The 230,686-nt window shown below is 64.2% G+C and carries 177 protein-coding genes, 4 pseudogenes and 1 riboswitch (2 of these 182 only partly in view); of the genes and pseudogenes, 105 read left to right on the top strand and 76 right to left on the bottom strand.

What is annotated here, in order from left to right:
* From ACZY1I_RS21570 to ACZY1I_RS21550, 5 genes are all read left to right on the top strand, one after another.
* A protein-coding gene (locus tag ACZY1I_RS21570) for a class I adenylate-forming enzyme family protein (RefSeq protein ID WP_463756876.1) crosses the window boundary here: on the top strand, positions 1-643 show its 3' portion. It extends 1,073 nt beyond the left edge of the window; 643 of the gene's 1,716 nt are visible here — the last part of the coding sequence; its start codon lies off the left edge, out of view; its stop codon occupies positions 641-643.
* A 70-nt stretch (positions 644-713) separates the two neighbouring features.
* A complete protein-coding gene (locus ACZY1I_RS21565) occupies positions 714-1,118 on the top strand; it encodes an SCP2 sterol-binding domain-containing protein (protein WP_463756872.1) in 405 nt (134 codons plus the stop codon).
* Between the two features lie 4 nt (positions 1,119-1,122).
* Positions 1,123-2,373: a cytochrome P450 gene (locus ACZY1I_RS21560; protein WP_463756869.1), complete on the top strand. Its 1,251-nt coding sequence runs from the start codon at positions 1,123-1,125 to the stop codon at positions 2,371-2,373.
* Positions 2,374-2,380: 7 nt separating this feature from the next.
* A complete protein-coding gene (locus ACZY1I_RS21555; protein WP_463756867.1) occupies positions 2,381-3,172 on the top strand; it encodes a coniferyl-alcohol dehydrogenase in 792 nt (263 codons plus the stop codon).
* 40 nt (positions 3,173-3,212) lie between these two features.
* Positions 3,213-3,914, top strand: a complete 702-nt coding sequence (locus ACZY1I_RS21550) for a TetR/AcrR family transcriptional regulator (protein ID WP_463756864.1) — start codon at positions 3,213-3,215, stop codon at positions 3,912-3,914.
* A gap of 12 nt (positions 3,915-3,926) precedes the next feature.
* Here the strand turns inward: ACZY1I_RS21550 and ACZY1I_RS21545 are convergent, their stop codons facing one another.
* The 3 genes from ACZY1I_RS21545 to glnA all read right to left on the bottom strand — a co-directional run bounded on the left by ACZY1I_RS21545 (position 3,927) and on the right by glnA (position 7,453).
* The gene (locus ACZY1I_RS21545) at positions 3,927-5,051 is read right to left on the bottom strand and encodes a GGDEF domain-containing protein (RefSeq protein ID WP_463756862.1); all 1,125 of its coding nucleotides are present in this window, start codon (positions 5,049-5,051) and stop codon (positions 3,927-3,929) included.
* Positions 5,052-5,185: 134 nt separating this feature from the next.
* On the bottom strand, positions 5,186-5,947 hold the full coding sequence (locus ACZY1I_RS21540) for an ANTAR domain-containing protein (RefSeq protein WP_463756860.1): 762 nt from the start codon (positions 5,945-5,947) through the stop codon (positions 5,186-5,188).
* A gap of 69 nt (positions 5,948-6,016) precedes the next feature.
* Positions 6,017-7,453, bottom strand: a complete 1,437-nt coding sequence (gene glnA / locus ACZY1I_RS21535; protein WP_463756858.1) for a type I glutamate--ammonia ligase — start codon at positions 7,451-7,453, stop codon at positions 6,017-6,019.
* 366 nt (positions 7,454-7,819) lie between these two features.
* Between glnA and ACZY1I_RS21530 the strand changes: the two genes are divergently transcribed.
* Positions 7,820-9,601: an NAD-binding protein gene (locus ACZY1I_RS21530; protein WP_463756855.1), complete on the top strand. Its 1,782-nt coding sequence runs from the start codon at positions 7,820-7,822 to the stop codon at positions 9,599-9,601.
* Between the two features lie 31 nt (positions 9,602-9,632).
* Here the strand turns inward: ACZY1I_RS21530 and ACZY1I_RS21525 are convergent, their stop codons facing one another.
* Entirely contained in the window at positions 9,633-10,301 is a 669-nt protein-coding gene (locus ACZY1I_RS21525) for a C39 family peptidase (protein WP_463756852.1), read from the bottom strand.
* A gap of 140 nt (positions 10,302-10,441) precedes the next feature.
* Here ACZY1I_RS21525 and ACZY1I_RS21520 point away from each other — a divergent pair, with 140 nt between their 5' ends.
* From ACZY1I_RS21520 to ACZY1I_RS21500, 5 genes are all read left to right on the top strand, one after another.
* A complete protein-coding gene (locus ACZY1I_RS21520) occupies positions 10,442-11,776 on the top strand; it encodes a cytochrome P450 (RefSeq protein WP_463756849.1) in 1,335 nt (444 codons plus the stop codon).
* A gap of 111 nt (positions 11,777-11,887) precedes the next feature.
* Positions 11,888-13,459: a sulfotransferase gene (locus ACZY1I_RS21515; RefSeq protein WP_463756845.1), complete on the top strand. Its 1,572-nt coding sequence runs from the start codon at positions 11,888-11,890 to the stop codon at positions 13,457-13,459.
* Positions 13,456-16,404, top strand: coding sequence for an aminotransferase class III-fold pyridoxal phosphate-dependent enzyme (locus ACZY1I_RS21510; RefSeq protein WP_463756841.1), 2,949 nt, complete (start codon positions 13,456-13,458; stop codon positions 16,402-16,404). The genes ACZY1I_RS21515 and ACZY1I_RS21510 overlap by 4 nt, the downstream gene beginning before the upstream one ends.
* Before the next feature lie 16 nt (positions 16,405-16,420).
* Positions 16,421-17,074 carry a LysE family translocator gene (locus ACZY1I_RS21505; RefSeq protein ID WP_463756839.1) on the top strand — a complete coding sequence of 218 codons (654 nt, stop codon included), beginning with the start codon at positions 16,421-16,423 and terminating at the stop codon, positions 17,072-17,074.
* A 280-nt stretch (positions 17,075-17,354) separates the two neighbouring features.
* Positions 17,355-18,779, top strand: a complete 1,425-nt coding sequence (locus ACZY1I_RS21500) for a PE family protein (RefSeq protein ID WP_463756836.1) — start codon at positions 17,355-17,357, stop codon at positions 18,777-18,779.
* 8 nt (positions 18,780-18,787) lie between these two features.
* Here ACZY1I_RS21500 and ACZY1I_RS21495 read toward each other — a convergent pair whose 3' ends face one another.
* The gene (locus ACZY1I_RS21495) at positions 18,788-19,933 is read right to left on the bottom strand and encodes a steroid 3-ketoacyl-CoA thiolase (RefSeq protein WP_463756832.1); all 1,146 of its coding nucleotides are present in this window, start codon (positions 19,931-19,933) and stop codon (positions 18,788-18,790) included.
* Positions 19,934-20,298: 365 nt separating this feature from the next.
* On the opposite strand from ACZY1I_RS21495, the gene ACZY1I_RS21490 reads away from it, so the two are divergent.
* The 3 genes from ACZY1I_RS21490 (at position 20,299) to ACZY1I_RS21480 (ending at position 23,003) form a co-directional block, all read left to right on the top strand.
* Positions 20,299-21,153, top strand: a complete 855-nt coding sequence (locus ACZY1I_RS21490; RefSeq protein WP_463757166.1) for a ParA family protein — start codon at positions 20,299-20,301, stop codon at positions 21,151-21,153.
* A 56-nt stretch (positions 21,154-21,209) separates the two neighbouring features.
* Complete coding sequence (locus tag ACZY1I_RS21485; RefSeq protein ID WP_463756830.1) at positions 21,210-21,773, top strand: dihydrofolate reductase family protein; 564 nt, start codon at positions 21,210-21,212, stop codon at positions 21,771-21,773.
* A gap of 69 nt (positions 21,774-21,842) precedes the next feature.
* Entirely contained in the window at positions 21,843-23,003 is a 1,161-nt protein-coding gene (locus ACZY1I_RS21480) for an iron-containing alcohol dehydrogenase (protein WP_463756828.1), read from the top strand.
* Between the two features lie 39 nt (positions 23,004-23,042).
* Here ACZY1I_RS21480 and ACZY1I_RS21475 read toward each other — a convergent pair whose 3' ends face one another.
* From ACZY1I_RS21475 to ACZY1I_RS21460, 4 genes are all read right to left on the bottom strand, one after another.
* Positions 23,043-23,900: a pyridoxamine 5'-phosphate oxidase family protein gene (locus ACZY1I_RS21475; protein ID WP_463756824.1), complete on the bottom strand. Its 858-nt coding sequence runs from the start codon at positions 23,898-23,900 to the stop codon at positions 23,043-23,045.
* A gap of 82 nt (positions 23,901-23,982) precedes the next feature.
* The gene (locus ACZY1I_RS21470; protein ID WP_463756822.1) at positions 23,983-24,531 is read right to left on the bottom strand and encodes a thioredoxin family protein; all 549 of its coding nucleotides are present in this window, start codon (positions 24,529-24,531) and stop codon (positions 23,983-23,985) included.
* 28 nt (positions 24,532-24,559) lie between these two features.
* Positions 24,560-24,901 (bottom strand): DUF3253 domain-containing protein, encoded by a 342-nt coding sequence (locus ACZY1I_RS21465; RefSeq protein ID WP_463756820.1) that lies wholly within the window; start codon positions 24,899-24,901, stop codon positions 24,560-24,562.
* Positions 24,901-25,335 carry a DUF4383 domain-containing protein gene (locus tag ACZY1I_RS21460; protein WP_463756816.1) on the bottom strand — a complete coding sequence of 145 codons (435 nt, stop codon included), beginning with the start codon at positions 25,333-25,335 and terminating at the stop codon, positions 24,901-24,903. The genes ACZY1I_RS21465 and ACZY1I_RS21460 overlap by 1 nt, the downstream gene beginning before the upstream one ends.
* Before the next feature lie 177 nt (positions 25,336-25,512).
* Here ACZY1I_RS21460 and ACZY1I_RS21455 point away from each other — a divergent pair, with 177 nt between their 5' ends.
* Positions 25,513-25,635, top strand: coding sequence for a hypothetical protein (locus ACZY1I_RS21455; RefSeq protein ID WP_463756814.1), 123 nt, complete (start codon positions 25,513-25,515; stop codon positions 25,633-25,635).
* A 53-nt stretch (positions 25,636-25,688) separates the two neighbouring features.
* Here the strand turns inward: ACZY1I_RS21455 and ACZY1I_RS21450 are convergent, their stop codons facing one another.
* The 4 genes from ACZY1I_RS21450 to ACZY1I_RS21435 all read right to left on the bottom strand — a co-directional run bounded on the left by ACZY1I_RS21450 (position 25,689) and on the right by ACZY1I_RS21435 (position 29,924).
* A complete protein-coding gene (locus ACZY1I_RS21450) occupies positions 25,689-26,267 on the bottom strand; it encodes a Crp/Fnr family transcriptional regulator (protein WP_463756812.1) in 579 nt (192 codons plus the stop codon).
* Between the two features lie 150 nt (positions 26,268-26,417).
* Positions 26,418-27,119: a glycoside hydrolase gene (locus tag ACZY1I_RS21445; protein WP_463756810.1), complete on the bottom strand. Its 702-nt coding sequence runs from the start codon at positions 27,117-27,119 to the stop codon at positions 26,418-26,420.
* Positions 27,120-27,251: 132 nt separating this feature from the next.
* Positions 27,252-28,808, bottom strand: coding sequence for a succinic semialdehyde dehydrogenase (locus tag ACZY1I_RS21440; RefSeq protein ID WP_463756808.1), 1,557 nt, complete (start codon positions 28,806-28,808; stop codon positions 27,252-27,254).
* 99 nt (positions 28,809-28,907) lie between these two features.
* Positions 28,908-29,924: a TIGR03617 family F420-dependent LLM class oxidoreductase gene (locus ACZY1I_RS21435; protein ID WP_463756806.1), complete on the bottom strand. Its 1,017-nt coding sequence runs from the start codon at positions 29,922-29,924 to the stop codon at positions 28,908-28,910.
* A gap of 620 nt (positions 29,925-30,544) precedes the next feature.
* On the opposite strand from ACZY1I_RS21435, the gene ACZY1I_RS21430 reads away from it, so the two are divergent.
* The 6 genes and pseudogenes from ACZY1I_RS21430 (at position 30,545) to ACZY1I_RS21405 (ending at position 62,932) form a co-directional block, all read left to right on the top strand.
* The gene (locus ACZY1I_RS21430; RefSeq protein ID WP_463756803.1) at positions 30,545-30,769 is read left to right on the top strand and encodes an MbtH family protein; all 225 of its coding nucleotides are present in this window, start codon (positions 30,545-30,547) and stop codon (positions 30,767-30,769) included.
* Positions 30,770-30,877: 108 nt separating this feature from the next.
* Positions 30,878-55,347, top strand: a pseudogene (locus tag ACZY1I_RS21425) (non-ribosomal peptide synthase/polyketide synthase); the annotation flags it as partial.
* 102 nt (positions 55,348-55,449) lie between these two features.
* Positions 55,450-56,763 (top strand): thioester reductase domain-containing protein, encoded by a 1,314-nt coding sequence (locus tag ACZY1I_RS21420; protein WP_463757162.1) that lies wholly within the window; start codon positions 55,450-55,452, stop codon positions 56,761-56,763.
* An 8-nt stretch (positions 56,764-56,771) separates the two neighbouring features.
* Positions 56,772-58,502 (top strand): ABC transporter ATP-binding protein, encoded by a 1,731-nt coding sequence (locus ACZY1I_RS21415; RefSeq protein ID WP_463756801.1) that lies wholly within the window; start codon positions 56,772-56,774, stop codon positions 58,500-58,502.
* A gap of 16 nt (positions 58,503-58,518) precedes the next feature.
* Entirely contained in the window at positions 58,519-60,747 is a 2,229-nt protein-coding gene (locus ACZY1I_RS21410) for an MMPL family transporter (protein WP_463756799.1), read from the top strand.
* A gap of 232 nt (positions 60,748-60,979) precedes the next feature.
* The gene (locus ACZY1I_RS21405) at positions 60,980-62,932 is read left to right on the top strand and encodes a serine/threonine-protein kinase (RefSeq protein WP_463756796.1); all 1,953 of its coding nucleotides are present in this window, start codon (positions 60,980-60,982) and stop codon (positions 62,930-62,932) included.
* On the opposite strand, the gene ACZY1I_RS21400 is transcribed toward ACZY1I_RS21405, so the two are convergent.
* On the bottom strand, positions 62,907-64,160 hold the full coding sequence (locus tag ACZY1I_RS21400) for an APC family permease (RefSeq protein WP_463756793.1): 1,254 nt from the start codon (positions 64,158-64,160) through the stop codon (positions 62,907-62,909). The two genes, ACZY1I_RS21405 and ACZY1I_RS21400, sit on opposite strands and share 26 nt — an antisense overlap.
* On the bottom strand, positions 64,157-65,593 hold the full coding sequence (locus tag ACZY1I_RS21395; protein WP_463756791.1) for a WS/DGAT/MGAT family O-acyltransferase: 1,437 nt from the start codon (positions 65,591-65,593) through the stop codon (positions 64,157-64,159). Before ACZY1I_RS21395 ends, ACZY1I_RS21400 begins: the two co-directional genes overlap by 4 nt.
* Positions 65,594-65,761: 168 nt before the next feature.
* On the opposite strand from ACZY1I_RS21395, the gene ACZY1I_RS21390 reads away from it, so the two are divergent.
* Complete coding sequence (locus ACZY1I_RS21390; protein WP_463756788.1) at positions 65,762-67,939, top strand: glutamine synthetase III family protein; 2,178 nt, start codon at positions 65,762-65,764, stop codon at positions 67,937-67,939.
* A 623-nt stretch (positions 67,940-68,562) separates the two neighbouring features.
* Positions 68,563-69,813, top strand: a complete 1,251-nt coding sequence (locus tag ACZY1I_RS21385; RefSeq protein WP_463756786.1) for a fatty acid desaturase family protein — start codon at positions 68,563-68,565, stop codon at positions 69,811-69,813.
* 48 nt (positions 69,814-69,861) lie between these two features.
* On the opposite strand, the gene ACZY1I_RS21380 is transcribed toward ACZY1I_RS21385, so the two are convergent.
* Positions 69,862-71,373 carry a PPE domain-containing protein gene (locus ACZY1I_RS21380; protein ID WP_463756784.1) on the bottom strand — a complete coding sequence of 504 codons (1,512 nt, stop codon included), beginning with the start codon at positions 71,371-71,373 and terminating at the stop codon, positions 69,862-69,864.
* A 428-nt stretch (positions 71,374-71,801) separates the two neighbouring features.
* On the opposite strand from ACZY1I_RS21380, the gene ACZY1I_RS21375 reads away from it, so the two are divergent.
* From ACZY1I_RS21375 to ACZY1I_RS21360, 4 genes are all read left to right on the top strand, one after another.
* A complete protein-coding gene (locus ACZY1I_RS21375; protein ID WP_463756781.1) occupies positions 71,802-73,649 on the top strand; it encodes a serine/threonine protein kinase PknE in 1,848 nt (615 codons plus the stop codon).
* 60 nt (positions 73,650-73,709) lie between these two features.
* On the top strand, positions 73,710-74,195 hold the full coding sequence (locus ACZY1I_RS21370) for an SRPBCC family protein (RefSeq protein WP_463756779.1): 486 nt from the start codon (positions 73,710-73,712) through the stop codon (positions 74,193-74,195).
* A gap of 90 nt (positions 74,196-74,285) precedes the next feature.
* Positions 74,286-76,646 (top strand): Tex family protein, encoded by a 2,361-nt coding sequence (locus ACZY1I_RS21365; RefSeq protein WP_463757159.1) that lies wholly within the window; start codon positions 74,286-74,288, stop codon positions 76,644-76,646.
* A gap of 92 nt (positions 76,647-76,738) precedes the next feature.
* The gene (locus ACZY1I_RS21360) at positions 76,739-78,088 is read left to right on the top strand and encodes an acyltransferase family protein (RefSeq protein WP_463756776.1); all 1,350 of its coding nucleotides are present in this window, start codon (positions 76,739-76,741) and stop codon (positions 78,086-78,088) included.
* On the opposite strand, the gene ACZY1I_RS21355 is transcribed toward ACZY1I_RS21360, so the two are convergent.
* From ACZY1I_RS21355 to ACZY1I_RS21335, 5 genes are all read right to left on the bottom strand, one after another.
* Positions 78,012-78,476, bottom strand: a complete 465-nt coding sequence (locus tag ACZY1I_RS21355; protein WP_463756773.1) for a nuclear transport factor 2 family protein — start codon at positions 78,474-78,476, stop codon at positions 78,012-78,014. The two genes, ACZY1I_RS21360 and ACZY1I_RS21355, sit on opposite strands and share 77 nt — an antisense overlap.
* 9 nt (positions 78,477-78,485) lie before the next feature.
* The gene (locus tag ACZY1I_RS21350) at positions 78,486-79,610 is read right to left on the bottom strand and encodes an NAD(P)/FAD-dependent oxidoreductase (protein ID WP_463756771.1); all 1,125 of its coding nucleotides are present in this window, start codon (positions 79,608-79,610) and stop codon (positions 78,486-78,488) included.
* Entirely contained in the window at positions 79,607-80,500 is an 894-nt protein-coding gene (locus ACZY1I_RS21345; RefSeq protein WP_463756768.1) for a DUF1295 domain-containing protein, read from the bottom strand. Before ACZY1I_RS21345 ends, ACZY1I_RS21350 begins: the two co-directional genes overlap by 4 nt.
* Positions 80,501-80,642: 142 nt before the next feature.
* A complete protein-coding gene (locus tag ACZY1I_RS21340) occupies positions 80,643-80,918 on the bottom strand; it encodes a DUF4235 domain-containing protein (RefSeq protein ID WP_463756766.1) in 276 nt (91 codons plus the stop codon).
* Between the two features lie 70 nt (positions 80,919-80,988).
* Entirely contained in the window at positions 80,989-82,143 is a 1,155-nt protein-coding gene (locus ACZY1I_RS21335; RefSeq protein ID WP_463756763.1) for an NAD(P)/FAD-dependent oxidoreductase, read from the bottom strand.
* 66 nt (positions 82,144-82,209) lie between these two features.
* Between ACZY1I_RS21335 and ACZY1I_RS21330 the strand changes: the two genes are divergently transcribed.
* A complete protein-coding gene (locus ACZY1I_RS21330; protein WP_463756760.1) occupies positions 82,210-82,512 on the top strand; it encodes a hypothetical protein in 303 nt (100 codons plus the stop codon).
* Between the two features lie 23 nt (positions 82,513-82,535).
* Here the strand turns inward: ACZY1I_RS21330 and ACZY1I_RS21325 are convergent, their stop codons facing one another.
* Both ACZY1I_RS21325 and glgX read right to left on the bottom strand, forming a co-directional pair.
* On the bottom strand, positions 82,536-83,282 hold the full coding sequence (locus tag ACZY1I_RS21325) for a sensor domain-containing protein (RefSeq protein ID WP_463756758.1): 747 nt from the start codon (positions 83,280-83,282) through the stop codon (positions 82,536-82,538).
* 99 nt (positions 83,283-83,381) lie between these two features.
* Positions 83,382-85,529 (bottom strand): glycogen debranching protein GlgX, encoded by a 2,148-nt coding sequence (glgX, locus tag ACZY1I_RS21320; RefSeq protein ID WP_463756755.1) that lies wholly within the window; start codon positions 85,527-85,529, stop codon positions 83,382-83,384.
* A 363-nt stretch (positions 85,530-85,892) separates the two neighbouring features.
* Here glgX and ACZY1I_RS21315 point away from each other — a divergent pair, with 363 nt between their 5' ends.
* Complete coding sequence (locus ACZY1I_RS21315) at positions 85,893-87,416, top strand: DUF4185 domain-containing protein (protein ID WP_463756752.1); 1,524 nt, start codon at positions 85,893-85,895, stop codon at positions 87,414-87,416.
* Positions 87,417-87,434: 18 nt separating this feature from the next.
* On the opposite strand, the gene ACZY1I_RS21310 is transcribed toward ACZY1I_RS21315, so the two are convergent.
* Positions 87,435-88,271 (bottom strand): SDR family NAD(P)-dependent oxidoreductase, encoded by an 837-nt coding sequence (locus tag ACZY1I_RS21310; RefSeq protein ID WP_463756748.1) that lies wholly within the window; start codon positions 88,269-88,271, stop codon positions 87,435-87,437.
* 10 nt (positions 88,272-88,281) lie between these two features.
* Entirely contained in the window at positions 88,282-88,902 is a 621-nt protein-coding gene (locus ACZY1I_RS21305) for a TetR/AcrR family transcriptional regulator (RefSeq protein ID WP_463756746.1), read from the bottom strand.
* Between the two features lie 86 nt (positions 88,903-88,988).
* Here ACZY1I_RS21305 and ACZY1I_RS21300 point away from each other — a divergent pair, with 86 nt between their 5' ends.
* The 5 genes from ACZY1I_RS21300 (at position 88,989) to ACZY1I_RS21280 (ending at position 93,382) form a co-directional block, all read left to right on the top strand.
* Complete coding sequence (locus ACZY1I_RS21300) at positions 88,989-89,666, top strand: hypothetical protein (protein ID WP_463756744.1); 678 nt, start codon at positions 88,989-88,991, stop codon at positions 89,664-89,666.
* Position 89,667: 1 nt separating this feature from the next.
* The gene (locus ACZY1I_RS21295) at positions 89,668-90,492 is read left to right on the top strand and encodes an SDR family oxidoreductase (RefSeq protein WP_463756742.1); all 825 of its coding nucleotides are present in this window, start codon (positions 89,668-89,670) and stop codon (positions 90,490-90,492) included.
* A gap of 156 nt (positions 90,493-90,648) precedes the next feature.
* On the top strand, positions 90,649-91,758 hold the full coding sequence (locus tag ACZY1I_RS21290; protein WP_463756739.1) for a type III polyketide synthase: 1,110 nt from the start codon (positions 90,649-90,651) through the stop codon (positions 91,756-91,758).
* Positions 91,759-91,881: 123 nt separating this feature from the next.
* Positions 91,882-92,589 (top strand): GAF and ANTAR domain-containing protein, encoded by a 708-nt coding sequence (locus tag ACZY1I_RS21285; RefSeq protein WP_463757157.1) that lies wholly within the window; start codon positions 91,882-91,884, stop codon positions 92,587-92,589.
* Between the two features lie 40 nt (positions 92,590-92,629).
* Complete coding sequence (locus tag ACZY1I_RS21280) at positions 92,630-93,382, top strand: GAF and ANTAR domain-containing protein (RefSeq protein ID WP_463756737.1); 753 nt, start codon at positions 92,630-92,632, stop codon at positions 93,380-93,382.
* Between the two features lie 3 nt (positions 93,383-93,385).
* Here ACZY1I_RS21280 and ACZY1I_RS21275 read toward each other — a convergent pair whose 3' ends face one another.
* On the bottom strand, positions 93,386-94,189 hold the full coding sequence (locus ACZY1I_RS21275) for a GAF and ANTAR domain-containing protein (RefSeq protein ID WP_463756734.1): 804 nt from the start codon (positions 94,187-94,189) through the stop codon (positions 93,386-93,388).
* A gap of 753 nt (positions 94,190-94,942) precedes the next feature.
* Here ACZY1I_RS21275 and ACZY1I_RS21270 point away from each other — a divergent pair.
* The 4 genes from ACZY1I_RS21270 to ACZY1I_RS21255 all read left to right on the top strand — a co-directional run bounded on the left by ACZY1I_RS21270 (position 94,943) and on the right by ACZY1I_RS21255 (position 99,586).
* Positions 94,943-95,833: a GAF and ANTAR domain-containing protein gene (locus ACZY1I_RS21270; RefSeq protein WP_463756732.1), complete on the top strand. Its 891-nt coding sequence runs from the start codon at positions 94,943-94,945 to the stop codon at positions 95,831-95,833.
* 158 nt (positions 95,834-95,991) lie between these two features.
* Positions 95,992-97,092, top strand: coding sequence for a glycosyltransferase (locus tag ACZY1I_RS21265; protein ID WP_463757155.1), 1,101 nt, complete (start codon positions 95,992-95,994; stop codon positions 97,090-97,092).
* On the top strand, positions 97,089-98,111 hold the full coding sequence (locus tag ACZY1I_RS21260) for a glycosyltransferase (protein ID WP_463756729.1): 1,023 nt from the start codon (positions 97,089-97,091) through the stop codon (positions 98,109-98,111). Before ACZY1I_RS21265 ends, ACZY1I_RS21260 begins: the two co-directional genes overlap by 4 nt.
* Positions 98,108-99,586, top strand: a complete 1,479-nt coding sequence (locus ACZY1I_RS21255; RefSeq protein WP_463756727.1) for a glycoside hydrolase family 130 protein — start codon at positions 98,108-98,110, stop codon at positions 99,584-99,586. The genes ACZY1I_RS21260 and ACZY1I_RS21255 overlap by 4 nt, the downstream gene beginning before the upstream one ends.
* Positions 99,587-99,593: 7 nt before the next feature.
* On the opposite strand, the gene ACZY1I_RS21250 is transcribed toward ACZY1I_RS21255, so the two are convergent.
* From ACZY1I_RS21250 to ACZY1I_RS21240, 3 genes are all read right to left on the bottom strand, one after another.
* Positions 99,594-100,844, bottom strand: coding sequence for a fatty acid desaturase family protein (locus ACZY1I_RS21250; protein WP_463756724.1), 1,251 nt, complete (start codon positions 100,842-100,844; stop codon positions 99,594-99,596).
* Positions 100,845-101,208: 364 nt separating this feature from the next.
* Positions 101,209-101,367 (bottom strand): DUF6307 family protein, encoded by a 159-nt coding sequence (locus tag ACZY1I_RS21245; RefSeq protein ID WP_463756720.1) that lies wholly within the window; start codon positions 101,365-101,367, stop codon positions 101,209-101,211.
* A gap of 213 nt (positions 101,368-101,580) precedes the next feature.
* Positions 101,581-102,042 (bottom strand): DUF5994 family protein, encoded by a 462-nt coding sequence (locus tag ACZY1I_RS21240; RefSeq protein WP_463756718.1) that lies wholly within the window; start codon positions 102,040-102,042, stop codon positions 101,581-101,583.
* A gap of 214 nt (positions 102,043-102,256) precedes the next feature.
* On the opposite strand from ACZY1I_RS21240, the gene ACZY1I_RS21235 reads away from it, so the two are divergent.
* Entirely contained in the window at positions 102,257-104,455 is a 2,199-nt protein-coding gene (locus tag ACZY1I_RS21235) for a molybdopterin oxidoreductase family protein (protein ID WP_463756716.1), read from the top strand.
* 51 nt (positions 104,456-104,506) lie between these two features.
* Entirely contained in the window at positions 104,507-105,412 is a 906-nt protein-coding gene (locus ACZY1I_RS21230) for a cyclopropane mycolic acid synthase family methyltransferase (protein WP_463756714.1), read from the top strand.
* A gap of 324 nt (positions 105,413-105,736) precedes the next feature.
* Here the strand turns inward: ACZY1I_RS21230 and ACZY1I_RS21225 are convergent, their stop codons facing one another.
* Positions 105,737-105,892 carry a hypothetical protein gene (locus ACZY1I_RS21225; RefSeq protein ID WP_463756712.1) on the bottom strand — a complete coding sequence of 52 codons (156 nt, stop codon included), beginning with the start codon at positions 105,890-105,892 and terminating at the stop codon, positions 105,737-105,739.
* Positions 105,893-106,076: 184 nt separating this feature from the next.
* The gene (locus ACZY1I_RS21220) at positions 106,077-106,280 is read right to left on the bottom strand and encodes a hypothetical protein (protein ID WP_463756711.1); all 204 of its coding nucleotides are present in this window, start codon (positions 106,278-106,280) and stop codon (positions 106,077-106,079) included.
* A 103-nt stretch (positions 106,281-106,383) separates the two neighbouring features.
* Between ACZY1I_RS21220 and ACZY1I_RS21215 the strand changes: the two genes are divergently transcribed.
* Positions 106,384-107,796, top strand: coding sequence for a serine/threonine-protein kinase (locus ACZY1I_RS21215; RefSeq protein ID WP_463756710.1), 1,413 nt, complete (start codon positions 106,384-106,386; stop codon positions 107,794-107,796).
* Between the two features lie 34 nt (positions 107,797-107,830).
* Here ACZY1I_RS21215 and ACZY1I_RS21210 read toward each other — a convergent pair whose 3' ends face one another.
* Positions 107,831-109,138 carry a DUF1254 domain-containing protein gene (locus ACZY1I_RS21210; protein ID WP_463756708.1) on the bottom strand — a complete coding sequence of 436 codons (1,308 nt, stop codon included), beginning with the start codon at positions 109,136-109,138 and terminating at the stop codon, positions 107,831-107,833.
* A 188-nt stretch (positions 109,139-109,326) separates the two neighbouring features.
* Here ACZY1I_RS21210 and ACZY1I_RS21205 point away from each other — a divergent pair, with 188 nt between their 5' ends.
* The gene (locus ACZY1I_RS21205) at positions 109,327-111,939 is read left to right on the top strand and encodes an FHA domain-containing protein (protein ID WP_463756704.1); all 2,613 of its coding nucleotides are present in this window, start codon (positions 109,327-109,329) and stop codon (positions 111,937-111,939) included.
* A gap of 27 nt (positions 111,940-111,966) precedes the next feature.
* On the opposite strand, the gene ACZY1I_RS21200 is transcribed toward ACZY1I_RS21205, so the two are convergent.
* The gene (locus ACZY1I_RS21200; protein WP_463756702.1) at positions 111,967-112,653 is read right to left on the bottom strand and encodes a GAF and ANTAR domain-containing protein; all 687 of its coding nucleotides are present in this window, start codon (positions 112,651-112,653) and stop codon (positions 111,967-111,969) included.
* A 96-nt stretch (positions 112,654-112,749) separates the two neighbouring features.
* Positions 112,750-113,658 carry a M48 family metallopeptidase gene (locus ACZY1I_RS21195; RefSeq protein WP_463756699.1) on the bottom strand — a complete coding sequence of 303 codons (909 nt, stop codon included), beginning with the start codon at positions 113,656-113,658 and terminating at the stop codon, positions 112,750-112,752.
* Positions 113,659-113,821: 163 nt separating this feature from the next.
* Here ACZY1I_RS21195 and ACZY1I_RS21190 point away from each other — a divergent pair, with 163 nt between their 5' ends.
* From ACZY1I_RS21190 to ACZY1I_RS21175, 4 genes are read left to right on the top strand one after another with little or no spacing between them, the layout of a single operon-like run.
* On the top strand, positions 113,822-115,456 hold the full coding sequence (locus ACZY1I_RS21190) for a class I adenylate-forming enzyme family protein (protein WP_463756695.1): 1,635 nt from the start codon (positions 113,822-113,824) through the stop codon (positions 115,454-115,456).
* Positions 115,443-116,216, top strand: coding sequence for a class II aldolase/adducin family protein (locus tag ACZY1I_RS21185; RefSeq protein ID WP_463756691.1), 774 nt, complete (start codon positions 115,443-115,445; stop codon positions 116,214-116,216). The genes ACZY1I_RS21190 and ACZY1I_RS21185 overlap by 14 nt, the downstream gene beginning before the upstream one ends.
* A gap of 27 nt (positions 116,217-116,243) precedes the next feature.
* Positions 116,244-117,512, top strand: a complete 1,269-nt coding sequence (locus ACZY1I_RS21180; protein WP_463756689.1) for an amidohydrolase family protein — start codon at positions 116,244-116,246, stop codon at positions 117,510-117,512.
* A gap of 33 nt (positions 117,513-117,545) precedes the next feature.
* Positions 117,546-118,469, top strand: coding sequence for an alpha/beta hydrolase (locus tag ACZY1I_RS21175; RefSeq protein WP_463756686.1), 924 nt, complete (start codon positions 117,546-117,548; stop codon positions 118,467-118,469).
* Here ACZY1I_RS21175 and ACZY1I_RS21170 read toward each other — a convergent pair.
* The gene (locus ACZY1I_RS21170; RefSeq protein ID WP_463756684.1) at positions 118,466-119,248 is read right to left on the bottom strand and encodes an SDR family oxidoreductase; all 783 of its coding nucleotides are present in this window, start codon (positions 119,246-119,248) and stop codon (positions 118,466-118,468) included. The genes ACZY1I_RS21175 and ACZY1I_RS21170 overlap by 4 nt on opposite strands.
* 236 nt (positions 119,249-119,484) lie before the next feature.
* Between ACZY1I_RS21170 and ACZY1I_RS21165 the strand changes: the two genes are divergently transcribed.
* The 5 genes from ACZY1I_RS21165 (at position 119,485) to ACZY1I_RS21145 (ending at position 123,989) form a co-directional block, all read left to right on the top strand.
* Entirely contained in the window at positions 119,485-120,069 is a 585-nt protein-coding gene (locus tag ACZY1I_RS21165; protein ID WP_463756681.1) for a hypothetical protein, read from the top strand.
* A 78-nt stretch (positions 120,070-120,147) separates the two neighbouring features.
* Positions 120,148-121,506 (top strand): hypothetical protein, encoded by a 1,359-nt coding sequence (locus ACZY1I_RS21160; protein WP_463756677.1) that lies wholly within the window; start codon positions 120,148-120,150, stop codon positions 121,504-121,506.
* Between the two features lie 90 nt (positions 121,507-121,596).
* A complete protein-coding gene (locus tag ACZY1I_RS21155) occupies positions 121,597-122,439 on the top strand; it encodes a class I SAM-dependent methyltransferase (RefSeq protein ID WP_463757152.1) in 843 nt (280 codons plus the stop codon).
* A 10-nt stretch (positions 122,440-122,449) separates the two neighbouring features.
* Positions 122,450-123,247 carry an SDR family NAD(P)-dependent oxidoreductase gene (locus ACZY1I_RS21150; protein WP_463756675.1) on the top strand — a complete coding sequence of 266 codons (798 nt, stop codon included), beginning with the start codon at positions 122,450-122,452 and terminating at the stop codon, positions 123,245-123,247.
* Positions 123,248-123,293: 46 nt separating this feature from the next.
* Complete coding sequence (locus ACZY1I_RS21145) at positions 123,294-123,989, top strand: hypothetical protein (protein ID WP_463756673.1); 696 nt, start codon at positions 123,294-123,296, stop codon at positions 123,987-123,989.
* Positions 123,990-124,011: 22 nt separating this feature from the next.
* On the opposite strand, the gene ACZY1I_RS21140 is transcribed toward ACZY1I_RS21145, so the two are convergent.
* Genes ACZY1I_RS21140 through ACZY1I_RS21130 form a run of 3 tightly spaced genes read right to left on the bottom strand, consistent with a single transcriptional unit; the run spans position 124,012 to position 127,182 of the window.
* Positions 124,012-124,887: an NYN domain-containing protein gene (locus ACZY1I_RS21140; RefSeq protein WP_463756671.1), complete on the bottom strand. Its 876-nt coding sequence runs from the start codon at positions 124,885-124,887 to the stop codon at positions 124,012-124,014.
* A gap of 25 nt (positions 124,888-124,912) precedes the next feature.
* On the bottom strand, positions 124,913-126,529 hold the full coding sequence (fadD1, locus tag ACZY1I_RS21135) for a fatty-acid--CoA ligase FadD1 (RefSeq protein ID WP_463756669.1): 1,617 nt from the start codon (positions 126,527-126,529) through the stop codon (positions 124,913-124,915).
* Complete coding sequence (locus ACZY1I_RS21130; protein ID WP_463756667.1) at positions 126,526-127,182, bottom strand: TetR/AcrR family transcriptional regulator; 657 nt, start codon at positions 127,180-127,182, stop codon at positions 126,526-126,528. Before ACZY1I_RS21130 ends, fadD1 begins: the two co-directional genes overlap by 4 nt.
* 842 nt (positions 127,183-128,024) lie before the next feature.
* Between ACZY1I_RS21130 and ACZY1I_RS21125 the strand changes: the two genes are divergently transcribed.
* Positions 128,025-129,248, top strand: coding sequence for an FAD-dependent oxidoreductase (locus tag ACZY1I_RS21125; protein WP_463756665.1), 1,224 nt, complete (start codon positions 128,025-128,027; stop codon positions 129,246-129,248).
* 12 nt (positions 129,249-129,260) lie between these two features.
* Positions 129,261-130,271, top strand: coding sequence for a Gfo/Idh/MocA family protein (locus ACZY1I_RS21120; RefSeq protein ID WP_463756663.1), 1,011 nt, complete (start codon positions 129,261-129,263; stop codon positions 130,269-130,271).
* A 4-nt stretch (positions 130,272-130,275) separates the two neighbouring features.
* On the opposite strand, the gene ACZY1I_RS21115 is transcribed toward ACZY1I_RS21120, so the two are convergent.
* Entirely contained in the window at positions 130,276-131,097 is an 822-nt protein-coding gene (locus ACZY1I_RS21115) for a sugar phosphate isomerase/epimerase family protein (protein ID WP_463756661.1), read from the bottom strand.
* Between the two features lie 801 nt (positions 131,098-131,898).
* Between ACZY1I_RS21115 and ACZY1I_RS21110 the strand changes: the two genes are divergently transcribed.
* From ACZY1I_RS21110 to ACZY1I_RS21075, 8 genes are all read left to right on the top strand, one after another.
* Positions 131,899-132,573: a TetR/AcrR family transcriptional regulator gene (locus ACZY1I_RS21110; RefSeq protein WP_463756658.1), complete on the top strand. Its 675-nt coding sequence runs from the start codon at positions 131,899-131,901 to the stop codon at positions 132,571-132,573.
* Between the two features lie 205 nt (positions 132,574-132,778).
* Positions 132,779-133,984 carry a cytochrome P450 gene (locus tag ACZY1I_RS21105; protein ID WP_463756656.1) on the top strand — a complete coding sequence of 402 codons (1,206 nt, stop codon included), beginning with the start codon at positions 132,779-132,781 and terminating at the stop codon, positions 133,982-133,984.
* A complete protein-coding gene (locus ACZY1I_RS21100; protein WP_463756654.1) occupies positions 133,981-134,826 on the top strand; it encodes a mycofactocin-coupled SDR family oxidoreductase in 846 nt (281 codons plus the stop codon). Before ACZY1I_RS21105 ends, ACZY1I_RS21100 begins: the two co-directional genes overlap by 4 nt.
* Positions 134,827-134,862: 36 nt before the next feature.
* Positions 134,863-135,834: an enoyl-CoA hydratase/isomerase family protein gene (locus ACZY1I_RS21095; protein ID WP_463756652.1), complete on the top strand. Its 972-nt coding sequence runs from the start codon at positions 134,863-134,865 to the stop codon at positions 135,832-135,834.
* Between the two features lie 19 nt (positions 135,835-135,853).
* Positions 135,854-138,205: a CaiB/BaiF CoA-transferase family protein gene (locus ACZY1I_RS21090; RefSeq protein WP_463756646.1), complete on the top strand. Its 2,352-nt coding sequence runs from the start codon at positions 135,854-135,856 to the stop codon at positions 138,203-138,205.
* Positions 138,202-138,966, top strand: coding sequence for an SDR family NAD(P)-dependent oxidoreductase (locus ACZY1I_RS21085; protein ID WP_463756644.1), 765 nt, complete (start codon positions 138,202-138,204; stop codon positions 138,964-138,966). Before ACZY1I_RS21090 ends, ACZY1I_RS21085 begins: the two co-directional genes overlap by 4 nt.
* 58 nt (positions 138,967-139,024) lie before the next feature.
* Positions 139,025-140,275: a hypothetical protein gene (locus ACZY1I_RS21080; RefSeq protein WP_463756642.1), complete on the top strand. Its 1,251-nt coding sequence runs from the start codon at positions 139,025-139,027 to the stop codon at positions 140,273-140,275.
* A gap of 147 nt (positions 140,276-140,422) precedes the next feature.
* The gene (locus tag ACZY1I_RS21075) at positions 140,423-140,767 is read left to right on the top strand and encodes a hypothetical protein (protein WP_463756640.1); all 345 of its coding nucleotides are present in this window, start codon (positions 140,423-140,425) and stop codon (positions 140,765-140,767) included.
* Here ACZY1I_RS21075 and ACZY1I_RS21070 read toward each other — a convergent pair.
* The 5 genes and pseudogenes from ACZY1I_RS21070 to ACZY1I_RS21050 form a co-directional block, all read right to left on the bottom strand.
* Positions 140,764-141,867 (bottom strand): glycosyltransferase, encoded by a 1,104-nt coding sequence (locus ACZY1I_RS21070; RefSeq protein WP_463756638.1) that lies wholly within the window; start codon positions 141,865-141,867, stop codon positions 140,764-140,766. The genes ACZY1I_RS21075 and ACZY1I_RS21070 overlap by 4 nt on opposite strands.
* Before the next feature lie 78 nt (positions 141,868-141,945).
* Complete coding sequence (locus ACZY1I_RS21065) at positions 141,946-143,190, bottom strand: threonine/serine exporter family protein (RefSeq protein ID WP_463756636.1); 1,245 nt, start codon at positions 143,188-143,190, stop codon at positions 141,946-141,948.
* A gap of 20 nt (positions 143,191-143,210) precedes the next feature.
* Positions 143,211-143,918 carry a DUF4344 domain-containing metallopeptidase gene (locus ACZY1I_RS21060; protein ID WP_463757150.1) on the bottom strand — a complete coding sequence of 236 codons (708 nt, stop codon included), beginning with the start codon at positions 143,916-143,918 and terminating at the stop codon, positions 143,211-143,213.
* A 308-nt stretch (positions 143,919-144,226) separates the two neighbouring features.
* Positions 144,227-145,375 (bottom strand): annotated as a pseudogene (locus ACZY1I_RS21055) (serine hydrolase domain-containing protein).
* Positions 145,376-145,391: 16 nt separating this feature from the next.
* Positions 145,392-146,000, bottom strand: coding sequence for a hypothetical protein (locus ACZY1I_RS21050; protein WP_463756633.1), 609 nt, complete (start codon positions 145,998-146,000; stop codon positions 145,392-145,394).
* Between the two features lie 320 nt (positions 146,001-146,320).
* Here ACZY1I_RS21050 and ACZY1I_RS21045 point away from each other — a divergent pair, with 320 nt between their 5' ends.
* Together ACZY1I_RS21045 and ACZY1I_RS21040 are read left to right on the top strand one after the other, a co-directional pair.
* Positions 146,321-149,149 carry an MMPL/RND family transporter gene (locus tag ACZY1I_RS21045; protein ID WP_463756630.1) on the top strand — a complete coding sequence of 943 codons (2,829 nt, stop codon included), beginning with the start codon at positions 146,321-146,323 and terminating at the stop codon, positions 149,147-149,149.
* 51 nt (positions 149,150-149,200) lie between these two features.
* A complete protein-coding gene (locus ACZY1I_RS21040) occupies positions 149,201-150,076 on the top strand; it encodes an SDR family NAD(P)-dependent oxidoreductase (RefSeq protein WP_463756627.1) in 876 nt (291 codons plus the stop codon).
* Here ACZY1I_RS21040 and ACZY1I_RS21035 read toward each other — a convergent pair whose 3' ends face one another.
* Positions 150,077-151,003, bottom strand: a complete 927-nt coding sequence (locus ACZY1I_RS21035; RefSeq protein ID WP_463756625.1) for an antibiotic biosynthesis monooxygenase — start codon at positions 151,001-151,003, stop codon at positions 150,077-150,079.
* An 89-nt stretch (positions 151,004-151,092) separates the two neighbouring features.
* The gene (locus ACZY1I_RS21030; protein ID WP_463756623.1) at positions 151,093-153,864 is read right to left on the bottom strand and encodes a helix-turn-helix transcriptional regulator; all 2,772 of its coding nucleotides are present in this window, start codon (positions 153,862-153,864) and stop codon (positions 151,093-151,095) included.
* Between the two features lie 115 nt (positions 153,865-153,979).
* On the opposite strand from ACZY1I_RS21030, the gene ACZY1I_RS21025 reads away from it, so the two are divergent.
* Positions 153,980-155,473: an FAD-dependent monooxygenase gene (locus tag ACZY1I_RS21025; protein ID WP_463756620.1), complete on the top strand. Its 1,494-nt coding sequence runs from the start codon at positions 153,980-153,982 to the stop codon at positions 155,471-155,473.
* A 9-nt stretch (positions 155,474-155,482) separates the two neighbouring features.
* On the opposite strand, the gene ACZY1I_RS21020 is transcribed toward ACZY1I_RS21025, so the two are convergent.
* Entirely contained in the window at positions 155,483-156,103 is a 621-nt protein-coding gene (locus ACZY1I_RS21020) for a TetR/AcrR family transcriptional regulator (protein WP_463756617.1), read from the bottom strand.
* Between the two features lie 281 nt (positions 156,104-156,384).
* Here ACZY1I_RS21020 and ACZY1I_RS21015 point away from each other — a divergent pair, with 281 nt between their 5' ends.
* Positions 156,385-157,794: a WS/DGAT/MGAT family O-acyltransferase gene (locus ACZY1I_RS21015; protein ID WP_463756613.1), complete on the top strand. Its 1,410-nt coding sequence runs from the start codon at positions 156,385-156,387 to the stop codon at positions 157,792-157,794.
* Between the two features lie 129 nt (positions 157,795-157,923).
* Positions 157,924-158,046 carry a hypothetical protein gene (locus tag ACZY1I_RS21010; RefSeq protein ID WP_463756611.1) on the top strand — a complete coding sequence of 41 codons (123 nt, stop codon included), beginning with the start codon at positions 157,924-157,926 and terminating at the stop codon, positions 158,044-158,046.
* A gap of 37 nt (positions 158,047-158,083) precedes the next feature.
* Here ACZY1I_RS21010 and ACZY1I_RS21005 read toward each other — a convergent pair whose 3' ends face one another.
* The 4 genes from ACZY1I_RS21005 to ACZY1I_RS20990 form a co-directional block, all read right to left on the bottom strand.
* Positions 158,084-158,467 carry a DUF5073 family protein gene (locus ACZY1I_RS21005; protein WP_463756608.1) on the bottom strand — a complete coding sequence of 128 codons (384 nt, stop codon included), beginning with the start codon at positions 158,465-158,467 and terminating at the stop codon, positions 158,084-158,086.
* Between the two features lie 67 nt (positions 158,468-158,534).
* Positions 158,535-159,323 carry a heavy metal-binding domain-containing protein gene (locus ACZY1I_RS21000; RefSeq protein ID WP_463756605.1) on the bottom strand — a complete coding sequence of 263 codons (789 nt, stop codon included), beginning with the start codon at positions 159,321-159,323 and terminating at the stop codon, positions 158,535-158,537.
* 54 nt (positions 159,324-159,377) lie between these two features.
* A complete protein-coding gene (locus tag ACZY1I_RS20995) occupies positions 159,378-159,572 on the bottom strand; it encodes a ferredoxin (RefSeq protein WP_463756600.1) in 195 nt (64 codons plus the stop codon).
* Positions 159,569-160,753 carry a cytochrome P450 gene (locus ACZY1I_RS20990; protein WP_463756596.1) on the bottom strand — a complete coding sequence of 395 codons (1,185 nt, stop codon included), beginning with the start codon at positions 160,751-160,753 and terminating at the stop codon, positions 159,569-159,571. Before ACZY1I_RS20990 ends, ACZY1I_RS20995 begins: the two co-directional genes overlap by 4 nt.
* A 322-nt stretch (positions 160,754-161,075) precedes the next feature.
* On the opposite strand from ACZY1I_RS20990, the gene ACZY1I_RS20985 reads away from it, so the two are divergent.
* Entirely contained in the window at positions 161,076-161,891 is an 816-nt protein-coding gene (locus tag ACZY1I_RS20985) for an LLM class F420-dependent oxidoreductase (protein WP_463756592.1), read from the top strand.
* A gap of 17 nt (positions 161,892-161,908) precedes the next feature.
* On the opposite strand, the gene ACZY1I_RS20980 is transcribed toward ACZY1I_RS20985, so the two are convergent.
* From ACZY1I_RS20980 to ACZY1I_RS20970, 3 genes and pseudogenes are all read right to left on the bottom strand, one after another.
* Positions 161,909-162,325, bottom strand: a complete 417-nt coding sequence (locus ACZY1I_RS20980; protein WP_463757148.1) for a hypothetical protein — start codon at positions 162,323-162,325, stop codon at positions 161,909-161,911.
* A gap of 125 nt (positions 162,326-162,450) precedes the next feature.
* A complete protein-coding gene (locus ACZY1I_RS20975) occupies positions 162,451-162,879 on the bottom strand; it encodes a hypothetical protein (protein WP_463756589.1) in 429 nt (142 codons plus the stop codon).
* Between the two features lie 49 nt (positions 162,880-162,928).
* Positions 162,929-163,237: pseudogene (locus tag ACZY1I_RS20970) on the bottom strand (cytochrome P450); the annotation flags it as partial.
* Between the two features lie 31 nt (positions 163,238-163,268).
* Here ACZY1I_RS20970 and ACZY1I_RS20965 point away from each other — a divergent pair.
* Positions 163,269-163,550, top strand: a pseudogene (locus tag ACZY1I_RS20965) (response regulator transcription factor); the annotation flags it as partial.
* A gap of 10 nt (positions 163,551-163,560) precedes the next feature.
* Here ACZY1I_RS20965 and ACZY1I_RS20960 read toward each other — a convergent pair.
* A complete protein-coding gene (locus ACZY1I_RS20960) occupies positions 163,561-164,229 on the bottom strand; it encodes a TetR/AcrR family transcriptional regulator (protein WP_463756587.1) in 669 nt (222 codons plus the stop codon).
* Between the two features lie 433 nt (positions 164,230-164,662).
* Between ACZY1I_RS20960 and ACZY1I_RS20955 the strand changes: the two genes are divergently transcribed.
* Positions 164,663-165,889 (top strand): hypothetical protein, encoded by a 1,227-nt coding sequence (locus ACZY1I_RS20955; protein ID WP_463756585.1) that lies wholly within the window; start codon positions 164,663-164,665, stop codon positions 165,887-165,889.
* 28 nt (positions 165,890-165,917) lie between these two features.
* On the opposite strand, the gene ACZY1I_RS20950 is transcribed toward ACZY1I_RS20955, so the two are convergent.
* Positions 165,918-166,517 (bottom strand): TetR/AcrR family transcriptional regulator, encoded by a 600-nt coding sequence (locus ACZY1I_RS20950; RefSeq protein ID WP_463757146.1) that lies wholly within the window; start codon positions 166,515-166,517, stop codon positions 165,918-165,920.
* 214 nt (positions 166,518-166,731) lie between these two features.
* Between ACZY1I_RS20950 and ACZY1I_RS20945 the strand changes: the two genes are divergently transcribed.
* The 3 genes from ACZY1I_RS20945 to ACZY1I_RS20935 all read left to right on the top strand — a co-directional run bounded on the left by ACZY1I_RS20945 (position 166,732) and on the right by ACZY1I_RS20935 (position 169,078).
* Entirely contained in the window at positions 166,732-167,826 is a 1,095-nt protein-coding gene (locus ACZY1I_RS20945; protein WP_463756581.1) for an NAD-dependent epimerase/dehydratase family protein, read from the top strand.
* Between the two features lie 10 nt (positions 167,827-167,836).
* Complete coding sequence (locus tag ACZY1I_RS20940) at positions 167,837-168,382, top strand: class I SAM-dependent methyltransferase (RefSeq protein WP_463756577.1); 546 nt, start codon at positions 167,837-167,839, stop codon at positions 168,380-168,382.
* Between the two features lie 231 nt (positions 168,383-168,613).
* Entirely contained in the window at positions 168,614-169,078 is a 465-nt protein-coding gene (locus ACZY1I_RS20935; protein WP_463756573.1) for a hypothetical protein, read from the top strand.
* Between the two features lie 10 nt (positions 169,079-169,088).
* Here ACZY1I_RS20935 and ACZY1I_RS20930 read toward each other — a convergent pair whose 3' ends face one another.
* Both ACZY1I_RS20930 and ACZY1I_RS20925 read right to left on the bottom strand, forming a co-directional pair.
* Complete coding sequence (locus ACZY1I_RS20930; RefSeq protein ID WP_463756570.1) at positions 169,089-169,496, bottom strand: hypothetical protein; 408 nt, start codon at positions 169,494-169,496, stop codon at positions 169,089-169,091.
* Positions 169,484-170,242, bottom strand: coding sequence for a hypothetical protein (locus tag ACZY1I_RS20925; protein ID WP_463756566.1), 759 nt, complete (start codon positions 170,240-170,242; stop codon positions 169,484-169,486). The genes ACZY1I_RS20930 and ACZY1I_RS20925 overlap by 13 nt, the downstream gene beginning before the upstream one ends.
* 471 nt (positions 170,243-170,713) lie before the next feature.
* Between ACZY1I_RS20925 and ACZY1I_RS20920 the strand changes: the two genes are divergently transcribed.
* Positions 170,714-171,544 carry an enoyl-CoA hydratase-related protein gene (locus tag ACZY1I_RS20920; RefSeq protein WP_463756563.1) on the top strand — a complete coding sequence of 277 codons (831 nt, stop codon included), beginning with the start codon at positions 170,714-170,716 and terminating at the stop codon, positions 171,542-171,544.
* A 5-nt stretch (positions 171,545-171,549) separates the two neighbouring features.
* On the opposite strand, the gene ACZY1I_RS20915 is transcribed toward ACZY1I_RS20920, so the two are convergent.
* The 8 genes from ACZY1I_RS20915 to ACZY1I_RS20880 all read right to left on the bottom strand — a co-directional run bounded on the left by ACZY1I_RS20915 (position 171,550) and on the right by ACZY1I_RS20880 (position 180,283).
* The gene (locus ACZY1I_RS20915) at positions 171,550-173,250 is read right to left on the bottom strand and encodes an FAD-binding protein (protein ID WP_463756560.1); all 1,701 of its coding nucleotides are present in this window, start codon (positions 173,248-173,250) and stop codon (positions 171,550-171,552) included.
* Positions 173,247-174,623 (bottom strand): aromatic ring-hydroxylating oxygenase subunit alpha, encoded by a 1,377-nt coding sequence (locus tag ACZY1I_RS20910; RefSeq protein WP_463756556.1) that lies wholly within the window; start codon positions 174,621-174,623, stop codon positions 173,247-173,249. Before ACZY1I_RS20910 ends, ACZY1I_RS20915 begins: the two co-directional genes overlap by 4 nt.
* Positions 174,624-174,641: 18 nt before the next feature.
* Complete coding sequence (locus ACZY1I_RS20905) at positions 174,642-176,189, bottom strand: acyl-CoA synthetase (RefSeq protein ID WP_463756552.1); 1,548 nt, start codon at positions 176,187-176,189, stop codon at positions 174,642-174,644.
* A gap of 8 nt (positions 176,190-176,197) precedes the next feature.
* The gene (locus ACZY1I_RS20900; protein ID WP_463756549.1) at positions 176,198-177,070 is read right to left on the bottom strand and encodes an enoyl-CoA hydratase-related protein; all 873 of its coding nucleotides are present in this window, start codon (positions 177,068-177,070) and stop codon (positions 176,198-176,200) included.
* A gap of 45 nt (positions 177,071-177,115) precedes the next feature.
* The gene (locus ACZY1I_RS20895) at positions 177,116-177,352 is read right to left on the bottom strand and encodes a biotin/lipoyl-containing protein (RefSeq protein WP_463756545.1); all 237 of its coding nucleotides are present in this window, start codon (positions 177,350-177,352) and stop codon (positions 177,116-177,118) included.
* On the bottom strand, positions 177,345-178,343 hold the full coding sequence (locus tag ACZY1I_RS20890) for an alpha-ketoacid dehydrogenase subunit beta (protein ID WP_463756541.1): 999 nt from the start codon (positions 178,341-178,343) through the stop codon (positions 177,345-177,347). Before ACZY1I_RS20890 ends, ACZY1I_RS20895 begins: the two co-directional genes overlap by 8 nt.
* A gap of 40 nt (positions 178,344-178,383) precedes the next feature.
* Positions 178,384-179,322 (bottom strand): thiamine pyrophosphate-dependent dehydrogenase E1 component subunit alpha, encoded by a 939-nt coding sequence (locus ACZY1I_RS20885; protein WP_463757144.1) that lies wholly within the window; start codon positions 179,320-179,322, stop codon positions 178,384-178,386.
* A gap of 97 nt (positions 179,323-179,419) precedes the next feature.
* On the bottom strand, positions 179,420-180,283 hold the full coding sequence (locus ACZY1I_RS20880) for a mycofactocin-coupled SDR family oxidoreductase (RefSeq protein ID WP_463756538.1): 864 nt from the start codon (positions 180,281-180,283) through the stop codon (positions 179,420-179,422).
* Between the two features lie 195 nt (positions 180,284-180,478).
* On the opposite strand from ACZY1I_RS20880, the gene ACZY1I_RS20875 reads away from it, so the two are divergent.
* From ACZY1I_RS20875 to ACZY1I_RS20855, 5 genes are all read left to right on the top strand, one after another.
* Positions 180,479-181,699, top strand: a complete 1,221-nt coding sequence (locus tag ACZY1I_RS20875; protein ID WP_463756534.1) for a CaiB/BaiF CoA transferase family protein — start codon at positions 180,479-180,481, stop codon at positions 181,697-181,699.
* Between the two features lie 190 nt (positions 181,700-181,889).
* Complete coding sequence (locus ACZY1I_RS20870; RefSeq protein WP_463756531.1) at positions 181,890-183,788, top strand: PE family protein; 1,899 nt, start codon at positions 181,890-181,892, stop codon at positions 183,786-183,788.
* 142 nt (positions 183,789-183,930) lie between these two features.
* On the top strand, positions 183,931-185,169 hold the full coding sequence (locus tag ACZY1I_RS20865; RefSeq protein ID WP_463756529.1) for an amino acid deaminase/aldolase: 1,239 nt from the start codon (positions 183,931-183,933) through the stop codon (positions 185,167-185,169).
* 25 nt (positions 185,170-185,194) lie between these two features.
* Positions 185,195-186,490, top strand: coding sequence for a D-arabinono-1,4-lactone oxidase (locus ACZY1I_RS20860; RefSeq protein WP_463756526.1), 1,296 nt, complete (start codon positions 185,195-185,197; stop codon positions 186,488-186,490).
* 182 nt (positions 186,491-186,672) lie between these two features.
* Complete coding sequence (locus ACZY1I_RS20855) at positions 186,673-186,963, top strand: ANTAR domain-containing protein (RefSeq protein WP_463756523.1); 291 nt, start codon at positions 186,673-186,675, stop codon at positions 186,961-186,963.
* Positions 186,964-186,980: 17 nt separating this feature from the next.
* On the opposite strand, the gene ACZY1I_RS20850 is transcribed toward ACZY1I_RS20855, so the two are convergent.
* On the bottom strand, positions 186,981-187,772 hold the full coding sequence (locus tag ACZY1I_RS20850; protein ID WP_463756521.1) for an IclR family transcriptional regulator: 792 nt from the start codon (positions 187,770-187,772) through the stop codon (positions 186,981-186,983).
* Positions 187,773-187,795: 23 nt separating this feature from the next.
* On the opposite strand from ACZY1I_RS20850, the gene ACZY1I_RS20845 reads away from it, so the two are divergent.
* Positions 187,796-189,136, top strand: a complete 1,341-nt coding sequence (locus tag ACZY1I_RS20845; RefSeq protein ID WP_463756519.1) for an FAD-binding oxidoreductase — start codon at positions 187,796-187,798, stop codon at positions 189,134-189,136.
* Positions 189,136-189,933, top strand: coding sequence for a DAPG hydrolase family protein (locus ACZY1I_RS20840; protein ID WP_463756517.1), 798 nt, complete (start codon positions 189,136-189,138; stop codon positions 189,931-189,933). Before ACZY1I_RS20845 ends, ACZY1I_RS20840 begins: the two co-directional genes overlap by 1 nt.
* Here the strand turns inward: ACZY1I_RS20840 and ACZY1I_RS20835 are convergent.
* Positions 189,930-190,487 (bottom strand): TetR/AcrR family transcriptional regulator, encoded by a 558-nt coding sequence (locus ACZY1I_RS20835; RefSeq protein WP_463756515.1) that lies wholly within the window; start codon positions 190,485-190,487, stop codon positions 189,930-189,932. The two genes, ACZY1I_RS20840 and ACZY1I_RS20835, sit on opposite strands and share 4 nt — an antisense overlap.
* 189 nt (positions 190,488-190,676) lie before the next feature.
* Here ACZY1I_RS20835 and ACZY1I_RS20830 point away from each other — a divergent pair, with 189 nt between their 5' ends.
* On the top strand, positions 190,677-191,927 hold the full coding sequence (locus ACZY1I_RS20830; RefSeq protein WP_463756512.1) for a cytochrome P450: 1,251 nt from the start codon (positions 190,677-190,679) through the stop codon (positions 191,925-191,927).
* An 11-nt stretch (positions 191,928-191,938) separates the two neighbouring features.
* Here ACZY1I_RS20830 and ACZY1I_RS20825 read toward each other — a convergent pair whose 3' ends face one another.
* Positions 191,939-192,385 (bottom strand): DUF6941 family protein, encoded by a 447-nt coding sequence (locus ACZY1I_RS20825; protein WP_463756510.1) that lies wholly within the window; start codon positions 192,383-192,385, stop codon positions 191,939-191,941.
* A gap of 218 nt (positions 192,386-192,603) precedes the next feature.
* Positions 192,604-194,598 carry a DUF4407 domain-containing protein gene (locus ACZY1I_RS20820; protein WP_463756508.1) on the bottom strand — a complete coding sequence of 665 codons (1,995 nt, stop codon included), beginning with the start codon at positions 194,596-194,598 and terminating at the stop codon, positions 192,604-192,606.
* A 234-nt stretch (positions 194,599-194,832) separates the two neighbouring features.
* Here ACZY1I_RS20820 and ACZY1I_RS20815 point away from each other — a divergent pair, with 234 nt between their 5' ends.
* From ACZY1I_RS20815 to ACZY1I_RS20805, 3 genes are all read left to right on the top strand, one after another.
* The gene (locus ACZY1I_RS20815; RefSeq protein WP_463756506.1) at positions 194,833-195,390 is read left to right on the top strand and encodes a hypothetical protein; all 558 of its coding nucleotides are present in this window, start codon (positions 194,833-194,835) and stop codon (positions 195,388-195,390) included.
* Positions 195,391-195,611: 221 nt separating this feature from the next.
* The gene (locus ACZY1I_RS20810; RefSeq protein ID WP_463756504.1) at positions 195,612-196,022 is read left to right on the top strand and encodes an arsenate reductase/protein-tyrosine-phosphatase family protein; all 411 of its coding nucleotides are present in this window, start codon (positions 195,612-195,614) and stop codon (positions 196,020-196,022) included.
* 160 nt (positions 196,023-196,182) lie between these two features.
* A complete protein-coding gene (locus tag ACZY1I_RS20805) occupies positions 196,183-196,608 on the top strand; it encodes a type II toxin-antitoxin system Rv0910 family toxin (protein WP_463756501.1) in 426 nt (141 codons plus the stop codon).
* Between the two features lie 16 nt (positions 196,609-196,624).
* On the opposite strand, the gene ACZY1I_RS20800 is transcribed toward ACZY1I_RS20805, so the two are convergent.
* The 3 genes from ACZY1I_RS20800 to malQ all read right to left on the bottom strand — a co-directional run bounded on the left by ACZY1I_RS20800 (position 196,625) and on the right by malQ (position 199,636).
* Positions 196,625-196,924, bottom strand: a complete 300-nt coding sequence (locus ACZY1I_RS20800; protein ID WP_463756499.1) for a hypothetical protein — start codon at positions 196,922-196,924, stop codon at positions 196,625-196,627.
* 112 nt (positions 196,925-197,036) lie between these two features.
* On the bottom strand, positions 197,037-197,492 hold the full coding sequence (locus ACZY1I_RS20795) for a nuclear transport factor 2 family protein (RefSeq protein ID WP_463756497.1): 456 nt from the start codon (positions 197,490-197,492) through the stop codon (positions 197,037-197,039).
* Positions 197,489-199,636 (bottom strand): 4-alpha-glucanotransferase, encoded by a 2,148-nt coding sequence (gene malQ, locus ACZY1I_RS20790; protein WP_463756495.1) that lies wholly within the window; start codon positions 199,634-199,636, stop codon positions 197,489-197,491. The genes ACZY1I_RS20795 and malQ overlap by 4 nt, the downstream gene beginning before the upstream one ends.
* A 309-nt stretch (positions 199,637-199,945) precedes the next feature.
* Between malQ and eccB the strand changes: the two genes are divergently transcribed.
* Positions 199,946-201,469: a type VII secretion protein EccB gene (gene eccB, locus ACZY1I_RS20785; protein WP_463756493.1), complete on the top strand. Its 1,524-nt coding sequence runs from the start codon at positions 199,946-199,948 to the stop codon at positions 201,467-201,469.
* Entirely contained in the window at positions 201,466-205,614 is a 4,149-nt protein-coding gene (gene eccCa / locus ACZY1I_RS20780; protein WP_463756491.1) for a type VII secretion protein EccCa, read from the top strand. Before eccB ends, eccCa begins: the two co-directional genes overlap by 4 nt.
* A 41-nt stretch (positions 205,615-205,655) precedes the next feature.
* Here eccCa and ACZY1I_RS20775 read toward each other — a convergent pair whose 3' ends face one another.
* Positions 205,656-206,831 (bottom strand): cytochrome P450, encoded by a 1,176-nt coding sequence (locus ACZY1I_RS20775; protein WP_463756489.1) that lies wholly within the window; start codon positions 206,829-206,831, stop codon positions 205,656-205,658.
* A 74-nt stretch (positions 206,832-206,905) separates the two neighbouring features.
* On the opposite strand from ACZY1I_RS20775, the gene ACZY1I_RS20770 reads away from it, so the two are divergent.
* The 5 genes from ACZY1I_RS20770 to ACZY1I_RS20750 all read left to right on the top strand — a co-directional run bounded on the left by ACZY1I_RS20770 (position 206,906) and on the right by ACZY1I_RS20750 (position 210,831).
* On the top strand, positions 206,906-207,097 hold the full coding sequence (locus ACZY1I_RS20770) for a ferredoxin (RefSeq protein WP_463756485.1): 192 nt from the start codon (positions 206,906-206,908) through the stop codon (positions 207,095-207,097).
* 415 nt (positions 207,098-207,512) lie between these two features.
* Entirely contained in the window at positions 207,513-208,796 is a 1,284-nt protein-coding gene (locus tag ACZY1I_RS20765) for a PPE family protein (protein WP_463756482.1), read from the top strand.
* A 137-nt stretch (positions 208,797-208,933) separates the two neighbouring features.
* Positions 208,934-209,233 (top strand): PE family protein, encoded by a 300-nt coding sequence (locus ACZY1I_RS20760; protein ID WP_463756478.1) that lies wholly within the window; start codon positions 208,934-208,936, stop codon positions 209,231-209,233.
* An 11-nt stretch (positions 209,234-209,244) separates the two neighbouring features.
* Positions 209,245-210,471 (top strand): PPE family protein, SVP subgroup, encoded by a 1,227-nt coding sequence (locus tag ACZY1I_RS20755; RefSeq protein WP_463756474.1) that lies wholly within the window; start codon positions 209,245-209,247, stop codon positions 210,469-210,471.
* 36 nt (positions 210,472-210,507) lie between these two features.
* The gene (locus tag ACZY1I_RS20750) at positions 210,508-210,831 is read left to right on the top strand and encodes a DUF732 domain-containing protein (RefSeq protein WP_463756471.1); all 324 of its coding nucleotides are present in this window, start codon (positions 210,508-210,510) and stop codon (positions 210,829-210,831) included.
* Here ACZY1I_RS20750 and ACZY1I_RS20745 read toward each other — a convergent pair.
* Both ACZY1I_RS20745 and pstS read right to left on the bottom strand, forming a co-directional pair.
* On the bottom strand, positions 210,828-211,871 hold the full coding sequence (locus tag ACZY1I_RS20745; RefSeq protein ID WP_463756468.1) for a class I SAM-dependent methyltransferase: 1,044 nt from the start codon (positions 211,869-211,871) through the stop codon (positions 210,828-210,830). The genes ACZY1I_RS20750 and ACZY1I_RS20745 overlap by 4 nt on opposite strands.
* A gap of 44 nt (positions 211,872-211,915) precedes the next feature.
* The gene (gene pstS / locus ACZY1I_RS20740) at positions 211,916-213,028 is read right to left on the bottom strand and encodes a phosphate ABC transporter substrate-binding protein PstS (RefSeq protein ID WP_463756466.1); all 1,113 of its coding nucleotides are present in this window, start codon (positions 213,026-213,028) and stop codon (positions 211,916-211,918) included.
* A gap of 358 nt (positions 213,029-213,386) precedes the next feature.
* Here pstS and ACZY1I_RS20735 point away from each other — a divergent pair, with 358 nt between their 5' ends.
* The 14 genes from ACZY1I_RS20735 to ACZY1I_RS20670 form a co-directional block, all read left to right on the top strand.
* The gene (locus tag ACZY1I_RS20735; RefSeq protein WP_463756463.1) at positions 213,387-213,686 is read left to right on the top strand and encodes a DUF732 domain-containing protein; all 300 of its coding nucleotides are present in this window, start codon (positions 213,387-213,389) and stop codon (positions 213,684-213,686) included.
* A 322-nt stretch (positions 213,687-214,008) separates the two neighbouring features.
* Positions 214,009-214,308: a PE family protein gene (locus ACZY1I_RS20730; protein ID WP_463756461.1), complete on the top strand. Its 300-nt coding sequence runs from the start codon at positions 214,009-214,011 to the stop codon at positions 214,306-214,308.
* 317 nt (positions 214,309-214,625) lie between these two features.
* Positions 214,626-214,922, top strand: coding sequence for a WXG100 family type VII secretion target (locus ACZY1I_RS20725; protein WP_463754076.1), 297 nt, complete (start codon positions 214,626-214,628; stop codon positions 214,920-214,922).
* Positions 214,923-214,961: 39 nt separating this feature from the next.
* Entirely contained in the window at positions 214,962-215,246 is a 285-nt protein-coding gene (locus ACZY1I_RS20720) for a WXG100 family type VII secretion target (protein WP_463754075.1), read from the top strand.
* 88 nt (positions 215,247-215,334) lie between these two features.
* Positions 215,335-216,237 (top strand): ESX secretion-associated protein EspG, encoded by a 903-nt coding sequence (locus ACZY1I_RS20715; protein WP_463756458.1) that lies wholly within the window; start codon positions 215,335-215,337, stop codon positions 216,235-216,237.
* A 267-nt stretch (positions 216,238-216,504) separates the two neighbouring features.
* Positions 216,505-218,016: a type VII secretion integral membrane protein EccD gene (gene eccD / locus ACZY1I_RS20710; protein WP_463756455.1), complete on the top strand. Its 1,512-nt coding sequence runs from the start codon at positions 216,505-216,507 to the stop codon at positions 218,014-218,016.
* The gene (gene mycP, locus ACZY1I_RS20705; protein ID WP_463756453.1) at positions 217,994-219,829 is read left to right on the top strand and encodes a type VII secretion-associated serine protease mycosin; all 1,836 of its coding nucleotides are present in this window, start codon (positions 217,994-217,996) and stop codon (positions 219,827-219,829) included. The genes eccD and mycP overlap by 23 nt, the downstream gene beginning before the upstream one ends.
* Complete coding sequence (gene eccE / locus ACZY1I_RS20700; RefSeq protein WP_463756451.1) at positions 219,826-221,034, top strand: type VII secretion protein EccE; 1,209 nt, start codon at positions 219,826-219,828, stop codon at positions 221,032-221,034. Before mycP ends, eccE begins: the two co-directional genes overlap by 4 nt.
* Complete coding sequence (gene eccA, locus ACZY1I_RS20695; protein WP_463756449.1) at positions 221,031-222,866, top strand: type VII secretion AAA-ATPase EccA; 1,836 nt, start codon at positions 221,031-221,033, stop codon at positions 222,864-222,866. Before eccE ends, eccA begins: the two co-directional genes overlap by 4 nt.
* 586 nt (positions 222,867-223,452) lie before the next feature.
* Positions 223,453-224,715, top strand: coding sequence for a PPE family protein (locus ACZY1I_RS20690; RefSeq protein WP_463756447.1), 1,263 nt, complete (start codon positions 223,453-223,455; stop codon positions 224,713-224,715).
* 84 nt (positions 224,716-224,799) lie between these two features.
* Positions 224,800-225,927, top strand: a complete 1,128-nt coding sequence (locus ACZY1I_RS20685; protein ID WP_463757142.1) for a PPE family protein — start codon at positions 224,800-224,802, stop codon at positions 225,925-225,927.
* A 145-nt stretch (positions 225,928-226,072) separates the two neighbouring features.
* A riboswitch (M-box (ykoK) riboswitch) is annotated at positions 226,073-226,244 on the top strand.
* Positions 226,245-226,543: 299 nt separating this feature from the next.
* Complete coding sequence (locus ACZY1I_RS20680; RefSeq protein WP_463756446.1) at positions 226,544-227,668, top strand: PPE family protein; 1,125 nt, start codon at positions 226,544-226,546, stop codon at positions 227,666-227,668.
* A gap of 694 nt (positions 227,669-228,362) precedes the next feature.
* Positions 228,363-229,664 (top strand): PPE family protein, encoded by a 1,302-nt coding sequence (locus ACZY1I_RS20675; RefSeq protein ID WP_463756444.1) that lies wholly within the window; start codon positions 228,363-228,365, stop codon positions 229,662-229,664.
* 78 nt (positions 229,665-229,742) lie between these two features.
* A protein-coding gene (locus ACZY1I_RS20670) for a PPE family protein (protein ID WP_463756443.1) crosses the window boundary here: on the top strand, positions 229,743-230,686 show its 5' portion. Its footprint extends 418 nt past the window's final position; 944 of the gene's 1,362 nt are visible here — the first part of the coding sequence; it begins with the start codon at positions 229,743-229,745; its stop codon lies off the right edge, out of view.

Raw genomic sequence — 230,686 nt, 5'->3', positions numbered from 1 at the left:
TGGCGCGATGACACTGACGCGACCCGAAGACCCGTTGTCGCTGACGGCCGAAACCGCCGGAAAGCCGAAAATGGCTGGTGTCGCTTCGGTTCCGGGCACCGATGCTCTCGTCCTGTACAAGGCGGTAGATCCTGAGACGGGCCAGGATCTGCCCGCCGGGGAGGAGGGCGAGTTGGCGTCATCCGGCCCGACCGCAATGTTGAGGTATTGGAACCGACCCGAAGAGACTGCGGAGACAGTGCGGGCCGGCTGGCTCTTTTCCGGCGATCTCGGCCGGGTACGTGCCGACGGGTACCTGCAGGTGACCGGCCGTCGCAAGGAGCTCTACAAGAGCGGCGGCGAACTGGTGATGCCGAAAGAGATCGAGGATCTGTTGGCGGCGCATGACCAGATCAGCCAGGTCTTCGCCGTCGGTGTCGCCGACGACCGCTGGGGTGAGATCGGCTGCGTCGTAATAGTTCCGGTGCCCGACGCGACCCTGACCGAACAAGATGTACTGGACCGGTGCCGGGAGAAGCTGGCGCGCTTCAAGGTGCCCAAACGGGTCGTGTTCTACCGTGCCGAGGAGCTGCCGACCACGCCGACAGGCAAGGTGCAGAAGTACAAGCTGGCCCAACAACTCGCCTCGGCGACGTCGGAATAGCTAGCTACCATAAGTCAACTTATGGTAAGTTGCGGTACAGAATCGAATTGAAAATAAATTAAGGACGATCATGGGTTTCCGGGATTCGGCGGAGGTCACGAAATACATCGGCGGGATCTTCCAGACGGCATTCGACGATCCGGAGATCGGCCCGAAACTCATTGACACCGGCCTAGTTGTGGCGTTCGACTTCACCGATCCCAAGGCCCTCGTCGTCATCGACATGGCTAACAAGTCGGTGCGCGAAGGCATGCCCGGCGGTCCGGAACCGACCGCGACGATGTCCATGACCGCAGACACCGGAAACGGCTACTGGCAGGGCAAGGTCAATCTGCCGCTGGCCATGGCCAAGAAGACGATCAAAGTCGAAGGCAGCATGGGGAGCCTGCTCAAATTGGCGCCGCTGGGCAAGAAGCTCTATCCGCGCTATATCGAACGACTGACCAGCGACGGCCGCGACGACCTGATCGTCTAGACGGATGTTATTAACCGACCGGCCGCCGTTCGATACGGTCAGCATCTCCTCGCGGGACTTCTGGGCCCGCAGTTTCGACGAGCGCGAGCAGTCGTTCAAGATCCTTCGTGACGAGCGGCCGGTCAGCTGGCACCGCCCGATGGAAGGTTCCATGATGGAGCCCGAGATCGATGGTGTCTGGGCAGTCACCCGCCACGAAGACGTCTGCTACGTCAGCAAGCACCCGGAGATCTTCTGTTCCGGGCAGGGAACCACATTTGAGGCCGTACCCGAAGAGATGCTTGATGCCGCACAGTCGTTTCTGGGCATGGACGGCGCACGGCACGCGAGCCTGCGGCGGCTCGTCCGCTCGGTCTTCACCCCTCGGCAGGTGGCCAAGATCAAGGACCAGATCGATCATCAGGCCAGATGCATCGTCGATGATCTGCTCGCGACCAGGGAGGGCGACTTCGTCCAGCAGGTGTCCAAGCGCCTACCGATGTGGACCATCTACGACATGCTCGGCCTGCCCGAGGACGAGCGCGAGGATGCGGCTCAACTGGCTGAGGGCATGGTGGCGTGGGCCGACCCTGAAGTCGCGGCCGGTCGTGAACCCGCTGAGGTGCTCACCGATTCGTTGGTCGGATTGCTCAACATCGGGATCGGCTTGGCCGAGCGGCGACGTGAGCACGCGCAGAACGATCTGATGACCTCGTTGGTACAGGCGGAGATTGACGGGCGGCGGCTGACCGACGATGAGCTGGGTCCGTACTTTGTGCTGCTTTCGGTAGCGGGTAACGACACCACCCGCACCACCACCACGTTCACCACCATGGCGTTGCAGCAGTTCCCTGAGCAGAAAGCGTTGCTGGAGAAGGACTTCGACGGGCACGTCAAGGTCGCCATCGATGAGTTCCTCCGCTGGACGTCCCCGGTGATGACGTTCCGGCGTACCGCCACCCAGGACACCGAACTGGGTGGTCGTCGCATCCGCGCGGGTGACTGGGTCACCATGGTCTACTCGTCGGCGAATCGCGACCACCGGGTGTTCGCCGATCCGTACGAATTCGACATCACCCGATCGCCCAACCCGCACGTCGCCTTCGGCGGCGGGGGCGCACACTTCTGCATGGGCGCTTTCATGGCCAGAATGCAGCTGGAATCGATCTTTCGTGAACTGATCTTCCGGGCGCCGAACCTGCGCGTCGGTGAACCCCGATATCTGACCGGAAACTTCATCACCGCAGTCAAATCCCTGCCCTACACCCTCGACTAGGAGAGCCATGGCCGACTTTCTGGGTAAGCGCTACGTCGTCACCGGTGCGGCATCAGGCATCGGTCACGCAGTCGCTCAGCGGTTGCTTGCCGGGGGCGCCGAAGTGCACTGCTTGGACCGCAACCGCCCCACGGCTGCTGTGACAAGCCACGTTGAGGTCGATCTGGCCAATCCGCACAGCATCGACACCGCCCTCGAACAACTGGACGGCGAATTTGATGGTTTGATGAATATCGCCGGAATCCCTGGCACCGCACCCGCGGATCTGGTGTTGGCGGTCAACAGTCTCGCGGTGCGTCACCTGACCGAGTCGTTCTTCGAGCGCCTCAAGCCAGGTAGTGCCGTCACGATCGTGTCATCGACCGCCGGGTTCGGGTGGCCGCGGCGGCTCGACGCCATTCGCGACCTGCTGGCCACCGACACTTTCGAGCAAGGGGCCGCGTGGTTCAAAGCCAATCCCCAGCAAGGCAATACGTACAACTTCTCTAAGGAAGTGACCACGGTCTACGCCATGATGATGGGTTTGGCATTGGCCGAGATGGGATTTCGCATCAACGCCGTGCTACCCGGCCCGGTTGAGACACCGATCCTGGTCGACTTCGAAGAGTCGATGGGCAAGGACACCCTCGATGGACTGAAAGGCCTACTGGGACGGCATGCCGATCCCGACGACATCGCCACAGTAGTGCTGTTTTTGGCCTCCGATGATGCCCGCTGGGTGAACGGCCAGGCGCTTGCCGTCGACGGCGGAATCAGCGGTGCGGTGGGCAGCGGCGTCGTGCCGGCCCCCGAAATCTAGCGTCCGAAATCAGCGGCGCTTTCGGCAATAGTATTGAACGATGCCTAGAAAACCTGTTTCCGCCGGCTCCAGCGGTGAAGGCACCGAGTCGAAGTCTCAACGCACGCGTGCGCGGATACTCGATGCTGCCGCGCATGTGCTGAGCGTGAACGGCTTCGCCGGGACGCGACTGACTGACGTCGCTGAATACGCCGAAATCCAGGCCCCGGCAATTTATTACTACTTCCCGTCCCGCGAGGACCTCATCGAGGAGGTCATGTACTGCGGGATCAGTGACATGCGAAAGCACCTGCAGAAGACCTTGGATGCCCTGCCTCCGGAAACCGCACCGATGGAACGCATCATGGCCGCCGTCGAAGCGCACCTTCGGCACGAGCTGGAGTTGTCCGACTACACCACTGCGTCGATCCGCAATTCCGGTCAGATCCCGGACCGGCTCAGTGCCCGGCAGAAGAAGGAAGAGGCCGCCTACGGGCGGATCTGGCGAAGTCTTTTCGCCGATGCAATCGCCGACGGCGAGATCAATCCCGACCTGGATGCCAAGGTGGCACGACTGCTGGTGATGGGGGCACTGAACTGGGCGGCCGAATGGGCGGACTCTCGGCAAGGATCCGTCGACACCATCGTCGCCAATGCGCAACTGCTGGTCCGCAGTGGTCTTGCGGCAACCGGCAGATCGACATCGGGAGGACGGAAGCCGGCCGTCACGAGGCAGCGGCTGAGGAAGACCACGGCACGGTAGCCAGGCCAAATATCAAGCCGGAATTTCAGATTCGAGCTGTCCAATTGTTGCGAGCCGCGAAACCGCGCTGGCCTTCTTCTCCACGTACATCAACTCGTCGGCGCGCGCGAGCAACTGGTCCACGGTCGCGGTGTGGGCGGCAGGTGCTTCCACCAGACCAATGCTGGCCGACAGGCGGTACGGGCGGCTACTGACTTTGTTGAATTGCTCGAACGCCTGAACCAATCGGCGCCTGATGGCCGCGGGGTCGCCTTCGGTGACCAGCACCAAGAATTCATCCCCACCGATCCGGGCCAGAATGTCGGATTCGGCCAGCGTGTTGCGCAGCACGGCGGCGACGTCAGTAATCAATGTGTCGCCGACGTCATGACCCTGCTCGTCGTTGACACATTTGAGTCCGTCGATGTCGAGGAAGGCGAGGACGCAGTCGCGGCGATGGCGACGGGCGATGCGGAGTTCCTGCTCGGCCAGCAAGTAAAAGCCGCGACGGTTGCTGAGCCCGGTGAGTTCGTCGGTGACTGACAGCATTCGGATCTCTTCGTTGGCCTTTTCCAACTCGGCCGTGCGATCGCGCACCCGCTGTTCGAGTTCGGCCGCGAATTGAACGTTCTCCATCGCGATCGAGGTGGAATCGGCCAGTGCCTGCAGCAGCCGAACTTCCTGCTCCGAGGGCGGGTGCAAGTGGCCCCAATAATTGCCGATCGCCCCGATCGGCTCCAGCTTCCGGATCGGAACCATCACCAGACTGCGGACGAACGTGGGCCGATAGATGCCTTGCGGGATGCGCGGGTCGCGGTAGATATCGGCAATCACGGCCGCCTCGCGGTTGATCATCGCCCACCCGCTGATACAGGTTTCGATCGGGAACCTGCTGCCCTTCCACAGCGGTGCTATGGCTTCTTCGTCGACGTAGTAACACTTGTCGTCGTCGCGCAGCACGAAGGTGGCGCCGTCACAGCCAGTGAGCTCACGCGCCGATCTGCGGACGATGCGCTGGATGTCTTGCAGGCTGCGGGCCAGCGAAAGCTCCTGGACGGCCCGCAACAAGCGCTCCATGCCCTCGACGTAGTCGGAGACGGCGAAGCAATGCTCCGGTGCGTACGAGGCGCCCGGCACCGACAACCGCTCGGCGTCCATACCCACCTCCGTACCCTTTGCCGCGCTCGAGACGCGGCCGCCACGGCAGCGCGGTATCGCAGCAAAGGCAGCTTACCTGGCGTAAGCAAGGCCGAAGGTGTTGTTGACAGTGTTTTCAACCGCAGTGCACAGGGTCATGCATTGCTGATCGTGACGAGCCGCCGGGCAATCTCGACGAGCCGGACGTTGGCTTCCTGGGATAGATTCCTGAGCAATGCGAACGCTGAGTCGGCGCTGATGCCGAACCGCTCCATGATCATGCCTTTTGCCTGGCCGATGACGTCGCGAGTGTCCAATGCTCTTCTGAGGCCGTCGGTTTCGGTTCTGAGCGAGTCATTCTCGATCCTGAGCGCTTCGTGTTCATAGAGCAGATCAGCCGCGCCGGCAAGTGCTGAGAGCATGTGGAGTTGCAGGGCGGTCGTTCCGGTGGACTCGCCGGCGAAGTCCAAGGCCAAGGCGGACAACGCGTCGCGCAGTGACGTGACCGGGCTTACCCGGTGCAGGATCCCGTACTGCTCTCCCTGATCGGTCAGCGCGGTATTACTGCAAGCCCAGAGCTTGGGCAAGAAGAACTCAGGATTGCGTGGATCGCTGATGTCGTAGCGCACCAACGGCATATGGTCGGCGCCACCGCGACGCAGCGCCGATTGGATCGACCTTTCAAGCTGGGATGTTCCGCTGGCCTCGGGATCGCCGGGATCGTCAGGGAACGCGTCAAAGAGAAATTCACCAAGCAGCGCGGCGCGAGGGCGAAGGGCTAAGCGCTCGAACGCGGCATTGATCGCGCGGATCTTCAGATTAGGGTCCAGCAACATGACTGCGTTTTCCGACGACTCCGGTACCAGCGCAGCCGCTATGCCTCGGTAAAGTTCGTCTTCCACCATTTTGATTGCCATCTCCAACGTTGGGTTCAGTCAGAGATTTGTACCCACGACGGCCGGAAAGGCTACCGGCAGCGACATAAGTCACACGTCGTAGTACAGCTCATATTCGAACGGTGTCGGCCGGAGACTGGCCGGTGCGATCTCGTAGGTGCGCTTGTAATTGATCCACGTCTGAATCAGGTCGGGGGTGAATACGCCACCCTCGGTGAGGTATTCGCTGTCTTGTTCAAGCTGATCAATGACAGACGCCAGTTGGGTGGGAGCCTGCACAATGTCCGCGGCCTCGTCTGGCGGCAGGTCGTAAAGGTCTTTGTCGACCGGGGGTGGGGGCTCGATCTTGTTCTTGACGCCGTCCAACCCGGCCATCAGCATCGCCGAGAAAGCGAGGTAGGGATTGCCAGACGAGTCGGGACAACGGAACTCGAGGCGTTTGGCCTTCGGGTTGTTGCCGGTGATGGGAATTCGGACGCATGCGCTCCGATTCCGCTGGCTGTAGACCAGGTTGATGGGAGCCTCGTAGCCGGGAACCAAGCGCTTATAGGAATTGACCGTGGGGTTGGTGAAAGCGAGCAACGACGGTGCGTGATAAAGCAGACCGCCGATGTAATGGCGGGCGGTGTCCGACAGGCCGGCGTACCCCATGGCGTCGTACATCAGCGGCACGCCGTTCTTCCATAACGACTGGTGGCAGTGCATGCCGGAACCGTTGTCACCGTAAAGCGGCTTGGGCATGAAGGTCACGGTCTTACCGGCCTGCCAAGCGGTTTGTTTAACGATGTACTTGTACATCTGCAGGTCATCGGCTGCATGCAGCAGGGTGTTGAACTTGTAGTTGATCTCGGCCTGTCCGCCGCTACCCACTTCGTGGTGGCCCTTTTCCAAGACAAATCCAGCGTTGGTCAGATGGGTCAGCATCTCGTCGCGCAGGTCGACGTAGTGATCGGTGGGGGCGACCGGAAAGTAGCCGCCCTTGGGCCGGACCTTGTAACCGAGATTGGGGCTGCCGTCTGTCTCGGTCTCCGCTCCGGTTTTCCACCATCCCGATTTCGCGTCCACTTTGTAGAACGAGGTATCGGTGCGCGAGTCGAAACTCACCGAGTCGAAGATGTAGAACTCGGCCTCTGGTCCGAAGTAGGCGGTGTCGGCGATGCCGGAGCTGATTAGATAGTTCTCGGCTTTGCGAGCGACATTGCGAGGGTCGCGCGAGTACAACTCGAGGGTGAACGGGTCGTGCACGAAGAAATTCAGTATCAATGTCCTGGCGCTCCGGAAGGGGTCGATGGTCGCGGTTTCCGGGTCGGGAAGTAGCAGCATGTCTGATTCGTGAATCGATTGGAACCCGCGAATCGACGAGCCGTCGAATGCCAGACCTTCCTCGAATACGTTCTCGTCGAAGGCGTAGATCGGGATCGTGAAGTGTTGCATGGTGCCGGGCAGGTCGCAGAAGCGGACGTCGACATACTCGATGTTTTCGTCCTTGGCGAGCTTGAAGATGTCGTCGGGCGTCTTCTCGGACACGACGGTGCTCCTCTGGTTGATGATCTGCCCACTGACGGCGAACCTAGCCCGCCACGATCCTGTTCGCGACCGGAACGACCCGTCCGGCGAAATATTCTGCGCCATCACTTTTCACGTTGAAAACAGCGCACAACACGTTTGGCATACGCCCTGACTATTTCGCTTACGTGACGGAGCCGAGTCGAATGTGTTGCACCGCATGAAGATCTGACCACTAAGGGCGAATGGCCGAGCTGGCCGGTCCTGGATTTGGGTGATTAGTCCTGCGGGACAACAGCGTTGGACTCCAATTCTGGCTGCTCCGGTGGCGTGATTTGTGCTGGTGCCCGATAGTCATAGGAAAGGAATAGAAACGAGTGATTGCAGGTGCCAGCAGAGGTCTTTCAATTCCATCGCGAGATCATCGTCAGCGGTGATGACGCGCTGTCGAGGACAATCGCCGAGGAGTTGAGGGGCGCCGGCGCGCGGATCATCAAGATCAGCACGGCCGCCGATCTCCTCGGCGCCGGGGTGCACCGTGCGCGCGCCGTGGTCTGCGCCGGCCCCAACGACGCAGTCAATCTCGAAATCGCTTTGTTGGCGCGGCAATACAGCCCCCATGTCCGCGTTGTTGCGCGATTGGCCAACAACGTCCTGCGCGATGCGGTGGCCAACGTGAGCGGCCCAGGTGCAATCCTGGACGTCGCCGAGCTTGCTGCGCCGTCGATCGTCGAGGCGGTCCTGTCGCGCAACGCGCATCAATTCGAAACGGCCGGCATTGAATTCGTTGTCTGGGGCGCCGAGGCGCCGCACGATGGGACGCTGCGGGAAATCTACGCTGATCTCGCGCCGGTGGCGGTGGTGCATGGCAAGCACTCACCGGTCCCCGGCGAGGTAGTGCCCTGTCCGGGCCGTGACCTGCAGGTCTACGCGGGCGACTGGACCTCCATGATCGGCGTGAAAGACGAATTGGAAGCCCGGGGGATCGCCGTGCCTCCATCGTCGGCCACGCGCTCTCGCCACTCGCGGGTGCGACGCGTGATCGATGGCACCCGTGCGATGCGCGACGACCTGAACCCGATGGTCTATCCCTCGTTGGCTTTCGCCTTATTGCTGACGCTCGGTGCGGCCGCCGTCGTGCGGTTCACCTACCGCAATCCGCGGATGTCATGGATCCACGCCCTCTACTTCGCCACCGAGACAATCACGACGGTGGGCTACGGCGATTTCAGCTTCGCGCAGCAGTCCACCTTCCTCCAACTGTTCGCTATCGGGTTGATGGTCGGCGGTGTGGTGGTGAGCGCTGTCGTTGTCGCTTTCCTGGCCGACCTGCTGCTATCACGGCGTTTCGTGCAAACGGCCGGGCGCCGTCGGGCGCGTCATCTGCGCGACCACATTGTGGTGGTGGGACTGGGTTCGGTCGGCATCCGGGTGGTGAGCGATCTGACCGCGGCCGGATACGACGTCGTGGTCATCGAGCGCGACGAGGACAACCGTTTCCTGTCCACTACGGCGGAACTCGATGTGCCGGTCATCTTCGGAGACTCCCGGATGCGCCAGACTCTGGAGGCAGCGCGGGTCGACCATGCCCGCGGGGTGGCCGTCGTCCAGCACGACGATATGGAGAACATCGAAACCGGGATCGTGCTGCTGGAAATCCTGGGCTCCGATACCAACACCCCCATCGTCATGCGGGTTCAGGGCCGGGCGCTGGGCGCTGCGGTGAATCGGCAATTCGGATTCGAAAACGTGCGATCCATCGTCGACCTTGCGGCCCCCTGGTTCATCGGCGCAGCGATGGGTCTTCAAGTGTTGGGGACATTCTGGGTTGGGCAACGCTCATTCATGGTCGGCGGAATGCTCGTGGCGGAGGGCAGTGAGCTCGACGGATTGCGGATGCTCGACTTGTCCACCCAGACGCGCGTCATCGCGATCATCCGACCCGAGGGGCCGATCCGGTTGCGCCCGCGCCGCGACGCGCTGCTGAAGGCCGGCGACACCGTCTACCTGATCGGGCCTTATCGCGAGCTGATTGCGACGCTGCGCAAGGGCCAGCCGCCGCCGATGACCGCGATCAACGGCGAGCGCTCGGCGACGCTGGCCGCGGCGCGTTCGCTGCGCGGACCGCGAACCCGACCGCCCAGGTGGGCGCAGGAGGCAGAAGTCTGAGCACCGGAAAGTCGTTGAATAGCAACAACATCTAATTGGTGACGGCCATCAGTCTGTGGCTGGCGTCCCAGGCCTGGACGAACACCGCCAACGGGATCTGCTCGTCAGCCCCTTGGCGGCTACCGCTGTCGTTGAGGTGCACCGTTTCGCTGCCGGTGTCGATACCGGTGACCACCACGGAGTGGTTGTGCATGGGATTGCCGTTGTTGTCCCAGTCCTCGACTGGCTGGCGCCAGATGATTTCGGCGTTGACGCTGGCGGTTACTTTGCGGCCGGCGCCCAGCGCCTGCTCGATTCCCTCGACGTCGCCATTGACGATCACGGCGCCCACGTTGTACAGGGCCAGCAGCGCCGGGATGTCGCGAAACCAGCTGCCCTCGCCGGAATTCCGGTTCGTGGGGTCGGCCGGTCGGGTGTAGATCGGGTACGCGCCCTGCGAACTCGGGGTCGATTGGGCCATGTCGATGATGTCCTCTTCCGACGGCTCCCGGCCGGTGACTTCGCCGACGACATCGGCACTCGACATCAGGACGCAGTCGTCGTAGTACTGCTGGTGGCGCCAGTACTTGACTGCTGCCGCCGGGTCGCCATAGATAGGGCCGGACGTCGCGCCGGCCGGGCCGGCCAGTCCAAGAATCACGGCACCGGCGATCACAGCGGCGGCGGCGGTCTTGGTGATGGTGAAACTGACCGTTCTCATCTTGCTCTTTTCTCCTCCGCTCTGAGGCGGCCGGTGAGGAAGGCTCGCACGTTCGCCTTGTCGTTTTCTAAATGAGCCGGGGCCTCATCGGCAATTCAGAGTTATGTTTGCGGTGGTAAGCCGGTACTGGGGTGGCAAATATGGCGACAGCAACGACCGAGGCGGTGCGCCTGCCGCCAGTGCTGCGCGTGCCGAAGGTTGTGCAGGGCCTCGCATTCTTGATGGCCCGGCGCAAAGTGATCGCCGCACTCGGCCGGCGCTACAACAATGTGTTCACTCTCCATCTACCTGGCTTCGGGCAGACGGTGGTCGTTGGCGACCCGGATCAGATCAACGACCTCTTCGGTACGAGCAGGAATCTGCTGGGCCGCTCGGAGCTCAATCTCGGCAAGATCTTCGGTGCCGGATCGATGTTCAACCTTTCCGGTGACGAGCACCTGAGGCGTCGCCGGCTGCTGGCACCGCCGTTCCATTCCGTCCACGTCGCCAACTATCGGCAGATCTTCACCGAAGAGGTCATGCGCGAATCGGCCACCTGGCCGCAAGGCCAGGAATTCCAGACGCTGCCCGCGATGACGCGCATCGCCCTGCGCGGCCTGCTGCGCGTCGTGGTCGGCGCCGAGGGCGCCGCGCTGGACGAATTGGCTTCGCTGCTGCCCTCCGCGGTAGCACTCGGAGCTCGTATCGGCTTTCTGCCGGCGATCGTCCGCAAGGACTTCGGTGCATGGAGTCCTGGAACACGTCTGTTGCTGTACCGCCGCAACTTCGATGCTGTCGTCTACTCGCTGATGGCCCAGACTCGCGCCGACCCCGACTTTGCGCAGCGCGGTGATGCTCTCGCGGTCTTGTTGCGCGCTCGCTACGACAACGATGAGCCGATGTCGGATGCGCATATTGCTGACGAATTGCTCGGCTTGGTGACTGCCGGATACGAGACGACCGCCGCAACGTTGGCCTGGACGGTGGAGCGGTTGCGGCGGCATCCCGCAGTGTTGTCGCGGTTGACCGCCGAGGTGGACGCGGGGGGATCAGACCTGCTGCGGGCGACAATCTGGGAAGTGCAGCGCGTGCGGCCGGTCTCTGATGTCATACTGCGCCGCACTGAGACGCGGATTCGACTGGGGGAGTGGGTTATACCTGAGGGCGCCACGTTGATGATCAACGTCCCGCTGGCCCATTCGCAAGTGCGTCTCGCCGATGCGGACGCGTTCAACCCGCAACGATTCGTCAGCACTATGCAGAAGCCGGTCGGGTGGATTCCCTTCGGCGGCGGTTTTCAGCGCTGCATTGGCGCAGCTTTCGCCAACATGGCGATGGACACCATACTGCGCACGATTCTGCGGGAATTTCGGCTGATGCCGGCGGCCGAACCCGGTGAGAGACCACGCGACCACGGGGTGATCTTTGCGCCGGAACGAGGCGCGCTGGCGGTCGCGTACCGGCGAACACCGGTTGCCGCCGATTCGGTTAGCTGAGGAGTTGGCAGACGTTTGCCCGCCGAACGATATACGTTGCATTTGAACGGTCTCACCGGCCTGTTCGGGGATAAAGTTGTCTATGCAGCGACAAAGGGGGGCCCTTTGCAAGTGCTGACAACAAGGGAATGCGCTGTCGTCGCGGCGATCGCCGAGACGTTCTTCCCCGCAAGCGAGCCGATAGGGGTGGGCGGTGACGCCGCGGGCGCGGTGACCTACATCGACACCCTGCTTGCCCGGCTAGCGCTACCGTTGCGCGTCCAGATGCGAGGCCTGCTGCTGATCTTCGAAGTCGGCACGGCCATCAGCGGTCGCGGAGCGCTGTTCTCGGCGGCACCGTTGCCGGAGCGGGTTGCCCGGCTGCAGGCATGGGAACGCGCCGACAGGTATCCCCGGCGCGCTTTGTTCTCCGCGCTGCGTTGGCTTTTCACGCTCGCCTACCTTGCCGACCCAGAGGTTCAGACCCGGATTGGTCTTCCGCATTCCAACGCGCATCCGCCGACCCCGGTGCGTCGTCCCAGCCGCCCGCAACGGCTACGCCGTGGTCCGCGGGTGAAACGACTCGAACGGCGCTTCAACACCGACCAACTCATCACCGGGATCGAGATTCCGCTGTGGTTCCGGCTGCTGGCCGATGCGCGCTTCCGGGTGAGCCTGCGCTACCTGCACCGAATCGCGTGGATCACCGGCTGGAGCGTCGGTGCGACTGCCGTAGGCACGATCGAGCGTCGCCGCTACGACCGTCGGATCACCTCGACCCCCATCGATCCGCCCCCGATCTTCATCCTCGGCCATTGGCGCAGCGGCACAACTCACCTGCACAATCTGCTCGGCAGGGATCCCGACAACACCTATCCCACGGTCTATCAGGTGGTCTTCCCCACCGCGTTCATACTCACCAGCAGCACCATCCCGCCGCTGACCGCCGGGATGCTGGCGGACACCCGCGGCTACGACAATGTCGCCCAGGGCTGGGGCGAGGCCGCCGAAGATGAGATCGCGCTGGCCAAACTGACCGGGTTATCGCCGTACCTGGCGTTCATGCTGCCCGATCTGCTGCCGCGTTACGAGCGTTACTTCGACTTCTTGCAGGCGCGCGAAGAGGAGCGGGAGGAATGGAAGGCGGCGTTGCACTGGTTCGTCGGCAAGATCCGCCTGCACTCCGGCGGGCGGCGGCCAGTCATCAAGAGCTGCGCGCATATGGCCCGCGTCCGGATGCTGCTGGATGTCTTCCCCGACGCCAAATTCGTTCACATTCATCGCAATCCGTTCACAGTCGCGGCCTCCACGATCCACATGCGCAAGCAGACCGATTGGGAGAATTTCCTGCAGGTGCCCGAGGTCGCCTTCGTCGAGAACCTTCCGACCCAGGTGGCGGTCGTCGGGCAGTTGCTCTTCGAGCGCTTCTTCGAGGACCGCGCACTCATCCCACCGGAGAACTACATCGAGGTGGCCTACCCCGATTTGTGCGCGCGCCCCCGCGAAGTGCTCGACGGCATCTACCACCACCTAGACATCCCCCAGGGTGACCGCTACGAAGCAACGATTGGCGGCTATCTGGACGGGCTGCGCGGTTATCGAACCAACAAACTGACCATCGATGACGAAGTCGCCGAATTGGTGCGCGAGCACTGGAAATTCGTATTCGACGAGTACGGCTACTCATTGGATCACCGGTCGTGACGTTCCACGAGTTCGTCGAGGAGCACCTGCACTCGAGCACGCATCTGGCAAAGCGCCACGTGCACCCGAAGTTGCTGCAGATGTTCGAACTCGCGGGCATGGATGCGGTTTTCACCAGAGCCGACGGCGCCTACCTCTGGACCGAAGATGACCACCGCTTTCTGGACCTGCTCAGCGGCGGGGGTGTGCACTTCATCGGGCGCAACCACCCCCGGGTCCGCGGAGCACTTCACGACGTCCTCGCCATGGACCTGCCAAACCTGTCCGTCGCCAACGCATCGGTGCTGGGCGGATTGCTGGCCGAGCGGTTGATTACGTTGGCGGGACCTCAGTTTCAAAAGGTGGTGTTCGCCAACTCGGGCACCGAAGCTACCGAGATCTGCGTGCGATTCACCCGTCAGGCCACGGGGCGGCGTCGCTATCTGTACTTGGACGGTGCGTTTCACGGGCGCACCTATGCGGCGATCTCGATGTGCGGTTTCGACGAGATGAAGGTCACCGCGGATCCACTGATGCCCACATGTACTCCGGTTCCGCGCAACGACATTGACACGCTGCGTCGCGAGTTGGCGTACGGGGATGTCGCCGCCTTCGTGGTCGAACCCGTGCAGGGTATGACGTGTGAAGTCGTAGCTGCGGAATACCTGCGGGAGGCGCAGCGACTCTGTGCGCAATACGGAACGGCGCTGGTCGTTGACGAGGTGCAGACCGGCCTGGGGCGCCTAGGGCACTGGTTCGGTTGCCACGCCGCCGGCATCCAACCGGACATGCTCACCGTCAGCAAGACACTGTCCGGAGGCCAAGCGCCGGTGAGCGCCGTGCTGTTGACCCAGGACGTCTACGACCGCGTGTACGCGGCTTTCAAGTCCGGGCCGATCTACATTTCGACGTTCGCCGAGAACAACCTCGCGATGGCCGCCGGACTGGCCACCCTCGATGTACTCGAAGAACTCGACGCGCCCAATCGTGCGCGGGCGCTGTCGGACCAGTTCCGGCGCGGTCTGCAGGACCTCGCAAACCGCTACGACGTGATCGACCGAATCACCGGGCAGGGCTTGATCATTGGGGTGGCGTTCAAGTCGTCGGCGAACCTGGCGTTGCGACTCCAACAGAAGCTGATGGGCGTCGGGGACCCGGGAGCGTTCGCCGCTGCGGTGCACATCGACCTGCACCGGCGCGGAATCCTGGTGCAGATACCGGGATTCAACCTCAACATGATCAAGTTGCTGCCGCCGGTGATTCTCACCGACGACGACGTGCACTGGTTCCTGACTGCGTTCGAAGAGGTGCTCGCCGACTACCGCCGCCCAGCTTCCGGGCCCGTTGTCGCAATGGCGGCCGGCGTCACCAGGCATGTGTTGAAGGAGGCGCGAACCAGGCTCGACGCGCGCAAGCCCGAGCCCGTCGAGAGCTCAAAGATGTTCGCCACCAGCCGGGTACGCGAGCATTCCGACTACGACCGCGCGTTGTCGTTGGACTGCGACGTCTGCGTAGTCGGCTCTGGACCATCGGGAACGATACTCGCTCGGCGGTTGGCGATCGAAGGCCTCGACGTGGTGGTACTAGAGGCAGGCGCCGCCATGCGCCAGCGCGACAGAGGCGTTGAAGTAGGCGAGATGTTCGCCCGCTGGTTCTGGGACGGCGGAATGCGCACCACCCGTGGCAACGTCGTCATTCCCACGCTGCAGGCCCGATGTCTGGGCGGCGGTTCGGTGGTCAACTCGGGTATCTGTATGCGCGCACCGGACTTCGTGTTCGACAAGTGGGCCACTGAGCACGGCGTCGACGGCGTCACGGCAACCGAGATGGCCCGCCACTACGACGCCGTCGAGTCGTTCCTCGGTGTGCGGCCAGTCCGGGCGGAGGTGCAGGGTCGGCGCAACGATCTGTTCCGCGCCGGGGCCGAAGCGCTCGGGTACCAGGTCGAACCTTTACGCCGCAACGAACACGACTGTCGCGGCTCGGGTCAGTGCATCACCGGCTGCCCCTCCGGGGCCAAGCAGTCGATGGACCGTCGCGGTGTCCCGGAACTGCTGCAGGCCGGTGGCCGGGTGTACACCTCGGTGCACGTTGATCATCTTGTGCGACAAGGTAAGCAGGTCCGCGGGGTGCGTGGAGCGGTGATCGATCCGGTCACCGGTCGGCGAACTCACCGGGTCAACGTCAGGTCGAAGTGCACGGTGCTTGCCGCCGGCGCTTTCGCGTCACCGCAGATCCTGCAACGTAGCGGGCATACTTCGGATCCGTTGGGGCGTAACGTCCGAATGCATCCCGGCGTCGTCGTGATGGGGGTGTTCGACGAGGAGATCTCGCCGTGGAACGGTGCCACGCAGGGCTACCATGTGACCGGATTCCTCGATGAAGGCATCAAGCTCGAGTCGATCTGGGCGAGCCCGTCCATCTTCGGCATGATCCACCCGGGCATCGGCGACGAGTACGTGCGATCGCTGGGTGATTACGGGCATGTGGCGACCTGGACAGTCTGGGTGAATGGGCAGGACTCGGTCGGACGTGTTCGTGCGATGCCGGGCGGTGCAGCCAGCCTCCGATACGACGTCGGCCCGGGCGACCTTGCTCGTATTCAGGAGGGTGCAGCGCGTCTGGCCGACATGTTCGTCGCCGCCGGTGCGCGCACCGTGGTGCCAGGGATGCACGGATTGGCGCCGCGTTTCGACGCCGACGCGGCGGCGCCGGCGATCCGGGAGGCGCGGTTGTCCGCCAACGATTTTCGTGTCGTCGCCAATCACGTGTTCGGATCGACCGCGATGGGTGCGGACCCGCGGCGGCACGTTACGGACTCCACCGGCGCGGTTTATGGCCTCGATGACGTCTACGTATGTGACACCGGACTGTTCCCGTCGAGTCCGTCGGCAAATCCGATGCTGACCGCGATGGCACTTGCGGACCGTCAGGCGGAGACGCTGGCGCTCCGCTATGGCCGATGACGGATGAGGTCGCTGCGTGCTGGGTAGCACCATGGCCGTGGTGGCCGGTGGCGGCGCCCTGGGATTTCTCAGCGCCGTGCTGCCGCTGGGGCCGGTGACGTTACTCGTCGTGCACCGAACGTTGGCTGGCGATCCGTTGGGGGCGTTGCGGTTCGGACTTGGCCGGGTGCCTGCCGAGTTGGTCTACTGCACGCTGGCCACTTTCGGCACCGTTGCACTGCTCGATCGTTTTCCGGCTGTGCGCACGGGCATCGAGGTGCTGGCCATCGTGCTGTTCCTGGCAGTTGGCGGCTGGCTGGTCGTGTCCCGGGCGGCACCGACGCCGAAGGGGTCCGATGCAGTCGCTGCCGAGTCGCGGCGGAACCGGTGGGGCTTCGCCGCCGGATTTGTTGTCGGTGTACTCAACCCTCAGTACCTGCTCTCGTGGTCGGCAATCGTGGCGATCGCGGTGTCGGTGGCAGGACTGCGCCCCTCGCTGCTGGATCGGGTGCTGTTCCCTGCATCGGCGGCGGTCGGTGTCACGCTCGGATACTTGCTCCTGGTCCGCTTGCTGCGGCAGCACAGCGAGCGCTTACGGCGACCGGGAGTATGGCGGGTGTTGCGTGGGCTCGGCGCCGTGCTCATCGGCTTGGCGCTGTGGAAGGCCTTTGAGCTCATAGGCGTTCAGTGAGCTGAACACAACTACCGTCGTGTTCAGTTGCGACAGTTGGTGTTTGATGAAACGTCCTCAACGGCAGCTGAATTCGCGGGGATAGGCACCAGCACAAGCGGCACGGCGACGGTCGAAAACCGCTTCGAAAACCTATGAAACCTGACTACCGGCTGTGAGTTCGCTGGCTATTCCCGGCGAGTTGGCAAACATTACTTGAAAGTAAGAAACTCGCGAGTAACTTCAGGCGAATCAAGCGGTGACCCATGGTCACCCAGCCATTGATTCAAGGGAGATGCACATGTCGTTCGTGATCGCGGCACCCGATCTGGTTCAGATTGCGGCCCAGGATTTGGCCGGGATTCATGCGTCAGTGGCTGAAGCCACCACAACGGCATCGCCGCTCACCACCGGGATCGCAGCTGCGGCGCAGGACGAGATTTCGCAGGCGATCGCTTCGTTGTTCGGCAACGTCGGCAGTCAGTTTCAAGCCGTCAGCGCCCAGGCGCAGGCTTTCCACCAGCAGTTTATCGGCCTCATGAGTGCGGGCGTGAACGCTTATGCGGGTGCGGAGGCGGCCAACATCGACCTCACCGGTGTGACCGCTTTCGCCGAAGCGGTCGCCGCTCCCTATCAAGCACTCGGGGCCAACACGTCCATCAATCTGCAAGCCATCGAGACGACGTTCAACACCAACCCGATGCCGCTGATGCACCAGATCATCAGCAACCAGAGCGGTTATGCGCAGGAAATAGGCTCATCGATCGCGAGCGGGATTCAAAACCTGCCATCGGAGCTGGCCAACCTGCCGACGGCCGTCCAAGGCGGCTTCCAGCAACTATCTACCTTCAACCCGGCGCCCTATCTGCAGGGGTTCGTCAGCAACCAGACCGGCTACGCCCAGACGATCAACACCGCGCTGACGAGTACCGTCCAGGATCTCGGCACGGGCTTCCAAGCTCTACCTGCGGGTTTCTCGGCATCCTTCCAGGATCTGTTGGTGGGCAACAACATCGCCGCGTACGGCGACATCAACCAGACATTGGTCAACGCCTTCTTCCCAGGCTTCAATGTCGGTCAATCTGTGGGTCCGGACGGGTTCACGGCAATTCTCAGCATCACCCCTACCGGCCCGTTGGGGGACTTGGCTCCAATCCTCACCATCCCCGGGCAGATGGCGCAGAATTTCACCAACCTGCTGCCCGCTGGGTCCATCCCAGCGCAAATTGCTCAGCACACGACCAATCTTGTTTCCGCCCTTACCGATTTAGGAACCACGATCAGTATCAGTAACACGGCCAATCTCACCTTCGGGGTGCCGTTGCAGTTCACGTTGGACGCGGTCGGTGCGCCGGTAAATGCGTTGAGCTACCTCAATTCCAGCTCGGTCGACATCACCGGTGCGCTGCAGGCCGGAAACGCCTCCGCGGCCGCGGCCGCATTGCTTGATACTCCGGCCGCGGTCGCCAACGGGTTCCTCAACGGCACAACCGTTGTGGCGTTGCCGCCGGCTGTGGTCAGCTTGTTCGGGCCTCCGCTCCCTTCAACGACCTACATCCCGCTCGGGGGCCTGCTCACTCCGCTCGCACTGCCGGAGGTTCTCGTTGACCTTGACGGTATGTCCTTACCGCTGGAACTCTCGGGCAACACCCCCGTGGGCGGCCTCATTCCGGGCCTGCTGAGCTTGGGCCCGCAGTTGGCGCAGTTGATTGCACCGATCGGGTAGTGGTTGGCTCACAGGCGTTCGACGATTACACACGTGGTTGCCGCGGCGGCGCAGATCGCCACCATCGCCAGGTGGCCGTCTCGACGCTCGAGCTCGTCGATAGCGTTGGCCAACAACCGAATTCCGGTAGCACCGGCGGGGTGGCCCAGCGCGATCGCGCCGCCGTTGACATTGACCTTATCGGCGTCGACATTCAACGCGAGCATGAACGACAACGGAATCGCCGCAAACGCTTCGTTGACTTCGAACAGATCGATATCACCCAGTGCGATGCCGGTGCGGCTGATCAGCCGCTGCGCGCCTGCGATCGGGCCATCCAGCATCAGTTCGGTGTCGCCGCCGACGACGCACTGGGCCAGCAGTCGTGCCCTGGGAAGTAGGCCATGGGTGTGGGCGAACTCGTCGGTGGTCAGCAGCGCGGCCGAGGCGCCGTCGGACACCTGCGAGGACGTGCCCGCGGTGTGCAGGCCATCGGGTTGCGTCGGGCGCAACGCGGCCAGTGCCTCCGCGGAGGTGTCCCGCAGGCCCTGGTCACGCTCAACGAGCGTGGTGTCGGTGCCGTCGGGTTCGGTGGGTACTTGAACCGGAATCACATGTCGGTCGAATTTGCCTTCGGCCCAGGAATTTTGCGCCAGCGCTTGGGATCGGAGCCCGTAGCCGTCGAGGTCGGGCCGGCTCAGCCCTCGGTGGCGGGCGATGCGGTCGGCGGCGGTGTACTGGGTAGGCAAGTCCAAAGACCATGTCGCGGGTCGGGGCGTGCCCAACCCCAGGCCGGATTTCGGGGTCAGTGGCACCCGTGACATCACCTCGACGCCGCAAGCGATCCCCGCGTCGACGGTCCCGGCGGCGATCTGTGCGGCGATCAGGTTGACCGCTTGCAGCGAGGTGCCGCACTGGGCGTCGATCGCGGTGACGCCGACCCCGCTGGGCAGGCCGGCGTGCAGCCAGGCGGTGCGCGCGACGTTGCCGAGTTGCTCGCCGATCGGGGTCACGCAGCCGCCGACCACCTGATCGACGTCGGTCGCGTCCACGCCGGTCCGGACCAGCACCGCGGTCTGGGCCGCACCGAGCATCTCAGTGGCATGCAGATTCGACAGCCACCCGAAGCGCTTCCCGAAGGGGGTGCGCACCGCGTCGAGGATCACCGGCGTCACGGCCTGCCCCCGGCGTCAGAGGTACGCCGTCGAGTCCGTGCACCGACAGGTTCCGCTGGGTGCGGGGTGACGATCGACATCCCCTGAAGTTACGGCTAACAGGAGCTCCCGTGGCCACTCGATCTCATTGAACGAGAATGCGTGGCTATGCCATTTTCGGTACCGGGATCGCCACATTGAGTTCACCGAGCGACTGCCGTTCCGCTGCTTGTGCAGTTGCGTTCATTTCTTTGATGCTGACGGCAGGCCGCATTGCGTCGTGCCGTGACTATGCTTGCTGAACGCTGGGTCCTCGGGGTTCGGCTTGCTTGGGCTGTTCGTTGCTAGTCGGAGATTGCGGAAGGTGAGGCGAGGACTTGACAGCCGTGTCGGCCGTGGTGCTCTCGGGCAAGGGCGGGACAGCCAAGACGTTGTGGCAGATGATGCTGGGCGGGGAGGCTTCCCGCCTGGGGATCAAGACGTTGCTGGTCGACGCGGACCCGGAACGCAACTTGTCCAACCACTTCGGGGTGTCGCAGCATTCGACCGGCCTCGGCTCGGTGTTGGAGGACGCGGGACTCAACTTCTGGGCGAATCCGGACAACGCGGTGAAACGAGTCGATGAGGAGATCATCGATACCAAGTGGCCCCACGTCGAATTGATGCCGGCTGGTGCGTCGCTGACCAGGGTCGCCGGGATAGGTGTTTCGGACACCGGACTGTTGCGGGGCATCTTCAAGTCGGCCGGCGTTTTCGACCGCTATGAATTGGTCCTGATCGATACCGGGGGCCGCACCGGATCGCTGGAAGCGCTGGCAATGTACCTGGCTGACGTCGCGTACGCGCCGATCGCGCCGACCATCGACGCGGTGCGCAAGGCGACCGAGGCGCGCACCCGAGTTGAGCGCATTCAACGGAACCACCCGCTCAAGTGGTGTGGGGTAGTGCTGTCCGGCTTCGACACCCGCAACGGCATCGAACAGTCGATCCGGGAGAAGGTCTACGGGGAGTTCGGCGAGGAGGTCCGTGCTGAAGTCCCGCGGCGCGCCATCGTCAACGAGGTCTTTCAGGTCGGGGATCGGCTCGGCGATCGCCACGATGTCATCGCCCGGCACCTGGCCCCCGTATTTCGTGGATTCTTGGAGCGCGACCTGCTCGGTCGCAGCGGTGACGGCGTACCGCCGCCCGGTGTCCTCACGCCGATGACTGTGCAGCCGATCGTCCGGCCAACTGGCCACTAACGCCAGGCTGAACAAACCGGCGATGAGTCTCGCGCCGACGTTGAGTCAGACTTGATATGCGCTCATTGATCATCACCCAGAACGTCACCCTTGACGGCTCGATCGAGATGCTGGGGGACTGGTTCGATCCAAAGTCGCAAGACGACCAGTTGACGGCCGAGATGCGTCGTCAAGACCAAACCGCCGATGCCCTCCTGCTGGGCCGACAGACATTCCAGGATTTCCGCAGCTACTGGCCGCATCAGACCGACGATCCCACCGGCGTCGCCGACTACATCAACAACGTCGCCAAGTACGTGGTGTCCTCGACAATGTCCGACCCGGATTGGAGTAACTCGACCATCTTGGCCGGCGATCCCGTGGACCAGGTCGGAGCACTCAAGGCGGCATCAGGCGGCGACATCGTGGTCACCGGAAGCATTGCGTTGTGCCAGACCCTGATCGCGGCGGATCTCGTCGACGAATACCGACTGTTCATCTACCCCGTCGTGCAAGGTAGCGGTCGGCGGCTATTTCCCGATGGCGCAACACTTTCCGGGTTCCAGCCCGCCGCGCCGCCAATGGTTTTCCCAAGCGGTGTCACGCTGGTCAGCTGGACGGCTCCGGCCAGATCGGCGTGATTGTTACTCTCGCTGGTACTGCCGCTGCTGTGCTTCCAGCAGTAGGCCAGTCCACCGAGAGGCGAACCGTTGTCAGCATCGATCTCTTTTCCCCGTCACGTTCGGATTGGCGCGGGTGCGATCAACGACATCGCCGACGTGCTTGCCACACTTGGGCTGTATCGCCCACTGCTGGTGACTGATTCGTACCTGACCATGAACGGTGCGGCGGACCGCATGCTCAACCTGCTGCGCGAGGCAGGGCTGTCGCCGGCGCTGTTCGATCGCACCGTTCCCGACCCCACCTCCGCCTCCCTCGAAGATGGATTGACGGCGCTGCTCGGCCATCAAGCCGACTGCGTCATCGGTTTCGGAGGCGGCAGCCCGATGGATTCAGCGAAAGCGTTGGCGGTGCTGGCTCACCAGGGCGGGCCGATGCGCAAGTTCAAGGCACCCAACAGCTACGGCGGCCCTGCGCTACCGATCATCGCCGTCCCCACGACAGCGGGAAGCGGTTCGGAGGCAACACAATTCACGGTGATCAGCGACAGCGACACCGACGAGAAGATGCTTTGTCCGGGATTGGCTTTTCTGCCGGTCGCTGCGATCGTCGACTTTGAACTCACTGTATCGATGCCACCACGATTGACCGCTGACACCGGAGTCGACGCGCTGACTCACGCGGTCGAGGCGTACGTGAGCCGTAAAGCCAATCCCGTCAGCGACGGCCTCGCTCTCTCGGCGATCCGATTGATTGCCGCGAATATCAAACCGGCTTACCGCGACGGCACGGACACCCGGGCGCGCGAGGCGATGATGCTCGCCGCTTTCCAAGCCGGCATGGCCTTCTCGAACTCGAGCGTCGCGCTCGTGCACGGCATGAGCCGGCCCATCGGCGCACATTTCCACGTGGCACACGGACTTTCCAACGCCATGCTCTTTCCCGTCGTCACCGAGTTCTCCGCCGTCGGGGCGCAAGGACGATACGCAGAGTGCGCACGGGCCTATGGTGTCGCGGACGCGCACGCCGCCGACGCTGTGGCCGCGAGCGCACTGGTGGGTGCACTCGCCGAATTGTGTTCGGAACTCGAAGTTCCGACACCTGCGTCCTACGGCATTGACCGTCAAGCCTGGGAAAGCTTGATTCCGTTGATGGCTCAGCAAGCTTTGGCGTCCGGTTCGCCCGGGAACAACCCGGTGATCCCGACGGCACCGCAAATCGAGGCGATCTACGCCCGCGTCTACGAGTGATCTGCACCGAGTCTCGTTGTAAAACAATAGGTCTCGCGGCTACCGCGCCCGCATCACAACGGATTCAACCGTGAACACGACCCGGCGCCCCACTCCGCCATCGTCGCCGGGTACACCCGGATTCGTCCACTGCACCTGCGCGGTTCCCGCAATCTGCAGCGAGGCTCCCGTCTCGAAGTCGACAAACAACAGTGCCGCTTCGTCGTCGACTGCGAGGTTGCCGAAGCTGTTGAACATGTTGTTGCCCGGATAGTCCGGCCACCACAGTTGAGTCGGTGAGTCGACGCGCACGAAGCCGGGTGGGCCACCCCGGTGAGACGCGTCGCTGCCCCTGGTGGGGTGGGTGGTCCCCAGAAAGAAAGTCCCGGCGGCGGTGATCATGCGCTGGGCTGCTGCGTCCAACGACGACTCGCGTGTGACATCAGCTTGCGTCGACGCATTCAGGGTGGGCACGTCAACGGCGTGCCGGTGTATGTACTGCGGGCAATTGCCGTACGCCTGATCGACATGCACCACCAAGCCGACGTCGTCCGTGGCGGCCAGGATCCCATTGAGGCGCATACGTCGCCGTCCGGGGAAATCAATAGCGATCAGCCCGACCTGCTGATCAATCGGCAACTCTGCGAGCGGATCACCGGATCGGGGCGCGGCGAGAATCCGCAACACGTCGTCGTGGCCCTGCAGGAAGCCGGGCGGTGCTGCCAACGGGGAAGTCCACAACACGCCGTCCTGGTCACGTGCGGTCAACGCCGCGAAACGCTGTAGGGCAAGAAATTTGGCTGCGCCGGCGGACAGTGACGCGGTGTCGAGCATCCGCTCGAGTCGCTTGGCGTCGGCTTCAACTCCGGCCAGGCGCTGAGCGGCAACCTCTCCCTCGTGAAATCCAGTTACGGTCATGTCGATGTCCTTTCGCGGCAATCGAGCGCAGACCTGTAACGCTCCTAGCCGACGCGACATTCCCGCCCGGGGTCGTTGGGCCTCAACGCCACTTGATTCCGCAGCCGATCGAGGGCCGCTGGTCGGCGTCTACCGGCTGCCCGGCGAGGACGGCGCTGACCGCCGCGCGCACATCGGCTCCCGTCACGGGCAGACCGTTCTTGGGTCGCGAGTCGTCGAGCTGACCGCGGTAGACGAGCCGCCGTTCGCCGTCGAACACAAAGGTGTCGGGCGTGCAGGCCGCGGAGTAGGCGCGGGCGATGTCCTGGGTCTCGTCGTACAGATAGGGGAAAGTCCAACCCTGCCGATCGGCCTCGGCGGCCATCTCGTCCGGTCCGTCCTGCGGGTAGCTGATGACGTCATTGCTGGAGATGGCGACCATCGCCACACCCTGGTCGGCCAGGTCTCGACCGAGCTCGGCCAGGCCTGCGGCGACGTGCTTGACGTAGGGGCAGTGGTTGCAAATAAAGGTGACGACCAAGGCGGGCCCGGTCAGGTCGTCAAGGCTGACCGTGGCGCCGGTGGCAGGGTTTGGTAACGCGAACGATGGTGCAGAGGTGCCAAGGGCAAGCATTGTCGATTCGATGGCCATGAGCGCCAGCGTACGTGTTGGGCGGTCGCTACCCTCGGGTTGTTCGGATCCGAATCGGTCCGCGCCAATCCCCGTCGGGATCGAGGACGTCGCCACGCTGAGTGATCTCCACATCGCCGGATTTCGCCAGCTCTATTGCCAGCGCACGGGCTTCGTCCATTGAGTCCCGCCAGTTCTCGCCACCGATCGCACGTGCGGCATCCGACGGACAGATGCTGCTCTCCGGTCCGCGATGCTGGGTCAACGCAAGGATCGCCGACTTCAATCGCTCTCTGACCGGGCCGTTCGACAACGCGATTTCGGCGGCATCAGATCCCGGTCCGCCGCCAGTGACGACCTTCTTCAGTTGGTCACGCAATCGCTGGGCCACTAACGCACTACGCGCAGACCGGCGAGGGAATTCTTGAGCCCTCCGTCGATCCGGATCTGTACTGCAGCCACCGCGAGCATCACCGCCGCGGTCACCAGGTGCACCACGGCGTCGGTGGTGTTATTGGGGAAAGTGAACACGATGGCGACCTGGTGTGAGAAGAAGGCCCAAATGCCAGGCAGCGCACCGGCTATCGCCGCGAGGATGAGGTACAGCACGGCCCACGACTTGCGCAACGCGCATATCAGGCCGGGTCCGAACAGGGCAAGGCCGGCGACGGCGTGCCAACCGTTGTAGTCCATCCCGAGCAGTTGGACGGTCGGCGCAGTGGGCCCAGTGGCGAAGCTGGGTTCCAGAATGAAGCCGATCACCGCCTGAATGACGTGAAGAACAGCGATGATGAACAGGCCGATCTGGGCGAAACTCCACTTCACAGTGCACCTCCTTGTGCGCGTGGAATAGCCCGAATACTACGCTTCGTAGTAGATGGCCGCAATGGTCATCGCGACCGTTCGTTCGGATCCGGATACACATCAAGTTGCGCAACACCTTTGGCAAATGCGGCAGAATTATCCGGATCGAAGATGCCTGCGGCCAAAGGGAGGGCGTCAGTGACCGGGCAATTGACTCGCGACGAGGCGGTGAGGTTGGCCCAGGCAGCACTGCAGGCCAGGTTCTGGCCCGAAGATGTGCTACCCGCGGTCGCCAGTAGGCTTTTCGGCAACGACAATTGACGTCGCCTGCCAACTTTGTTGTGGCGTAACGGAAGTACTGGCGACCCGGTCGGCTAGCCCTTGCTGTTCCGTTCGGTCCACTCGGTAATGGCCTTTTCGAGTGCTGCCGCGTGGCTGACACCAGCAGCGTCAGCGGCCTGCTCGAAACTTTCGAGCACCGACGCGGGGAGGGTGGATAGCTTGGTGCGCTCCGGTTTCGGCTTGGGCGGCGGGGTCGACGCCACATGCTGCGCGGCGGTCGACTCGATCATTTCGCGCAGCGCCGGAATCTCGTCGAGCAGGCGGGCGAGGTCGTCGCGCTCGATCCGCAGTACCTCGGCCGGCCCGATCGTGGTGACGGTCGCAGAGCGCAGTTTGCCTTGGCGCAGCGCAGATTCGCCGATTACCTCGCCTGCGCCCAACACGGCGATCTGGTCCTCGCCGACGTAAACGCCCACCTTGCCGGTGAGCAGGATGAAGCAAGCGTCGGACGGAGTCTGCTCACGAATCAACGGCCACGGCACCTTATGGGAGGTGTGGTGCGCGGACTGGACGAGACGGTTCAGTTCATCATCGGAGAACTTGTCGAATGCGGAGAACGCGCGCAGTCGGCGAGTGTCTTCCTCTTCATGTCCCTCCGCCTCGACCTTCATGTGTGCTCCTACTGTGCGATGTGAGCGTGACATCGAGGAGCGTAACGCGGATTTCTCAATAGGAATAGCAACTCAGAGGGCGATTGACGGAATTCCGAAATTCCAACAGAAATGGATATCCGGTCCGTGTAGTACGCGAAGAGGTACCGATCAATCCGGCGGCGTGGGGGTCATCGACCCGATGAAGTAGGTTTCGTGTCCGGTCGGGTAGCCGCCGCCGTTGGTAGCGATATGCACGTGGTCGTAGTGGTTGGCGGTCTCGTTGCCGAGGTCGGCCGTCCAGCTTCCTGAGTGCACACCGAGATAGATCTTCTGCCGCCAGATCACGTGGTCGATGCCCCACCGCTTCGCGTTGGCCAGGGCCAAGCCGGCGATCTGGTTACCGAGTGCGATGCCGTCGGGACTGTCATGGTCGGGAATCATCACGTCGATCGCCAACCCGTTGGGGTGCCACTTCAGCGCATCCTGCCGGAATCCGTAGATGGTCTTGATCTCGGGGAACAGCACCTCGATCGCGCGGGCCGCCCAGATGGTCTTGACCTGTAGCCCGCCCTCCGCCCCAATGCCGGCCGGCAACGCGATCTGGAAGTCGGTCGCGGCCAGCGGCGCATTTCCGGCTAACATCGCCGCCTCAGCGGCCGTCGCGGTTTGGGGCGCGCCGGCGGCCGGTGCGGTGCTTGGCTGCTGGCTTGTCGGTGGCGCTGCCGCCGAGGTTTGCTCGCAGCACGACGTCTTCGGCTTGGTGTCCTGAGCGTAGATCATGCCTCCGGCGAGGACGAGGGAGGCCGCGATCGCCAGCCAGCGGCCCCAGCCTTTGGCTGCCGGTTCCTTCTTCTCCCCGCCTTCACCCACGATGAGCACTCTAGTGTCGTGTGAGACGTATGTGGCACTCTTCGTTCACTTGTCGTCCGCTTTTCCTCGAACGGGGCTCCGTGGAGCACGTCGGCGAGGGTAGAACGGCCGTCAGAGGCTCTCAGACCGCGCTTACTTGCGCCCGGGCAGCTTCATCACCGTGCGCACGATCGGCAGCAGCGACTTCTGCCAGAGGGTCGACGGGACGCCGAACGGCGGATCGAGATTGAACACGCGCGCCGTCGCGATCGTCTGCGACTCGGTGTACTTCAGCAGGCCCTCGGGGCCGTGCCGCCGGCCCACGCCGGATACGCCCATGCCACCCATTGGTGCGCTGAGGCTGCCCCAGGCGAAGGCGTAACCCTCGTCGACGTTGACCGTTCCCGACCGCAGTCGGGCGGCGATCTTCTGTCCCTCCGCGGGGGACTGCGCCCATACGCTGGCGTTGAGGCCGTACTCGGTGTCGTTGGCCTTCTCGACCGCTTCGTCGACGTCGGAGACCGGATAGATCGAGACCAACGGCCCGAACGTCTCGTTGGCCGCGCACTCCATCTCGGGTGTGACGTCAGTCAGCACGGTCGGCTCATAGAACAACGGCCCAACGTCGGGCCGCGCCTTCCCGCCGGCAATCACCTTCGCGCCCTTGGCCGTCGCGTCGTCAACATGGCCCGAGACGGTCTTCAACTGGCCCTCGGAGATCAAACTGCCCATGTCGACGGAGAAGTCGTACTCGGTGCCGAGCTTCATGCCCCGCACGGCTTCACCGAACTTGCGGGTGAACTCGTCGGCGATGTCCTTCTCCACATAGATCCGCTCGATGGAGATGCACAGCTGTCCGGCGTTGGAGAAGCAGGCCCGGGTGGCGGCCTTGGCGACCTTGTCGAGGTTGGCGCCCCGCGTCACGATCATGGCGTTCTTCCCGCCGAGTTCGGCGGAGAAACCGATCAGCCGACGGCCCGCGTGCTCGGCGAGGTGGCTACCGGTCTGAGACGAGCCGGTGAACATCAGGTAGTCGCAGTTCTCGGTGATCGCGGTGCCGACCACGGAGCCCGGACCCGGCACGACCGCGTACAGCGCTCGGGGCAGACCGGCCTCGTACAGCAACTCGGCGCACGCGAGCGCGCAGTACGGCGTCTGGCTGTCCGGCTTGATCACTACCGCGTTGCCCGCCAGCAGAGCCGGCACCGAGTCCGACGCGGTGAGCGTCATCGGGTAGTTCCATGGCGAGATGACCCCGACCACGCCCTTGGGTTGGTAGCCGACCGTGGTCTTGCCGATGGCCGGCAGCAGCGACTGCACCTTCTGCGGCTTCAGCAGTTTGGCGGTGACGCGCGCGTAGTAGTTCGCGTTCGCTACGAGATCGACGATCTCCTCCTGCGCCGCCCACCGGGCTTTGCCCGCCTCCGCTTGCAGCAGGTCCATCAGGAATCCGCGATTCTTGACGACGAGGTCGCGGTAGCGGCTGACGACCGCGATCCGCTCGCTGACCGGCAGCGCGGCCCATTCGGGCTGCGCTTCGCGCGCCGCGACGAAAGCCGCTTCGACGTCGGCGGCCGTGCCGACCGGAATCGTGGTCAGCGGCTTACCGGTGAAGACCTCATCGATCGTCTTCGTCGGACGTGCAGCGACGTCCGTGATGGCGGCCAGCTGCCGCAAACGGTCGAAGACCTCGGCGGACGGTGCGGGCATATCATTTACCTCTCGGAGAAACACAGGCGGTCAGGCTTTAGCCTATTGCGGTTTACAAAGCCGAAAAATCGGGCCTGCGTTTCGGGCGAAACTGTTGAGTCAGCGGGTCGAGATGCGTCGCGCGATTTCGCCGTATCGCTCGAAGCGCTCCGGATCACCGAGGGCGTTATACAAAACGATGCGAGTCGCGAATCCCTGATACTTCTGCAGCAGCGTATCGGCCAGGTCGTCCCAGGTGGACTCGGTGGCGAACGCGGCAATGTGCTCGTCGGTGATCTGGGCCGCCATGCCCTTGAAGTCGCCGGCCTTTTGCTTCTCCCGAAGTCTTGACGTGGTGCCTTCGAACCCGGCCTCGTCCATGATGAACGCGTAGTTGGGCGTGCTCGCATAGAAACTGAGGCTGGTTCGCACGAGTTCGCGTTCGTTGCGGCGCTCTTCTTCGCTGTCGCCGACGATTGTCATGGCCGGCACAATCACCGCGATATCGGACGGCGAACGCCCCGATTTCTGCGCCCCGACGGCGATATTCGGCGCCACATGGCGGGTCAGGTATCCGGGTTCACCGAGGGGATGGATGTGAGCCCCGTCAGCTACTTCGCCGGCCATCCGCAGCATCCACGGATTGACCGCGGCGACGTCGACTTTTGGGTCCGGCGCGTCGATGGGGCCTGCGCTCCACTGCGGGGTGATGAAGTCGAGTTGGTAGAACTCGCCGTGGTGATCGAGCTTTCCGCTACGAAATGCGGCGAAGCATGCCTTGACGGCCAGCACGTAGTCGCGCAGGCGTGGGCCGGGACGCTCGAAGGGCACGCCGTAGCGCCGAACAACGTGTGTGCGTACCTGGGTGCCGAGGCCCAACCGGAAGTTGCCGTCGGTCGCCTCCTGCAGTTCCCAGGCAGTTGCCGCCGTGACGAACGGGCTGCGCGGAAAGGCGACGGCAACGCCCGTCGAGAGTTCCAGGCCGGGCGCCGCTTGGGCTGCGACCGCGGCGTTGAGATAGGCGGTCCGCCCGGTTTCGGTGAACAGCAGACCCGAGAACCCCGCCGCCTGCGCGCGCCGGGCGGTATCGCCGATCTGGGTTAACGGCTGCGGGATGGTCATCACGTCGACCTGCACGCTCGAACGCTACCTCCCGGCCGTGGCGATGGCGCTGTTAATTGTCGACACGTCGGCTCCTAATTTGTGCCGATCGCGAGTTCACTATCTCGAGTGGCGGTGCAATTTCGGCGTCGCCGGAATTCGGTCGAATCGCCGCACGCAAGAATTTCGCAACCACTTCGCGAGCAAGTCGCAAGTGCGGTGCCGCAACCTGTGAAGTGTCGGCCGAAGCGCGGGGCGATGAACCGGGTTTGGGATCGGTAGCTGCGAGGTCGGTGCGAAATTGACGTCAACCAGCAGGACACCCGATGACGGGTGTGAACCCTACGAGAGGAGCGAACGGTCATGGAGATGCCGCCGGCCGTGCCCTCGATTTGCGTGATCGCTTGTCTACCAGTCTATTTCATTGCTGTTGCGCCGAAGCTGTCGATACCAAATGCCGGCGGGAGTCCGCTGATGACCGACGGGACGCTTTGCCGAGCCAGGACATCAAGGGCCCAGGACCACAGAATGGGTCCAGTTCTGGTCCCGAATTGCAGATTGCTGGTGCTATGTTGGCGACGCCGGTCCGTCGGGGGAACGGTCCCGCTCGCTGGTCCTGGCCTTGACCCATCTCTACTAGGTGGTTTGGAGAACGAGTGAGTACGAATCCGTTCGATGACGACAACGGCACGTTCGTTGTATTGCTCAACGACGAGGAGCAACACAGCCTTTGGCCGGTGTTCGCCGAGATTCCCGCTGGCTGGCGAGTGGTGTTCGGCGAGGCGCACCGGTCCGCATGCCTGGACTACGTCGATCAACACTGGACCGACATCCGGCCCAAAACCCTGCGCGCGAGGTTGGCGCAGGGCGCGGGCCGCTGAGCTAGCAGCCGTCCAGGGATTGGCGGCGAGATGACAACGCTCGACAGCGAACGAGAAACCCGGGCATCGGATAGCCCGGACACCGACGGCGGCCGGCTGGCCTCCATCGAGAAGGTCCTGACCGATATCTACACCCAGGTGCTCGGGGTGGACTCGGAACGGCTAATTCGTGCTGAGGAATCATTTTTCGATCTGGGCGGCGACTCGCTGTCGGCGATGCGGGTTGTCGTCGCGGCGAATGCGGCGCTGAATTCCGACCTGAAGATCGGCGCCCTGTTCGACGCGCCGACGATCTCACAGTTGGCATCGTGCATCGCAGGTGATTCCGGCGGGCTCAAGCCGCTTCGGGCCCTCCCGCGTCCCGCGGTGGTTCCGCTGTCGTTCGCGCAGAGCCGGTTGTGGTTCATCGACCAGTTGCAGGGGTCCTCGGGGGTCTACAACAGAGCGGTCGCATTGCGTCTGCGCGGGCAACTCGGCGTCGAGGCATTGGGTGTGGCGCTGACTGACGTGGTTCGTCGCCACGAAGCACTGCGCACGGTGTTCTCCGCGGTCAACGGCGTTCCCCGGCAGGTGGTCGTTCCCGCTGCGGTGGCCGACTTCGGTTGGCAAATCGTCGATGCCACCGATTGGACGGCGGACCGGCTGACGGACGCCATCGAAGAGACTGCCCGCTACAGCTTCGACCTGGCCGCTGAAATACCCGTGCGGGCGCGGCTTTTCACGGTGAGTGAGCACGAATACGTGCTGGAGGTCGTCGTTCACCACATCGCTGGGGACGGCTGGTCGATCAGTGTGCTGGCCAGCGACATCATCGGGGCTTACCTCGACCGGTGCGCGGGCCGCGCCCCGGGTTGGCCGCCGTTGCCCGTCCAGTACATCGATTACACCCTCTGGCAGCGGGATAACCTGGGCGATCTGACCGACGACGGCAGCCCACTGGCTGCGCAGGTGGCCTATTGGGAACAGGCTCTGGCGGACATGCCTCAACGGTTGGAGCTGCCTACCGACCGCCCTTATCCGCTGGTCGCGGATCACCGCGGCGACCAGGCGGACGTGCAGTGGCCGGCGGAGCTGCAGCGCCAGGTGCGCGACCTCGCCCGCGAGCACAACGCCACCAGCTTCATGGTCGTCCAGGCCGCCCTGTCGGTGCTACTTTCCCGCCTCAGCTCTAATTCCGATGTGGCGGTGGGCTTCCCAATCGCCGGCCGCGGCGACTCCGCACTCGACGGTTTGGTGGGATTCTTTGTCAACACGTTGATCCTGCGGGTCGATCTGACCGGGGATCCGACCTTCGCCGAGCTATTGGCCCAAGTCCGGCGGCGCAGCCTGGCTGCCTACGAGCACCAGGACGTGCCCTTCGAGGTCCTTGTCGACCGGTTGAACCCCCCACGGTCCCAGACGCATCATCCGCTGATCCAGGTGATGTTGGCCTGGCAGAGCAACGATCCGACCGTCGGTCTGGTCGCGGGCGATCTCCAGATCACCCCGGTCCCTGTCGACACCCACACCGCCCGCTTGGATCTGGCGTTCTTCCTGATCGAACGCACTACCGAGGCCGGCGAACTCGCAGGCATCGGCGGCCGGGTGGAATTTCGCACCGATGTGTTCGACGCGGCCACTATCGAGGCGCTGATCGAGCGGTTGGCCACGGTGTTGGCCGCCGTCACGGCACGTCCGCAACGACGGCTCTCGTCGATCGACCTTCTTGACGCCGGCGAGCGTGCGCGACTGGACCGCTGGGGTAACAGGTCCATCCTGACCCAGCCGGCGGCGCAGGCCGTTTCAATTCCCGCTGCGTGGGAGGTTCAGGTTTCCCGCACTCCGACCGCGGTTGCGCTGACCTACGGCAGCCGATCGTGGACTTACCGCGAGGTCGAGGACTCGGCAAACCGGTTGGCTCACGTGATCGCTGGGCGGCGCAACATCGGCCCGGGTAAGTGTGTGGCGGTGCTGCTGGACCGTTGCGCGGAAGCGATCATTGCCATCCTTGCCGTGCTCAAGACCGGGGCGGCGTACCTGCCGCTGGACCCGGGATTACCAAGCAGCCGAGTGGATTTCATGCTCACCGATGCCGCACCCGTTGCCGCCGTCACCAGGGCGGGGCTGGTTCATCGGCTCAACGGGCACGACCTTCTGGTGATCGACCTCGACGGCGAGGTCGAGGTTGCTCGTCGGAGTGCGGCATTGCCGGCGCCGGCGCCGGATGACGTCGCATACATCATCTACACCTCGGGGACCACCGGTGTGCCGAAAGGTGTTGCTATCAGCCACCAGAACCTCACTGGGCTGATCGCATCCCTGGATGCTGTGCTGCCGGCGGCTTCGGAACAGGTTTGGTCGCAATGGCATTCATATGCCTTCGACTTTTCGGTATGGGAAATATTCGGTGCGCTGTTGCGCGGCGGTCGCCTGGTGGTGGTGCCGGAGGAATTGCCGGCATCAGCCACCGGCTTTCAGGATCTGCTGGCGTCTGAGCGCGTCAATGTCCTCACTCAAACCCCCTCTGCAGTAGGGATGTTGGCGACCGATGGCCTGGCCTCCGCGGCCGTGCTGATAGGCGGTGAGCCGTGCCCGCCCGAGGTGGTGGATCGCTGGGCTTCGGGGCGCTTGATGATCAACGCCTACGGTCCCACCGAGACAACTATTTACGTGGCGCTGAGCGCACCGCTGACGCCCGGCTCGGGCGTTCCGCCGATTGGTTCACCGGTGCCGGGAGTGGCGCTGTTCGTCCTCGATGAATGGTTGCGACCGGTGCCGACCGGCGTGGTGGGCGAGTTGTATGTAGCCGGTGCCGGGCTCGGATACGGCTATCTGCGTCGCCCTGATTTGACGGCGTCGCGATTTGTGGCCTGCCCCTTCGGTGGCACCGGGGCCCGCATGTATCGCACCGGAGATCTGGTGTCCTGGCGTGCTGACGGCCAGTTGCAATATGTCGGGCGCGGCGACGAGCAGGTCAAGATCCGCGGGTATCGGATCGAGCTTGGTGAGGTGCGGGCGGCGTTGGCCGCACTGGACGGGGTGGATCAGGCGGTAGTGATGGTCCGCGAGGACCGCCCTGGCGACAGGCGTTTGGTGGGGTATCTCACCGAATCGGCTGCGGGCGTGCTAGATCCGGCGGGGGTGCGCGCACAGTTGGCGCAACGACTGCCGTCGTACTTGGTGCCCGCCGCGGTGATCGTGGTCGAGGCATTGCCGCTGACGGTCAACGGGAAACTCGACGCCGGCGCATTGCCTGCGCCGCAATACCAGGATGCCGATCACTACCGCGCCCCCACCACTCCCATCGAGGAGATCCTGGTCGGCAGCTACGCCCACGTGCTGGGCATCGAGCGCGTCGGGGTCGACGATTCATTCTTCGACCTGGGTGGCGACTCGCTGATGGCAATGCGGGTGGTCGCTGCGATCAACACCGCCCTGAATGCCGGCCTGACGGTGCGCACGCTGTTCGACGCGCCTGCTATCGCGCAGTTGGCGAGTCGCATCGGCGTCGGGGGTAGCAGGCTGAGCCCGCTTACCGCCGCCGAGCGACCGCCGGTGGTCCCGTTGTCGTTCGCGCAGAACCGCCTGTGGATCATCGACCAATTCCAGGGGCCGTCGCCGACTTACAACATCGCCGTGGCACTGCGGATGCGGGGAATCGTCAATGCCGAGGCGCTGGGTGCGGCGCTGACCGATGTGGTCGACCGGCACGAGACCTTGCGTACGGTGTTCACCTCGGTCGACGGCATACCCCGGCAACTGGTGGTCCCCGCCGTCGACATCGATTTGGGCCGGCTTGTCGTCGACGCGGCCGGATGGTCACCGGACCGGCGCGACCAAGAGGTCGCGACCGCCGCGCGGTACAGCTTCGACCTGGTCAACGAAACACCCTTCCGGGTAACACTTTTCCGGATCAACGACCAGGAACACGTGTTGGTGATCGTAGTACACCACATCGTCGCCGACGGTTGGTCGATTGGTGTGCTGGCCGCCGACCTGGGTACGGCGTACGCCGACCGGTGCGCCGGGCGGGTTCCGGACTGGGCTGAATTGCCTTTGCAATACTGCGATTACACCCTGTGGCAGCGCGAGAGTCTCGGTGATGTGGCCGACACTGACAGCCGACTGGCTGCGCAACTGAGGTATTGGGAACAGGCACTGGCCGGGTTGCCGTCGCACGTGGAGTTGCCCACCGATCGGCCCTATCCGCTGGTCGCCGATCACCGCGGCGACAAGGTCGAGGTGCAATGGTCGGCGGAGGTGCAGCAGCGCGTACGCGAGGTTGCCCATGCGCACGGCGTGACCACCTTCATGGTGGTCCAGGCCGCGCTGGCGGTGTTGCTGTCCAAACTGAGCGGCAGTCCTGATGTGGCGGTGGGATTTCCGACTGCCGGCCGCAGTGACCCCGCGCTCGACGGCGTGGTGGGATTTTTCGTCAACACCCTGGTGTTGCGGGTCGAACTGACCGGGAACCCAACCTTCGCCGACCTGCTCGGCCAAGTTCGCAACCGCAGCCTGGCCGCCTACGAACATCAAGACGTGCCCTTCGAGGTACTTGTCGACCGGCTCAACCCGGTACGGTCGTTGACCCACCACCCGCTCGTCCAGGTGATGCTGGCCTGGCAGAACAACATTGAGTCCCACCTGGCCCTGGATGATCTGGACGTCGAGCCCGTACCGCTCGCCACCTACAGCGCCCGGATGGATTTGGCTCTCTCGTTGGCCGAGCGTTTCACCGGGACCGGTGGACTCGCCGGGATCGGCGGGACGGTGGAGTTTCGCACCGATGTGTTCGACGCGGCCACCGTCGAGACATTGATCGGACGGTTGGCGGTGCTGTTGGCGGCGCTTAGTGGCTCCCCTAAGAGACCGCTGTCGTCGGTGGACCTGCTGGTCGTCGGCGAGCAGCGCCGGTTGGACCGGTGGGGTAACCGCGCGGCGCTGACCCAGCCGTCGCCGCCGGCGATGTCGATCCCCGAGGCCTGGGCCGCCCAGGTCGCACGCACCGCCGATGCGGTAGCGCTGACCTGCGGCGAGATTTCGTGGACATACCGGGATCTCGACGGCGCAGCGAACCGGTTGGCGCACTTTCTCGCCAGGAGTGGTGTCGGTCCCGGTGCTTGTGCGGCACTGGTGTTTTCACGTTCCGCTGAGGCGATCGTCGCGATGATGGCGGTACTCAAGACGGGGGCGGCTTATCTGCCGATCGACTCGGCGTTGCCGCCCACCCGGATCGGGTTCATGCTCAACGATGCCGCGCCGGTCGCTGCGCTCACCACCACTGCTCTGACCGGCCTGCTGGACGGGTTTGACGTGCCGGTGATCGACGTCGAAGACTCGGCGATCCAGGCGTATCCGTGCTCGCCCTTGCCAATGCCCGCTCCTAGTCACCTTGCTTACATCATCTACACGTCGGGTACTACCGGTGTACCCAAAGGCGTTGCCATCACTCATCACAACGTGACACAGCTGTTCCGGGTCACCGGCTTCTTCGATGCACCCGCCGATCACGTTCCGTTCGCGGCCGCGCAATGGCATTCGTACTCGTTCGACGTGTCGGTATGGGAGATCTGGGGTGCGCTGCTCCGAGGCGGTCGGTTGGTCATCGTGCCCGAAGAGGTGGCAGGTTCGCCAGCCGACTTCCATGCGTTGCTGAGGAACGAGAACGTCAGTGTCCTGAGCCAAACTCCCTCTGCGGTAGGAGTTCTGCCGCCCGCCGGCCTCGAGTCGATGGCGCTGGTAGTGGCCGGTGAAGCCTGCCCGCCGGCGATCGTGGACCAGTGGTCACCCGGGCGAGTAATGGTCAACGGCTACGGCCCGACCGAAACCACGATTTATGCGGCCATGAGCGCCCCACTTACGCCGTCGAGTGACCGAACGCCGCCGATCGGCTCTCCAGTCTCGGGCGCCGCGCTGTTCGTCCTGGATCAGTGGTTGCGTCCGGTACCGCCCGGGATCGTCGGTGAGTTGTACGTTGCGGGCAGGGGAGTCGGAATCGGGTATTGGCGCAGGGGCGGGCTGACCGCGTCGAGATTCGTCGCATGCCCGTTCGCCGGCGCCGGGGCCCGCATGTATCGCACCGGAGATCTGGTGCGCTGGCGCGCCGACGGTCAACTGGAATACCTCGGACGCGCAGACGATCAGGTCAAGATCCGCGGCTACCGCATCGAATTGGGTGAAGTGCAGACCGCGCTGGCCGGCATCGACGGCGTATTGCAGGCGGTGGTGATCGCCCGCGCGGACCGCCCCGACGACAGGCGTCTGGTCGGCTACGTCACCGGAGATGTCGACCCTTCCTTTGCGCGTGCTCAGCTGGCCGACCGACTGCCGTCCTACATGGTCCCCGCCGCGGTGGTGGTTCTCGATGCCCTGCCGCTCACCGTGAACGGCAAACTCGACACCAGCGCGCTACCGGCACCCGAGTATCAGGACGTCGACAAATATCGGGCCCCCGCCGACGCGGTTGAGGAGATCCTGGCTGTCATCTACGCCGAAGTGCTGGGGTTGGGGCGGGTCGGTGTCGACGAGTCGTTCTTCGAACTCGGCGGAGACAGCATTCTCGCGATGCAGGTGACAGCGCGCGCCAGGGCCGCCGGTGTGCTGTGCCGCCCCCGGGACATCTTCGTCGAACAGACTGTTGCCGGAGTAGCCCGCATCGCCGGATTTGTCGACGTCGTCGCGGACGTGAGTGACGACGGCGTCGGCGACGTGACCACCACACCGATCATGCGGTGGCTGCATAGCCTGGCGGGCCCCGCCCAGAACGGCCTAACGCACTTCAATCAGACCGTGCTGCTGCAGGCTCCTGCCGGCGTCTGCGAACCCGATATCGTTGCCGTGCTTCAGGTTTTGCTGGATAGCCATGCCACGCTGCGGATGCGCTTCGACGCCGACGGGGCCTCGGTAGCCGAGATCGGTTCGGTGCGTGCGGCGGACTGCCTTCGATCGGTGAAGTCGTTCGACGAAGAAGCCCTCGTCGCTGCCAGAGCACGGCTGCATCCGGCCGACGGAGTGATGCTGAGCGCATTGTGGGCTGCCGACACCCGCGAGTTGGCGCTGATCATTCACCATTTGGCCATCGACAGCGTGTCCTGGCGGATCCTGCTCGGCGACCTGCATGCCGTTTGGGACGCACGCCGCCACGGCCGCGAGTTGGCGCTGCAGTCGTCGGGAACATCGTTTCGGCGGTGGGCGTCCCTGCTGACTGAATATGCCTGCCGCCCTGAGGTTGTCGAGCAGGCCGAGGCCTGGCGGAAAGTACTGAACACCCCAGCCGCGCTGCCAACTGTGTGCCCGCAGACCGACACATTTGCCACCGCGCAACACCTGACGGTTGCACTGGACATCGAGTCGAGCGCGCTGCTGCTCGGTGCGGTGCCGACGGCGTTTCACGCTGGGCTGCAAGACATTCTGCTTGCTGCATATGCGTTGGCCTGGGCGGAGTTTTCCGGTTCTCTGGCCACCGCGGGCGGTGTAATCGGTATCGACGTCGAGGGCCACGGCCGCAACGAGGAGCTGGCCCCGGGGGTCGATCTGTCCCGCACCGTGGGCTGGTTCACCGCGAAGTACCCGGTCGCTGTCTCGATGACATCCGCATTGTCGTGGGCGCAGGTGGTGGCCGGCGATGACGTGCTGGGGGCGGTGGTCAAGGACGTCAAGGAACAGCTTCGCGCCCACCCGGACGGCTTGACCTACGGAATGCTGCGCTACCTCAACACCGACGTCGAACTGGCCGGATCGGATCCCACCGTCGGGTTCAACTACCTGGGACGCCTCGGGGTTTCTGTACCGACCGCCGCTGACGGGTGGCGGATCTGTTCACGTGGCAGCGAAGACGTCGGCGGCACCTACAGCGGCAACGCCGGATTGCTGATGCCGCTACTGCATACCGTCGAACTCAACGCCGCCACCATCGAGACCGCAGGCGGCCCGCAACTACAAGCCAACTGGATGTGGGCGCCGTCGACGATCGACCGCGCCCAGATCACCCGACTTGGACAACTGTGGTTCGAGGCGTTGGCGGGCATCTGTGCGCACGTCCGAAACGGTGGAGGCGGGTTCACGCCCTCCGACATCGCCCCGGCCCGGCTGAGCCAGCAGCAGATCGATGAGTTGCAGCGGCAGCACAGTATTGCCGACGTGCTGCCATTGACCCCGGTTCAACAAGGGTTGCTGTTTCATGCCAGCACCGCTGCGGACCACGACGATGTGTATGCGGTGCAGCTGGATTTGGCGATCTCCGGGTCTCTCGACCCCGATCGGTTGGCTGATGCCGTGCAGGCTGTGGTGACCCGCCATCCCAATCTGGCGGCGCGTTTCTGCGCTCAGTTCGAGCAATCGGTGCAGGTCATCCCGGCCGATCCGGTGGCTGGGTGGCGGTATCTGGAGCTCGACGACTGCAGCACCGACGCCGACACCGAGGACCAACTGCGGCGCGTGCGTGCTGCCGAACGTGCCGCGGTGTGTGACCTGGCCAACCCGCCGGCGTTTCGGGTGGCGTTGATCCGCGTCGCCCCGGACAGGTACCGATTCGTGCTGACCAATCACCACATCGTGGTTGACGGGTGGTCGCTGCCGATTGTGCTGCGGGAGACCTTCGCCGCGTATCACGGGCAGCGGCTGCCCGCTGCCGTCTCGTATCGCCGGTTCGTCACGTGGTTGGCGACGCGGGATGTCGTTGCGGCTCAACAGGCTTGGCGCGAGGTGTTGTGCGGCTTCGATACCCCGACACTCGTCGGCCCGCAGGACCGGTTGGGTGTGGGACGGCGAAGCGTCGACTCGTTCCAACTACCCGCCGACACCTCGAGTGCGCTCACCGCATTGGCACGCGCCCAGCACACGACCGTCAACATCGTGCTGCAAGGGGCCTTCGCACAGCTGTTGATGTTGTTGACCGGTCGCCACGACGTCGTCTTCGGCGTTCCGGTCTCGGGGCGGCCAGCCGAGTTGACCGGCGCCGAATCGATGGTGGGCCTACTGGTCAATACCGTGCCGGTGCGGGCAACCGCCACACCGGGCGCCACCATTGCCGACCTGCTCGATGAGTTGCACCGCACCCACAACGCCACCCTTGAGCATCAGCACTTGGCGCTGCGCGACATTCACCGCGTGACGGGTCAGGATAGGCTGTTCGACACGCTCTTCGTGTACCAGAACTATCCGCTCGACACCGCGGCGATGGAAGGTGCCCATGCGCTGGCCATTCAGGAGGCCTCCGGCCACGACTACAACCACTACCCGCTGACGATCCAGGCCTTGCCGCGAGCCGAACTCGGCTTCCGCGTCGAGTTCGACGCCGACGTGTTCGCCGCCGAGGACATCAAGGCTCTGATCGAGAGATTCAAGCGGGTACTGGTGGCCATGACCGCCGATCCGACGCAGCGGCTGTCGTCGGTGGATCTGCTCAGCGCTAGTGAGCGTGCCCGGTTGCACGCGTCGGGCAACCGGGCGGTTTTGCACAAGCCGGTGACGGCGGAGGCGTCGATTCCCGAGCTGTGGGCCGCCCAGGTCGTGCGGACGCCGGACGCCGTCGCGCTGTCCTTCGCGGGTCACTCGATGACCTATCGCGAGCTGGACAACGCCGCCCACCGATGGGCAGCCGCGCTGATGGAGCACGGAGCGGGCCCGGGTTCGTCTGTCGCGCTGCTGTTTTCCCGTTCCGCCGACGCGATCATGGCGATTCTCGCGGTGCTGAAGACCGGGGCAGCGTATCTGCCCATCGATCCGGGCCTGCCCAAGGCGCGGGTGGAGTTCATGCTCGCCGATGCCGCGCCGACGGCAGCAATCACCACCACAGACCTGGCCGACCGGTTGGGCGAGCACGACTTGCCTGTCATCGACGTCAATGATCCCGCGGTCCAATCCAATCCAGCGTTGCCCGATGTGGCCCTACCGACACCGGCCGCTGACGACATCGCCTACTTCATCTACACCTCGGGCACCACCGGTGTGCCCAAAGGTGTTGCCGTCAGCCACCGCAACGTCACCCGATTGACGGCGTCGCTGCTCGAACAGTTGCCGATGGCGGGGGTGTGGTCGCAATGGCACTCCCTCGCGTTCGACGTCTCGGTATGCGAGATCTGGGGGGCACTGCTCAGTGGTGGGCGACTGGTAGTGGTGCCCGAGTCGGCCGTCCGTGCACCGGAAGACTTCTATGCCTTGCTCGTCAGCGAACGCGTCAGCGTCTTGAGCCAGACGCCCTCGGCTTTCTATGCGCTGCAGAACGCCCTACAGATCGGGGGAGCGTCAGTAGCGGGTGAGCTTGAGCTCGATGCTGTGCTGTTCGCCGGTGAATCGCTGCAACCCCAACGTCTTCGGGCCTGGTGGCAACGCCATCCCGGTTCACCACGCCTGATCAATCTGTATGGGACCACCGAGACGACTGTGCACGCCTCGTGGCGCGAAGTCGTCGAAAGCGATACTGCAATCGATGCCGGTACCGCCAGCCCGATCGGGTTGCCGCTGGCTCATCTCGGCTTCTTTGTGCTGGATAGCTGGTTGCGCCCGACACCGGTCGGAGCGGTCGGGGAGTTGTACGTGGCCGGCGACGGACTCACGTACGGATACCTGCGACGCTCCGCGCTGACCGCATCACGCTTCGTCGCATGCCCCTTCGCCGGCCCGGGAGCAACCCCAACACGTATGTATCGCACCGGGGATCTGGTGAGTTGGGGTCCAGATGGGCAGTTGCGCTACGTCGGGCGCGCCGATGAGCAGGTCAAGGTCCGCGGCTACCGCATCGAACTCGGCGAAATCGAAAACACCCTACTGACTTGCCCAGAGGTCACCCAGGCCGTTGCGACATTGCACCGCAACGATACTGGGGCTGCCAACCTCGTTGCGTATGTCACGCTGGGCCAAACTACCGGTGTCGGCCAAGATATGGTTCGGGACGCCGAAATCGTTGAGCAGTGGCAACACCTGTACAACGATCTGTACGGCGATTCATCAGGCGCCGAACCGGGATTCGGGATGGACTTTCGGGGCTGGAACAGCAGCTACACCGGCAACCCGATTCCGCGCGAGGAAATGCTGGAATGGCGCGCCGCCACAGTGGATCGAATCACGGCGCTGCGGCCGCGGCGAGTGCTGGAGATCGGCGTGGGTTCGGGGCTGCTGTTGTCTCAGATCGCGCCGCACTGCGAAGAGTATGTCGCCACCGATCTTTCGGCGGTTGCTGTCGATTCCCTCGCCCGCTCGCTCGAGCGGTTGCAGCTCCCGTGGCGAGACCGAGTCCGGCTACTGGCCCAACCCGCCCACGTCACCGAGGGGTTGCCGCCCAGCCACTTCGACACCGTCATTCTCAACTCGGTCATCCAGTACTTCCCCAATGGGGGATACCTGCGCAACCTCATCGAGAACGCCCTGGATCTCTTGGCTCCCGGTGGCGCACTGTTCCTCGGCGACGTCCGCAACCACACCCTGCAGGCAGCATTTCACACCGCAATTGCTTTGGCCCACAACACTGATGCCACCGAAGTTCGCCAACGGGTGCGCCGCGCCACGCTGAGCGAGTCCGAATTGCTGATCAGCCCAGAGTTTTTCACCACCTGGGCCGCGGACCGTTCCGACGTCGCAGGACTCGACATCCAAGTCAAACGTGGACTGGCCGACAACGAGCTCACTCGGTACCGCTACGACGTCGTCGTCCACAAAGCCCCCACCTCGGCGATCTCACTGGCGGACACATCCCGTTGGGCGTGGACCGAGTGTTCGGACCTGCCCGGACTGCACGCCCGGTTGCTCGCGGAATGCCCTACCGCCGTACGCATTACCGATATTCCCCGGGCCGGGCTGATCAGCGATGTGCAGGTCGAACATGCCCTGGCCGAAGGGTTGCCCGTGGCCGGCTCACTCGTAGCGGTACCCGGCACTGTTACCCCGGAACAATTGCACGGACTCGGCGCAATCGTCGGCTACCGCGTGGCCGTCACCTGGGGCGCCCAGCCCGGAACCCTCGATGCCATTTTCACTGTGCTCTGCCCGGACTCGGGCCCGGTCACCGACGTCTACCTGCCCACCGGCGGCGCGCGACAACACGTCACCCAGGCCAACGACCCGCACACCAATACCCTGATCACGGCGGTGCGTCAGCAGTTGAGCGACCGATTGCCCGGGTATATGGTGCCGGCGCAAATCGTTGTGCTCGAGCAGTTTCCGTTGACATCCTCGGGCAAGCTCGACATGCGCGCGCTGCCGGAACCGGAATTCCAGGATGCCGACAAGTACCGTGCCCCCGCCAACTCACTCGAGGAGATCCTGACCGGAATCTATGCCCAGGTGCTGGGGCTGGAACGGGTCGGCGTCGATGAGTCGTTCTTCGAACTGGGCGGCGACAGCATTCTGTCGATGCAAGTAGTGTCGCGCGCCCGTGTCGCGGGGGTGCTGTGCCGGCCGCGCGACATCTTTGTCGAGCAGACCGTCTCCGGGCTTGCCCGCGTCGCCCGGATGGCCGAGGACGCCGTCAGCGTGGTCGATGAGGGCGTGGGACCGGTCCTGACGACTCCGATCATGGCGTGGTTGCAACACTCCGAGGGCCCGCCCGATGCGGTTGCTCAGTTCTGTCAGACGGTGCTGTTGCAAGCCCCGGTCGCGGCGGGTGAGGCCGATGTTGTTGCGCTGCTTCAGCTTCTGCTGGATCGGCATGCGATGTTGCGGCTCCGTGTCGGTAACGGTGGTGCCGAGGTGCCAGCAACGGGTTCGGTGAAAGCGGGGGACTGTCTGCGCGCTGTGGACGCGCTGTCCGATGAAGCTCTGGCGCAGGCCAGGTCACGACTGAATCCTGCCGCCGGGGTGATGGTGAGCGCATTGTGGGCGGCGCCGGCCGGCCAGTTGGTGTTGATGATTCACCACTTGGCGGTCGACGGGGTTTCCTGGCGAATTCTGTTGGAAGACATCAACATTGCCTGGCTCCAGCGTCAGGTTGGCCAGTCGGTGGTGCTACCGGCGGCCGGCACCTCGTTCCAGCGGTGGGCGATGCTGCTGAATGAACGGGCGCATTCACCGGCAGTGGTGGGACTGGCGCACAAATGGCGAGAAGTGACGGCGGTTCCCGGTGCGCTGCCTGCGGTGCTGCCCGCGGTGGACACCTACGAGAACGCCGGGCAGTTGTCAGTGCTGATGGACGTTAAGACCACCCGAAGCCTGCTCGGTGAGGCGCCCGCCGCGTTCCACGCCGGCGTGCAGGACATCCTGTTGATCGGGTTCGCCTTAGCGTATTCCGAATTCCTGGGTGCCGGTGGCAGGCCGGTCAGCATCGACGTCGAGGGTCACGGGCGCAACGAGGAATTGGGCGTCGGGGTTGACCTGTCCCGCACCGTCGGGTGGTTCACCAGCAAATACCCGGTGGCATTGGCGCCGGCGAGTTTGTCCTGGGCGCAGGTGGTGGCGGGCGAAGCAGCCCTGGGCGACGCGATCAAGGCGGTCAAAGAGCAGCTTCGGGCGCACCCGGACGGGTTGACGTACGGCATGCTGCGTTACCTCAACGACGACGTCGACCTGGCCGGACCGGACCCGTCGATCGGATTCAACTACCTGGGCCGGCTCGGGGGCTCCGGGCAGGCTCCCGATGGCGGCTGGCAGATCTGCCAGGGCTCAGAGGTCGGTGCCGGCACGACACTCGCCATGCCGCTGATGCACACCGTGGACCTCAACGCCGCCACGGTGGAGACTGCCGCAGGACCGCAGTTGCGTGCCGCCTGGACGTGGGCGGTGTCCGCGCTCGATCGGGCGCAGATGACCCGACTAAGCCGTCTGTGGTTCGACGCACTGACAGGCATCAGCGCACATGTGCGACGTGGCGGTGGCGGGCCGACTCCCTCCGACATCCTCCCGGTGCGGCTGAGCCAGCGGCAGATCGACGGACTCCACCAGCAACAGCGCATCGCTGACGTGCTGCCATTGACCCCGATGCAGCAGGGGTTGCTGTTCCACGCCAGCACGCTGCAAGGCGATGACCGCGGGGAGGATGACATCTACGCGGTACAGCTCGATTTGACGGTGACCGGTCCGATTGACCCCGATCGTCTGCGCGACGCGGTGAACGTAGTGGTTGCCCGGCACCCGAACCTGGCGGCCCGGTTCTGCGCGGAACACGACGAGCCGGTGCAGATCATCCCGGCCGAACCGGTGACCGGTTGGCGGTATCTGGATGTGGCCGAAAGCGCAGCGGATCTCGACGAGCAACTCCGGCAGGTGAGCACCGCCGAACGTGCCGCGGTGTGCGATCTCGCGAACCCGCCTGCGTTTCGGGTGGCGTTGATCCGTACCGGTGCCGATCGGCATCGACTGCTGCTGACCAATCACCACATCGTGGTTGACGGCTGGTCGATGCCGATCGTGCTCCGGGAAATATTCGTCGCGTACAACGGGCAGCGGATGCCCGCGGCCAGGTCGTATCGCAGGTTTGTGACTTGGCTGGCCGATCAGGACCTTGACGCGGCCCACGCGGCCTGGCGGGAGGTGCTGGCCGGCTTCGACACCCCGACACTGGTCGGATGCCAGGATCGGGTGGGGCCGCGGGGCAGCAGCTCGTTTCGGCTTTCCGCCGATGCCACCCGAGGGGTCAGCGAGCTGGCGCGCTCTTGCCACACCACGATCAACATCGTGTTGCAGGCCGCGTGGGCGCAGTTGCTCATGTGGCTGACCGGCCAGTACGACGTCGTCTTCGGCACCCCGGTCTCAGGGCGGCCCACCGAGCTGGCCGGGGCCGAATCGATGGTGGGCCTGCTGGTCAACACGGTGCCCGTGCGCGCCAGCATCACCCCGGCCACGACTACTGCCGATCTGCTCGACCAGCTGCAAAGCGCTTATGGCAACACGCTCGAGTACCAGCACGTTCCATTGCGCGACATTCACCGCATCGCGGGTCACGAGAAGTTGTTCGACACTCTTTTCGTGTACGAGAACTATCCCATCGACACCGGTGTGCCGATCGACGCAACCGGCCTGACTATCACCGAAATCAGGACCCGTGACCACACCCACTATCCGCTGACCGTCCGAGCCATCCCGGGAGCCGAACTGGGCCTTCGCGTCGAATTCGATGCTGAGGTGTTCGACGCCGAAACCATCGAGATGATGGTCGAGCGATTTGAGCGGGTGTTGACGGCCATGACCGGCGATTCGGTGCAGTCATGAGTCCCGACCCGAGTCGCCGGTTGCTGTCCATCGACGCCCTCGATGGAGGTGAGCACACCCGGCTGGACGAGTGGGGTAACCGAGCGGTGCTGACCAAGCCCGCGCTGGGGAAAGCGTCGATCCCGGCGCGCTGGACCGGGCAGGTCGCGCGCACACCGGATGCGGTCGCGCTGGTCTGCGGGGAGCATTCCTGGACCTACCGCGAGGTCGACGAGGCCGCTAACCGGTTGGCGCACCTGTTAGCCGACCGCGGGGCGCGCCCCGGTGCGTGTGTAGCGGTGCTGTTCGGCCGCTCCGCCGAAGCGATCGTGGCGATCCTGGCAGTGCTCAAGACCGGGGCGGCGTATCTGCCGATTGACCCGGCCCTACCGGCGGCCCGCATCGGATTCATGCTCGCCGACACGGTCCCGATTGCCGCGCTCACCACCGCAGCGCTGGCCGACCGCCTGGCCGGTTTCGACCTACCGGTCATCGACGTCGCGAACGCCGCGGTCGATAGCCACCCAAGCAGCGCACTACCGGCGCCGACACCCGACGACATCGCCTATTTCATTTACACCTCGGGCACCACCGGGACGCCCAAAGGGGCGGCCGTTACGCATCACAACGTCACCCAACTCTTGGGGCGACTGCCTGTGCAGCTGCCGTCGACCGGGGTGTGGTCGCAATGCCATTCCTATGCCTTCGACTTCTCGATATGGGAGATCTGGGGTGCGCTGCTGCACGGGGCACGCCTGGTGGTCGTGCCCGAGTCGGTGGCCCGCTCGCCGGAGGATTTGCACGCATTGCTGGTCGCCGAACAGGTAACCGTGTTGAGTCAAACCCCTTCCGCGGTAGGGGTTTTGTCACCCGAGGGTTTGGAAGCGGTGGCGCTGGTGGTCGCCGGTGAGGCCTGCCCCACGGAAGTGATGGATCGGTGGGCGCCCGGCCGGGTGGTGATCAACGCCTACGGCCCGACCGAGACGACCATCTACGCGTCGATGAGTGCGCCCCTGGCAGCGGGTTCGGGTGTACCGCCCATAGGTTCACCGGTGTCGGGGGCCGCGTTGTTCGTCCTGGACGGTTGGCTGCGTCCGGTTCCGCCCGGCGTGGTCGGCGAGCTGTATGTCGCGGGTCGTGGAGTGGGACTTGGGTATTGGCGCAGGGCCGGAATGACGGCCTCGCGGTTCGTGGCCTGTCCCTTTGGCCGGGCTGGCACGCGGATGTACCGCACCGGGGACCTGGCACGCTGGGGCGCCGACGGTCAGTTGCGCTACGTGCGGCGCGCCGATGACCAGGTCAAGATCCGCGGGTATCGCATCGAGTTGGGCGAGGTGCGCGCGGCGCTGGCCGGGCAGCCCGGCGTCGAGCAAGCGGTAGTGATCGCTCGTGAGGACCGTCCGGGCGACAAGCGTCTGGTGGGCTACCTGACCGGCACCGCGGAACCTGCCAAGGTCCGCGCCCAGTTGGCCGATCGGCTACCGGACTACATGGTCCCGGCGGCCGTGCTGGTGCTCGATGCGCTGCCGCTCACACCCAACGGCAAGCTCGACACACGCGCCCTGCCGGCGCCCGATTTCCACGACGTCGGTCCCGGGTACCGTGCCCCGTCCAACGCAGTTGAGGAAATCCTGACCGGGATCTACGCGCGGGTGCTCGGCATCACGCAGGTCGGCGTCGACGAGTCGTTTTTCGACCTCGGCGGGGATTCGCTGACCGCGATGCGGGTGACCGCGGCAATCAATACCGCACTGGACGCCGGCCTGGCGGTACGCACCATCTTCGAGGCGCCCACCGTTGCGCAGTTGGCGACACGTATCGGCCCAGATGCCGCACGACTAGCGCCGCTGGTGGCTTTCGAGCGACCGGCGGTCATCCCGCTGTCGTTCGCGCAGAATCGGTTGTGGTTCCTCGACCAGTTGCACGGCCCCTCACCGGTTTACAACATGGCGGTGGCCCTGCGGCTGCGCGGCCGCGTCGATGCCGACGTATTGAGTGCCGCGCTGGCCGATGTGGTGTGCCGCCACGAGAGCCTGCGCACCGTCTTCGTGGCGGTCCAAGGAGTGCCTCAGCAGCTGGTACTGCCGCACGATGGGATCGAATTGAATTGGCAGACAATCGATGTCAGCCGATGGACCGCCACGCAATTGGATGAGGCCGTCGATGAAGCGACGAGCTATAGCTTCGACCTCGAAAGCGAAATGCCGATCCGGGCAACTCTTTTCAAACTCTCCGCCGACGAGCACGTGCTGGTGGCAGTGGTGCACCATATCGCCGCCGACGGCTGGTCGGTCGGTGTGCTGGCGGCGGATCTGGGGGCAGCGTTTGCCGGCCGCAGTGCGAATCGGACACCGTCCTGGAGTGAATTGCCGGTCCAGTACGTCGATTACACGCTCTGGCAGCGGACGAACCTCGGTGATGTCGCGCACGGTGGCAGTGCGCTGGCCGATCAGTTGGAATATTGGCAGTCAGCTCTGGCCGGGATGCCGCAGCGCTTGGAATTGCCCACCGACCGGCCTTACCCGCTGGTCGCCGACCACAGCGGCGCCAGTGCCACGGTGGACTGGCCGGCGGAGTTGCAGCAGCGGATACGTGATTTGGCCCGTGCGCACAATGCGACGGGTTTCATGGTGGTCCAGACGGCTCTGTCGCTGCTGCTGTCTCACCTGAGCGGTAGTTCCGATGTGGCGGTTGGCTTTCCGATCGCCGGTCGCGGTGATCCGGCACTCGACGGCTTGGTCGGATTTTTCGTCAACACGTTGGTGCTGCGGGTCGACCTGTCCGGCGACCCGACCTGCACCGAGTTGCTCGCGCAGGTGCGACAGCGCAGCCTGGCGGCCTACGAGCACCAAGATGTGCCCTTCGAAGTTGTTGTGGACCAGCTCAATCCCCCTCGATCGCTGACCCATCACCCCCTGATCCAGGTGCTGTTGGCCTGGCAGAACAATGCTCCCGGCAAGCTCGCACTGGGTGACCTGGAAGTCACCCGGATGCCGGTCGTCACTCAAATGGCCCGCATGGACCTGACCTTCTCCCTCGCGGAACGCTGGAGCGAGTCCGGTGAGCCGGCCGGGATCGGTGGAGCAGTGGAATTCCGCACCGACGTGTTCGACGCAGCCCGCATCGAGGGGCTGATCGGGCAGTTGGAGCGGGTACTGATGGCGCTGACCGCAGATCCGCTGCAGCGGTCGTCGGCGATCGACGTGCTTGATGGTGGTGAGCGTGCGCGGTTGCAGCGCTGGGGTAACGAGGCGGTCGCCGGTCAGGCCGCGGCGCCCGGGGTATCGATTCCGCAGTTGTGGGCCGAGCAGGTGCGGCGCACGCCGGACGCGGTGGCGTTGCGTTGTGAAGGTCGTTCGATGACGTATCGGGCGCTTGACGAGGCCTCGGGTCTAGTGGCCCGTGCATTGGCCGGGCGCGGCGTTTGCGTGGGTTCGTGCGTAGCGCTCTTACTGCCTCGTTCGGCACAGGCGGTGGTGGCGATTACGGCGATCCTGAAAATCGGGGCGGCGTATCTGCCGATCGATCCTGCGCTTCCGTCGGCGCGGGTGACATTCATGCTCGCCGATGCTGCGCCGATCGCCGCCATCACCAACGCGGAACTGGCCGACCGTTTGGCCGGCTACGAGTCGCCGGTGATCGATATCGATGACCCCGGCAGCTTGGACTTCCCGTCCGTGGCGTTACCGGTCCCGGCACCCGAGGACATCGCCTATGTCATCTATACGTCCGGCACGACGGGGGTGCCGAAGGGAGTGGCAGTATGCCACCGCAACGTCACTGAATTGGTGGGCGCGTTGCGGGAGCGCTTGCCGGAGCAGGCCGTGTGGTCGCAGTGGCACTCCCTGGCATTTGACGTATCCGTGTGGGAGATCTGGGGTGCGCTGCTCAGCGGTGGGCGGTTGGTGGTGGTGCCTGAGCAGGTAGCGCGTTCAGCCGAAGATTTCCGTGCGTTGCTGATCGCTGAGAAAGTCAGCGTGCTGAGTCAGACCCCGTCCGCGTTCGAGGCCTTGCAAGCCGCTGATCAGTTCGAGGAGCGAGACGGTGCCCCGCTCGCGTTGGACGCGGTGCTGTTCGCTGGTGAGGCGCTGGCACCGCAGCGGCTCGGGCCTTGGGTGGACCGTCATGCTGGCCCACCGCGGTTACTGAATCTCTACGGGACGACCGAGACGACGGTGCATGCCTCGTGGCGTGAGATCGGCGCCGGTGATGTCGAAAGCACCGAGAGCCCGATCGGGGTGCCGTTGGCGCATCTGGGCTTTTTTGTGCTGGACCGGTTTTTGCGTCCGGTACCGGCCGGCGTGATCGGGGAGTTGTATGTGGCCGGGGCCGGTCTGTCCTACGGATATCTGCGCCGGGCCGGTTTGACCGCCGCGCGGTTTGTGGCGTGCCCGTTCGGCGGGGCGGGCTCCCGGATGTACCGCACCGGGGATCGGGTGTCCTGGGGCGCCGATGGCCAGCTGCGCTATCTGGGGCGCGCCGACGACCAGGTCAAGATTCGCGGGTATCGCATCGAGCCGGGCGAGGTGCGCGCTGAGTTGGCCGGGCTGGCCGGGGTGCAGCAGGCGGTGGTGATCGTCCGCGAGGACCGCCCCGGCGACAAACGCCTGGTGGGCTACGTCAGTGGGTCCGCAGACCCGGTCGAGATCCGCGCTCAGCTGGCGCGGCGGCTACCGGCCTACATGGTCCCCAGCGCGATAGTCGCCGTCGACGGGCTTCCGCTGACGCCCAACGGCAAGCTCGACGTCCGCGCACTTCCGTCGCCCGAGTATCAGGACGCGGACCGTTACCGCGCGCCGGACAGCGTGCTCGAAGAAATCCTGGCCGGGGTCTACGCCCAGGTCCTCGGGCTCGAGCGCGTCGGGGTCGACGAGTCGTTCTTCGACCTGGGTGGCGACAGCATCTTGTCGATGCAAGTGGTGGCGCGGGCTCGGGCCGCCGGTGTCTTGTGCAGGCCCCGTGACGTTTTCGTCGAACAGTCGGTGGCCAGGCTGGCCACAGTGGCCGCTTTCGCCGATCGCGAGTCGATCGAGATCGACGACGGTGTTGGCGAGGTGCCGGCCACACCGATCATGCGATGGCTGCATAACGTTGACGGCCCGGTCGACCAGTTCAACCAGACGGTGTTGCTGCAGGCGCCTGCGGGGGTGACCGAAGCCGAAGTCGTGCTGGTGTTGCAGGCGCTGGTGGACCGGCATCCCATGTTGCGACTTCGGGTCGACGACGACCCGGATACCGGTTGGTCCCTGCACGTGCCCGACGCGGGTTCGGTGGCGGCAGCCCTGCAATCGGTGGCCGCGTTGTCCGATGAGGTCCTGGTCGACGCCCGTTCCCGGCTTAATCCAGCTGGGGGAGTAATGCTGAGCGGGCTGTGGGTAGCCGCCACCGGGCAGCTCCTGGTGATCATTCACCACCTGGCCGTCGACGGGGTGTCCTGGCGAATTCTGTTGGAAGACTTCAATATTGCGTGGTCTCAGTATCGGGTAGGCCAGCCGGTGACGTTGCCGGCGGCAGGTACATCTTTCCGGCAATGGGCGTCGTTTCTCGAGGAGCATGCCCGTAGCCGGCACGTTGTGGACCAGGTGGACGCATGGCGTCGGGTGGCGGCCGCACCGGCCGCGCTGCCAGCCGTGCAACCCGCGGTGGACACGTTCGCCACGGCTGGGCGCCTGTCAGCGCTGCTGGACGCCGAGACCACCCGCCTGCTGCTGGGTGAAGTGCCCTCGGCCTTTCATGCCGGCGTGCACGAAATCTTGCTGATCGCATTCGGTTTGGCGTGTGCTGAATTCTTGGGCACCCGCGGCACCCCGATCGGCATCGACGTCGAGGGACATGGCCGCAGCGAAGACCTGGCCCCCGGCATGGACTTGTCGCGCACCGTGGGATGGTTCACCGCCAAGTACCCGGTGTCGCTGGCTGTCGGCGCATCGACCTGGGAGCAGGTGGTCACCGGCGCGGCGGCGCTGGGGGCGGTGGTCAAGGACGCCAAAGAACAGATCCGGGCCCATCCGGACGGACTGACCTACGGTCTGCTGCGCTATCTCAACTCCGACATCGATCTGCCCGACACAGATCCGGCGATCGGGTTCAACTATCTGGGCCGCCTTGGCGGCTCCGCGCAGGCCACCGGTGATCTATGGCGGATCGGTGAGCACGAATCGATCGTGAGCGCTACGGCGGTGCCGATGCCGTTGATGCACACCGTCGACCTCAACGCGGTCACCCTCGACACCGACGCCGGTCCGCAACTGCGCGCCGACTGGATGTGGGCGCCGTCGGCAGTCGATCACACACAGATCAGCCGGCTCAGCGAATTGTGGTTCGACGCCCTGCGCGGCATCTGCACCCACGTGCGACGCGGCGGGGGTGGGTTGACGCCATCGGACGTTGTGCCCGCTGCACTCACCCAACGAGAGATCGACGAGCTGCAACGGCAATATTCGATCGCGGACATTCTGCCGCTGACACCGCTGCAGCAGGGGCTGCTTTTCCATTCCAGCACTGCGCAAGACGATGTATACGCGGTCCAGCTCGATTTCACGGTGACGGGCGCCCTCGACCCCGATGGTCTGCGTGCCGCGGTCCAGACCGTGATCACCCGTAATCCCCATTTGGCAGCGCATTTCTGCACGCAGTTCGACGAGCCCGTGCAGATCATCCCCACTCATCCCGTCGCGGCATGGCGATATGAGGAGCTCGACGCGGGGGACCTTGATCAGCAGGTTCGGCAATGCTGCGCGGCCGAACGTGCCTCGGTCTGCGACCTGGCCGAACAACCGGCCTTCCGGGTGGCATTGATCCGCACTGGCCCGGACCGCCACCGGTTGGTGCTCACGAATCACCACATCCTGCTGGACGGCTGGTCGATGCCGATCGTGCTGCGGGAGATTTTTGCCGCCTATCACGGGCAGCGGCTGCCCGCGGCCGGGTCCTATCGGAGATTCCTTACGTGGCTGGTCGATCGGAATCGCCAGAACGTTCGGGCCGACGAAGTGGCGTGGCTCGAGGTGCTCGCCGGCTTCGACACCCCGACCCTGGTCGGTCCACCGGATCGACTGGCGGTGGGACCGCGCGCAGCGACCACGTTCCGGGTGCCGGCCGACACCACGCGTGCGCTCGGTGAGTTGGCACGCTCCTGCCGTACCACCGTCAACATCGTTATGCAGGCTGCGTGGGCGCAGCTGCTGACGTGGCTGACCGGCGGCCACGATGTCGTCTTCGGCACCACGGTTTCAGGCAGGCCGCCCGAACTGGCCGGCGCCGAATCGATGGTGGGCCTGTTCATCAACACCGTTCCGGTTCGCGCCCGCGTCACCGCATCCACCACCACCGAAGACCTGCTTGAACAGCTGCACGGCGTGCAGAACCGCACTTTTGAGCACCAGCATCTGGCGCTGGCCGACATCCACCGCATCACCGGTGCGGAGGTGTTGTTCGACACTCATTTCGCCTACGAGAACTATCCCGTCGAAACGGGATTTGACACCGGCGCCGGCCGGCGGTGGGCCGACCGCGAACTCGTCATCAGCGACATCGCTACCCGCGAGAGCACCCACTACCCGCTCGTGGTGCAAGTCTCGCCCGGTGATGAATTGGGTGTTCGCATCGACTTTCGCGCGGACGTGTTCGACCCAGCCACGATCGAGACGTTGGCCGCGCGGTTCAATCGGGTGCTGACGTCGATGCCTGCCACTCCAACGGCGCGGCTGTCGTCGGTGGACCTGCTTTCTGGCAGTGAGCACGATCGGCTACACGCGTGGGGTAACCGCGCGGTGTTGAGTGAGCCCGCCCCGATCGGGCCGACGATCCCGGCGTCGCTGGCCGCGCAGGTCGCGCGAACCCCCGAAGCGGTGGCGCTGTCCTTCGCGGGTGCGTCGATGACGTATCGAGAGTTCGATGAGTCATCGAACCGGTTGGCGCACTTGCTGATTGATGTCGGAGCGGGTCCCGGTACCACGGTTGCGCTGCTGCTTTCCCGATCCGCCCAGGCGATCGTTGCGTTGACAGCGGTGCTCAAGACTGGTGCCGCTTATGTGCCGATCGACCCGGCCTTGCCCGCGGCGCGGGTGCGTTTCATGCTCGGCGACGCCGCGCCGATCGCGATGGTCGTCACCGATGACCTGACCGAGCAGATTGATCGGCGCGACTTCACGGTGATCCTTCTCGGGGACTCCCGCATCGCTGCCTACCCGTGCGATCCGCTACCGGGCCCGATGCCCGATGACGTCGCTTACATCATCTACACCTCCGGGACCACCGGTGTGCCCAAAGGCGTTGCCGTCAAACATCGCAACGTCACCCAACTGATGGGCTCGCTGCATACACACCTGCCGGTGGCCGGGGTGTGGTCACAATTGCACTCCTACGGTTTCGACGTCTCGGTCCAGGAGATCTGGGGTGCGCTGCTCGATGGCGGCCGGTTGGTGGTGGTGCCCGAACAGGTGGCGCGCTCGCCAAAAGATCTGCACGACTTGCTGACCGCTGAACAGGTCAGTGTTCTCAGTGCCACCCCCTCGGAAGTAGCGGCCTTGTCGCCGCAGGAATTGGGGCCGGTGACGCTGCTGATCGGCGCCGAGGCCTGCCCGGCGGAGTTGGTGGATCGCTGGGCGCCGGGGCGGGTGATGCTCAATGTCTACGGTCCGACCGAGACAACGGTCGACGCGTCGATAAGTGCTCCACTGCAGGCGAATTCGGGGGTGCCGCCGATCGGTATGCCGGTGTCCGGCGCGGCGTTGCTTGTGCTGGATAAATGGCTGCGCCCGGTTCCGGCCGGTTTGGTGGGCGAGCTGTACGTGGCCGGCCACGGCGTGGGGGTCGGGTATTGGCACCGGGCCACGCTGACCGCGTCGCGCTTTGTGGCGTGCCCGTTCGGCGGATTCGGAACCCGCATGTACCGCACCGGGGATATGGTCCGCTGGCGCGCAGACGGGCAACTGGAGTATCTGGAACGCGCGGATGAGCAGGTCAAGATCCGCGGACATCGCATCGAGTTGGGGGAAGTCCAGGCCGCATTGACCCAGCTGGAGGGCGTGGATCAAGCGGTTGTCATCGTCCGCGAGGATCTGCCCGGTGATAAGCGCCTGGTGGGTTATGTCACGGGGCCGGCCGACCCGAACTCACTGCGGACTTCCGTGGCAGATCGGCTGCCGCCCTATATGGTGCCCGCTGCGGTGGTGGCGTTGAAGGCGTTGCCGCTGACGCTGAATGGAAAACTCGACAAACGCGCCCTACCGGCACCGGAGTATCAGGACGTCGCAAATTACCGCGCTCCGGCCAGTCCGATCGAGGAGATCGTTGCCGGCATCTACGCGCAGACCCTCGGGCTCGAGCGGGTCGGAATCAACGACTCGTTCTTCGATCTTGGTGGAAATTCGCTATCGGCCATGCGGGTGATCGCATCGGTCAACACGGCCCTCGATGCCGATCTGGCAGTGCGCACCTTATTCGACACCCCGTCGGTTCGTGGCTTGAGCAAACAGTTGGGCAGAGCAGCTTCGGCGGACACACTGCTTGCCCGGAAACGGGCCATCGATCCGCGCTTTGTCTCAGTCCACGGTCGCACCGACACCGACACCATCATCGAAGTGCGGGCGACCGACCTGACGCTGGACAAGTTCATCGACGCCACGACCCTGGCCGCCGTCTCGACGTTGCCCGGTGCCGGCGCTGAGGTGCGGACAGTGCTGCTGACCGGAGCGACCGGTTTCCTCGGGCGTTACCTGGCTCTGCAATTGCTGGAACAGATGGAACTGGCCGATGGCAAGCTGATCTGCCTGGTGCGGGCAGATTCCGACGAGCAGGCGCGGCACCGCCTGGACGTGGTGTTCGGCGAAGGTGACCCCAACGGCGACGCGCACCTGCTGACGCATTTTCGCGAACTGGCGGGCGATCATCTCGAGGTGATCGCAGGTGACAAGGCTGAACCCAATCTCGGCCTGGCTGAACCGGTTTGGCAGCGGCTGGCGGATACGGTCGACCTGATCGTCGATTCCGCGGCGCTGGTCAACGCTGTCCTGCCCTACGGCGAGTTGTTCGGGTCCAACGTCGGGGGCACCGCCGAACTGATCAAGATCGCACTCACCACCAAGCGCAAGTCCTACACGTACGTTTCGACCGCAGACGTCGGCGCCCAGATCGCGCCGTCGGCGTTCACCGAAGATGCCGATATTCGGGTCATCAGCCCTACCCGCACAGTCGACACCGGGTTGGCCAATGGCTACGGGACCAGCAAGTGGGCGGGCGAGGTATTGCTGCGCGAGGCCAACGATCTGTGTGGGCTGCCGGTGAAGGTGTTCCGTTGCGACATGCTGCTGGCCGACACCACCTATGCCGGCCAGATCAACGCTTCGGACATGGTCTCCCGGATGGTGCTGAGTCTGGTGGCCACCGGCCTCGCGCCCCGTTCGTTCTACCAGCTGGGCCCTGACGGAAACCGTAAGCGCGCCCATTTCGATGGTCTCTCAGTAGAGTTCGTCGCGGAAGCTGTCGTCGCGCTGAGCGTCCCGGTAGTCGACGGCTTCACGACCTACCACGTGATGAACCCGCACGACGACGGCATCGGGCCCGATGAGTACGTCGACTGGTTGATCCAAGCCGGCTATCCAATACAACGCATCGACGACTTCGACGAATGGCTGCAACGATTCGAGGCGGCACTTCGTGACCTGCCGGATCGTCAGCGCCGACACTCGGTGCTGCAGCTACTGTTGTTGCGCAATTCCAAGCAGATCAAGCCCGCTGAACCGATCCTCGGGTCCCAGGCACCCGCCGATCGATTCCGCGCCGCGGTGAAAGAGGCGAAAATCGGTCCGCACATCGATGATCCGGACATCCCGCACGTCTCGGCCGCGAACATCGTCAAGTACGTCACCGACTTAAAACTTCTCGGATTGCTCTAGGTAGCGCGATGCTTACTTTGCTTCGCGCGCACTGGGTCTCGATGACGGGAAGTGTCTTCCTGCTCGTCGTCGCGACTGCGCTCGCGCTGCTGCAGCCACTATTGGCCGGCCGACTCGTCGACCGCGCAGTGGCAGGCTCACCGATTCTCGCGTTGGCGATCGAGTTGCTGATCATGCTTGTCGGCCAGCTGGCACTGGAGTCGTTGGGCCATTTTCAGCTCGACAGGACCGGCGAACGCATCGTTTTTGAGTTACGCGCCGAGTTCACCAATCACGTTGTGCGCCTGCCTATCGGGATCTTGGACCGAGGCCGCACCGGCGACCTGCTCGCCCGTGGCACCAGCGACGCGAGTCTGGTGCAACTATTGCCCCGCGCCGTCGGCGACATCGTGTTCGGAGCGCTGATCTTGGCCGGAGCGGGCAGTTTGATGCTCAGTATCGACCCGGTCACCGTCGCCGTCGTGATCGCCGTCATGGCAGCGGGGCTCGTCGCCGGCAGTCCGTTTCTCGGCAGGATTCAGCGCGCCTCGCTGAACCGCCAAGTCGCGCTTGGCGATTACACGGCCGGGTTGGATCGCGCCCTGGGCGCCGCGCGCACCGTGAAGTTGTTTGGCGCCGAAGAGCGCGAGGCGGCGTCGATCGGTATCCACGCCCGCGCTGTCTACGACTTCGGGGTCCGAATAGCGTCAGGCGCCGCCACCAACCTCGCCCTGGTCCGGTTGGGCATCTTCGGTGCGTTCTTGGCGATCATGATCATGGATGGGCGCCGCGTCGCCGGTGGTGATTTGGCCGTCGGCCAATTCGTCAGTCTGTTCGCGTTCGCCATGTATGCGGTCTTTCCAGTCACCGCCGGCATGACCGCACTGGCCAACTTGCGCATATCGGCCGGCGCGTATCAACACTTGGTCGCTACCCTGCGGGAACTACCCGAAGGCGACCCGACACACCTCGCCGCGGCCGCCGTCGTGGGAGTGGCCCCGGCGGCGCAGACAGACCAAAAGACCTCGCCCCTGGTGGAATTCGACCGCGTTTCGTTTTCCTATGGCGTTGAGGGCGCAGCGAATGTCCTCGATGATGTCTCCTTCGCGCTTGCCCGCGATCAGGTCACCGCGCTGATCGGGCCATCCGGCGCCGGGAAGTCGACGATCCTCGCGCTGCTGTGCCGTTTCCACGAACCTGCCAACGGGGTGGTGTGCTGGGAAGGTCAGGATTTCCGCGATATCCCGCTGCGAGAACTGCGCGGCCGACTTGGACTGCTCGAACAGGACGCACCGGTGCTGCACGGCACCGTCCGCGACAACCTGCTTATCGCCGACCCGTCCGCAGCTGACGCCGATCTGTGGCGCGTGCTTGAACAGGCGAACATCGCAACCGAAATCGCCCGGCTTCCCGAGGGACTCGACACTGCCATCTTCGAGCGCGGACGCAGTCTTTCCGGCGGCCAACGGCAGCGACTGGCGCTGGCGCGGGCATTCCTGTCGCGGTCGCAGCTGATATTGATGGACGAACCCACTGCGCACCTCGATCGGGCCAACGAGTTCGACGTGATGACCAATCTTTTGCAGGCGCGTGGCCGGCGCAGTCTGCTCGTCGTCGCGCACCGGCTTTCTACCGTCATCAACGCCGATCAGATCCTGGTCTTGCAGCACGGCCGGATCCAAGCCAGCGGAACTCACGAGGAACTGCTCGGCAAGCCCGTCTACCGCGATCTCGTCGAACACGAACTACTGCGGCACTGAACAGAAGGGAATTGTCGTGCTGACTCGGATCGGCCGTCTAGCTCTCGACGCCCCACGGCGAATCATCGCCGTGGCCGTTCTGGTGTTGATCGGCGCCGCGATCTTCGGTGTTCCGGTGGTGAGCCATTTGTCCGCCGGGGGCGGGACTGATCCCGGCGCCGAGTCGTCGAAAGCGTCGGCACTGCTCGCTCAGAAATTCGACAAGGGCGATATGACCATGGTGATCGCCGTTACCTCCGCGGGCGGGGTGAAGGGACGGGAATCCAGAACTGTTGGGACCGATATCGTTGCGCGGCTGAAGAATTCACCCAACGCCCGCGAAGTGCAGTCGGCGTGGACCGGGCCGCCCGAGGCAGCACCGGCGTTCACCAGCCAGGACGGCAAAACGGGTCTGATCGTGGTCGCCGTCGGAGGCGGCGAGAGCAACGCCCAGCGCAACGCCAAACAGTTGGCCGACGAAGTTGTCCATGACCGCGACGGTGTGAGCGTGCGTGCCGGCGGGGATGCCGCGGTCTACTGGCAGGTGAATGCGCAGACGCAGCAGGATCTGTTCCTGATGGAGTCGGTCGCACTGCCGATGAGCTTTCTGGTGCTGATCTGGGTGTTCGGTGGGTTGGTCGCCGCCGCGCTTCCGGTTGCTGTTGGAATATCGGCGATACTCGGTTGCCTGGCTTCGCTGCGGGCGATCTCGATGTTCACCGATGTGTCGATCTTTGCTCTGAACCTGTCCGTGGCGATGGGCATGGCGTTGGCCGTCGATTACACCTTGTTGATCCTCAGCCGGTTTCGTGACGAGATGGCCGAAGGTCAGCCACGCGACGTGGCCTTGGTCCGCACCATGGCCACCGCCGGACGAACGGTGTTGTTCTCCGCGATGACGGTCGCGCTGTCGATGGCGACGATGGTCTTGTTCCCGGTGTACTTTCTGAAGTCATTTGCCTACGCGGGTGCCGCGGTGGTCGCTTTCGCTGCCGCGGCGGCGATCGTCGTGACACCGGCCGCGATCGTCCTGCTGGATCGCCGCCTCAATTCCTCGCGCACCCGCCCACGGATTCAGCGGATGCTCTGGGGCGTGCAGGGCAGGCCGGTATCGCTTGATCGGTGGTCCTGGTACCTATGGACGAAAAGTGTTATGCGCCATGCGATCCCGATCGGTGTAGCTATCACCGCGCTCCTGCTCCTGCTCGGCACGCCGTTCCGGGATGCGAAGTGGGGCTTCGCGGATGACCGCATACTGCCCACCACCGCGTCCGCGCGTCAGGTCGGGGATCTGCTGCGCAACGACTTTCCGGACCGTGGGGTGCCGGATGTTCAAGTGGTTCTTCCGGATGCGTCCAATCTGAGCCCGGCCGAACTGGACAGGTACGCCAAAGCCCTGTCGCGGGTGCCGGAAGTGAAGTGGGTGTCGACCTTTGGCGGCACGTTCGCCGATGGTGATCGATTCGGACAGCCTTCTGCGCCTTATGGAAATCGGGGCGGCAGCATCTATTTCACCGTCGGCACCACGGCACCGCTGTACTCGGCGGCGTCGACCAATCAACTCGATCGGTTGCATGCGGTGCCGGTTCCCAGGGGCAGAACGGCGTGGCTGACCGGTCTGGCGGCGAGCAACCGCGACAGTGTGCACGCAATCGCTGCGCGGCTGCCGTGGGTGCTCAGCGGCATTGCGGTGATCACAATGCTGCTGGTGTTCCTGCTGACCGGCAGTGTGGTGTTACCCGTCAAAGCCTTACTCATGAACACCCTTTCGCTGACAGCGGCGTTCGGCGCGCTGGTGTGGGTGTTCCAGGAGGGACACCTGGGCGGACTGGGGACGACGGCCACCGGCACTCTGGGCGTGCAGCTTCCGGTGTTGTTGTTCTGCATCGCTTTTGGCCTCTCGATGGACTACGAAGTCTTTCTGATCTCCCGGATCCGGGAGTATTGGCTGGCATCCGACCGCGGCCGGGGCGCCAACGACGAGAGCGTTGCGCTGGGTGTGGCGCACACCGCGCGAGTGATCACGGCAGCCGCATTGATCATGGCCATCTCGTTCTCGGCGTTGATGGCCGCGCAGGTGTCGTTCATGCGGTTGTTCGGATTCGGGCTGACGGTAGCCGTGTTGGCCGACGCCACGCTGGTGCGAATGCTGCTGGTGCCGGCCTTCATGCACCTGCTCGGTCGGATCAACTGGTGGGCGCCAAGACCACTGGCCCGACTGCACGATCGGTTCGGACTCAGCGAAGAAGTCCGTAGAACCGACTGAAGCACCTTCCAGCTTTCAGCGACAACCGCTGTGGCACAACAAAAGTTCCGCGGGTAGGCGGGCATTGCGGGTGCACTAGCGACTACGGTGCCGGCCATCGGCTGCAAGCAAGAATTTCGCAAGAATTCCGACAAGATGGGGCAAGCGTTGAGCGGCAACGTATGTGCTGTCGGTCACTACGGCCGGCTCCGCTCCGTCAGGGATTCACAGCTAGGCCAAAGGACACACGAACGTGGATACCGCCAACACGCTGAGGCCGACCATAGGTCATGACTTCGCCGGATTCAGGATCATTCGAGTGCTCGGCGCCGGTGGAATGGGCACGGTCTACTTGGCTGCGCACCCGCGCTTGCCGCGGGAGAATGCGCTGAAGATACTGCCCGCGGAACTCAGCGTCGACCCGGTATATCGAGCGCGGTTCGAGCGTGAGGCCGAATTGGCGGCCGACCTGGCGCATCCAAACATCGTCCGTATCCACGATCGCGGTGAATACCACGGCCAGTTCTGGCTTTCGATGGACTACGTGGCAGGAACAGATGTCGCGCGGTTGTTGCGGGACACCTATCCCGGTGGAATGCCACTCGATCAGGTCTTGCCGATCATCGCTGCGGTCGGGTCGGCCCTGGACTTCGCCCACGATCGGGGTCTACTGCATCGCGACGTGAAGCCGGCCAACATCCTGCTGACGGCGGGCGACGGAGAACCGCAGCGCGTCTACCTGGCGGACTTCGGCATCGCGCGGCGCATGGATGACGCCACCGGGTTGACGGCAACCAATTTCGCGGTGGGCACGGCCAACTACGCCGCGCCCGAGCAATTGAAGGGCGAGTACGTCGACGGACGCGCCGACCAGTATGCATTGGCCTGCACTGCATTTCATCTGCTGACCGGCGCCCCGCCATACGGCAACTCCAATCCCGCCGTGGTGATCGCGCAGCATGTCAGCGCCCCGCCGCCGTCGATCGGTACGCTGCGTCCACACTTGGCCGGGCTTGATTGGGTGTTTGCCGTCGCGATGGCGAAGGACCCGTCCCGCCGATTTTCCAGCTGCCGGGAGTTCATCGAGCAACTCACCCAACAGCCGAGTTTCGCCTACGCCGGCGAGATCCCGGGCGGCGCAACCTGGAACTATTCCCAAACCGGAGTGAGCATTACCAGCCCGAGGCTGCCGCGGCCGGAGCCGCTCGTCGACAACGGGCGTAAGCGGCGTCCCTTGAAGATCGCTACGGCCATCGTGGGTGCGCTGCTCTGTGCGCTCTTGCTGATGGCAGGCGGCGTTTTTGCGAGCATGAAGCTCGTTTCGCGTTTTCACTCGAATGGCAGCACCACCGCCACGGGCCCCGAGTCCGAGGCCAAGCCGACCACCCCGCCACCCAATACGGGTCCGTTCACCGGTTTCTACCAGGTCGAATACAGCGTGGTCACCGGCATTGACGGCCAACCGGCGCCAGTCGCACTGACCCCGACCACCGAAACGTGGGAGGTGCGCTCGGTGTGTGGGGCCGCCGGTTGCGTAGCGACCGCAGCCCGTTACGGCGGTAACACCGCCCAGGTGCCGACGATCGTGCTCGACGAGGTCGACGGCAATTGGATAGCCGTCAGCACCGGCTCGAGCACTTGCGACAACGCTGAAGGGGAAGTCTGGCAGACGTTCTCATTGCAGCAGCGTCCGGACGGCATCTTCACCGGCGAACTCATTCAGGTCATGGGCAAGGGTTGCGCCAATAAGCGAACGGTGACGTTCACCCGCACCGGAGAAGTCGATGTCAACAAGCTGCCCGACCCGGCCGGGTTACCGCCACGGGTGAATTCGCCGGCGGCTGCCCTGCGCGGCAACTACCACCAAACAACAAGGCAGCCAAATGGTTTCAAAGAACAGCGGGAACTCGCTGCACGCACCGATTGCCTACGTACGGGCGCGCGCTGCGTAACGGTGTTCCACACCGCACCGGCCACGGTCATGTTGCTGTTGTACAGCGACGAGACCTGGCTCTACGAGCGTGAGTTCGACGCAAAGTGCTGGAAGGGCGGCATGGCGCATGTCAAAATAGTTGTCCCGTTCACACTCCCGCAGCCGGCCCAGGATCCGATCACGTTGCTCGCCGGTCACGGCCATGAGGAAATAACCGGAACCTCCTGCCCGGGAACGGATGTCGACGTCAGCTTCGCCCGGACCGGCGACTGATGCGTCGCAACCAGAACATCGCCGTGCCGGCGGCAAGCACCGCGCAGCCGGCGACCACCGACGATGCGGGCAGCGCGAAAGCTACCGCAACACAGCCGATTAAGCCGATCAGGGAAACGACTTTGAGTGGTGCGCCTTCGTCAGGCCGCAAGCTGAACGCGGAAGCATTGGCGATCGCGTAGTAAACCAGCACCGCGAACGATGAGAAGCCGATCGCACCACGCAGATCCACCGTTGCCGCCAGTATCGCCGCGACCGCTCCGACAGCGACCTCCGCACGGTGCGGAACCCCGAACCGCTGATGCACCGCATCGAGTTGCCGCGGAAGATGACGATCGCGCGACATCGCCAAAACGGTGCGTGACACCCCCAACAGCAACGACATCAATGAACCCAGCGCCGCCACCACGGCGCCGATCGCGATGATCGACAACAACCAGGTGGAACCCGCCGCTCGCGCCGCGTCCACCAGAGGTGTGCTCGTCGCAGCCAGGCGCCGTGGGCCCAACACGATCAGCACGGCGATCGCGACAGCCGCGTAGATGGCGAAGGCGATCGCCAGGGCGGTCAGTATCGCCCGGGGAATCGTGCGCGCGGGGGAGCGAACCTCCTCGCCCAACGTCGCGATGCGTGCGTAGCCGGCAAACGCGAAGAACAGCAACCCCGCCGACTGCATCACACCTGCGGGCGATACCCGCCCTGACAGCGACAGATTCGCGAGGTTGCCGGCCCCGCTGCCGAACAGGGCCACCAGGACTCCCACCAATACGAGGAGCACCGTCGCAACGATGACGCGTACCAGCCACGTCGATTTCTGCACTCCGAAGTAATTGACCGCCGTCAGCGTGAGAACCGCCAGCACCGCCAGCAGATGGGCGTGCGCGGGCCATGCGTACCACCCGACCGTCAGCGCCATTGCCGCGCAGGACGCGGTCTTCCCGACGACGAAACCCCAGCCGGCGAGATACCCCCAGAACTCGCCGAGTCGCTCGCGACCGTAAACATAGGTGCCCCCAGAGATGGGATACAGCGCCGCCAACCGCGCCGAGGACGTCGCGTTGCAGTAGGCGAGAACACCCGCGACAGCCAAGCCGATCAGCAACCCCGTTCCGGCAGCCCGCGCGGCCGGGGCCAGTGCCGCAAAGATTCCCGCGCCGACCATCGAGCCCAGGCCGATCACCACCGCGTCGCCCAGTCCAAGGCTGCGCGGCAAACCTGACCGGGTCATCCTGCGCCAGCCAACAACTCCTGAAAGGCGTTGTCCATGCATTCGGCGTAGTGAGCCGGGTCCGGCAGGGCGTCGCGATCGGCGGTGGCGCTGATCGACAAGGTGCCGTTATAGCTCGCCACGGCATGGCACAGGTTCAGCCCGCCGATCAGCGGGCCGAGGCCGGCCGCGCTGAGCAGCCGGGCTCCGCGGAAATACAGCGGTACAGGAGGACCCGGCACGTTGGTGACCGTGGTGTTGGCAACGGTTGGACCCGAGAACGGTAGGACGCTTGCGGCCTTCGCGGTGACGCCGAGTAGGACCGTCGGCAATGTCGCCACCAGTTCGAGCATCTGGGTTCGGGTGGATTGTTCTGACTCCGAACGGCTTTCTGCGGTGGCCTCGGCGATGGTCGCCAGCCTTTCGATCGGGTCGGCGATGTCGGTTGCGAGCGTCTGCAGCCGGCCGGCCAGCATATTGCCCTTACTGCTGGTGTCGCCCGCCTCGCGCAGCGATATCGGGCAAGCCGCCACGAGCGACTCCTCGGGCAGCTCGCCGTGGCCACTCAGATATTCGCGAAGGGCCCCACCTACGTACGCGAGCGCCACGTCGTTGACCGTTGCACCCGGCACGCAGGCTTTGATCCGCTTGAAATCGTCGAGAGCGTGGAACCGCGCCTCGAAGACCCGGTGTGGCGACACGGTCTGGTTGAATCGGGTTTTGGGCGGAAACGTGGGCCTGTTGCCGTCGGCCACGCTGCTCACCAGGCCGCCTACCAATTTGGCCGGTAGCCCGACGAGGCCCCGCACCAGGTCCGGTGCACTCGCGGCAACCACCTTGCCGGCCCGCACCGGGTGCAGCACCGCGTTGATTGCCGTCCGGGACAGCAAATCCGCCGTCGAGGGCAGGGCGGCAGGCTGCCAAGGGCGATCTGGGCCCGGCGGCCGGGGACTGTCCGCGGCGAGGTCGTGCAATGCCGCGATCATCTGCACGCTCGCCATGCCGTCGACCGCGCAGTGATGCAGCTTCAACGCCATGGCGAAGGAGCCCTTCGGCACCCCCGGTACCGCATTGAGCCCCTCGATGACGGTGATCTCCCAGGGCGGGCGGCGCAGGTCGATCTGCCTGGCGTGTAGCCGCGCGACCTGAATGCACAGCTGTCGCCAGTCGCCCGGCTGCGGCAGCCCGATGTGGCGGACGTGATATTCCAGGTCGAAGTTGGGGTCCTCGACCCAATACGGCATGTGCAGACCGCCCGGCAACTCGGTCAGGCGCCGGCGAAAGACATCCGCGAGGTGCAGCCGAGCATCGAGTTCCTCCAATATGCCTTTGAAGGTCACTTTGCCGCCCGCGGCGGTGGACGGGTCGTATATCAGCAGCAACTGAATCTGCAGCGGCGTCGATGGCGTCTCGGCCCGCAGCATCATGTCGTCGCTCCAACTCAGCTGCTGCACAGCGGGCCTCCTGATCGCGGTTCGGTCCGAATTCGTCTCACGTTCGCAACCTACGCTGCGCCACCGTTGACGCGGGCGTAACAAGATTGCCATCGAAGCTTCCTACGGTGAGGCGGTCTAGCGTCCGTAAATCAGTTCAGCACGGACCCCTGAGCGATAGGAACTCATTTGAGCGGCAACGCGGTCCGCCTGCAGGCGATCAACAACGTAGAGGCCTACGTCCCCCCGGCGATCAGTTTCGTAGCCGGCGAAGCCCCCGGCGAGATCTTCGGCGCCAACGTCTTCACCAAGGCCGAGATGCAGGCACGGCTGCCCAAGGCCGTGTACAAGTCCCTCGTAGCGACGATCGAAAAAGGCACCAAGCTAGACCAGGCGGTGGCCGACGCGGTCGCGGTAGCCATGAAGGACTGGGCGCTGGAAAAGGGCGCGACCCACTACGCGCACGTTTTCTACCCGATGACCGGCCTGACCGCGGAGAAGCACGACAGCTTCCTGGACCCGGTCGGCGACGGCACCACGCTCGCCGAGTTCGCCGGCAAGACCCTTATCCAGGGTGAACCCGACGCCTCCAGCTTCCCGTCGGGCGGCTTGCGCAGCACGTTCGAGGCTCGCGGCTACACCGGCTGGGATGCAACCAGCCCGGCCTACATTCTGGAGAACCCGAACGGCAACACGCTGTGTATCCCGACGGTGTTCGTCTCGATGACCGGTGAGGCACTGGACTACAAGACGCCGCTGCTGCGCAGCCAGCAGGCCATGGGTGTGCACGCCGAACGCATTTTGGAACTATTCGGCCACAAAGAGCTGAACAAGGTGGTGGCATTCTGCGGCCCGGAGCAGGAGTACTTCCTGGTCGACCGGCACTTCTTCCTGGCGCGTCCCGACCTGGTCAATGCCGGTCGCACTCTATTCGGCGCCAAGCCGCCGAAAGGTCAGGAATTCGACGACCACTACTTCGGCGCAGTGCCGGAGCGCGTTCTGGGCTTCATGATGGACACCGAGCGGGAGCTGTTCAAGCTCGGTATCCCCGCCAAGACCCGGCACAACGAGGTGGCCCCCGGCCAATTCGAGATTGCGCCGATGTTCGAGCGGGGCAACATCGCCTCCGACCACCAGCAACTGCTGATGACGATCTTCAAGACGGTCGCCAAAAAGCACGGCATGGAATGCCTGTTCCACGAGAAGCCGTTCGCCGGCGTCAACGGGTCCGGTAAGCACGTCAACTTCTCACTCGGCAATTCCGAGCTGGGCTCGCTGCTGGTTCCTGGCGACACCCCACACGAGAATGCCCAGTTCCTGGTTTTCTGCGCCGCGGTGATCCGGGCGGTGCATAAGTTCTCCGGGTTGCTCCGGGTCTCGGTGGCCTCGGCCACCAACGACCACCGCCTTGGCGCCAACGAGGCGCCGCCGGCCATCATCTCGATCTTCCTCGGCGAACAACTCGCCGACGTGTTCGAGCAGATCGCCAAAGGCGCGGCCACCTCATCAAAGGGCAAGGGCACCATGATTATTGGTGTCGACACCCTACCGTCGTTGCCGACAGATCCCGGTGACCGCAACCGCACCAGCCCGTTCGCCTTCACGGGAAACCGGTTCGAGTTCCGGGCGCCCGGATCCGGGCAGACCGTCGCCGTGCCGTTGATCGTGCTCAACACGATCATGGCGGATTCGTTGGACTACATGGCAACGATCCTGGAGAAGGCGGTCGAGGACGGCCAGGACTTCGATGGCGCAGTGCAGAAGCTGCTCACCGATGTCATCACCGAGCACGGTGCGGTGGTCTTCAACGGGGACGGATACTCGGACAACTGGCAGACCGAGGCCGCCGAGCGCGGCTTGCCGAACCTCAAGACCACGCTGGACGCGATTCCGGAGCTCATCAAGCCAGAAGCGGTCGAAGTCTTCGAGAAATACGGGGTCTTCAATGAGCGCGAGTTGCACAGCCGCTACGAAGTCCGGTTGGAACAGTACGCATTGACCATCGCTGTCGAGGCCAAGCTGGCGCTGGAGATAGGGACGACGATCATCCTGCCCGCCGCGATCCGCTACCAGACCGAACTCGCGCAGAACGTCGCGACGATGAAGGCTGCCGGTATTGAACCGAGCACGCTTGCTCTGGAAGCTGTCTCGGCTCCGCTTGCCGATCTCTCGACGGCTCTCTCGACGTTGAAGGCGGCGCTGACCGATCACTCAGCCGAGTCGGCGCTGGACGAAGCCGCACATGCCCAGCATGAGCTGCTGCCGGCGATGGAGGCGGTGCGCACCGCCGCTGACGCGTTGGAAGGTGTTGTGGCCGATGATCTTTGGCCGCTTCCCACCTACCAGGAGATGCTGTACATCCTCTGAGGTTGCGCGTTGGGAATCCCAACCTGAACGTCGTCGGGTGTGGGGGTCGGCCGCGCGAGCGGCACTGGTGATTCGGGACCCCCACACCCGGCGATCCTTTTTTATGGGATCCGTCGGCGCACAGCGTCGGCGTTAGCGTTTCGAAACATCTCGGTTTGGATCTATCTGGTGCGGTGGCGATCAATCAGCTGCGCCGCATGGTGAACTCCTCTTGCCCGCGACGGGGCGCGGGCTCTGCGTTTGCTTGAGTCTGTTAGTAAGGCTACGGTAAGGAACTACGGGCGGAGGGCCGAGAGGGCAGGTACTTACGTAGATAGTCAGCCGCCGACCGGACCACTGGGTTCCGGGCTGGCCGCAGGACGGTCCGCGTCGCGTGACGAGGGTGTCGGCGGTGGCCCCAACTGAAATTCCGCCTCGACGAAGGCGTACTCGAAAAGCTTTTGCCGCAATGCGGCGGTTCTTTATCGAAATTGCACGGCTACGTGATCTTGCGCCGACCCGCGTCGCTCGCGCGTAACAATACTTTGAGGATCGGACGTAACCGCAATGCAATTCGCGAACCGTTACTTGCTGTGCGCTGTCGCGCAAACGCCCCGTGCCTCTGTTCCCGGATCTTCTTGAGAATGGCAATCACCGACATACCTGAATACGCACACCTGAGTGATGCGGACTTAGACGGCCTTGCTGCCGAATTAGAATCAATTCGTTGCGATATCGAGGCTTCGCGCGGAGTCGCAGATCGAAAATACATCAAGCGCGCAATCGCTTTTCACCGATGCTTTGAGATCGCGGCGAGGCTGACGATCGCCGGCACCCGGGGCAAATTCGGCTGGACCGTGGGAACCGGCGCCCTGGCTGCGGCCAAGTGCATCGAGAACATGGAACTCGGACACAACATCAGCCACGGCCAATGGGATTGGATGAACGACCCGGAAATCCATTCCACCACGTGGGAGTGGGACATGGCCGGTCTTACCTCGCAGTGGCAGTACTCCCACAACTATCGTCATCACGTCTACTCGAATGTCGTCGGCGTCGATGAGGATCTCGGCTTCGGAGTCATGCGGGTAACCCGCGACCAGGAGTGGCGGCCCAGCACGTTGGCTCAGCCTGTGTACGCGTTTCTGCTCGCTCTCGCCTTCGAATGGGGAGTCGCACTACACGGCCTGTTTGCGGTGCAGAATCGCGAGACTGCAGATGACGCGCGCAAATCGGCGAACAAGTCAGCACTCATCCGCAAAATGATTCGTCAAGCCGGCAAAGATTACGTTTTCTTTCCCGCGCTCAGTCGGCGGCGTTGGCGCCGGACGTTCGCTGCCAATGTGGTTGCCAACGGGTTGCGCAATGTATGGGCATGCATAGTGATCATCTGTGGTCACTTCACGGACGGGGCGGAAAAGTTCGCCGCTTCGGTGCTAGAGGACGAGACCAAACCTGAATGGTATCTCCGGCAAATATTGGGTACCGCGAATTTCAATGCCGGACCGGTGTTGGGCTTTATGTGTGGAAACCTCTGCTACCAAATCGAACACCATCTTTTTCCCGACCTACCGCACAATCGCCTGCCGGAGATTTCCGAGCGGGTGCGGGCTTTGTGCGCCACCTACGACCTGCCGTACACCACGGGCCCCCTGCATCGCCAGTACCTGCTCACCGTGCGCACCATCTGCAAGTTGGCGCTACCGGACGGGCTTCTCTTCGCCGACTCCGACGACGCACCCGAGACGGCGTCCGAGCACCGATTTCGGGATGCCACGGCACAACCACGGTTATCCGGCGATGCGAACAACGCGCCGCGACGCGGATTGTCGACTGCAATACTCGCCCGCCGCAATCGGCACCACTCCGCCACCGCGGTCGTCGGGAAGCCTTAGCGAGCGCGGCGGCATCTCGACGTCCGGCGCTGCCCGCACCGCGTGCAGCTAAGGACCAGTCGGTGGTGCCGCACCCATTTCGGAGTCCAATTCGGGCGAATCCGCTCCCCAGGTGCCCGGCATCATCGGCAGGGTCGGCGCGTCGGTGAACGAATCGCCGGCAAGCGCGGTCAACCCGGCAGCCGTACGAATTCTGGATTTTGTTGCGGTGCCGGCGAACCCGAGCGGCCCGGCCCCGCTGGCTGAGCCAGCGGCGTCATCGAGGGGCTCCTCGGGCGACCAGCCTGGTCCATTGTCCATGGTCAGGAACTCGTCGCAGTAGCCGCGGTTCTTCACATCCTGGCGGCGACGCCGCCGAGCCGTCGCCTTTGCGCTGGCTGCGGCCGCCGCGGCCGCCGCGGCCGAGATCCCCGATGCCGGCGCGCTCGCCGTCGACTTGTTACGCAGATTCGGGCCGAAGACCGGACCTGGGTCCGGCCCGGCAACCAGGTATGCGAAACCCGGTGCGGCCGGCGCCGCGGCCGGGGCCGGGGCTGGTGCAGGTGCGGGTGCTTGCGGGGGTGGCGAGGGTGCCGACGGTGCCGCGCCCGCGGTCATGGTGGGTGAAATGCTGGCGACGGTCACGAGTTGCTGCTCGGCGGGGACCGCGGGCACCTCGGCCGCCAATTCGGCCGGAACTTCGGCGATTCCACTCAGGGCGAGCCCGAGAACCAAGGGGAGCGTGACGGCGGGACCCGCTACCGCGGCGTATATCGGCGTCCCCATCACCGCGAAGGTAACCGCGTAGATACCGACGAAGAACAGCGGCATCCAGGTGACGATCGCGGTCGCGGGGCTGGTGGCGAAGTCGGTGATCAGCTGCACCAGGGTGCCCAATGGGTTGAGTAGCAGTTGCTTGAGCGCTGCCCACATGCTGCTGAAATGCTCGGACCAGGCGAACAAGTCCGCGATGTAGTCGTGGAAGGTGAAACCCAGGATGGTGATCGTGTCCGGCCGGTACTGTGCGGGTTCCGCGGTAGCTCCGGTGACGATCTGCGGCGCCGGACTCGACGGTTGCACCGCAGACAGGGCTGCGGTCGAAACCGCTTGGTAGACACTCATCACCGTGGCTGCCTGAACCCACATCCGGACATAGTCCGCTTCGTTCAGGGCGATCGGGATCGTGTTGATGCCGAAGAAGTTCGTTGCGAGCAGCACACCGTGCACGGTGTGGTTCGCTGCCAGCTCGGGAAGCGTCGGCATTGCGGCAAGTGCGACGGCATAAGCGGCAGCGGCCGCCTGATGCTGTGCGGCGGCCTCGGCGCTGGTGGCGCTGCTCTGGGTCAGCCAAGCCAGATAGGGGCCATGTGCCGCCGCGTACTGCACAGCGGTCGGCCCCTCCCAGGTGCCACCCCGGGCGGCCGCGAGAATGGCGGAGAGCTCCGCCGCGGCCGCGGTGTACTCGGCGCTCAGGGCATCCCACGCCGACGCGGCCGCCAACAACGCTGCGGGGCCTGGGCCGCTGCTCAGCAGAGTTGAATGCACCTCGGGTGGTGCGGCCATCCACACGGGAGCGGTCATGAGCGGCCCTCGCTATCGAATGAACACTCGCCTGAAGAAGTAACGTCCTCAGCAGTTCTCGTAGTCACTGTCGTGTCCAGAAAGCGTTGCGAGCGCCCCTGTCTCCTTACTTAGTTACCCTAGCCTTACTTCAGCGAAAGTTAGTATTGCATAACCTCACTTTCAGTTGTCGGTTCTGTCGGCAAAATTAGACGTCGGGTGGCTAGTTGCGGCGGCAGCGGCAGGTGAGGTCAGTCCCAAAGCATCCCGACTGAATATTCGCGGGCCAGAAGCACTGCTCATTGCACCCTAAAATCGTCGCAACCATTAGCCTTATGCCTGGCACGCCACCGCGTACTCCTACTCGTGCCCGGCGCAGGCAATGGTCGGGTTGCGTGGAGGCGCCTAGGGCCGGTTAGCTGCGCGGAAGGCGGGTTGAGGAGTCGGCGATGGGTGATACGAGCGAAGTTTCGCGCGAGGGTTCACAGTTCGGCCCCTACAAGCTGCGACGCCTGGTGGGCCGCGGCGGGATGGGCGACGTCTACGAGGCCGAAGACACCGTCCGGGAGCGCGTTGTTGCGCTCAAACTGATGTCGCAATCCCTGTCCAAGGATCCGGTATTCCGCACCCGGATGCAGCGCGAGGCCCGCACCGCCGGCCGACTGCAGGAACCACACGTCGTGCCGATTCATGACTACGGCGAGATCGACGGTCAGCTCTATGTGGACATGCGGCTGATCGACGGCAAAGACCTCGCCGCCATGCTGAAGCGTTACGGACCGCTTCCCCCGGCGCGCGCGGTCGCGGTGATCCGCCAGATCGGTTCGGCGCTCGACGCGGCGCACGCCGCCGGCGTAACGCACCGCGACGTCAAGCCGGAGAACATCCTGGTCAGCGGGGATGATTTCGCCTACCTGGTGGATTTCGGAATCGCCAGTGCCGGCACCGACGAGAAGCTCACCCAGCTCGGCAGCACGGTGGGCACCCTCTACTACATGGCACCGGAACGCTTCGGCGAAGCCGAAGTGACTTACCGGGCCGACATCTACGCGTTGGCTTGCGTACTGCACGAGTGCCTGGTGGGGAGCCCGCCGTTCCGGGGTGACCAGCTCAGCGTGATGGGCGCCCATCTGAACCAGGCGGTTCCGCGGCCCAGCGTTGCGCGGCCCGGCATTCCGGTCGCCTTCGACGATGTGATCGCGCGTGGCATGGCCAAGGATCCGGCCGACCGCTACGCCACCTGCGGCGATCTGTCGGCCGCCGCTTATGCGGCGCTGGCCACGCCGGATAAGGATCGCGCCACCGACATCCTGGAGCGAAGCCAGGTTGCGCAGGTGCCACCCCATCTTGCCAACCAATTCCCAGGCGGTTACGCACCGGCGCAGTACCAAGGTGGCTCGTCCGGCTCCCAGGGCGGCAATTGGCCGGCACCGTCGGGCCAGCTACCTGCCCACGCCGGGCAATCGGGGACGCCCCCGAGTGGGCCGATGGCGTCGGTGCCCTGGCCGAACACTCAGGGCTGGGGTACGCCACCCGGAGGCAACACCGGATCGCCGCAGTGGGGGCAACCGCCATCACCGCCGACCCGGCTGCTGCGCAAGCCCTGGGTCTGGGCGGGGCTTGCTATCGCGGTGATCGTCGCTGTCGCCAGTGGCGTGATTATCGGCTTTTCCAATCCACACAAGTCGTCATCGCCGCCGTCGACGTCCTCCACGCCGGCGCCTGCCGCGGACGCCGTCGAACTCCGCGTTCTCAACGACGGTGTTTTCGTCGGCAGCTCGGCGGCAGTCGCCACCATCGACGTCTTCAACGAACCGATCTGCCCGCCGTGCGGTGCGTTCATCAGGTCCTACGCCAGCGATATCGACAACGCGGTCAACAACAAGAAGCTGGCGGTGCGTTACCACCTGCTCACGTTCCTCGACGAGCAGTCGCACACGAAGAACTACTCGACTCGTGCCGTAGCGGCGTCGTACTGTGTCGCGACGCAAAACGACCCGAAGGTGTACAGCGCCTTCTATTCGGCCATGTTCAGCAGCGAATTTCAGCCACAGGAGAATGCTCCGGCAGACCGCACCGATGCCGAGTTGGCCCACCTGGCGCAGACCGTCGACGCCAATGCGACCGCTGTCAGCTGCATCAAGTCCGGGGCCGACCTCGGCACCGCCCAATCCAAGTCGGCCGCTTCCAGCGCCACGCTGGCCGGCTTCAATGCCAACGGCACGCCCTTCGTGTGGGACGGCACCGGTGCGGTGGACTTGCAGAACCCGAACTGGCTGACGAAGCTGATCGGCTGACTTCCCGGCTGCGGTCATTAGAGTGAGGCACGCCCCTTTAACCGACGGCTGGGAGCTGTGATGACCGAACGCATCGAGACCGATCGCACCATCGGCGCACCGGCCGCTGACATCTTCGCGCTGTTGAGCGACCCGCAGGGCCACGTGGCGATCGACTCGTCGGGGATGCTGCAAGACGCCGACGGCGATCCGGTGACTGCCGTCGGCGACAACTTCGTCGTGCATATGGACCGCGAGTCGCTCAACGACTTCCCGCAACTGGGTAAGTACGACGTGACGGTCGAGATCACCGAGTTCGAGCAAGATCGATTGATCGCGTGGACGGTTCTGGGCCAGCTGAAACCGCAGATCGGTCACGTCTACGGCTATCGCCTGCAGCCGACCGAGGATGCCAGTGCAACCGTGGTCACCTCGTTCTACGACTGGTCGAACATCGCTCCGACATGGCGCGAAGCCGGGATTTTTCCGATCATCTCCGAACTCGCATTGCGGGCGACTCTGGGCATCCTGGACCGGACCGTACGCCGGGGTTATCCGCAGAAATAGCCTCGCCGGCCCGATGGGCACGCCGGACCCGGTTACGCAGCGCTGTCGGGGCCGTTCGGTAGGGTCCTGCGAGTGAGTCCGACAGCCACCATCAAATCTGTAAATGCCCGTCTCGCTGAGGAACTGGCGGTAGCCGAGGGGCAAGTGATCGCCGCTGTCAAACTACTTGACGAAGGCGCCACCGTTCCTTTCATTGCCCGCTACCGCAAGGAGGTCACCGGGAGCCTGGACGACGGGCAGCTACGCACCCTCGAGGAGCGCCTGCGATATCTGCGTGAACTCGACGAACGGCGCGCCACGGTGCTGGCGTCGATCAAAGAACAGGGCAAGCTGACGGTCGCGTTGGCCGCGAACCTGCTGGCAGCCGATACCAAGGCCCGTGTCGAGGACATCTACCTGCCCTACAAACAAAAGCGTCGAACCAAAGCGCAGATTGCCCGCGAGGCAGGTCTGGAGCCCCTGGCCGATCGTCTGGTCGCCGACCCTACCCTCGTGCCCGAGGGGGCAGCCGCGGAATTCATCAATGACGACGTCGCTGACACCGCGGCCGCGCTGGAAGGCGCACGACACATCCTGATCGAGCGGGCTGCCGAGGACGCCGAGCTGGTCGGCGAAATTCGCGAAACATTCTGGGGCAGAGCAACTTTGCGGACCGCCCCAGCATCTGAAGCGGCAGCCGCCAGCGCCGAAGCGCAAAAGTTCCGCGACTATTTCGACTATTCCGAGTCACTGGAAACCATGCCGTCGCACCGGGTGCTGGCCGTGCTGCGCGGTGAAAAGGAGAAGGCCCTGACCTTCGACTTCGATGGCGGCGAGGACGGCGTGTACCAAGCCAGGATCGCGCAGTCGCTCGGCATTGATCTGTCGCGGCAGGCGGCCGCGAACCCAGGGCAGCGCTGGCTGTCCAGCACGGTCAGCTTCGCGTGGCGCGCCCGATTGATGTTCTCGGCATCGGTCGACGCCCGCATGCGGCTGCGCCAACGCGCCGAAGAAGAAGCGGTGGCGGTGTTCGCCAGGAACCTCAAGGATCTGCTGCTTGCCGCCCCGGCCGGAGCACGGACCACCCTTGGACTCGACCCCGGTTTCCGGACGGGTGTGAAGGTTGCGGTGGTCGACGGCACCGGCAAGGTGCTGGACACCTGCGCCATCTACCCCCATCAGCCACAGCGGCAGTGGGTCGCCTCCAAAGCGGCCCTTGCCGCACTGGTCGCTCGCCACGGCGTGGAGTTGATCGCGGTGGGCAACGGCACCGCATCGCGTGAAACGGACGCCCTGGCGAGCGAATTGATCGCAGACATCCGCAAGGCAAGTGCGGGTGCCTCGGTCAAGGCCCCGACGAAAGCGATGGTCAGCGAGGCCGGCGCGTCCGTCTACTCCGCATCGGCCTACGCGGCGCATGAATTACCAGACCTCGATGTGACGCTGCGCGGGGCGGTATCTATCGCCAGGCGCCTGCAAGACCCCCTCGCCGAACTGGTGAAGATCGAACCCAAGTCAATCGGGGTGGGCCAATATCAGCACGACGTGACCCCGGGAATCCTCGCGCGCAGCTTGGACGCCGTGGTTGAAGATGCGGTGAACGCCGTCGGGGTCGACCTGAACACCGCATCGGTTCCGCTGCTGTCCCGCGTATCGGGCATCACGGTGTCGCTGGCGGAGTCGATCGTCGCGCACCGTGACAAGGCCGGCGCATTCGCCAGCCGCCGTGCCCTGCTTGACGTTCCGCGCTTGGGCCCCAAAGCATTTGAACAGTGCGCGGGCTTCCTTCGCATCCGGGAAGGGGACGACCCACTCGACGCCTCGGGCGTCCACCCCGAGGCTTACCCGGTGGTCCGGCGCATCCTGGATCGCTCGGGAGTTGCACTGGCCGAAATCATCGGCGACGAACGCGCGTTGAGAAAACTTCGGCCCGGCGACTTCGCCGACGACCGGTTCGGCATCCCGACCGTGACCGACATCCTCGCCGAACTCGAGAAGCCAGGCCGCGACCCGCGCCCAGCCTTCACCTCCGCGACGTTCAAGACCGGCGTCGAAAAGATCGCTGACCTCAAGCCCGGAATGATCCTCGAAGGCGTGGTGACCAACGTCGCGGCGTTCGGTGCCTTCGTGGATGTCGGGGTTCACCAAGATGGGCTCGTGCATATCTCGGCGATGTCCGACCGCTACGTATCGGACCCGCATGCGGTCGTCAAATCCGGACAGGTGGTGCGGGTGAAGGTGATGGAGGTCGACGTCGAACGCCAGCGGATCGGACTCAGCCTGCGTCTCAACGACACTCCGCAGAAGGACAAGCGACCGGATCGCGCGCCCGCGGCGCGAGGCGGTCGTGACGGCAACCCGGGTGGTCAGCAGCGAAATGCTCAGCAGCCGCGGAATGCCCCGCGTCGAGACGACGGCCCGAGCGCCAACTCGATGGCACAGGCGTTGCGCGACGCCGGTTTCGGCCGCTGACGGCAAGCGCATCGTGGCCGTTCAGCCGGTGGATCTGCGGGACGCGTAGTACTACTCATCCGCGGTGGCCACCGGCTGGGCATGCTGGTCGAATGTCACTCGCTACAGTCATGCCCCGTCCGGCTGAGGTTTCCAAGGAGGCGGCACGCGGGCGCGACCGTGCCGTCGATGTCGCACGACTTGCTGCCCTCGTCGTCGTCATGTTCGGGCATTGCGCGTTGCTGCTCGCGACCATCGACTCCGACGGTGTGCGGATCGGCAATCTGCTTGGTGCGATACCGGCGATCACCCCGTTGACCTGGGTTGTCCAGGTGATGCCGCTGTTCTTCCTGGCCGGCGGCGCCGCCGGCGCCTACGGCTGGCAGCCCGACATGTCCTGGGGATCATGGCTGTTCACCCGCTCGCAGCGGCTGTGTCGACCCGCGTTCTGGTACTTGGCGGCATGGGCGGCGGCGCTGCTGGTGGTGCGAACCACCCTCGGGGCCGAGTCCGCGGCCGGACTCGGCCGGGAGTGCGTGGCGCTGCTGTGGTTCCTCGGCGTCTACCTGGTGGTGCTCGCTTTCGTGCCGGTGTTGGCCCGGATGCGGACGGGGCGCGCAGTTGGGGTGGTGGTGGCCGGGCTGCTGGTCGCGGCCACCGCGATCGACGGAATCCGGTTCGCCGTCGGGACTCCCGAATCCGGTGTTGCCAACTTCTTGACCGTGTGGTTGATTCCGGTGGCTCTCGGCGTTGCCTATGCGCGCAAGCTGATCAGCGCGCGCACGGCACTCGTCGTAGCTGCGGCTGCGTTCACCGCGCAGGTGCTGCTCGCAATCGCCGGCGTCTATGAGGTGTCGTTGGTGGTGACCGGCGCGGAGCGGATGTCCAATGTGTCGCCGCCGACGCTGTTGCTGGCGCTGCACTGCACCTGGATGTCGTGCGTGTTCATCGCCGCGGCGAGCCCGATCCGACGCTGGGCCGCACGGCCGCGGGTTTGGGGAGTGATTGCGGTAGGAAATGGGGGAGCGATGACGCTCTACCTGTGGCACATCCCGGCAATCGCCGTTGCCGCCGTCGGTCTGCACGCCGTCGGCCTGGATGCCTATGACGTGCACGCGCCCGGCTTCTGGGGGCTGCTGGCACTGCGGGCGGTGGTGTTCGCCGGCGTCATGGCCGTGTTGTTCCGATTGCTCTCGCCGCTCGAGCACCGGCGGCTGCCGTGGTGGGACGCCGCGGTTCGCCCCGCTGGTCTTCGGGCCACCATTGCCGGCGCACTGATCTGCGTCGCGGGTGTGGCCCTTGTTCTGCTGGCGAAGAACGGGCTCACCGGTTTCGACGGCTGGACGGCGCTGGGCTGCTTCGTGGGTGCGGCGATGGCCGCGCGAGTCAGCGCCGGGCTGCGGTATCCCGCGCCATCTGTGAGTTCGGAGCTGCCCAGTCGGTCGACACCTTCCGGTGCTTGATCAGCCAGTTATCGCCGTCCGGGACCAGGACGTCGCGATAACGACCGAAATGGTCGAGGCCGATCTGGGTGAGCACGGTGAAGTACGACGAGACATGTGCGCGCTCCGGGGTCAGGTCGGTGAACACCAGATTGGCCAGGTTGTGCCGGACGATGGGTTTGACGGCCAGCGTGGCGGCATCGGCGCCACCGACGCTGCTGACGACGCCGCCGAGAAATGACGCGATTTCAGATCGGCCGCAAAGCGACTGCAGGCCGCGGACCTCGAGCACACCGTCCGCGCAGAACGTAGCGGCGAGGTCGTCGACGCGGCCGGCGTCACCTGACCAGTTATACCGTGCCAGCGTGTCTCGAATCTGTTCGCGGGCAACAAGTTCCCACATCTGCATGCTGGCTCCTTAACCGAGCGGGCGGTTCTTTCGGACTCCGCCGTACAGGCCCACCCGGACGATGAGCGGCATCACGACGTGTTCAACCGACCACAGCGGGAAGCGGAACGCGTGACCGGTGGGGAAGAAAACTTCCAACCCGTCGGGCTGGATTCCGACCAGCGAACCCCATCGGCGCGTCGGCGCTTTGAAGGCGGCCATTGGACGTCCCGCGAACATTGCGCGAATGTTGCTGGCCACCAGCGCATCTCCGCGATTGCGGGCTGAGCTGCGAAGCGGATCGGTGGCCGCGACGTCGCCGATCGCGAACACATCCCGATGGCCGGGTGCCCACAGCTCGGGTGTGACGCGGACGAAGCCGCGCTCATCGAGCAGTTCCGGTGGTAGCCAGTCGGTGTTGGGTTGCACCCGCCCGATCGCCCACAGCACGGCGTCCGCCACGGCCGGGGTTTGTCCGGTGCTCCACCGGACCGGCTCGCTGGTTATTGCCTCGCCAACGAAACCGTCCGTGACGACGGCGCGGTGCCCTGGATGCAATCCCACACCTAATTCAGTCAATCGGCTGTGCACCCGCTTCCAGATCCGCGGGTGGTACTCGCCCAGTGGGCGTTCGCCGGGAAAGTACAGGTCGATCCGCTTATCTGGCCAGGTGGCGGCCAAGTTCACCGCGCTGCTGACCGCGGCAGCGCCACCGCCCACCACGATCACCGACTTCACGCTGCCCAGTTGTTCGTGCGCCGCGTAGAGGTGCGCGCCGATCTCGGCGGCCGACTGCAGCGTGGGCTGCCGCCAGAAACCATTGCTGACGCCGGTCGAGATGACCAGGGCATCGTAGTCCTCGGCGATGGTTGCGCCATTCTCATTGCGGCCGAATACTTTTCGTGCCGCCAGGTCCACTCCGGTCAACTCGGCCTGAACGGTTCGGACCCTGTCCAATCGGCGAAACCTGTCGAACGGAATCCAGTAGTCCCGCGCCCAGTCGTCGGGACGGGCGAGTCGAACCCCGAGTTCCTGACCGCTCACCAAGCCGGGCTTGACTGAGATTCCGACGACGTCGGCGTGCTTGGCCAGGCGGATCGCGGTAAGCAGTCCGACGTCGCCCAGGCCCGCGACGACGATGCGTTTGCGGCTCATCCAGGGTCTTTCCGTGGGGGTCGGGGCACAAATCGCGGCACTCTATCGACGACCTTCTGATAGGAGGGACGTCGCTGCAGACTGCGCGTCTCCATCATCGGAATGCTGGCTCCGAGGAACATCGCCAGCATCGCGGCCGCCCCGACGAACAACCACCACGCATCCGAGGGCGACGCCGCCACCCCGAACAGCGCGAGGGCGAACCAGAAACTGAACTCGCCGAAGTAGTTTGGATGCCGAGACCAACTCCACAGCCCATGGTCCATCGCCTCACCGGGGCGGCGGTCCCGGACGAAGCGGTGCATTTGCACATCGGCGACCAGTTCAAGGGCCACCGCCGCCACGCCGACTACGAAGGCCAAGATCGTCAGCCATTTGATGTCGCTGCCGACGTGGGTCACGCAGACGTAGACCGGCAGCATGCCCGCGAACACCTGCACGGTGGGAATGAGGTGAATCGCGACGAGGTCGACGAGGAACTCCAGTCGTCCCGCGCGTTCTTTGAACATCGGGTAGCGCCAGTCTTCGTGGTGCAGGCCGGGAAAGCCGTAAACCCAGTTGGCGGTGAGACGCACGGCCCACAACATCATCACCACCGCCACCAGCCAACAGCGCAGTTGGTCGACACCGGGCGGGGCCTGACTCCACCAGTAGAAGAGCAGCACCGGGGGAATGACGCTCCAGTACGCGTCGTAAAAGCTCGAGTTGCGATAGATCCGACTGAATGCGAACACCACCAGAGTGGCCAGCACGTCCGCGATGAAGGTGTCCAACCACAGCCGTCCGGTGGTCGGGCCCCACACCAGCCAAGCAGCGGCCACACCAATTGCAATCACGTACGCGACCGTGACCAGCGTCAGGGATCGCGCCTTGCCAACTGTTGTCGTCATGGTAACCAATTCACCTTTACGACTGAGCTTTTCGTCGGGCAGCAACCATTGGATCTCCTCGTACCCAATGCCCGGTCGACCCGGACGCGTGGCCGCGGTTGGCAGAACTGTAACACGTTCTATTTGGCGCACAAGGCGAAAGCTAGGGCGCCGGCGACTCGTGGGCAACAGCCTGGTAGCCGCGGGCGCCGGCGCGGTCGACGGCGGCCTTGACGACACCGAATACGAGTCCCTGCAAACCCGCGCCAACCAGGGCGGAGCGAGTGGAATTGCGCAGATCTTTGGGATCCGGCGGGGCCTGGTCGTCGTCGCTGACACGCTTCCAGATCTGGCTGAAGACCGCGCCGGCCAGCAAACCGCCCGTCACACTCGTGGCCACGGAGAGCGGCAGGTACAGGGCTTTCGACGTTGAGCTCATGACAATCCTTACTCTGAGGCGGTTTGTCTGTTGATACCCAGTGGCCCCGGACCGAATCGGTTTCAGCGCTTCATCGCATGGGCACTGGCGCGGGTCGTTTCTCGGCGATCAACCGCTCGCCGAGGTCGTAGTCGTCGTCGGCGTTGTAGGTCAGAACGCCGACCGTCGCCTCCGCTGACTCGTACCAAACCGTGAACCCATTGGGCTGGCTGATCATCCGGCTTCGCTGGTAGCCGTCTCCCCACGCGTGGTACTTCAGGGTGGCGTCGCCGATCGTGGTCCAGAAGCCCGGTACCGCATCCCAGTCCGAGCTCTGACCTGCCGCGGATGCGCCGGCGATCGTGCCTTGCTCGATGGCGTCCTGCCAGTGCTCAACAGCCAGGTGACGTCCGGCGACCGCGTGTCGGGCGAACGCGACGTAACCCGCGGCGTACACGTCCCGTTCGGAGCTGCCCATGTCGGAGCCGACCATGATGCGTTCGTCGCGGACTTGCAGACCTGCCTCGACAGCGATGCGACTTTGCGGTGTGACACCGGTGGCGGCGACAACGAGATCGCAGTGGATGGTGACGCCGTTGTCCAGACTGACACCGGCCTCGGTGATTTCCTTAACGTTGACCCCACCGACGTGACGTGCACCCGTGTCGACCAGCAGATCCCGGAGCCGACTGGCTGCTTCGCTGCCAAGCCGGGGTTCCTGCGGAAGTCGCTCGGGGGCAACCAAAGTCACCGCTATGTCGCGCATTGCCAGCGACGCGGCGGCTTCACAGCCAATGAAGCCAGAGCCGATCACGACCGCGGAGGTGGCGCCCTCCGCGGCACTGCGTAGTGCGCTAGCGTCGCCCAGCGACCGCAACAGCAGGGCACGTTCTGTGCCAGGCACCGGTGGCGCGGCGGGTGAAGCACCACACGCCAGGATCAGCTTTTCAAACCGATGTTGTTGACCGCCGACGTACACGGCGCGCTCGGCCAGGTCCAGTCGGTCGACCGTTTCGGCCAGGTCCAGGGTGATTGCCCGATCAGTGAACCACTGCGCGGGATGCAGGTTCACGTCGTCGGTCTGGCCTCGTAGATATTCCTTGCTCAAGGGAGGTCGGAAGTAGGGTATGCCGCTATCGGAGCTGAGAATCCGCACCTTTGCGTCCGAATTGTGGGCGCGAAAGGATTCCGCCGCCGCGACACCCGCAGGTCCGCTGCCGATGATGATCAATCCGGGTTCGGTCACCACCGAGCGGTACCCGTCGCGGGTCCGCTCAACCAGACCATTAGGCGCGGCGCCAAACTCGGCACGGTGGCCACCGCTTTCGGGGCCAACAACTCGACCGTTGGAGTCAGCGCCATCGGCGCCGGCAATATCGCCAGTATCGCTAATACCGTTGCGACTTCGGGCGGCGACAACAACGGTGTCGGAGCCAGCGCCGTGGGCGTCGGCGCGAATACCGCCCAGGTCGCCACCGCCATCGTCGCCGGCAACGGCGCCGGAGCTAAGGCGTTCAAAGGCGTCATCAACCTGGCTATCGCCGCCGGCGACCGGCTGTCGGCGCTTGCCGGGCCGGGTAGCTTCCACGTGGACATCCGACCGCTGTTCGGATGAATCCGACAGGGGGCTGTTGGCAATTACTGCTTGTCAACCCTTTCGGCGATCTGATTGGCGAGCCTGACCCCGACGTCTCCGGGGTCTTTGCCCGCACACGCGCTGACATCGATCGCGACGTTGTTGCGGACGGTCAATACTCGCTGACACGTTCCGCGAATACTGTTGGTGCCCTGTGCCATAAACATGCTTACCGGGGTGCTCAAGGTCGCGTTCGCAGTCGACAGCGCTCCAACCTTCCAGTTCACTTCGGAGCTTTCCGCGTTGCTGGGGGTGGTGAACTGGTGGTCGGAGCAGGCCGGCCAGGCCTTCGCAGCGGCGGTGAAGAAGGCGCTCGCCTCGGCAGCAGAGGGGAATAACACCACCGCCTGGGCGAACTCGGGATCCATCTCGCCGATACCCGGGGTGGAGGTGGGTGCCGCCTCGTCACGGTCGCGAACGGCGGCGTTGCCGCTGCCGGCATACACGCTGGCCTCAGCCGGGCCGTAGGCATACATGCATTCACCGGGCCATTTCCAGCCCTGCGGCCATTTCTTGGCGCTGTTGTCGGGCATCTTGTCGATCTTTTCCTTCGGCGACATTCCGGTGACGCCCATGGCTGTGTCAATTTCGGCCGAGGTCAACAGCAGCGTTTCGAGGGCGGCCTCGGCTACCGGAGTCCGGGTTGCCGTTGTGGCAGAACTATTTTCGCGGTTGCCATGCTCGCCAGCACAAGCGGTGACAAGAATTCCGGCGGCGGTCGCAGCGAGTGCCGCGGTGAGGTGACGCATGGCTTGATCGTCCTTCGTGCGTGCAGTTGATCATCAAGCATTTGCGTGACCCGACGCGTCTGCTGACCGGTTTCGGCCGGATGGAGCATATACCGCGTGTTATTCGGACAAATCGGACAGCTGCAGCAGCACTATCGCACGGCCTTGGACGGTGATTCTGTCCTTCGCCCGGAGCTCTCCGCTCTGCTCGACTTGGCCGGTAGGAGTTGATGTTTCGAGTACCGGTGTCCAGCCGGGGCCGAATTCGTCCGGGGGAAGAACGAAATCAATCGGTTCGTGGTGCGCGTTGAAACACAGCACAAATGAATCGTCGGTGATGCGCTGCCCACGCGCATCGGTGCCGGGAATGCCCAGTCCGTTCAGATAGACCGCCACCGATTTGCCGAAGCCGCTGTCCCAGTCTTCGTCGCTCATTTCCGAACCGTCCGGACGGAACCACGAGATGTCGGGTATGCCCTCGGAACCACGGTGCCGCAGTGGAGCTCCGGTGAAAAATCGGCGACGGCGAAATACCGGATGCGCAGCGCGCAGCGCTGTCACCGAACTGGTGAACTCGATGAGGTCGGTGTCCGCGGCCTCCCAGTCGATCCAGGTCAGCTCCGAGTCCTGGCAGAAGCCGTTGTTGTTGCCGTTCTGGGTCCGGCCGAGCTCATCGCCGTGGCAGATCATTGGAACACCTTGCGCCAGAACGGTAGTCATCAGGAAGTTGCGCTGTTGGCGGGCGCGCAAGGCGTTGATCTCCGCGTCGTCCGTCGGGCCTTCGGTGCCGCAGTTCCAGGACCGGTTGTGTGACTCGCCGTCGTTGTTGTCTTCGCCGTTGGCCGCGTTGTGTTTCTCGTTGTACGACACCAGGTCTCGTAGCGTGAAGCCATCGTGAGCGGTGACGAAATTGATGGAGGCCACCGGTCGGCGCGCGGTGTGTTCGTAGAGGTCGGCCGAACCGGAGATGCGGGAAGCGAACTCGCTGAGAATTGCGTCCTCGCCGCGCCAGAAGTCGCGGATGGAGTCGCGGAACTTGCCGTTCCATTCGGTCCACTGGGGCGGAAAGTTGCCCACCTGATAGCCGCCGGGCCCGACGTCCCACGGTTCGGCAATCAGCTTGACCTGGCTGACAATCGGATCCTGTTGCACCAGTTCGAAAAAGGCCGACAGCCGATCGACGTCGTAGAACTCGCGGGCCAGGGTCGAGGCCAGGTCGAAGCGGAACCCGTCGACGTGCATCTCGGTGACCCAGTAGCGCAGCGAATCCATGATCAGTTGCAAGGTGTGCGGGTGGCCGACGTTGAGGCTGTTGCCGGTTCCGGTGTAGTCCATGTAGTACCTCCGGTCGTCGTCGACCAGACGGTAGTAAGCGGCGTTGTCCATACCGCGCATCGAGAGGGTGGGACCCATGTGGTTGCCCTCGGCGGTGTGGTTGTAGACGACATCGAGGATCACCTCGATATTGGCCTCGTGCAGCGCGCGGACCATAGCCTTGAATTCTTGTACCTGGCCCCCGGGGATATTGGTGGCGGTGTACTTGAAATCGGGAGCGAAGAAACCAATCGTGTTGTAGCCCCAGTAGTTTGACAGTCCCTTGTCGATCAGCGTGGAATCGTTGGCGAAGTGGTGCACGGGCATCAACTCGATCGCATTCACGCCCAGGCCGGTGAGGTGGTCGATGATCGCCGGGTGGGCGATGGCCGAGTAGGTGCCCCGGATGCGCTCGGGAATACCGGGATGCGTTTGGGTGAGGCCTTTGACGTGGGCCTCGTAGATGATGGTGTCGGAATACTCGTGGCCCGGTGGGCGGTCCACGCCCCAGTCGAAGTAGGGGTTGATCACCACCGATTTGGGCATGTTTGCCGCTGAATCTTCGTCGTTGCGGCTGTCTGGGTCACCGAAGTTGTAACTGAACAGCGACTGGTCCCACTGGAAGCTTCCGTCGATCGCTTTCGAGTATGGGTCCACCAGCAGCTTGTTCGGGTTGCATCGCTGACCGTTGTCGGGGTCGTAGGGGCCGTGGACCCGGAATCCGTAGCGCTGACCCGGCTGGACACTGGGCAGGAATGCATGCCAGATGAAGCCGTCGATTTCCGGCAGTGCGATCTTGCTTTCGTTGCCGTCGTCGTCGAACAGGCACAACTCAACCTGCTCGGCCACTTCGCTGAATACCGCGAAATTCGTTCCCGATCCGTCGTACGTCGCACCGAGCGGATAAGCCTTGCCCGGCCACACTTCCGTCCGGTCCTGGTCATCGGTAACCACGGTGCCTCCTGTTTGCTCGCGGGACGTTAGTGAACGCACAGAACACCGGCGGTCGCGCTCTGTATATCCGCTGTGACTGCGGATTAAGCATGAGTTGGCTCTCAGTTCGGTTTCCGACCCTAGTCACAGCCGGGGCCGTGACGATGGTCAGCGGTCCCGGGCGATCGACGTTGGTTAGCCGAAAGGTGTTGTGCAAAAGCACTCTTCGGATTTCGTTCGTGGGCCGACCCAGGCTGCACGGTTGCGACACGGTCACGGACACATACCTATTGGCTGCTCACACGTCACAACAGCCTCAACGCTCACTATCGTCACATCAACAACTGCGGACGTCAATGCGTCCGACCGCTCGAGAGGTGCGACATGCCGGCGATTCCTCGCTTCGTTTCGGTATCGCTGGCTGCCACGGCAGCTATCGGACTAGTCCTTCCCATCAGCCTCGCGCCCTCCGCATCGGCCCTGCCGTGCAGTGCTCCGGAAGCCAACATCGCACCCCCGGCGAACGCCGTGGTGACAAACCCGGGGGGCAAGGTCCTCGGCCCGTTGAATAAGCGGCCGCGTGGCGCGAACGATCGCGCGCCGTTACCCAGGGTGGGTCCGCTGCAGCGCGGCGTGCAACCCGGTAGGACCTACTCCGCACCTCTGCAACAGCAGGCGCGGGTCCCGAATGCCAATCCAAATCCACCTGCCCCTGCACCGCCTGCCGCGGCGGCGCAGCCCCCAGCCGACCAACTGACTCCGGACGCGGCGGCTGCCGCCGCCCCGCCACCAAATCCGGCTCCCGCGCCCGAAGCGGCTCCGGTGCCTGAAGCGGTACCACCGCCCGGCGCGCCGGATTCCGTTGACGCACTCGGGGGTTCCAACACCTCGCTCGTCGAGTGGGTGACCGGGCCCGACGGCCCAAACAAGACCTTGGAGCGCTTCGGCATCTCCGGAACCGACCTCGGAATCCTCTGGGACAACGGCGATCCTGCCAACCATCAGGTGCTGATGGCATTCGGTGACACCTTCGGCTACTGCGCCGTGCATGGCGACCAATGGCGTTACAACGTGCTGTTCCGCAGCACCGATCAAGATCTGTCGCACGGACTCCACGTCGCCACCGGCGATCCGTCCAACCGGTACGCCGGCTCGCCGACCCAGCAGCCGGGCTTCTCCCGCCAGGTCATCAACAGCATCAAGTACGCAAAAGAAGAGACGGGGATCATCCCGACCGCCGCCGTTTCCGTCGGGAAGACGCAGTACATCAACTTCATGTCCATCAAGGACTGGGGCCGCGATGGCGAGTGGTGGACCAACTACTCGGGCATCGCCATGTCCACCGACAACGGCCAGAACTGGTCGGTCTACCCCGGGACCATCCGCGCAAACGGACCTGACGCCGCGCGGGTTCCGTATGTCGAGGGGAACGAGAACTTCCAGATGGGTGCCTACGTCAAGGGGGGCGACGGCTACCTGTACTCGTACGGCACGCCGAATGGCCGCGGCGGTGCCGCGCACCTGTCGCGAGTGCAGCCGCGCTTCATCCCGGACCTCACCAAGTACGAATACTGGAATGGCGATTCGAACTCTTGGGTCCCGAACAGGCCGTCGGCGGCCACGCCGGTCATCCCGGGCCCGGTCGCCGAAATGTCGGCCCAGTACAACACCTATCTCAAGCAGTACCTGGTGATGTACACCAACGGCGCCAACGATGTCGTGGCCAGGACTGCGCCGGCGCCGCAAGGGCCGTACAGCCCAGAGCACCTGCTCGTGTCGAACTTCTCGATGCCTGGCGGCGTCTACGCGCCGATGATGCACCCCTGGACGACGGGCAAGGACGTGTACTTCAACCTGTCGCTGTGGTCGGCATACGACGTGATGTTGATGCACACCTCGCTTGGGTGAACCGCGGTCGGGGGCTGATCAGGCCCTGAATGGCCGGTTGGTCCAGTCCCGACCCGGCTGCCGCGCTGAGCGGAACCAGCCGCCCGCCGCTCCGGTGCCGCCGTCCGTCGGGATCGTGTGACCGGTGACGAACGACGACAGGTCCGAGGCAAGAAAGAGAATCACCCGGGCCTGATCCTCGGGCAGCCCCATCCGCGCCATCGGGACCCACTGCGGCCACTGTGCCTGCTCTTCGGCGGACAGCCATTGCGAATAAGGCACCTGCAGCGACTCGGTGACGTCCGGCCCGATCGCGTTGACTCGCACGCCGTCGCGGCCGACCTGCACCGCCAGACTGCGGGTGAAGTGGATTACCGCCGCTTTGAAGGCGGCATAGACCGGATCCTCCGGGTAGCCGCGCAGCCCCTCCACCGACGAGACATTGATGATCGCGCCGCTGCCCTGGTCGAGCATCGCCGGCAGTATGGCCCGGGTGACGAGGAATACGTGGTGCAGGTTCACCCGGTACAACTCGTCCCACAGTTGCGGGTCGGTGCCGGCGAAGCTGCCCGGATGCCGCACCCAGTGGCCCACGTTGTTGACCAGGACATCAACCCGCCCATAGTGGGTCGAAACCGTGCGCGCCAACGCCGCGACCTGATCTGGGTCCCGCACGTCGACGACGACCGCCAGCGCCGATCCGCCCGAATTGGTGATGTCGTCGGCGGTCTGGTGTGCGCGGTCGGCATCGATGTCGGCGACCACCACCCTGGCCTGGTGCTGGGCGAACAATCGTGAGGTCGCCGCTCCGATCCCACCACCACCGCCGGTCACCACGGCGACACGGTCGATCAACAACTCGCCGGCTGACTCCACGAGTCGGACGCTACCGGTCGATGATGCCGTCGAGCATCAGCCGACTGGCCGCCCGCACGGCACCCGCACGCGCATCGGTGTCCAGCGCCGGATTGAGACTCATCATCGCCAAGCCGAGGATCATGCCGACCACCGCCCGGGCGGTGGACGTGGCATCGAGGTCCGGGCGGAGATAGCCGCGCTCACGGCCGTGCTCGTAGTAACCGGCCGTGACGACGACGGCGAAGTCGAACAGCGCATCGACACGTTGCCGCAGTTCGGTGTCGATGCTGGCCGCCTCGATGAGAATGAGCCGCACCACATTGAGGTCGCGGGTGATCCCGGCCAAGGCGGCGGCGATGCGGGTGACCTGGTCACGGTAGTCATCAAGGTTGTCAGCGGCCTGTGGCGCGTTCTCGGCGGCCAGAGCGGCAGTAGATCTGTCGATGACGGTGCTGATGACCTCGTCGAGTATCGCGCGCTTGTTGTCGAAGTGTCGGTAGAAGGTGGAGTGCCCGATCCCTACCCGCTTGGCGATGTCCGCCACCCCGGCCTCGTGGTAGCCCGACTCGGCGAACACCTCGATTGCCGCGTCGATGATCTCTTCCCGCAGCTGCAGCTTTCGGCGTTGCGCGTAGGAGGGGCGTGTCACTGCGACAGGATACTTGATTCTGAAACGGAATCGTGATTCCGTAGCGAAGAAGTCACTCCCATCCATTGTTGTAAGGGGTCTTGCCAATGACGGCATCCATCAGCACCAACAGTTCAGTCGACCCGGTTGCGGGCAAGCTCGCGAGATTGCAGGCCATCGCCGCAATCGACCCGCAGGCCGCCCAGGACGCGGCGTGGGCATGGATCGAGCGCATCGGTGAGGGACTTCCCGGGCACACCGCCGAAATCGAACTCGCTGAACTGTTCAGCGCCGGCGCACCCGCTGAGGTAGACGGGCAGACCGAGGGCATGTTGGTCGGTTTCACCACGCCGGACGCCGATCTCGACCGTGGTGGCCGGTCGGTGCGGGGCATCGCCAGCTTCGTGACCACCCAACTCGGGCTGATGCCGTGGCTGGGCAAGAAATTCGACCGTGCGGCACAGCGCGGAACGAACTCGGTCAACTTCACCGCGGTTCTGTTCGCCAAGCTGCTGGCGCCGAGCTACAAGATGCGCCGGGCCGGCGACCACTGGGAGGGCTTCGACATGCTCAACCGGGTCGAGGACAGCGTGATCGCCGCCGCGACCAGGGTGTTGGTGCTCGACTACGAGACGATCGGGACCAACCCGTGGCCGATCAACCGTGTCCGGGACGAAGCGGTCCAGATCGCGCCCGGCGTCTATCTCGGCGCCAAGATCTGGCACCAGCGCAACGGGTACCGTCTGCTGGCTTACTGGGCGGCCAAGTCTCCGATCGCGGTCTGAGATGACGCCGATCAAGCTCGCGGGCGCCACCGTCGCTATCACCGGCGGTGCCCGCGGCATCGGCTTGGCCACCGCAAAAGCCTTTGCGGCCAAAGGGTCTCGTGTCTTCATCGGCGATCTTGACGCCGACCTGGCGGCCACCGCAGCCGAGGAGTTCGGTGGCCGCGGGTTCGGACTGGACGTGCGCTCCCGAGAATCGTTCGGCCAGTTTCTCGAGGCGGTCGACACCCCACTGACGGTCCTGGTCAATAACGCCGGAATTATGCCCGCGGGCCGCTTTGTCGACGAGGACGACGCGGTGATCGACGCGATCATCGACATCAACACCAAGGGCGTGTTGATCGGATCCAAACTTGCCCTGCCCGGCATGCTCGACCGCCGCAACGGCCATATCGTTAATGTCAGTTCGTATCTCGGCAAGCTGCCCGCCGCCGGACTGGCGACGTACTGCGCAAGTAAATACGCGGTCGTCGGATTCAGCGAAGCCCTTCGTGACGAGCTCGCCGGTTCTGGCGTCACGGTCTCAGTCGTGCTGCCCTCGGCCGTCCGCACCGAGTTGACCGCCGGTGTCCAGTTGGGCGGCCTGCTACCTACCGTGGATCCCGAAGACATCGCGAATTCGGTTGTTGCGACGTGCAGCCACCGCCGGGCCGTGGTGGCCGTACCAGCCTGGATGCGTGCCTACGAAGCCACCGCCGCCACGATTCCGGACAAGGTCGTCGGCGCCGTACGTGGTCGCCTCACTCGCGAACGCGTTTTACGAGGTCTCAACAATGACGCCCGATCTGTCTATGAGAAACGGGTACGCGCCACCGGCAAGAAGTGACACGCAAAATCTCTGCGGTTAAACAGCATTGAAGTTCTGTGCATACCCTCGCGTTAACCTGTTGAATTGGTGGGTATTTGGGCGGGGAGTTCAATTGTGCGCAACGTCACCGGGGTCCGATGAACTTTGTTCCGGCGCCGCTACGTGGGCTTAGGCATGACCGTAAGCACACATTTCGTATCCGCAAACCCGGACACTCGACCCAGGCGCGGTGCTCCGTCCATCGCCGGCACTGCGGTGGCGTTCCCGCCGCACCGCTACAACCAGGAACAGGTGGCGCGTGAGCTCACCCGGGTCACCGGCCCGGAGTTCATGCGTTTTGCCCATACCGCCGGCGTCGACGAGCGCAGTCTGGCGCTCCCGTTGTCGCGCTATCCCGAACTGACCGGCTTCACCGAAGCCAACGACGCCTATATCGAGGTGGCTACGGACCTTGGTGAGCGAGCGATACTCTCGGCGATCGCCGCGGCGGATGTGGAACCGCACGAGGTCGACGCCATCTTCACGGTGTCGAGCACTGGGCTGGCGGTGCCCACCATTGACGCGCGACTGATGTCGCGCGTCGGCCTGCGGTCGGATGTCAAACGGGTGCCGATCTTCGGGCTCGGCTGCGTCGCGGGTGCCGCCGGGATGGCACGCGTTCACGACTATCTGCGTGGTTTTCCCGGCGATGTCGCAGTGTTGCTGTCGGTTGAATTGTGTTCGTTGACGTTGCAGCGCGAGGACACCTCGATCCCGGCGTTGATCGGCGTCTGCCTCTTCGGGGACGGTGCCGCGGCAGTGGTTGCCACCGGTGCTGATCGAAAAGCGAAGTGCGCCAGCCTAAATAGCGAGCCTCGCATTTTCGCCACACGTAGCCGGGTACTGCCCGACACCGTCGACGTAATGGGCTGGAATGTCAGCTCGAGCGGGTTTCAGCTCGTGTTGTCGCGCGACGTCCCAAAGATGGCCGATGACTTTTTGCGTGACGAGGTCGATCTGTTTCTCGCCGATCATGGCCTGTCGATTGCCGATATCTCTACATGGGTGTGTCATCCCGGTGGTCCCAAGGTGCTCGACTCGATTCAGAACGTGCTGTGCCTGTCGCCGGCAACGCTGTCGCACAGCCGAAACTCGATGCGGCAGAACGGCAATATCTCCTCGGCGTCGGTGCTCGATGTGTTAAGCCGCACGCTCGCCGAGTCTTCGCCGGGGGTCGGCTCCTACGGTGTGATGCTCGCGATGGGTCCCGGCTTCAGCTTCGAGCTGTTGCTGCTTGGCTGGTGACTCTGACGGCGACGGGAGTGTCTCACTCGTCATTTGATCCAACTAGTGAAAGGGTGGACCAGTGACGTCGCCGCCGAGACCGCCGAGCAGCCCTGCAGCTGCCCAGGCTCCGTTCGGATAAATGTGTTCATCCGCGACGAGCTCTTCGCCGCTGTCGACGGCTGGCGAGGGATAGAAGCCGCCGACCGGCTCTGTGAGGCGTGTGTAGTCCTCTTCGACATCGACGCGGCGGCGATTTCGCTCGTTTTCGACGGCGCGAGCAGTGGGACATTCGGATCAAGCGGCCCGTCGGCGCGAATCTATGACGAACTGCAATTCACCCTCGGCGAAGGTCCATGTCTGGAGTCTGTCGCGCAACAGGCCCCCGTTATGGTCGTCGACCTTGCCGATCCCGAGGAATATCGCTGGCCTGCGTACGGACCGGCCATGTTGTCTCATCACATCAGAGGCGTATACGCGGTACCCATCGTGGTAGCCGGTGAGTATGTCGGTGCCCTCGACCTATTCCGCGCACGGCCCGGCCACTTGCTCACCGACGATGTCAGCGGCGCGGCAACTGCTGCCGAGCTCGCCGGCGTCCCGTTGCTGGATCTGATGGACGCCGACTTGCAGGCCGCCATTGCCGAGCCCGACAGCACCGCCTGGGTGGAACTCAACATGTTGTGCCGGGCCGAGGTCAGCCAGGCCACCGGCATGTTGGTCGCCCAGTTGTCCCTGGACCCGACCGAAGCGCTGGTCCGGCTGCGCGCCCACGCATACAGCACCGGGCGCAGTGCTACCGACGTTGCGCGCGACATCCTCGACCGCCGCCTGACACTTGAGGCCGACTGATGAATGGGCGCCACGGGAACCCGCCAGAAAGAAGAGCATCGTGACCGAGATACCTCGTGAAACCCAGGTGTTGAACGCCGTCGTTTCGCTGGTCGACAGCTTGCTCGACGATTTCGATGTTGTCGAGCTGCTGACCGGCCTCACCGAGCGCTGCGCTGAGCTGTTGGACGTGGCGGCTGCCGGATTTCTGCTCGCCGACCCGCTGCGGCAGCTCCGGCTTTTGGCCGCCACCTCGGAGGAGGCCCGCGAACTCGAGCTGTACCAACTGCAAGCCGACGAAGGCCCGTGCGTCGACTGTTATCTCAGCGGTCAACCGGTCTCGGTCGCCGACATCCGCACCGCCACGGACCGGTGGCCACGGTTCGTTCCGGCTGCGGTCGATGCGGGCTTCGCCTCCGTGCACGCAATCCCGATGCGCGCCGCCGGCATCGTGTTAGGCGCACTGGGATTGTTCGGCGCCCGCCCCGGCCAACTCGATGAATCAGATCTGCTTGTTGGTCAGACGTTGGCCCACGTAGCGTGCGTCGCGATCTTGCAAGAACGTCCACCCACAATCGCGACGGTGCTACCTCCGCTGCGCTCTGCGCTGACCAACCGCGTCGTGGTCGAGCAGGCCAAGGGCTTGATTCGGCAGATGCTGGATGTGTCGGTAGAGGACGCGTTCCAGTTGTTGCGCACGTACGCTCGCGTCAACGGCGACCATCTGACCGAGGTGGCCCGCAAACTGATGACCGACCGGTACTCCCGGATACTGATCGTGGCGGAAATGGCCGAACTTCTGGCCGCGGAGTAGAGGTCAACCGCGGCGGGCGCGGGCGCGCCGAACGGCTTCTTCGACCAATCGCTCGGCCACCACGTTCAGCTTGACGTTCTCGGTTTGACTGGCGTGGGTGAGTCGTTCGAACGCTTCTTCCGGGCTGGTGCCCGACCGGCTACGGATGATGCCGATTGCCTGATCGATCACCGACCGACTCTCCAGCGCCCGCTGTAGCCGCGTTGTCCGTTCGTGGGCGCTGACCAGCAACTGCGCGTTGTATACCGACACGGCCGCCGGTATGGCGAATCGGGAGCCCAACTGCACGGCATACTCGCCGAACGCGTCGCGTTGCTTCGCGTAGGCATTGATCGAGCCGATCACTTGGTCGCCGACGACCAACGGCAACGCCAGCGCGGAGTGCATGCGCATTCGGGCCACCCTGCCACCGAAGTGCGGCCAACGGGCATCGCTGCCCAATGATCCGCTCACGGTGACCCGCCGCGACTGCATGCAGGTAATGCCTGGGCCTTCGTGCAGTTCGTTGTACTGAATGGAGTCGATATCGTGCACCAGTATCTCGGTCGCCGCCCAGGTTCGAATGCTGGTTGGACCGTGCTTGGGTTCGACGAGCGCAACGCCCGCGCCCTGAGCGCCGGGAATCGACTGAGCAGCAAACTCGGCAACGTCACCGAGTAGGTCGATCACGCCCTGCGCGCGGGATATGATCCCGGCGACTCCGCGGAGGCCGGCATACAGGTCAGCCTCGTCGGCTTCCCGCTGGCTGGTGGAGATTTCGGGTTGCGGTGGCGTCGCGCGGCCGGGCTGCGAATCGAACTCAGTCAACTGCCCCTCCTACCGGGCAAACGCCATTACTGGCAAATCTACTCTCCGCTCGGTCGAGATTCATCTGCCGATCAGCAGCGACGAGGAAATTCCTTGGCGTGATCTTCATCAGCTCAGCACCGAAATGCGTTGGCACGGGTAAGGAGCCGACCATGCACAGGTCGCGGGACGGCGGCCAGCTCACGATCACGTCGCTGTCGAGGTCCATGTTTTTGAGCCGTTGTACATCGCCTCGGCGGTCCTGCGCTGCTTCCGTTGGTGGCTACGAAGGCGTTCAGCAGCCCATGCGCGCAGATCTCGTCAGCGGGTGTGAAGATCACCGGTAGACGTTATGCATGGGACTCCGTCAGCATCGATCCTGCCAGCTACCGGCTTGGCTGGTTGTTTAGATACCGCACGGCGGGGACCTCAGTAACATCGCCGTCGCACGCTTCCGTAAGGCTGCAGAGTCAACCTGTCGTAACGATACCGCACGCCCGATCAGGGCGGGCTAGGTGCGCTGGCATGCCGCCGAGGGTGGCGGATAGTACGAGGGTTCCGATGAATCCAGACGCGATATCTGCGTCACGCGTCATTGAAACAATCTGTCGCTCATTGTGATCCGTTCAGGTGTGGGCAAGCTGGGCGTCGGCCCGACGCACGCCGACGGGTTTCGCCCTAGAATGGAGGTCAGCTCGCGGCGGGTGCTCCGGGTGTATCGCTGTTCACCGATGGGCCGGCCTGTCGCAGCATTACGAATGCAGGTACCTGCAAATGGGGGAGTTCAACGAGCGCTCTGATGAGGCTTTGCTGCGGTCGAGCTCATCGCAGCACCTCGCTGCCGATGGTGACGACTTGCGAACTGCGATGGGCAATCTCGCGGGCCTGGTTGCGGGACATCTGCATCTGCCCGATTTGCTGACTGAGGTGGCGACGTTCGCGGTTCACGCGATACCGGGCGCCGACGGCGCTGGGGTGGCGCTGCTGAATGTCGACCAGACCGATGACATGGTCGCCCTGTCAGCAGCCAGTGCTCCGTTTGTCATCGAGATCGACGATATTCAATACGTGACCCTCAAAGAGGGACCCTGCATCACCGCGGCGCTGGAACGTCGGACAGTGCGCTCAGGATCGCTGGGTGGAGAGAAGATGTGGCCACGGTTCGGACCGCGGGTAGGCAGGTTAGGGGTGCACAGTGCACTGTCGGTGCCCATGTTGCTGCCCGATCGGGTGGTAGGCGCAATCAACGTGTATGCCTATGGCAAGGACGTTTTCGATCAACATGCCGCCGAGTTCGGGGAATCGTTCGCCCAACCAGCCGCCGTGGCGGTACATAACGCGCAGATCCTTGCCGACGCGCTCGCTCTCACGGTCCAGTTGCAGACCGCGCTGTCCAGCCGCCCCGTGATCGATCAAGCGATCGGCATCATCCGCGGACGCACCGGACGCAGCACCGAGGACGCATTCGCCCAGCTCCGAGCAATCAGCCAATCGCAACACCGCAAGTTGGTAGATGTGGCCCAACAGATGGTCGACGAGGCGGTCCGCCGCGCCCGCGCTCGCGCGCGGTCCGAGCCGGAAGGCCCTGACCAGGCTCGATCCGTGGTTATTGCCCCTAATGGTGTAACGTCGGAAGGGGTTGGGAACCCAGCCAGTCCGAGATGAGGTCAGCCGTCCGCTGCTGACCTTCCAGAGCAGCCGCTCGCGCCGGACACGCCGGTGATAACCGTCCCGTCGGGATCACCTTGAATACCCTACTCAACCCGGATAGACATAATCTCGCCCCTGCTGCGGAAGGCCTTTCTCGCGCCGCGAGTTTCGGGATTCTCAGTACGTTTCCACCTACCCCGTGTGGGCTGGCGACGTTCAGCGTCGCGCTGTCGGATGGATTGTCCGCGAACGGATCTGACGTCAGCATTGTCCGTATAGCCGATGGGTCTGTGTCGTCTGACGCGCGGGTTATCGGAGAGCTCGTCAACGGTTCCGCCAGCTCGGTGGCCGCAACCTCCGACTTGCTGAACGAGAGTGACATCGCGATCGTGCAGCATGAGTACGGCATCTACGGCGGCGTCGACGGGGACGACGTAGTGGATGTCCTTGGCGGGCTGCGCATCCCGTCGATTGTGGTCGCCCATACGGTCGTCAAAAACCCTACCCAGCATCAGCGTTCGGTGCTCGAGACGGTCGCATCGATGGCGGATCATGTTGTCGTCATGTCCGAGGCCGCCAGACAACGGCTGTGCACGGGTTTCGACATTGATCGCCGAAAAGTCACAACGATCGCCCACGGCGCAACCGTCCCGCGTACCCCCACCCAGATGCGTTCGGGCAGACCCACTTTGTTGACGTGGGGTCTGCTGGGGCCGGGGAAGGGCATCGAACGGGTCATCGAGGCGATGGGATCACTGCGTGAGCTCAATGCCCCACCGCGGTACCTGATCGCCGGCCGCACGCATCCAAAAGTCTTGGCCACTGACGGCGAGGCGTATCGCGAGGCTCGCGCCGAACAGGCCCGGATAACGGGCGTAGCGGACTCGGTGTTCTTCGACGCCACCTACCGCGATGTGTCGTCACTGACTGCGCTGATCAGGTCCTCGGCAGTGGTGGTCCTGCCCTACGACTCCACTGATCAGGTCACCTCCGGAGTCTTGGTCGACGCCATAGCGAGTGGGCGCCCGGTCGTGGCCACAGCCTTTCCTCATGCCGTCGAACTCCTTGGCACTGGTGCCGGCATCGTTGTAGGACACAACGACCCCGATGCACTGGTGACCGCTTTGCGTCAAGTGTTGACCGATCCGCGTATTGCCGGCGCGATGGCCGCGGAGGCCCGCCGGTTGGCCCCGGCGATGGCCTGGCCGGTCGTGGCCAACGCCTACCAACGTCTGGCTCAGCGGATACTTGCTCAGCGTCAGGCGCTGGTATGACAGGCACAGTCCCGGACCCGGCATTCGACCACCTGTTGCGCTTGACAGACCGTCGCGGCACCTTCGAGCATGCTCTGCTCACCGAACCGCGGCGCGAGCACGGCTACTGTACCGACGACATGGCCAGGGTTCTCGTGGTCGCCACCCGAGAACCAAACTCTGGCGGCGAGGTGAACGGCCTTGCGCGGGTGGCTCTGCAGTTCCTCAACGATGCGCAGTCCTATTCCGGACCCTGCCGAAATCGGATGGACAGCAAGGGGCGTTGGCAGGATGAGCCATCCCTGCAGGATTGCTGGGGCCGCTGCATCTGGGGACTGGGGACTGCCGCAGCGCACAGTGATGTCTCGTTGGTTCGCCGCTTGGCCGTCATTCAATTCGAACGCGCTGCAAAGGCCCGATCGCCGTGGCCTCGGGCGATGGCGTTCGCGGCCTTGGGGGCAGCCGAAATCCTCTCCGTCGACCCCGGACACCCGGCGGCACGCGAACTCCTCACTGACTACGCCGCGACGGTGGCCAAACCGAACGGCAATGCGGCCTGGCCGTGGCCGGAGCCGCGACTCACCTACGCGAATGCGGTTCTCGCCGAGGCGATGATCGCCGCCGGCGTTGCGCTCGACGACTCGGGGCTGCGTTACCAGGGTTTGGAACTGTTGAGCTGGCTGGTCGGATACGAAACGGCAGGTGGCCACCTTTCGCCCACTCCAACAGCGGGCAGGGGGCCGGGCGACCCACGTCCTGCGTTCGATCAGCAACCGATCGAGGTTTCCAGTCTCGCCGACGCGTGTGCGCGCGCCGCTGCCATCGACCCCAATTCGATCTGGCCAAGCGGGGTATTGGCCGCCACGGCATGGTTCATGGGTGCGAACGACGCACAACAGCCGATGTGGGACCCTGAGACCGGCGGCGGATTCGACGGACTGCACGCCGATGGGGTGAACCGCAACCAGGGCGCGGAGTCGACCCTGGCAGTGCTCTCGACCTTGCAACACGCTCGGCGCTTCTCGACTGTGCGGCAATGACTTCCGTGCGGGTTGGGCTCGTCACGCGCAGCCCGTTGCGGCTGGTGGCGGACCCGTCGCGGGTCATCACGCGCCTCTTCGTCCCGGGACAGGAGGGTTTCGAACATCGAGAGTCCCGAGCCGGCGCGGTGCTGGAGCGGATTCTGGCCCTGGACGAAGATCAAGTGCGCGCGTCGCTGGACGATATCGTCATCCGCTTCAATGAACGTCACCGCAACCTTGCTGACACTTTCCGCCTGCATGCCCGGGAGTTGGCCGATCGGCTAGATCCGGTCAGTGAGCTCTCCGAGGCCCGAAAGTTGTTGTTGGGCGCGACATTCACCAGCGAATACGCCATCGAGGGCGCGGCGTTGTGCAACCCGAGCATGGTGGCCCATCCCGACCAGAACGGAACTGCCGCCGGCAGCCTTCGATTTGTGATGAGTGTGCGTGGCATCGGCGAAGGTCACTGTTCGTCCATCGGATTCCGGACCGGCGTCATTGACGCGGATGGCGACGTCGTCATCGACGATCCGGCTCCGTTCGCCACAGTCGGAGTGGCAAAGCCCACTCTGCTCGATGCGGCCGTCTTTCGCAGTGAACTCGTCCGGGTCGACGAAGCCGGCGAAGCTGCCGACTATGTCCTCGACGGACTCGGCGCACGTTTTACCCAGACGGCCCTCGAACAACGATTGGCCAGGCTTGAGACGTCGATGCGAACCCGCAGGCACGCCAAAGCGACGATTTCACTACTTCGCAGTATCGCCGAGCGAACCTACGCCGTCGAATTCTCAGACCACATAACACTTTCCGAGCAGGTTCTGTGGCCTTCGATGTGGGCCGAGCAGGCTGGAATCGAGGACGCGCGATTCGTCCGTTTCGTGGAGGACGACGGCTCGGTGACTTTCTATGCCACGTACACGGCGTACAGCGGATCACAAATCAGCCAGCAACTTCTCGAGACCAGCGATTTCCAATCCTTCACCTTCCGGCCAATCGTCGGACCTGCCGCAGCGAACAAAGGCCTGGCCCTGTTCCCGCGCCGGATCGGCGGCCGCTTCGCCGCGATGTCGAGATCAGATCGCGAGTCGAATACGGTTGCCTACTCCGATCACCTGTCCGCTTGGACGAGCGCGGTTCCCTGTCAGACCCCGATCGCAGCCTGGGAGGTGCTTCAACTCGGGAACTGCGGACCGCCCATCGAAACGGATGCCGGATGGTTGGTGCTCACCCACGGCGTCGGTCCGATGCGTACCTACTGCATCGGGGCGATTCTGCTTGATCTCGAAGATCCGTCGACAATTCTCGGCCGTTTGTGGGAGCCGCTGCTCAGCCCCGCTTCCGACGAGCGGAACGGCTATGTGCCGAATGTCGTGTATAGCTGCGGCGCCTTGGTCCACGCCGACACCCTCGTGCTGCCGTACGGGATCAGTGACGCCGCGATCGGCATTGCTACCGTGCGACTACCGGAACTCCTTGCAGCACTAAAGCACTGAGAGAAAATCATGCTGCGGCCGTGCGCCGCCGAGTGTTGTTCCGGCGTCGGGCGAGTTTGCGATTGCGAATGGCGGTGGCCAATCCGATCCGAGGCGCTCGGATGCCGTCTCGCGACCCGGCTAGTTTCGAGTGGTTGCCGAATCTGTTCTCGGAGGCGGTCTCTGGGGCGTCATCGGAGGTAGCGCGAAGAAGTCGATCCGGTAGACCGAGTTTGGCAATCGTGCGCAGGGTCAGTAGGTACTGGTAGAAAAGCGGCCCAGTGTTGTAGGGCAAGTCGTAGGAGGCGCACACCGCCCGCACCTGCTGGGCGATCTGCGGGAAGCGGTTGCTGGGCAGGTCCGGGTAGAGGTGGTGTTCGATCTGGTAGCAGAGATTTCCACTCATGAACGCCATGACCGGACCGGCATGAAAGTTGGCGCTGCCCAACATCTGTCGCAGATACCACTGCGGCTTGGTCTCATCCTCCAGCGCCTCAGGGGTGAACTTTTCGGCCCCGTCGACGAAGTGGCCGCAACTTATCACTGTGTACGCCCACAGGTTCCGCAGCAAGTTGGCGACGGCGTTCGCGCCCAGGACACGTCGCCACCGCCGCCCGCCGAGCGCGGGAAGGACCAGATAGTCCTTACTCGCCTGCCTGGCGATTTTGCGGAGTAGACGTCGGGTCTGCACGGACTTCTCGGCAGAAGTCTCCGAACGATCTTGTTCGGAGTACAGATCATGCAGCGCGATACCCCATTCGAAGGTGGCTGCCAACAACACATGTCGCAGCAGTTGAAACAGGTGGCTACGTTTCCATGGTTGGTCACGGGTGACGCGCAATACACCGTAACCAAGGTCATCATCGACACCGACGACGTTGGTGAACATGTGATGTCGGTAATTGTGGGAGTACCGCCATTGGGAGGACGGCCCGACCATGTCCCACTCCCAAGTCGTGGAGTGGATCTCAGGATCATTCATCCAATCCCATTGGCCGTGGCCGATATTGTGGGCCAATTCCATGTTCTCAATGCTCTTCGCCGCGGCAAGGGTTAACGTTCCGACCACCCAGCCTGTCCGGCTGCGACTCCCACCGATCAACACTCGAGCGGCGACGTCGAGGCAGCGTTGAACCGCGATGGCACGCCGGATATACGCCCGGTCATGCGCGCCGCGCGAATCCTCGATGTCACGCCGGATGGCATCCAACTCGACGGCAAGTTGCTCCACATCCGCGGCGCTCAGATGGGCGTATTCGGTTACGTCTGTGATGGCCATCTTGGTCCCATGCGCTCATCGGATGTGTTTGCCGAACTGGGACGCGTGCCTTCGCCGGCAGCCGATGGTGCGATGGCATGCCGAGCGCCATTGCAACTCGAGAACTTGTACACGATGAACTTCCTGCTACACCGGGTGGAGGCCCGGTTGCGAGCAATCGCTCTCAACGCTGTCGCTGGCGGGACAGGATGTTCCGGACTGGCTGGATGATCAACCGATGAAAATCCTACGCGCCGAACGAGTCGATCTGCTCCATCCGCTGAAACACCGGGCCAGCGGACATTCGCAGAATATATGAATTCCGTGGATGGCCCGACTTGCCCGGTGTCGCTGCGGTATGGCGAGGAGAAACGCGTTCGGTCGCCTACCGGACCTTCTCGGGAATCGAGTTCAGCGCGTGAAGTACGAGCACCGCAAGTTCACGGGCGGCCGCGTCATCGAGCGGCGAATTTGCCACCAATGTGTCCTGAACTAGTGCGATGCGGATTTCGTAGGGCGAGCGAATAATTGACGTAGTTGACATGGCTTCTTTCCCATTCCGTCGAGTGCAGTACTCAGAGGAAATTCGCTCGACCACAATGACTTTACTCCATGTACGCCGTCGCCCCGTAACCGCAATCCTTATCGGCCGAGACGTGATCTACACGAAATCAAAGGATTTCGTGTCGCAGATGATTCGACGCCCGCCAGGGCTGAGGAGGGCCGGAAAGCCCTACAGATGGTGCGCGGTCGAGCTCTACTCGCTTACGCCTGCGGTGGCGTGCAGGAGGTCATCGATGGCCAAGGCGTTGTTTGGACCCGCTGCCATCATCATGATCGCGTGTGCCTGTTCGGGATCGGTGTGCGGGGAAACAACCAGTAGGACCATCTTGTCGCGATTGAGGCCCAGGACTTCGACCGTGGCTGCTGGCTGCGAGCCGTATCCGTCGAGCGGTACCGATCGGCCATCGAGCACCAATTTAGCTGGGGCCGTTGCCCATTCGTCGATCTTGTATATCACCCTACCGATTGTTCCGAGGCGGACAGACAGCACTGCCAACAGATCGGGCAGCTCTGTCGCGAGGTCCTCACTTTGCGGCCACCACGCTCCGTCGACGTAGCCACTCGGCGGCGCCTTGGGTTTCAGCCTCAGCCTCGGCGTTTGGGTCGGTGGCGCATGTCGCCTGCTCGGCTCGGCATTTTGTTGTTTGCGCGTCATCGCGACGCTCCCGTCTCGGCCGCGCAGCCAGCCGAATAAATCGAATCGGCGACGTCGTGGCTTGGAGTGGCACGCGCAAGGTATCGCAGACAATCTCCACGATACGCCGGAACCGGCGGTCAGCAGAGCGGCATCTGAGGTTGCCGGTTCAACTTCGTCGAAGTCCGCGTCCCTGCCACTTCCGATACTCGAAGTACCGTAATGCAGTGGATGGGTGACCAGCCCCAAAGACGGCAGGTATCTGCACACCTGTCCACTGTGTGAAGCCATGTGCGGCTTGGATATTCAAGTTCGAGACGGCAAAGTTGCCAGCATCCGGGGAAACCGTGATGACGTATGGAGCCAAGGACACATCTGCCCGAAGGGCGTCTCGCTGGGCGCACTCCACGACGACCCGGACCGCATCCGGCTACCGTTGATCAAGGTCGATGGGGAATGGCAAGAGGTCAGTTGGGATGCGGCGTTTCGACGCTGTACCGAATTGCTGACCCCAGTCATCCGCAAGTACGGCATCAGCGCGGTTACCGCCTACACCGGCAATCCGCTGGCGCACTCCTTCTCGCTGGCCCGCTATGCGGGAGTGTTGCTGGGCATGTCGGGGATCCCGATCACCTATTCGCCCGGCACCGTCGATCAGTGGCCGAAGAATCTGTCGTCGCACCTGATGTACGGCAAGTGGTGGGACTTTCCGGTGCCCGACATCGAACGCACCGACCTGCTGGTCATCATGGGCGCCAATCCCGCTGCGTCGCAGGGTTCGCTGCTGGCCGCTCCGAACATCATGGGCCTGATCGAGGCGATTCGAAAACGCGGCAAGGTGATAGTGATCGACCCGGTGCGCACTCTTACCGCCGCACGCGCTGACGAGTGGCTTCCGATTGTGCCGGGCACGGACGCGGCGCTGTTGCTGGCGGTGGCCAACACTCTCTTCGCTGAGAATCTGGTCAAGGCCGGGTCCTTTGTTGATGATCTCGACATCATGCGCACGGTCGCAGCGCAGTGGCCGCCAAGCCGGGTGAGCAGCGCCACGGGCATCGACGAGGAGCGCATCCGCGAGCTGGCGCGTGACCTCGCCGGTACCCAGAGGTCGGTGGTATACGGTCGAATCGGTCTGTGCAACCAGGAGTTTGGCAGCCTGGCCAGCTGGATGGTCGACGTCATCAACATCTTGACGGGTCATTTCGATACGCCAGGCGGGGCGATGTTCCCGAGGCCTGCCGCCTGGACGGTCACCACGCAGCCGATGCCCGGCCTCGAAGGGGGCGCGCCCGAATTCGGTCGGTGGCAGACCCGGGTGCGAGGCGCGAAAGAGGTGCTCGGGCAAGTCCCGGTGTCGTGCATGGTCGAGGAGATCGCAACGCCGGGGGAGGGGCAGCTCAAAGCCCTGATCACCATCGCCGGCAATCCGGTCCTGTCTTCGCCCGGCGGTGACAAGCTGGACGAAGCGCTGCCGATGCTGGAAGCCATGATTTCCGTTGATAATTGGCTCAACGAGACCACCCGGCACGCCGACGTGATCCTGCCCGGATTGTCGGCGTTCGAGCAGGCACACCATGACGACTTGGTATTGCAGTTCGCGATTCGCAGTTTCGCAAATTATTCGGCCCCGGTGTTCGATCCGGGCGACCGACCGCACGAGTGGGAGATCCTGATCCGGCTGACCGGTTTGTGCACCGGCACCCCCGCCGAGGCAGTGGATGTCGCGGCGATCGACGACGGCTTCTTCGATTATCTGGCTTTCACTCAGGGACTCGACGGCGCCACGATCCGCGAGCTCTATGAGGTGGGTGGCCCGGAGCGGATGCTGGACCTCACCCTGCGAACCGGGCCCTTTGGCGACCGGTACGGCGAGAACCCGGGTGGGCTGACGTTGGACCTGCTCAAGGCCAATCCGAACGGGATCGACTTCGGGCCGATGGTGTCCCAACTGCCCGGCATCCTCGGCACCCCGGACAAGAAGATCCGGCTCGCCCCGCAATACCTGCTCGACGACCTGTCGCGGCTGGCAGCGCGATTGGAACGGCCGGCAGACCCGCTCGTCCTGGTCAACAGGAGGCACCTGCGATCGAACAACTCGTGGCTGCACAACGTGCCCGCGCTGATGAAGGGCAAAGACCGCTGCACGCTGTTGATGCACCCTGAGGACGCCGCCCGCTGCGGCATCAGTGACGAGGACATCGTCACGGTGAAATCAGCGGCCGGCGAGATCAAGGTGCCGGTCGAGGTCACCGACGCGATCAAACCGGGCGTGGTGTCGATGCCGCACGGGTGGGGACACGACAAACCAGGAACCCGGTTGTCGGTGGCCAATGGTTCGCCGGGAGTCAACACCAACGTCCTGTCCCCGCCGACACTCATCGACGAGCCGTCCGGCAACGGTGTCCTCAACGGGATCCCGGTCACGGTCAGCTAGCAGAGAACACATCCGCCCGGCCAGTTCCCGGAAGCGGGTAGCGTCGGATTGATGACAGAAGGCAACGTCGGCGGAACCCAACTGCAGCCGCCGGTGGAAGCGGTGCAGTCGCACTACGACCGATCTAACGACTTTTTCCAGCTGTGGCTAGATCCGTCGATGACTTACAGCTGCGCCTACTTCGAAGAGCGTCCGGGCATGACGCTCGAGGAAGCGCAGTTCGCGAAGCGCAAGCTTGCACTCGACAAGCTCAACCTCGAGCCGGGCATGACGTTGTTGGACATCGGCTGTGGCTGGGGTTCGACAATGCGGCACGCCGTCGAGCATTACGACGTCAATGTCATCGGCCTCACGCTCAGCGAGAACCAGCTCGCCCACGACAGGCAGAAGTTTGCCGAGATGGATAGCCCGCGGTCGAGAGAAGTACGGCTGCAGGGCTGGGAATTCTTTGACCAACCGGTGGACCGGATCATTTCACTCGGCGCGTTCGAGCACTTCGCCGATGGCGCTGGTGATGCCGGATACGAGCGCTACGCCACGTTCTTCAAGAAATTCCACAGCTTGCTACCCGACGACGGCAGGATGCTGCTGCACACGATCGTGGTGTGCAGCGCCGAGGAGGCAAAGGCCAACGGCCGGCCGATCACGATGACCCTGCTGCGGTTCATCAGCTTCATCTTGAGGGAGATTTTCCCCGGCGGTAAGTTGCCCCTGATCTCGCAGGTCGACGAATACTCGACTGGCGCGGGGTTCAATATCGAGCGCCACCACATGATTGGGAAGAATTACGTCCCCACGCTTGACGCCTGGGCGGAGAAGTTGGAAGCCTGCAAAGACGAGGCGATCGAATTGCAAGGCCAAGAAATCTACGACATCTACCAGCATTATCTGACCGGTTGCTCAGACTTGTTCCGCGACGGCTACACCGAGGTGTGTCAATTCACTCTGACCAAGTAAAAGGTCGCACGACCGATTTTGGGATGAGTCTCGCAGTATTTCCGCATCGTTGACCTTTAGTGTCGGCAAGACTTCGTCTGGGTCGCACTGTCGCCCAGTATGTACCGGGCCGACTCGCGACGAACGCCGCGCAAGTCCACGATCCGCCAGTTGCCGTTGCCCAGGCAGCGCTGCGTTGCCCCGTCAGTCATAGCCACAATTTGCACAGTGGAGGGGAGCGCAACTACCAACCTGAAATGCGGCTGTCGTCTAGACCGTTCGGCCACCGTACGTGTGGAGCGCGGCGCGGCCGAGTTCCGACAGCCGTCAACGCTCCCGCGTCCGCTAACTCACAATCTGATCGGCGGAAGCGCGCATCTGCTCTGAGAGTCGGAGCAGGTCGTGCTCTCCTATCCCGTTGGGCAGTGTGTAGGCAACCTGGCGCAATTCGAGGGCGTAGTTGCGCAGCTGTTGACGGAGTTGCGCCTCGTTCTGCGGCATGACTTCCTCCTAATGAAACCGGCCAGAGCCCTTTATTGGATCGACCGGCCGCCTAGAAATCTATGCCGGCAAGCAGCAATCGGCGACACGGCGCGGACGTGTTAACGAGAGTTTGACGACCCATTTACAGTTCGCGTCATCTCGTCGCGGTGGCGCCGATCAGCGGGCCCGTTATGTAGTCCGGCTAATGGTCGGGTTCCTCCGACTCGGGGTCGATCAGCACTACTTCCTGCTGCTCGTGCCAGTCCTCGACGCTCGCTTCCAGAGGAACATCGCCGACGGGCCGCCCGGCGTGATCTTCGTCCAGCCAATCGGCCGAAGACCGTTGCTGCTCAGCGGCATCGGCGATGGGCACATCGTCACGGATCGCACTGTCGCGGTCATCCATGGACGGCGGGTTACCCGAAGCGATACGGCTGAAAACTCAGGTTTTCGCCGCGTCGAGGCATGACCCGAGTTTTCCCAGCCGTCCTGCGGGCTAATATGCGGCCATGCCGCTCGACGAAGGTTCGACGTTTGCCGGGTATACCATCATCCGGCGGCTGGGATCCGGCGGGATGGGCGAGGTCTACCTCGCTCAGCACCCGAGACTGCCCCGCCAAGACGCACTCAAGGTGCTCAAGGCCGATGTGTCGGCCGACGGTGAATATCGGGACCGCTTTCACCGCGAAGCCGACACTGCCGCGACGCTGTGGCACCCGCACATCGTTGCCGTCCACGACCGCGGCGAATCCGACGGACAACTGTGGATCGACATGGACTACGTCCAAGGCATCGACGCCGGGCAGTTGCTGGAGGAACAGTTCCCCTCAGGCATGCCTGGTCCTGATGTGGTGGAGATCATCAGCGCGGTCGCCGATGCGCTCGACTACGCCCACGAGCACAAGCTGTTGCACCGAGATGTCAAGCCCGCGAACATCCTCATCGCCACGCCTGCCGCCGCGGATCGACGCATCCTGCTGGCCGATTTCGGGATCTCCGGCCTGGTGGGTGAATCGACGGGATTGACCGCCACCAACATGACGGTGGGCACGGTGGCCTACGCCGCACCCGAGCAGCTGATGGGCAACGATCTCGACGGACGGGCCGACCAGTACGCACTGGCCGCGTCGGCCTTCCAACTGCTGACGGGCCAGCCGCCGTTTTCGCACACGAACCCTGCGGTGGTGATCAGTCAGCACCTCAGCGCGGCGCCCCCGGCGATCGGCGACCGACGACCATCACTGGCTCACCTCGATCCCGTCTTCGCCAAGGCGCTGTCCAAAGATCCCAAGGATCGCTATCTGCGGTGTGTCGACTTCGCGCGGGCCCTGGGCCACCACCTGGGCGGCGTCGGCGATACCGACGAAACCAGCCTGTCGCTGTCTACCGTCCCGGTGCCGACAGCGAAACGCCCGCTGCTGCGACCTGCCATCATCGTCCCGGCCGTGCTGGCAATTCTGCTGGTCGTCGCCGTCGTCATCGCCATGCAGGAATTCATGCGGGCGGATGAGGAGGAGCACGCCGCGCCTGCTTCGCAGACGCTCACCACCACTGCGACACCGGCTCCTTCGGCCACTCCGTCAGGGCCCGCGGCGCTCAATACCTCGGGGGTCGCCGGCACACCGGAGACGACCCCGGAAATTCCGGTGGTCGCGATCGGTGCCAACTGTTTTCCGCTCGGCAGCCTCGGAACCACGAAGACGGGCGCGACCGCATATTGCTCAACGATCCAGGGCACCAACAAGAGCATTTGGTCATTGACCGAGGGAACCGCGGCCAGCCCGACCGTCAGCGCCACCACGGAGCCCAGTGAGACGCCGCAGCCCTCCGAGCAGGAGACGCCGGTTCGGGTTTGCATGGAACAGACAGGTCAGACTCGTCTTCAGTGCCTCCAGGAGATCCGCCGAGGCAACGGTCGCTAGCGATGACCGGGCGCGGACGCCTCCGTTCGCCGGGTCAAACCCGTCGCACCGGTGGTGGCGACCACGCGCCGGACACGGCCTCCGGTGCGGGCGCATAGAGGCGCATCGTCACACCTAGCGGGCCTAGCGGTGCCGGGAGCCAGTTGGCCGCGCGGTCTGCACCCGGGCTCTCGTGCTGGACGTAGATGTCCAGGGAACCGTCGGCGTTGTAGCGCAGGGGATCACGGTCACCGATCGCGAACCGGTCGAGTTCGTTGGCGACCTGGAAACCCTCCGCGTCATACATCGTGATCGACCAGAACGCGTCGACGGGCGGTAACCGGTCAGCGTCGAAGTGGATGACGTAGTCGCGGTCGCCCGACATCGGATCTCCGTCGGAGTCAGCGACCAGCAAGGGATATATCGCGTCTTCCGGCTGGTTGGCGCCCAGACCGACGAGAGCTACCACGGCGCGCCGCAGATAGCTGTTGCCGTAGACGCCCATGCCGTCACTGAGACCCATCCAGCCGCCGACGCTGGGTGCCAGCTTCGGGGCGGCGCTCAGCAACTCAGCCAGCGCATCCTGCTTTCCGGCCTCGATCTCGGCCAGCTGCTCGGAGCTGAACTGGGTTGCGTCGAACGATTTACCCGGCCCAATGCCGAGGCGAGCGAGGCGGGCAAGGATCGAGAAGTCCGTCGCGTGGGGCGGGTTGATCCGCAGTAGCTCGGCAGCGTACGCGAAGAAGTCGACCGCGGTCATTGCGTTCACGACCTTGAGCGGCTCGGTCGTCACGTCGTAGTCCAGATTCGGGACGAAGTCAGCGCTGGGACCGAGCTCGGTGAGATGAAATCCGTCCTGGACCTTGTGCACGGCCGGATAGTCGTCGGGCCCGTTCGTCTGCGTCCGGCCGATCAGCCAGACATAGGGCGTGGGTGCAGCGATCACCGTGGTTCCTGCTGGCAGGTCGCCGGTGTAGCCGGGGCCGGTGATAACCAGGTCGAGCGGCCCGGTCCCAGTGGTCCGCTTGCCGGGGCTGGCGAACACGTCGGTCCACATGTCCAACATCGGCAGCAGGTAGTAGCGGTCATCGGAATCTTCGGCATGCAGCCGAACGGGGCCATTGGTCAGGTCCAGCCATGCGCTCGAGTAGAGCGTGTCGAAGTTCGGCCGCACCACCGCACGAAATTCGGCCTGCGGGAATTCCCGCAGGTGGGAGAAGTGGTTCGGTGGTCCGAATCCGGGCTTTGAGCCGGGTGCGGAGTTGAACGCCTGCATACGGGTGACATCCATCGTCACCAGCGGATACAGGTAGATGAACCCCTCGTGGCTCAACGTGCGCAGATCGTCCGACAAGGTGGTCACAGGCTCTCCTCATGGTGCGATCCCCCCGGCGGCTTGAACGTTAGGCCTGGCGCGCCGAATTGTCAGCGATCTCGGCCGTTTCGGGTGCCTGTGACCTGCGCCGCGCCATCCCGAAAGAGGAACCGGCACAACTCACTATTGACGTCCTGCTTCTTTCGAGGCCGGTTATGCCGATACAGTTGGACGCGATGACCCAAACAGCCGCCCCGCCTGTGCTGACCGTGCGGTATGACGGAGCTGAACGCACCTTTGCAGCAGGCCATGATGTAGTCATTGGGCGTGATTTGCGCGCGGACGTCCGTGTCGCTCACCCCCTAATCTCCCGGGTACACCTGTTGCTGCGGTTTGACCAGGGTCGATGGGTCGCCATCGACAATGGCAGCCTCAACGGGTTGTACGTCAACAACCGCCGAGTGCCGGTCGTCGACATACAGGACGGCCAGCGCGTCAATATCGGCAACCCGGATGGGCCGGCGCTCGACTTCGAAGTCGGGCGCCGCAATCAGGGATCGGTCGGGCGCCCGCCACCAACGACGGCAATGGCGATCCCGGCCCGGCCCAGCGGGCCGATCCCGTCGGGCGGCGCTCAGCCACCAACCGGTGCGAACTGGGGTGCGGCGCCGCCGTCGCCTCAGCAGCAGACCGGGCGGATGCCGCTGAGCGGGCCGACCGGTGCCCAGCCGGTGCACCCGTCGGGTCCGCAGCCGCGCTACCCGTCCGGCGCGCAACACCCGCAGGGCGGTTCGCAGCCGCCGCCGCAGATCTACCGCCCGGACTCGTCGCAGCCGCCGCCGGTTATTGGCCGCACCGCCGAAGCGGGCAGTAGGACTTCGATGATGAAGATCCTGCGGCCGGGCAAAGCCGCGGGAGACGTGCCGGCCGGTGCGGTCAAGATCGGCCGGGCCGACGACAACGACATCGTCATTCCCGAGGTGCTGGCGTCCCGCCACCACGCCACCCTGATCCCGTCGCCCAACGGAACCGAGATCCGGGACAACCGCAGCATCAACGGCACGTTCGTCAACGGCACCCGCGTTGAATCGGCCGTACTGCGTGACGGCGATGTGGTCACGATCGGCAACATCGACCTCGTTTTCGCCAATGGGTCCCTGTCCCGGCGCGAAGAGAGCCTGCTGGAAACACGCACCGGCGGTCTCGATGTGCGTGGGGTGACCTGGACGATCGAGAACAACAAGACGTTGTTGGACAACATCTCTCTGACGGCCCGCCCCGGCATGCTCACCGCCGTGATCGGTCCGTCCGGCGCAGGCAAGTCGACCTTCGCCAAGTTGGTAGCCGGATACACGCACCCGACCACCGGCACGGTGACCTTCGAGGGGCACAACGTGCACGCCGAATACGCTTCGCTGCGAAGCAGGATCGGCATGGTCCCGCAGGACGACGTGGTGCACGGGCAGCTCACCGTGAAGCAGGCGCTGATGTACGCCGCCGAACTGCGGCTGCCACCGGACACCACGAAAGAGGACCGCGAACAGGTCGTGGCCCGGGTCCTTGAAGAACTCGAGATGACCAAGCACCTCGAGACGCGGGTCGACAAGCTCTCGGGCGGTCAGCGCAAGCGCGCCTCGGTCGCGCTGGAGTTGCTGACCGGGCCGTCGCTGCTGATCCTCGACGAGCCCACGTCAGGCTTGGACCCCGCTCTGGACCGCCAGGTCATGACCATGCTGCGGCAGTTGGCCGACGCCGGTCGTGTGGTGCTGGTCGTCACGCACTCGCTGACCTACCTCGACGTGTGCGACCAGGTGCTGCTGCTGGCCCCCGGCGGTAAGACCTCGTTCTGCGGACCGCCGAACCAGATCGGTCCGTCCATGGGAACCACCAACTGGGCCGACATATTCAGCTCGGTGGCTGACGACCCGGACGGTGCCAAGGCCCGATATCTGGCGCAGACCGGGCCGCCGCCGCCGGTACCGCCCGTGGAGAAACCGGCCGAACTGGGCGAGGCGGCGCACACCAGCCTGGTCCGACAGTTCTCGACGATTGCCCGAAGACAGCTCCGGCTGATCATCTCCGACCGCGGCTACTTCATCTTCCTGGCGATACTGCCGTTCATCATGGGTTCGCTGTCGATGTCGGTGCCCGGGGACGTCGGGTTCGGCACGCCGAACCCGCTGGGTGATGCACCTACCGAGCCTGGGCAGATCCTGGTGCTGCTCAACGTGGGCGCGGTGTTCATGGGGACCGCCCTGACCATCCGCGACCTCATCGGTGAGCGAGCCATCTTCCTGCGAGAACAGGCAGTCGGCCTGTCCACCACCGCGTACCTGCTGGCCAAGGTGTGCATCTACACGGTGCTGGCGCTCGTTCAGTCCGCCATCGTGACGGTGATCGCGCTGCTCGGCAAGGGTGGTCCCACCAAGGGTGCCGTTGTGCTGGGCAATGGCGCCTTTGAGTTGTACGTCGACATTGCGGCAACGACCGTGGCTTCGGCGATGCTGGGGTTGGTGCTGTCGTCGTTAGCGAAGACCAGTGAACAGATCATGCCGTTGCTCGTGGTGGCGGTCATGTCTCAGCTGGTGTTCTCGGGCGGCTTGATACCGGTTACCAACCGGATCGGACTAGACCAGATGTCGTGGGCTACCCCGGCCCGATGGGGTTTTGCGTCGTCAGCGTCCACCATCGACCTGACCGACTTGACGCACGTGCCGCAAGTCCCGAGGGACTCCCACTGGAAACACACTCCCAGTGCCTGGCTGTTCGACATGGGCATGCTGGCCTTCATCAGCATCTGCTATCTGAGCTTCGTGCGCTGGAAGATTCGGCTCAGGGGCGGCGGCTAATCATGCACCGAGAAGTATCGGAAATTTCTAGACCTTCTCGCCACGCGTTTCGATAACGCGATGGGCAATGTCGACCAGCTTGGAATTGCTTTCTTGGGATAGCGCCCGCAGCATGTCGAAGGCTCGTACGTCGTCGACGTCGTAGCGCTCCATGATGATGCCCTTGGCTTGACCGATGCGGTCCCTGCTGGCCAGCGCTGCTTGCATGTGCTCGTCCTGGCGGCTGGCCAAAATCGCTGCGGCAGCGTGTGCCGCGAGCACGGTGCCGATGGTCTCGGCGTCGGCGTCCCACGCGTTGGTCTGAAATCCAAACAGATTCAGCGCACCGGCTGCGCCCTCGGCGGTGAAGAGCTTGAAGGACAGGCCGCTGAGCACTCCAAGCTCCGCCGCGGCAGGCGCGTAGCGTGGCCAGCGCTTTTCGGAGCGGAAATCGTCCGTCCGAACGACCGTGTCCTCGAGCGCGGCCTGATAGCAGGGACCCTCCTGCCAGTCATGTTGCAGTTGGTCCAGCTTCTCAGGCAGCTCGGTGACATCGCCGAGTGATTCGAAGCCGCCTTTCCGAAGCCACAACACACCCGCCGTGTCGGCGCCGGGGATCAATTCGACCGCGGCAGACGTGACCGTGGCCAGGATCTCTCCCACTGAACGCGGCACTGCCACCGTCTGAGCCAGCTTTGCCATGTGCACAGCGAGATCATGCCTACTCGGGGTCATGCCTAGGGTCTTCCCCGTGACTGGCCGTCGCACACCGTGACGACGCGACTTCACGTAATTCACGTGTCACGCGTGTGCACCGCTTTTCAACCGGTGTCAGTGCCCCGGCGGGAAGTTCTGGGCCGGGAGCCACTGTGGCGGCATGGCCGTGTGCGGTTGCTTGGGCCGCAAGAACAACGAACCCGCGATAGCACGGTTGCGCAGCGCCGATGCCCGCCAGGTGTTCACCGGATGCGACGAAAGCATGTTGGCGAGCCAAACAAAGAATCCGGTCTCGGTGCCGGCGCGATCGGCCATCCCGTCGAAATCAACCCAGCGCAGCAGGTACTTCCCGGCGCTCAGCACGCCGATGGCGCGGCGAGAGCCTTCCGGGCGAAACGAGTAGCCGTAGTTGTCGGCCGTGTACTCCATCGACCGCGACAGCGCCTGGCCCAGGAAGGGGATCTTCATGGCCAGCTGGCTCAGCTGCCGCCAGTAGGACGCGTGCCCTGCAGCGATGTGCCCGACCTCGTGGCCGATCACGAACGCCAGCGCCTCGGGGTCCCGGGCCTGGCCGCCGATCTCGAACAGGTCGCTGTACACGACCACGTATCGACGGAAGCCGTGGCCACTGGCGAAGGCATTGATCTGACCGTTGCCCAGCACGACGTAAGCGTCGGGAATCTCGGTCAGGCCGAACCGTTGCGCAGCTTCCACGACCAGCCAGTAGCCCTCGGGGAACTGGGTGGGCGACATCTTGACTCCATTCGCCCGCTGCTGGCCGTAGTTCAACCCGCGACCCAGGTAGAGCAGGATCGGCGTGAGGAGCACCGAAAGCCAGAGCAAGCTGACCTTCCCGGAGAGGACCACGGCGAACGCGATCAGATACAGCACCACGCTGGACACGATCACCAGGACCAGTAGGCCGATCTCCCAAGGGTGACGATGCGGCGACTCCCGGTAACCGGTCGGACCAGGGTGCGGGTGGTGTGGGAAATGGTGTGTCGGCGAGTCGACGATGGCCATGACGGTTCTTGGGCTCCTGTGCGATGTCGGTCTATCCCCATTGGGGGTTATACCAGCGTCCCGGACCATCCTTGGAGAGTTCTCTACGGATTCTTGGAGTCCAGGTCAGTGACCCAGAACCGGGTCTTGCCCGGGCCGCGTGATGCTTTCCTATGATCGGTTAATGACCGCCGGCGCGCTGAACATCGAGCGGTCGCCGGCCTTCGCCCCCCAGGACGTGGCACGCTTTCACGCCGAGGGCTGGTGGAGCGACTCGACGTTGTCGGATGCGGTGCGCCACACTACCGAGCGGACGCCCGATCGCGCGGCGTATACAGACCATCCCGCCGACGTCCTGACCTGGCGTGAGTTCGACCTTGCCGCAAGTGCTCTGGCAGAGCAATTGGCCGGTTTCGGCGTGGCGCAGGGTGACCGGATCGCCGTGTGGCTCGGTGATTCGGCCGCCATCCACGCGCTGTTCGTCGCCGTCGAACGATGCGGCGCCGTGGTTGTCGGCATCGGCGCCCGTGCCGGGACGCGCGAAGTCGCCCAGTTGCTGCGCACGTCACAGCCGAAGGCCCTGATCAGTGATGAACAGCGCAGTCCCGCGGCAACCGACGTGGCGGCTCACTCTGCGCTGCCGGCCGTGGTTCTGCACCGCGACGGAAAGACACTGCGCCTCACCACCGGCCTGCCGTCGCGGACGCTGGTCAATGGATCGCAGCTGGGACCCGACGACGTCTTCCTGATCAACTCCACCTCGGGCACCACCGGCCTACCCAAGTGCGTCGTGCACACCCAGAACCGTTGGCACTATTTTCACCAGAAGGCCGTTGCCAGCGGGTCGCTGACCGCGGACGACGTGTTTCTGCCTGTCATACCTATGCCGTTCGGCTTCGGAATCTGGACCAGCCACACCACTCCGATCTACCTCGGTGCCAGTTCGGTGATTCTGGAACGGTTCACCGTAAGCGCGGCCTGCGAAGCGATAGCGCAGCATAAGGTGACCGTATTGTGCTGCGTCAGTACGCAATTGACGATGATCATGGCCGACCGGGCCAGCCGGAAGTATGACCTGAGCTCGCTGCGGGTGGTCTATGCGGGTGGGGAAGCGCTGCCGTACCGACCGGCCGCGGAATTCGAGGCGCTCACCGGCGCGAAGATTCTGCAGTTCTACGGTTCCAACGAGACCGGGCTGCTCAGCGGGACCACGCTCGATGACTCACTGCATCGCCGCCTGCGCACCGGTGGCCGGATCATCCCGGAGATGGCGGTCCGCCTCTTCGACGGTGACGTCGACGTCACGCACACCGGACACGGCCAACCGGCCTGCCGGGGTCCGGCGACCAGCCTCGGCTACCTCAGCGGTTTGGACGGCGGCACCGACCACAATGAGTTGTTCACCCGCGACGGATGGATGCGGATGGGCGACATCTGCGAACTCGACGCGGACGGCTACCTGACCATCACCGGCCGGACCTCCGACTTCATCCTGCGGGGCGGCAAGAACATCAGCGCGGCCCAGGTCGAAGACGCCGTCATGACCCATCCCACATTCGCGCTGGCGGCAGCGGTGGCGATGCACGATCCGGTATTCGGCGAAAAAGTCTGTGTCTATGCCGAACTCGTCGACTCCCAGGCCATTAGTCTGCCCGAGCTGGTGCAGCACCTACTGGCACTGGGAGTTTCCAAGGAACTGCTGCCAGAGCGACTGATCGTTGTCGACGAACTGCCCCGGTCCTCCGGTGGCAAGGTCGCCAAAGGCCTGCTCCGCGAAGATATTCGAGTCAGGATGGAGGCCGAGGATGAACGCTCCTAGCGCACGCCGTGGTGGTCTGGAAGTCTGGGCGCCATCGGTGGTGCCACCGATCGGTGTCGACCTGTCGGACGAACAGGCACTCGCCGTCGCGTTTCGCCACCTCGCGTCGATCGGGTTCGCCGAGAACCTGGCCGGCCACATCACCTGGCAACTCGACGGACAAACCGACATGCTGGTCAATCCCTGGGGGCTGTGGTGGCAGGAACTCACCGCGTCGGATATCTGCGCGGTGGACGCCGATGCGCGGGTCGTCCGCGGCCGGTGGGACGTCACGCCGGCAATCCACATCCATACCGAACTGCACCGGATTCGGGAAGACGCCCGGGTGGTCATCCACAATCATCCGTACTACGTCTGCGTGCTGGCCGCCCTGGGCAGACTGCCCGAACTCGTGCATCAGACCGGGTCGTTGTTCCTGGACGACATGTGCCTCGTCAGTGCGTACGACGGTGAAGTCGACAGTCCTTCCCGTGCTGCCGATCTCGCGGCGCACATCGGTAGCGCGAACCTGACCATTCTGGCCAATCACGGGGTCATCGCCACCGGTCGCACGCTGCCCGAAGCCGTCTACCGGGCGGCATCCATCGAGCGAATATGCCGACTTGCCTACGACGTGATGATGACCGGCCAGGAACCCTCGCAGATGAACTGGTCGGACATGGTGGGCATGCAGGCCTCGCTGATCGAGCGTGCTGCCGACGTCTACTGGGCGGGAGCGGCGCGCATGACGATCAAAGCCGACCCCGATGTCCTCAACTAACCCGCCAGTGGACACAAGGAGACCGACGTGAAATCGATTGACGAACTGGCCAGCAACCTCAATTTCACCACGGCCAAGACGGGGGAGGACCGGACAATCACCTTCCTGCCGGATCCGCCCAGGGCGCAACGCCGCTATACAGTCATCTCGGTCGACGACCACATTGTCGAACCTCCGGATACCTTCACCGGTCGCCTTCCGCGCAAGCTCGCTGACCGCGCGCCCAAGGTGGTCGACACCCCGGAGGGTGGCCAGACCTGGGTCTACGACGGTCAGGTGCTGCCGAATGTCGGTTTCAACGCGGTGGTCGGCCGACCGGTTGCGGAGTACGGTTTTGAACCGGTCCGGTTCGATGAAATGCGCAGGGGCGCATGGGATATACACGCCCGTGTCGCCGACATGGATCTCAACGGCATCTACGCATCGCTGAACTTCCCGTCGTTCCTGCCGGGGTTCGCCGGTCAACGACTGCAGCTTGTGACCAAGGACCGCGATCTCGCGTTGGCCTCGGTGCGTGCCTGGAACGACTGGCATCTCGACGCCTGGGCCGGGCCGTATCCCGGACGCATCATTCCGTGTCAGCTGCCCTGGCTACTTGATCCCGAGCTGGGCGCGAAAATGATCTATGAGAACGCCGAGCGTGGGTTTCACGCCGTTACCTTCAGTGAGAATCCCGCGATGCTGGGGTTCCCCAGTATCCATACGGGGCACTGGGATCCGATAATGGCGGCCTGCGCCGAGACCGGCACCGTCGTGAACCTGCACATCGGCTCGTCAGGTTCTTCGCCGTCGACCACCGAAGACGCGCCCCCGGATGTGCAGGGAGTGCTGTTCTTCGCCTACGCCATCTCCGCTGCGGTGGACTGGCTCTACTCCGGATTGCCCAGTAGGTTTCCCAATCTCAAGATCTGCCTTTCCGAGGGCGGAATCGGCTGGGTCGCAGGACTTTTGGATCGACTCGATCACATGCTCAGCTACCACGAGATGTACGGCACCTGGCAGGCTTTGGGTGAAAAGTTAACGCCAGCAGAGGTTTTCACTCGCAATTTCTGGTTCTGCGCGGTCGAGGACAAATCCTCGTTCGTGCAGTACGAGCGCATCGGCGAGGACAACATCATGTTGGAGGCCGACTATCCGCACTGTGATTCGACCTGGCCGCACACCCAGGAGACCATCCACGAGGAGATCGGCGGACTGCCCGACGGCCTGATCCGCAAGTTCACCTGGGAGAACGCATCCCGGCTGTACCAACACCCGGTACCGAGCGAGATTCAACAGAACCCCGACGCGTTCTGAAGGACGCATTTCTGAGTATGTATGGTCACTGATGTGGGCGACCAATATCCCGCTGACGCTTTCACCGCACGGCAGGCAATCGATCCCGGGTTGCGATCGATCGCCCGCGTACTCCCGCGTGGCTACGCGCTACATCGTGGTCTGACGCTGCCGCGGGCGTTGATGCGGCTGGCCGCCATCACGGGACGAGAGCGTGACGTGCCGGTGATCGCGGTCAATGAGGACGTCGCCGTGCGGGTGCACCGGCCGGCCGGACTACCGCCTGAAGCCCCCGCGCTGTTGTGGATCCATGGCGGCGGAACGATCATGGGCAGCGCCGCCCAAGAGGATCGGTACTGCCGCAAGCTGTCCCAACAGGCCGATGTGGCGGTCGTCGCGGTGGAACATCGACTGGCGCCGGAACATCCGTATCCGACGCCGATCGAAGACTGCTACGCGGCATTGCGGTGGCTACATCGACAGCCATGGGTGGATCCGTCGCGAATCGCCGTGGGGGGTGCCAGCGCCGGCGGTCACTTCGCGGCGGCATTGGCCCAGCGCGCCCAGGACCGAGGCGAGGTGAAGCCGGCGTTTCAGCTGCTCGTCTATCCGATGCTCGACGACCGGACGGGCGCCGACGGCGACGACCGCAAGCGCATCATGTGGAGCGGGCGCGACAACCAGCTGGCCTGGCAGTGGTATCTGGCGGGCGCGGATCCAGTAGCGGCAGCGCCCGCGCGACGCGCCGACCTGTCCGGTCTGCCACCGGCGTGGGTCGGCGTCGGAACGCTGGACTTGTTCTACGGGGAATGCGTCGACTACGCCAAGCGCCTGCGCGACGCGGGCGTGCGGGTGCACGAGGAGATCGCCGCGGGAGCGTTCCACGCTTTCGATCTGCTGGCGCCCAACGCGCCGATCTCGACGTCGTTCCTGGCAAGTCAGTGTCGGCACTTGCGTGCCGCCCTTGCCGTCGATTAAGTGACCCACTCCGGTTGTTCGCCCGTGTCGACCGACGAGAAGTCCTTATGCCCGAGCCCGGCGAAGCAGCCACCGTCGACGACGAACTCCGAGCCAGTGGAGTAGCTCGACTCGTCGCTGGCGAGGTAGACCACCAGGTGTGAGACCTCGCGGGGTTCGGCCGCGCGGCCCAGGGCCGTCTGAAACAGGTCGTCGGGTACCCAACTTGTCATCGGCGTCTTGATCAGCCCCGGGTGGACCGAGTTCACCCGAATTCCGCTGGGTCCGAGCTCGAGGGCCGCCGACTTGGTCAGACCCCGAACCGCGAATTTGGTTGCGGTGTAACCGTGGCTGGCGATGGTGCCGGCCAATCCCTCGATGGAGGAGATATTGATGATGGAACCGCGGCCCGCGGCCTTCATCGGCTTCACCACCGCACGGATGCCGAGGAAGACGCCAGTGAGGTTGATGTCGAGGATCCGCTGCCACTCCGACAGTGCGTAGTCCTCGAAGAATCCGACATTGATGATGCCGGCGTTGTTCACCAGTATGTCGAGGCGACCGAACTCACTCAGTGTGGCCTCGACCGCGGCATCCCACTGATCGGGATCGGTGACATCGAGATGCAGATAACGCGCGTTCTCGCCGACTTCGGCGGCGACTGCCCTGCCTTCGTCGTCGAGAATGTCGCCGAACACAACCTTGGCGCCTTCAGCGACAAGCTCCTTGACGTGGGCTGCCCCCATGCCGCGGGCGCCACCACTGATCAGAGCGACCTTGTCGGTCAATCGATTTGGCATTGACACTCCTTGAGTTGGAAATCGGGGTGGAATCCTCAAACATCATCGCGTTCAACGTTTTCCAAGTCACGCTCGTCGATCGACAGCACGATCCGGGGACGCCACCGACTCACCATACATACATGACATGATGTATGGCCCACGGGCCGGTCAACGCGGCCGCAGTTGCCGTCCACTACCCGCGTGCGATCGATGTCTCTACGTCGCCGACACTCGCCGCCTCGTAGCATCACGGCGTGAGCTCGACGAACATGGTCTACGCGTTCGCCCACGACGGCACCTTCCTGCGCACCACCGCGACGGACGAGCTGCAGCTGATCCGTGACGGCGTCGCCGTGTTCGAAACCGGCTGCCACGCGAACCGCCGGGTCTCGGTGTCGACGGCCGGCATCGCGGTGTTCGACGACGGCTACGGCACCCACCGCGTGTCGCTCGTCGACCCGTCACCGGTCCCGCTGCCCGACTCGCTGTCCGGCCTACTCGACGTCTCGGTCCACCCTGACGGGGATCGCGTGCTCACCTACGACACCGACACGGCAACGCTGTCGTGGCTGCACTTCGACGGACAGCGCGAGGCGATCCTGACCCTGCGCGAGGACGAGTTGGTCGCCTACCCGGAGGTCGCGCTCGCGCCCGACGGCGAGACCTGGGCGTTGCTCGACAGCGAAGACGTCGCCATCGGCCGCGCCGGCCGGCTGCTCACGTTCTTCCAGTTGGCCGACGTGAGCATGGACTTCTACCCGCGCACCTATGCGTTCGACCTCGCGTTTGACCGCTTGGTGCTCAGCGGGGCCGGCGGCCTGCTCGCCCTCTCGTGGTAGAACGGCGCGCGCACCGAGGCGGCGACCGACCGCTCGTTCGCCGGCCCGCTGGTCGCCTGGGACGGGGGGTACGTCTTGGTGGCGCGCGCTGTCGCGCCGGACACGTTCGAGGTCGTGCGGCTCGATCCGGTGACGCTGGAGGTGACCGGCGTGGTCGACGGGTTCGGCTCCTGGCGCGATCCCAACGGCTCGTTCGGGACCCTCGCGCCGGCTGACGGCTCACTCGTCGTCGTCCCGAGCAGCAAGCCGCTGCGGATCCTGGCCGCCGACGGCACGACGCCCACCGCCGGCCCGCTGGCCGAGATCATGGGCGCGCCGCGCGGCGACGCGGTCCCGCACCCCGTCGGCCGCTGGTATGACAAGGAGGTCGGCAGCACGGGCGTCCTGCCGGGCACCGAGGGCGACTCGCTCGTCGGCCGTCTGGATGCGATCGACGCCGCCACCGCGGGTCGGCGCAAGTCGCTGGCCCGCTTCCTGCTCGACGACCTGGTCGACGAGCGCCTGATCGACGGTCTCCTGCGTCGCGACCCGGACGCGTTCATCCCCTACGCGTCCCTGGTCGCCGGCTGGGACGACGGGCGCATCGCCGAGCTGTTCTCGCTGGTCGGCGCGCGGGCCGGCCTGCTTGCCAACGGCGCCGACGACGACGCGGCCGACCGGCTTGCGGCTCGCGTCCGCGTAGCCGCCGAGCCGGTTCGCGCGCGGCTGTTCGCGCTGCTCATCGGCGTTGACAGCGAGCATGCGCTCACGCTGGTGGGGGTGCTCGCGCGTGAGAAGAAGTCGCTGCGCAAGCTCGCGCGCCAGCACGGCTTGGCGACCGGCGGCGACGGGCCGGCGCAGCGGCGCTTCGCGACTCCCGCCCAGGACGTCGTCGCCGGGACGCGGGCGGGCGCGACTCCCGGGCTGTCGACCACGACCCCGACCAGCCTGCCGCGCGGAGTCGACTGCTCGCTGCCGCCGGCCGGCGTGCTGTCGGTGACCCTGTCGTTGCTGCCCGGCGATCCGCTCGCCACCTCGCCGTCGCCCACCCAGGTGTTCTGGGTGTCTGACTGCGAGGACTGCGACGAGCCCGACGCGCACCTCGCCACCGCAGGCGGCGAGCTGCTCGGCGCGCTCGATCTCGACGGCACGCTCCGCACGCCGCGCAAGCGCCCACCGTGCGCAGGCGCATCGGCGAGCGAGAACGACGACGCCCGCCCCGCGCCGCGGCTTGCCCTCGAGCCGCAGGTCGCGTGCCGCCGCGAGGGCACGGTGCTCGGGCAGCTCGGCGGGCGCCCGGAGTGGGTGCAGTCCCCGGCCGTGCCCAAATGCCCGCGCTGCAAGCAGCTCGCGTTCTTCGTCGGCCAGGCGACCCCGGAGGCCACCGGGGGACCGACCGTCTTCGGCTTCCACTGCGAGCACTGCGGCGTCGCGATTCAGGTCGCGCAGCGCACCTGACGCGTGAAGAACAATGCCGAGGCGACGCTTGCCCGCCGGTTGTACCTACATTGGAGGACTCGGAGTACGGCGAAGATCGGGGGACAGGCGATCATGGCCCAGGACAAAGTCGACTTCAGTTCGGTCGCGTGGGGTTCTGTCGAGTGGACCAACCTGGTGACCCTCTACCTGCGGGCATACGAAAGCCGCACGAAGCGACCCATCCTCGGTGACCACGCTGCCGCGGCGGCTGTCGACCGGATCGACTACGACTTCAAGCGGATTCATCGCACATCGCTGCCGGTCTCCAACCAGTACCTGGTGGTGTTGCGCGCGAAACGACTCGACGACTGGTGCGCGGACTTCCTGCGTCGACACCCCGATGCAGTCGTGCTGCACCTCGGATGCGGTCTGGACGGGCGGATATTCCGGCTCTCCGTTCCTGCCTCCGCGTTGTGGTTCGACCTGGATCAGCCGGCCGTCATCACGTTGCGACGCCGGTTGTATGACGACGCCCCGGGCTACCGCATGATCGGCTCATCTGTGACCGATCCGGGGTGGCTGGCCGATATCCCGACTGGGCGGCCCACTCTCGTCGTTGCCGAGGGCCTGCTGATGTACCTGCCGGAAGCCGGGGTCCGACAGCTGCTGGCCGGGCTGACGGACCGATTCGCCAGTGGCGAAATGCTTTTCGATACCCTCACACCGGTCGCGCCGTTGATGTCGAGAATGTTCACCAAGGGGATCGTGAAGTGGGGCATCCGCGACGTCCGCAGTCTGGAAATCTGGAATCCGAGGCTGCATTTCCTGGAACAGAAACCATTGCTGGCCGACTACGACGAGATTCCCGCCGCGGGGGTGCGGTTGCTTTATAAAATTTTGTCCCGACTGTTCGGGGGGTCCTACGACGTGCTGAACCGCTTCGAGTATCGAGCTGACCCAGCGATCGCGTAGCGTCCTCCCAATGGAGCTATCCGGCAAGAGTGTTCTGCTCACGGGTGCCACCGGCGGCCTGGGAAGGGCGATCGCCACGGCGCTCGCCGACCGCGGTGCCCACCTGATCCTGAGTTCGCGCAAGGCTGCGGAACTAGAGGAACTCGCGGCTTCGCTTTCCGGGAGCGGACACCGCTCGATCGTCAGCGATCTCGCCGAGCCCGGCGCCGCCCCGGCCCTCCTTGGCGACGCAGGCACGTTCGACGTACTGGTGGCGAACGCGGCACTGCCGGCGTCGGGGAAGCTGGACAGCTTCACCGCCGAGCAGATCGACCGGGCACTGCGGGTCAATCTCGAGGTGCCGGTACAGATGGCTCGCGAGCTGATACCGGCGTTCACCGCCCGGGGATCGGGTCACTTCGTTTTCATCTCGTCGATCTCCGGTAAGACTTCGACCCCACGCGCGTCGCTGTACGCGGCGACCAAATTCGGCCTGCGCGGCTTCGCCCTGTGTCTGCGCGACGACCTGCGACCCGCGGGTGTGGGTGTCTCCGTCGTCAGCCCGGGCGCGATCGGCGGCGCTGGGATGTTCGCCGAATCGGGAGCTGCCGCGCCGCCCCTGATCGGCACCGGAAAGCCCGAACAGGTAGGCGCCGCAGTAGTCAGCGCGATCGAGAACAATCGCGGCGAGGTCACGGTGGCCCCGCTACGCCAGCGGGTGCTGGCAAGGTTCGCGGCGAATCTGCCAGAGGTGTCCTCTCGGCTGGCCGGCGGCGTCGCCGCAAAGGCGGCGGACGAAATCGCCGCGGGCCAGACCCACAAGCGCTGAGAGCCCAAACCGACCGGCAGCGCAGAAGTACTGGCATCCTGGCCACGTGGGGCTGCTGATCCGCTTTCTCGAGTTGCTGCTTCTCCTCTTGCCACTGATCGGACTGATTGCCGCAGGCATCAGGGCGATCTCATCGATGAGCCGGCGGGCGGGGGAGACGGCAGGCGACTCCGTCGCGGACCAGATTCCCGGCCCGCGCCGCACCGGGCGCGAATCGGGGCGCGAATCCGGCACGGTCAACCCGGCGGCCCAGTGGCAGGCGATCAAGCGCGCCATCGACGCGCACGAACGCACCGATGCACGCTGGTTGGAGTACGAGCTCGACGCCACCCGACTGCTGGACTTTCCGGTCATGACCGACATGCGGGAGCCGTTGACGACGTGCTTCCACAAAGCCAAGCTGCGTGCGGACCTGTTTCGGCCGATGCGCGCCGAAGACCTCCTCGACGACCGCGACGCTGCCGACCGATATCTCGAGGCGGTGCAGGATTACGTGACCGCATTCGAAACCGCCGAAGCGGAGTCGATGCGCAGGCGAAGAAGTGACTTCTCGGGCGAGGAACAGCAGCGCCTGGCCCGAGCGCAGAATCTGCTTCGGGTCGCCGCCGATTCCGCCGCGACCGGACCGGAGCGCAAGCGTGCGTATGGGTTGGCACGCGCTGAACTCGACGGCCTGATCGTGTTGCCCGACAACACGCGAAACAGCATCGAGCGCGGAATCGCCGGCGAGATCGACGGCTAGGCCGCGGTTGCGCGCACCGGCGCTACGACGAACCCGCGTCGCTGTGCAATCGCACCATCCGCGTCGTGGTGCTTTCGTCGAGGTCGACCAGCTCGCTGCGCGATCGCAGAAAATCACTGAAGGACTTGAAGCCCAGCGACTTCTCACTGAACGACGGGTTCATGCGCTTCATCTGGGCTTTGACCTCGGAGTTGTGCAGCCAGTCCGCGTCGTCCTTCTCCTGGCCAATGCGAAGCGCGCGTTCGAGTAGTCCGGTGGCCGCGGCCTGCGGGTCGGGCGGGGGTGGCTCGTCATCGGACTCGGCGGCGCTCGAGTTCCGTCCACGCTTCTTGGGTTGCGGTGCCGCGGCGGTCGGCGAAATTCCTGGCAAAGCGTCGTAGGTGAGGAACTCATCGCACGCCGCGGCCAGCGACTGGCTGCTGGCGCCGGCGACGCCGATACCGACGACGTGGCGGCCGAGCCGTTTGCAGCGCTGCGCCAGCGCGATGTAGTCGGAGTCTCCGCCGACGATCACCACGTGCGTCAGGTCGGGCAGCCGGAACATGTCCTCGACCGCGTCAACGGCCAACCGGATGTCGGCGCCGTTCTTGCCGTAGGCGGCGGCCGGGAACAGTTGGACGAGGTCAACCGCACGCCCGACCAGCTGCCGATGGTAGGCGGCGTTGACTTCCGCGGACCAGTCCGCGTAGGCACGGGTGAGCACCAGCGTGCCGAATGAAGAGGCGAAGTCCATGACGGCACCCAGGTCGACGGTCGCCACCCGCAACCGTTCCTTGTCCAGGCCCTTGGCTTTGTCACGCTGGAATGTGTTGCGGCCGTGCACCTGGTCGTAGCGCGAGATCACAATGTTGTCGAAGTCGAAGTAGACGGCCACCCGGGTCGCGCTGGAGTCGGTCATCCGGACATCGTCCGCCATTCGGATGTCAACGGCCAGTACCCGCGTCGGCTTTCGTGGCGGGTTTCCTACGGGCTTGGTAGGCGGTGCCGCGTTCGTCGCGCGTCCACAGGATGTCGTCGTCGCCGACTTCTGTTCCCTCGCTGATCAATTGACGTTTGAGTACCTTGTGGGTGGCAGTGCTGGGCAGCTCGGCCGCGATACGCACATAGCGTGGCCGCGCTTTGGGCGACAGGTCCGGCTGCGCATCGAGGAACTCCTCGAATGACTCCGGGTCGAAAGTGCGTCCGTCATGGAGGACGACCGCCGCCATCACCTGGTCGCCCACCTGCCCGTCCGGAACTGCGTACACTGCGACGCGGTTGATTGCTCTGTGCCGCAACAGAATTCGCTCAATCGGTGCGGCTGCGAGGTTCTCGCCATCGACCCGCATCCAATCAGCGGTCCGGCCTGCGAGAAAAATCCAGCCGTCGGCGTCCTTGTAGGCCAGGTCGCCGGACCAGTACATGCCGTCCCGCATACGTTCGGCATTGGCTTGAGGGTCGTTGTAGTAACCGCTGAAGAATCCCGATCCGGCAGTGTTGACCAGCTCACCGACGGCTTCGTCAGCGTTGATCAGTGCGCCGTGCTCGTCGAGTTCGGCAATTGCGCACTCGGTAACGGTGTCGCTGTTGTAGATCGCGACTCCCGCGAACCCTTTGCCGATCGAACCCCGCGGGGTACCGGGTTCGCGCACCACGATGACCGCGTTCTCAGTGGAACCGAAGCCGTCCTCCACCCGAACGTCGAAGCGACGCCCGAACTCTTCGATGTCTTTCTCGTTGGCCTCGTTGCCAAAAGCCACCCGTAGCGAGTTATCGGAATCGTTGTCGTGTTCGGCGGTCGCCAGGATGTACGCAAGTGGCTTACCGACGTAGTTCATGTAGGTGACGTTGTACCGGCGAACATCGCTGAGGAAACTGCTCGCCGAGAATTTCGCGGGCACTATCGCGGCCCCGGAGACGACCGCGGGGGCCCAACCCGCCACCACCGCGTTGGAATGGAACAGCGGCATCGACACATAACACGTGTCCTGCGTGGTCAGAGCGAATCGCTCGGTCAGGCTGCGCCCGGAAAATGTCGGCATCAGGTGTGAGACCTGAACCGCCTTAGGGTTTCCGCTGGTACCGGAGGTGAAGATCATCATGAACGGGTCCATCATCTCGACCCGCCGATAGGGGACCAACGGGCCTGCGGCAGCGATCAGTTCCGCCCATTCAGGTGTCGACACATCAAGGATCTGTGTGCCGGATAGGTCCAAACCCTCGAGTAGGCCACGATGCTCGGCATCGGTCACCACAATCTGACAGTCTGCGCGCGCAATGTCGGCGGCCAGGGCCGCGCCGCGTCGTGTTGTGTTCAACCCGCACAACACATAACCACCCAGCCCGGCAGCCGCCATCTGCGTCAGCATTTCGGGCGTGTTGCCCAGTAGCGAACCGATGTGCATCGGCCGACTCCTGTCGGCGGCGGCCAGTAAAGCGGCTGCCTGCGTGGCCGACTTCGCCAGGTACTGGCTCCAAGTCCATTGCAGATCAGCGTATTTCACCGCAAGCGCGAAATCGGACACCCGCTGTTCGAGCAGTGCCTGAACCGTGTCGGTCATGAACTCGGTTCCGTCCGTTCATTCGTCGCGTCACGCTGCTGGTCGATGTAGGTGCTTACGATATCCACCAATATCTGGCGGTCCATGGTTGTGTCGACCGTTCGGTGCAAGACAAGCTGGTTGGCGACCATGCCGCGCAGGCTGGTCAGCAGGTGCTCACTGATGGCAGCGCTTCGGGTCGGGTCGAGATCGCGGTCGATCGCGGCAACTAGCGCATCGGACGTCTTTACCAGGCGTCTGATGTGCCCGGTCGCCACCGCCCCTCGGGTAGCGCGGGTGCCGATCAGGATCTCCGTTGCGGCGCGTCCGATAGGACTCGACAAGGCGCGCCAGCTAGCGGACACGACCGCGTCCACTCGGTCGCGGGTGGGTGCATCCGGCCCGGCCGGCGGCATGGTTTCGATGGCGTCCAGAAATTGGTTGAAAGATTGGTTGACGACCGCCATCAGTAAGCCGTCGCGGTCCCCGAAGTGATATTGGATTACTCCCCAGGTGACGCCCGCGGTCTCGGCGATATGTCGACCGCTCGCGGCGCCCATGCCCTCGTTCAACACGATTCCAACGGCGACGTCGATAATTGTGGCGCGCGTCTGATCGGCTCGGGCCTGATTGCCGGGGGCGGACGGATTCCAATCAGCCTTGTGCGACGTCACCACACGATCACCACACCTACCCGACTACGCTCGCGCGGTCTAAAGACCGCAACCGTTCACAACCGTTGCGATTTACAGGTTATGTCAACGCCGCCTGACATCCGACGCCGCCCTGACTGTCAGCGGGTCGCCGACGCCGCTACTACGTGGTTGCACCCTGGACTGGACTATTGAGACTTCCGTAGCCGACCATTACTTCGTATATCGAATAGATTCGGCGCCCGATGAAAAGCTGAAATGTAAAGATATTTGACAAGGCGAGTCCTTGAGTTAATCAAAGATCAGAATGTAGAGTTTCCGTCGAGATGATAGATGAATTCAGTGCGTAGCTGCCGGGGGTCTGCGGGCGAGTCCCAGTGGCGCGCGCGACGCGGTGACTCGTCGAAGCTGAACCCAGGTGCGCGGCGGACATGAAAGGCTCTGGACTCGAACCATATTGGACACAAGTGGATCAGCTCGCGACCGGATCGCGCACGAGCGACCGCGGTAGACGGGCCGCTGCGTGGGAAGTCAGACAGTTCTCACCAATACACCAATTCGCACAATGGCTATCTTGAGAAAACAACTTGAATTTCGTCCCAATGTATTGAAGTCAGATATCTTCGCAATACTCATTCGCAGACACGAAAGGAAGGCGATGAACACGCGCGGCAACACGAGCAACTCGGGAATTTCCCCGGGTCGCGCGCTGGCCCTGGTAGGCGCGGTCATCTTCATCGCGGCGACAATTGAGCGTTGGTTCGGAATCGACCAGACTGTGCCGCATCGCCGACGTCGATGAGCGGGGTCGCGGCGGGTAGACCCGCCTAGCCCCTGTGGTTGCGGCCCTTATGCTTGTGAAGATGGTCGACAAAACCACGTGCGCGATCATCGGTGGCGGTCCGGCCGGCATGGTTCTCGGGCTGCTGTTGGCACGCGCGGGTGTGGACGTCACCCTGATGGAAAAGCACGGCGACTTCCTACGCGATTTCCGCGGCGACACGGTGCATTGCACGACGATGCGGCTACTCGATGAGCTTGGCCTGTGGGAGCGTTTCTCCCGCTTGTCGTATTCCGAGGTCCGCAAAGCAACATTCGAATCCAACGGGCGCCCAGTCACCTACATCGACTTCGAGCGGTTGCGGCAACCCCATCCCTTCATCGCGATGGTCCCGCAATGGGACCTGTTGAACCTGCTCGCGGAAGCCGCAACGGCCGAACCGAGCTTCACACTCCGGATGAACACCGAGGTGACGGGGCTGCTGAAGGACGAGGGCAGGGTGACCGGCGTGCGCTATCGAGGACCCGACGGTGCGGGCGAATTGCGCGCCGAACTCACCGTCGCCTGCGACGGACGATGGTCGATCGCGCGACACGAGGCCGGCCTGAAGACGCGGGAGTATCCGGTGAAGTTCGACGTCTGGTGGTTTCAACTACCGCGCAAAGACGACACGGAATTTTCTTTCTTGCCGCGAACGGGCCCGGGCAAAGCTTTGGGCGTGATCCCGCGCAAAGGCTATTTCCAAATCGCTTACATCGGGATCAAGGGAACCGACGCGCGGCTGCGGGAGCAGGGCATCGAGGCGTTTCGCCGCGACGTAGCCGCGTTGGTGCCCGAGGCCGTCGGGTCGGTGGACGCGTTGGGGTCCATGGATGACGTCAAACATCTCGACGTCCGGGTGAACCGCTTGCGCCGGTGGCATTGCGACGGCCTGCTGTGCATCGGCGATGCCGCGCATGCGATGTCTCCGATGGGGGGAGTAGGGATCAACCTCGCAGTTCAGGATGCCGTCGCGGCCGCGACCATCCTGGCCGAGCCACTGCGGCGGCGCCAAGTCACCGAGCGGGATCTGGCGGCTGTCCGGCGTCGACGTGTATTCCCTACTTTGGTAACGCAATTCGTGCAGCGGATCATGCACCGAGGGCTACTCGGGCCGCTTCTTCGTGGTGCGGATCCGGCGCCGCCGGCGGCTCTGTTCAAGGCAATCGAGCTGTTGCCGTGGCTATCGATTGTGCCGGCGTACTTCGTTGGGGTCGGGGTGTTGCCTGAGCATGCACCCGCATTTGCCCGACGAGATTCCGATTGACGGGTGGTGTCAATGTCTGACAACGGATTTCAGGTCGGCTCCCCGCTGCAAATCGGAATTCTGGGTGCGGCCCGTATCGCTCCGTCTGCGCTCATCAATCCCGCCAGGGACAATGCCGAGGTAGTGATCGCCGCGGTGGCCGCCCGCGATGTGTCACGGGCCCGCGCATTTGCTGCCAAACATGGCATCGCTCGCGCGCACGACAGCTACGAGGCTCTGATCGCCGACCCGGAACTCGACGCCATTTACAATCCATTGCCCAACGGCCTACACGGCCGATGGACGCGGGCCGCGCTGGCCGCCGGCAAGCACGTGCTGTGCGAGAAGCCGTTCACCGCCAACGCCGCCGAGGCCCGCGAAATCGCCGAGGTGGCATCAAAATCGGACCGGGTGGTGATGGAGGCGTTTCACTACCGCTACCACCCGCTGGCCTTGCGCATAGAGCAGATCATCGCCTCGGGTGAACTGGGCGCACTGCGTCGTGTCGAAGCGGCCATGTGTTTCCCGCTGCCGAAGTTCTCCGACATCCGTTACAACTACGCACTGGCCGGCGGGGCAACAATGGACGCCGGCTGTTATGCGGTGCACATGGTGAGAACATTTGGTGGCAGCACTCCGGAAGTTGTTTCTGCACAGGCGAAACTACGCGATCCACAGGTGGACCGCGCGATGACAGCCGAGCTGAGGTTCGCGGAAGGCCATACCGGCCGTATTCGTACCTCGATGTGGTCAACGGATCTGTTGCGGATGAGTGTTCGGGTGGTCGGCAGCGAAGGCGAGCTCAGCGCGCTGAATCCCGTTGTGCCGCAGATATTCCACCGACTGTCAGTCAAATCGGCCAATGGCAGGCGGACGGAACGATTCCCGCGCCGCGCCTCCTACGCGTATCAACTCGATGCGTTTGCGTCCGCAGTCCTGTGCGGTGAGCCGATAAAATCCACACCGGAGGATGCTGTCGAGAACATGACCGTCATCGACGCGATCTACCGCGCCGCCGGCCTGCCACTGCGAGAGCCCAGCTGAGCGGCTAAGCGGTTGCGACACTTGCTAATAACCGCCGTGCCGCATCGACGCAGGGCCGCAGCCGATCGATCGGACTGACGCCGGACATCGCCAGAGCTCGTTGAGGTACCTCGAGCTCGATCGTCAGGTCAGGGGGAAGCGCACTGATGAGGGCATGCAGAGGTAGTTCACCGTCGCCGGGAGCCAACCGTTCGAACATGGCTTCCTCCATATAGTTGGCGATGTTCGGCCGCAGTGTCGTGTCATTGACTTGGGCATAGCCGATACAACCTGGATCGATGGCGGCGAGATCAGCAACGCTACATCCCGACCGCGATATGTGCATGGTGTCGATCAGGAGCTGAAAATCTCCGCGGCCCACGTGCTCGACGGCCGCCAAGGCGGTGGGAATGTCGCAGACGGTCAGGGTGGGGACACACTCGAGGACTGTGCTGAGCCGACGCTGCGCTGCGAGTTCGGCCAGTATCGCGAACTGATCGAAGGTGCGGCCGCGATCCGGGTCGAGACTGACAACGTTGATCCGCGGGATTCCAAGCTCTGCAACCATATCGAGATCGTCCTGCTGCTTGCGTACATCACCGTTGGGCAGGACGAGGAATCCGTCGGCGAGGCTGATCGTCACACCGCGGTGATTCAATCTGGTGCGCAGCGCATTTCGTAGCGCTTCGTCTTTCTTGAGCGAGAACGGTGCATAGCCCAATGGGGCCAACGGGAGTCCCTGTAGAAACATCGAAATGTGTTGCCAGCCTAAGTCGGCGGCGAGATCGACGAACTGCAACGGCGGAAGTCCCAACACGCTGAGGAAACCGATGCCGAGTTGGTGCATGTGACGATCTTTGTGCAGGTTGGACGGCCCGGCAACGGGCTGAACGCTGATTGAAATCTGCCCGTGGGGGGTAAGCATTAGGGACTGACGCAAATCAGCCCCGGATGCGGCACTTCAATTGCGTTTTAGTCCCGTTTTGTGGACCAACCGAGACCGGGTCGAGCGGAAGGCTAGAAAATGATGATGATCAGGAAAATTGCCGGTGCGGCACTTGTGGCCGGAATGCTTGGTGCCGGTGCACTGGGTGCAGGCACAGCGCAGGCCAAGCCCGGACCGCACATTCCGGGTCCACCTCCGATCCCAGGCATAGACGGACCAGCAAACTGGCGCCCGGGGCCGCCCCCAGGCCAGATCAAGAAATACTGCCCTTGGCAATCGCCTCCCGGTCAATGGGTTGGCGGCCCGCACGGAATTCCCTGCACCTGAGCGGCCCTGAGTCAACGCAGACCGCTGCGCTAGGGACGTGTGGTCGGACGTGTCGTGAGCCACTAGCGCTACGCGACTAGATGGCGATGTGAGGAAGCGGCACTGAGGAAGCCAACCGATCGGCCCACCGATACCCCCGAAACACCTGCGTAGCTGCGGTTCTCCGACACGGTGCACAGGACTTCGGTGTTGGAGTGATGAGTCGGAGTGTCCAATTCTGGTCCGCAGACGTCAATGTAGAGGGCCGCACGTTGTTCGGCACGTTCCGAATACCGCGTTTGGCATCAAGGATTGAATTGCCGACAGCTTCGTTTGCTGCCTTACCGACACTACGAATATAGAGTACGCTCGGCGACCAGCCCTACGGATTGGTCAATGGACAAACGACGCAGACCCAACCCCAGCGAGCGCCGACGCGATCTTTGCGATGTGGCGATTCAACTTTTGGCAGACGACGGCGCTAAAGGGTTGAGTCATCTCAAGGTCGACCGCAAGGCTGCCGTGCCCGACGGGACGACGTCATTCTATTTCCGGACTCGTTCCGCGCTACTGCTTGCCGTCGCTGAACGGTTGGCCGAGTTGGACCTGGCGAACTTGCAGTCGGTCGCCGACAACGCCGACGGCAGTCGCGCCGGACACTCGCCGTCGTTGTTGTCACAGGTGGTGATTCAGTCCGGCTGCGAGCCGGAGCTGTCGCGGACCAGGGCCAGGTACGAGCTCACTATGCAGGCCGCGCGTGACCCTGCGCTAGCCGCCACCCTGCAGCACGGGACGGACGCATTCACCAAGCTGCACCGGGAGATCCTGGTCCAGCTCATGCCGCGCGGTGCGGAACTGGAACCGGCGGTCATCGAGGATCTAAGCAACGTCACGCTGACGTTCATCAACGGGCTGCTGGTGCGGCTCGCGCATGGCGATCGATTAGTCGACACCGCCGAGCAGCTCGATGGGATCCTGTCCGCGATCGCCACCGGGATTCTGAAGAACCCGCAGCGGGGGCGGCTGACTCGCACCACCAATGTTCCAGCGCAGACTCCGGGCTTGCCATGACATCCGTCGTGTGGTTCTCTACGAGTATAGAGAATAGTGACGTTAAATGAGCTCGATTACAGCCCGGGCCGTGCACGCAAGTGAGCAACGCATTTAAGCGCTCCGTATAAATTGCGGAATCCGATTGGGTTGCTCGACGCCGGCAGTGCCGGCGGGGGTTCGGGATGCTTCGACATACGAAAATGCCGGTGGTAGGAGGGATTTCGTGACGACGAGCACCGATAGCCAGGTCAGATTCGATCCGTATGATGTCGGCCTCATCGCCGATCCCTATCCGATGTTCGCGCGACTGCGCGACGAAGCGCCGCTTTACTACAACGCGCAATTTGACTTCTTTGCGCTGAGTCGGTTCGCCGATGTCAATAAGGCACTTGTCGACCACGCCACCTTCAGCTCCGCGCGCGGCGCGATCCTGGAACTGATCAAGGCGAATCTGGACATTCCGTCGGGACTGCTGATCTTCGAAGACCCCCCCATTCACGACCTGCACCGCAAGTTGCTGTCGCGCATGTTCACGCCACGCAAGATCGGTGCATTGGAGCCGATGATTCGGGGGTTCTGCGCCCAGTCGCTCGATCCGTGTGTTGGCACGGGACGGTTCGACTTCGTCAACGATCTGGGGGCCCAGATGCCGATGAGAGTCATCAGCGCGCTGCTGGGCATCCCCGAGGACGACCAGGAGTACATCCGCGATCGGGGCAATGCCCAATTGCGCACCGAGGCCGGCAAGCCGATGCAGGCCGCCGAACAGGGCGTGTCGGTCGGCGAGCAGTTCGCGGCCTACATCGACTGGCGCGCGGATAATCCGTCCGACGACATCATGACCGAACTGCTCAATGTCGAGTTCGTCGACGAGACCGGCACCACCCGGCACCTCACTCGGGACGAGATTCTGGTTTACCTCAACGTCGTCGCCGGCGCGGGCAACGAGACGACGACGCGGCTGATCGGTTGGGCGGGCAAGGTGCTGGCCGAGCACCCCGATCAGCGTCGCGAGCTCGCCGAGAACCCCAACCTCATTCCGCAGGCGATCGAGGAGCTGCTGCGGTATGAACCGCCGGCTCCGCACGTTTCGCGCTACATGACCCGCGATATCTCCCTGTACGGACAGACGGTGCCCGAGGGCGCCGTGATGATGATGCTCATCGGCGCCGCATGCCGGGACCCGCGCCAGTTCGGGCCGGACGCCGACGAATTCAACATCCACCGGGAAGTTCGTCCGCACCTCACGTTCAGCGTGGGAACGCATTTCTGTCTGGGTTCCGCGCTGGCCCGTCTGGAAGGACGCATCGCCTTGGAGGAAATCCTGAAACGATTTCCGGAGTGGGAAGTGGACCTCGACCAGGCCCAGCTCAGCCCGACCTCGACGGTTCGAGGCTGGGAATCCATGCCGGCGACGATCTCGTCATGACCCCGACGACTGGACGGGTTGCCAGCAGGGTCGCGCTCATCAGCGGCGCCGCCCGCGGCCAGGGCCGCAGTCACGCGGTGCGTCTGGCGCAGGAAGGCGCAGACATCATCGCGGTTGATGTCTGCGGGCCGATCGAGAACCTGGCCTACCCGCACTCCACCCCGGCGGATCTGGAAGAAACCGCCGATCTCGTCAGGGCTCTGGACCGACGCATTGTGACCGCACAGGTCGATGTACGGGACTACGACGCACTCAAGTCCGCCGTCGACAGCGGTGTGGAGCAACTGGGCCGGCTCGACATCATCGTCGCAAACGCGGGCATCGGCACTTTTGGCAACAAGCTGCACAGGATCCCGGAGAACACCTGGCAGCACATGATCGACGTCAACCTCTCCGGGGTCTGGAAGACGGTGAAAGCCGTTGTGCCACATGTCATCGCCGGCGGACGGGGTGGCTCCATCATCATGACCGGCTCGGTGGGATCGCATAAGGCGCTTGCCTACACCGGCCACTACATTGCCGCCAAACACGGCGTCATGGGCTTGATGCGAAGCTTCGCCGTCGAGTTGGGCCAGCACATGATTCGGGTGAACTCGGTTCATCCCAGCCAGGTGAACACTCCGATGACCATGAACGACGTGACATTTCGGCTGTTCCGGCCGGATCTGGAGAACCCCGGTCCCGATGACTTCGCCCCGTTCTCGCAGATGACGCACACGCTTCCGGTGCCGTGGGTCGAAGCGAAGGACATCAGCAACGCGGTGTTGTTTCTTGCCTCGGACGAATCTCGCTATATCACTGGCGTTTCGCTGCCCGTCGATGCGGGTGCTCTGCTCAAGTAGACCTTGGCTCAATTAGGTAACGGAACTGGAGATCTCATGCCTGAGTACGACTACGAAGAGATGAAGAAGGAAGCCGCGCAGTACATCAAGTTCGAAAAAGACGTCCAGAACAGGATCGCCTACATCACCTTCGACCGGCCCGACGCGCAGAACGCGACCAGCTTGGGCATGCGTCAGCTCTACGCCGATCTGATCCACAAATGCAACGTGGACGATGACGTCAAAGTCGTGGTAATCCGCGGTGAGGGCGAAGATTTCGGCAGCGGCGGCGACCTGCCCGAACAGCGGGGGATGCTGGAAAATCCCGGCATGCCGTTGCTGCATGAGCTGGCGATCAACGACGACGACGTCAAGTACCCGCCGGGTGGCTCCTACCGGTACCTGTCCACCGTCACCGACTTCTACGCTAAGGCGCGGGCCGGCAATCGACCGCTTCAGGAGCTCCGCAAGATCAGCATCATCGAAGCCAAGGGCTACTGCTACGGCTGGCACTTCTACCAAGCCGGCGACGCCGATCTGGTGATCTCGTCTGACGACGCGCTGTTCGGGCATCCGGCATTCCGATACGTGGGCTGGGGACCGCGCCTCTGGTGGTGGGCCGAGACCATGGGCTTGCGTAAATTCTCCGAAATGCTCTTCACCGGAAGGCCGTTCAGCGCCAAGGAGATGTACGAGTGTGGCTTCCTCAACAGTGTCGTACCGCGCGACAAGCTGGAAGAAGAGACGCTGAAGTATGCGACGGCCTGCTCCCGTTCCCGTCCGACCGACACGGTCGCGGTGCAGAAGACCTTCCTGGAGCTTTACAAGCAGCACAAGGGTGAGTACTTCGGGAGTTTGCTCACCGGCATGGTCGAGGGAATGTTACCGATGATCGCCAACGACCAGGACAACGAGGTCGACCTCACCGAAGGCACCTTCAAGAAGGGCCTCAACAATGTTGTGAAGGACAACGATCTGAACTTCCCGCCCGAGTGGCGGCTCAGCCGTTCGGGGCGAAACAAGCCCTGATCGCGTTGCGAGCGAGGATATGTCGGCACTGACGGGTATCCGGATCGTCGAGCTGACCGACTCGGTGGCCGGCGAATACTGCGGGAAGTTGCTGTCTGACTTCGGTGCCGAGGTCGTCAAGATCGAGGCGCCCGAGTGCGGCAGCCGCACCCGGGCCATGTCGCCGATCATCGCCGACGGTTGCGAAGGCAGCGCATTGTTTGGCTACCTGAACACCAACAAATGCTCGGTAGAGCTGGACGTCAATGTGGTCGCCGGTATCGAGCGCCTGCAGCAACTCATCGGCGATGCCGACGCAGTGATCGGCGAACACACCGGGCGGTGGGCTGAACAGCATCCCAACGTGGTGTTTTGCTCGATCACTGCGTTCGGCGATGACGCTCCCGTCGAGTTTGCCAATGCCAGCAGCATCAACGTATTTCATGCCAGCGGCTGGGGCTATCACACGCCCAGCCACGCCGATCCGGGCGAACCGCCGCTGCAGGGCCCCGGTCGCCATCTGGCCGACTACGAAGCCGGACTGGACGCCGCACTGTGCGTGACGGCCGCACTGTTCCGCCGTTTGCACACCGGCCAAGGGGAATCCATCGATATCTCTGCGCAGGCCGTCCTGGCGTCGCGAGCCGACTGCATCGTGGGCCGGCTCGTCACCGGCGAGGTTCCCGCCGGGGTCGACCGCGGTGATTACGATCAGCAGGGTCCGGCCTCGTTCTTCGCCTGCTCGGACGGATTCGTCTACCTGTACATGACCAGCGCCGCGCACTGGTTGGGTGTCAAAAACCTACTGAATCAGGCGGATTGGCTTGATGCCTTCGCCGATGATTGGCTGGAGTTCTCTGTCACTCCGGAGAAGGTCGCAACATTTCAGCGGGGATTCGCGGCATGGGTCGCAGGGTTGCTAAAAGAGGCTGTCGCCGACCGGGCACAGCGCCTGGGCGTGCCCCTGGTCCCAGTCAACAGTGCCGAAGATCTGCACCGCTCGGCCCAGTACCGCCACCGCGGGTTCTTCCGGCGCGTGCAGCATCCCGTACTCGGCACGGCCGCATATCCGACCGTCCCGTACGCCCTCAGTGCCACGCCCGCTGAGATCAGCTCTGCGGCACCACTTCTCGGCCAACACACCACGCGTTTCATCGATCGCCCGCGCACCTCGCCGACTGCACTCACGCCGCGGGCAACGCATCTTCGACCGGCCAGGAATCGGCGCGGTGGGCCGCTGGCAGGGGTCCGCGTAGTGGAGCTCACCAAAGTGTGGGCGGGACCCTACGCAGGAAAGCTCCTGGCCCTGCTCGGCGCTGAAGTCATCAAGGTCGAGTCGGCGGCGACCCCAGAAGAGATGCGTGCCTACGGCGGAACGGACATCAATCACGCGCCGTACTTCCTGAGCATCAACCCGGAAGTCCTCAGCGTGGACCTCGACATCAAAACTGCCGAAGGCAGCCAGCGGCTGCGTGAGCTGATCGCGCACAGCGATATCGTCGTCAACAATCTGCGGCCGGGTGCAATGGAGCGTCTGGGTCTGGGGTACGAAGAGCTCAAGGCCATCAATGAGGACATCATCTCGGTGTCGATCAAGATGTGGGGTAACGACGGTCCGTTGGGACACCAGACGGGTTATGCGCCTTGTTTCGCAGCGCTCGCGGGTCTCGCCTCATTGGTCGGGTATCCACAAGGCCCTCCGCGCGGCGCAAGCATGCGATACGGAGATTCCACCGTCGGTGCGGCCGCGGCATACGCTGCAGTGGTGGCGTTGCTGCATCGCGATCTCAGCGGAGCGGGCCAATCCGTGGATGTTTCGGCCGTTGAGGCCCTGTCTTCGATGGTCGGTGATCGACTGCTCGAGCAGAGTATTTCCGGTTCGCCGCTGGCACCGGAAGGTAATCGCCACCCGGATATGTGCCCACACGGGTGTTACCCGTGTGCTGACGGGGGCTGGATCAGCCTTGCTGTCGCCGAAGAAGTTCAATGGCAGCAACTGTGCGGTGTACTGCTCGCTCCTGGACTTGCCGACGATCCGCGTTACTCGACGATCGGGCACCGGCACCGCCACGTCGATGCGCTCGACGCCGCATTGGCGAGCCTCACGCGTGCCCATGATGCCGAAGTACTCGCCCAGCAGCTTCGCTCAGCCGGAGTTCCGGCCAGCAAGAGTGCCACGTCGGTCGACCTGATCAGCGACCAATTGCTCTGGGACCGCGGGCTTTACCGGTTCGTCAGCGATCACCTCGAAGGCCAACGGCCCGTCGTCGGCCCGTCGTGGCGGATGTCGAACGACCCGGCCCAGATTTCACGTGGGGCTCCCGACCTGGGGGAGGACACCGAATACGTCCTGCACGACATACTCCGCGGCGAAGCGGGATCCCGCTCATGACGGCGGTCCTGGCCGGTACCGCGGCACTGGTCACCGGCGCGAGTAGCGGAATCGGAGCGGCAACGGCCAAAGCCCTGGCCGCACAAGGAGCTGCGGTCGCGTTGTTGGCCCGGCGGGCCGACCGGCTGCGGGAACTGCAAAGCGAGATCGACTCCGCCGGCGGCACGGCCGTGGTGGTGCCGGCCGACGTCACCGACGCCGAACAGGTTGCGGCAGCAGTGCAGCGCACAGTGGATGAGCTGGGTCGCCTGGATACCTTGGTGAACAACGCCGGGTTGATGAGGATGGGGTCGGCAACCGAAGCGGCACTGCAGGATTGGGATGAACTGGTCAAGGTCAACATCCAGGGGGTCCTCTACGTCACCAGGGCGGCTCTTCCGCATCTGATTGCCGGCGCGGCCGACTCGCCGCGCGGCGTGGCGGATCTGGTCACCATCAGTTCCACGGCCGGCTGGGTGGCGCGTCCCGGCACCGCCGTCTATTCGCTGACCAAATTCGGGGTGAACGCCTTCAGCGAGGGTGTCCGTCAAGAGGTACTGGGCCAACGAGTCCGTGTCGGTGTCGTGGGCCCGGGGACCGTCGACACCGAGATCTTCACGCATCTGCCGACACCATCGCGGGAGGCGTTCGAGCGGCAGACCGCGGACATGGTCAAGCTGCGCTCGGAGGACATCGCCGACGCGGTGCTCTACATGGTGACCCGCGACCGCCGGGTGGCGATCAACCACATGTTGGTGCGCGCTGCCGAACAGACTTGGTGATCACCAGTTGCACAGTGATATTCATCGGTGGGTTGCCGGCGATACCTTCGGGCAACCGATGCCCGCTGACCCGATTGCCTTGGAGGCCGGCGGAACCCGGTTCCTCACCAACGCATTTCGGGCTTCAGGTGCGCTGGACCCGGACAACCGGGTAGCCAGGATCACCACGTTCTGTGAGGTCGATGGCGGCAGCACCGGACGCAAAGTTCTGCTGTCCATCGAGTATGACAAGCCCGAGCCACGACTCCACACCGACTTGTTCATCAAGTTCTCCCGCGATCTCGACAATCCGACCCGGGATCGCGGTAAGACGCAGATGGACTCCGAGGTTCGGTTCGCCGAGCTGTCCCGTACGCCCGCCTTTCCCATCGCGGTACCTCAAGTGCTGTTCGCCGACTATGAACGACAGACCGGCACGGGGATATTGATCACCGAACGAATTCAGTTCGACAGCAACGGGATCGAGAACCAATATCGCAAGTGCCTCGACTACGAAATGCCCGAACCTCTCGAACATTATCGGGCGCTGTTGACCGCTCTGGCCCGCCTTTCCGGGACGCATCGATCCGGACGGTTGCCCCCGAACCTGACCTCGCAATTTCCGCTCGATGTCCAGGCCGCGACGGTGGGGGAGCGGCCCGACCTCGCGGTGGAGAAGTTGGCCCGCAGGCTGAACGAACTGGCCGCACTCGCCGAGAAGCAGCCCGGGTTGCTACCCGCAAACGTGACCGAGCCAGATTTCTTGGCGCTGCTGCGCGACGACGTGCCCCGAGTCGCCCGGCACGACCATGCGGTAGGGCGCTTGTTGGCAAGCGATTCCGACTACATCGGACTGTGCCACTGGAACGCCAACGTGGACAATGCCTGGTTCTGGCGGGACAGCGCAGGAATGCTCTGCTGCGGCCTGCTGGACTGGGGTTGTGTCAGCCAGATGAACCTGGGCATGGCGATCTGGGGGGCGATGTCAGGCGCCGAAACCGACATGTGGAACCGGCATCTCGACGACCTGCTGGACTGTTTCGTCACCGTATTTCGCGACTCCGGAGGGCCGCAGCTAGACCCGGATCGCTTGCGCCGGTACCTACTGCTCTACGCGGCAATGATGGGGGTGGCTTGGCTGCTGGATGTGCCCGCGCTGATCCGTAGGCGATTCGGCGCCGACACGCCCAGCGACCGCACAGACCCTCGGATCAAGAATGACGAAAGTCTGCGGGCGCCGCTGCAGATGTTGTCGAACGTGCTCAACCTGTGGCAGCAGCACCGCATCGGCGATCTGCTTGATGCCGCCCTCGACAGCCGGTCGGCCTGACTGAATCCGGCCGGGTCTGGTCACCGGTGCGACTGGCGGGAATAATGCCCGACAGCCCGAATTAACCTGCGATGAAGGACATTCCACCCGCGGCGAACTGGCGCTTAAGCACTCCGGAACGGCTACGCAACCGAAGGGGAACGCAAGATGAACACCGCTCATGCTGTGCGCCGGATCATCGTCCGGATAGTGCTTTCGAGTGCTGTTTCGGTGGCCGCTCTGGGTACGGCTGCGGGCACCGCGCAGGCCCATCCAGGTCCGGTGCGCACGGTCTGCGATCCTCGTTGCCACGGCGTCTGGTGTCCGGGCGACCCGCTGCCCACGTCCACCGTGTCCATCGGTTGGAGCATGGAGACCTGTCACGAGTATCACGAAGCCGAAAGCGGCGCCATCGAGGATGGTCCCCTTCCCGCTGATGTGGTCAGGTGTACACCCTTTTCCTACCTCTGCCCGGACGGCTCGACCGGCGAGCCAGCCGGCCCCGGGTTCTAGCCTCCCAGCGTGGTCAACATCCCGCTTGCGGCCCGATGCCAGGTGAACATCTCGGCGCGGTGTCGGGCACTAAAGCGCCGGTCACGCTCCGGTCGGCCCACGACATCGCGGACCGCATCGGCGATGGCCATCGGATCGTTGTCGGCCAGCGCCCCACTGTCCGCCGTGATGATCTCGGTCATGGCCGAGGTCCGGGAGACCACGGCCGGCGTGCCACACGCCAAAGATTCCAGCGCAGCCAACCCGAAGGTCTCGTGTGGCCCCGGTGCCAGCGCGATGTCGGCAGAAGCCAGCAACCCGGCCACAATGTGCCGGTTGGCAATGAATCCGGTGAAGTCGATCGGCAGTCGGGCAGCTTGGCGCTCCAGCCTGGCCCGCAATGGGCCCTCGCCGACCACGACCAATCGGGCGTCGATCCCGGCGTCACACAGTGCGGCAAGCGCATCAATGCTGCGGTCGGCTCGCTTTTCCACTGACAGTCGGCCGCAATGGACCAACAGGATCTGTGCCGGTGTGGCGAACTTGCGCCGCAGGTCCGGACAATGTCGACGGGGATGAAACGTCTGCAGGTCGACACCGAGTGGAACGGTCACAGTGTTGGTCGCGCCGATGCGGTCGAATTCTTCGCGAGCGAATTCGGTGGTACAGACCACGGTGTCGTAGTTGGCGGCGGTGCGCCGATTCGCGAAGTCGGCAAATTTTCGTGCGGTTGGACGCGGGAGCACCTGTCCGGCAAGGCGGTCGAGGCGTTCATGGGAAATCATCACGGTGGTGGCGCCGTGATCGCGTCCCCAGTGGCCGAGCGACCGGAGGGTGAGCCGGTCGGAGACCTCCAACGCGTCGGGCCGCAGGGCGGCCAGCAGGGCGCGCACCGGGCCGGGCAATATCGCCCGATAGCCTCCGGTCAGCGGAAGTAGTCTGGCAGACAGCGTGATTCGCACGACGCCGGTGTCCAAAACGCTCCGTTGCGGCCGTGACCCGGGGACGACGAGAAAGACCTCATGGCCGTTGGAACAGTACTCCGCGCCCAGTCGGTCGACCGCCGTCCGCAGCCCACCGGATCGGGGCCCGTAGAAGTTGGCGACCTGAACTACCCGCATACCGTGAGGTAAACGGGCGCTCATGTGCGGTCAACGAGCGCAGGCCGACGCCTGCCTGAATTGTGTGTGAACTCCGGCTCAGGCGGACGGCGAGCCGGCCAGTTGGCGGCCGCCGCGCCACATCGGCAGGCCTGCCTGCATGCCCAGCGCGATCGAGATCATCGAAACCACCGTTACCGCAACGGCTGCGCCGACGTTGGCGTTGACCAGTTGGGTCACACCGATCAGGCCGAGGGATCCCGGGACCAACAGCCAGAATCCGGGCAGCAGCATCGCCAGCGCGGGCGGCGAGTTGGGTCGCTGTGCCACCGCCACGGCGAACAGCATGAGGGCCAGCCCGCCACCGAATCCGCTTGCGTACGTGCCGAACAACGCATTCGCACCGACCTGGCCGGCGTAGGTGACCAGCAGGGTGATCACCAGCCAGGGCAGAAATCGGTTGGGCGGGCCGAGATAGAGCAGGATGCCGAATTCGTACAGAGCCACGCCGGCCCACGGTGCCCACGCGCCGAATTTGTTGAGCTGCACAGCGTTTAACTCACCGGAACTGACGTGCAGGATTTGTGCGGCGATCAGAATGCCGAATGTCAACTGCGCGAGTCGCATAAACCCGGCCACCAGGCGAGCGGTGCCCGAAACCACCTCTCGGGTGGTTAAGTCTATGACTGCCATGGTGATTGCGGCGCCGGGTAGGAACAGCGCAAGCGGTGCGGTGAGATCCCGCAGACTGTCGTCGCCGATGTGCCATAGGCGTTTCAGGCTGAAGGCGGTGAATGCCACCAGGAAGGCGCTGACCACGGGAAGCATCTGCGCGGCACCACTGCTGATTCGACCGATCAGGTTCAAAATGCCGACCACCACCCCAAAACCGGCGGCCGCCAGCATCGCTACCGGCGTGGGTTGCAATATCAGCGCAAACGCCGTGCTCTGGATCGCGTAACCGAGGACGCTGACCCAGGACCTGAATCGCGGCTGCAACGCATAGATGCGGTCCAGTTCGGCCAATCCGTCGTGGGCATCGATCCGGCCTTCCTCTGCGTCGGCGACCAGAGTCGCCAATGGGAACGCCTGGTCGTAGCGCAGGTCACTGTCGGAACGCACCACCCGCACCGGGGTACCCGCCGCGTGATCGAAGCCGCCGAACTGGATGAAATTGGGCAGCAGCAGTACCTGACTGGTGAGGCCGTACCGGTCTGAAACCCGTTCCAGAGTGCGTCGAATCATGGCGATCGGGTAGCTGGTAGCCACCATCGCTCCGCCCAGCCGAGCTACGAAGTCGACGGCCAGCGGATCGAGAGGCGCGGCGGGCTGCTGTTCGGACATTCCTTGGTTTCCTCCGAAGCTCAGCTGGGCTTCTTGAGGTGCGGCCCCAACATCTGCTGCCACGCCCTGGACATGTTCTGGAATTCCTCCTCGCAATTGCCCGCGCGGTCTTCCGGCAGGTCGCCGGACGAAACAATAGAGGCATTGGCCGCCGGATCGGACCCATAGATCCAGCACTCCCAGTTGTACATTCGGGTGATGTCCATCGAATGGCCATCCCAGAACGGGAGTTCGTTGGCGTCGCCGGCCTCCTTGGCGCCGAGCTTCCAGTCCTGTGCGGTGTTCATCGCGATGCGGACGCCGTTGGGATAGGGCTTCCCGTCGGCGCCCGGGGCAAGCAACTCGAAGGCGGACAGTTGGTCGGCCACATCTTCCTCGCGCCCGGTGAAGGCGAGCTGGTAGATGGCCAGGGTGGCATGACCTAGTTCGTGATAGAAGCCCGAGATCGTCGCATCGACGGCGGCGATCACCGGGTCCGGGTTGCCGGAGTTGGCGAACCGTTGTTGGCTCTGCTGGATGTCCTCGTAACAGAGTTGGATCTCGTTGGCGTTGGGATCCCAGTAGTCGTTCGCTTCACCACATTGCTTACCGACGGCCGCAACATCGTGCGGCAGATTGAGCGTGTCGTTGACGTGCTGGGCCACGCTCTCGAGGAGCTTTGCGTCCACCATCAACTGTCGGCCGCTTTGCGCCTCCGGTGTCTGCGCACTCTCGTAGCGGAAGGTCATCTTTCCTGCGGCCGCGGGCTCGTTCGTGGGGTCCTCGTTCGTGGGGTCACCGTGTGAAGTCCCCGTCGGTCGCTCGCCCGCCCGCGGTCGGTCGTTGGATTGGTTGCTCTTGGACCCGCCGCACCCGGCGGATATCAGCATTGCCGCGCATGCCGCGGCAACAACAACTGGCTTGATCAATGTGCCAGCCCCCTTCGATTGCACGACGCGCTCCGCGTTAAGCCGTGCCTTGACTCTCAATGCCGACGGTCTGCCCAGGACCTTTGTGAACGGTACGACACTCGGCAGGCGGAAACGGCCCGTTGCTGTCAGCCCGCCGCCAGCGCGGCGAAAATCAAGGTGCCGTAGGTCGCCATCCGGTCCGAACCCAATATGCCGGGCCCCATCCTGTTCATGACGTAGGAGATCGTGGTGCGGCGGTCCGGACATATCAACACCATCGAGCCGCCCCATCCACCCCAGAAACAAATCTTCTCGTCCGGAACGTAGGGGAGCGCCTCATTCTTGGCCAGCGCATACCCGACGCCCCATCGGACCGGGGCGGGCAGCACCTGGTCGAACCCGTTGGCCTGTTCGGAGAAGATCAGTTCGATGGTGTCCGGTTTGAGTAACTGCACCCCACGAGCGCTGCCGCCCAATGATATTGCCGACAGAATTGTCGCCAGTGAGCGTGAGTTTCCATGGCCGTTGAGCGCGCCGAGGTCGGCCTCACGCCAGGCCGGTGTATTGGCGGCGTCGGCATTGGGAGGTGGGCCGCTGAATGTCTTGCGCATGGGACTGTCCGCAGGAAGCAGATCCAGCGGCTATTCGAGTGGCGGGGGACCGATGATCTCGGCGATGCGGTGGTAGTCACCGGGTCGGGCGCCGATCTGGAAGTCGGCGCCCAGTGGCGCGGCGATTTCATCGTGGACGAAATCCTTGAGCGAACTCCCGGTGACACGCCGAACGATCTCGCCGATCAGGTGTCCCTGGTTGTGCGCGTGATAACCCGACCCGGCCCCTGGTTTCCACCACGGGGCCTGGGCAGCCAGCAGAGCTGTCGACCTCTCCCAGTCGTACATGTCCTCGGTGGTGAACGGTAAGTCCCAGCCCGACACACCCGACGTATGCGACAAGATGTGACGAAATTCGATGTCCTGCTTGCCATTTGCGGCGAACTCCGGCCAGTACCTGGCCACCGGCGACGTGAGATCGACCAGACCGCGGTCGACGAGCATCAAGCCTGCCAGGCTCGTGACGGTCTTGGTGGAGGACCACACGTTGACAATGGTGTCCTCGGCCCAAGCCGTCGTGCGCGCGGCGTCGGTGTGGCCCGCCCAGATGTCCACCGCTCGGTCACCGTCGACGTCGATCGTGATGCAGGCGCCCACCTCCTCGCCGGCGTCGACGTTGTCGGCGAGGGCCGCCCGGACCGCGTCGAAGGCCGGGTCGCAATGTCCATGAACCTCGTTGTCCATTTGTCTGCTCCTTCGTCTATAGGCCCTTTTTGATTGCGTCGTCCTGCCGCTGGCCGACATCGGCGACGAAATCGGGCGGTGCGGGTGCCTGAGCGGGTCCGTCGAAAACGAGCTCGACGAATGCCCGCCCTTCGGTGAACAACAACACCGTCACCCCCTTATCCCCGTTCGGTGAGGGGCCGGAGACAGTGGTGCCGCCCGAGCCGATCGCGATCGGGTCGGGAACGCCGTGCACCGTCCCGTCCAGCGCACCTTTCCGCTTGTCCAGCGCGCTTGCCGCAGCGGGCGGATCTGCCAGGATCTCGATGGTGTCGTAGATGACGTGAGTGCGATCTTGGTTGCTGAACGACGTGGTCACACCCACCCGGCCGTCCGGGTTGGTGATGGGCGTGCCGGCGGTGAAGACTTCCGGCGCCCGGATATCAGCAGCCGGGATCAGGAGGCGGGTGTAGTCGGCGGGTGCGGCCGGGCTTGAACTGGTCTGGCTGACGCTGCCGGTCGATGTGGCCGCCTTCGAACCCGATGCCGGTGTCGTAGGCGGCTTACTGCCGCCGCAGCCAACGGCCGCGGCACCGACGGTCGCGACCGTGGTCAGGACGAGGGCAAACTGGGATGATCGCCGCACTGCACAACGCTCCTTTGCTCCGCAACCAGGGGTTCTTAGGAACACTAGGACCTCGGAAGCAATGACTCTGCGCTGGTGGTGACAAAACGCGAGTAGCGAACGCCCTGCGCGCAGAGTCAGCGCCTTCCCGGGTTTGACCATCACGACCCGCCGCGCCGGAGCCCACCGGATAATCAATATCGGTTGTCAGGGCAGGATGATTGAATGAGCCCTCTCGGGCTGGGGTTGCGCCACGGTGTCGAATGAGAAGGTGATACGTAAGGTGTTGGGATCGGACTACGGCGTGATATCTGCAGCATGGCGCAGTTGAGGCTGGCGCGGTGATCGCCCGATTCATCTATCGATTCGCATTGGTGATCGTCGGAATCTGGGCCTTGCTGGCTGTCGCCGGCAACAGTCTCGCTCCGCCACTCGAGCAGGTCGTCGCCAACGAGGATCAACCCTTCCTGCCGGCCGGAACCGCGACTTCGCTTGCGGTGCAACGGTCGGCGGCCGCTTTTTCCCAAAACCGCACCGACAACGTCGCCTACCTGGTCCTCGACCGTGACGGGGCGCTTACCGATCAGGATCGCGCATACTACGACCAACTGGTCACCGCCCTGCGAGCAGACTCGCAGCACGTCTTCGCCGTCATCGACTGGTGGCAGGTACCGGCGACCGCGGACGCGGCGCAGAGCGACGACAACCATGTCGTCACGGCCGCCGTCCGCCTGTCGGGCATGGTCGGCACCTCTGAAGCCGCCGATTCAATCGTTGCGACGCGCAGCATCGCGTCGAGCAAGCCGCCCCCGGATGGGTTGCACGTCTACATCACCGGCCCTGGCGCCACCATCATGGATGAGTTTGCGGCGATAGACCGGCAGATGCAGGTGATCACGGCAACTACGTTCGGGGTGCTGCTGATTCTGTTGTTGCTCGTCTACCGATCGCTGATCACCGCGATGGTGCCCCTGGTGTCAGTGATGATGGCGCTGGCCGTGGTCAAACCGGTCATTTCCGACCTCGCCGCCAGGGAACTGATCGGTATCTCGCTGTTCTCCATCGCAGTAAGTGTTGCGGTGACACTCGGTGCCGGCACTGGCTTTGCGATCTTCCTGATCGGGCGATATCACGAGCGGCGAAGACAAAACATCGCCCCGCTTGATGCCTTGGTCGACGCGTATCGCGGTGTCGCGCCGGCGATCGTCGGCACGACTCTCATCGTTGTCGCTCCCCTGGGCGCCGTGGGTTGGCTCAGCCTCGCGCGGATCAGTCTGTTCGCGACGACCGGCGTGCTGGTTGCGATCGGTGTGCTGGCCGTCGGGTTATCTGCCTTGACACTGACGCCGGCGCTGATGGCACTGGCCAGCCGTGCCGATCTACTGAAGCCGCCCCGGATCAAGACGGTGCGCCGCCGCTGGCGGCGTATCGGTACCCAGGTGGCACGCTGGCCGGCTCCGATCCTGGTAGGCAGTGGAGTGTTTGTGTTGATCTTGATGATCAGCCTCCCCGGCGTGCCGATGAGCTGGGACGAGAGCGCGACGACGTCACCCAATACCGAGGCCAACCAGGGCTATCGCGCCGTCGACGCACACTTTCCGCCGAATCAACTGTTCCCGGCCGTCATCACGATCGAGACCAGGCACGACCTCCGCAACCCGGCCGGTTTAAAAGCGATCCAGCAAGTCACGGGCGCGATCATGGCGATCTCGGGCGTTCGTCTGGTGCAGTCCGCGAGCCACCCCGGTGGCATGGTCTCCAAACAGGCCGCGTTGAGCGTCACCGGCGGCAATATCGGTGATCGGCTCGACGAATTCTCTGATGAGATCACCGCCAAAGAGGACGCAATCCCGAAGCTCGACCTCGCCATACATGACCTTGTCGACGGGCTCGATCTGATTCAGTCCGGCATGCAAGCGGGCCCCTACGCCATCGGCGGAGTGAGTCTCGCGGTAAACGTCACGCACGCGGCAATCGATAAAGTGCGGGCCCGGGCCGCGGATGTTGCCGAGATCTTCGATCCGTTGCGCAGCTACGCCAACGCAATTGCCGACTGCCCGACAACTCCGGTATGTGCGGGGGCTCAGGAAGCTGTGCAGTGGGCAACTGCGGTTGTCAGTGGCTCCAACAAGCTGGTCGACTCTGCCGAGCAACTGGCCAAATCGACGGCGGACGCTGCCGCGGGAACCGACGCGGCCGGCCTGCCGCTGTTGATACTCGCCGTCCGCGGACAGTTGGACCAGGTGCGCGGGCAGGCTTCGAATGTGCGAGGACTGATGGCCAACGCTCGACCGGTGCCGGCAAATGAGCTCCCCGACTATCTGCACAAGCTCGCCGCTGTCTCGCAGGGCAGTCCCGGGGTGGACCTCTACGCGTCCCGAAAGATCCTGACCGACCCGGCCATGCGCCCGACGCAGGATTACTTCTTCTCGCCAAGTGGACAGTCCACCAGGATCCTCGTCTACGGGAAGGGGAACGAATGGGGCAACGACGGTGCCGTGCGCGCTCGTGCCGTCCAAGCGGCGATAGCCGACGTCGCCAAGGACAGCACCTTGAAACCCATGGCGGTGGATCTCACCGGTGTTGGACCAGCCACCCGCGATCTGCAGGACATCGTCGGTGGTGACCTGACCCTGATGGGGGTGATTACCCTCTCGGTCATCCTGGTCATCGCCGCGATGCTGTTGCGAAGTCCGATCGCCGGTTTTGTCGTCCTGGCCACCATCGCTATTTCCTATGTCGCGGCACTCGGTGCCAGCGTCCTCATCTGGCATCGCCTACTGCACCAGGAATTGCATTGGTCGGTGCCGCCGATCGCGTTCGTGTCGATGGTCGGTGTCGCCTCGGCGGGCAATCTGCTGTTTGCGTCACGCGTCCGCGAGGAACTTCCAGCGGGAATGCGCACCAGCATCATTCGGACCTTTGCGGCGACCGGCGTGGTTGTTGCCGCGGGCGGCATCGTCGTAGGGATCACCATGCTTGCGCTCGCCACGAGCAGAGTCCTCAGCGTGGCGCAGATCGGTGTCACCGTCGGCTTGGGTCTGTTGCTCAACTCGCTGTTGGTGCGGGCCTTCGTGCTACCGGCGCTAATGGTTCAGCTGGAACGGTGGTTGTGGTGGTCGCGCCGGACGGTTATCGAAAAAGTAGAATTCGAGTACGTGGCTGATTGAGTTGTGGCCCAAGGCTTTCCAGCGACGGACAAGTTCAACGCGCGAGGTCAGATGAACGACGGTGACTTGTTCGCGGGACGCAGTGCGGTAGTGGTCGGCGGTAGCCGCGGCATTGGGCGCGCCATTGCCGAACTCCTCTGCAGCTTGGGTGTCGCAGTGGTGGTCAACGGCCGCGATGGTGATGCCGTCAAGAGCACCGTCGACTCGCTCACTGCATCGGGCGCACGTGCTGAAGGAGTTCCCGGCCCAGCCAACGACGAGCGGATCGCCACGACGTTGATCGAGGCTTGCACGGATTCATTTGGTCGGTTGGACATCCTGATCAACTGCGCCGGAGTCGCCGAACCGCCGGGCTCCTCGATTCTGCGCATCTCGCCGGCTGAATTCGACAGCCTGATCGGTGCGCACCTCGGCACCGTGTTTCACACCTGCCGGGCCGCGGCGCCGGTCATGGTGGCCCAGGGCCACGGCACGATAATCAACACCAGCTCTGTCGCCTTCCTCGGCGACTACGGCGGTACCGGATATCCCGCAGGCAAAGGCGCCGTCAATGGGCTCACGATGGCGATAGCCGCCGAGCTGAAGGCCGACGGCGTGCGCGCCAACGTGGTGTGCCCAGGCGCAAAGACACGGATATCCACCGGCCAGGACTACGAACAGCAGATCAAGGACCTACACCGCCGTGGATTGCTCGATGAGATGACGATGCATGCATCACTGGACGCCCCGCCGACTGAATTCGTCGCTCCGCTCTATGCCTATCTGGCCAGTGACCTCGCGCGCGAGGTCACTGGCCAGATCCTGGTTGCCGCAGGCGGATTCGTTGGCCGTTTCAACCGGTCGACGCCGAAGTTGCTGGGGTACCGCGACCACAACACCAGCGCCCCGTGGTCGGTAGCCGAATTACATACGATGATCAGCGGTTAGTTATCCGACTAGTGTGAAAACCGCGATCAATATGCCGTAGCAGCCAATCAACACAGCCGCGCCGGTGAGGCTGATCCGGCCTGCAGCGCCGTCGATGGGGTCGAGCCAGCGCCGGAATGGGCGAGACACGGTCGGGACCAGAAACCATTGCATCAGAGTCACACTGACGACATTGCCCACGAAAACGGCTGGCGCATGAGCGATTCCGAGACGATCGAGCGCCGGAGCCAGCGACTTTGACAGCAAAATCACGCTGGGGTACAAGCAGAGCACCACCATCATGGCTGACTTCCACGCGGGTGTGATCTTCGTCCGACCGCCGGCAATGCGGACCGTTGACCCGAACGGTGCACTGCGGGGTAGCTCGGCGAAATCATGCGTCAACTCATCTCGCATGCGCGGCAACGCTTGTTGGCGTTCCCTCGAATGAATCCATCCGGCGAGCTGATCGGCAGTGCGGAACCGAAGCACCGACAGCCACTGCCCGGAAAGATCGGCGGGAAGCAGTGCTGTCCCTTCAATTCCGGGAAACGGGGCGGTGACTTTCGTCAGATCAGATTGCGCCGCAATGAATTCTGCGTCTTTCCCGGGGGCCACACTGTGCAGGAAGATACCAACGCCCGGCGGTGGAAGTTCGTTGTCAAGGAGGACGAGATCTGATGCGGACCGCCAGAATCCGTGTGTCTCGCCGTCGGCAAGGATGGCTCGGCGTCGCGGACTGTCCAGCCAGGCGTGCAGCGACTCGGCGGTGTCGAAGCGCACCTCTACCGCCCAGTCGAGTTGACCACCGCTGTGCACCGCCTGGCGGGCGTTGACATATCCAGATGCTTGCCGGGCCGCAGCGCTGTATTCCGTCGCCCATCGATCGAACCCTTCAGGGTCGGGTGGCCGGTGGAAGAAAGTGATCACGCTGGCGCCAACAGTCATGTCAGTTGTCTACCATCGCGCCCTCGCCAAACTTCTCGGTGCGCCGTGTGTCGGGTGGACGATGGAGCAGCGTTCGCTGCGGGTCACATCTAGCGGCTGGAGCCGGGGCCGATCGTCGCCAATCCCGCGAACTCGGTGTCGCTCAATGCCATCCGGATCAACTCCGCGCGTGACGACATCCCGAGCTTCATGAAGATCTTGCGAAGGTGATAGTCGACCGTGCGCGGGCTGAGGAACAGCAGCGTCGCGATCGAGCGGTTGGTCTCACCCGAGCTGACGAAACGGGCGATCTGCACCTCTTGAGGCGTCAGCTGATCAAGCGTGCCGACGTCACGTCTGCGGGCGGTCTCACCAGTAGCCTGCAGTTCGGTGCTGGCCTGTCCGGTCCAGGGTGCGGCGCCGAGTCGCTCGAAGGTCTCGTGCGCCGAGCGGAGAAATTTGCGAGCGTCTGCACGACGGCGGCGCCGCCGGAGGTTTTCGCCGTACAGCAACTGAGTGCGGGCCGTCTCGAACGGTCGCCCGCCTTGGGCGTGCAAGCTCAGCGCCTCGGTGAAGTGCCGATCCTGTTCGCCGTCGGTGTCCAGCAAGCCGTGGCAACGCGCCGCCAGTGCCCTCGCCCAGGGTGCCCCCGTGTCGTTCGCCCACGTCTGCAACATCGCCAGGCGAGCGGGCGCGGCGGCCTTCTGCTGACTGCGAACCGCTGCCTCGACGAAGTCGGGGGTGGCCATCAACATCACCATCTGGTTGCCCTCGCCAGGTGCGGCACCGGACAGCGCCTCAAGTCGGTCGAAGGCTTCCTCGGGGCGTCCGCCACCGAGATCGAGCAAAGCCAGCGCCCACGAGGCAATGGCCGCATGTGGCCCCAGCCGCAACGAGATTGCCTGCGTCAGAGCGGCTGCGGCGTGATCACGGCAATCTTGCGCGCGGCCTTGCACCGCCGCAATGACGGCCAGCACGCCGTGCAGGTGCGCCGCCGGATTGTGTTGGCCGGTCTCTTCGGCCAGTTGCAGACCCTCGGTGGCGTCAGCCAGCGCGGTGGCGTAACGACTCGTCAACACCTCCACCATGGCCATCGGGCCGAGCAGCAGCGGCAGCATCGCCGCCTCGGCGGCCGCGCGTGTCTTGGCGACTGCCGTACTGAACAGGTCGATGGCACGCGAATCCTCGCCGAGGAACATCGCGCCCGCGGCCGCGCCCATCAGGACTCGCGGTTCCCGGCTGATGGTGGCCAGATCCACCGCGGCCCGCAACTTCGCCGCAGTGCTCGTGGTGTCACCGCGCAGCAGTCCGGAAAGGCCCACGATTACGTGGCCGGCTACCAGACTGGCGTTATGTTCGTCGGGCAGCTCCGCGAGTAGGGTGGCGACTTCGTTCAGACGCGCGAGGTCACCGGCCGCCCATGCCAGCTGGCCGGCTTCGCCGAGCATTTGAGCAGCCCGCGCCGGCTCCAGGTCGGTGATCAACTCCGCGGCACTGACCAGGATCGCGTATGCGGCAGACGGAGTGCCGCAGTGCGCCTCGATCGACCCTCGCTGGTGCCCGATGCGGGCTCGTAGTTGCGCGGCGCCTGCCAGCGGGAGGGCTTGGTCGAGCAACTGTTGGGCGCGATGCGGCCGGCCCGCAAGCCATGCCGCCCAGGCCGCATCGGCCAGTCGGGTAGCGCGCAACTCGGCTCCCGCGGTGAGCGCCGCCGATCGCTCGAACGCGGCCGCGGCGGCATCGTGTCCACCGCGTGCACGGGCTCGTTCGGCAGCGGCGTGCAAAGCCTGCGCCACCGCAGAGTCCGGTCCCGCGGCTGCTTTGGCGAGGTGCCAAGCCTTCCGGTCGGCGTCGACGTCAGCGTCGAGGCAGGCGGCGAGTGCTCGTTCGACCTCCTGGCGTAGTCGCGAGGTCGCACCGTGGTAGATCGCCGAACGCATTAGTGGGTGGACGAACGAGACGATCGTCGATTTCACCTGCAGTAGGCCCGCCGTCTCGGCCGCGTCGAGTGCCGCGGGTCCAGCGCCCAGCGCTGCTGCGGCTTTGAGCAACTCAGCGAGTTGACCGCTGTCGTGTGCGGCGGCTACCAGGAGCATGGTCTGTGTCTCGGGCGCCAATTCGGCCGCCCTGTCCAGGTAGAGACGTTCCAGGCTCAGCGGCAACTGGTCCGGTAAGGGTGCCTCGCCGGCGATCTGCCCTGCGGACAACGACCGGGCGAATTCGGCCAGCGCCAGCGGGTTGCCCAGGGTGTCGGCGACCAGGCGGTCACGAACTCCAATAGCGACCGGGGAGTTGAGCTGTTCGGCCAGGATTGCGGCCGCCGCGTCCGCGTCCATTCCGGCCGGCCGCAACTCTGGCAGTCCAGGTGCGGCGAATGGGTGCGCCGGGTCGTCGCGGGCAGCGAACAACACGACGATTCCCTCGGCCTGCAGTCGCCGGGCGGCAAAAGTCATCGCGTCGGCGGATGGGCCGTCCAGCCACTGCGCGTCGTCGATCAGACACAGCACTGGGGCCGCTTCCGCTGCCTCGGCCAAGATGCTGAGTACGGCCAGCGAGATCAGGAACCGGTCGTCCGCGATTTCCGGGCCCAGCCCGAACGCACTGAGCAACGCGGCCTGTTGCCGATCAGGAATCCCTGCACTGCGGGCCAGGACAGGCAGCAGCAAGGTATGCATCGCGGCGAACGGCAGCTGCGATTCGGTCGGGATGCCAGTTGTCCGCAGAATCTGCATTCCGCTCGCTTGCCGGGCTGCGTAGTCGAGCAGCGCGGACTTACCGATGCCGGCTTCGCCACGTAGCAACAAAGCGCCGCTGCGCCGTTCCCGCGCACCTTCAAGCAGGCGGTCTACCTGCGCGCATTCCTGCTGGCGGCCGTGCAGCACAGCAATGATCGTAGGACTCGACTGGTGACTAGGACTGGTGACTTCACTGATTCGACGACACGAGGTTGGCGCGACTCTGGGGAGGTCAACGAACGACACCGATAAGGGAGCAGAGATGAGCACCACCCCGTCCGCCCGCAACATCCGCAACATCGACGTCGCCGTGGTCGGCGCCGGACCTACCGGCCTGATGCTGGCCTGTGAGTTGGCCATGCGCGGCGTTCGGGTGGAGCTGTTCGAACGCCGCGCGCAGGAGCCCAACATCACCCGGGCGTTCGCTATCCACGCGCGGACCATGGAACTGCTCGACGCCCGCGGTCTCGCCGAAGAGGTCCTGCAGCGTGGCTTCGCGGTCGGTGAGATAGCGCCGGTACCTGGAGCGACCATCTCCCTGGTCGACGAGCTGTCGGTGCGCTACCCGTTCATCCTGATGGTTCCGCAGAGCGGGACCGAGCAGGTGCTGGCTGCTCAGGCACAACGACTCGGCGTCCGAGTGATCCGCGGTGCCGAAGTGGTCGACCTGCAGCAGGAAGCTGACGGTGTCAGCCTGGGTCTAGCCGACGGCGATCACGTCCTCGCCCGCTACGTCGTCGGTTGCGATGGCGCGCACAGCGCCGTCCGGCGACTGCTCGGCGTCGACTTTGTCGGCAAGCAGTACGAAACCCACATCATGTTGGCTGACGTGCGGCTCGCCAACCCGCCCGCAGAACTGATGTTCGCCAGGACCAACAACCAGGGTGTGGTGCTGGTTCTCCCGTTCGGTGACGGCTGGTACCGCGCGATCGCCTGGGACCGGTTGAGCGAACAGGCTCCGCTGGGTCAACCCGTAGCCATGGCCGACATCCGTGACGCGTTGAGCCGGATCGCGGGTGAGGACTTCGGCGTGAGCGAGATGCGTTGGAGCTCGCGCTTTCTCAGCGAGCGACGCCAAGCCCGGCACTACCGGGTCGGCCGGGTTTTCCTGGCCGGCGATGCGGCGCACGTCCATTCACCGATCGGCGGGCAGGGCATGAACACCGGTGTCGGTGACGCGATGAACCTCGGCTGGAAACTGGCTTCCGCCGTGCGTGGGGTCGTGCGTGGTGAAAATCAGGAGTGGCTGTTGGACAGCTACGAATCCGAGCGGCATCCCGTCGGTGCCGGCGTGCTGGCCATGACGGATGCGCTCAACCAACTCGTCCTGGGCGGGTCCGCGCTTCGTCGGTTCCTGCAGCGCTTGATCATTCGCACGGTACTCGGCATCCCTCGCACCCGGCGGATGATGGCCCGTCGACTCACCGGGGTCGGTATCGCCTACCCGCGACGCTCACGGCATGACGACCGACTGGTGGGCCGGCGGATGGCGGACATCGACTGCAACGGCACCAGGCTCTACCAGGTCCTGCGCAGTGGCCGATTCGTGCTGCTCACCCGCGATCCGGCGAAAGTGGCAGATTGGCCGGGCGTCGACCACGTAACTCATTGCGACCCTTCGCTTCCCGCGGCGGTACTGATCCGGCCCGACGGCTATGTCGCCTGGGCGACCCGGCACCCGGAGGACGGCGAACTGACGGCCGCCCTCACCCGGTGGTGTGGCGAGCCCGTCGGAGTTCGCTGCGCGATTCGATAGGGTTGCCGGTCAGCGGAGACCGTTGATCGCGAATTTCTCGACATAGCGGCGGACGGTCTCGGGCTCTGACATGTCAAATGCCTGCCCCTGATTGACGGTTGAGAACGAGTAGATGATGCGTGCCAGCCATTCGCCGGCCGCACGAACATCGACATCGGCACCGACTTCGCCACGTTCCTGGGCATTTTGAACATAGGGGACCAGGAACGTGGTGGTGCGGCGCACGAAGCCGTGGCCGTCGGAAACCATCTGGCGCATCAGCTCCGCATCGTCTGTCAGTAGGCGATTGCGGGTGCGGTGCTCGACCAGAATCGTGGCGTTCACCTCCGCCATCGCGCCGAGTTGCTCGGCCAGCGTGCGCTTGTCGTCCATTGCCCTGGCCACTTCTCGGTAGAACTTCTGAGCACCGAACTCAATTGCGGCCTCGATGAGGACCTTTCGGTCCTCGAAATAGCGGTAGACGGTACCCCGCGACAGGCCGGCGACGCGGGCGACATCCTGCACGTTGGTTCGCTGAGTACCGAGCTGTTTGAAGCATTCATTGGCCGCTTCGAGAATCTGATCGCGGCGGCCCGAGTCGGCTTGATCTATCAAGGAGTCCACCTCGGGCGCGGCTTCTTCAGTCGGCATCTCGTTCCTCGGCGCAGTCGCGGTGTGGACGAAGCGCCTCAATACTACGCAACACTGCGTGTCACGGTGTTCATCCGGCGTCGTGGAGAGAACGGGCGAGAACCCATCGACAAGAAATATATTTCGAGGCCCAGGTTTAGCGCCGCGCCAGGCTGGGTACGCCCTGCGGAACCTTCAAGCAGGGGCTCAATGGGGAGGCCCGAATCGGGCTGCTGAAGGCAGTAAGTTCAGAAAATTTTCTTCCATAGAAGATTTTGACGTGACTAGTCGAGCAGGCGGCTATGGAACGACTTAGCGGACTTGATGCTTTTTTCCTCTACATGGAAACACCAACGCAGCCACTGAATGTTTGCTGCGTCTTGGAGCTGGATACGTCGACGATGCCGGGAGGCTATTCGTATTCCCGGTTGCTCGCGGCACTGACCAAGAACGTGAAGGCGATACCGGAGTTCCGGATGAAGCTGGCCGACAGCCAGTTCAACCCGGACCACCCGGTGTGGGTCGACGACGACGATTTTCAGCTGCGCCGTCATCTGCACCGGATCGCGGTACCCGCGCCCGGCGGCCGTCGCGAGCTGTCTGAGATCTGCGGACATATCGCGGGGTTGCCGCTGGATCGAGACCGCCCGCTGTGGGAGATGTGGGTGATCGAAGGGGGCGCTCGCGACGACGGTTTGACCGTGATGCTCAAAGTGCATCACGCTCTGGTCGACGGGGTCGCCGGTGCGAATCTGCTTGCGCAACTGTGCAGTCCGCAGCCCGACGCACCGATACCGCTGCCCGTGCACGGCGTCGGTAGCGCCAGCACGATGCAGATCGCCGCGAGCGGGCTGTGGAACCTCGCCAAGCGGCCGTTGAAGCTGGCGACGGTATTGCCGGCGACAGTAATGACGGTCGCGCAGACCGTCATGCGCGCTCGTGACGGCAGGACAATGGCCGCGCCATTCAGTGGGCCACCCACCCCGTTCAACGGTTCATTGACGCGATCGCGCAACGTCGCTTTCACCCAGTTGGACATGCGGGACGTCAAGAGGGTCAAGAACCAGTTCGGCGTCACCGTCAATGACGTGGTGGTGGCGTTGTGCTCCGGGGTGTTGCGACGGTTCCTGCTCGAACGCGGCGAACTGCCGGAAACGCCGCTGGTAGCCACCGTGCCGGTCTCGGTCCGCGGCAAGTCGGATCGGCCGGGGCGCAACCACACGTCCATGATGTTCTGCAGGCTGGAAAGCCAGATCAGCGATCCCGTCGAGCGCGTCCGCACGATCGCCGAAAACAACACCGCCGCCAAAGAACACATCGGCGAGATGGGTCCGACGCTGTTGCACGACTGGAGTGAGTTCGGCAGCCAGTCGCTCTTCGGTGCGGCAATGAGCGTCATGCCCCGGATGCAAGTGGGCGGCAGTCCCGTCTACAACATGATCCTGTCCAACGTGCCGGGCCCGCAGGATCAGTTGTACTTCCTTGGCTGCGCGATCGATTCGATGTCGCCACTGGGTCCGTTGCTTCTCGGCGCGGGTCTCAACATCACGGTCATGTCCCTCAACGGCGCATTGGGCATCGGCATCATCTCCTGCCCGGACTTGATCCCAGAGCTGTGGGAGATGGCCGATGCGTTCCCGGATGCGCTCAAGGAACTGCTGGAATACGGCGACCGCATTCAGCGCGATGACCGGGAATATTCAACTGACTAGTAATCGGCCGAGTGGAACAAAACTACGCAAAATGTATCGTTGTTAAAGTCTGCGGGAGGTCGTTGATCGAAGGGGCGCCGCAGTGCTTGGCGTCCCGGTTTGGGATCCGGTGTCGGAGAACACTTCTGCATGGGGGCTGCGTTGGCCCGCCTCGAAGCACACCTGTTGCTCGAGGAGATTGCCTTGCGCGCCAACCGAATAGAGGTCGTCGGCGACCGGATACCGCGCGCATCGGCGTTGGTAGACCTATGACCGGTTGGCCGTCCGACTGAGTTACCGGTGAAAAGCGTCAGTAACCATAGCCGGTGCTGGTGTCAAGAACTTCCACAGCCGCGTCGATGCTCGGGATCACCGTTGCGCCGTAGCGCGCGACGATCTGGTGCAGCGACCGGGTGATGTGCGGTCCTACCGCGTCGGCCAGCAATACGTCCTCGGCTATGACGATCCCGTTCACAACGTGGCCCGCGACCAGGCGGCCGTCGGGGGCGACCTCATACCGCCAGTCGGCGATCTGGATCCGCTCCGGCTTGGACGAGAAGAAGCCGCGCTTTGCCGGAGTGTGAATCACCCCAGGAAGTCCGGCAAACACATTGACCACCAACGCAACACCGCCGGGACCGCCGAGCGCGCCGGCGATGGTGCGACTCACTCGGTCGGCATCGAATTCCACCATCAGCGGTCCACCGTCAGTAGTCGCTGGCTCGGGCCCGCGGCGCCCGGCTGCACCGCGCTTGCGACCCTCACTTGTCCATGGGCAGAACGAAGGTTGGCTTGATGGTCTCGCCACTGCCGGTGCGGCGCACCGCGGTTCCCGCCGTATAGAACTCGACGGTGTGATGTCCCCACGCATAATTCGAGATCGCGAAGTGCACACCCACCACCCCGGTCGCGCCGTCGCGCTCGGCCTCGGTCTGCATGCGAGTCATCGCCAACTCGCGTGCCTGGTAGTTGCCCTGCGTCCATTGCGGCATCTCCATGTTGCGGCCGATTTGCTTCAGCGTCTGCATGAACCCCTGCACGGCGATGTGGAACACACAGTTACCCATCACAAACGCCACCGGAGTGTGCCCGGAACGCAGCAGCGTCACCATGTCCTGGCCCGAGAGATGGCTGGAGAACGCCTGTCCGTTGGGGCGCCGGAATGCGCCCGGCTTGTCGACGTAGCGCACCGCGGTGCCGACCGCCATGAACTCCAGGTGTTCGCCGCCCTCGCCGTGGTGACGCCAGGTGAGACGGACCCCGACGATTCCGTCGGCCTTGAGTGAATCGGCCTCGGCCTGCATACGCGCCATCGCATTCCAACGTGCGCGATAGGTCGCCTCGGTGAGCACACCCAATTCCTGTTGCTGCCGCATGTTCGTGAACTGGTAACCGACGTGGTACACCGAGACGCCCATGACCAGCTCGATCGGTTCGAACCCGGCTCCGTGCAGCAGCGCGAATTCGTTGATCGACAGGTCCGACGTCCACGATTTTGAAGCGTGCGATAACCGTTCGCTGGCTACTGGATCGAGTGCGCCTGGTTCCATCTGCGTGGGTCCCTTCTGTGGTTTGCGACAGCGTACCTAGCAAGCTGCTCGGGATCACGGAGCCAGGGTGATCGCCTCTTCTGGGCAGTTCTGCGCCCCGGACACAGCATGCTGCTCCCGTTCGCCGGAGACGTCCTCGATGCGCACGATGGCGTGGCCGGCGTCGTCGGCATCGTAGATGTCAGGTGCTAGCGAGTAGCAGCGTCCGTGCCCGACGCAACGGTCCGGGTCGACCCAAATGCGGGTCATCGCACAGGCACCGGGAAGGTGAGGGGCAGGGCTTCCACCGAGCGCAGTGCGGCGGTGTACTTCAACTCGGTGCCGGGCGGAATCTCGTATTCGGGGATTCGGCGATGGAATTCGCGCAACGCCACTCGTAACTCCATCCGTGCCAGATGGGATCCGAGACAACGGTGTGGACCGCCGCCGAACGCGCGGTGCCGATTCGGACTGCGGCTGAAGTCGACCAGTTCCGGATCCGGGAATTCGGCCGGGTCGGTGTTCGCCGCTCCGAGCAATGGGCTGACCCGTTCGCCTTTGCTGATCGGACAGCCACCCACCTCGATGTCTTGCATGGCCACCCGGACCACCCCCGGTACCGGAGTCTCCCAGCGCAGCAGTTCCTCAACGGCATGTGGTAGGACGTCGGGCTGATCAATGAGCTGCTGACGATGCTCGGGGTGTCGTGCCAGGTAAACGAAGAAGCAGTCGAGCGAGTCGGTGACGGTGTCCAGGCCGGCGATCAGGAACAGGAAGCAGATGTCCAGCAACTCCTCGCGGGACAACGCCTGGCCATCCTCCTTGAACTTCGACGCGATCATTGCGGACAGCACGTCATCACGCGGATTGGCGATGTGATCATCAATGGCCCGCTCGAAGTACTCATAAATTTGCTCAGCTACCGGCGCCGAGGCGTCATGGCGGCTGTCCCAGTCGTCGGTGGCGCCCTCCGGGCGGATGACTCCGTCTTTCCACTCCAGGAATTTCTCGAGGTCTTCCAGCGGCAGGCCCAGCAACTGCAGAAACACCGTGCAGGGCAGCGGCACAGCGAACTCCTCGTGGAAGTCGCATTCACCCCGGTCGGCGAAGCGGTCGATCATTTCGTTCACCAAGGCACTCACCTGCGGTTCGCGGCGGGCCATCTCGCGTGGCGTGAACAAAGGGTCGAGGATGCGCCGATACTTCGCGTGATCGGGCGGGTCGATCTGCAGGGGAATCAGCGGCCGGAGATTGCCGAGATCGACTGCGTCCATGTTCGACGAGAACAGATCGGTCCGCTTCAGTGCCATCTCGATGTCAGCGAGTCGGCTGAGCACCACCGCCTGAGGCGATCGAAACACCGGCGCACTCTCGCGCAGCGCCTTATACATGGGTTGCGGTTCCGCAAGACCGACGACGGCTTGGTCGACGAACCCTTCGGCTTCTGTCATGTAGTCAGCGTGGCACCGCACCGTGCGGTGGGCAATGCTTGCATTGCAAAAATAGGTAAGTTAGCGACTTTGTCGACGACGGACACTCTACTTTTCGGCGCCTTCAACCGCGCCGCGGTGCGCCCGATCACCTTTTCGGATTGGAGCTATCACAAAAATGTATAGCTTCTAGAAATAATCTGCTGCGATCGCAGGTTAGTTTGTGTCGCGAACACCTAGTGACGGTCGTGCCGGCAACGGAGCCGGGGCGGCAGATTTTTTGAACGGCGCCAACAGCAGCGTCTCGAATTTTCCTAATTGATAGTAAGCACAAGAGGTTTCAATGAATTCCCCTCGCCGAAACCGAGTCGCGGTCCAGATTTGGCCTGGTGGCGCGCCGAATTACCGATCCTGGCGGCAGGCGGTGCTCGACGCCGAAGCATTGGGAGCCGACGTCATCTTCGGCTACGACCACTTCCACAAGCCGTTCGTCGAGGTTCACGACGGATTGCCGCATCTGCTACCCGAGCAGCACGATGTCAACAACTTCGAAGGCTGGACAGCGTTGGCGGCCTGGGGTGAGATGACGTCTCGCGCCGAAATAGGGCTACTGGTCACCGGTATCGGGTACCGCAATCCCGACTTGCTTGCCGATATGGCACGCACGGTCGACCACATCAGCGGCGGCAGGCTTATTCTTGGGCTCGGAACTGGTTGGTACGAAAAGGATTATATCAGCTACGGATATGCCTACCCGACTTTGACTGATCGATTCCGGCTTTTCGTCGATGGCTTGGCCCGTATCGAAAATCGGCTGTCTCGGCTCATCCCACCGCCACTGCGCGAAATCCCGATCCTCATCGGCGGATCAGGCGAAAAGAAAACTCTGCCGTTGGTCGCCGGCTTTGCCGACATCTGGCACAGTTTCGAACCGATTGACGAATTCCGTCGCAAGGACGAGTTGCTCAAGCGCTACGTCGAGGCGGCGCAGCGAGACGACTCCGCAATCGAACGCGCGGTTGCCTGGACCGGCCCGAGCGAGGCCGACCTGTTCCACAAGGAAGGCGTCACGCTGTTCACCGCGGAGATCAGGCCAACCGAAAAGGGTTATGACCTAACCACTCTCGCCGAGATGATCGACTGGCGCGACGGCGACTGATTCGGGTCGCATCACGGTCAGGCCGGCGGCGTAGGGCGGCGACGTCGGGCATGGAGGAATGACATGACGGCGCGCAGCACACCCCGCAGGGCGTATGCGGCGGTCACGATCGACAGCAGGATCAGCAAGACGAACGTCACCATCCAGTTGCTCCTGCTGTGACTGACGTCCCACCAGATAACCGTGAACAACAGGACACACACCAGCAGCACGATGTCTCGCCAGTTGCCCTGGTATGACGTCGCTGCGCGGCGCATCGCACGGCCTCGATCGGTGGCTTCGATAAGGTCATCGATGCGGGCGTCGATAGTGCGCTGAAGTTCGGCCCGTCGTTCGGCGGCCTCCGGCGGCAACCGATCAAGCAGGTCCATGTCTTGCTTGATCATGCCCCTGAAATCCGGACCTCTGAATTGGCTGGCCGCGACAGCCAACATCGCACCACCTACAACAGGTGCGCTGTTGAGCGCGATCTGTCCCAGACCCGCCACGACCGAACCTCCTCGAAGTCCTCCGTTGAGGATCGCCGAAGTGGGGGAGCGGATCAACCCTGGGGTTTTCGCTACGTCTTGTCTTCGAGTAGGTGCGCGTACGGATCGCTATCGGCGCCAACCTGTTCCGGCATCGGATAGTAGGTCTTGATCAGCAGGTTGCCGTCCTGATCCCAGGCGAATGTCTCGATGCTGTAAGCCGATTGGATGTTGGGTTCAGTCCCAAAGGAGTTCTCGCAGACCCAGGCCATCTCGTCGCCGTTGACCTGAACGGTGACCATCTTGATCGTCAATAGTGCCTGAAACATGTCGTACGCATCCGACGTGGCGGCGGCGAATCCGTGCTTTTCCTGCGTTCCGACTGGATCGAACATGCGCACCTCGGCTGGAGCAATGGTTCGCCACGACGCGACCCATTCGTCCTTTTTGCCGGCATTCCACAAATCGGCATGCTTGGCCGCGTGGGCGAGTCGCGCCTTTCGGCTCGGCACCTTGCTCATCGAGAACTCCCTTCGCTCAACCGATTTCCGTCGAGAGTAAACCGGCCGGTCAGTGGTTCGGGTCGAATATCACCGGAAGCGTTGTCGGACCTGATAGTTCGGTGGCAGGTCGCCATGGAGCAGAGCCGACACGCCGCAGATTGGGCATCCGGCGCGTGATGACGCGCAGCGCCTCGGCCAGTTCGACCCGGGCGAGGTGCGCGCCCAGGCAATAGTGCACGCCTCCGCCGAGGGTCAGCATGGCCGGCGATGCCGACCGGGTGATGTCCAGTCGGTCCGGGTGGTCGTAGACGGTCTCGTCGCGATTGGCCGATGCGGTGCTGGCGATCACGACGGTGCCCGCCGGGATCAGGCAGCCGTTAAGGCCGCCCAGTTCAATGTCTTCGGTGGCAGCCTGGGCCCAGGGCGCAGCCCTGTCCCTCGACGAGACGATCGCCTACGCGCAGCGCGACCGTGGCCAACGCAAACGGCCCGCCAGCGGTTGGGCGTCGCTCACACCCGCCGAACGCGACGTCGCCAAATTGGTCTGTGAAGGTTTGGCCAACAAAGAGATTGCGACACGGCTTTTCGTATCACCCCGCACCGTCCAGGCGCATCTCACCCACATCTACACAAAGCTGGGCATCGCGTCTCGGGTTCAATTGGTCCAGGAATCGACGCGGCAGAATTGAAGTCGCGGGATCAGGATGCCGCCGAGGAACGTCGACCCTTCCGTTGCTCAGGACTGCGCAACGCGTCCATCGCGGCGGCCACCTTGGGGTAGGCGATCGCCGGACCGATCCAGCGCGTGAGATACCGACGGAGGTCCGCGCCGGTACGCGGCGGACGCCCGGGGTCGGCAAGGAACGAGTGCAGCACCCGCAGGCAGAACTCCGACAGTTCCTCCAATCCGGCCTCGTCGAAACCGTGCAGATCCCAATCCACATCGAATTTGTGCAGCATGGACCGTCCAAACGTCAGAGCAGTGTCAGAAATGATGGAGACGGTGTGCCCATCACGACCGCGCTGGCTCAAGACGAACTCGACCTGGTTATCGGATTCAAGCCCCTCGATCGCGAACGCCACTCCTTCGACCATTGCCGTGACGGGGTCGGTAATGCCCTTGAGATGAGCCTCCAGATGATTCAGAAACCCATCGGCAGAGCGCATCGCGGTTGCCACCAACAAAGCCTCGGTGCCGGGGAAGTAGCGATAGACGGTTTGTCGGGTGACTTCCAAATCTCGCGCCACATCGGCAATCCGCATCGCCGAACCGCGTTCGCCGACAATTCTGTCGGCAGCGTCCAAGATGCGCTGGATCGCCTCCTCGTCAGACGCCGGCGTATTGCCGCCCCACCCGTGACTACGCATGATTGGCGAACCGCGAATCTGGCGTCATGAAAGCGGATCATACGGCGTGGTCGGTTGCGTATGCCGTCGTCGATTGAGACCGCAGATTGGCGCGCAGTCCTGCCCGGACGTCTGCGGATAGACAGTTGTCCAGAAAAGCACTCGACTGCCGCAGATGGGTGAGCACTTACAGGGGTGGACTGCACGGGCTCCAGTCGCCGCCACCCTGGCCTCTTAGCTGATTCGCGGCTTCCTTGCCCAGAGCGATGACCGTCCGCTAGAGTTCTGAGTGGAATCAGACAAGTGTCCATAATTGGTGGCAAGCGCAGCCCGGTTGCCGGAGGACCTCGACTATGTCGGTGCTCGGTGCCGAGATGGCGGTTTGACAACTAACCGTCGCGGCAACGTTTGCCGAACAGCCGCCGTGATGACATGCAGACCGGAGGAATTGCCGATGCCCAGTAGGTACGCTGCCCTCACTCGTGAGCAGCTCGCCACCTTGGTGCCCGAGTTGCTTTTGATCGGACAGATGATCGATCGCTCCGGGATGGCTTGGTGCATTCAACAATTCGGTCGCGAAGAAATGTTGCAAATAGCTATCGAGGAATGGGCGGGCGCGAGTCCGCTTTACACCAAGCGCATGCAACAGGCTCTGCGCTACGAAGGCATAGACGTCGTCACTATCTTCAAAGGTCTGCAACTCGATATCGGAGCGCCACCGCAATTCATGGACTTTCGCTACACGGTGCATGACCGCTGGCATGGCGAGTTCCAGCTGGACCACTGCGGAGCACTGCTGGACGTCGAACCGATGGGCGAGGAATACGTGCGCGGCATGTGCCATGACATCGAGGACCCAACCTTCGATGCGACCGCGTTGGCCACGAATCGCAGGGCGCAAGTGCGCCCGATCCACCGGCCGCCCCGGGTGCCGACCGATCGAAACCCGCACTGCGCGTGGACGGTGATCATCGACGACTCATACCCCGAGGTGGATTTCTTTCCCCAGATCGAGATCATCGGGCGCAGCCGTGCCGCCAACATAGAGCTTGACGCAATTGACGGCACGCAACCGGGCCAGGCAGACTACTCCGGCCCGTTGGTGTCCGACTTCGACTTCGGCGCGTTCTCCCACTCGGCGCTGGTCCGCATTGCCGATGAGGTCTGCCTGCAGATGCACCTGCTCTACCTGTCATTTGCGCTCGCGGTGGATAAGCGTGCCAATGGCGATGCCGCACTGAGTCGTTCGATCGCCACCAAGCAGCTCGTCGGCCTGGCTGGTCTGGCGGCCGAGCGAATTCACCACGCACTGGATCTACCGGGTGGCGTGCAGGGTGTCATTCGAGTGATGGAGCTGCATCCGTTGTTCAACCCCGCTGTCTACGTATCGGCCGACTTTGCCGACGATTCGGTGCGGATGCACCCGTCACCGGCACACGAGGACGACGCCTGGCCAGCGCTGGTATCACCCGATTCGGTCGAGCCGCTGCAGGCGATCGCGACAGCCGTGGACCCACGCCTGCGCATCGAAATCACTGGGTCCGCGACGGAATGGACCGCGCACATAGTTGAAACCGACACTGCGACAAAGGAATCCTCAGAAGTTGCGGTGGCGAAATTCAGTGGCGGGTCGACCTTCGTCTTCCAGTCGCGGAAGTCTTTGCCCCTCACGCCGGTCTAGCTGGGCGCGACCGGCTGCGCCAAGGACCTCAGGCGACGGACGCGCCGAGAATGAGATTGACCGCCTCGTCGAGTTGCCCGGCAATGTCGGAGTAGCTGACGAAGCGGGCCGCCATAAGCGCCCCGGAGAAAGTCATCTGCAGGGTCGACTTCACCGAGCGAGGCCAACCCGGACCGAGAGCGGCGCCGATCCTGCGGGACACCTCATCGGCAATCTCCTCGCGCAACGGTGCCACCGCGGGATCGTCGGCCATCAACGCGGCACCGCATCCCGCAGTCAATTCAGGCTCGTCTGCGACAACGAGTGCCATGTCCCGCATAGTCGCGCTGACCCGGGTCTTGGTGGTGTGGTTGACGTCGGTGTGCAACGGCAGTTCCCGCAGAAGCCGTAAATAAACGGCTGCTACCAGCGCGCTTTTCGACGAGAAGTAGGTATAAGCGCTGGCCGGGGACACCCCGGCGCGCTGAGCCACCGCACGCATGGTCAGGTTGGCGTAGGAGGATTCGCGCAGTTCTTCCAATCCGGCATCGAGGACCTTCCGGATCGTCTGTCCGGGACGGCGATCCGACCGTCGTGGCGCTGTTGCGCCGCTGGCGCTGGTTGCATGGGCGCCGGCGGGAGAAGCCACTTCTCTAGACACTCGTCCAGTGTAGGAAACTCACACTGCGCAGGACAAGTACGCCACGAAATACGTTTTGAACAGTGTTTATCAGCGCAATCAGCGTTCGTCGCCCCCAGCTTGAGGCTTGCCGGGACAGGGTGTCATCGCTACTCTCGACTGTAAATTACAGACAGATGTCCAGAATTTTGAACTGCTGTCGCGATGGGCCAAGGAGATCCAGATGACCGTCGAACGTGTATTGGTGACCGGCGCGTTCGGCCTGGTCGGGTCGGCGGTGGTCAAGCGGTTAGCTGAGCAGGGTCGCAACGTGGTGGCCACCGATCTTGACATCTCAGCGAACCGCGAGCGCGCGCATATGCTCGCGGCGCAGCGTCTGGTGCAGGTTCAGTGGGCCGACCTGACCTGTCCTGACGAGGTCAACGCCTTGGTCGAGGATGTCGCGCCGACAGCGATCATCCACCTTGCCGCGATCATCCCGCCGTTGTGCTACGCGCGTCATGAGCTTGCCTACGCGGTCAACGTGGAGGCCACCGCACGCCTGGTCGAAGCCGCCGCGCGATTGGCAACGCCACCGCGATTCGTGCACGCGTCAAGCATCGCGGTCTACGGGGCCCGCAATCCGTATCGGGAAGATTCGTTGCTGACCGCTTCAACTCCGTTGCGACCCACCGAACTCTACGGTGAACACAAAGCCCTGGCCGAGCAGTGCGTGACGTCGTCCGATCTGGACTGGGTAGTGCTGCGCCTCGGCGGTGTTCTTACCGTGGAGCCTCGATTCAAGATCGACCGCGACCTCATCTTCTTCGAAGCGGTGCTGCCTTCGGACGGACGAATCCACACCGTCGATGTGCGCGATGTCGCGCACGCGTTCTGCGCGGCGATCGGCACCGACCACGTCCGGGAGACCTTTGTCATCGGCGGCGATCACACTCACCAGATCACGCAGGCCAAAATCGGCTCCGAATTCGCAGCAGCCATGGGCCTACCGGGCGCGATACCGCCGGGCCGACCAGGCGATCCCAATAACGACCTGAGTTGGTATCCCACGGACTGGATCGACACCGAACGCGCACAGGATGTGCTCGACTACCAACATCATTCGCTGACTGCGATGCTCGAAGAGACCCGAACAGAAGTCGGGTGGCGGCGCTTTCTGCTCCGATTGTGCGCTCCGGCGGTTCGTTGGTACCTGCGGCGCCACTCTCCGTATCGCGGCTTTGCCGGTGCCACAGCGGATCCGATGGGCGCGATCTGGAAGCGGTGGGGCGATCCGCGGGCGTCAGCGGCGGCACCCCGGCAGGTTGCACACCCATAGTATTGGCGTTGTGACCGCGGAGGATCGGCGCCGATGGGACGAGCACTACGCGCAGTTGGACCCCGCGTCATTGGCCGATGTGCGAGTGCCCGGTCTACTTGCGCCGCACGAAGACCTGATTCCCTCCACCGGATACGCGATCGACGTCGCGTGTGGCCAAGGAGTCGGCGCAATATGGCTGGCTAAGCGCGGCCTGGAAGTCTGGGGCCTGGACATCTCCGGTGTGGCGATCGAAAAGGCGCGAGATCTTGCCCAACGCAGTGGAATCGGTGAACGATGCCGATTCGACACGGTCGACCTGGACGCAGGTATACCGATAGGGCCCCCGGTGGAATTGGTCCTCTGCAACAAATTTCGCGACCCTCGTCTCAATCGAACCCTCATCCAACGCCTGGCACCGGGCGGCCTGCTGGCGATCGCAACGCTTAGTCAGGTTGGTGCGTCACCCGGCCAGTTTCGCGCGACACCGGGCGAGCTGATCACGGCATTCGCCGAACTAACCGTGATTGCAGCCGGCGAAGGGGACGGCAAAGCGTGGTTACTGGCACGCAGATGAGCAAGTAGCACGCAATCCGCGACTTCTCCGGCGGCGGTAAAGTTGTCAAAGATGACTGATCAACGCCGCGACCCCCCGCCCCGCCGCCCGGCAGGGGACTTTCCGCGCGCTCCGGGCACTGATCGCTTTTCACGCAATTCTGCGCCTCCACCGCGCGAAGCGACTCCGCCCGACTTCAGCCTGCAACCCAGTCAACGTCGTCGTCCTCCGCCGATCATCCTGGCTGTTGCGGTGACTGCGGTATTGGCGGTTACCGCACTGGTAATCGGACTGGTGGCGCTGCTGACCCAACCAACAGTGCCGGCACCAGCCACAACGAACGCTCAGTCGACCGCGACGGCAGACAAAGCGCTATGCCAGGCGATCGGGCCGCAAATGAAGGAGAACGACGACCGCAGCAATGCCTTTCTGGCGACCGGAGAGCCAGGCACGCCTGAGCGAGATGCCGCGTTGCAGAAATTCGTCACCGATACCCAGGAGTGGGCGCGCCGCACACAGCAAACCCTGGACGCGCATAGCAACCCACCGCGCCTAATCACCCGGGCGCTGCAGCGCTACATCGACGACATGCAATTGTTCGTCGCGAGCGTGCGGCCCGGCCCGGGCACGCAGTACGACGAGGCCGCCTGGACCGACAGCATTGTCGCGTATGGGGGTCCGTTGTCGATCTGTCAGCAGTTGGGTGTCAACTGGTAAAGGCGGGTTTCTAGGGCTGTCCCGCCAGCGGCACCCAAACCCCGTAGACCCAGAAGCCCAGTTGCTGGAAGTAAGGGTCCCAAAGCGGCACTACCGGAATTCCCCAGTAGTTCAGGGTCGGCGCCACCCAGCCCTGCGGTGGCAACCACGGCCCGCCGCGCGGACCAAAGTCGCCCCACAGCGACGGCCCCCAGTCCAACGGTGGTGGCGGCGGCGGACCCCAGCCCCACGGCGCCCGCCCGAGGCCCCACGGCCGCGGACCGCCGTGCCAAGGCGCCGGACCGAGATGTAGACCGGGGCTCCGGAAAGCTCGATCCCAGAGCAGATCGCCCAGTGGCGCGCCCGGCCCGCGGAATCCGTTGCGGAACAGCCACGCCGGCTGGCGCGGACCGCGAACCAGCCAGTTCAGGTTCGCCAAAGGTCCACCTGGCACCCGCAAGTTGATGCCCAAGTCACCCCGCGGACCCCACCACCGAGCGAAGGGTGGTGCGCCCAGCCCACGGAACGTCGCGCGGAAGTTGCCGGGCGCCATGCCCGGCAGCCGCGGCCCACCACGGAAGAAGTCGGTCGGTCCGCCCGGCCGACGAAACGCACCGCGGAAGTCGATCGCCGGAGCGCCAGGAGCCCGGAAATTGCCACGGAAGACAGACCCTGGTCCGGCGGGCACGCCGAACCTGCCCCGAAGCTCGGCAGCAGGTGGTCCCGGGTTGCGCCATTGTGGATTGAGCCCACCCGGACCACCGCGACCCGGTCCAGGACCGCCAACATCCGGCCCACGTCCACCCGGACCACCACGACCCGGTCCGGGGCCGCCGGCGTCAGGTCCACGTCCCCCAGGACCAGGCCCACCCGCATCAGGACCACGCCCACCCGGGCCGCCACCAGGACCACCGCGACCAGGCCCACCCGCATCAGGACCACGCCCACCCGGGCCGCCACCAGGACCACCACGACCAGGCCCACCCGCATCAGGACCACGCCCACCCGGGCCGCCACCAGGACCACCACGACCAGGCCCACCCTGCGGAGCTGGGCCGCCCGGCTTCGGCGCGGGGCCGCCATGGGGTGCGCCGCCACCTCCGCCGCCGCCACCGCCAGGACCTGGTCCGGGATTACCGCCGCCACCGCCGCCACCGCCGCCACCGCCGCCACCCGGCTTGGCACTGGCAACGCCTACGCCCATACCGATGATTGGCACGCCGGGCGTAATGGCAAAAACAGAAATGGCAGCGGTGATAGCAACACCTGCTGCCAACCGCTTCACTGTCATAATCCACCCCGCAGGACATCTGACTGATTAAGAGTCCCGACCCGCTCCTTAGTTTACCCGCGCGCGCAGCGCGCTAAGCGGTCCGTGCCCCCGAATACGCCTCAGTCGGCGCGCATCGTCGCGATCCGCGCGACGCGTTTCGAGGTCGTGCAGTCAGCCGGGTAAACGCTTCTGAACTGGGCAATCGACGTCGGTGCCCAGGCTTGCCGGTGCGGATAGCGCAGTCTGCGTCGTGGACAGCGGCCTCAAGTTATATGAATACGGCCTGCAGGCTGCACACGCCGCGATCATCAGTCGCTCGCCGGTAGTGACCGCGCCTCGCCTCTCTGGCCGCCGTTACGTAACCGTCCGGTACTGTAACGACAATGGAGCGTCGCGTTCTGGAAGCGGTTATTTACGAGCGCGAACCACCAATCGCGCGAATAATCCTCAACCGGGTCGAGAAGGCCAACACGAAAGACGCGGTTCTTGTCACCGAAGTCGATAGCTGTCTACACGAGGCCGATCGCGACAAAGAAATCAAAGTCGTCATTCTGAAAGCGAACGGCAAAGGCTTCTGCGGCGGACATGTCGCACGCTGGGGACCGGACGAGAATCCGTATCCCGACTTCGGAGACACGTTCGAGGACCTCTACAAGGGCACCGCCGATCTGTTCCTGTGGCCGACCCTTTATCTGTGGGAATTCCCGAAACCGACGATCTCGCAGATCCACGGCTATTGCATGGGTGGCGGAATCTACCTCGGCCTGCTGACCGATTTCTGTGTCGCATCCGAGGACGCGTACTTCCAGATGCCCCTCGCTCAAAGCCTCGGCGAGCCGGGCGGCCACACCATGATCGAACCGTGGTTGCTGATGAATTGGCACCGCACCATGGATTGGCTGCTGTTGGCGCCGACGCTATCCGCGCAGCAAGCCCTGGAATGGGGACTGCTGAACAAGGTGGTGCCCCGGGAAGACCTCGAAGACGCCGTCGAGGAAATGGCGCGCAAGATCGCGCAAATTCCGTTGACGACCCTAATGGCGGTGAAGAGCAACGTGAAGCGGGCCTGGGAACTGATGGGAATGCGCGTCCATCTGCAGGTGAGTCACATCCTGACCAACATGGTCGGTGCCGCCTCCGACGTTCAGGCCCGCAGGGCAGAACTCATGCAGTCGGGCATGAAGCCCCGTGACTTCATCGATCGCGACGAGTAGCGCTTCTAACGGCTCATCTCACCGGCGACTCTGCGACCGGCAGCGTGCCGTGCCGCGACGTAGCCGAACACCATCGTGTTTGCGATGCTCGCTCCGGCGCCCGGATAGGTCCGGCCCATGACCGTCGCGGTGGTGTTACCCGTTGCGTAGAGCCCTTCGATCACTTGGTCGTGCTCGTCGAGAACTTGCGCGTACTCGTTTGTGATCACGCCACCGCAGGTCCCGACATCAGCCGGCAGAACTCGGGTCGCGTAGAACGGCGCACGATCGAGCGGTCCGACCGCGGCGTTGGGTCGATAGCCGGGATCGCCGAGGCAGTCGTTGTACGCGGACTGTCCCCGGCCGAAGTCGGGATCAAGCCCCTTGGCCGCAAATTTGTTGAACCGCTGGACTGTTCGGATCAGCTCTTCAGGCGGGAGGTCAATCTGGCCGGCCAGTTCGTGCAACGTCGATGCCCGCTTGACCGCGCCGCTCTCGATCAGCTCGGGAGGCAGGCCTTGGTTGCGTTTCAACGGATTGGTGCTGGTGACATATCTGCGTAGGTAGCCGTCGTCGAACACCATCCAGCACGGAACAGCCTTGTTGGCGTACATCGCCTTTCCGACTTCGACGTAGGAGTTCGACTCGTTGCAGAATCGTCTGCCGGTCGAATCCACGTAGATTGCTCCGGGACGCTGTCGCCCCGAGCCGAGTGAGGCGGCAACCGCACCGCCGTTGGCGATGAAAACTGAAGGCAACCACCAGGCTTCGTCGAGCAGATCGGTCTTGGCGCCGAGCCGCATCGCGGTCTGCAGCACCTCGCCGGTGTCTCCGGCGTTGGCGATCGACCACTTCCCGTCGTTAGGCTGGTCGCCGCTGTACTGGCGACGCATCTCGGGATTATGGCCAAAACCTCCGGCGGCCAACAGGACTCCCTTACGCGCCTCGACGTTCACTACTGTGCCGTCCCGGACTATGCGTGCGCCCACGACTCGCCCGTCCTCGACGATCAGGTCGTCCATGGCAGCGTTTGTCCACAACGGCGGCTGTCCCTCACTGAGGTCGATCAGCACTTTCAGCATCTGACCGATCAACGAGGCGCCGTTGGTCAGGATTTGACGTCGTGCGATCTTCGCCGCGTTAGTACGGGCGAATACCTTTGTGGCGACTGCGAAAGCGCGCGGGGCGCGGTTGAAGTACTGAACCGAACGCAACTCGTTGGTCAATACGACGTACCCGTAATTCTTGGCCAACGATGGTTGCAACTTGTCCTGCCAGGTACCCAGTTCGGCAGCGTCGAAAGGAATTCCTTCGACGGCACGACCCGACTCGTTGCCGCCCTTATGATTTGGGTAGTAGTCGCTGTAGCCGGCGCAGCGGATGAGCCGAACACCTTTGCGCACCAGGAAATTGATCATCTCGTAGCCGGCGTTGAGGAACATCTCACGGCGCGCGGGGGAGGACGCGGCACCGATGTCGCCGACCACGTCGGCCAGGTAGGCAAGTCCGTCCTCGTGCGAGTCCGCAATGCCCTCCGCCCGCATCAGCGGGTTGTTCGGGAGCCAGACGATGCCTCCGGACAGCCCGGTCGATCCACCGACCAGGGACTGCTTTTCGACAATCAGCGGTTGCAACCCGGCGTCCACCGCGGCCAGGCCGGCCACCATCCCACCGCCTCCGCTGCCTGCGATCACCAGGTCGACCGAGCGGTCCCACTCGATGCTCATCGCGCCGCCTCCTGTGCTTGGGTGTTGAAGCCGAGATCCACGATCGGCACGTCGATGGTCGTGTTCGTTTTCTGAATCGCCGGCACCAAAGCCTCGTAAGGCAGATCGGCGAGGAAACCATCGACGACGCGTTCAAAGTTCGAGATGAGTCCCTCGATCTGACTGGACAATCGCATGTAATCGAATCCTCTTGAATGCAAGCCTTTTTGCTGCTTGGGCAGATTGGAGAAGTCCTGGGCAGGGATCGGCGGCCAGCGGGGATCGTCGGGCGCCATCGGCTCCGGCGGGGTCGGCTTACCGGTGATCTGGTCCGGCGGAATGCGGGTGAGCGACCAGATCTCGAACAGTGTCTCTTCCGGACCGAGCGGGCGGATCCGGTACGACGAGGCGCTGCTGTATTGCGGCAACAGGAAGTAATGCGGAAAGCAGAATCCGATGGCGTCGACGATGCCCCGTCGTTGCAAATCGTTGAGGTCGGGAATGTCGCAGCCGCGCGCTCGATGCCAGTGGACGACGGCGTCGTTCAGAGTGCTCTTCCACGTCGCCATCGCCGCGGCCGGATCGGCCGGCAGCTCGATGTTCTGTAGGCCCTCGGCGATCCGGATGTCGTTTTCGTGAGTCATGCCTGCCATGCCCTCGCCGAGTGTCCGCATGAAGTACAGGCTGGTGCCGACCAGCCCGGGTGGTGTGGAGCTCGGCTGCGCCGACGGCAGCAGTTGAGGGTGGGTCTGCGGGACGTGATATCCCTCCATGAATGCGGCCGTCGCCAGCTTCCAATTCACCGGCAGCCGGCATGACTGCCACCATTCGGTGCGCAGCGATTCGACCTTCCAGGCGTCGTAGATCGTCGCGAAGGGCTCGAAGCACTCGCGCAGACCGGGGGCGTCGTCGTCCAGGTTGATCCACGCACACCCGCCCCAGAGCTCACAACGCACTGGAACCAGCGCGAGATCATGGGGGTCCAGATTCTTTTCGTCGAAAGCGTCTGAGCGGAGTACGAAGGTGTTGCGGCCGTCGATGTTCCAGCACCAACCGTGAAAGGGACACGCGAAGGTACGTCGGGAACCGTTGCCCTCCACCAATTTCACTCCGCGATGACGGCACGCGTTGTGGTAAGCGCGCACGTTCTCGGCGTCCAGTCGAACAACGATGATCGACTGGTCGAGGATCTCGTACTCCACGAAGTCGCCGGTTTTGGGTATCTCTTCGAGCCGGCACGCCATCTGCCATACCCGCGGCCAGAACTTCTCGTTCTCCAGCGCGTAGAAATCCGGGTCGTAGTACCGCTGCTTGGGAATTCGATCGGCGGACTGAACCGCCCACGGCACCGGAAGCGGTGTCCAATTCACGTCGGTGCTATCGGTTCTCACCATGGTTTCCCTCGCTTGACTTCATACGATGCGCGACACCCGCCCCTGCCAGTACCGTTCCCGAATGCGCCGCTTGTAGAGCTTGCCGTTCGGGTCTCGAGGCAACTCCGCATCGAATTCGATGCTGCGTGGGCACTTGTAGTTCGCGAGGTGGGCGCGGCAGTAGTCGATCAACTCCGCTTCGAGTTCGGGGCCCGCCGCGATGCCGGCCGCCGGTTGCACGACGGCCTTGACCTCTTCCCCGAACTCGTCATTCGGTACACCGAACACCGCGGCATCGACGAGCTTGGGGTGCATGATCAAAAGATTCTCCGCCTCCTGCGGGTAGATGTTGACGCCCCCGGAGACGATCATGAACGTGGAGCGATCGGTGAGGTAGAGGTATCCGTCCTCGTCGACATAGCCCACGTCACCCAGCGTGCGCCAGCCGTGTTCGTTGTAGACCGACGCGGTCTTGGCAGGGTCCTTGAAGTACTCGAAATCGGGACCGCCCTCGAAGTAGAGCTCACCGGCTTGGCCGGCGGACAGTTCAGTGCCGTCCTCGCCGAGGACGTGTACGGCGGTCATGGGTATGCCCACCGAGCCCGGGTGGGCCAGCCAATCCTCGGGGCCGATCGTGGTACCGGCGAATCCTTCAGTGCCGCCGTAGTATTCGTGAATGATCGGCCCGAACCATGCCATCATCTGCTGTTTGACTTCCACCGGACACGGTGCGGCCGCGTGAATCACGCACTGCAGACTGGACACGTCATAGCGCTGCCGGACCGACTCGGGCAGCTTGAGCATTCGCACGAACATCGTTGGCACGAACTGGGCGTGGGTGACTCGGTAGGTCTGGATCAGCTTCAGCACGGCCTCGGCGTCGAACTTGGCCATGATGATCGAAGCGGCGCCCACCCGATTGACCGCCATGGTGTAGTTCACCCCGGCGGCGTGATAGAGCGGAGCGGGGGACAGGTACACGTCGGACTGGCTCATCCGGTACTTGTGCGTCAGCACCATCTCCAGCACGGCCTGCGCCCACGAGCCGTTGCCATCGGTCGGCAGCGGGCGGCGCACCGCCTTGGGCCGCCCGGTGGTGCCGGAGGAGTACAGCATCTCCGAGCCGTCCAACGGCGGCGGCGCCTCGCCCGCTGCCGACAATGCGTTGTCGTAGGACTCCCAGCCCGGCAACTGCCCGCCGACTAACACGTGCAAACCGACCGATTCATTGACGTCGCGAATGTGCGCCGCCAACTGCGTCATCGACGCATCCACGAAAACCGCTTTCGCGTCGGAATCGCCGATGACGTAGGCGACTTCGTCGGGCGTGAAGTGAGTGTTGACTGCGGTGTAGTAGAGACCGGAAAGCTGGCAGCCCCAGGTGATTTCGAAGAATTCCGGCCGGTTAGGCAGCACAAGCGCGACCCCGTCGCCGTGCCGCAGCCCGGCATCGTGCAGCACCGCGGCGACCCGCTGACTCCTGGCGTACAGTTCGCCGAACGAGGTCGTGCCTGCCTGGGCTGTCGCGTCGGCCACGATCAACGCCGGCGAGTCCCCGGCGGTGATCGCGTGGTCGGCGATGTTCAACAGCGGTCCTACGCGCCAGCCGCGCCGTCGGTGGACGCGGCGGCAGCGGCCTGGCGATTAGCCATCTCCTGGGGCTTGATCTTGCCCTGAAGAACCTGGCCGATCAGCTGCTGCACATCTTTGCTCATCGACGCGAGCGCGACCAGATCGTTGGAGGTCTGCCAGTGCACCCGCATGCCCATCAGTTCCCACGCCCGCTTGAGATTGGCCTTCGTGAGCATGAGCGTCGTCAATGGCGCCTGGGCGATGTGGCGGGCGATCGCGTCCACGCGGGCGTCCAGGTCCTCGCGCTTGACCACCTCGTTGACCAGGCCGACTTCCAGCGCCTTCTTGGCGTCGATCACCTCGGCGGTGAACAGGTAGTAGGCCGCGCGGCGCCAGTTCATGAAAACCCAAGGTTCGATGGAACATTCACCCGATGGCATGCCGAAGCCTTGCAACGGAGGGTAGGAGAAGTAAGCGTCCTCCGAGGCGATCACGATGTCGGTGGTCAAACCCATATGCGTACCGCCGCCCACGCAATAGCCGTGTACCTGCGCGATGGTGGGTTTGGAGAACTCCCAGAGATTCAGCGTGGGCTTGACGAACAGGTCGGACTGCGCCTTCCAGGGGTGACCCTGAACCAAGGAGTTCTCGACGAACGCGGGATAGTCGGTGGAGTTGTCTCCGATGGCATGTCCCGAGCAGAAGCCCTTGCCGTTAGCCCGCAGGACCAGCACCTTGATGTCGTAGTCACGGTCGGCGTCCAGCAGTGCGGCGTCCACCTCCTCTGCCAACTTCTGGTCCTGGGCATTGGCTTTCTCGGGCCAATTCAACGTGATCTTCGCGATCGGACCTTGCTTTTCGTAGATGATCCGTTCGCGGGTCTCGTTGAGATCCATATGTGGTTACCTTTCGACTATGTGGGTATTGTTCCCGCTTCTCGGTTATGAAGTGATGACGCCGATTTCGGTGCCGATGTCGTAAGTGGTTCCTACTTCGCCGGTCCATTGCACGGTGCCCGACGCGCCTGCTTCGATCTCTTGTTCCACCTTCTCGGTGGCGACCACATAGATCGGTGTGCCTTCCTCGACGTGTTCACCCGCGTCGACCAGCAGGCCGGTGAGTTCGGCTTCCGACACGGCCACCGACACCCGCGGAATGCGAATGATGAAGTCAGCCACGCGCTCCCGCTTTCTGTAAGGTGCGCTGGGCTGCGGTGACGACGCGTGCCGCCGTGGGGTACACCTGAGCCTCGAGCGCCGCGGCGGCCGGGTTCGGCACGAACCTGGCGGCGACCCGTTCGACCGGCGCGGCCAACTCGCCGAACAACTCATGCTGCAGAATCGCGGCGATCTCGGCTCCCGGTCCAGCGAATTGCACTGCGTCGTGAACGATTACGGCCCTGCGGGTGCGCCGGACGGATTCGACGATGGTCTCCACGTCCAGCGGCACCAGCGTGCGCAGATCGACCACCTCGGCGCTGACACCCTGGTCGTGCAGTGTGGCCGCCGCGGCGAGCGCCTCGTGCACGCTACGTCCGTAGCTGATCAAGCTCACGTCGCTGCCGGGCCGCTTGATGTCGGCCTGGCCCAGAGGAATCGCGAAACCCGGGTCGACGGGGACGGGCCCCTTCTTGCCTTGCAGCCGGATCGTCTCGATGAACAGACATGGGTCCTCGTCGAAGATCGCGGAGGTCAACAGGCCTTTGCCATCGCGGGGAGTGGACGGCACGATCACCTTCATCCCGGGAATGTGCATGAACCACGCTTCGAGGCTCTGCGAGTGGGTGGCACCGGTGGCCAGCCCGGCGTAGACCTGCGTGCGGATCGTGATCGGCGCGGTCGTCCGACCCGCCGTCATGAAACGCAGTTTGGCGGCGTTGTTGATCAACTGGTCGGCGGCGATGCCGATGAAGTCCATGATCATGATCTCGGCTACCGGGATGAGGCCGTCGATCGCAGCACCGATCGCCGCGCCGACGATCGCGGCCTCGGAGATCGGTGTGTCCAGCACCCGGTCGTGACCGTACTTCGTCGACAACCCCGCGGTGGGGCCTGACGCACCGGGATCGGCGATGTCCTCACCGAGCAGGAACACCCTGTCGTCGGTTTGCAATGCCTGATCGAGCGCGAGGTTCAGCGCCTCGCGCATCGTCATCACTTTTTCTTCCATGAGACGTCTCCCGTCACTGGCACCCGCCAAACTGGCTTCCTCATCCGGGGAACTTGATCGGGGTCGCGTACACGTCGAGGTCGAGCTCATCGATCGACGGCGATTCGGCTTTGAGCACCTCGGCCAATGCCGCCTCCACCGTGGCGAGCGCGTCAGCGTCGATTCGGTCGAGTTCCTCTGCACTGCAGATGCCGGCGTCGGCCAGTTGGCTGCGGAACCGTGGCACCGGGTCAGCCGCCATGGCCGCGGCGAGCTGATCCTTTGGGATGTAGGGCATTCGATCGCCGAAGTAGTGGCCGCGGAACCGGAACGTCACGCATTCGATGAAGGTGGGACCGCCGCCGACGCGTGCTCGGTCGAGTGCATCATCGAGGGCGGCTTTCACTGCCAACGGATCGTTGCCGTCGACCCGAACGCCCGGCATTCCGTATCCGGCGGCTCGATCGGCGACGTGTTCGATCTTCATCGTGTCCGAAGTCGGCGTCATCTCGGCATAGAGATTGTTCTGGCATACGAACACCAGCGGCAGATCCCACAGCGCGGCCATGTTGGCCGCCTCGTGAAATGAACCGGTGTTGGTGGCGCCGTCACCGAAGCTGACCACCGTGACCCGGTCCAGCCCTTTGCGTTTGCCGGCCATGGCCAGACCCACGGCCACCGGGGGCCCCGCTCCGACGATCCCGGTCGAGAGCATCACGCCCACCTCGGGTTTGGCGATATGCATGGTGCCGCCCTTACCGCGGCCGGCGCCCACGACGCGCCCCATCATCTCGCCGTAGATCTCTTCGAGGGGAACACCCTTTCCGATCAGGTCGTGTAGCCCCCGATATGTCGTCACCAACTGATCGTCGGGTCGCAGCGCCGCACCCATCGCGGCGGCAATGGCTTCCTGGCCGCGCGACGGCCAGTACACGCACATGAACTCGCCGGTGCCGATGCCCTTGGACAGGCGGTCATCGGCCGCCTTCATCAGCACCATCAGCTCGTACAGACGACGCTGGATATCCGCCGGCACCGATTCGTTCACTGGCCTCCTCCAGTTCCGTTGTCGAGCAGTATGTTTCGAGACACCGCGACTACGCGCCCGACCAAGGTTTGACTTTGAGGAAGCCGCCGGCGTCAACCCGCAGCTGCTGACCGGTGATGAAGCGGGCGCCTTCGGAGGCCAGGAATACAACGGCCTCGCTGATGTCCTCCGGCTCCACGTAGGGGACCGGCATGGCTTGGACCAACGGAAAGATCGGCTCAGCATCTTCGCGAGTCGGGTTCGCCAGGTCGGGCCGGAACGCACGGTACATCGGGGCACTGTGCAACATGTCGGTGTTGACGTTGGTCGGGTGCACCGCGTTCATCCGGATGGAGAACGGAGCCAGCGCCCTGGCGAAATCGTTAACATAGTGTGCCGCAGCGATTTTGGCGAAGGCATAACCAGCCCCACCGGGGCCGCCGTCGATGCCGCTGGTGTTCATCGAGGACATGAACGCCGCATTCGATCCGATGACGATGATCGACGCGCCGGCCTGAAGGTGTTTGAGGCTGGCGTGAACCAGGTTGAGCACGCCGCCGAGGTCGACATCCACGGCGTCGGCAAAAGCCTGCGGCGGCAGGCCTGCGGTCAACGGGCAGATTCCGGCGTTCGCAACGACGACGTCGAGTCCGCCGAGTTGCGCGACGCCCTCGTCGATGGCGGCGGACAGGGCTGCGCGTTCGCGGACGTCGACAATCGCGGAGAAGATCCGCTGCCCCTCTTTCTCCACCAGCCGTACGGTCTCTTCGAGATCCTCGGGCCGCGCCAGCGGATACTCGTTGGTTTCGATGTCTTCGCACAGGTCCAGCGCGATGATGTCGGCGCCTTCGGCCGCCAGCATTCGCGCGTGGGACCTACCTTGCCCTCGCGCCGCGCCGCTGATTACCGCAACTTTGCCGGCTACTCGGCCCATTGCTCACCCCTCGCCCCGGTACCTTCTTGCACGACCAACGTTGTGGTGCAACAACTTTCGTTGCTTTCACGCTCCATGGCATCTCTTCCACGAGCAGCGGCTGCGCATGGCTGCGGTCGGGCTATCAATATGCCTTACAGTAGCTAGAATATCTAAAATAGCAAGAAATGGTGCGGGCAACCGAAAGGGCTCACGATGGCGGGCATGTTGACCGGTGTTCGGATTGTCGAATTGGCGTCCTGGACCTACGTACCGTCGGCCGGAGTCGCGTTGTCCGAGTGGGGCGCTGACGTCATCAAGGTGGAGGGTGTGGTTACCGGCGACCCCGGCCGGGCGTTGGTCGTTGGTGGCTTCACCCGTCAGGCGGCGCGTGCTGATGTCGACTTCATTCTGGAGTTGAGCAACCGGGGCAAGCGCAGCATCGGCATCGACATCAAGACTGAAACCGGTCGAGAACTGTTCGGCCGCCTACTGGCCTCTGCTGATGTGTTCTTGACCAACTGGCTGCCGGGTGCGCTCGAACGGGCCCGACTGACCGTCGAAGACATCCGCTCCTTCAATCCCAACATCATCATCGCCAGGGGCACCGGCCTCGGGGTGCGCGGTCCGGATCGCGATCGCGGCGGATTCGATGCCGCCACCTACCTGGCACGAGGCGGGGTGGCCTACACGCTGACCCCGTTCGGCACCGAGAACCCCGCGGTTCAGGGGCCGGCGTTCGGGGACCTGCAGGGCGGCGCAACGCTGGCCGGCGGAGTCTGCGCGGCACTGTTCCACCGGGAGCGGACCGGCGAGGCAAGCATCGTCGACTCCTCGTTGCTGGCCCAGGCGATGTGGGCGATCGCACCGTCGATTTCCGTCGCCGATTTGTTCGATATCGACGGGATCCCCGGCGCACCACCCGGATTGGCGATCAATCCGCTGGTGGCCCGGTATAAGACCAAGGACGACAGGTGGCTGCAATTGGTCTTTTTGCAGCCCGACAAATTCTGGGCTGCGTTCTGCGAGCGGATGGGACTTGCGGAACTGGCCAATGATGAGCGATTCGTGCCGTCGAGCAACCTGATCGCCAATGCAACTGAGGCCACGGCGATATTCGCCAAAGCTTTTGCGGCTCATGAACTGGCTCATTGGCGCAAAGTGTTGGAAGACGAACCCGGCGTGTGGGGCGCACTGGCGACACCACGGGAAACCCTCAACGATCCGCAGGTCGCACCGAACGGCTACGTGATAGTCAATGTCGACGATCAGGGTGAGGAATACCGAATCGTGGCCGCGCCCGTGCAATTCAATGAAACCCCACCTGGTCCCACGCGTGCGCCCGAGCACGGTCAGCACACCGAGGAGATACTGCTCGAACTCGATGTGGACTGGGACGACATCGAACGCGCAAAAGATGCGAAAGCCATCCTGTGACAACCTGCCATTGCGGCCGGTATTGCGTTAATTCAGTTGGTGACGAACCTGATTCGTCCATATAGAGTCACAGCCCGATCTCGTTTCGGCGCGCACCGAATCAAGTAGGCACGTCGAACCCCTTAAATGCACGGAATGCAGCCCTGATCGCGATACCCTTCGCCGAGGTTTCGAGGCCATGGGAGGCACCATGTCGATTCTCATCGCGACGCCGGAGTTTCTCGCTTCGGCGGCTTCGGATCTGGCGAACATCGGCTCATCGATTACGGCGGCCAACACAAGCGCATGGACGCCGACCACGTCGCTGCTCGCTGCAGGCGCGGACGAGATTTCGGCGGCCGTCGCCGCATTGTTCAGCACACATGCCCAGAGCTACCAGTCGCTCAGCGCACAGGCGACGACGTTTCATCAGCAGTTCGTCCAGATCCTCAACTCAGGCGCGGGCACGTACGCCTTGGCAGAGGCCGCCAACGCAACACCACTGGCCGCTCAATCAGTCGTCGATGATCTTCTCAGCATCATCAATGCGCCGACCCAACTACTGCTGGGCCGCCCGCTGATCGGCAACGGCGCCAACGGCGGAATCGGTCAAAGCGGTGGCGACGGCGGGATTTTGTTCGGCAATGGCGGTAACGGCGGGTCCGGCGCGGCCAACCAGGCCGGCGGCAACGGTGGCAACGCTGGTCTGTTCGGTAACGGCGGTAACGGCGGGGCTGCGGGTAATTCCAGCATCACAGGTGTGAACGGATTCAACGGCGGCGCCGGCGGCACCGGCGGGTTGCTCTGGGGCAACGGCGGTGCGGGCGGCGCCGGCGGCAACGGGGCTGCCCCGCCGGTGGTTAACGGCTTTGTCGGCACCACCGGCGGCAGTGGCGGCAACGGCGGCGGCGCTGGACTGTTGTATGGCTTCGGCGGGCCCGGTGGAATCGGCGGCATCGGCGGGTCCGCTCCCGCGACCGTGATGGGGCAGACCATTCCCTCCGCGGGCGGCGTCGGCGGATTCGGTGGAGCGGGAGGCGGCGGCGCGGCACTGTTCGGCTTTGGCGGGGCCGGCGGTGCCGGCGGCGCAGGAGGGGTTAGCGACACCGCGACCGCGACCGTTGGCGGCTACGGCGGTCAGGGGGGCAACGGCGGTCAGAGCGGCTTGCTGTACGGCGTGCCCGGTGTTGGCGGGTTGGGCGGCACCGGTGGCGACGGGCTGGGCGCCGCCCTCGTTGACGGCAACCCGGGTGGCCGCGGCGGCGCCGGCGGTAATGGCGGCGCCATCGGCCTGTTCGGCAACGGAGGGACGGGCGGAAACGGTGGCGCCGGCGGCAACGGCTCCGGCGGGGCCACCACCGGCGGCAACGGCGGCGTCGGCGGTCTGGGCGGCGACGGCGGCCAAGGCGGCTACGTCCTCGGCAACGGTGGGGCCGGCGGCAACGGCGCCATCGGCGGCAACGGAGGTGCCGGCGCAACTGCGGGCTACGTCGGCGCGGGCGGCTTCGGCGGCACCGGTGGTGACGCCTGGGTTCTCGGCGTCGGCGGTCAGGGCGGAAACGGCGGCGGCATCGGCACTTCCGGCATCACGGCGGCGCTGCCGGCAACTCTGCAGCCGGTCGGCGGGAACGGTGGCAACGGCGGTCGGGCTGGGCTGCTCTTCGGCATCGGCGGCAACGGCGGCAACGGCGGAACCACCAGCGTCGGTGGGCTGTTGTACGCGACCGGCGGCAACGGTGGCAGCGGCGGCTGGATATTCGGCAACGGTGGCGTCGGCGGGATCGGTGGCGCCGGTGGATTGGGCAGTGTCGCCAACGGCGGCGGCGGCGGCAACGCAGCATTGCTGTTCGGTGTGGGTGGCGCAGGCGGGACGGCCGGCGCCGGTGGTAGCGGCACCGGCGGTGCCGGCGGCTTCAGCGGGGTACTGCTCGGCATCGGCGGTGCCGGCGGCAACGGCTCGCCCGGCGGCATTGGCGCAGGAGGTGCGGGCGGCAACGCTCTACTGATAGGCAACGGCGGGAATGGCGGGGCCGGCACCGGGGGCGCGTCCGGCGGAGCGGGTGGACAGCGCGGATTGCTCCTTGGCCAGAACGGCGCGAACGGTCCCTAGATTGATCGCTGTATCGCCTGAGCCAGTCGGTAAATGGGCATATGCACAGTGTTTCGCGGTATCGACGGCATTTTGCACGTACAGCGGAATCTGTCTTCCATCACCGTGCCGCGCTCGCGATTTTGTTCAGTAAGGTGACGGCGTGAATGCCGGTCGCGTGCAACATTCGAATGGGCCGATCAAGCTGGATATCCCAGGCCGACTGCAGCGCTATGAAGAGGCATTCGCCGACCTCGACGCGCCATTCGCGTTCATCGATCTCGATGCAATGTGGGCAAACGCGGCAGAGATGCTCTCCCGGGCCGGTGACAAACCAATTCGCGTGGCCTCGAAGTCGTTGCGGTGCAGGTCGATACAGCAAGACATCCTCGACTCAGAGGATCGCTTCGACGGGCTGCTGACCTTCACCCTCGCCGAAACGCTGTGGCTGGCGGGCCACGGCTTCGACAATCTCCTGCTGGCGTACCCGACGACCGACCGCCAGGCCCTGCGTGAGCTCGGCGAGTTGGGCGCCGAGAATCCGGGCGGGTCGCCCATCGTCATGGTCGACAGCATCGAACACCTGGATTTGATCGAGAGCGCCACCGATAAACCCGTTCGGTTGTGCCTGGACCTGGATGCCGGCTTTTGGCGGGCCGGCGGACGGGTGAAGATCGGCTCCAAGCGCTCGCCGCTGCACACGCCCGAACAGGCGCGAGCGCTCGCGGTGGAGATAGCCCGACGACCCACGCTGCAACTCGTCGCTCTGATGTCCTATGAGGCCCACATCGCCGGGATGGGCGACCAGGTCGCGGGTAAGCGCGTGCAAAACGCGATCGTCGGGTGGATGCAGCGTCAGTCGTTCGCGGAGTTGCGCCAGCGTCGCGCCCGCGCCGTCGAACTTGTTCGCGAGGTGGCGGATCTCGAAATCGTCAACGCCGGCGGGACCGGCGATCTGCACTTGGTCGCCGAGGAGCCGGCGATGACCGAGGCGACCGCGGGCTCCGGCTTTTACGCGCCCACGCTGTTCGACACCTACGCGACCTTCACCTTGCAGCCCGCGGCGATCTTCGCTCTTCCGGTCTCTCGCCGGCCCGATGAAAAGACCGTGACCGCGCTGGGCGGCGGCTACCTGGCCAGTGGGGTCGGCGCGAAGGACCGGATGCCCACTCCCTACCTGCCGGCCGGGCTGCAGCTCAGCTCGATCGAAGGTACGGGCGAGGTTCAGACGCCGCTGACCGGCGATGCCGCCCGCCGGTTGAGGATTGGCGACAAGGTGTATTTCCGCCACACCAAGGCCGGCGAATTGTGCGAGCGGTTTGACCGCCTGCACCTGGTTCGCGGCAGCCAGATCGTCGACACGGTCCCGACGTATCGGGGTGAAGGGCGGACATTTCTGTGATCCCCACTCCTACGGAAGCAGTGCGATGAGTAGCAACTGGAACAACTGGGCGGGCGACCAGATCTGCGCGCCGTCGATCATCCAACGGCCCACGTCGGAGGCTGAGCTGGTCGAGATCGTCGCCCGGGCCGCTGCGCGAGGGGAGCGGGTGCGGGCGGTGGGCACCGGACATTCGTTCACCGACTGTGCCTGCACTGACGGCGTCATGATCGACATGACGGGTCTGCAGCGGATCGTCAACGTTGACGCCGAGAACGGCTTGGCGACGGTCGAGGGTGGCGCCAAGCTCCACACGATGCTGGCTCAGCTGGCTGAGCATGGATTCGGGATCGAGAATCAGGGCGATATCGACAAGCAGTCGATCACCGGGGCGACCGCGACCGCGACGCACGGCACCGGGGCGCGGTTCACAAACGTGTCCGCCCAGGTCGTCTCGGCGAGACTCGTCACGGCCACCGGCGACGTCCTGGAGGTTTCCGAAGATTCAGGAAAAGACGACTACCTGGCGGCCCGCGTATCGATCGGTGCGCTCGGGGTGATCTCGCAGGTGACGCTCAAGGTGGTGCCGTTGTTCACCTTGCATCGCACGGACGAGCGACGGCCTCTGACCACGACGCTGGAGCGCCTCGATGCGGACGTCGACGCCAACGACCACTTTGAATTCTTCGTCTTCCCCTATGGTGACACCGCGCTGACCCGCACCACGCGGCGCAGCAACGAGGAGCCCCGTCCGGGCCCGGAGTGGAAGAAGAGGCTGGGCGAGCAGGTCGAGAACGCCGGGCTGACCGTCATCTGCCGCGCGGGCCGGCGCTTCCCGAGCGCGGCACCGAAACTCAACCGCGTGCTGACCAGCCTGATGACGCCGTCCACGGTGCAGGACCACGGTTGGAAGGTCTATGCGAGCCAACGCAACGTCAAGTTCACCGAGATGGAGTACGCGATCCCGCGCAAGCACGCACGCGAAGCCGTTCAGCGTGTCATCGATCTCGTTCGACGTCGCAATCTGCCGATCATGTACCCCCTCGAGGTGCGCTTCAGCGCACCCGATGATGCGTTCCTGTCAACCGCGAACGGCCGCGACACCTGCTACATCGCGGTGCACCAATTCATCGGCATGGAGTACGAAAACTACTTCCGCGCCGTTGAAGAGATCATGAACGAGTATGCGGGCCGGCCACATTGGGGCAAGCGCCACTATCAGACCGCCGCCGCACTTCGCGAGCGTTACCCGGACTTCGACCGGTTCGCCGCGGTCCGCGATCGCCTCGATCCCAACCGGGTTTTCCTCAACGACTACACCCGACGGGTGCTCGGTAACTAGCCGAGAGGCCCGGGAAATCCGGGAGTGCCTGCGTACCAACATGATCTCGCGGGCGCATCGAAACGAGCGACGGTATGGCGCCGCCGGCCCGCGGCGCAAATCATGGCAATGGGGCGCCATGACGACATCACGACAGCGAGCCAGGCGCATCCGAGATCAGCTCGCCAGGAGGTATCCACTGCATGACGACGAACGCCATTGCGGCCCAAGTCTCGGGTGACCCCAATTCCGGTCGCACACTGGACACCGCCCGGGGCATTCTCATCGGCCTCCGGCGTTGCTCCTCGGACGAGGCGTTTGACGAATTGTTCAGCGCGGCACAGCGTCACAACATGCCGGTGTTCGCAATGGCATGGGCGTTGGTCCACCTCGCGGGTGGCGGCGACAAGGTGACACCCAGTTTCAAAGACGCACAACGTGCGGCCCGGCGCGAGTGGGGACACCATTTCGCCCGGTCCCTTTCGACCTGCTGATCTCGCGACTTCGGCGGTCAGCGAATCCACGCCGGCGACTCACCGGCAGCACGCAGGGCGGCGACGATTTGCTGCTGCTTTTCGGCGAACCGCTCGCTAGGCGTCGGCACCGAGATGGCGATCACGTTGTCGCCCAGCGCCCTTCGCGCAATGGCCGCCGCCGAAATTCCGGGCGTATGTTCGTCGCGGTCGAAAGCAATTCCCGTGGAACGAATTTCGGTGATCTCGCGGCGCAGTACTTCGGCAACCGACGGCGCAAATCGAGATAACGTGGCTTCGGCCTCTGCATCGTCGAGGGCGGCCAGTGCGGCTTTGCCGTTGGCAGTACCCGCGAGTGGGAAGCGGACGCCGACTGCCGACACCGCCCGCAGTCGGTGAGATGACTCGATCTGGTCGACGAACCACATCTGCTGGCCCCGCAGCAACGACAAGTCGACCGTCTCGCCGTCGGTTTCGGTAGCCACCCTTTCGATGATCGGCCGCAGTACCGCGGCGACGTGCGCTCCGGTGGCGCTGCCGAAGCCGAGTAATCGCTCGCCCAAGCCGAATCGCCCGCCCGAATCGACACTGACCAAACCGACCTCGACCAGACCAACCAGCAACCTGCGCACCGTGGACTTGGCCAGGCCTAGCCGCTCACCGAGGTCAACGAGGCGCAGGCGACCCGGTTCTGCGGCGATTTCGTCGAGTGCCGCGGCGGCACGACGCAGCACCTGGATGCCCTCGTCGCGATTCGGCGATGATTCTCGTTCCGTTTCGGCCACCACCCCACTATAGTGATCCGCATCACGGACTGTGAAGAACCGCATTGTGGAACATAAGGAGAGGGTAGATGAACGCTTTGCCGGTCGGGCGGCATTTCTTTCGCGAGAATGAGGGCTACGAGGCGGCTCGCCGAGGAACCGTATGGAACCAGCGCGTACCCGACCGCTATCCGGAAGTGATCGTTGCGGCCGCCGACACCGATGACATCGTCAACGCGCTTCGCCACGCAAGAGCGAACGGCCTCAAGGTAAATATTCGTTCCGGTGGGCACAGCTGGGCGGCCAACCATCTACAGGACGGCGCCCTGTTGCTCGATGTCAGCCGCATCGACCACGCGACGATCGACGTCGAGAGGAAGGTCGCGGTCGTCGGCCCCGGCAAGGGTGGCAGCATCTTGATGGCCGAACTGGAAGCCCAGAATCTGTTCTTCCCGGCGGGCCATTGCAAAGGCGTCTGCGTCGGTGGTTACCTGCTGCAGGGCGGATATGGCTGGAACAGCCGGGTATATGGCCTGGCCTGCGAAAACGTCATCGGCCTCGACGTGATCACCGCCGAGGGCGAACAGATTCACTGCGACGAAGACAATCACGCCGACCTCTACTGGGCTGCCCGCGGCGCCGGACCCGGCTTCTTCGGTGTGGTGACGTCGTTCTACCTCAAGCTCTATGCGCGTCCGGCGGCGTGCGGAACGAGCGTGTACGTCTACCCGATCGACTACGCCGACGAGATCTACACCTGGGCCCGCAACGTCAGTGCTGAAGTGGACCGGCGCGTCGAGATGCAGATCGTCGCGGGCCGCAGCGTCCCGAGCATGGGCATCGAAACCCCGGCGATCACCTTTGCATCGCCCGCCTTCGCCGACTCCGAGAAAGAGGCCGAGCAGGCTCTCGCCATCTTCGGCACTGTTCCGGTGCTGGACAAGGCGATCGTCGCGGTTCCGTACATGCCGACCGACATGCCCACCTGGTACACCGCGGTGATGTCGAACTACCTGGAGGACTACCGCTACACCGCCGACAACATGTGGACGTCGGCTTCCGCGGCGGACCTGCTGCCCGGGATACACAACATCATCGACACCATCCCGGATCACCCGTCGCACTTCCTGTGGCTGAACTGGGGGCCGTCGCCGGCACGCCCGGACATGGCCTACAGCATCGAGGACGAGGTCTACCTGGCGCTGTACGGAGCCTGGAAGGATCAAGCGGACGACGGCAAGTACGGCGACTGGGCGCGATCGAACATGGCTGCCATGTCTCACCTCGCCACCGGCATCCAACTGGCCGACGAAAACCTCGGACAACGCCCCGCGCGGTTCGCCAGCGATGCCGCGATGGCCAAGCTGGACCGGGTTCGCGCCGAATACGACCCCGACGGTCTCTTCAATAGCTGGATGGGAAGACTCTGATGGCCAACGACCTCTATCTCGGTTACCGCGGCGACGACGCCGCCACACCCTGGGGCAGGTTCTTCAACCCCGAAATGGCTTCGCTGCCAGCACATGTCGTCGATGCACTGCACCATGGCACGCAGGCCGAGCCGACGCTACTGGCGTTGGCCGATGCCGCGAGCGTCGCCGACGAGGGTTACCAGCAGACCGAGAACGGCTTCGGGGTCTTTGACGACGGCAGCTATCAGGTGTCGGTTCGGACCGACATGCCTGGCGTCACGCCGGCGATGTGGTCGTGGTGGTTCGGCTGGCATGGCAGCGACAGCCGCCGATACAAGCTGTGGCATCCACGGGCGCATCTGTCTGCCGCATGGAAGGACGGTGACGATCCCAGCCGTAGTGGCTACATCGGTCGCTGGTCGATGATCAACGAGTACATCGGCTCGGCAATGCTCAGTGCCGCAATCCAATTCGTGGAGCCGAGCGTCATGGGGTTACCGCCCGACTCCGACGATGCCGTTGCGGTTTGCGCGCGACTCGGCTCCGGCGACGCACCGGTAGACGTGGGATGGTTCGTCCACCACGTCCGCTCGACGTCTGCCGGATCCGAGATGCGGTCGCGGTTCTGGATGGGCGGGCCTCATATCGCCGTCCGCAACGCTCCCGACGTTGCGTCAAAGGCGTTACGCCCCATAGCTAAACGGATACTCGGCAACGCCGAGTCCAGCGGACGAAACCTACTAGTGCACTGCGCGCAAGAGATGAACCATCTCGCTGGGTTTCTGCCGGCTCTCTACGAAAACTTCGGCGGCTAGTGGCTTTCGGCGAACGCCGGGGCAACGAACCGCTGCACGAGCTCCCGTTCGACATCGTCGCCTTGGGCCGGCCAGTAGACCAGGGAGAGCACCACGCGGACGATCCACTGCGCGGCAAGCGGATCGCCGTCGGTTAGTCCGGTCAGATCGGCGGCGAACCCGGCCAATAAGGGTGAGGCGGTGAGCCACGTCATCGCATCGAGGTCGCGCACTGAGCCGATCATCAACTGGCTCAGCGGGTCGGAGCGGATCCGCTTGAGCGCCACAGTGATAGCGGTGACCACGCGTTCGGGCCCGCTCAGCGCCTCAACGGCGGAGCGGACGGTTTCGACGATATCGGCCGCCGCCCGAGCCAGGACAGCTTCGCGAATCTCGGCTTTGCCGCCGGCGTATCGGTAGATGGTCGCCCGCGAACAATGCACCTTCGCGGCCAACCGGTCGATATCAAACGCGTCCAAGCCTTCGCGGGCAATCAACTCGGTGGCCGCGGCGTAGATCTTTGCGGCCGCGATCGCGCGCCGATCACCGCCGACCACCCAGTCATCGCGAGGCATCGCTCACCGCCGCAGCGAGAAGAAAGCAATCATGGTTCTCATTCTTGAGACATATGGTAACCGTTTTCTCAGCATAGCCGCAGGTCCGGTGGCTCGGGTGAGACGAACCGCACGCGACCGCGGTCCAGGCGGGTTTCAATCTCCCGCAGATCCATTGACCTGCTGTTATCCAACGATGAGCCTGGAACGATGACCGCGGTTCACGATCCCGTCGAGTTGTTCAGCGCCGAGTCGATGCAGGATCCGTATCCGCTGTACGAGCGAATGCGTGCCGCGGGCTCGGTCCACCGCATCGGTGAATCCGGCTTCTATGCAGTTCACGGATGGGATGCGGTCAATGAAGCCATCCGGCGAACCGACGACTTCTCGTCGAACTTGACCGCGACCATGATGTACACGGCCGACGGTAGCGTCGTGCCATTCCAGATGGACCCTCTTGGCGGGCCGACGCATGTACTGGCGACCGCCGACGACCCGGGCCACGCGGTGCACCGCAAGCTGCTGGTGCGCTACCTGGCCGCCAAGCGGATCCGCGCCATCGAACAGTTCGCGACCCAGACCGCAGAGCTCCTGTGGGTCGAAGGTCTTCGGGGAGGCCTTCGGGGAGGCCTTCGGGGAGGCCTACGTGATGACCGCATCGAATGGATGGGAGCCATGGCGAACCGGCTCCCGATGATGGTCGTGGCCGAACTGATCGGATTGCCCGGCGCGGACGTCGACCAGTTGGTGCACTGGGGATACGCGGCGACCCAACTTCTCGAAGGCCTGGCCGATGAGGAACAACTGTCCGCTGCGGGTGTTGCGGTGATGGATCTCAGCGGCTACATCATCGAGCAGTTCGCCCGCGCTGCTGCCGATCCCAGGGATAACCTGCTCGGCGAGTTGGCGAGAGCCTGTGCCGCAGGCGAATTGGATGCGCTCACCGCGCAGGTCATGATGATCACATTGTTCGCCGCCGGGGGAGAGTCCACCGCGTCGTTGCTGGGCAGCGCCGCCTGGATTCTGGCGAGCCGCCCAGACATCCAGCGCCGGGTGCGCGAAAACCCCGAGTTGCTCGGCGCCTTCATCGAGGAAACCTTGCGTTATGAGCCCCCGTTCCGGGGCCACTACCGACACGTACTGCGCGACACCACCCTGGGCGGCGTCGACTTGCCGGCGCACTCACGTCTACTGCTGCTATGGGGCGCGGCCAACCGGGATACGGGCCACTTCGAGACGCCGGGGGATTTCCGCTTGGACCGCGGAGACGGCAAGAGCCACCTGAGTTTCGGTAGGGGAGCGCACTTCTGTGTCGGCGCCGCATTGGCCCGACTGGAAGCTCAAATAGTGTTGCGTCTGCTGCTGGACCGCACCTCGCGCATCGAGATGGTCGAAGTCGGCCGCTGGCTGCCCAGCATCCTGGTCCGCCGCCTTGAGCGTCTCGAACTAGCCGTTGAGTGAGCAGCGGGGGGCTATGCGGGTGGCGGGGGCAGCACACTCGGGGACACGATGAATGCCTCGACCGCGGTGGCGGCTTCGTAACCGTCCACCTCGACCCGCCACTCGTAGATGCCCGGGTCCAATGGAATTCCGCCCGGGATATTCAGGGTGAGCGGCATGCGAACCGCGGTGCCGTGGATTGCGCCGGGGAGTCGACCGGCCTCTGCGGCCGCTTCAAACAGAATTCGCTGCGGACCCTGCGGGCCCGGCACTACCACCGGTCGGCCGTCGGTGGTCAGCAGTTGGCAGGTGAGCTTGTGTTGCTTATTGGTCTCGTCCCAGTCGATGTCCAGGAACATCACCAAAGCGAAAGGGGGCGTTGGTGTTTGGCACTGCCGCCAGCCCAGCCCCAGGGTGTGTACCTTGCCTGACTGAGTATCGGCCTGGGCCGCGTCCGCGAGAAAGAGGCTGACCTTCACGGTGCCACCGCGGGTTGCCGCCTTGAGATTGCCCCCGTATCGAGATCCATCAGATCAACGTCCTGTTCCCAATCCGTATGCAATTTCGCGGACCTCGACTGCCTTGACCGAGTCCATTCCGACCGCCCGATAATACGCCGCGCCGACAGCGGCGACTCGCCAGGTTTATGTCGCACGACTCGGCGACTGTACCTGTCGCTATCAGGTGTTGCGCCAGGCTATTTGGCGGGCGGCAGTTGCCACGGTCCTTCGGGCGGGCGTAGCTCACGGGGACCGTCCCGCTCCGCCAGTTCACGGGGCCCATCCCGCTCCACCAGCTCGCGCCGGCCATGCCGTCCCGACGTTCCGACTGAAAGGTTCGTTGCGTCCCGCGGGGGAACCTGACCCAGCGACGGTCTGTCGGCACTGCCCCCGACATGGCCGTAGTTTCCGGAGTCGTAGTACTGCGCATAGTTCTCCCGCGCCGATTCGCCACGCGACGATTCGATCCGGGTGGGACCGGCGGGCGGGTTCGCCCGGGTCTCGGGAGCAGGAGGTTGCAGCACCTGTTGGGGCTGCCCCTGCTGCACCTGCTGCGGCTGCCCAGCGCCATCGGAACTCTCGGAGTTCACCGTCACCTTGCGGGTGCGCTTGAGTGAGAAGGCGATCTCCTCGACCTCTTCGAACACCTGACGTGCCGAGCGCAGCGGCTGGGTGGTGTTGTCGATCACCCGGGCGACGAAAGGCGGCATCAACGGACGGATCCAGCGAGCAGCCGCCTTAGTGGCGTCCGGGATGGATGGAATCAGCGGTGAGCGTTCGTCATTAGCCACTTCTACCTCTCGCGGGACCTCGCGGGGCTCTCTGGGTGCTTCGTAGTGCTCGACGGATTGTGCGACCGGCTGGATCTGTGCAGGCGCGTACTCCGCGACCTCAAGCTGGGCATCGACATACTGCTGCCCGGGGGGCAGTTCGGCCCTCGCGGATGGATAACCACGGCTGGCAGCCTCGGCTTCAGCGGCGATCGGCAAATACATGTCTTCCTCCACGGGCTCGAAGGTACGCTCCGACAAAGCGTGCACTGGGGCCTCGAGCGCTTCGACAACTCGACGTCGCTGCTGCTCGCGGTCGATCTCGGCCTGGGCCTCGATGGCAAGGCGGGTCTGGGCGAGCTGATGCTCGGCCCACATGATTTCAGCGGCGCGGCGGACCTCTGCCCGCTTGACCGCGATCGCGGTGTCGGCATCCAGTTCGGCGCGCTCCTGTTCCGCGCGGGCCGCTGAATGCCGGTCGTGGGTGGTCTCGCCGCGCCACATCCGCAGAATCAGCGGCATCAGGTACAGCAGCGTGAAGAACGCGATCGTCAAGACCCTCAGGACCAGAGCGCCGGCGCTGGCCCCCGGACCGGCGAGGGTCAGTTCGTTCATGGCTACCCAGCGGGAGCCGAGGCCGTGACCGGCGTCGGCCACCACATTGTTCCTCGCGGCGTTCAGCGCCTGCTGGTCGCGCGACACCGTCGCGTCCAGGTCAGGCGCCTGCCGGTCGCGGACGGCCAGTGCGTTGTCCAGCTCGCGCTGCGCGTCGGCGAGCAGCTCATTTGAGCTGCGAGTCTCTGGTCCCCGGCCGGGAACGCCCGTGATGCGGGTCTGCGGGCAGCCGGGCGTGGGGTTGTATTCACAACGTGCCACCACCAGGGCCTTGTCCAGGTGACCGCGAGCTTGCTCGACCGAGCTGTCGAGCGCACCGCGTGCCTCACGCGCCTGCTGCAGGGTGGTCGAGGCCTGCGCAACGGCCGGGGCCGAGTCCGCGGTGCGCAGCGCCCGTTCATCCAGCCGGTGGTCGATCGCACCGGCGAAGACGACCAGTGCCGCGAGCTCGCCCACGACCACGCCGACAGCGACAGCAACCGCCGCGCGACTCGCCAGGCCGGACCAACCTCGAGCCGGACCGCTGGCAATGCCACGAGCGACTGCGCCAACCAACAAGCCGAAGACAAGGGTCAACGCGATGGTCACCCCAAGTGGAACCGAACCGGCTACAGCAGCCTGGACCGCCAGCGTGGCCACCAGCCACGCCAGCCCGGCCCCGAACACCACTACGGCGCCCGCGACGGCGTGCATGGACCGCTCATGGCGCTCCCCGAGTTCCGGGGAATGCCCACCACCAAGCCAGGTCAGCAGCCCTTCGAACCGCGAAACGACCGAGCGCTGCTCAGTAAATTCGTGCGCGCGCATGGACTCCAACACCTCCAATTACCTCCAGCGTGGCAGGCTGCCACCCGACACACCGAATCGAAGAGCTCCCTTGTGGCGTTGTTCACAACCCGGTGATGGGTGGCCACAGATCACTCACAGGGGCCGCAGAGCCGCCCCGCAAACAGGGCCGCCGGTGCTTGTCCGCGGTCAAATTGCGGCGACGCGAGCGGGTCAACGCCAGACAGCGCGGACGGCATGAGACGGTATCAATCTATGCAAAACCATGACTTGATCACCTACGAAGAGTTTGGCCGCAAATTTTTCGAGACTGCGGTGACGCCGGACCGTGTCGCGTCCGCGCTCTCCGACCTCGCGGGCACCGAATTCGCCATCGAACCGATGGCGCAGGGTCCGGGTGGCATTGCGAAGGTGAGTGCGAAGGTCAAGATTCAAGAGCCCTGGGTGACCCGCAAACTCGGCGAGCTCATCACGTTCGTCATCCACATTCCACTGTCCATCGATCTGCTTATCGACTTGCGGCTGGACAAGCAGCGCTTCGTGGTGGCCGGCGATATTGCGTTACGTGCCACCGCACGCGCGGCGGAACCGCTATTGCTCATCGTTGACGTCTCGAAACCGCGACCCTCCGATATCACGGTGAATGTGTCGTCCAAGTCGATTCGCGGCGAAATGCTGCGCATCCTGGCCGGCGTGGACGGAGAAATCCGCCGGGTCATCGCGCAGCACGTGAAGGAAGAGATCGATTCGCCCAACTCTCAGGGCGCACAGGTCATCGACGTGGCCGCCGAGCTGGCACGCCGGGATGGTTGACGAATTCGACTGTCTTACATGCCAGATCGGGCGTAGTTCCAATTGCCGGTCGCTGTGCTGGCTCGTTCGCGCGTGCGCGTCGCGCCGTTATACACGTCAAACCTGAGGGCTAGCCAGCAACGGTGCGCTAATGTACCCCGGTGCAGCCGCAACGTGGGGCGGCGGCGATGCGCATCTAGCGGGGTGTGTAGTCAAAAACGGGGATTAACTAGGAGGTTTCTATGGCCAAGCGATGGTTGTTCGCGGCTGTCGTGGTCACTGCCACACTCATCACGGGCTGTTCGTCTGGCAAAACGGTGACAGTCCATTCGTCGGGCACCAGTTCCGGCAAGTCGACATCCGCCGCAGCCCCCTCGACCGAAGAAAGCTCCACCGAGTCGGCTCCCGTTACGCAGCTGGACACTAGCCAGTGCGTCGATGTGACCGGCGCGAACCTGGACCTGATCACGGCGTCGGACAAGGATGCCGCGCGCAAGGCCGCAGACACCCTCGAGCAGTACAGCCCCCCGTCCAAGGTCAAGGCCGCGATCGAGCACTTCGTCACCACTGGCGGGGCGCACTTCGATGACCCGGACTACACCAAGAACAATAAGCTCGTGAAGGACTGGGTCGAGCAGGTCTGCCCCACGTAATCGCGCTGATCGCGAAACCGGCGCCGTGGGTCCATAGTGTCGGGCCTGCGGCGCCGGAATTCATTTGCGCGCAATTGCGGCCATTACCTGCGGTGTTTCCGACCCGCGACGCCCGGGTACCTCGAAACATGCGGCACGGCCGCGGTGAGGAGCGAATGAGTTGGCACGAGTAGACGTTTCGACGACATCGAAGGTGGAACCGGAAGCCGCCTGGAAACTTGCGTCCGACCTTGGTCGCTTCGACGAGTGGATGACGATCTTCGCCGGTTGGCGCGGCGAGGTTCCCGAAAAGATCGAGAAGGGCACGCGCGTTTCGTCTTGCATCAAGGTCAAGGGATTTCGCAACGTCATCCACTGGGAAGTGACCAAGTACGACGAACCGAATGCGATCGAGCTCAGCGGGCGCGGCCGAGGTGGGGTTCGACTGACCGTGGCGATGTCGGTCGCCAAGAAGGATCCGGGCTCGGACTTCCACCTCACGGCCGATCTGTCCGGGGGCGTTCTGGGCGGACCCGTCGGCAAACTGGTTGCCAGGATCATTCGGTCGGATGTAGAAAAATCTGTGCACAATCTGGCCCAACTGTAGCGACCGGCCCTGTGCGCTAGCGGTTTTGAGGCAGGACCCCGACCATGAACTCACGTTCGGCCTGACGAACCCGGCGCCGCTCCTCGGCTAACCAAGCCAATCCGGCACTGAACGCCAGCATCCCGCAACTCGTCGCGGCGACGCCGATGCCAGGATGACCGAGCGTGAAGGTGATCGCCGAGACCGCGATTGCGATGACAGTCCCGACGACGACGACAAGTCCAGGGACCCACTCGACTTTCGCTTCGAGATTGTCCAGATCCTCCGCGGAACCATGCGAATGCAGACCTACCGGATGGTGCGCTATGTCTGTCAACAGTGTCTCCTCTGTCGCATTCATTGCATTCGACCGTCCCGCGGCCGCTTGAAGCCCTTTCGTTACCTACCCGAAAAGCTTTCTGGACAAACGGGTTCCGACCCAACCTGTGCTAGCGCAGCCGCCGTACTTGTCGGGTCTCGATGGCGTTTATGGTCAGGGCACGGCTGCCGATCCGCCAGCCCACGTCAGTCGACTCGTACTCGTCGTCGTAACGCAGGTGCCAGACGACATCGGCCACTTCGTCGGCACGGCGATTCCAGTGGTGCGCGATACAGGTGATGCGGCCGCGTGCGAACCCGGGCCGCGGCGCCGCGTCGTAGATCTCGCCGACGATCTCGTGCTCGGTCCGCTCCACCTGCTCGACGGCAGCGACGGCCGCGGCAATGGCCACCAGACCACGGTGTGCATGGATCGGTTCCAGCGCGGCCGGCGGATCCGGCACCTTCAATTCCGCTGTTTCCACGAAAAGCTCTGTCACTGAATCGAATTGCCGATCATCGACGTAGGCGGCATAGCGGTGGACCAGGTCGCCCAGAGCCAGTCGGTCCGCGACGGTAAGCGTCACGACGTCGCGGCCGTCTGGCTGCGCACCGCCTCGAGCAGGGTGGCCGCCCGAGGATCGGTGAAGATGTCTTCCAACAGCAGTCGACGTCCGTCCGGGCCGGTCAACGGAATTCGCCAGTTCGGGTACTCGTCGGTGGTGCCGGGCTGGTTCTGAGTGCGTCGATCGCCGACAGCATCGGTCAGTGCCACGCCCAGCAGCCGTGACGGCGTCCTACCCAGGTATCGGTATAAGGCCAGGATCAGCTGCTCTGGGTCGTCCTCGCCGTCCTCGATGAGGCCGACGCGGCGCAGTTCGGCCAACCATGCCGCGCGGTCTGCCGCAGCGGCCTCGAGTTCGGCATCGACGGGCCGAGTCAGCAGTCCCAGCGATTCACGCAGTCGGACATGGTCACCGGCCAGATAGCCGGCAGTCGGCGGCAGGTCGTGGGTGGTCACCGAGGACAAGCAATACTCCCGCCATCGCTCCGCCGGCAGCGGGCCACCGGAACCGTCGCGGTCCGCCTCGAACCAGAGGATCGACGTGCCCAGAACGCCACGTAGTAGTAAGTAGTCTCGGACCCACGGCTCGACGGTTCCCAGGTCCTCGCCGACCACCACCGCTCCGGCCCGCTGCGCCTCGAGGGCGACGATCCCGATCATCGCTTCGTGGTCGTAGCGCACGTAGGTGCCATCAGTGGGCGGCACGCCGCTTGGGATCCACCACAACCGGAACAAGCCGATGATGTGGTCGATGCGTACGCCTCCGGCGTGCCGCAGCACCGCCCGGATCAGAGCACGGAACGGTCGATACTCCAGCTCGTCGAGCCGGTCTGGCCGCCACGGTGGCTGCGACCAGTCCTGGCCGAGCTGGTTGAACTCGTCTGGGGGTGCTCCCGCGGTGACCCCTAGGGCCAGCACGTCCTGCAGTGCCCACGCGTCTGCTCCATTGGGATGGACGCCGACCGCGAGGTCGTGCATGATCCCCAGCGACATACCGGCACGAGTGGCCTGTGACTGCGCCCCAGCGAGCTGCTCGTCCAGTTGCCATTGCAGCCAGCGGTGAAAATCGACCGCGGCGGCGTTCTTGGCGACGAATTCCGCGACCCCTCGGCCATACGGATGCCGCAACGATTTGGGCCACCGATGCCAGTCGGCGCCGTGCTTCTCAGCCAAGGCACACCAGGCGGCAAAGTCGTCCAGGGCGCGGCCCTCCCGGGTCCGGAACGCGGCGTAGGCGATCTCGCGACCTGCCGATCGGGGTTCCCGGTGGATGAGTTTCAGAGCGGCCCGTTTGGCGGCCCATGCGCCGTCGCGGTCGATGCTGTCGATCTGATCCGCATTGGCCTGCACCTCGGCGCGCAACTGGCGCACCCGACCGCGCTTGGCTAAATCCGCGTACTCGGGAATGGCTTCGACACGAAGGTAAAGCGGATTGACGAAGCGCCGCGAGGTCGGCAGGTAAGGCGATGGCTCCATGGGCTCGTTCGGTCCGGGAGGTGCCGCGGCGTGCAGCGGATTCACCAATACATAGTCGGCTCCGTGCGCTGAAGCCGACCACAGCGCGAGATCGGCCAGGTCGCCGAGGTCGCCGACACCCCAGGACTGTTGAGACCGCACGCTGTAAAGCTGAGTGGCCAGGCCCCAGCCGCGATGCGCGCCAAGGCTCTGCGGCAGGCCCAGCCAATCAGGCGTCACCACCAGGGCGGTGCTGGTCTGATAGTCGCCGGATTTCAGCTGCACACGGTGATAGCCGAGCGGCAGATCTGTGGGCAACACGAAGCTGGCCTCGCCGACCCATCGTCCGTCCAGGTCGAAGGGTGGAGTGAAGTTGTCGACCTGCGCCAATCCGCTGCGTTCCGTCCCGTCCTCGAGTTGCAGCGTCACTTCGGCCGGATCCCCGTGGGTCACATGCACCCAGAACTGCGTCTGGGCGCCCGATCGGCCGACGATGGTGGGCGGTAGTGGCCGGGCCCAGTGAGCGCGAAGGTGTGCGGTCAATGCGGTATTGCGGGCCTGCTCGGTGGCGGCGGGCACACCCAGAGCGCCGAGAACAGCCACCAGGGTGTTTTCGGAGACGAGTACGAGCCGCCCGGTCCAGTCCTGATAACTGGTCGCGATGCCGAACTGCTGGGCGAGTTCGACTAGCGAAGGCGCAAGCTCAGTCATGTCGCCCATCTTTGCGCCCGGCACCGGAATATGGGGAACAGCGGGGCGATTTCATCCAAGAGTATTCGCCGAGCAGGTGCCCAGAACTCAGCATGGCGGATGCCACAGTCTGCGACTTACCGCGCCGACTCGCCCATTCGCAGCTAACATGCCCAGTGAAGATACAACGAAACCTTGGGGGATCCAGCGCGGTCGTGGCCGTCTGGCAAGGTCTGCGCGATTGCCCTACGGTTATCCACGTGCTTTAGCGCCTACTAAATCCAAGCGCTACAAATTTCAGCGTTTTGACTGACCGAGAGGTGATCAAGCGTGGCCGAACATAGCCGCGGACAGCGAGGGTCGGGGTACGGCCTTGGGTTGTCGACGCGGACCCAGGTAACCGGATACCAGTTCCTGGCGCGCCGGACCGCGATGGCGTTGACCCGGTGGCGGGTGCGCATGGAGATCGAACCGGGCCGGCGTCAGACGCTGGCCGTGGTTGCATCGGTATCCGCTTCCCTGGTGATCTGCCTGGGAGCGTTGCTGTACTCGTTCATCAGCCCATCGGGGCAGATCAACGACGCACCGATCATCGCCGATCGGGACACTGGCGCGCTCTACGTCAAGGTGGGGGACAGGTTGTACCCCGCGTTGAACCTGGCATCCGCACGGCTGATCACCGGGCGACCCGACAACCCGCACCAGGTCAAGGGCACCCAGATCAGCTCCATGCCGCACGGCCCGCTGGTCGGCATTCCGGGAGCGCCGTCGGAGTTCGCGCCCAAGAATCCTCCCGCTTCGTCGTGGCTGGTGTGCGACACCGTCGGCGGCACATCATCGGGTCTGCCAACTCCGGGTGGCGTGACGGTGACCGTGATCGACGGAACCCCGGACATGTCCGGGCACCGCAAGGTGCTGAACGGATCAGATGCCGTGGTGCTGAGCTACGGCGGCAACACCTGGGTCATCCGCGAGGGTCGCCGTTCGAAGATCGACGCGACGGACCGGGCGGTGCTGTTGCCCTTGGGCTTGACCCCGGAGCAGGTCAGCCAGGCGCGGCCGATGAGCCACGCTCTCTACGACGCGCTGCCGGTCGGACCCGAATTGCTGGTTCCCGAGGTACCGAACGCGGGAGCTCCGGCCACCTTCCCGGGTGCTCCCGGTCCCGCCGGGACGATCCTGGTGACGCCGCAGATCAGTGGGCCGCAACAGTATTCGCTGGTACTGGTGGACGGCGTGCAAACGCTGCCGCCGTTGGTAGCGCAGATCCTGCAGAACGCCGGGCGCCCCGGTAACACCAAGCCGGTCACGGTCGAGCCCTCGGTGTTGGCCAAGATGCCGGTGGTGAACCGGCTGGACCTATCGTCTTATCCGAACGATCCGTTGAACGTGATGGACATCCGGGAGAACCCGTCGACCTGCTGGTGGTGGGAGCGGACCGCGGGTGAGAACCGGGCTCGCGTGCAGGTGGTCTCCGGGCCGACCCTTCCGGTCAAGTCAAGCGAGATGAACAAGGTCGTGAACCTGGTGAAGGCCGACATGACCGGCCGCGAGGCCGACCAGATCTACTACGGCCCCAACTACGCGAACTTCGTTGCCGTGACCGGCAACAATCCGGGTGCAACGACAGCAGAGTCGCTGTGGTGGCTCACCAATGCCGGCGCGCGGTTCGGCGTGGACGACACCAAAGAAGCACGTGACGCCCTCGGGCTGACCCTGCAGCCGAGTCTGGCGCCGTGGGTGGCGCTGCGGTTGCTGCCGCAGGGCCCGACCCTGTCACGCGCGGATGCGCTGGTTGAGCACGACACCCTACCTATGGACATGACGCCTGCAGAGTTGGTGGTACCGAAGTGAAACGTGGTTTTGCACGCCCTACGCCGGAGCGTCCGCCGGTAATCAAGCCCGAGAACATCGTCCTGCCGACGCCGCTGAGCATTCCTCCTCCGGAGGGCAAGCCCTGGTGGCTGATCGTGGTCGGCGTTGTCGTCATCGGCCTCCTCGGCGGCATGGTGGCGATGACGTTCGCCAGTGGTTCCCACGTATTCGGCGGCGTCGGATCGATCTTCCCGATCTTCATGGTCGGCGGCATGATGTTGATGATGTTCCGCGGCGTCGGCGGCGGCCAGCAGCAGATGAGCCGACCGAAACTGGACGCCATGCGCGCGCAGTTCATGCTGATGCTGGACATGCTGCGCGAGACCGCCCAGGAGTCGGCGGACAGCATGGACGCCAATTACCGGTGGTTCCACCCGGCGCCGAACACCTTGGCGGCCGCGGTCGGTTCTCAGCGGATGTGGGAGCGCAAGCCGGACGGAAGGGACCTCAACTTCGGGGTCGTCCGCGTCGGCGTCGGCATGACCCGTCCCGAGGTGACCTGGGGCGAGCCGCAGAACATGCCGACCGACATCGAGTTGGAGCCGGTAACGGGTAAGGCGCTGCAGGAATTCGGCCGCTACCAGAGTGTCGTCTACAACCTGCCCAAGATGATCTCGGTGCTCGTCGAGCCCTGGTACGCGCTGGTGGGCGAGCGTGAGCAGACACTCGAGCTGATGCGCTCGATCATCCTGCAGTTGGCCTTCTCGCACGGGCCCGACCACATGCGCTTGATCGTCGTCAGTTCCGATCTGGACGAGTGGGACTGGGTGAAGTGGTTGCCGCACTTCGGTGACGCACGGCGCAACGACGCCGCAGGCAGCGCGCGGATGGTCTACAGCTCGGTGCGGGAATTCGCCGCGGAGCAGGCTGAACTGTTCGCCGGACGCGGATCGTTCACGCCGCGGCACGCCAGCTCATCGGCGCAGACCCCCACACCTCACCACGTGATCATCGCCGACGTCGATGACCCGCAGTGGGAGTACGTGATCAGCGCCGAAGGCGTCGACGGCGTGACGTTCTTCGACCTGACCGGTTCGCCGATGTGGACCGAAGTCCCCGAGCGCAAGCTGGAGTTCGACAAGATCGGCGTGATCGAGGCCCTGCCCCGCGACCGTGACACCTGGATGGTGATCGACGACAAGGCGTGGTTCTTCGCGCTGACCGACCAGACGAGCATCGCCGAGGCCGAGGAGTTCGCCCAGAAGCTGGCCCAGTGGCGCCTCGCCGAGGCGTACGAGGAGATCGGGCAACGGGTAGCCCACATCGGTGCCCGAGACATCTTGTCCTACTACGGCGTCACCGACCCGTCCTCGATCGACTTCGAGGACCTGTGGGGCAGCCGTACCGACACCATGGGCCGGTCCCGCTTGCGGGTGCCGTTCGGCAACCGCTCCGACAACGGCGAGCTGCTGTTCCTGGACATGAAGTCGCTGGACGAGGGCGGTGACGGCCCACACGGCGTCATGTCCGGTACCACCGGCTCCGGTAAGTCCACCTTGGTGCGAACCGTGATCGAGTCACTGCTGCTCGCTCACCCGCCGGAGGAACTGCAGTTTGTGCTCGCCGACCTCAAGGGTGGATCGGCCGTCAAGCCGTTTGCCGGCGTACCGCACGTCTCGCGCATCATCACCGACCTGGAAGAAGACCAGGCGTTGATGGAGCGATTCCTGGACGCGCTGTGGGGCGAGATTGCCCGGCGTAAGGCGATCTGTGACAGCGCCGGTGTCGACGACGCCAAGGAGTACAACTCGGTTCGGGTCAGAATGCGGGCCCGCGGCCAGGACATGGCGCCGCTGCCGATGCTCGTCGTCGTGATCGACGAGTTCTACGAGTGGTTCCGGATCATGCCGACCGCGGTCGACGTGCTGGACTCCATCGGCCGGCAGGGACGTGCCTACTGGATCCACCTGATGATGGCCTCGCAGACCATTGAGAGCCGCGCCGAGAAGCTCATGGAGAACATGGGCTACCGCTTGGTGCTGAAGGCACGTACCGCGGGCGCCGCCCAGGCGGCCGGCGTGCCGAACGCGGTCAACCTGCCGGCGCAGGCCGGTCTGGGCTATTTCCGGAAGAGCCTCGAAGACATCATCCGGTTCCAGGCCGAGTTCCTGTGGCGCGACTACCTGCGGATTTCCAGCGCCGACGGTGAGGAAGCGCCGGTGCTGGTGCACAGCATCGACTACGTCCGCCCGCAACTGTTCACCAACTCCTTTACGCCGCTCGAGGTCAGTGTCGGCAGCCCCAACATCGAGCCGATCGCGGCATATGCCAACGGCGAAGTGGTGGAGGAGGAAGAGGAGCAAGCGATCCGGACGCCCAAGGTCGGCACGGTGATCATCGACCAACTGCGCCGGATCGACTTCGAGCCCTACCGGTTGTGGCAGCCACCCCTGACCCGCCCGGTGCCCATCGACGAACTGGTGAACCGCCTGCTCGGTCGGCCCTGGCACAAGGACTACGGCACAGCCCGGAATCTGGTGTTCGCGCTCGGAATCATCGACCGCCCGTTCAAGCATGACCAGCCGCCGTGGACGGTCGACACCTCCGGGCCGGGATCCAACGTGCTGATCCTGGGCGCCGGCGGTTCCGGGAAGACGACCGCACTGCAGACTCTGATCTGTGCGGCGGCGCTGACCCATACGCCCGAGCAGGTGCAGTTCTACTGCCTGTCCTACAGCAGCACCGCATTGACGACCGTGGCGCAGTTGCCGCACGTGGGTGAGGTGGCCGGCCCGACCGATCCGTATGGCGTGCGCCGCACGGTGGCCGAGTTGCTGGCGTTGGTGCGCGAGCGCAAGCGCAGCTTCCTCGAGTACGGCATCGCTTCGATGGAGATGTTCCGGCGACGTAAGTTCGCCGGCGAAGCCGGCCCGGTGCCCAACGATGGCTTCGGCGACGTCTTCCTGGTCATCGACAACTACCGGGCGCTGGCCGAAGAGAACGAGGTGTTGATCGAGCAGGTCAACATGATCATCAACCAGGGTCCCTCGTTCGGCGTGCACGTGATCGTCACCGCCGACCGTGAATCGGAACTGCGACCGCCGGTGCGTAGTGGTTTCGGCTCTCGTGTCGAGCTGCGACTGGCCGCGGTGGAAGATGCCAAGCTGGTGCGTTCTCGATTCGCCAAGGAAGTCCCGGTCAAGCCTGGCCGTGGCATGGTGGCGGTCAACTACGTGCGGTTGGACAGCGACCCACAGGCCGGCCTGCACACCCTGATCGCTCGGCCGGCGCTGGCCAACACCGCGGACAACGTCTTCGAGAGCGACAGCATTGTCGCAGCGGTCAGGCGGCTGACGACGGGCTCGGCCCCGCCGGTGCGTCGTCTGCCTGCACGGTTCGGCGTGGAGCAGGTGCGCGAGCTTGCGGCGCGGGATACCCGCCAGGGCGTCGGTGTCGGCGGAATCGCTTGGGCGATTTCAGAATTGGACCTGCAGCCGGTCTATCTCAACTTCGCCGAGAACTCGCACCTGATGGTCACCGGCCGACGCGAATGTGGGCGTACCACGACGCTGGCCACCATCATGTCCGAGATCGGGCGGTTGTACGCGCCTGGTGCCACGAGTGCTCCGCCGCCGCCACCCGGACGACGGACCGCGCAGGTCTGGCTGGTCGACCCCCGTCGCCAGCTGCTGACCACGCTCGGCTCGGAGTATGTGGAGAAGTTCGCCTACAACCTCGACGGCGTGACGGCGATGATGGGCGAATTGTCTGCCGCCCTGGCAGGCCGTGAGCCTCCGCCCGGGCTGTCCGCCGAGGAGCTGTTGTCGCGGTCGTGGTGGAGCGGTCCGGAGATCTTCCTGATCGTCGACGACATCCAGCAGCTACCGCCTGGCTTCGACTCGCCATTGCACAAGGTGGTTCCGTTCGTCACCCGAGCAGCCGACGTGGGCCTGCATGTGATCACCACCCGCACCTTCGGTGGCTGGTCTTCGGCCGGCAGCGACCCGATGCTGCGCGCCCTGCACCAGGCCAACTCGCCGCTATTGGTAATGGACGCCGATCCGGACGAGGGCTTCATCCGCGGCAAGATGAAGGGCGGTCCGCTGCCCCGTGGTCGAGGCCTGCTGATGGCCGAGGACACCGGTATCTTCGTGCAGGTTGCGGCAACCGAGGTGCGTAAGTAAGACCGCTGTCGCTGCGGCTGGGGTTGGCTCGGACTTTCGGGTCAACCCCAGCGCAGCGGTACGGCCTTGAGCGCGAATGACTTCGACGGGAATCTGATGTCGGGAGCGTAATCCGGCGGCAGTTCGAAATCCGGAATCTGGGTCAACCATTCGGCGATGACGACCGTCAGCTCGATCCGCGCCAGATGGGAACCCAGGCAGCGGTGTGGTCCGCCGCCAAAACCCCAGTGTCGGTGCACTTTTCCATCCATGACGAGTTCGTCGGTGGACCACGCGTCGCTGCCGTCCCGGTTGACCGCGGCCATGCACAACCGAACCTGCGAACCCGGCGGCAACGTCATGCCGCCGACGTTGACAAACTGCGTGACGATCCGTGGCGCCACCGGCGCCGGTGGTTCCAGCCTAATGATCTCTTCGATGAAAACCCTGATCTGCCTTGGGTTGTCGCGAAGCTCCGCACGTAACTCCGGTCTGCGCGCCAGTTCGAACAGGCAGAACCCGATGATTGCGGTCACGGTATCCAGACCCGCGAGGATCAACAGGTGGCTCATGCCGAGCAATTCGACATCACTGAAGTCACCCTCGGCGAGCATCACCTGAGACAGCATGTCCGTGCCGGGGTTACTACGGCGCTGCAGCACAGCATCTTTGAGATATTCGAACAGCGCGATTTCGCCCGCCTGCGCCTCGGCCAAGGTAATAGTCGGCGTGTCACCGATGATGGCGTCTTTCCAGGCGATCAGGCGATCACGATCCTCCACCGGCATGCCGTAGAGGTCCAGAAACACTTGGTAGGGATACAGCTTCGCAAAATCTGCCATCACTTCGCACTCGCCCCGGCTGGCGATGGCACCGATCATGTCGGCCGCATGGCGCTCCAGCACCGGCCGCGACTTGCTCAGCGACGAGGGACTGAAATAGGGCTGCAGGATCTGCCGGTAGCGGGTGTGCTGCGGCGGGTCGAACGCGAGCGGGATTACCGGCAGCGGGTTGCCCGGGGGCTGCAGCACCGAATTGGAGAAAGCCTTGGTATTGCGCAAGGCCGCCAGTACGTCCTCGCGTCGGGTCAGGTAGTAGTAACCGTTCATGAACACGACCGGCCCGGCGTCTCGCAACGTTTTCCATCCGACACCCCGGTCTTCGGTGAACGGCAGTCCCGAATAGTCAAGCCGCGGCAGATGAAAATCACCGAACTGGCTCAGTCCCGATGTGCTCATGAGCTGAAGATTCTGCCTGACGGCATGCGCGGCTAGTCTACGTATCTGACTCAGCGGTCGATGGAGGAAACCAAGTGAAGGTTCGTCTCGAACGGTCCAAGTGCGTCGGACACGCCCAGTGCTACGCGGTGGATCCGGACCTGTTCCCGATCGATGAGTCTGGTTACTCGATCCTCGAGGAGCGCTCAGTGCCTCCCGAAGACGAGCAGTTAATTCGCGATGGCGTCGCCTCCTGCCCTGAAATGGCACTTGTCTTAGAGGACTAAATGAACTGCACGCCAACTACAGCGGCGCGCTGTACCTTTCGGGCGTGCGGCGTTTTCAGCAATCTCGCAGGTGACGAGGATCGTGCTCAACCTCTGAATTAACGGCAAATTAACAGAAGTTTGCGAGGAATGAATAGTTGGCATCGACGGCTACGTAGCTCCTGATCGACCTTTAGAGTTTCGTATGAATGTTGGTTCGAACAACCTTGGAGATGCTATGTGCCCGTGTTTTTCAGGGCGATGTTCGAACCGCGGATGATCCCCGCCTGCGGCTCATCGATAGACGCCACGAAGTAAGCGGGCCGCCCGGCGAGATCGGGCCACAGAACTTAAGTGTTTCGCAGCGGCAGCAGCGCGGCTGCGACAGCGCGATAGTGACAGCCAAGACCGGCATCTGGTCGGTTGAGGAGGGGTAGTGTTCGATTTCGGTGCGTTGCCGCCCGAAGTTAATTCGGGACGGATATACGACGGTCCAGGCTCGGGACCGATACTTGCCGCGGCATCGGCTTGGGATGCAGTAGCGGCCGAAATGGGCTCGGCAGCATCGGGTTACGACTCGGTCATCACCGAGCTGACAAGTGCTCCATGGATCGGTCCCGCGTCACAGGCGATGCTGGCGGCCGTCGTGCCCTATGTGGGCTGGCTCAGTACGGCAGCAGCCCAGGCCGAGGAGACCGGTCTGCAGGCCCGAGCGGCTGCGGCGGCTTACGAGACTGCTTTCTTGATGACAGTGCCCCCGCCGGTGGTCGCCGCCAACCGGGTGCTGTTGATGACCTTGATCGCGACCAATTTCTTCGGGCAGAACACCCCGGCGATCGCAGCGACCGAGGCGCAGTACATGGAGATGTGGGCGCAGGACGCGGTCGCGATGTATGGGTACGCGGCCTCGTCAGCGACGGCTACGGAATTGACCGGCTTCGCCCAACCGCCGAATACCAGTGCGGCGGAGGCGATACAGCAGCAGGACGCGGCCGTGAGCCAGGCAACGGCCACTCCCGCGACGGCTGACGCGGTGCAGACGAGCGCGACTCAACTCGTCTCGGCGGCTGCGGTGCCTCAGGCGCTGCAGCAACTCGCGGCGTCGCCGGCAGCCGCGATCGAACCGAACTTCATCTGGAACACCATCCAGAATTTCCTGATCTATGGGTTGCCGACCCCGGCCAACAACTACACGAACATCTCTACCGCCAACATCCAAGGTGTGGTGAGAGCGCTGCAGGCTTACTTCGGGGTGGGCATTGGAAGCTTCGGCACCCAGATCGGGCAGCAGCTGTTCAACGGCCTTGGAACGACGGCCGGTGGCAGTGGCGCCTGGTATCCGACACCACAATTCGCCGCCCTGGGTGCCGGCGGCTGGCATTTCCACACGGCTCCGGGGCTAGCTGGGGGGATCGGTTCGGCCAGCAAAGTGGGTGCGCTTTCGGTTCCGGCGAGTTGGGGCAGCGCCCCCGGCGGCCTGGAAGGGGCGAGCGGGGCCGGCGCGAAGCTGGTGAGCGTGAAACTAATGGGGACACCGGATCTCGGCTCAGTCAATGGATCTCTCAATGGCTCTCTCAGTGGCTCTCTCAGTGGCCCGGTGAACGCCGTCAACGCGCCAGGGGTTCCGATGGGTGCCCGCGGCGAACAACGCGCCGGCAATCTGGGCGTCCGGTACGGATTCCGCTACAACGTGCTCACCCGACCACCGTCGGCGGGATGACGGCAGATGGCAGGTCAAAGTAGTTGTCCGACAGCAGATTTCAGCAAAGGAGGCGCAATGGCGCGTCGTCGAGTTGACCCCACCAGTAACCACACGCCGACGGCCATTGCGCCGGAAAGTATTTGAGGGAGAAATACATGTCATTTGTGACAACGCACCCTGAGGCATTGGCCGCTGCGGCCGGCACGTTGCAGGGGATCGGCTCGGCAATGGGCTCACAGAATGCCGCGGCCGCGGCCCCGACGACGGGAATCGTTCCGGCGGCGGCCGACGAGGTGTCGGCGCTGACTGCAGCGCAGTTCGTCGCTCACGCGCAGGTCTACCAATCCGTCAGCGCTCAGGCGCAAGCCATTCACGAAATGTTCGTCAACACCCTCGGTGTCAGCTCGGGGTCCTACGCAGCGACCGAGGCGGCCAACGCGGCCGCAGCCGGCTAAGGAGTCAAGACATGCCAACCGATTTTGCTTCGTTGCCGCCCGAGATCACCTCGGCGTTGATGTACTCCGGCCCGGGGTCGGCCTCGTTCGTGGCCGCGGCGGCGTCGTGGAATGCGCTGGCCGCAGAACTCGCGTCGACGGCCCAGGGCTACGACACGGTCCTCGACCAGCTGGTCAGCGAAGAGTGGATGGGACCCGCCTCGTCGACGATGGCGCAAGCCGCTCAGCCGTATGCGGCCTGGCTGACGCAGACAGCGGGCCTGGCTGAGCATGCCGCCACGCAGGCACAAGCCGCCGCAGCCGCGTTCGAGGTCGCGTTCGCATCCATAGTGCCGCCGCCGCTCGTCGCGACGAATCGCGCATTGCTCGCCCAGGCGGTGCAGACCAATATCCTCGGCTTGAACAACAACGTGATCTCGCAACTGGAAGCCCAGTACGCCGAGATGTGGTCGCAGAATTCATCGACCATGTTCAACTACGCTGCGGCTTCGCAGACGGCCAGCAAGTTCACCACATTCACCGATGCCCCGACGATCGTGAACGCCGGTGGTAGCAGCAGCCAGGCTGCCGCGGTGGCGACCGCGCAGGCTGCGCCGGCCGCCTCGATCCAGGAGAGCACCCAAGCGTTCTTCAACGCGATTCAAGTGTCGTTCAATCAGCTCTCCTCGCCCGCCGGCACGACTGCCCTGGTGAACGCGTTGGGCAACCAGAACCCGATACTGACCGAACTCTGGTTCCTGGCATCTGGACAGACGACGCTGCCCACCAACATGGGGTCGTTCCTGACCGGCGCACAGAACTACGCCAGCTTCGCGTACAACACCGAAGGTCTGCCGTACTTCAGCGTTGGTATGGGTAACTCCGGCGTTCAGATCGCCAAGTCGGCGGGTCTACTCACCACCGCGGCGCCGGCGGCGGCCGCCTCCATTCCGACACCACCCATCAGTAGCGCGATCGGCGCCGCCGGTGGCCAGGTGGCGGCCGGTCTGGGCAATGGTGCTCACATCGGGCACCTCGCCGTACCGTCGTCGTGGCCCGGATCCTTATCGACGCCAACGGTGCGCCCGGCGGTCCAGATGGTCAGCGAGCCGATCACCGCACCCGCGGCCGCGCCGGCGGGCTCGAACATGGTGAACGGGATGCCCCTCGTCGGAGCCGGCAACGGCCGCGGAGTCGGCGCAGCTCCCCGCTACGGTTTCAAACCGACCGTCATGCCGCGGCCGATGTCCGCTGGTTGACCACCCACAGAAATATCACCGCAGGAAAGAGTTGAAATGATCGCCCGCACATTGATCGCTGCAGTCGCGTTGCTCGGCCCGCCCGTGGCAGTCGCGGCCACCGCCCATGCCGACACCATGGACAACAAGTTCATCGCACTGCTGCAGAACGAGGGCATCAGCGACCACATATCTCCTTCGCACGCCATCGAAGCGGGTCATATGGTCTGCAGCAAACTCGACCAAGGCTTGACACCCAGCCAGGTGGCCGACGATGTGCTGAACAGCAGCTCGATGCCTGCCTACCACTCCGGTTACTTCGTGGGCGCCGCCATCGAGATCTACTGCCCGCAGTACGAGCCGGAAGAAGCGAAGACCTAAGACTTCTTCCGGTAGACGATCCAGCGCAACTCGATCGGAGATTCCTCCGGCTCGACGTCGAACAGATCGAGTCCGTTGGCCCAACCGGCAAACCACACCGTAGGAGGCCAAGCTCCCTGCGGCAGATGGGTTTTCTCGTAATCGACTGCGGGATCGTCGGCCACCAGCTCAAGAGGCAGTTCAAACGCTGCGGTCGTCAACTCGTCGCGAGTGAACATCATCGTGTGGCATTGCTGTCCGAGCTCTCGTGCGGCGTCGTCGGGAACGTAGCCCGGGCGCGCCAGGAATGTGTTGAACACCAGTTGTCCACCGGGATGTAGGCAGTCAGCGGCCAGCTCGAGCACACCGCGCAGCTCCTGCGTCGTACGGAACTCGGGTAGTACTTCCGAGGCCACGATCAGCTGGTAGTCGGACCGCACACCATCGGCGGCGTCGAAGGCGTCGCTCTCGATGACGTGCACGTCGAGCGCTTCCCGTTCGGCTTCCGTGCGAATTATCTCCGCAAATTTGGGAGTCACCTCGACTGCGTCTACCGGATGTCCCCGCCGGGCCAGGGCGAGGGCGTTGCGCCCGGTTCCGGCGCCGACATCCAGCACCCGGTAGGTCCCGGGCTCGGGGGCTTCGCCCGCCAGCGCCAAGACGCGCGCATCCGCTTCGGTCCCGAACAGCGGCCCCTCGCGGTTACCGACCCAGGTGTCGTAGTCACCCGCGACCGTCATCCACTCGGCTTTGACGCGATAGTTCATGCCGATGCCGAATGGAGCGTGATAGGAGATGACGATGTTCGACCGCTGCGAGGCGCTGTACGCGGTGGCCAATTCCGATTCCAGCATCGTCTTGAGTTGCGCCGATTCCTCGGCAGTCTGTCGTGCGCCAACACTCGCGAAGATGTGGCTACACATGTTGACGTACTCGTCGAGCATTGCCGGGACGGCCGGGACGGTGATCTGACCTGCGGCAACGGATCGCCGATACAACCGTCGCGCCATCGCATCGCGCAGCTTGGTCGGGTCGAATGAACCGGTCAGCGGATCCTCCATGAGACTCTTCTACCGGACGCGTGCCGGTGGTCGCCGGTCGCGGGTCACGAGATGGCGTTGATCGCGGTCACCAACCGGGACTTGAAAGCGTCCGGGATAGGGACATATCCGTTGTCCGCCAAACCGTTCTGCCCGGCGCCGACGGTGCTTTGCAGGAATGCTCGCACCGCAGTGCCGATCTGAGGGTCGGAGTACTTCGAGCAGACAACCTCGTACGTCGCCAGCACGATCGGATAGGAGCCGGTCTGGCTCGGATGGTAGAACCCGATCGTGTCGAGCACCAGATCGCTGGTCTTGTTGATGATGCCCGCCGACGCGATTGTCTTGGCTACCGAGTCTGGGCTGATCGCGACGGGTTCTGGACCGGCTGAAGTGATGATCTTGGCCATGCCCAGGTGATCTGCCAACGCGAACGACCACTCGGTGTAGCTGATCGCCCCTCCGGTGCGCTGGACGGCAGCCGCAGTGCCGTCGTTACCTAGCGCCCCTTCGCCGACCCCGCCACGAAATGCTTTCCCGGCACCCTTGCCCCAAGCTCCGTTGCCGGCGGTATCGAGATATCTCTGGAAGTTGTCGGAGGTCCCCGAGTCATCGCTGCGGAACACCACCCGGATCGGCTGGGCGGGCAGCGGCGCGCCCGCGTTCAGGGCTGCGATCGCCGGATCGTTCCAGCTGGTGATGCTTCCGTTGAAGATCTTTGCGGCGGTCGGACCATCAAGAGTCAGAGACGTGAGCCCATCGACGTTGTATGTGATGGCAACTGGCCCGAACACCACCGGCAGATTCCACGCGGGGGAGCCGCACCGCTGCTGGGCGGCCGCGTATTCGCCCGGGGCCAGTGGCGAGTCGGAGCCGCCGAAATCGGTTTGATTGCCTGTGAATTCACGAATTCCGGCACCGGACCCATTAGCCGTGTAGTCCAACGTCTGGCCATGACAGGCCTGCTCAAAAGCCTTCACGAACCGGGCCATTGCATTGGCCTGAGCCGTCGAGCCGCTGGCCTTGAGTGTCGACTTTCCGCCACAGCTCACATTCGCCGGCGGCGTAGCGGGCGACGCATTGGGCGCAGCTGCCTCGTTGTCAGTGCCACAGCCGGCAAGTAACAGCGATATGGCCGCGAGGGCCAACGGCATCGCACCAAATCGGTTGAATTTCAATCCATCTCCTTCGATCTAGTTCTGCGCACCGGACGAAAGGAACCTGCGCAATGGTTGTCGGCGGGGTGACACCCTACTGAACTCCGGTGCGCCGAACGTTAACGATTGGTGGCACGACGACGACCCACCGGAAACGAAAGTCCATTTGATGGTCGGCTCCATCCGGAATAGTCGAGCACGCTCCGCGGAACGGTCGTGCGAGAAGTATCCGAAGGGTAAACAGCACATGTATAAAAACTCATCCCGCTACAACTGCGACCGGGCATCCGCGAAAATCGCACCGTAGAAAATTCAAGTCGGCATCGCGACCCATCTCACCGCGGGAGCATTCCAGATGTATGTGCGTCTTCTTGCCGCAATGGTCCTCGGCGCGCTGCTCGTGCCACTTTCGGTCGCGACCGCTCACGCCGACAAGACCGATGACAAGTTCCTCGCCGACCTGAGATCCGAGGGCATTTCCGACCACATGTCAAATACCCACGCGATAGAGGCCGGCCATTTCGTCTGCGTCAAATTGGACAACGGGATGTCGCCCAACGATGTGGCGAATGACGTGCTGAACAGCAGCAGCATGCCGGCCTATCATTCGGGCTATTTCGTCGGTGCAAGCATCGATGCATACTGCCCCCGGCATAAGGCAGAGTTGCCCTCCTCGTAGGAGGTCGCACGGTCAGTTCCAGGCGACCGGAATCCTCGACGCGGCGTTTCTGCACACGCTGCAATTTTCGACCGTCCGAGGGCCGGGATAAACCTGCAGGTCAGCGTGGTATGAAAAGTTGAATCCGGAGATGTCTGCACGGACTCTCTCAAGAGCACGACGAACCAGGTCAGAGGCTGTTACTGTGTCGTTACAGCAGGTGAATTCGTCTTACCGTTCGGTGAACAAACGTGAACAGGTAGCGTCGGAGGCAACCTCGTGCCAGGCAGTCATCTACTCTTCACGAGAGCGGTGCCGGGGGACGAATTGAGGAGGAAACAGCATGTCGTTCGTGACCACACAGCCAGAGGCTTTGGCTGCAGCGGCCGGAAACCTGCAGGGTATCGGTAGCACGATGAGCGCGCAGAACGCTGCCGCGGCAGCCCCAACAACCGGGGTAGTGCCGGCAGCAGCCGATGAGGTGTCTGCATTGACCGCCGCACAGTTCGCCGCGCACGCCCAGATGTATCAGGCAGTCAGCGCGCAAGCCGCCGCGATTCATGAGATGTTCGTCAACACACTGACCACTAGTTCCGGTTCGTACGCGGCAACCGAGGCGGCCAACGCGGCCGCTGCCGGCTGACCGAGTTCGACTTCACAGATTTAGGAAGGGAGCAGCTATGGACATGACATCCACAGCACCCTTCCGTTGGGCGGCGATTTCGGAGTTTGACGGCCTGGTCGGGGCTGTTACTTCGGGTCGTCCGCATTCGCCGTCAACTCAGACAACGGCGTCTGGGTCTGACACTGCTCCGACCGCTACGCAGCCCGGTGGCCGCCGGCTGACGGAAAAGGGGGATCTTCCGTAGTTTTCCGATCGGCATCTGCGCTCGTGCGCAGCTGATCGGCCATCGTGTCCAGAAGACAGACATTTAGGCAACAAGTAGCAAGGAGTTTCAAGTGGCTTCACGTTTTATGACCGACCCGCACGAGATGCGTGCAATGGCCGGCCGTTTCGAGACCCACGCCCAGACCGTTGAGGACGAGGCCCGTCGCATGTGGGCGTCCTCGCAGAACATCGCCGGCGCCGGCTGGAGTGGTCAGGCTCAGGCGACCTCGCTCGACACCATGGGCCAGATGAACCAGGCCTTCCGCAACATCGTGAACATGCTCCACGGCGTTCGTGACGGACTCGTCCGTGACGCGAACAACTACGAGCAGCAAGAGCAGGCCGCCCAGCAGACCCTCAGCAGCTAGTTCTAGCTGTCCATTCTTTCAAGTTAGGAGAGCACTTCTATGACCATTAATTACCAGTTCGGTGACGTCGACGCTCACGGCGCGCTGATTCGCGCTCAGGCCGCTTCCTTGGAGGCCGAGCACCAGTCCATCGTTCGCGATGTGCTGGCTGCCGGTGACTTCTGGGGCGGCGCCGGTTCGGTTGCTTGCCAGGAGTTCATCGCCCAGTTGGGTCGCAACTTCCAGGTGATCTACGAGCAGGCCAACCAGCACGGCCAGAAGGTTCAGTCGGCCGGCAACAACATGGCGCAGACGGACAGCGCCGTCGGCTCCAGCTGGGCCTGATCAACCTAAAACTACAGGGCGCGGCAGCACACCATTGGTGTGCTGCCGTGTCCTGCGGTTCAACTAGAAGTCGTTATTGAGGTAGGGGATGGATCAACAGAGCACTCGCACCGACATCACCGTCAACGTTGACGGTTTCTGGATGCTACAAGCGTTGCTGGACATTCGGCACGTGGCTCCGGAGCTTCGGTGCCGCCCATATGTGTCCACCGACAACAACGACTGGCTGAATGAACATCCCGGTATGGCGGTCATGCGCGAGCAGGGCATTGTCGTCAACGATGCGGTCAACGAGATGGTGGCCGCCAGGATGAAAGTACTTGCAGCGCCGGACCTCGAGGTCGTGGCGCTGCTTTCACGCGGAAAGCTGCTCTACGGCGTGGTCGACGACGAGAATCAGCCGCCAGGTTCGCGCGAGATCCCGGAGAACGAATTCCGGGTCGTACTTGCGCGCCGCGGCCAGCATTGGGTTTCGGCGGTGCGGGTCGGAAACGACATCACCGTCGACGACGTCACCGTTTCGGACAGCGCCTCGATCGCCGCATTGGTGATCGACGGCCTCGAATCAATTCACCACGCCGATCCGGCCGCCATCAACGCCGTCAACGTGCCCCTTGAGGAGATGCTCGAGGCCACGAAGTCATGGCAGGACTCTGGCTTCAACGTCTTTTCTGGCGGTGACCTTCGGCGCATGGGCATCAGCGCCTCCACTGTGGCCGCGCTCGGTCAGGCATTGTCGGATCCCGCGGCTGAAGTGGCTGTCTACGCGCGCCAGTATCGAGACGACGCCAAGGGTCCAAGCTCATCGGTCTTGTCTCTGAAAGACGGATCAGGTGGCCGCATCGCGCTGTACCAGCAGGCACGTACGGCTGGTTCCGGAGAGGCCTGGCTGGCTATTTGCCCGGCTACGCCGCAGCTGGTGCAAGTGGGGGTGAAGACGGTTTTGGACACATTGCCGTACGGCGAATGGAAAACGCACAGCAGGGTTTAACAACGCCGTTACCAGACGCGCAGTGCAGCAACATTTTTGAACATAAAATGCGAGCGTGATGCCAACACGGCATACTGCTCAACAACGGGTTGCAAAACTGAAACGCAATGCGTCAACCACAACCAATAACCGCGAGGCGAGGCAAATGAAATCGGAGTTAGTCAAGCCGCCGCTCCACCGGGGTCGCAGTGCCTCTGTGATGGTGCCGGCACAGCCCACCACGCAGACATTCACCAATGACTTTGCAATGGCAGGGGGTGCAGGACGATGACTGCAGTAGCTGATGCGCCACAGACTGACGTTGAGGGCGTTTCGTCGCCCAGGGCGGTCGTCGTTGGCATCATGGCCGGCGAGGGCGTCCAGATAGGGGTGTTGCTGGACTCCAACGCGCCGGTCTCGGTGATGACGGAGCCCTTGCTCAAGGTCGTCAACAGCCGGCTGAGGGAGCTGGGGGAGACCCCGCTGGAGGCCAGCGGCCGCGGTCGGTGGGCGCTGTGCCTGGTCGACGGAGCTCCGCTGCGCGCCACACAGTCGCTGACTGAGCAGGACGTGTACGACGGCGACCGGCTGTGGATCCGGTTCGTGCCGGACACCGAACATCGGTCACAGGTCATCGAGCACATCTCGACAGCTGTCTCGTCCAACCTGAGCAAGCGATTCGCGGCGATCGACCCCGTCATGGCCATCCAGGTCGGCGCGTCGATGGTGGCGACCGGCGTGGTTCTCGCCTCGGGTGTGCTGGGCTGGTGGCGCTGGCACCACAACTCGTGGTTGACCACGATCTTCGCCGCGATCGTTGCGGCGGTGGTCCTCGGCGTGTCCATGCTGCTGCAGATGCGGGCGAAGACGGACGCGGAGTGGCGCGTAGCCGACATTTTGCTGATCAGTGGTTTCGCGCCGCTGACGGTGGCGGCCGCTGCGGCACCACCCGGTCCGGTGGGCTCGCCGCAGGCGGTGCTGGGCTTCGGAGTTCTCACCGTCGCCGCGACGCTCGCCCTGCGGTTCACGGGTCGGCGACTGGCGATCTACACGGCGATCTTGACGATCACCGGGTTGACCACGATCGCCAGCCTGGCCCGGATGGTCGCGGCCACCAGTGCGGTGACCATGCTCTGCTGCCTGCTGCTGGCGTCGGTCATCCTCTACCACGCTGCCCCGTCGCTCTCGCGTCGGCTGGCCGGCATCCGGCTCCCCGTCTTCCCGTCGGCCACCAGCCGGTGGGTCTTCGAGGCGCGCCCCGACCTGCCGACGACCGTGGTGCGGTCCGAGGGCGGAGCACCGACCCTGGAAGGACCGGCCTCGGTCCGTGACGTGCTGCTGCAGGCCGAGCGTGCGCGCTCGTTCCTGACCGGTCTGCTGGTCGGGCTCGGCGTTCTGGTGGTCATCTGCCTGACCGCGCTGTCCAACCCGCACGCCTCGGAGCGCTGGCTGCCGCTGCTGTTGGCCGGCTTCACCACCGGATTCCTGCTGCTGCGTGGTCGCTCGTATGTCGACCGCGTGCAGGCCATCACCCTGGCTAGCACCGGTGTGATCATCATCGCCGCTGTGCTGGTGCGCTACGCGCTGGTGTTGCAGTCGCCGCTGTCGGTGTCGATCTGCTCGGCGATTCTGGTGCTGCTCCCGACGGCTGGTATGACGGCTGCGGCCGTCGTGCCGAACTCGATCTACAGCCCGCTGTTCCGCAAGTTCGTGGAATGGATCGAATACCTCTGCCTCATGCCGATCTTCCCTCTGGCACTGTGGTTGATGAACGTATATGCAGCGATTCGGTACCGGTAGCAGTTCATCGTGGCGCGGTCGTGCAACTAGCACGACCGTCGCCGCGATGCTGCTTTGTTCCGGCGCACTTGCCGGGATGCCGCCTGCGTATGCAATTGCCCCTCCGACGATTGACCCGGGAGCGTTACCTCCTGACAGTCCGCCAGGACCGATCGCACCGATGAAACAGAACTCCTACTGCACCGAGGTAGGGGTATTGCCCGGCACCGACTTCAAGGTGCCGCCCAAGTACATGGACATGCTGAACCTCAACGAGGCATGGCAGTTCGGCCGTGGCGAGGGAATCAAGGTTGCCGTCATCGACACTGGCGTGACCCCACACCCGAGGTTGCCGCGGCTGATTCCGGGCGGCGACTACGTGATGGCCGGTGGTGACGGGCTGTCGGACTGCGACGCCCACGGCACCATCGTCGCGTCGATGATCGCCGGTGCGCCGGCCAGCGGCGCGGCACCCCCGCCGGCATCACCGCGTCGCCCGGTCACTATCCCTACGACTGAGAAGCCACCGCCACCGCAGACAGTGACCCTGTCACCGGTGCCGGGGCCGACAATCACGATGATTCCGGCACCACCGTCGCCGTCGGAAGGGGCCGGCCCAGGGCCGGCGCCGGCGCCCGGTCAGGCGCCGTCAGGCAACCGCGGTGGTGGCACCGTGACGATTCCCGGCTATTCGGGCGGCGCGAAGGCGCATCCCGTCGACTACCCGCGCCCCCTGGCGCCGACGCCGTCGACAACGCCGTCACCTTCACCGTCTGGCTCACCGTCGACATCAGCTTCGACCTCACCTGCATCGTCGCAGTCACCGACGCCGACGGCGGCGCCGCCACCGGTGCCACCTGCTGGACCCGCGCCCGACGCATTCAGCGGGATCGCGCCAGAGGTGGAGCTCATCTCCATCCGACAGTCCAGCCAGGCCTTCGGTCTCAAGGACGCCTACACCGGAGACGAAGACCCGCAGACGGCCGCGAAGATCGACAACGTCCAGACCATGGCCCGCGCGATCGTGCATGCGGCGAACATGGGCGCTTCGGTGATCAACATCTCCGACGTGACCTGCATGAGTGCCCGCAACGTGATCGACCAGCGTGCTCTTGGGGCGGCGGTGCACTACGCCGCGGTTGACAAGAACGCGCTGATCGTCGCCGCGGCCGGGGACGCCAGTAAGAAGGACTGCAAGCAGAATCAGGTCTTTGACCCGCTGTCGCCCAACGACCCGCGGGTCTGGAACTCGGTGACCACAGTGGTGACACCGTCGTGGTTCAACGATTACGTCCTCACCGTCGGCGCCGTTGACACGAATGGTCAGCCGCTGACCCAGATGAGTATCGCCGGCCCGTGGGTGGCTTTATCTGCACCCGGAACCGACATCATGGGGCTCTCGCCTCGCGACGACGGTTTGATCAACGCGATCGACGGTCCGGACAACACGTTGCTGACGCCGGCTGGTACCAGCTTTGCGACAGCGATCGTGTCGGGCGTTGCGGCTCTGGTTCGTGCCAAGTTCCCTGAGCTGTCGTCCTACCAGGTCATGCAACGTTTGATTCACACGGCGAGACCGCCCGCGCGCGGCGTGGACAACCAGGTCGGATACGGTGTGGTGGACCCGGTAGCGGCATTGACGTGGGACGTCCCCCAAGGGCCGCCCCAGGCGCCCAAACAACTCTCGGCACCGCTGTCACTGCCGAAGCCTCCCGCCCCGCGCAACATGGCGCCGGTCTGGGTGGCCACCGGAGGTTTGACGGCGGCATTACTGATAGGCGGAGCAGTGTTCGGTACAACGACATTGATGCGACGACAGCGGAAACAACGATGAAGGCGCAGCGCAAGCTCGGATTGTCGTTGACGTGGCCGCGTCTGACTGCGGTTTTCCTCGTTGACGTGCTCATCTTGGTGCTCGCCAGTCATGCCCCGGATTCATGGCAGGGCGAGAACCGGATCGCTTGGTGGGTTGGCGTCGGCATCGCGGTCCTGGTGGCTTTACTGTCGATCGTGACCTACCACGGCATCACGGTGACCTCTGGTGTCGCCGCCTGGCTGTGGGACTGGTCTGCCGATCCCGGTGCTGCCCTCGGAGCGGGGTGCACGCCGGCGACGGACTACAAGCGCCGTTTCGGGCGTGACACGGTCGGTGTACGCGAGTACCGCGGTCAGCTTGTCGCCGTGGTCGAGGTCGACGGTGGTACCGCCGATGCGCCGCGCCATCGTCACCGCGGCGCGGGCGCAGCGCCCGTTCTTCCGGTGGCGGCGGTCGGCTTCGGACTGCGTCAGTTCGACATTCACCTCGACGGCATCGACATCGTGTCGGTGCAGGTCCGCGGAGGCGCAGAGGCTGCGAGGGCGTCGGCGTCGCTCGAGGAGTGGGGCCCGGAAGAATGGGGAATGGTCGGTGACCGGCAGGGCACCGACCACCGCCGTACCTGGTTGGTGCTGCGGATGAACCCACAGCGCAACGTTGCCGCCGTGGTGTGTCGCGATTCGCTGGCATCAACGCTGGTCGCGGCCACTGAGCGGTTGGTTCAGGATCTTGACGGGCAGAGTTGCGCGGCACGTCCGCTGACCGCTGATGAGCTGGCCGAGGTCGACAGCTTGGTGTTGGCCGACCTGGAGCCGACGTGGAGTCGGCCCGGGTGGCGGCACCTGAAGCACTTCAACGGTTTCGTCAGCAGCTTCTGGATCACACCGGCCGATATCAACTCGGAGACGGTGGAGCAGTTGTGGCAATCGGACGCGCCTGAGGTGGGCGCGACCGTCCTCACCTTGAGGCTGGTCACGCGGGCAGGTCGCCCGCAGCTGTCGGGATGGGTGCGCTACCACAGCGATTCCCGGCTTCCGCGCGAACTGACCGCGGGACTCAACCGGCTTACCGGACGCCAGTTGGCGGCGGTGCGCGGCAGCCTTCCGGCAGCCTCCACCCGTCCCTCCCTGGTTGTGCCCGGCCGCGGCCTGCGAGACCACGACGAGCTGGAGTTGCCAGTGGGTCATGAACCGGAGCGCGCAACTAGCTCAGCAGCGCAATGACCCGAGCGCAGTCATCTGCCGAGGACGCCAGAAATGCAATGGTCGCCGGTCTGTTGGCGTCCGGGATCTCGGTCAACGGATTGCAGCCGAGCCACAACCCCCAGGTGGCGGCGCAGATGTTCAGCACCGCCACAAAACTGGATCGCGCGATGTGCGATGCCTGGCTGGCCCGGATCCTGTCCGGCGACCAGAGCATCGAAGTCCTTGCCGGCGCATGGGCGGCGGTAAGAACCTTCGGTTGGGAGACCCGCCGTCTCGGTGTCACCGACCTGCAATTTCGGCCGGAAGTCTCCGACGGGTTGTTTCTGCGCCTGGCGGTGACCAGCGTCGACTCGCTGGCCTGCGCCTATGCCGCGGTGTTGGCCGAAGCCAAGCGCTACAAAGAGGCCGCTGATCTGCTCGATGCCGCCGAGCCTCGGCATCCCTTCGATGCCGAACTCATCAGCTATGTGCGGGGTGTGCTGTATTTCCGCACCAAGCGGTGGCCGGACGTACTGGCGCAGTTCCCTGAGGCCACGCCGTGGCGCCATCCGGAACTGAAGGCCGCCGGCGCAGCGATGGCCACCACAGCGCTGGCTTCGCTCGGCGTATTCGAAGAGGCATACCGGCGCGGACAGGAAGCCATCGAAGGCGACCGGGTGCCAGGCGCGGCCAACATCGCCCTCTACACCCAAGGCATGTGCTTGCGGCACGTCGGCCGGGAAGAAGAGGCCGTCGAACTCCTTCGCCGCGTGTACTCGCGCGACGCGAAATTCACTCCGGCCCGCGAGGCGCTGGATAACCCCAACTTCCGCCTGGTCCTTACCGACCCGGAAACGATCGAGGCACGAACGGATCCTTGGGATCCGGACAGTGCGCCGTCGCGCGCGCAAGCCGAGGCCGCTCGCCATGCCGAGGAGGCGGCGCTGTACTTGGCCCAAGGAGACGCCGAACTCAACGCGATGCTCGGCATGGAGCAGGCCAAGAAGGAAATCAAGCTCATCAAGTCGACGACCAAGGTGAACCTTGCGCGCGCCAAGATGGGACTGCCGGTTCCGGTGACGTCGCGCCACACTTTGTTGTTGGGGCCGCCCGGGACCGGAAAAACCTCGGTCGCCCGCGCCTTCAGCAAACAATTGTGCGGGTTGACCGTATTGCGCAAGCCGGTGGTGGTGGAGACCAGCCGTACCAAGCTGCTGGGCCGCTATATGGCCGACGCCGAGAAGAACTGCGAGGAAATGCTCGAAGGTGCGCTCGGTGGCGCCGTGTTCTTCGACGAGATGCACACCCTGCACGAAAAGGGCTACTCGCAGGGCGACCCCTACGGCAACGCGATCATCAACACGCTGCTGTTGTACATGGAGAACCATCGCGACGAGTTGGTGGTGTTCGGCGCCGGATACGCCAAGGCCATGGAAAAGATGCTCGAGGTGAATCAGGGTCTGCGGCGGCGCTTTTCGACCGTCATCGAGTTCTACAGCTACACGCCCGACGAACTGGTCGCGCTGACGGTGTTGATGGGCCGGGAGAACGAAGACGTCATCACCGAGCAAGAGGCGGCGATGTTGCTGCCGTCGTATACGAAGTTCTACACCGACGAGACCTTCTCCGAAGACGGCGACCTGATCCGCGGTATCGACATGCTCGGCAACGCGGGCTTCGTGCGCAACGTAGTGGAGAAGGCGCGTGACCATCGCAGCTTCCGCCTCGACGACGAAGACCTCGACGCAGTTTTGAACAGCGACCTCACCGAGTTCAGCGAAGCCCAGATGCGTAGATTCCGGGAGCTGACAGGGGAGGACCTGGCCGCAGGGCTCAGCGCCGCGGTCGCCGAGGAGAAGCGAAACAAGTAGCGTGCCGGCGACCCGGTAGCTAACCCCGGCGGCCGGTTCAGCCGCCGCTGGGTCAACGCCCCATTTGATTTGGGGCAAAGCGTGTTCGGCGTGCGTGAAAGGACCGTGCGACGCGAAATTCGGGTTGTGCTCAACAACCCACCGCTAACGCGTTAGCCGGATACGCTGTGTGCAACTCGAGCTAGGACAAGTGGGGTGGGAGCACCGGGCAAATCTCGCCGGGCAGCTTCATTCCGTTTGTGCAACACGGCGACGCTCCCGTGTGCCCCGACGGTGACGGGAGGTGGTGGCGACTGATCCGACCGCTCACGACTGTTCGAAATCGATGACCATTTCTTCCCGATCCGGTCACGGCGCTTTCCCGTCGTCGGAATCGGCTGGCGCATCTACCCGGCGCGCGGCGCCCATCGCGGCGCACGTGTTCTCGGCGGCACCCCGACACCACCACAGCGGCCAAGTCCCGTAGCTGGGTCGGACTATCTCAAAGGAGAAGTCCGATGTCTTTATTTCTGAAGCTACCGGAGCCGCCGGCCACGGAGCGTGACGAGCCGGCCGATGCCGCCATCGAAGCCGGGAGGCGATGACGATGGATTTCGGAGCATTGCCCCCTGAAGTCAACTCCCTGCGCATGTACACCGGGCCCGGCTCGGCCGCGTTGCTGGCCGCCGCGGCGGCCTGGGACCGACTCGCCGTGGAACTGCACACCACGGCTGCCGCGTACGACACGGTGCTTTCGGTGCTGACCGACGACGGCTGGATGGGTCCGGCATCGGAATCCATGCTGGCCGCGGTCACCCCATACATGACGTGGATGACCTTCACCGGGGTGAAGGCCGAGCAGGCATCCACTCAGGCCGCGGCGGCGGCGGGGGCCTACGAAGCCGCCTACGCGATGACGGTGCCCCCGCCTGCTGTTGCGGCTAACCGGGCCGAGTTGCAGCTGCTGGTTGCGACCAATTTGATCGGCCAGAACACGCCGGCGATCGCGGCGACCGAAGCCGCTTACGGCGAAATGTGGGCTCAGGATGCCGCGGCGATGTACGGCTATGCCACCAACTCCGCCTCGGCAGCGAATCTGATGCCGTTCACGCAGCCTGCCCAGGTCACCAATCCGGCCGGCCAGGCCACTCAGGCCACGGCGGTGATCCAGGCCGCCGGCAATTCGGCGGGCACCGTCGCGAATTCGGAACTGTCCCAATTGATGTCGTCGGTACCATCGGCGTTGCAGGGGCTTGCGGCGCCTGCCGCGACGGCTGAAGCGTTCCCCGGAGCCGACCTGCTTGCCGCCTTCCTGAACTTCCTGGACGGCAACGACGGAAACCCCTACGGGACCTTCCTGAACTCCAATCTCGCGAACGGATTCATTTCGGCCGGGTACACCAGCCCTGCTGTCGTCGGTCCTGCGGTGTTTGCGGGGTTGGCCGACATCAATGCGGTGGTCCTCGGCGCGGAGGAGAACGAGGTGCCGCCCATGGGGTCCGGAGAGGGCAACGCGACGTCGATTCCGGCACGGTCGCCGGTCAGCCCCACCAACCTTCCCCCGCTACAGGACGTGACCGAGGAATCGTTTGCCGCAGGTGGCGTGACAGCCGGCACGAATCAGTCGGCCCTGGTCGGGCGCCTTTCGGTGCCGCAGAGCTGGACGACGGCTACGGCCGTGGCCAATTACGCGGGAACCGCGGCTCCGGGCGGTGGCTGGAACAGCACCGCAATCGCTCCGGAAGCCGCGTCGGGGATGCCCGGATTTCCTGGCATGTCGGCTGCCGGCATGAACGGCAACAACTTCGGCAATCCGCCACGCTACGGATTTCGGCCGACGATCATGACGCGCCCGCCAGCCGCTGGATGAGAGGAGTCAGACCACCGCGACGATTGAAGGAGGTGCTGGCAGTTGGATTTCGGAGCACTCCCGCCTGAAGTCAATTCGCTGCGCATGTACTCCGGGCCGGGCTCGGCGCCCCTGCTGGCGGCGATGACGGCCTGGGACGAGCTTGCCGCTGAAATGCAGTTGGCCGCAACGGCATACGAGTCCGTGTTGTCGACACTGGTCAGCGATGGCTGGCTCGGGCCCGCGTCGGCGGCCATGACCGCCGCGGTCGCACCGTATGTGCTGTGGATGAGCGCCACGAGCCTGCAGGCCGAGCAGACCGCCGGTCAGGCCGCAGCGGCTGCGGCGGCATTCGAGGCCGCGTATGCGATGACAGTGCCACCCGCGGTGGTGGCGGCGAACCGCGTCCGGTTGTTGGCTCTGATAGCCACCAATTTCTTCGGGCTCAACACTCCCGCGATCGCTGCGACTGAGGCCGAATATGCCGAGATGTGGGCTCAGGACGCGACGGCCATGTATGCGTATGCGGCCAGCGCCGCTGAGTCCGCAGCGTTGATCGCGTTCACTGAGCCAGCGCAGATCACCAACCCGTCCGGACAGGCCGAGCAGGCCATCGCGGTCGCCCAGACCGAATTACCCCAGTTGATGTCGCAGGTGCCGGCGGGTCTTCAACAACTCGCATCGCCGGCGGCGGCATCCCCCTTCGACTCGCTACCGCAGACGGGTCTGCTTGCCGACATCCTGAACTTTCTGGACGGCGCCGACGGCAACGCATTCGGAGTCTTCTTGGACTCCAGCCTGGTGAACGGCTTGGTCTCGGCCCAATACGTGGCACCGGCGCTCATCTTTCCCGGCGTCACGGACGCAATCGCCGACGTCAATGCCGTGGAGGAGGGTGCTGAGCCAGACGCATCGGCAGCCGGTGTTGCCGACACCGCCGGGACAGCGGGGACCGCTACTCAAGCCAGCGTGCGGGAAGTGACAGCCGCCAGCAACCAGGCAAGCCTGGTCGGGCGACTGTCAGTTCCATCAGGCTGGACGACCACGGTCGAGGTTGCGAGTCACCGCGGCACCACGTTGCCGAACTACGCCGGCGCGGCCCCGGAGGTTGCCCCGGGCACGCCCGGCATGCCCGGCATGCCGACTGCAAACGCTTACGCACGGAGCTGGGGTAACGGGCCCCGGTACGGCACCAAACTGACCGTCATGCCGCGCCCGGTGGCTGCGGGATAGGCGCGCAATTTGTGAATTCGCGCCATTGGGCGCGCGGATTATCGTCCCCGACGAGTTTCCCGATCTTTGGCTCTTGAATTGTCGAGGGTAATTGTCGACGGCGTTAGGTTGACTCTCATCACTTCGAGTGCCAGTATGGCTTTTGCATGCACCTCGCTAGGTGAGGCGTCCGCACGGACATAGGCCACTGACCTCGAACGTCGAAAGACGCCCAGGGTCAGGACAGCTCTTCCCGGCTTAAGGGTTGAGCCCAAGTGGCTTCCGGCGTCAGCCGGATACGCCGTGTGGTGCCAAAGCTCTGTCGAGAGAGGTGCTGGTCCAGCTGCTTTTCTGGCGGACCTCATCTCTGCAGCGTGCGTCCGGCACCCGCGCGTGCCCTGGCCCTGAGGAGGTGGGAGCGAAGTGAGTCCTGGCGATAAACCCTATTCCAAGTCGACAACCATTTCGTTCCGGTCCGACCCGGGCGCTGTTTCCGCAATCTGATCTTGCCATTCCAGTAAACACGTTACTGTGCGCGTAAATTTCGCCGTCGCGTGTAATTGGAGTGCGCGCAAAATCTGCCAAATTTGTGTCGCCGGCTGCCCGAATTCGGATTCTTCCAGTCAGGAGAAACCCGATGGCACCCTTTGCCGCCGCGTTCGACTTCGCGGCCTTGCCGCCCGAGATCAACTCCGCGCGGATGTACAACGGCGCAGGCTCCGGGCCGATGCTCGCCGCGGCATCGGCCTGGAACGGATTGGCCGCGGAGTTGCGCACTACCGTGTTGTCCTACGACGCGGTTCTGCGGGCATTGACCGCCGAAGAGTGGTTTGGTCCGGCGTCAGCAGCGATGGCGGCCGCGGCCACGCCCCACGTTGCATGGATGAGCGCGACCGCCGCGCAAGCCGAGCAGACTGCCGCCCAGGCCGAAGCCGCTGCGAGCGCCTACGAAGTGGCAGTTGCGGCAACCGTGTCGCCACACCTCGTCGCGGCCAACCGGTCCCAGCTGGCAGCGCTGACCGCCACCAACGTACTGGGCCAGAACACCCCTGCCATCGCGGCGGCCGAGGCGCAGTACCTCGAGATGTGGGCGCAAGACGCGGCGGCCATGTACGGCTACGCCGGCTCCTCGGCGGTCGCGGCTGAGCTCAGCTCGTTCGCCGAGCCCCAGTCGCCCGGCGCCTCGGCTGCCGGCCGGCAGAACGGTTTGGCACAACTGATGTCGGCGATTCCCAGCGCACTGCAGGGCCTCTCCGGATCCAACGGGGGCACTGGCCTGACCGCTATGCAGAACTTCATCGATGCGTGGGGACCCAACGCGAACGTATGGAACACCATTACCTCCAGTGGCTTCTTCAACCCGGGCGCCACGATCGGGACGCTTTCCGACGCCGTCGGCGCATCGGCAGGCAAGGACGTGACGGGCGTGGCCCAAGCTGCGGCCTCGGGCGCGATCGGAGCTGCGGCCGATCCGCTCGAATCCGCGAGCGGCCTGCGCGGCGTGATCGCCGCCGGGGCCGGCAATGCCGGCAACGTGGGAAAGCTCTCGGTGCCACCGGCTTGGACGGCGGCCTCCCCGCTGGTCGGACCGCTGCATTCAGCGTTGGGCGGCACCCCGATGGTTGTGCCGCCGCCGATGCCGGGCGCATCAGGAATGCCCGGTGTACCGATGGGCAACCTTGCCACCCAGCCGTTCGGCCGCGCCGTGCCGCAGTACGGTTTCCGGCCGAACTTCGTCGTACGACCTCCCGCCGCGGGCTGACCCCGCCGCCTCTGACCAGCCAAAACACCGTTGACAGCAAAATGCCAGCAACTAGGCAGTTAGGTGGCAGGCGTTCTGACGCGCCGATTTCCGGACGTCATGCAAAAGTTATTCCTAACGTTAGGAGAACAGGACATGACAGCCAGGTACCGCCTGGCAGCCGTCCGCGACCGTGCCGGCCCAGCCGCGTTGCCCTACTGCTGCGCACTAGGCCCTTTCGCAGCCCTGGGCGTCATCTAAATTGCGTTTATGCGCTCACCGAATTTGCCGGATTCTCGCTGTCCATATTGCTTGAGATGAAGTGCAGATAACCTCACCTGAATAACACGTTTCATGCTTGCCGTGCGATGGAAATAGTCGCGCTGACCTCAGAGTTCGTGATGTCAGCGCGATTGCTGCGAGCGCATATCACGAGCACCGGGTACCTCCTGACGTTTCTTGTTTACTTCGCGATTACACGACAGGAACGCGGCGAAAATATCTTTGCCTGAGGATGTCGTGTTATCAAGAAGAGTTCTGAATCAGGGGAGCGCGCACACCTTGTTTTCGAACCCAAGAAATAAATCATGGAGCCTTAACCAGCGCATTGATCACCTTTGTGACGAGTACCCAGAGGCGCCAATTGCGCGCGGGCAACGGCGCCGTAATCACCATGACGGCCGTGACGGCACTGAGGGGATAAGAGGTACGCGGAATGGATTACGGGGCGCTGCCACCGGAGATCAACTCGGGGCGAATGTACACCGGCCCGGGTGCGGGACCCATGCTCACCGCAGCAGCTGCATGGGATGCTCTGGGAGCCGAATTACACTCCACCGCAGCAGCTTACGCCTCTACAATCGAGGGGTTGGCCGTCGGCACCTGGCAGGGCCCGACCGCGATCGCGATGGCGTCCGCAGTCGGACCGTATGTCTCCTGGATTTCCGCAACAGCGGCGCGAGCGGATCAGGCTGCCCAACAGGCACACGTCGCTGCCAGCGCATATGAAGTCGCTTTTGCGGCAACCGTTCCGCCACCCATAATCGAGGCAAATCGCGCGCTCTTGCTCGCCCTGATCGCCACCAACATCTTTGGTCAGAACACCCCGGCAATCGCGGCGACCGAGGCTCAATATATGGAAATGTGGGCCCAGGACGCCGTCGCGATGTATGCCTACGCCAGATCCTCCGCCACCGCAACACAATTGACGCCTTTCAGTGAGCCGCCACAAACCACCAATGCCGCCGCCACCGCAGCACAGGCTGCCGCGGTATCGCAGGTAACCGGCACCGCGGCCGGCTCAGACGTCACATCGCAACTGTCGCAACTGATTTCCTCGCTGCCGACGGCGCTGCAAGGCCTGGCATCGACCGTCACATCAGCGCCGACAACCGGTTCGACATCGCTGCTGCCGGGACTCGCTGTGCCGCAGATAGGTTCATTGACACTGCCACCGGCCGTGACGACCAACCTGGCCAACTGGAACACGATCATGGGCGCCCTCACCGGGTCCTACTCCTTTCAGGGGATGTCGGCCATACCCGGTGGCCCTTTCCTTTCCTTCGGCCAGGCATATGCGTGGGGCCAGAACGGGCAGGGCGCCGCCGCATTCCTCGCCGGGCCGAAACCCATCACCGGCGCGCTGGCGCCCATCGCCGAGGCCATCTCGCCACATCTGACCTCTGCGGGCAGCGCCGCCACAGGAGCGCTGGGCCGCGGGGCACTGGTCGGGGGCCTGTCCGTACCGCAGGGCTGGACTGCAGCCGCCCCGGCTATGGCGATCAAGACCCTCGCCTCGGCGCTACCCGCCAACTTGGCTGCCCTCCCGGCTGCCGGCATGGGCGAGACCGGTGTCTTCAGTCAAATGGCCCTGTCCAGCCTGGCAGGTCGCGCACTGGCCGCCACCACGACGAGCTCTGGATCCGGCGCCGCCACGGCAGCGGCGCTGGGCGGCATCGTCGCGGAGGCCGACCCCGCCACGGCCATGATCTTCGTCCTACCGGCGCTGGAGGACTGACCACGATGATCGCCTCGGTCACGGATGCGTCTCTCGCACAGATCATTCCGACTCACTCAACGAGCTGGGGGTAAAGAAATGTTTTTCGCCGCGTTTCCGCCGGAGATCAACTCGGGCCGGATGTACACCGGCCCAGGGGCGGGTCCGATGCTGGCCGCCGCCGCCGCCTGGGATGGGCTGGCAAGCGAACTGCAGTCCACCGCAGCGACCTATTCGTCGGTGATCGCGAGCCTGACCAGCGGGCCGTGGGTTGGCCCTTCTTCATTGGCGATGGCGGCTGCGGCCACACCGTACGCAACCTGGATGAGCGGTACCGCGGCACAGGCCGCGCAAGCGGCCAGCCAGGCGACTGCGGCGGCAGGCGCATACGAGGTGGCGTTCGCCGCACATGTGCCGCCAGAGGATATCGCGGCCAATCGCATCCAGCTGGCGTCGCTGGTGGCGACGAATCTGTTCGGCCAGAACACCGCCGCGATCGCGGCCACCGAAGCTCAATACGGCGAAATGTGGGCGCAGGACGCCGTCGCGATGGACACCTATGCCGGCTCGTCTGCGGCCGCCAGCGAGGTCACGACGTTCACTGACGCGCCACAGATCGTCAACGCGAGTGGCTCAGCCGGCCAGGCGGCTGTGCAATCGATCGGCACCGCAGCAACCAACCAGGTGTCGGGCTTGCTGCAAACGGTCGCGAACCTGAGCACCGATTACACCGCCACCGTCACCCAGCTTTTGAACGGTCTCTTCGGGTCAAGCGGGGCTTCGACGTTCACGGCGCTGTACTCGGCCGTCAAGGTCCCGCTCGGCTTTACCACCCAGTTCAACGACGTCGGGTTGTTGACCAATTTCCCGGTGTCCCAGGTGCTCAAGTTCGCCCCTTCACCTGGCCTGGGCTCGTTGCCCAAAGAGGCGTTGGGCGGTGGGCTGTTGCCACACTGGAACCGGGGTTGGCTGACCGGCTCGGTCACCGCGGACGCGAGCGCGAATTTTGGCCGCGGCACCTTGGTGGGTTCGTTGACGGTTCC

This window comes from Mycobacterium sp. IDUB_37 (assembly GCF_055419245.1).
Note: the sequence above shows the minus strand (reverse complement) of the source record. Positions and strands in the feature narration are given on the sequence as shown.

Excerpts from the sequence above, each read along its gene's own strand:
- ACZY1I_RS20985 (WP_463756592.1), top strand. The coding sequence starts at position 161,076 with ATGAATTCCCCTCGCCGAAACCGAGTCGCGGTCCAGATTTGGCCTGGT.
- ACZY1I_RS21120 (WP_463756663.1), top strand. The coding sequence starts at position 129,261 with ATGTCTGACAACGGATTTCAGGTCGGCTCCCCGCTGCAAATCGGAATT.
- ACZY1I_RS21260 (WP_463756729.1), top strand. The coding sequence starts at position 97,089 with ATGACAGGCACAGTCCCGGACCCGGCATTCGACCACCTGTTGCGCTTG.
- ACZY1I_RS20835 (WP_463756515.1), bottom strand. The coding sequence starts at position 190,487 with ATGCCTCGCGATGACTGGGTGGTCGGCGGTGATCGGCGCGCGATCGCG.
- ACZY1I_RS21345 (WP_463756768.1), bottom strand. The coding sequence starts at position 80,500 with ATGACGACAACAGTTGGCAAGGCGCGATCCCTGACGCTGGTCACGGTC.
- ACZY1I_RS20890 (WP_463756541.1), bottom strand. The coding sequence starts at position 178,343 with ATGGAAGAAAAAGTGATGACGATGCGCGAGGCGCTGAACCTCGCGCTC.
- ACZY1I_RS21035 (WP_463756625.1), bottom strand. The coding sequence starts at position 151,003 with ATGACTGTTGGCGCCAGCGTGATCACTTTCTTCCACCGGCCACCCGAC.
- ACZY1I_RS21075 (WP_463756640.1), top strand. The coding sequence starts at position 140,423 with ATGAACACCGCTCATGCTGTGCGCCGGATCATCGTCCGGATAGTGCTT.
- ACZY1I_RS21290 (WP_463756739.1), top strand. The coding sequence starts at position 90,649 with ATGACCGTAAGCACACATTTCGTATCCGCAAACCCGGACACTCGACCC.
- ACZY1I_RS21070 (WP_463756638.1), bottom strand. The coding sequence starts at position 141,867 with ATGCGGGTAGTTCAGGTCGCCAACTTCTACGGGCCCCGATCCGGTGGG.
- ACZY1I_RS21380 (WP_463756784.1), bottom strand. The coding sequence starts at position 71,373 with ATGACCGCTCCCGTGTGGATGGCCGCACCACCCGAGGTGCATTCAACT.
- ACZY1I_RS21015 (WP_463756613.1), top strand. The coding sequence starts at position 156,385 with ATGGAACGACTTAGCGGACTTGATGCTTTTTTCCTCTACATGGAAACA.
- ACZY1I_RS20920 (WP_463756563.1), top strand. The coding sequence starts at position 170,714 with ATGGAGCGTCGCGTTCTGGAAGCGGTTATTTACGAGCGCGAACCACCA.
- ACZY1I_RS20845 (WP_463756519.1), top strand. The coding sequence starts at position 187,796 with ATGAACGCTTTGCCGGTCGGGCGGCATTTCTTTCGCGAGAATGAGGGC.
- ACZY1I_RS21005 (WP_463756608.1), bottom strand. The coding sequence starts at position 158,467 with ATGGTGGAATTCGATGCCGACCGAGTGAGTCGCACCATCGCCGGCGCG.
- ACZY1I_RS21565 (WP_463756872.1), top strand. The coding sequence starts at position 714 with ATGGGTTTCCGGGATTCGGCGGAGGTCACGAAATACATCGGCGGGATC.
- ACZY1I_RS21085 (WP_463756644.1), top strand. The coding sequence starts at position 138,202 with ATGACGGCGGTCCTGGCCGGTACCGCGGCACTGGTCACCGGCGCGAGT.
- ACZY1I_RS20915 (WP_463756560.1), bottom strand. The coding sequence starts at position 173,250 with ATGAGCATCGAGTGGGACCGCTCGGTCGACCTGGTGATCGCAGGCAGC.
- ACZY1I_RS21080 (WP_463756642.1), top strand. The coding sequence starts at position 139,025 with ATGCCCGCTGACCCGATTGCCTTGGAGGCCGGCGGAACCCGGTTCCTC.
- ACZY1I_RS20750 (WP_463756471.1), top strand. The coding sequence starts at position 210,508 with ATGATCGCCCGCACATTGATCGCTGCAGTCGCGTTGCTCGGCCCGCCC.
- ACZY1I_RS21340 (WP_463756766.1), bottom strand. The coding sequence starts at position 80,918 with ATGAGCTCAACGTCGAAAGCCCTGTACCTGCCGCTCTCCGTGGCCACG.
- ACZY1I_RS20820 (WP_463756508.1), bottom strand. The coding sequence starts at position 194,598 with ATGCGCGCGCACGAATTTACTGAGCAGCGCTCGGTCGTTTCGCGGTTC.
- ACZY1I_RS20720 (WP_463754075.1), top strand. The coding sequence starts at position 214,962 with ATGACCATTAATTACCAGTTCGGTGACGTCGACGCTCACGGCGCGCTG.
- ACZY1I_RS21220 (WP_463756711.1), bottom strand. The coding sequence starts at position 106,280 with ATGGATGACCGCGACAGTGCGATCCGTGACGATGTGCCCATCGCCGAT.
- ACZY1I_RS21185 (WP_463756691.1), top strand. The coding sequence starts at position 115,443 with ATGAACGCTCCTAGCGCACGCCGTGGTGGTCTGGAAGTCTGGGCGCCA.
- ACZY1I_RS21385 (WP_463756786.1), top strand. The coding sequence starts at position 68,563 with ATGGCAATCACCGACATACCTGAATACGCACACCTGAGTGATGCGGAC.
- ACZY1I_RS20685 (WP_463757142.1), top strand. The coding sequence starts at position 224,800 with ATGTACTCCGGGCCGGGCTCGGCGCCCCTGCTGGCGGCGATGACGGCC.
- ACZY1I_RS21325 (WP_463756758.1), bottom strand. The coding sequence starts at position 83,282 with ATGCGTCACCTCACCGCGGCACTCGCTGCGACCGCCGCCGGAATTCTT.
- ACZY1I_RS20715 (WP_463756458.1), top strand. The coding sequence starts at position 215,335 with ATGGATCAACAGAGCACTCGCACCGACATCACCGTCAACGTTGACGGT.
- ACZY1I_RS21550 (WP_463756864.1), top strand. The coding sequence starts at position 3,213 with ATGCCTAGAAAACCTGTTTCCGCCGGCTCCAGCGGTGAAGGCACCGAG.
- ACZY1I_RS20690 (WP_463756447.1), top strand. The coding sequence starts at position 223,453 with ATGGATTTCGGAGCATTGCCCCCTGAAGTCAACTCCCTGCGCATGTAC.
- ACZY1I_RS21195 (WP_463756699.1), bottom strand. The coding sequence starts at position 113,658 with ATGGCCATCGTCGACTCGCCGACACACCATTTCCCACACCACCCGCAC.
- ACZY1I_RS20880 (WP_463756538.1), bottom strand. The coding sequence starts at position 180,283 with ATGGGCCGAGTAGCCGGCAAAGTTGCGGTAATCAGCGGCGCGGCGCGA.
- ACZY1I_RS21555 (WP_463756867.1), top strand. The coding sequence starts at position 2,381 with ATGGCCGACTTTCTGGGTAAGCGCTACGTCGTCACCGGTGCGGCATCA.
- ACZY1I_RS20870 (WP_463756531.1), top strand. The coding sequence starts at position 181,890 with ATGTCGATTCTCATCGCGACGCCGGAGTTTCTCGCTTCGGCGGCTTCG.
- eccD (WP_463756455.1), top strand. The coding sequence starts at position 216,505 with ATGACTGCAGTAGCTGATGCGCCACAGACTGACGTTGAGGGCGTTTCG.
- ACZY1I_RS21540 (WP_463756860.1), bottom strand. The coding sequence starts at position 5,947 with ATGGCAATCAAAATGGTGGAAGACGAACTTTACCGAGGCATAGCGGCT.
- ACZY1I_RS21350 (WP_463756771.1), bottom strand. The coding sequence starts at position 79,610 with ATGAGCCGCAAACGCATCGTCGTCGCGGGCCTGGGCGACGTCGGACTG.
- ACZY1I_RS21250 (WP_463756724.1), bottom strand. The coding sequence starts at position 100,844 with ATGGCCATCACAGACGTAACCGAATACGCCCATCTGAGCGCCGCGGAT.
- ACZY1I_RS21545 (WP_463756862.1), bottom strand. The coding sequence starts at position 5,051 with ATGGACGCCGAGCGGTTGTCGGTGCCGGGCGCCTCGTACGCACCGGAG.
- ACZY1I_RS21485 (WP_463756830.1), top strand. The coding sequence starts at position 21,210 with ATGCGCTCATTGATCATCACCCAGAACGTCACCCTTGACGGCTCGATC.
- ACZY1I_RS21150 (WP_463756675.1), top strand. The coding sequence starts at position 122,450 with ATGGAGCTATCCGGCAAGAGTGTTCTGCTCACGGGTGCCACCGGCGGC.
- ACZY1I_RS20735 (WP_463756463.1), top strand. The coding sequence starts at position 213,387 with ATGGTCCTCGGCGCGCTGCTCGTGCCACTTTCGGTCGCGACCGCTCAC.
- ACZY1I_RS20980 (WP_463757148.1), bottom strand. The coding sequence starts at position 162,325 with ATGTTGGCTGTCGCGGCCAGCCAATTCAGAGGTCCGGATTTCAGGGGC.
- ACZY1I_RS21215 (WP_463756710.1), top strand. The coding sequence starts at position 106,384 with ATGCCGCTCGACGAAGGTTCGACGTTTGCCGGGTATACCATCATCCGG.
- ACZY1I_RS20995 (WP_463756600.1), bottom strand. The coding sequence starts at position 159,572 with ATGACCCGCATTTGGGTCGACCCGGACCGTTGCGTCGGGCACGGACGC.
- ACZY1I_RS21255 (WP_463756727.1), top strand. The coding sequence starts at position 98,108 with ATGACTTCCGTGCGGGTTGGGCTCGTCACGCGCAGCCCGTTGCGGCTG.
- ACZY1I_RS21315 (WP_463756752.1), top strand. The coding sequence starts at position 85,893 with ATGCCGGCGATTCCTCGCTTCGTTTCGGTATCGCTGGCTGCCACGGCA.
- ACZY1I_RS20680 (WP_463756446.1), top strand. The coding sequence starts at position 226,544 with ATGGCACCCTTTGCCGCCGCGTTCGACTTCGCGGCCTTGCCGCCCGAG.
- ACZY1I_RS20910 (WP_463756556.1), bottom strand. The coding sequence starts at position 174,623 with ATGGTGAGAACCGATAGCACCGACGTGAATTGGACACCGCTTCCGGTG.
- ACZY1I_RS20745 (WP_463756468.1), bottom strand. The coding sequence starts at position 211,871 with ATGGAGGATCCGCTGACCGGTTCATTCGACCCGACCAAGCTGCGCGAT.
- ACZY1I_RS21520 (WP_463756849.1), top strand. The coding sequence starts at position 10,442 with ATGGCGACAGCAACGACCGAGGCGGTGCGCCTGCCGCCAGTGCTGCGC.
- ACZY1I_RS21525 (WP_463756852.1), bottom strand. The coding sequence starts at position 10,301 with ATGAGAACGGTCAGTTTCACCATCACCAAGACCGCCGCCGCCGCTGTG.
- ACZY1I_RS20815 (WP_463756506.1), top strand. The coding sequence starts at position 194,833 with ATGCAAAACCATGACTTGATCACCTACGAAGAGTTTGGCCGCAAATTT.
- ACZY1I_RS21300 (WP_463756744.1), top strand. The coding sequence starts at position 88,989 with ATGACGGCATCCATCAGCACCAACAGTTCAGTCGACCCGGTTGCGGGC.
- ACZY1I_RS21295 (WP_463756742.1), top strand. The coding sequence starts at position 89,668 with ATGACGCCGATCAAGCTCGCGGGCGCCACCGTCGCTATCACCGGCGGT.
- ACZY1I_RS21090 (WP_463756646.1), top strand. The coding sequence starts at position 135,854 with ATGTCGGCACTGACGGGTATCCGGATCGTCGAGCTGACCGACTCGGTG.
- ACZY1I_RS21200 (WP_463756702.1), bottom strand. The coding sequence starts at position 112,653 with ATGACCCCGAGTAGGCATGATCTCGCTGTGCACATGGCAAAGCTGGCT.
- ACZY1I_RS20760 (WP_463756478.1), top strand. The coding sequence starts at position 208,934 with ATGTCATTTGTGACAACGCACCCTGAGGCATTGGCCGCTGCGGCCGGC.
- ACZY1I_RS20945 (WP_463756581.1), top strand. The coding sequence starts at position 166,732 with ATGACCGTCGAACGTGTATTGGTGACCGGCGCGTTCGGCCTGGTCGGG.
- ACZY1I_RS20975 (WP_463756589.1), bottom strand. The coding sequence starts at position 162,879 with ATGAGCAAGGTGCCGAGCCGAAAGGCGCGACTCGCCCACGCGGCCAAG.
- ACZY1I_RS20960 (WP_463756587.1), bottom strand. The coding sequence starts at position 164,229 with ATGCGTAGTCACGGGTGGGGCGGCAATACGCCGGCGTCTGACGAGGAG.
- ACZY1I_RS20850 (WP_463756521.1), bottom strand. The coding sequence starts at position 187,772 with ATGCGGTTCTTCACAGTCCGTGATGCGGATCACTATAGTGGGGTGGTG.
- ACZY1I_RS21450 (WP_463756812.1), bottom strand. The coding sequence starts at position 26,267 with ATGAAGGTCGAGGCGGAGGGACATGAAGAGGAAGACACTCGCCGACTG.
- ACZY1I_RS20730 (WP_463756461.1), top strand. The coding sequence starts at position 214,009 with ATGTCGTTCGTGACCACACAGCCAGAGGCTTTGGCTGCAGCGGCCGGA.
- ACZY1I_RS21190 (WP_463756695.1), top strand. The coding sequence starts at position 113,822 with ATGACCGCCGGCGCGCTGAACATCGAGCGGTCGCCGGCCTTCGCCCCC.
- ACZY1I_RS21240 (WP_463756718.1), bottom strand. The coding sequence starts at position 102,042 with ATGACGCGCAAACAACAAAATGCCGAGCCGAGCAGGCGACATGCGCCA.
- ACZY1I_RS21115 (WP_463756661.1), bottom strand. The coding sequence starts at position 131,097 with ATGCACCAACTCGGCATCGGTTTCCTCAGCGTGTTGGGACTTCCGCCG.
- ACZY1I_RS21010 (WP_463756611.1), top strand. The coding sequence starts at position 157,924 with ATGGGGGCTGCGTTGGCCCGCCTCGAAGCACACCTGTTGCTCGAGGAG.
- ACZY1I_RS21415 (WP_463756801.1), top strand. The coding sequence starts at position 56,772 with ATGCTTACTTTGCTTCGCGCGCACTGGGTCTCGATGACGGGAAGTGTC.
- ACZY1I_RS20675 (WP_463756444.1), top strand. The coding sequence starts at position 228,363 with ATGGATTACGGGGCGCTGCCACCGGAGATCAACTCGGGGCGAATGTAC.
- ACZY1I_RS21060 (WP_463757150.1), bottom strand. The coding sequence starts at position 143,918 with ATGACCTTCCGCTACGAGAGTGCGCAGACACCGGAGGCGCAAAGCGGC.
- ACZY1I_RS21140 (WP_463756671.1), bottom strand. The coding sequence starts at position 124,887 with ATGACCGACTCCAGCGCGACCCGGGTGGCCGTCTACTTCGACTTCGAC.
- ACZY1I_RS20860 (WP_463756526.1), top strand. The coding sequence starts at position 185,195 with ATGAGTAGCAACTGGAACAACTGGGCGGGCGACCAGATCTGCGCGCCG.
- ACZY1I_RS21355 (WP_463756773.1), bottom strand. The coding sequence starts at position 78,476 with ATGCAGATGTGGGAACTTGTTGCCCGCGAACAGATTCGAGACACGCTG.
- ACZY1I_RS21470 (WP_463756822.1), bottom strand. The coding sequence starts at position 24,531 with ATGGCCATCGAATCGACAATGCTTGCCCTTGGCACCTCTGCACCATCG.
- ACZY1I_RS20855 (WP_463756523.1), top strand. The coding sequence starts at position 186,673 with ATGACGACGAACGCCATTGCGGCCCAAGTCTCGGGTGACCCCAATTCC.
- ACZY1I_RS21370 (WP_463756779.1), top strand. The coding sequence starts at position 73,710 with ATGACCGAACGCATCGAGACCGATCGCACCATCGGCGCACCGGCCGCT.
- ACZY1I_RS21400 (WP_463756793.1), bottom strand. The coding sequence starts at position 64,160 with ATGACCCGGTCAGGTTTGCCGCGCAGCCTTGGACTGGGCGACGCGGTG.
- ACZY1I_RS20900 (WP_463756549.1), bottom strand. The coding sequence starts at position 177,070 with ATGGATCTCAACGAGACCCGCGAACGGATCATCTACGAAAAGCAAGGT.
- malQ (WP_463756495.1), bottom strand. The coding sequence starts at position 199,636 with ATGACTGAGCTTGCGCCTTCGCTAGTCGAACTCGCCCAGCAGTTCGGC.
- ACZY1I_RS20830 (WP_463756512.1), top strand. The coding sequence starts at position 190,677 with ATGACCGCGGTTCACGATCCCGTCGAGTTGTTCAGCGCCGAGTCGATG.
- ACZY1I_RS21065 (WP_463756636.1), bottom strand. The coding sequence starts at position 143,190 with ATGTCCGAACAGCAGCCCGCCGCGCCTCTCGATCCGCTGGCCGTCGAC.
- ACZY1I_RS21100 (WP_463756654.1), top strand. The coding sequence starts at position 133,981 with ATGACCCCGACGACTGGACGGGTTGCCAGCAGGGTCGCGCTCATCAGC.
- ACZY1I_RS21000 (WP_463756605.1), bottom strand. The coding sequence starts at position 159,323 with ATGGAACCAGGCGCACTCGATCCAGTAGCCAGCGAACGGTTATCGCAC.
- ACZY1I_RS20955 (WP_463756585.1), top strand. The coding sequence starts at position 164,663 with ATGCCCAGTAGGTACGCTGCCCTCACTCGTGAGCAGCTCGCCACCTTG.
- ACZY1I_RS21500 (WP_463756836.1), top strand. The coding sequence starts at position 17,355 with ATGTCGTTCGTGATCGCGGCACCCGATCTGGTTCAGATTGCGGCCCAG.
- ACZY1I_RS21225 (WP_463756712.1), bottom strand. The coding sequence starts at position 105,892 with ATGCCGCAGAACGAGGCGCAACTCCGTCAACAGCTGCGCAACTACGCC.
- mycP (WP_463756453.1), top strand. The coding sequence starts at position 217,994 with ATGCAGCGATTCGGTACCGGTAGCAGTTCATCGTGGCGCGGTCGTGCA.
- ACZY1I_RS21360 (WP_463756776.1), top strand. The coding sequence starts at position 76,739 with ATGTCACTCGCTACAGTCATGCCCCGTCCGGCTGAGGTTTCCAAGGAG.
- ACZY1I_RS21475 (WP_463756824.1), bottom strand. The coding sequence starts at position 23,900 with ATGACCGTAACTGGATTTCACGAGGGAGAGGTTGCCGCTCAGCGCCTG.
- ACZY1I_RS21375 (WP_463756781.1), top strand. The coding sequence starts at position 71,802 with ATGGGTGATACGAGCGAAGTTTCGCGCGAGGGTTCACAGTTCGGCCCC.
- ACZY1I_RS21170 (WP_463756684.1), bottom strand. The coding sequence starts at position 119,248 with ATGCCAAATCGATTGACCGACAAGGTCGCTCTGATCAGTGGTGGCGCC.
- ACZY1I_RS21110 (WP_463756658.1), top strand. The coding sequence starts at position 131,899 with ATGGACAAACGACGCAGACCCAACCCCAGCGAGCGCCGACGCGATCTT.
- ACZY1I_RS20840 (WP_463756517.1), top strand. The coding sequence starts at position 189,136 with ATGGCCAACGACCTCTATCTCGGTTACCGCGGCGACGACGCCGCCACA.
- ACZY1I_RS21230 (WP_463756714.1), top strand. The coding sequence starts at position 104,507 with ATGACAGAAGGCAACGTCGGCGGAACCCAACTGCAGCCGCCGGTGGAA.
- ACZY1I_RS20885 (WP_463757144.1), bottom strand. The coding sequence starts at position 179,322 with ATGGTGCTGATGAAGGCGGCCGATGACCGCCTGTCCAAGGGCATCGGC.
- eccA (WP_463756449.1), top strand. The coding sequence starts at position 221,031 with ATGACCCGAGCGCAGTCATCTGCCGAGGACGCCAGAAATGCAATGGTC.
- ACZY1I_RS21020 (WP_463756617.1), bottom strand. The coding sequence starts at position 156,103 with ATGCCGACTGAAGAAGCCGCGCCCGAGGTGGACTCCTTGATAGATCAA.
- ACZY1I_RS21245 (WP_463756720.1), bottom strand. The coding sequence starts at position 101,367 with ATGTCAACTACGTCAATTATTCGCTCGCCCTACGAAATCCGCATCGCA.
- ACZY1I_RS21095 (WP_463756652.1), top strand. The coding sequence starts at position 134,863 with ATGCCTGAGTACGACTACGAAGAGATGAAGAAGGAAGCCGCGCAGTAC.
- ACZY1I_RS21440 (WP_463756808.1), bottom strand. The coding sequence starts at position 28,808 with ATGCCCGCACCGTCCGCCGAGGTCTTCGACCGTTTGCGGCAGCTGGCC.
- ACZY1I_RS21025 (WP_463756620.1), top strand. The coding sequence starts at position 153,980 with ATGAGCACCACCCCGTCCGCCCGCAACATCCGCAACATCGACGTCGCC.
- ACZY1I_RS20990 (WP_463756596.1), bottom strand. The coding sequence starts at position 160,753 with ATGACAGAAGCCGAAGGGTTCGTCGACCAAGCCGTCGTCGGTCTTGCG.
- ACZY1I_RS20810 (WP_463756504.1), top strand. The coding sequence starts at position 195,612 with ATGGCCAAGCGATGGTTGTTCGCGGCTGTCGTGGTCACTGCCACACTC.
- ACZY1I_RS21040 (WP_463756627.1), top strand. The coding sequence starts at position 149,201 with ATGAACGACGGTGACTTGTTCGCGGGACGCAGTGCGGTAGTGGTCGGC.
- ACZY1I_RS21125 (WP_463756665.1), top strand. The coding sequence starts at position 128,025 with ATGGTCGACAAAACCACGTGCGCGATCATCGGTGGCGGTCCGGCCGGC.
- fadD1 (WP_463756669.1), bottom strand. The coding sequence starts at position 126,529 with ATGACCGACACGGTTCAGGCACTGCTCGAACAGCGGGTGTCCGATTTC.
- ACZY1I_RS20775 (WP_463756489.1), bottom strand. The coding sequence starts at position 206,831 with ATGAGCACATCGGGACTGAGCCAGTTCGGTGATTTTCATCTGCCGCGG.
- ACZY1I_RS20875 (WP_463756534.1), top strand. The coding sequence starts at position 180,479 with ATGGCGGGCATGTTGACCGGTGTTCGGATTGTCGAATTGGCGTCCTGG.
- ACZY1I_RS20755 (WP_463756474.1), top strand. The coding sequence starts at position 209,245 with ATGCCAACCGATTTTGCTTCGTTGCCGCCCGAGATCACCTCGGCGTTG.
- eccE (WP_463756451.1), top strand. The coding sequence starts at position 219,826 with ATGAAGGCGCAGCGCAAGCTCGGATTGTCGTTGACGTGGCCGCGTCTG.
- ACZY1I_RS21205 (WP_463756704.1), top strand. The coding sequence starts at position 109,327 with ATGACCCAAACAGCCGCCCCGCCTGTGCTGACCGTGCGGTATGACGGA.
- ACZY1I_RS21560 (WP_463756869.1), top strand. The coding sequence starts at position 1,123 with ATGTTATTAACCGACCGGCCGCCGTTCGATACGGTCAGCATCTCCTCG.
- ACZY1I_RS21270 (WP_463756732.1), top strand. The coding sequence starts at position 94,943 with ATGGGGGAGTTCAACGAGCGCTCTGATGAGGCTTTGCTGCGGTCGAGC.